The following is a 230,686-nucleotide window of genomic DNA, read 5'->3' on the forward strand; positions in this document are numbered from 1 at the left end:
GTCGACGCTGCCGACGCTGGCCGAGCAGGGTTATGCGGGCTTCGACATGACGGCCTGGTTCAGTTTCGTCGCCCCCAAGGGCACGCCCGCGCCGGTGCTGGACAAGCTGCAGGCCGCCCTGGCCGAAACGCTCAAGGATGACGCGGTGAAAAAACGCATGCTGGATATGGGTATCGACCCGCGCACCGGCAGCGCCACCGAATTGGCCCAGCAGATCAAGAACGAACAACCCATCGTGTCGCAGCTGATCAAACAGGCCAATATCGTGCTGCAATGATGGGCACCGCCATTTCGTGACAAAAGGTTCGCGGAGGCGTTTGCGAAAACCGCAGCGCCCCGCGAACCGGCATCGGTAGCCCCAGACCGACAGCGCCCGCGCGGCCCTGTCGGTTTTTCATGCGCAACCTAACCCCTGGATACAGTACCCGCGCCGCCTTGGCTGCTAAGGTGAAAAGCGAGGACGGGCCGTTGTGCCCTGCCCCGCCCCACTTGTCTCCGGGAGTCCGATGCCATTGACCGATGACCGCTACGCCCGCCTGGATGCCGCCCGCTGGCTTGCCGCCGCGGCAGTGGTGCTGCTGCACAGCGCCGCCCTGATCGTCAGTGAACCGGCGGCGTACGGCAATGGCGCCTGGCTGGCCGCCAATCTCTATGATTCGGCCGCGCGCTGGTGCGTGCCGGTGTTCGTGATGGTCAGCGGCGCCCTGCTGCTCGATCCCGCCAAGCCGCAGGACGCGCGCCGCTTCTACAGCAAGCGCGTGGCGCGAATCCTGACGCCGCTGGTGTTCTGGAGCCTGTTCTACCTGGCCTGGCGTACCGGCCTGGACTGGTGGGACGACGGCCACGTCGATTTTTCCTTCTGGCCGCACAAGGTCGCCCAGGGCGAACCCTATTACCACCTCTGGTACCTCTACATGATCGTGGGGCTGTACCTGTTCGCGCCGCTGGTGCGGCGGCTGTATGCGCGCAGCACGCCGCGCTCACGCTCGCTATGGGTCGTGGGCATCCTGGGCCTGGCCATCCTGGATGCGCTCTATCGCCGCGCCCTGGGCGCGCAGCCCGGTTTCTTCCTGACCTGGTTCCTGCCCTACCTGGGCTATTTCGTCGCGGGCCGCCAGATCTTCGATGGCGAATTGCGCGTGCCACGCCCTGCCCTGGTACTGTGCGCCAGCGTGGCGGCCACGGCCCTGGGCGTGTACACCCTGTCCAGCAACCGGACGCTGGACACGTATTTCTACGACTATTTCAGCCTGACCGTGCCGTTCATGTCGTTGGCGGCGTTCCAGTGCATCGTCGCATCGCCGCGCCTGCCACGCCTGGCTGCGCTGGCGCCGCTGACCTTCGGGGTTTATCTGATCCACCCCTTGTTCCTGGATCTGGCGCACCGCGCTGGCGCGCTCACCGGTGAGCGGCGCGATGCCTGGATCGTGCCACTGCTGACCGTGGCGGTGTTCGCCCTGTCCGCGGCCAGCAGCTGGCTGTTGCGGCGCCATCCCGCCACCCGCAGGCTGGTCTGAAAAACCTACGGCGCGCAAGGTTATTCCGCTTTTGCGCGGGGTCAACCCCCCCCGGCCGCATCTTCACTAAGCTTCACCGATCTTCACGGGCGTGGGGAAAAGGGTTGGGGTACAATTGACGGCTTACTTGATCGGCCATACACCGATTTTTCTTCGCGCCAGAACGGATTTAGCCCTTTTTCTGCAAACCGCATTGCAAACGGCATCGCAAACCGTCCAAGCGGCAGGAAGATGGCGAAGCTCAAGCCGTCCTGGCTTTTTAACGCCGGGCCGCCCCAGAAAGAGGCCCCCATTGAGGGCAGTGAGCCCACCGGGTACGTAGTACGCAGTGGGCGCGGCGTTGGGGGAAATTTTCATCCGAGCGGAGGGAATCATGACCGACATCGGTCGGATGGCACATGTTGTGCCAGCTCGCACCCAGCTACCCGTCAGTGCTTACTTTGACGAAGCCCTCTTTGCCCGCGAGCAAGAACTCATTTTCAAGCAATCCTCGTTGTACGTCGGCCACCAGAAACTGGTGCCCGAGGTCGGGGATTGGCGCACCTTGGCCCAGGAAAATGGAGGGCGCGTGCTGGTTCGCAACCAGCAGGGCGTTGAACTCATCTCAAATGTCTGCCGCCACCGCCAGGCATTGATGCTGGGCGGGGAAGCCGGTGATGTCACCGGTCATTGCAATTCGCACGGCAGCCTCAAGGCTACCGGCGGCAACATCGTCTGCCCGCTGCACCGCTGGACCTACAACAACCAGGGTGAGCTGCTGGGCGCGCCGCAATTCGACACCACGCCCTGCATGAACCTGCAGAAGTTCCGCCTGCGCGATTGCCACGGCCTGCTGTTCGAAGGCCCGCGCGACCCGGCCGCCGACATGGCGCCGCTGTTCGCGCGGCCCGAGTTCGACTTCGGCGACTACGTGCTGGACCATGTCGAAGTGCACCAGTGCAACTACAACTGGAAGACCTTCATCGAGGTGTATCTGGAGGACTACCACGTCGGCCCGTTCCACCCCGGCCTGGGCCGCTTCGTCACCTGCGACGACCTGACCTGGGAATTCAACGACTGGTACAGCCTGCAGAAGGTTGGCGTGCACAACGCGCTGGCGCAGCCGGGTTCGGACGTCTACAAGCAATGGCACGACCGCCTGCTGTCGTTCCGCGAGGGCGACGCGCCGGATTTCGGCGCGGTCTGGGTCACGTATTTCCCGACCCACATGATCGAGCTGTATCCGCACGTGCTGGTGCTGTCGACGCTGTACCCGAAGAGCCCGCAGGAAACCGTCAACGTGGTCGAGTTCTACTACCCCGAGGAAATCGCCGCCTTCGAGCGCGAATTCGTCGAGGCGCAGCGCGCGGCCTACATGGAGACGGCGATCGAGGACGACGAGATCGCCGAGCGCATGGACGCCGGCCGCAAGGCCCTGATGCTGCGCGGCGTGAACGAGACCGGCCCGTACCAGTCGCCCATGGAAGACGGCATGCAGCACTTCCACGAGTGGTATCGCCGCATCATGCAGGAGCGGCTCTGAAGCCACGGCACGCATGAAAAAAGGGCTCGCGATCGCGAGCCCTTTTCCTTTGGCTTGCCGCGGATCAGCGGCCCAGTGCGCCAGCGACCGTGCGTTCGCCGATGGCCAGCCCGACCGTCATGCCCACGCCCGAGTGCATCACCGCCACGGTAGTCGCGGCATCCACCGGCAGCACCGAGAACGGCGCCGGGCCGTGCGTGCCGTAGACGCCCTGCCAGCGCTCCAGCACCCGCAGCCGCGCGCCCAGCGCCTGCGACGCCAGGTCCAGCATGGCATTGTCGACGGACTCGTCGTTGAACGGGAAGGCATCCTGGCCATAACGGTGCGAGTCGCCAATGATCAGTTCGCCGTAGGGCGTGGGGCTGACCAGCAGATGGATGCCGTTTTCCAGCAGCATCGGCGTACGCGCCTGGATCTGCTCGCGCAGCGCCAATGCCGAGGGCAAATCCGAGAAGGCGCCATAGTGCACGCAGGACAGGCCGGTCAGCAGCGGACGGTCCAGCGCCATTGGCCGCGTCTCGAAAGCCGCGCGCAACATCTGCAGACGCGTCACCTCCAGGTTCAGCGGCGCGAACTGTTCGGGCAGCAGCGTCAGGTAATCGTGGCCAGGGCAGACGAAAGCATGCGCAGCGGCAAAGTCGCCCGCGGTGGTCGCGACCTGGCCCTGTTCGACGGCACGCGCCAGCGTGCCGGTGATGAACTCGACGCCCAGCGATTCGGCCAGGTAGCGCGTAATGGCCGGCAGCGCTTCGCGCGAGTAGATCTGCAGGTCGTCCAGCCCGCGCAGCGCGGCGCAGTGATGCGCCAGCCGGCCGTCGTAGAGTTTCGCCACGTCGCGACCCGACAGCAGCTCGGCGCGATAGCCTTCCTGTTGCAGGCGGGTCTGGGCGAACTCTTCCAGCACGTCGGCCTCGCCGGTGTCGCGCGCCAGCACCAGCGCGCCATTGGCGCGCACGTGGAAGCCGGCCTTGGATGCCAGGTCCAGCCATAGTTCGCGCGCCTGCTGGGCGTGCGACAGCATCATGCCGGGCGCCTGGCCGGTGACGATCACCTGGCCGAAGTTGCGAATGGTCGCGCCGTGCGCCTGGCGGCTGCGTTCGATCACGGCCACGGACAGGCCGCGCTTGGCGGCGGCCCAGGCGTGGGCGATGCCGAGCATGCCGGCGCCGACCACGACTACGTCGAATTTTTTCATTTGAGAAACAAGGCAGAGAGGTTGCGCGGGAAGCGCCCGCCCGGGCGCCTCCCCTGCCGCGGCGGCATCGCCGCCGCGATGGCCCGATTACTTCTTCTTGGGCTCGGACTTGCCGTCGTAGCGGCGGGTCCACTCGGCAATGATGCGATCGCGGTTGGTGGCGGCCCAGACGAAGTCGTTCTTGATCATGCGCTTGGTCAGGTCGGCCGGCAGATTGGGGTTGGACGTGGCGATCGAGGGAATCGCCAGCACTGCGAAGTTGGCCTTGTACAGTTCGTTGGCCGCGCGGCTGGCCGAGAAGTCGGCCAGCTTGCGCGCCGCTTCCAGGTGCTTGGTGCCCTTGACGATGGCGGTGGCTTCCACTTCCCAGCCCAGGCCTTCCGACGGGAACACGGCCTCGACCGGCGCGCCATCGGCCTTGAGCTTGGCGGCGCGGTAGTCGAACGACACGCCGATCGGGAATTCGCCGGCGGCGGCCAGATTGCAAGGCTTGGAACCCGAGTGCGTGTACGAACCGATGTTCTTGTGCAGGGCATCCATGTAGGCCCAGCCCTTCTCTTCACCGAAGATCTGCAGCCAGGCGCTGACGTCCAGGAAGCCGGTGCCCGACGAGGCCGGGTTCGGCATGACGATCTTGCCGGCGTAGACCGGCTTGGTCAGGTCCTGCCACGATTCGGGCTTGGGCAGTTTCTGCTTTTCGGCTTCGACGGTGTTAAAGCAGATGGCGGCGGCAAATCCGTCCATGCCGACCCAGGTGGGCTCGGCCTTGGCATCGCGCATGTTGGCGGCGATCTGGTCCAGGCCCTTGGGAGCGTAGGGCTGCAGCATGCCTTCCTTGTCCATCAGGCCCAGCGAGGTGCCGGCCAGGCCCCAGATCACGTCGGCCTTGGGGTTGCTCTTTTCCGCCAGCAGCTTGGCGGTAATGATGCCGGTGGAATCGCGTACCCACTGGATCTTGATGTCGGGATTGGCCTTCTCGAAGGCAGCCTGATAGGCCTTGATCTGGTCGGCTTCCAGCGCCGTGTAGACGGTCAGCGTGGTTTCGGCGGAAGCGGCGCCGGTGATACCAGAGAAGGCGGCGGCCAGGGCAAGCAGCGTGAAGCGTTTCATGAACGTACTCCGTGGGTGAGCGGAAAAAGGGTGAGTCGGGTCGCCGCGGTGGGCCCGGGCCCGTCGCGGTGCGTGGCGAAAAAAGGGTTGATCGGGGGCGGCGGTCGCAACCTCAGGGGCGCTGTCCCGCCGCCAGGCGGGATTCGATATCGGCGATGACGCCAGGCAGGTCGGCCACGGTGTCGATCAGGTAGTGCGGCGCGGCGCTCGACAGTTCGCGGCCGGCGCGTTCGCGGGCCGCCAGGCGGCCGCCGTCGTCCAGGCTCAGGTATTCGTCCAGCGTCAGGCCGGCGGCGTTGCCCGACAGCAGCAGGCCGACGCTCCACATGCCGGCGCGGCGGCCTTCCTCGATGCCGGGGGCGGTGTCGTCGACCTTGATGCAGCCGGCCACGTCGGTCAGGCCCAGCTCCACCACGTTCTTGAGCGCCATGGCCGGCGCCGGGCGCGCGCGCGGCACGTCGTCACTGGCGACGATGCAGTCGGGCGCCAGGCCTTCGCCGGCGGCGCGTTCCACCACCCGCCGCATCACGCTGCCGGGGTAGCCCGAGCACGAGCCGATCTTCAGGCCGCGCTGGCGCAACGCGCGCAGCAGCTCGGCCGCGCCGGGGATGGCGGCCGAGTACTGCGCCACTTTGTCCAACTGCATCGGCAGAAAACGCTCGTAAATGGCGGTGACGTCGTCATCGGTCGGCAGGCGGCCAAATTGGGCCTGGTATTGATTGGCGATGAGCGGTTCGTCGCACAGCGCGCGGATGTGGTCCCACTTGCCCACGCCCATCGGGCCGCGGGCCTGCTCCAACGTGACTTCCATGCCGAACTCGGCGAAAGCGTCGACGAACACCTTGGTCGGCGCGAAGGAGCCGAAATCGACCAGCGTGCCGGCCCAATCGAAAATCACCGCTTCCAGGCGGACGGGCAGAGGCGAAACAGTCATGAGGGTCTTCCTTGCAGAATATTCAATCAAAACGCGGCGGGCCGGCGCCAGGCCTGGCTGCGCGCCACCAGGGCGCGACTGGCCAGGTGCAGCAGCAATGCCGCCACCGCCGAGCTGGCCATGATCACGGTGCACATGGCGGCGGCCGGGCCGATGAAGCCGGCGTCATCCATGTTCAGCACCGCGACCGCGGCCAGCACCGTGGACGGGCTGTACAGGAACACCACGGCCGACACGGTGGTCATGGCGGACACGAACAGGTAGCGGGCGACGTCCAGCGCGGCGGGCAGGCACATCGGCAACGTCACACGCAGGAACGTGGTCAGGCGCGGCACCTTGAGCGAGGCCGAGGCGGCCTCGAACTCGGGGTCCAGCGCGTTCAGCGCGGTGGCAGCCGTCAGATGCGCGCTGGTGTAGAAGTGCACCACCGTGCACAGCACCAGCAGCGGCATGGTGCCGTACAGCACGTTGAGCGGATTGGCCGCGCCATTGAAGAAGAAGATGTAGCCCAGGCCCAGCACCAGGCCGGGCACCGCCATCGGCATCAGCGCCAGCATGCCCAGCACGCCGCGCAGCCCGCGCGCCGCGGCGCTGCGGGTGGGCACCTTTTCCATCATCCAGGCCCCCAGGAACACCACCGCCGTGCCGATCAGCGCGGTGCAGAAGGCCAGCTGCAGGCTGTTGCGCCAGGCCAGCCAGCCGCCGCCATCCATATTGTCGAAGTCATACGAGCGCAGCGACAGCGACAGGTTATAGGGCCACATCTTCACGAACGAAGCCCACACCGCGACGCCGATGATCAGCAACAGGAACCCGGCTATGGCGCCGGCCAGCAACAGGAAGGCCGTGTCGCGGCGGCGGTTGGCGGCGGCCGCGTAGGGCTGGGCGCGGCCGCTCAATTGGGCGCCCTGGCGGGCCCGCAGGCGGCGGTCCAGCACGAAGGTCAACAGCGCCGGCAGCAACAGCAGGATGCCGATGGCCGCGCCCTTGGGAAAATTCTGCTGGCCGACCACCGCCTTGTAGGCTTCCATCGCCAGCACGTTGTAGTCGCCCCCCACCACCTTGGGCACGCCGAAATCCGTCACGGTCAGCGTGAACACCACACAGCAGGCCGAGAACACGGCGTAGCGCGTGCCAGGCAGCGTCACCGTCATGAAGGTGCGCAGCGGGCCGGCGCCCATGGCGCGCGCCGCATCGTAGAGGCGTCCGTCGGCCAGCGCCAGGCCAGTCAGCAGGATCATCAACGCATGCGGGAAGGTGTAGAACGCCTCGCCCACCACGATGCCCCAGAAGCCGTAGATGGTGGCGCCGCCGGACAGACCTTTGAGCAGGCCCTGGTTGCCCAGCAGGTAGACCAGCGCAATGCCCGGCAATAGCGACGGCGCCAGCAGCGGCAACAGCGCGACAGTGCGCAGCAGACCCTTGCCGGGAATGCGGCTGCGCGTCAGGGCATAGGCGAAGGCATAGGCGCACGGCACCACCAGCATCATGGTGACCCCGCCCACCGTCAGGCTGCGCCCGACCATGCCCAGGAAGCCGTCGCCACCGATGATGCCCAGCACCACCGACAGACCGGCCCAGTCGCCATTGGCGTCGGTGACCGACTTGGCCAGGATGGCCACCAGCGGCAGGGCCAGGAACAGCGCCAACCCGAGCGCCAGCGCCCCCTGCCCCAAGGCCAGCCCGCAGGCGCCGATCCAGGCCGGCAGCGGCTGTCGGCCCAGCGACGGGGCGCCGGGCGCTGCGGACGTATCGGCGGGCGCGGACATGGCGGCGGGCACGCGGCTCGAAGCCGGATCAAGCGTAGGCGCGAATCGCATGGCGCGGCAGCTCCACCCAGCAGCGGCTGGCAGCGTGAGGACCCAGCAGGGCATCTCCGGTTTCAGGGGACACGATCGAATGCACCGTGGCGCCCGGCACGCCTTCCAGGCGCAGCGCCAGGCGGTAGCCACGGCCCAGGAACACGCCATCGAGCACGTCGGCCAGCATGGTGTTGGCTTGCTCCGGACGCGCCACGCTCACGCGCACCGCCTCGGGCCGCACGAACAGCTTGCCAACGTTGCGCTCCAGCGCCTCGTCCACGGTCAGTTCCTGGCGGCCGACGCGGGCATGGTGTGCGTCGATACGCTCGAACGGCAGCCAGTTGGCCTCGCCGACGAAATCGGCGATGAAGGCCGAGCCGGGCTGCCGATACAGTTCGCGCGGGGTGCCGAATTGTTCGATGACGCCGCCGTTCATGACGGCGATGCGGTCGGCCATGACCATGGCCTCCTCCTGGTCATGCGTCACCATCAGCGTGGTGATCGACAGGCGCCTCTGCAGCGCGCGCAGCTCGATGCGCAGGTGTTCGCGCACGCGGGCGTCGAGCGCCGACATCGGCTCGTCCAGCAGCAGCAGGGATGGCGACGGCGCCAGGGCGCGGGCCAATGCCACGCGCTGCTGCTGGCCGCCGGAAATCTGCCCCGGGTACTTATGGGAAGCGCCCGCCAGGCCCACCAGCGTCAGCATTTCCTCAACCCGATCGGCGACGTGCTTGCGATGGGCGCGCTTGCCGCTCAGGCCATAGGCCACGTTCTGGGCCACCGTCAGGTTGGGAAACAGCGCATAGGATTGAAACAGGATGCCGTAGTCGCGCGCCTGCGGCTCGGCATGCGAGATGTCGCGGCCCGACAGCAGGATGGTGCCGCTGTCCTGGCGCTCCAGGCCGGCAATGGCGCGCAGCAGCGTGGTCTTGCCGCAGCCCGACGGCCCCAGCAGGCACACCAGCTCGCCGGCGCGGATATCCAGTGACACATCCGAAAGCGCCGTGTGGCTGCCAAAGCGCTTGACGAGATTGCTGACCGACAGAAAGCCCCCGCGCGGCGCTCCATGCGGCGGCACGGCGCCGGTCGGAACAGTGTTGGTATCGCGTTGGAGCTGTTGGGCCATGGGGCCTCCGGTCTGGGAACGAAGGCAGTATGGAAGGCGCGTATTGAGTGTTTATGACACTTCGCGCAAATGCAGTAATAAAAACATCAAATTATTTTGGTGTACTGGCGATCTTGCGCATTGCGTCCATTTACAGGCCCATTGAACCGTGCTCGTCGCCGAACTCAAATCCTTCTATGCCGTGGCTCGCTGCGGCACCGTCACCAAGGCCGCCGCCCAATTGGGCGTGAGCCAGCCCACGGTGACGGGGCAATTGCGCCAGTTGGAATCGCGTTACGGCGTCGAGCTGTTCCATCGCCAGGGCCGCGGCATGCGGCTGTCGGACGCCGGGCACAGCCTGATGCCGATGGTGGAAAAGCTGGTGCAACAGGAAACCGAAATCGATTTCCGGCTGCGCGACGCCAGCGATCTGCGCGAGGGCAACCTGCGCATCGGCGCCACCGGCCCGTACTACATCATGGATACCGTGCGGCGCTACAACCAGCTCTACCCGGGCATCGACCTGACGGTCGCCATCGGCAACTCGCAAAGCATGCTGCAGGCGCTGCATGACTATCGTATCGAGATTGCCACATCCTCGTTTCTGATGGATGACAAGCATTTGTACCGCCGCATGATCGCGGCCGACCCGATCCGCGTGGTGACGCATCGCGGCCACCCGCTGGCGCGGCGCGGCAAGGTGGCGCTGGCGGACCTGGCCGAGCACGCGCTGCTGCTGCGCGAACCCGGCTCGATGACGCGCCAGCTGACCGAAGAAGCGCTGCAGGCGGCCGGCGTGACGGTCAAGCGCACGCTGGAAATCGGCAGCCGCGAATCGATCCGCCAGGCCATCCTGTGCGAGCTGGGGATCAGCCTGATCCCGTCACGTGAAATCCCGTCGCATCCCGAACTGGCGGCCCTGGACATCGAGGGCGCCGACGTCGTGATGCATGAATACCTGTACTGCCTGCGCGAGCGCCAACCGGTGCAACTCATCGCGCGCTTTCTGGAGATGGCGCCGGCAGCCGGCTGATCCGCGGATCACTGCCCGCCTCTTCCCCTTGTGGCCACTCAGGAGACAACCATGGCCTTGACCTTGCAGGATATCGAACAGCTTTTCCTGGAACGCGGGCACCGTTCCTATCATGGAGAATCCGTCAGCCATCTGCGGCACGCGCTGCAGACCGCCACGCTGGCCGAGCGCCATGGCGCCAATGCCCAATTGATCACCGCCTGCCTGCTGCACGACCTGGGCCACCTGATCGCCGACCATCCGGACACGCCCACGCTGCGCGGCCTCGACGATAAGCACCAGTATTTCGTGCTGCCGTTCCTGCGCGGGCTGTTCAGCTCGGCCGTGCTCGATCCGATCCGGTTGCACGTGGAGGCCAAACGCTACCTCTGCTACGTGGAGCCGCAGTATGAAGCGACGCTTTCGGAGGACTCCAAGCGCAGCCTGGCGCTCCAGGGGGGCAGTTTCGATGCGGGCCAGGCGGTGGATTTCGCCAGCATGCCGGGCGCGCCGGATGCGATCCGCCTGAGGCGCTGGGATGACATGGCCAAGGTGCCAGGCCTGGCCACCCCGCCGCTGGACCATTTCCTGGAGATCGCCGAGAGCGTCTCCGGCCGGGTCAGGCTGGCGGCGGTCTGGTAAGGCTGCCGCCGACGCGGGAACGCCGCGGCCCGATCTTGCGGCCCGGCTCGCCGCCAAGCCCGGGACGCGGGGTCAATCGCCCTTGGCCACCGGCCGGGACGGATCGCTGCACCACTCGCTCCACGAGCCCGGATACAGGCGCGAGCCGGCCAGGCCGGCGATTTCCATCGACAGCAGGTTGTGGCAGGCGGTGATGCCCGAGCCGCACTGGTGCACGATGGCCGCGGGGTCGCGGCCATCCAGCAAGGCGGTGAATTCCTCGCGCAGCAGCGCCGCGTCCTTGAAGCGGCCATCGGCCTGCAGATTCTGGCCGTTCGGACGGTTCAGCGCGCCCGGGATGTGACCGGCCACCGGATCCATTGGCTCGACCTCGCCGCGATAGCGATTGGCCGCGCGCGCGTCGATCACCGTAAAGGCGGGATGAGCGATATTGTCCAGCACCGCCTGCGCATCCACGCTGCCGGCCAGCGGCGCGGCCGGCGTTACCGGCGCGCCCGCCTGCACCGCCGCGGCCGCCTCGGCTGAGGTCGGCAGGCCCGCCGCCTGCCACGCCTGCCAGCCCCCATCGAGCACCGCGACACGCTCGTGGCCCAGCCAGCGCAGCATCCACCACAGGTGCGCGGCATACATGCCGCCGCTGGCGTCGTAGGCTACCACCAGGGTCTCGGGCGTGACGCCGTGCGCCGCCATCAGCGCGCCGAACTGGCCACGATCGGGCAGCGGATGGCGACCGTTGGCGCCTGTGCGGGCGGCCGACAGCTCCGTCTCGTGGTCGAGGTAACGGGCGCCCGGAATGTGGCCGGCGGCATAGGCCTCGCGGCCCGCGGCGTGATTCATCAGGTCGTGGCGTACGTCGAACACGCGCACGTCCGCCGCCCCCAGATGCGTGGCCAGGTCGGCGGCGGAAATCAGGGTCATGGTCATCGGTGAGGCTCCTGGGAGGGAATCGGGATCGCGGGATCAGGCCGGCTTGGGATCGCGCATGGTGCGCCAGACCGACAGCAGGCCCGCGAAGATGATCAGGCCCATGCCGGCCCAGGCCAGGCCATCCAGGGTATCGCCCCAGAAGCCCATGCCGAGCAGGGCCGCGAAGATGATCGTGCTGTATTGCAGGGCCGCGGTCAGCAGCGCCGACCCCAGGCCGAACGCCCGCGTCATGGCCAGTTGGCCGAACAGGCCGGTCACGCCCACGCCCAGCAGCGAACTGTAGCCGGTCCAGTCGGCCTGGCCCCAGCCTTCGAAGCCCAGGCCGGCCAAACTGGAGGCACACACCGCCACGGAGAAAAACAGCACCGTGCGCCATTCGGGTTCACCGATACGGCCCAGTTGGCGGATCTGCATCATGGCGATCGCCGACATGGCGCCGGCCCCCAGGCCCAGCAGGGCGGCCAGCCATTGTTCGTCATTGATACTGGGGCGCAGCACCGCGATCACGCCCAGGAAGCCCAGGGCCACGGCGGCGATCCGCACCGGATCGCGCTGGGCCCCGCCCCATCCCAGCATCCAGCAGGCGATGAACAGCGGCGCCGTGTAGTTCAGGCTGGTGGCGGTGGCCAGCGGCAAGTGGGAAATGGCGAAGAAACCGAGCCACATCGAGGTGACGCCGGACAGGTTGCGCCACAGGTGCAGCTTCCAGCTGGTGGGCACGATCGACTGGCGCCCGGCGCGGGCCCAGATCAGCAGCAGCACCACCGACGGCAGGCCGCGAAACAACACCACCTGCGGCAGCGAAGCGCCATGCTCGGTGCCGAGCTTCACGAACGACCCCATGATGGCGAACATGGCGGACGCCAGCAACATCCAAAGTGCCTGCATCGGGGGGCTGCGCTCAGGTAAAAGTGACGGAAGAAATAAGGGAAAGCGATACTATACTCTCCGTCACCGGGAGCGGCCCAGCAGTTGGGGAACTGCGGCGCCGCGGCACAGTCCAATTCCGCACAAATCCCGCTCGCTGAGGAACAAAAAAAGCATGAAACGCATCATCCTTTTCGTCATTACCAACCTGGCCGTCATGCTGGTGCTGTCGGCCACGCTGCGCATCCTGGGGGTGGACCGCTACCTGACCGCCAACGGCCTGAACCTGCAGGCCCTGTTGATCTTCTCGGTGGTGGTCGGCTTCACCGGCGCCATCATCTCGCTGCTGATCAGCAAGCCCATGGCCAAATGGAGCACCGGCGCGCAGGTAATCGATCCCAACGCGCCGCGCAGCCAGCGCGAAGCCTGGCTGCTGGACACGGTCCACCAGTTGGCCGACCGCGCCGGCATCGGCCGTCCGGAAGTCGCCATCTACGACGGCGCGCCCAACGCCTTCGCCACCGGCGCCTTCAAGAACGACTCGCTGGTGGCGGTGTCGACCGGCCTGCTCGAAAGCATGAGCGAAGAGGAAGTGGCCGCGGTGCTGGCCCACGAAGTGGCCCACATCGCCAACGGCGACATGGTCACGCTGACCCTGATCCAGGGCGTGGTCAACACCTTCGTCGTGTTCCTGGCGCGCGTGGTGGGCTACTTCATCGACCGCGTGGTGTTCAAGAACGAGCGTGGTCTCGGCCCCGGCTACATGGTCACCGTGATCGTCTGTGAGATCATTTTCGGCATCCTGGCCTCGATCATCGTGGCCTGGTTCTCGCGCCAGCGCGAATACCGCGCCGACGCCGGCTCGGCCCACCTGATGGGCGCCCGCGAACCCATGATCCGCGCCCTGGCGCGCTTGGGCGGCCTGGAACCGGGCGAGCTGCCCAGGTCGTTCGAAGCCTCGGGCATCACCGGCAGGGGCGGCCTGGCGGCCATGTTCGCCTCGCATCCGCCGATCCCGGCCCGTATCGCCGCGTTGCAACAGGCGCGCGTGATCTGACGCCGGCCAGGTGAAAAAACAAGCCCCTTGATCGCTCAAGGGGCTTTTCGCTTGGCGGCCGCCAGCGGCCTCAGCACTCGACGATGTTCACCGCCAGGCCACCGCGCGCCGTTTCCTTGTACTTGGTCTTCATGTCGGCGCCGGTCTCGCGCATGGTCTTGATCACCGAATCCAGGGATACATAATGCTGGCCGTCGCCGCGCAGCGCCATGCGGGCGGCGTTGACGGCCTTGATTGAAGCCATGGCATTGCGCTCGATACAGGGGATCTGCACCAAGCCGCCAACCGGGTCGCAGGTCAGGCCCAGATTGTGCTCCATGCCGATCTCGGCGGCGTTCTCCACCTGCTCGATCGAGCCACCCAGCGCCGCGGCCAGGCCGCCCGCCGCCATGGAACAGGCCACGCCGACTTCGCCCTGGCAGCCGACCTCGGCGCCCGACAGCGAGGCGTTGTACTTGTAAAGCAGCCCGACGGCCGCCGCGGTCAGCAGGAAATCACGCACGCCTTCGCGGCTGGAACCCGGGACAAAACGGTCGTAGTAGTGCAGCACGGCCGGGATGATGCCGGCCGCGCCATTGGTCGGCGCCGTCACCACCCGCCCGCCGGCGGCGTTTTCCTCATTGACCGCCATGGCGTACAGGTTGACCCAGTCCATCACCGACAGCGGGTCGGACAGTGTGCGCTCGGCACGCTGCGTCAGGTTGCGGTACAGCTCGGGGGCGCGGCGGCGCACCCGCAGCGGCCCAGGCAGTTCGCCATCGGCCTCCGGATAGTTGATGCCACAGCCGCGCGAGACGCAGTCCTGCATCACCTGCCAGATCTGATCCAATCTGGCCGCGACATCGCCGGCCTCGCGCCAGGTCAACTCGTTCTTCATCATCAGCTGCGCCACGCTCAAGCCGCTGTCGCGGCACATCGCCAGCAGCTCGCGCCCGGTGCGGAAGGGATACGGCAGTTGGTCATGCGCCGCGATGACCTGGCTGTTGGAGGCCCCCGCCGTCACCACGAAGCCGCCGCCCACCGACAGGTAGCGCGCCTCGCGCAAAGCCACACCCTCGCCATCGAAGGCATGGAATTTCATGCCATTGGGATGCTCGGCCATGGCTTCACGGCGGTAGAACAACATGTGTTCCTTTTCCACGAACGGCACCGCGTGGCGTCCCAGCAGCGGCAACTGGCGGCTGGCCCGCACCGACGCAATCATGCCGGCGATGGCGGACGGGTCGACCGTGTCCGGCGCCTCGCCCATCAGGCCCAGCAACACCCCCTTGTCGGTGCCGTGGCCCTTGCCGGTCGCGCCGAGCGAGCCGTACAGCTCGGCGCGCACATTGGCCACGCGTGGCAACAGGCCGTCGCGCTCCAGGCCCTGGACAAACAGCAATGCGGCCCGCATGGGGCCGACAGTGTGGGAACTCGACGGACCTATGCCTATTTTGAATAGATCGAAAACGGAAACGGCCACCGGCACTCCCCTGCATCCAAGAAATATCCGGCAATGATACGCGGAAGGTCCGAGACTGCGCATCTTGCCCTGCGGGGCGTATGCTGTATTCGGGATACGGGTTTCCCCGCCCGTCCCGGCATGCGATCATTACAGAATTATTTCTTGTCATAAAAAGAACGGAACGACCCAAGGATGTCCGGACTCATCACCCTGCTCGACTTCGCCGGCTATGTCGCCCTGCTGCTCTGGGGCGTGCACATGGTGCAAACAGGCGTGCAGCGCGCCTTTGGCGCCGCCCTCGGCGCCGCCCTGGGCCGGGCCCTCGGGACCCGCCTGCGAGCCTTCGCCGCGGGCCTGGGCATCACCGCCGCGTTGCAAAGCAGTACCGCCACCGGCCTGATGATCACCGGCTTCGCCGCCGGCGGCGTAGTCGGCCTGATGCCGGCCCTGGCCGCCATGCTGGGCGCCAACGTCGGCACCACGCTGATCGTGCAGTTGCTGTCGTTCGACCTGACCTCGCTGGCACCGATCCTGATCCTGGCCGGGGTCTGGATGTTCCGCCGCTACCCACCGGGCCGCACCCGCGACCTGGGCCGGGTCTTCATCGGCCTGGGCCTGCTATTGCTGTCGCTGCATCAATTGGTGGAACTGTTCGAACCCTTCCAGGCCGCGCCGATGCTGGGCATGGTCCTGGACGCACTGGCCACCCAGCCGGTGGCCGCCGTGCTGCTGTCGGCCGCCTTCACCTGGGCGGCCCATTCCAGCGTCGCCGTGGTGGTGCTGGTCATGTCACTGGCCAGCCATCACATGGTGGCGCCGCACGTCGCCTTCGCGCTGGTGCTGGGCGCCAACCTCGGCACCGCCATCAATCCCATGATCGAAGGGGTCACCGGTGACGACCCCGCCGCCCGCCGCCTGCCGCTGGGCAATCTGCTGACCCGCATTCTCGGCGTGCTGGCCGGCCTGATGCTGCTGCCCTGGCTGCAACCGCTGATGAGCGACATGTCCAGCGACCCGGCCCGCGCCGTCGCCAACTTCCACACCCTGTTCAATGCCGTCATCGCCCTGGTGTTCCTGCCGCTGCTGTCCCCCTACGCCGCCCTGCTCACCCGCTGGCTGCCCAAGCGCGCCGATCCCAATGACCCGGCGCGACCGCAGTACCTGGACGAATGGGCCCACGACGTGCCCGCCGTCGCGCTCGGCAACGCCGCCCGCGAAGCGCTGCGCATGGCCGACATGCTGCAGACCCTGCTGCTGTACGCTCGCGCCGGCTTCAAGCGCGACAACCGCCATCGCATGGTGCAGGCGCGCCAGCTCGACGCCGCCCTCGACAAGCTCGAAAACGCCATCACCACCTACCTGGCCACCCTGGACCAGGAAAACATGACGCGCGACGACCTGCAACGCATGGATGACATCCTCGCCTTCATCAGCAACATCGGCCATGCCGGCGACATCGCCCACCACGGCCTGCTCAGCCACATCGCCAAGCTGCGCAAGCAAGGCTGGGTCTTCTCGCCTGAACAGCGCGCCAGTCTCGACGACACCCTGGGTGAACTGATCTCCAACCAGCGCCAGGCCGCCGCCCTGTTCGTCAACGACGACCTGCGCCAGGCCCGCGCCCTGGCTGGCGAAAAATCGCGCTTTCGCACCATCGAAGCCCAGGCCGCCGACACCCATCTGCAGAAGATCAAGGCTGGCCAGGTCGACGCCGCCGAAGTCGGCGCCCTCTACCTCGACATCCTGCGCGACATGAAGGGCATCAATTCCCACCTGGTTGGCGCTGCCGCCTACCCCCTGCTGGCCCGCCACGGCGAACTCCTGCCCAGCCGCCTGCGCGAAGCGGGAAATTAGCCCCCCTGCGCCGCGTGCTTCGCGCTTGCAGCCCCCTCCGAGGGGGCGGGCCCGCCTCCGGGCGGTCGGGCGGCGAGCCTTTCAAAGATACCGCTTGAACCACTCAAGCATCCGCCCCCAACCATCCTTGGCCGCCTCCGCCTGATAACTCATCCGGTAATCCGCCAGGAAGGCATGATCCGCCTGCGGATACACCACGAACGCCGAACGCCGGGCATTCTCATTGCCCGCCGCCAGCTTGGTCTTCATGATCTCGATATCCGACACCGGGATGCTGGCATCCTTGGCCCCGTACAACCCCAGCACCGGCGCATGCAGGTCGTTCACCACATCGAAGGCATAGCGCTTGATCAGCGGCCCATGCCCGGTGCTCAGCTTGCCGTACCAGGCCACGCCCACCTTCACGTCGGGATTGTGCGCCGCGTACATCCACGTCAGGCGCCCGCCCCAGCAGAACCCCGTCACCGCCACCCGCTTGGGATCGCCGCCATGCTGCGCGGCCCAGGCCACGCTGGCGTCGAGGTCGGCGAACACCTGCTCGTCGGGCACCTTGCTCACGATCTCCGCGATCAGCTTGGGAATGTCGGTATAGGTCGAGGCATCGCCCTGGCGCTCGTACAGATCTGCGGCCACCGCCAGGTAACCCGCCTTGGCGATCCGGCGGCAGAGATCCTTGATGTGCTCGTGCACGCCGAAGATTTCCTGGATCACCAGCACCACCGGCAGATCGCGCTTGCCTTGCGGGGCGGCGTAATAGGCGCCGATGGCGCCATCGGCCACGGGCAGCTGGAAATCCCCATGGACCAGCCCCTGGGTATCCGTGTGGATCACGGTGGGGGCGACATTGCCGGCGGCGGCGGAAAAACTCATGGCGAACTCCTGTGTAGGGATCAACGCGGAACCGATACCCCGCGGCTCGCCATCAGGGCGCCCGCGACACTACCGGCCAGATTCGAAAGCAAAGCCGGGTATCGCGCACGCCGCGATTCAATGCGTATGCGTGTGCTCCGCACGCACCGCGCCGTGGCCGGCGCCCGCCTCGTGCTCATGCCCGTGGTGCATCAGGGTCGTCACGCTGTAGATCAGCACGACGCCCACGCCCACCAGCAGCAATTGCGGCACCGCGTCGGCCAGGGATACCCGCTCGTGCATCTGCGGCATCAGGTCGGCCACCGAGATGTAGAGGAAGCTGCTGGCGGCAACCACCAATACGTACGGCACCCAGTCCTGGGCCTGCTGCAGCACGAAGTACCCTATTATGCCGCCCACGGCTGAACACAAGCTGGTGAACAGGATCAGGGCGAACGCGCGGCGCCGCGCCAGACCGGCATTGAGCAACACCACGAAATCACCGAGCTTGTGCGGCACCTCGTGCACGATGATCGACGCCGCCGTCAACACCCCCAGCAACGGATCGGTCAGGAAGGCCGCCGCCACCAGCACGCCATCGCACAGATTGTGCAGCGAACTGCCAACCAGGATCAGCACGCCCCCACGCCCCGCCTCGTGACGGTCGTGGCCATGATGATGGTGGTGCCCGTCGCCCTCATGGTGATGGCTGTGACGCAGCAAGGCGATCTTCTCGAGCACGAAAAAACCGATCAGCGACGCCAGCATCAGCCCGAACAGCACATGGGCGTCGGCCACACCGCTCTCGAACGCTTCCGGCAGCAGATGCAGCAGCGCCACGGACAGCAGCACCCCCACCGACAGGCTGACCATATGGTGCAGGTAATGGGCGAACACCTTGTAAGCCAGCCAGCTGGCGACAAGCACGGCGATAAGACCGCCGGTAACAGTGGCGAGCAGGACCCAGAGCAGCAACATTTTGGGGGACGTATTCTTGGGGAGGAGGAAGCGCAACATTATATTGTTGCAGCCGCAAAAGCAAAAATGGGCCGCCCGAGACGCGGCGGCCCATCCCCGTGGCCGGTCGGCCCCGTGGGCACTCAGTGCGCCTGTTCCCAGTTCTTGCCGACGCCCACCTCCGCCACCAGCGGCACCCGCAGCTCGGCCACATTGCACATCAGCCGCGGCAGGGTTTCCTTGACCAGCGCCAGTTCGGCATCTGGCGCTTCCAGCACCAATTCGTCGTGCACCTGCATGATCATACGGGTCTGCAGCTTTTCGGCGTCGAGCCAGTCCTGCACCGCCACCATGGCCATCTTGATCAGGTCGGCCGCGGTGCCCTGCATCGGCGCGTTGATCGCGGCGCGCTCGGCGCCTTGGCGACGCGGCCCCGAGGCGCCGCGGATCTCCGGCAATTGCAGCCGGCGTCCGAACACGGTCTCGACATAGCCCTGCTCGCGCGCCACCCGGCGCGTGTTTTCCATGTACATCGCCACGCCAGGATAGCGGGCGAAGTAGCGGTCGATATACGCCTGCGCCGCATCGCGCGTGATGCCCAGGTTGGAGGCCAGGCCGAACACGCCCATGCCGTAGATCAGGCCGAAGTTGATGGCCTTGGCCGCGCGCCGCTGCTCGGACGAGACGTCCGCCAGCGCCACCCCGAACACTTCCGACGCCGTGGCGCGGTGGATGTCCTCGCCGGCGGCGAAGGCGCGCTGCAGGTTGGCGTCATCCGACACGTGCGCCATGATGCGCAGTTCGATCTGCGAATAGTCCGCCGACAGCAGCATGCCTTGCTCGGCGATGAAGGCCTCGCGCACCCGGCGTCCGGCCTCGGTGCGCACCGGGATGTTCTGCAGGTTGGGATCGGACGAGGCCAGCCGGCCAGTGATCACCGCGGCCTGTGAATAATGCGTGTGCACGCGGCCGGTGTCCGGGTTGATCATGCGCGGCAGCTTGTCCGTGTAGGTGGACTTCAGCTTGGACAGCCCGCGGTATTCCAGCAGCACCTGCGGCAGCGGGTAGTCCTGCGCCAGCTTGCTCAGCACTTCCTCGTCGGTCGACGGCGCGCCGCCGGCGGTCTTTCGCACCACAGGCAGCTGCATGCGGCCGAACAGGATCTCGCCCAGCTGCTTGGGGGAATTCAGGTTGAAGGGCTGGCCCGCCAGTTCGTAGGCCTTCTGCTCGAGCAGCAGCATTTCCTGGCCAAGCTTGTGGCTCTGGCGGCCCAGCTCAGCCGCATCGACCTTGACGCCGTTGCGCTCGACCGTCGTCAGCACCGCCGACACCTGCATTTCCAGCAGATAGATGCGCTCGAGCCCGGCTTCGGCCGCCACCTGCGGGCGCAACACCTGGTGCAGCTGCAGCGTGAAGTCGGCATCCTCGGCCGCGTAGTGGCCAGCCTTGTCCACCGCCACTTCATCGAAGCCGATCTGCTTGGCGCCCTTGCCGCACAGGTCCTCGTACGAGACGCCGCTGCGGCCCAGGTAGCGCTGCGCCAGGTCGTTCAATCCAACGCCGCGATGCGACTCCAGCACGTAGGCCTGCAGCATGGTGTCTTCGGCGATGCCGGCCAGGCGGATGCCTTCGTTGGCGAACACGTGGGTGTCATACTTGGCATGATGCAGCAGCTTGGCGCGCGAGGCGTCCTGCAGCCAGGGACGCAGCCGCGCCAGCACTTCATCCTTGGGCAATTGGGTCGCGCCGTCCGGGCCGCGGTGCGCCACCGGGATGTAGCAGGCCACGCCCGGCGCCACCGCCATCGACAGGCCGACCAACTTGGCCTGCATCTCGTCCAGCGAGGTGGTCTCCGTATCCAGCGCCACCAGGGACGCCTTGTCCACCAGTTCCATCCAGGCGTCGAACGCAGCCCAGTCGGCGATGATGCGGTAATCCTGTTCCGTTGGCGCGGCCGGCACCTCGGCCGCCACGCGGGCGTCGCCCGTCGGCACGCGCTCGGCATCGCCCGTCAGGTCGCGCAGCCAGGTGCGGAAGCCGTAGCGTTCGTACAGTTCGGTCAGCGTGGCCTCATCGCGGCCGCGCGGCGTCAGGTCGTCGACGCTGTCGACATAGCCCGCCAGGTCGCAGTCGCACTTGACCGTCAGCAACTGGCGCGTCAGCGGAAAGTTGGGAATGGCTTCGCGCAGGTTGTTGCCCGCCACGCCCTTGATCCCCTCGGCGCCCTCGACCAGCTTGTCGATCGAACCGAATTCGGAGATCCACTTGGCCGCCGTCTTGGGGCCGACCTTGGTCACGCCCGGCACGTTGTCGACGGTGTCGCCCACCAGCATCAGGTAGTCGACGATGCGGTCCGGCGTCACGCCGAACTTGTTGACCACGCCGGCCTCGTCCAGCACCTCGCCGCTCATGGTGTTGACCAGCGTGACGTGGCTGTTGACCAGTTGCGCCAGGTCCTTGTCGCCGGTGGACACCACCGTATGCACGCCGCGCTCGGCGGCGCGGCAGGCCAGCGTACCGATCACGTCATCGGCCTCGACGCCTTCGATGGCCAGCACCGGCCAGCCCAGTGCGCGCACGGCGCGGTGGATCGGCTCGATCTGGGCCGCCAGGTCTTCCGGCATGGGCGGGCGGTGCGACTTGTACTCCGGATACAGGTCATCGCGGAAGGTCTTGCCGCGCGCATCGAAAATACATGCGGCATACTCTGCCTTATAGTCGGATACAAGCTTGCGCAACATATTGACTACGCCGTACAGCGCACCCGTAGGTTCGCCTTGCGCGTTGCGCAAATCAGGCATAGCGTGGAAAGCGCGGTACAAGTAGCTTGAACCGTCGACCAGCAATAGGGTTTTTTTCATGGTTACAAAGGCAGATATGGCAACAACTGCGGCAACAACTGCGGCAACCCCCGCCGAAAAACAAATTCCACTGATTATGTCAGAGTTACGGACGGCGGCGGAAAAGCTGGCGCACATCGGGCCCGCGGTCAGTGTCTTCGGCAGCGCCCGTGTCAGCCGCAACTCGCCCCACTATGAAACCACCGTGGCCATCTCGGCCGCGCTGGCCGAGGCGGGATTCGCGGTCATCGCGGGTGGCGGCCCGGGCATCATGGAAGCCGCCAACAAAGGCGCTTTCGAAGCAGGCGGCACCAGCATCGGGCTGAATATCAGCCTGCCGCACGAGGCCCACAACAACGAATATCAAACCATCAGCCTGTCGTTTGAATACTTCTTTTCGCGCAAGGCCACGTTCTTCATGCACAGCATCGCCTACGTGGCGATGCCGGGCGGCTTCGGCACCCTGGACGAGCTCTTCGAAGCGTTGACGCTGATCCAGACCGGCAAAGTCCCGCCCGCCCCCATCGTGCTGGTGGGCAGCGAATACTGGTCCGGCCTGGTCGAATGGCTGGGCGGCCAGGTGCTGGGCAATGGCATGATCGGCGCCCACGACCTGGATCTGTTCATCATCGAGGACGATCCGCGCAAGGTCGTGCGCAAGGTGGTCGAATTCCACCAGAAGGTCAGCACCGAAGCGCAATACGCGCCGTCCCTGCCGGCCTGACACACGCCTGCCCGCCCAACCGGCCTGCTCCTACTTGCGCATGAACGATGGCAGCACGTCCGCCGGAATCGGGCAGACATACGGCTGGCCGCGACGCATCTCCAGCAGTTCCTCCTTGGCGCGCGCCAGCGCCTCGGGCTGGCCATACAGGTCGGCGGCGGTCGCCGCGATGATCTTGGCCGCGTGCACCATGCCCTTGTGCGCCAGCGACAGCTTGCCCTGCGCCACCATCTGCCACGAATGGAACGGCGTGCCATAGGCGTAGCAGGCGCCCCAGCATTGCGCCGTGGGCGTCACCCAACTGACGTCGCCGACGTCGGTCGAGCCATAGCTGATTTCGTGCCTGCCAGGCTCGTACGGCGCCACCCCGCTGAACAGCGGCGTCGGATTGCGCAGCACCGCGCCCAGATTCTTGCCGGCGTTGTCGATGTCATCGGCCGAAATCGCGTCCCACATGCGGCGCGCGGCCTGCTGCTCGCCCTCGGTGTAAGCGGGCCCCTGCAGCGCCAGCATGTTGGCATGCATGACCTGATTGAGCACGCCGTTGGGAATATAGTTCGAGCAGGCCTTGTCGAACACGATCTCCAGCTCGCAGCCGGTCATCAGCGCCGCGCCCCGCGCCACGTTCTTGACCCGCTCATATAGCTCGGCGGCCTGCGAATTGATCGGCGCGCGCACCAGGTACAGCACCTCGGCGCGCGCCTGCACCACATTAGGCGAAATGCCGCCGCTGTTGGTCACCGCATAGTGCACCCGCGCGTCCGGCACCATGTGCTCGCGCAGGTAGTTCACGCCCACGTTCATCAGTTCCACCGCGTCCAGCGCGCTGCGCCCCAGGTGCGGTGAATTGGCCGCATGCGCGGCCACGCCACGAAAGCGGAAATAGGCCTGGATATTGGCCAGCGATGACTGGTAGAAGATACCGGTGTGGGAAGCCGGATGCCAGGTCAGCGCCGCGTCCAGGTCGTCGAACAGTCCCGCCCGCGCCATGAAGGTCTTGCCCGAGCCGCCCTCCTCGGCCGGACAGCCATAGAAACGGATCCGGCCAGGCAGGCCATTGCGCTCAAGGTATTCTTTGACCGCCACCGCCGCGAAATGCGCGGCCGTTCCCAACAAATGGTGGCCGCAGCCATGGCCGTTGCCATTGGGCGTCTCCGGCGACGGCTGGCAGGCGAAGGCGCCGCTTGCCTGGCTCAGCCCCGACAGCGCGTCGTACTCGCCCAGGATGCCGATCACCGGACCACCCGTGCCGGCCTCGGCGACAAAGGCCGTCGGAATGCCGGCCGCATCGCGCGTGACGCGAAAGCCCGCCTCTTGCAGCATGGCGACATGCAGATCGGCCGATTTGTGCTCGTCATAGCGCAGTTCGGCCAGGCTCCAGATGCGGTCGCTCAGCTCGGCGTAGCGGTCGCGGCACGCGTCGATGAACGGGACAACAATATCGATGGCTCCCATCGTGTCTCCAGTGGCGGTCTACAGGTTCTACAGGCGCCGCTCATGCCACGTCGCCGGCGGCGGCAAAACGGCATTCGTCGGACTTGATGCCGGCAGTTTCGATGATTTTGCGATTGGCCGCCAGCGTCAGGCAAGCCCGCCGGCCGCGACGCCAATGCCGTGGCGGGCTCAGCGCAGCGCCCGTTCGATCGCCTCGCGCGCTTGCCCAATGAACGGGTCTTCGCCCGGCCGCGGCGGCAGCAGGCGGAATTCGACATCGGGTAAGGGAGGCAGGCCGGCCGCCTGCAGGCGGCCGATGCCGGGCGCCAGCGCCGATTCGTTCAGGCAGGCCACGCCCAGACCCGCCGCGATCGCCAGCTGCAACCCCGCCACCCCCGAGGCCACGTGCGCCACCACATACGGCACAGCGCGCCGCGCCAGCAAGCGCTCGACATACTGCCGCAGCGCGCACGTCTCGGGCAGCGCCAACAACGGTAATGGGCCCGATGGCCGCGACGCGCCTTCGGCGGCCATCCACAACAGCGATTCGCGCCGCAGCAACAGACCCTGCGCCCGCCCCTTCGATGCGCCGCGCTCCTGGATCACCATTGAAATGCCGACATCGACCTCGCCGCGCTCGTAGGCGGCCTCGATCGCGCCGCTCTTCATGATGGTGACGTGCATGCGCACCTGCGGATACTGCTCGTTCAGACGCCGAAGCAGCCGCGCCACGTCGCCCGGACGAAAGTAATCGGTGATGCACAGGCGCAGTTCGCCGCGCAGTGCCACGCCGCGCAGGTCGCGATAGGCCTCCGCGCTCAGCGCCAGGATGGCGCGCGCATGCGCCAGCAGGCGCTCGCCGGCGGGCGTGGCGATAACACCCGTCTTGCCGCGGATCAGCAGCGGCTGGCCGGCTCGCTCCTCCAGCTTGCGCATCTGCTCACTGACCGACGATTGCGACAGGAATACCTTGGGCGCGGCCGCCGTCAGGCTGCCCGCATCCAGCACCGCCACCAGGGTGCGCAGCTGGTCGAGATCGAATCCGGACATGAATTATCCAACGGTTTATACGATTGATTAAATCGTAAATTCCCGCTTTTCCGATGTCAACACGGTCTCTACACTGGCTCCATTCCCCTCACCCAAGGAGCCTGTCATGCCCCATATCGTCGTCCACGTTTCCGGCCAGCCCGACGCCGCCCGCAACCGCCGCATCGTCGATTCGGTCGCCGACCTGACCCAATCTGTGCTCGGCAAAAAGCTGCCGGTCATCGCCATCACGCTGCAGCACATCGCGCACGATCAATGGTTCATCGGCGCACGCCCCTTGTCGGAACTGGGCAAGAACGCCTTCCATCTGGACATCAGCGTCACCGACGAGACCAACACCAAGGCCGAGAAGGCGCGCTTCATCCAGGAGATCCACGCGTCTTTCAGCGAGATCCTGGGCGAGCTGCACGAATGCTCCTACGTGCATGTGATCGACGCGCGCGCGGCGGCCTATGGTTATGGCGGCAAGACGCAGGAATACCGCCACCAGCACGCCTGAGGCCGGCGCGCCGCGCGGCCGCCTTAGCCCCCGCCGGCGGCCAAAAAAAAGCCGCACACGCGAAAGGTGTGCGGCTTTTCCGATTTCCAGGCACGCGGGGAGCGCCCCGCCCGCCTTACACGGCGGCTTCGCGCGCGGCGCGCTTGCGCTCGTTTTCCTGCAGATAGCGCTTGCGCAGGCGGATCGACTTGGGCGTGATCTCGACCAGTTCGTCGTCGTCGATGAATTCCACCGCGTATTCCAGCGACATCTGGATCGGCGGCACCAGGCGCACGGCTTCGTCGGTGCCCGAAGCGCGCACGTTGGTCAGCTGCTTGCCCTTGATCGGGTTCACGACCAGGTCGTTGTCGCGGCTGTGGATGCCGATGATCATGCCTTCGTACAGCGCATCGCCCGGGTTCACGAACATGCGGCCGCGATCCTGCAGCTTCCACAACGCGTAGGCCACGGCATCGCCGTTGTCCTGGCTGATCAGCACGCCATTGCGGCGCTCGCCGATCGAGCCTTCCTTGATGGGCGCGTACTCGTGGAAGATATGGCTCATCAGGCCGGTGCCGCGCGTCAGCGTCAGGAACTCGTTCTGGAAGCCGATCAGGCCACGAGCGGGGATCAGGTATTCCAGGCGGGTGCGGCCACGGCCGTCCGGCTGCATGTCCTGCAGATCACCCTTGCGGCGGCCCAGTTCTTCCATCACGCCGCCCTGGTGAGCGTCCTCGACGTCGATGGTCAGCGATTCGAACGGCTCGCACTTGACGCCGTCGACTTCCTTGAACACCACACGCGGACGCGACACGGCCAGCTCATAGCCCTCGCGACGCATCGTTTCCAGCAGGATGGTCAGGTGCAGTTCGCCACGGCCCGACACCTCGAACACGGTATCGTCACCCGTGTCGCGCACGCGCAGCGCCACGTTCGACTTCAGTTCGCGGTCCAGTCGGTCGCGCAGCTGGCGGCTGGTGACGAACTTGCCTTCACGGCCGGCCAGCGGCGAGGTGTTGACCATGAAGTTCATGGTCAGCGTCGGCTCGTCGATGCGCAGCATCGGCAGCACGTCTTGCGTCACCGGGTCGGTCACGGTGCAGCCGATGCCCAGGTCTTCGATCCCGTTGATCAGCACGATGTCGCCGGCTTCGGCTTCATCCACCACGACGCGCTCCAGGCCGTGGAACTTCAGCACCTGGTTGATGCGGCCGCGGCCGCCCTGGCCTTCGGGACCGAACTTGTAGGCCACTTCCATGCCGGGACGCATGCGGCCGCGGTTGATGCGGCCCACGCCAATCTTGCCGACGTAGCTGTTGTAGTCCAGCGAGATGATCTGCATCTGCAGCGGACCGTTGGGATCGTCGTCACGCTGCGGCACGTGTTGCAGGATGGCCTCGAACAGCGGGCGCATGTCGCCTTCGCGCACGTCCGCGCTCAGGCCGGCGTAACCGGACAGGCCCGAGGCGTACACCACCGGGAAGTCCAGTTGCTCGTCGGTCGCGCCCAGCTTGTCGAACAGGTCGAAGGTGGCGTTGATGACGAAATCGGTGCGGGCACCCGGACGGTCCACCTTGTTGACCACCACGATGGGCTTGAGGCCCAGGGCCAGCGCCTTGCGGGTCACGAAGATGGTCTGCGGCATCGGGCCTTCCACGGCGTCGACCAGCAGCAGCACGCCGTCGACCATCGACAGTACGCGTTCGACTTCGCCACCGAAGTCCGCGTGCCCCGGGGTGTCGACGATGTTGATGTGCGTGCCTTCGTATTCAACGGCACAGTTCTTGGCCAGAATCGTGATGCCGCGTTCCTTTTCCAGGTCGTTCGAGTCCATGACCCGTTCGGTCACCGCCTGGTTTTCGCGGAAGGTGCCGGATTGGCGCAGCAGCTGGTCGACCAGGGTGGTTTTACCGTGGTCCACGTGGGCGATGATGGCGACGTTGCGCAAGGCGCGAGTCATAGCGTGTCCTTTAAGGTGGTGGCGGGCAGCAAGCCCGCCGGCAATTCGTTCAGTGCAAGCAATGCCTGCTTCGGGTCTGGCATCGCCTGCAAGGCATCCAGCGCAACGGCGCGTTCCAGAGAAAAAGGCCCGACGTGCGTGCGCCGCAGCGCCGCCAGGTGGGCGTAACAGCCCAGCGCGCGCCCGATGTCCTGGGCCAGCGTCCGGATGTATGTGCCTTTACTGCAAGCCACATCGATCTCTGCCTGCGTCCCGTTCAGGGACAGCAGCTCGATGCGGTAAATCGTAATCTGCCGCGGCGGGCGTTCCAGCTCGATGCCCTGCCGCGCGTATTCGTACAGCGGCTTGCCGTCGCGCTTGAGCGCCGAATACATGGGCGGAATCTGCTCGATCGTGCCGGAAAATCGTGACAGCGCGTCGCGCAGCGCCTGCTCCTGGACTACGAAGCCGGGCGCGGCGGTGGCCACCACGTTGCCGGTCAGGTCGCCCGAGTCGGTTTCCTCGCCAAATTGCAGCGTAGCGCGATACGCCTTGTCGGCGTCAAGCATCGCGCCGGAAATTTTTGTCGCCCGCCCCATGCAGCACACCAGCAAGCCGGTGGCGAATGGGTCGAGGGTGCCGGTATGGCCGGCTTTCGCCGCGTCCATGGCACGCTTGGCGCGTTGCAAGGCGTGATTGCTCGACAAACCCACGGGTTTGTCGAGCAACAGCACACCGTCGAGCGCAAGCCCGCGTCGTTTAGCCATCGTCGGAATCCGGAAATTAAAGCAGTGACGACAGCCCGATCAGGACTGGTCTTCAGGTTCGTCGGGCACGCCCGAGTGCGGGCCGGGCCGGTTTGCGCGGTCGATGAGGATCGACATTTCGATACCACGGGCAATCTGCTCGTCGTGGAAGAAACGCAAAGTGGGGACAGTATGAATGTGCAGCAGCTTGTACAACTGCGAGTGCAGCCAGCCGGCCTTCTCGTTCAGCAAGGCGGTCGCGGCCTCGGGCTCGGCGCCCAGAACCGTGAAATACACCTTGGCATGCGCGTAGTCGGTCGACAGTTCCACACCGGAGAGCGTGATCAAGCCAGCGCGGGTCGTGTCGATCTCGCGCTGGATGATCCCGGCCAGATCCTTCTGGATCTGGTCGGCCAGCCGCAGATTGCGGCCGGGGATGGCTTTGGACTTGTGACGGCTCATTAGAAGCAATGCCTCGCGACGCTTTACAGCGTACGCGCGATTTCCTTGATTTCAAAGACTTCCAGCTGGTCGCCCACCTGGATGTCGTTGTTGCCGCGCAGCGTAAGACCGCAATCGAAGCCCGACTTGACTTCCTTGACGTCATCCTTGAAGCGGCGCAGCGAATCGAGCTGGCCGGTCCATTGAACCACGTTGTTGCGCAGCAGGCGGACCTGCGAATCGCGACGCACCAGGCCGTCGAGCACCATGCAACCGGCGATGTTGCCGATGCGGGAGATGCTGTAGACCTCGCGGATCTCGACCAGGCCGATGATCTCTTCCTTCTTCTCGGGCGCCAGCATGCCCGACATGGCCGCCTTCACTTCATCCACGGCGTCGTAGATGATGTTGTAGTAGCGCACGTCGATGCCGTTGGTCTCGGCCAGCTTCTTGGCGCTGGCTTCGGCGCGGACATTGAAGCCGATCACCACGGCGTTCGAGGCGATCGCCAGGTTGATGTCGCTTTCCGAGATGCCGCCCACGGCCGCGTGCACCACTTGCACGCGCACTTCGTCGGTCGACAGCTTGGTCAGCGACTGCACCAGCGCTTCCTGCGAACCCTGGACGTCGGTCTTGACGATCAGCGCCAGGGTCTGGGTGCCTTCGCCCAGGTTGTCGAACATCGATTCCAGCTTGGCGGCCTGCTGGCGCGCCAGCTTGACGTCGCGGAACTTGCCCTGGCGGAACAGCGCGATTTCGCGCGCCTTGCGCTCGTCGGACAGCACCATCAGTTCGTCGCCGGCAGCCGGCACTTCGGTCAGGCCCTGGATTTCCACCGGGATCGACGGGCCGGCGGCCTGGATCGGCTTGCCGTTCTCGTCGAGCATGGCGCGGACGCGGCCGAAGCTGGCGCCAGCCAGCACCACGTCGCCACGATTCAGCGTGCCGCTCTGGACCAGGATGGTCGCGACCGGGCCGCGGCCCTTGTCCAGACGGGCTTCGATCACCAGGCCCTTGGCGGGCGCGTCGACCGGCGCCTTCAGTTCCAGCAGCTCGGCTTGCAGCAGCACGTTCTCGAGCAGGGCGTCGATGCCCTCGCCGGTCTTGGCCGACACCGGCACGAACGGCACGTCGCCACCGTATTCTTCCGGCACCACTTCCTCGGCGACCAGTTCCTGCTTGACACGCTCGGCGTTGGCGCTGGGCTTGTCGATCTTGGTCATGGCCACCACCATCGGCACGCCCGCGGCCTTGGCATGGTGGATGGCTTCACGCGTCTGCGGCATCACGCCGTCGTCGGCCGCGCACACCAGGATGACGATGTCGGTGGCCTTGGCGCCACGGGCACGCATGGCGGTGAACGCCTCGTGGCCCGGGGTGTCCAGGAAGGTCACCATGCCACGCTCGGTTTCAACGTGGTAGGCGCCAATGTGCTGCGTAATGCCGCCGGCTTCGCCCGCGGCGACCTTGGCGCGGCGGATGTAATCCAGCAGCGAGGTCTTGCCGTGGTCGACGTGGCCCATCACGGTCACGACCGGGGCGCGCGGCAGCTGTTCGGCTTCCGACACGTTGGCGGTTTCGTCCAGGAAGGCTTCCGGATCGTCCAGCTTGGCGGCGATCGCCACGTGGCCCAGTTCCTCGACCACGATCATGGCGGTTTCCTGGTCCAGCACCTGGTTGATGGTGACCATCTGGCCCAGCTTCATCAATTGCTTGATGACTTCGGCGGCCTTGACGGACATCTTGTGGGCCAGGTCGGCCACGCTGATGGTTTCCGGCACGTGCACTTCACGCGCGATGAATTCCTGCGGCGCCGGCTCGTTGCGGCGATCGTTATGCTGGTTGCGGCCACCGCGGCCGCCCCCCTTGCCACCGCCCTTGCCGCCGGCACGCCAGCCATCACGGCTGGCAGGCGCCGCCGGCTTGTCGGCGGGCTTCTTGCGGGAGGCGTCGTCCGACCAGGTCGAGGCCACTTCGGCCGTCTTGATGGTCTTCTTGGAGCCCGGGGCGGCCGGCTTGGCGTCCTTCTTGGCGCCAGGGGCCGCGGCGGCCTTGCCGGCCGGCTTGTGCAACGTGCCCGAAATCGGGGCGGCCGCCGGCGCTTCGGGTTCGGGGGCGCGCAAGACCTTGCGCGGACGGTTCAGCATCTCGCGCAACGCGGCGGCCTCGGCTTCGGCGGCGCGGCGGGCTTCGTCGCGGCCAGCACCCGTGGCGGAAGCGGCGAGCGGCGGCCCGGCGCGGCGGTTGTCGGCACGGTTGCCCACCCTGGGGGCGGGCGCGGCAGCCTCCGCGGGCTTCGCGGCGGATTTGACGGATTCGGATTTCGCGGCAGGCGGGACCTGGGCGGCGACAGGCGCGGCGGCCTGCGATGACGATGGTTCGGACTTATTGGCTAGCACAACGGGTTCCGGCGTGGCTTCTTCAGCCTTGGGCTCGGTGGATTCAGTCTTGACTTCGGGCTTGGCCTCTTCGGCCACGGGCTCGGCAGGAGCGGGCGCCGGCGTCGGTTCCGGTTCAGGCTGGGCCTGGACCTCGGCGGCGGGAGCCGCGACGGGGGCGGGCACTTCGGCCGCGACGGGTTCTACAGGCGCGGCCGCTTCCACCGGCGCGGGCGCTTCTACGGCAGCGGGCTCAGACACCGGGGCGGGAGCCGCCGCCTGGACAGGCGTGGCTTCGCGCGGTTCGGCCGGCTTGACCGCCTCGGGCACGGCCGGTGCGGACACCTGCTGTGCTTCCTCGGCAGTCGTTTCTTCCTCAGCGCGGGCGCTGGCGGCCTGCTCCAGGGCGATTTCGGAGGGATCACGCTTGACGAACACGCGTTTCTTACGGACCTCGACCTGGATGGTGCGCGAGCGGCCGGTGGCGTCAGCCTGGCGGATCTCGGAGGTCTGGCGGCGCGTCAGGGTGATCTTCTTGCCTTCGGTGGCGCCGTGGGCGCGGCGCAGCGATTCGAGCAATTTCGCCTTGTCGCTGTCGGTGACGGAATCGTCCACCGATTTGAGGTCAACGCCAGCCGAGCGCAGCTGTTCCAGCAGCACATTGGCAGGCATTTTCAGCTCGGTAGCGAACTGGGCGACGGTGTTACTCGACATTAGGCTCTCTCTTCCCTATATGCAGCTATTACAAACAACGTGAACATGCGGCGGACAGCTTAGCCATCGGCCACAGACCCGTGTCCTTTTGGTTATTCTTCATCGAACCAATGGGCGCGGGCACGCATGATGAGGTCGCTGGCTTCCTGCTCGGTCAGGCCGGCGATTTCCGCCAGCTCGTCCGTCGCCAGTTCGGCCAGATCATCACGCGTATGCACTTGACGCTCGGCCAGCTTGGCGGCCAACTCCGGCGTCATGCCTTCGAGCTCGAGCAGGTCCTGAGCCGTTTCAAGGCGCTCCTCCTGGGCGATGGCCTCGGTCAGCAGCGCATTGCGGGCACGGGCGCGCAACTCATTGATGGTGTCTTCGTCAAACGCCTCGATTTCCAGCAGTTCCTGCATGGGCACGTAGGCGATTTCCTCGATACCGGTGAAACCTTCGTCAATCAGGATGTCGGCGACTTCCTCATCGACGTCCAGCTTGTTCATGAACGTGGCGCGCAGACCCGAACGCTCGACTTCCTGGCGGTTCAGGCTTTCTTCCGGCGTCATGATGTTGATCTGCCAGCCGGTCAGCTCGGATGCCAGGCGCACGTTCTGGCCCTTGGCGCCGATCGCCTTGGGCAGGTTTTCCTCGTCCACCACGACGTCCATCGCATGCTTGTCTTCGTCCACCACGATGGACTCGACGTTGGCCGGGGCCAGCGCACCGATGACGAATTGCGCGGGGTCTTCCGACCACAGGACGATGTCGACCTGTTCGCCGCCCAGTTCGTTGCGCACGGCGGTCACGCGCGACCCGCGCATGCCGACGCAAGTACCGATGGGGTCGATACGCTTATCGTATGCCACCACGGCGATCTTCGCACGCACGCCGGCATCACGCGCCGCCGCCTTGATCTCGAGCAGACCCTGCTCGATCTCGGGCACTTCATTCTCGAACAGCTGGCGGATGAACTCCGGCGAGGTGCGCGACAGGATGACCTGCTGGCCACGGGCGGCGTGGTCAACACGCAACACGTAGGCACGGACCCGGTCGGCCACCCGCAGGTTTTCCTTCGGAATCATTTCGGAACGCGGCAGGCGCGCTTCGATCTTGCCGGTCTCGATGATGGCATCGCCCTTGTCCATGCGCTTGATGGTGCCGGACACGATGGTTTCGCCGCGATCGAGGAAGTCGTTCAGCACCTGCTCGCGCTCGGCGTCGCGGATCTTCTGCAGGATCGCCTGCTTGGCGGCCTGGGCGCCGATGCGACCGAACTCGATGGGCTCGAGCGGCTCCTCGATGTACTCGCCAACCTGGATGTTGGGCACGATCTCGATCGCGTCCGACAGCATTTCCTGCTTGTCGGGCTCTTGCAGGCCCGCTTCATCGGGCACCACCAGCCAGCGCCGGAAACCTTCGTGGTCACCGGTTTCACGATCGATGGCAACACGAATGTCCGCATCATCCTTGAAGCGCTTTTTCATGGCCGAGGCCAGCGCGCTTTCCAGCGCCCCGAACACGACATCACGCGTGACGTTCTTTTCACGCGCCAAGGCATCGACCAACAGAAGAATTTCGCGACTCATCGCTTTTTGCCCTTGAAATCCAGAACGGGATCCAGTTTTGCACGCTCGATATCCTCGACCGTGAAATTCAACACCTGGACGTCGTTCTTTTTTGCCTCAAATTCGAGACCGAACACGGTCTTGTGCATCGCTGCGGCGGCATCGCCCGCGGGCGCCTCCTCGGGCACGGTCAACGTGCCGGAGAAAACCTTGCGCCCGTCCAATGCCTCGCGCAGCTTGATCTCGATGCGTTCGCCAGCGAAGCGGCGGAACTCGGCCTCGTTGCGCAGCGGGCGATCCACGCCCGGCGAACCGACTTCCAGCCGCTTGTAGTCGATGTTCTCGACCTCGTACACCCGCGACAATTGGCGGGAGACCTGCTCGCAGTCTTCGATGCGCACACCGCCGACCCGATCGATCGTGACGCGCAAAAGGCCCAGCGCAGCACGTTCGACGTCGACGAGTTCGACGTCCATGCCAGCCAGCGCCTCTTCGGTCAATGCGAATAAATCAGCCATATACTCAAAAAAAATGGGCTGCACGCCCAGCCCACCGTATTGCACAGTGCCCAGCCGCCACCCTACTACACGTAAGGAGCAATGCTGGGCAGCGCCCTATATTGCGACCTAATTTTTGCGACCTAAATTCGGCTTGCGCCGCCCTTGCGGCGCACTTGCCAACTTCGCGCCACGCCGGCCACCAAAACCACGATGCGATCCCTCGCACCCCGGCCAAAGTGGCCCGCGGCGCATGCTGCGTTCATGAAAAATGCGGCGCAGGCAGCAAGACCCGGGCATCCAAACCATGAACGCGCAATCAACGCGAAGCCATGAAAACCATTGATTTTACCAGATAAACCGGAAAAACGCCTGATTCGTCACGGGCTTACGTTTATTTGGGACACATCCAGGCGGCAGCGCCGCGCCGATGCCGTCCCGGGGGACGGTTCAGCGCCCCCGGCCGCCCCGGCCGCCCATCACGCCGAGGCGTGATTCATGCGCCGACGCCCCACGCGGTTGCCAATCGTCGCCACGCGGACCGGAACCGGAACCACTGCGCGCGGCGCGCGGCTTGCCACCGGCACCCGGCCCCTTGTTGCCGCCGCCGGTACGCGCGCCCTCGGCCTTGTTACCGCCGCGGCCGGCACCAGCGGGCTTGCCCGCCCGTGCCGCATTGCCACCGCGCCCGCCTGCGGGCTTGCCGGACTTGGCGCCAGCCGGCTTGCGGCCACCGCCCGCCGGCGCTTCGGTCGTGGCGACGGCCGGGCCATTGTTGGCGGCCGCGGCGCGCACGCCGCGCCCCTTGCCACCGCCCGGCTTGCCACCCGTACGCGCGCCCGCCTTGTTACCCCCACCCGCGCCACGGCCGCCGGCGGCCTTGCCGCCCTTGCGATTGCCGTTGGCCTCGCCAGCCAGCGGATGGCCATTGGCATAGCCGCCGGCGATCATCAAACCGGTGCCGAAGGGGTCGGACGGACACGCCATCGCCTGGCCGGCGCTGCCGGCACGGCCACCCTGGATCTTGCCGCGGCGACCGACGCGGGCGCCATTCATGCCATTGCGTTCCAGGGTACCGAAGCCGGGCGGCAGGGCGCTGTCATGCGACTGCGGCTGCTTGGAGCGGCGGCGGTTGCCGCCGGCCTCGTCATCATCACGCAGCAGGCCGAGCTGAACCATCAGCGCGGTCACCAGTGATGCATCGAGTTCTTCCCACCGGCCACGGCGCAGCGTGCGCGGCAGCACCACATCACCGAAACGGGTGCGGATCAGCCGGCTGACGGTCACGCCGACCGCCTCGAACATGCGACGCACTTCGCGATTGCGGCCTTCCTGCAGCGTCACGCGGTACCAGCGATTGCTGCCATCGCCCCCCAGGTAATCGAGCGCGCCGAACGCCGCCAGGCCATCTTCGAGTTCGATGCCGTCAACCAGCGACTGGCGCTGCGCCTCGTCCATCTCACCCAGCACGCGCACCGCGTATTCGCGTTCAGTGCCATAGCGCGGATGCATGATGCGATTGGCCATGTCACCCGAGGTGGTGAAAATCAGCAGGCCTTCAGTATTCAGGTCGAGCCGGCCGACCGACAGCCACTTGCCGGTGCGCAGCTTGGGCAAGCGCGCGAACACGCTGGCGCGGCCACCCGGATCATCATGACTGACGATCTCGCCCGCCGGCTTGTGATACAGAATCACGCGCGGCGGCTTCTTGGTATTGGTGCGCATGATGGGCTTGCCATTGACGCGCACCTGATCGTTCGGCGCCACGCGCTGACCGATATGCGCCGGCTCGCCATTGACCGACACCCGGCCGGCCACGATCAGCTCTTCCATTTCGCGGCGCGAACCGATTCCTGCGTCGGCCAGCACCTTGTGCAGCTTGGGCATGACCGCCTCGCTATTGAGGTACTTGCCCAGCCGCTGTTCCATGCGATCGGCCGTATCCAGGTAAGCCAGCGCCTGTTCGGCCTCCTGCTCGCCGCCACGGTTGTCCGCGCTGTCGGCCTGAGCGGACGCGGCGGTTTCGCCAGCGGGCGCCTGCTCGGCGGCGGCGGCATCGCCGCGACGGCGTCGGAACGGCGTGCGCAGCTTGCGGCCTCGGCCACGGGCCTCGCCCTCGACGGCCGGTTCGCGGCCGGCGGATGCCTCCGCCGGCCCGTTGGAAACGGCATCATCCGGACGGGGGGTCTCGTCCTGCATTGCGGTATTCGTTGTCACTGGGACAGCTCCGAATTTCAAACTTGGGAAGGCCTGCCGGAAGCAGGCGCATCGTCATCGGGGGACTCGGGTTCGCGATCAGCCTCGGGCTGACCGGAATCCGGCACGGCGGGCTCCGCCACGGCGGAGTCCGTATCAGGCTCGAACAGCCCAGCGCCAGGCGCCAGGGCTTCGGCCTCGTCTATCGGTTCGGTCGGTTTCGCGCTTTCCGTGTGCTCGACAGCCTCGTCCGCGGCGCCGGACCCGGCGGCTGCGTCAGTACTGCCAGTTTCTGCGGAATGGTCGGGCGACCTGCCATGCGCCTCTTGGGCGACATCCAGGGCCGGCACCTCGGCTTCATCGAAGCGTCCGGCGTTCTCGATGCCCACGGATGGCGCATCGGACAAGCTTTCAGCCCGCTCCCCGACGGTGGAATCGTCTGCGGGAATCGCGTCTTCTTCGGTGCGCGAAAGGCTGAATTCTACGCTATCGTCCGCCGCCTTGGGGATATCGTCGTCCGAAACAGACAATTCCACCATCGAAATATTGGATTGCGCCTCACTATCGGACAACGCAACCGGCACGCCCTCCTCATCGGCATGCGCCTCGCCGCCCTGCCCGACCGCCTCCCCAGCATCATCGGCCGCCACGGCGCCTTGCGCGGCAACGCCTTCCGTCGCGACACCATCCACCGCCGCGCCATCCGCGGCTTCCGCCAATTGCTGCACCTCACCCAGATCCAGGCCGGCCAGCGCGGCGGCGGCATGGGCGGACTCCAGCGCAGGCAATTCATCCAGCGCGCGCAGCCCCAGGTCATCCAGGAATTGCCGCGTGGTGCCGAACAGCGCCGGCCGCCCGGGGGCGTCGCGATGACCAATCACTTCGATCCAGCCTCGGTCCTCGAGCGCCTTGACGATATTCGACGACACGGTCACGCCGCGGATGTCCTCGATATCACCGCGCGTCACCGGCTGGCGCCAGGCCACGATGGCCAGGGTTTCCATGACCGCGCGCGAATACTTGGGCGGCTTTTCGGGATTGAGCCGCTCAAGGTAGCGCTGCATGTGCGGACGGCTCTGGAAACGCCAGCCGGTCGCCAACTGCACCAACTCCAGACCGCCGTCGGCCCAGTTGCTCTGCAGTGTTTCGAGCAACGCGCGCAGGGCACTATTGTCGAATTGCTCATCGTCCCCGAACAGCTTGCGCATTTCGGACAGTTGCATCGGCTGCACCGCGCAAAGCAGCGCGGTCTCCAGCACGAGTATTGCCTCGCTATCGTTCATCGACATTCAGATTCAAAAAAGGCTAACTTGCGTTAGGTTGAAAATAAGGCTAATATTCTTTTCTCAGACGCGGGGTGGAGCAGTCTGGCAGCTCGTCGGGCTCATAACCCGAAGGTCGTAGGTTCAAATCCTGCCCCCGCAACCAAATTGATCAAGGCCTGGCGAATGCGCCGGGCCTTTTTCATTTGCGGCCGGCGCGTTTCCATCGACCGGCTCGACGCACGACTCGGCTCACCCAGGGCGCTACCGCGCAAAGCGCGTTGCCCGGCCCATCCCGCGCGAACGGCATGAACGAGCGCAACAAAAGAATGGCCGGAAGGACGAGACAGAAGCGCAGATGACGGGGAAACAGGCGGGACGGCGGTCCACGCAGCCGTCCGCGCCACGACTTGGGCAGAACAGCTACAGCAGACAACGCTGGTTTGCGTATTTCTCACGAGAATCCTGTATTTATTGCCAATCCGCCAACTGCCCTGCCAACCACCCCGCAAGCCGTCTGCGAGCGCCGCAGCCCCATGCGGTAAAACCGACACCATACGGAGCCGACCGCAAGTACACCGCAGCCAGGGCAAGGACAAATCCGCCAGCGACAAAATCTGTCCGCGACAAATTCGTTTAAGCAAAAGTCTGGAAAAGCTGGCAAACATGCCAACAAGCATGCCAACAAGCCAGCGGAACGCGCAGCGACTCGGCGCTTTTTCCACGGCAATCGATATTGCGGCAATCGATATCAAGTCATGGGCCTGGATTACCAAGCGTCCGCGCTCTGCGCCTGCGGCCCGGACAAGCCGGCGTCCGCACACTCGGCACCCGAACGTCCCGGCCTGCCTCCCCTGGTGCTCCTGGCGCCCGGCTTCGCCAGATCCCGGCTCAATCGCTGGAACCCCGATACACCGGAACCATGGTTCTTTGGATGTCTATGACTACATGCTGGCGGCCCCAGGCAAAGTCCTGATGCATCGCGCCCATCCCACCAAAGCAATAGCCGGATTATACCGTTATACCCCTCGCCCTCAAGCCGGGCCACGCAAACCGCATCGCCTCCGGGCGCTTTTTTAAACCTGGTCCCAGGGCGCAGAACCCAGGCGTTCCACCAGGAAATCCAGCATCGAGCGCAGAATCAAGGGCATCTGCCGGCGCGACGCATAGACCCCATAAATGCCCAACTCCTGGGGCCGGGCCTGCGGCAGAATCGCCTTCAGGCGTCCCTGCGACACATAGTCGGCGGCGTAGTAGGTTGGCAGCAGGGCGATGCCCGCCCCTTCCAGAGCGGCCTGCAAGAGCACCGACACTTCGTTGGCGCTGATATTGCCGCTGACCGGCACATCCACCGGCATGCCATCGCGCTCGAAACGCCACAAGCTCTTGCCGAAATAGGAATGCGTCAGGCAATTGCGCAAGGACAGATCCTCGACCCGCGCCGGCTCGCCCTCGCGCCCCAGGTATTCAGGCGAGGCGCAGACGACCGACCGGCACACCGCCAGCTTGCGGGCGATCAGATTGGGATCCAGGTCATTGGTAATGCGCACCGCCAGATCGACCCGTTCCTCGACCAGATTGACGGCGCGCTCGACCAGCATCAGGTCAACCGACGTCCCCGGATGCAGCTTGACGTAATCGGTGACCACTCGCGCCAGATGACGCGAGCCGAATGACATGCTGGTGGTCATGCGCAACAGGCCGCGCGGCGTATCCTCGGGCGTGGAGACAGCGTTGCGCAGATCACCCACCATGTCGAGCATCTGGCGGCAACGTGGCAGCGTTTCGGCGCCAGCCGGGGTCAGGCTGAGACGGCGCGTGGTGCGATGCAGCAAGCGCACCCCGACCCATTGCTCCATTTCCGCCAGGTAGCGCGACACCATGGCACGCGACATATCCAAATGGACCGCCGCCGCCGACAAACTCCCCCTGTCGGCGACTTCCACGAATACCTGCATCGCTTTCAATCGGTCCATGATTGTCTCGATTCTTGCATCAGACTTTGCGGTTATACCGTATTTCCCGCAGCTTCCGCGTCCGGAAGGATGACCGCGATGTCACTTTCAGGACCAGCAGCAATGCACGCCTCAGACCGGGAACTGTCCCAGCGCGGCGACCGCCTCCGCCCGCACCACCTCCGCTTCCACCCCCCTGACGATATACACCAGGCGCGACACCCGGTCGTCGCCTGGCCATTGCGGCAACGGCCGGATCGGATAAAGCTCGCCATGCACGCCATGCACTTCGCAAGGCAGGGCTTCGCCCTCGAAACACACCAGCCCCTTCATGCGCAACAATGCCGGGCCGAACCGTTCCTGCACCCGTGACACCCCGGCCAGAAAGGCGGCACGTCCGATCGGCGCGGTCAATGCCAGCGTAAAACTCGCCACCTGCGCGTGACGCCCCGCCATCGGCCTGGCAAAGGCCTGCAGCCAGCCGGCCAAGTCCGTCCCATCGCGCGGCGCCCGGGCGCCCGCCCCTTCGAGCAACGCCCCCACTACCGGCGCATCGGTACGCTGGACGCAGCGCCGTGCGCCGGGATTGACGGCGGCCACAAGCTGCTCGACATGACGCAATTGCGCCGCATCCACCAGATCGGACTGGCTGAACACAACCGTGTCGGCCAGCGCCAGCTGCCGCAGCGCCTCGGGTTGCGTATCGATCTGACGCGGACCATGGCGCGCGCCCACCACCACGATGGCACCGTGGTAGACATAGCGCTCGGACAGGAAACGATCATGCTTGAGCGTGAAAAGCACTGGCGCCGGATCCGCCAGGCCGCTGGTCTCGATCAGCACCCGCCGGAACGGCTTGATGCGCCGGTTCAGGGCCAGCATGAATAGCTCGCGCAAAGTGTCGGCGACCGCGCCGTTGACGACACAGCACAGACAGCCGCCCTCCACCAACACGATGTCGTCCCGCGCCAGGCGCACCAGATGGTGATCCACGCCGACATCCCCGTATTCATTGACGATGACCACCGCGTCGCCATAGGCCGGCTCACGCAGGAGGCGATTCAGGAGCGTTGTCTTGCCGCTGCCCAGGAACCCCGAAATCACCGTCACGCCGATGCGCTTGTCGCCTTCCGCCCCCATCTTCCTCGCAGGCTTTCGCCCCGCCCTCGCTATTGCAACGCTCCCCACGCGGGGAACGGATCCGGAATCGTAGCCAATTCGGCCGCCGGACGGGTCATTTCCTCCTGCGTCATCAGGCAAGCCTGCAGATGCGCCCGCAACAGCGCCTCATCCATGCCGATGCCGATCAACACCAATTCCTGGCAGCGGTCGCCATAGACGGGGTCCCAGTCGGCAACAATGCGGGCGCGCGATTCGGCATCTTCCGGCCAGCGCTCATGAGGCAGCGCCGCCCACCAATAGCCCGCCACGCCATGGCGCGTAACCGGACCAGCCTGCGACCAGGACGCCGCGTACGCCGGGCGCGTCACCAGCCAGAAATACCCCTTGGAACGCACCACGCCAGGCCATTCCTGGTGTATCCAGTCCCACAGACGCTGGGGATGGAAGGGCCGTCGGGCACGGAACACGAAACTGCCGATGCCGTATTCCTGCGTTTCCGGCGTGTGCTGACCACGCAGTTCGCGCAACCAGCCGGGCGCCTGGGCCGCCGCGTCGAAATCGAAGCGCCCGGTATCCAGCACCCGCGCCAGCGGCACCCTGCCGAATTCGCCACGCACGATATCGGCACGCGGATTGAGCTTGCGCAGAATGGCCTCCAGCCGCGCCAGCTCATCCGGCGGGACCAGATCGGTCTTGTTCAGCACCATGACATCGCAGAACTCCACCTGCTCGATCAACAGGTCTACCACGGTGCGCCGGTCTTCGTCGCCCAGGGTCTCGCCACGCGCGGCCAAGCTGTCCTGGCTGGCGTAGTCACGCAGGAAATTGAAGGCGTCCACCACTGTCACCATGGTGTCCAGCCGCGCCACGTCGGACAGGCTGGCGCCATCCTCATCGCGGAAAGTGAAGGTCTCAGCCACCGGCAAGGGCTCCGAGATGCCGGTGGACTCGATCAGCAAGTAATCGAAGCGCCCCTGCGCCGCCAGCCGCCGGATCTCTATCAGCAGGTCTTCGCGCAAGGTACAACAGATGCAGCCGTTGCTCATTTCCACCAGCTTCTCATCGGCGCGCGACAACGCCGCGCCGCCTTCGCGCACCAGCCTGGCGTCGATGTTCACCTCCGACATATCGTTGACGATGACCGCCACCCGGCGTCCCTCGCGGTTGTTCAGCACGTGATTGAGCAAGGTGGTCTTGCCCGCGCCCAGAAAGCCGGACAACACCGTCACCGGCAGGCGGCCGTCCGCCCGCCGCCGCCCATCCGAATCCATTGCCGCACCCGGGCTCCCGCCGACACCCCCTTGTTCCATCCGCATGATTGCCTCACCCAAAAATAGAAATGTTATTACATAACAAATCCAGATTGGAATATGGCGCAGAAAACCTCGCAGCGCAGCCCTCCGCCGCCGCACAGCAAAAACCAAAAGGGCCACTCACTTGCGTGAGTGGCCCTGAAATCTTTGGCTCCCCGAGCTGGGCTCGAACCAGCGACCTGCGGATTAACAGTCCGTCGCTCTACCGACTGAGCTATCGGGGAACTGCTAAGAAACGAGATTATGAAGGAAAAATTCGAACTGTGCAAATCCGGCGCTTTTTCGCCCCGCTGCAGCGCCAAGTTTCCCAAGCAGAAAAAACTCTGATATGATTTCGGTCTTTCCAGATCAGGCCCCATAAAACCGGGCAAGAACTGCGAAAACAGAGATGTTTTGCTTGCAGTGCCGGCTTGCCGGAAATGAAGCAAATGGTCTTGCCGGCATAGCTCAGTTGGTAGAGCAGCGCATTCGTAATGCGAAGGTCGTAGGTTCGACTCCTATTGCCGGCACCAGAATTCAAAAAGCAGCCCACTGGGCTGCTTTTTTCATTTCCGGGTCCGGCTCGCGCCTACGCCAGCCCGCCCATCCCGCCCCGGGAACTCCCGCCCCGCGCCAGGCATCCAATCATCTGGAAACCTCACGGCGACAACTATCATGCGCATCCTTCTCGTCGAAGACGACACCATGATCGGAGAAAGCGTGCTGGACTGCCTGCGCGCCGAGCACTATGCCGTCGACTGGGTCAGGGACGGCCACGCGGCCGAACTGGCCTTGCGCACCGATCCCTATGATCTCGTACTGCTGGACCTTGGACTGCCCCGGCGCGACGGCCTGGCGCTGCTGCGCGAATTGCGCGCACGCAAGGACCGCACCCCGGTGCTGATCGCCACCGCGCGCGATGCCGTCAGCGACCGCATCGCCGGCCTGGATGCCGGCGCCGACGACTACATCGTCAAGCCCTACGACGTCGACGAGCTGCTGGCCCGCATGCGCGCGCTGATCCGCCGCAGCGCGGGCCGCGCCGAACCGATCTTCGAGCACGACGGCATCACCATAGATCCCCAGTCGCACGCCGCCTCGGTGGATGGCACGCCGGTCCCCCTGACCGCGCGCGAATGGGCGGTGCTGGAACCGCTGATCGCCCGCCCCGGCATGATCTTCTCGCGCGCCCAACTCGAGGAAAAGCTGTACAGCTGGAAGGACAGCGTCAGCAGCAACGCGGTTGAGGTTTATATTCATGGCCTGCGCAAAAAACTGGGGCAGAACCTGATCCAGAACGTCAGAGGCGTCGGCTATGTCATTCCCAAAGCATGAGCATCCCGCTTAGCTATTCGCTGCGGGCCCGGCTGCTGTTCTTCCTGCTCGCCGCGATCGCGGTGGGCGCGCTGGTGCAGGGCGCCATCGCCTATCGCAGCACCCTGCAGCAGGCCGATGACATCTTCGACTCGCTGCTGCAGCGCACCGCGCTGTCGCTGGGCACCGGCGATGGCCTGTTGCGCATGGGCCCCTCGCACGCCCAGGGCTCGGCCACGCCAATGGCCGACGACCTGATCATCCAGATCTGGACGCCGGACGGCGTGCGTGTCTTCAATTCGCGGTCCCGCCGCCCCCTGCCCGACCAGATCGTGCTGGGATTCGCCGATACCGAGGTCGAGGGCAGCACCTATCGCGTGTACTCCCTGGCCACCCCGTTCCAGGTGATCCAGGTGGCCCAGGACATGGCCGTGCGCAAGCGCATGGCCGGGGCGCTGGCGTGGCGTACCGTCGCCCCGATCGCGGCCGCCGCTCCGCTGCTGATGCTGATCGTCTGGTGCGTGGTGAGCTGGTCGCTGCGTCCGGTCAAGCGCGCCCGCGCCCAGGTGGCGGATCGCCAGCCCGAGGACCTCTCGCCCATTGACGTGCCCGACCTGCCCGACGAAATCCGGCCGCTGATGCAGGAGTTGAACCTGCTGCTGGCGCGCATGCGCGACGCATTCGCCGTGCAGAAGCAGTTCGTCGGCGATGCGGCGCACGAACTCCGGTCGCCGCTGGCGGCATTGACCCTGCAACTGCGGGCACTGCAGCGCGCCGGCGACGATGGCAGCCGCCAGCTCGCCGAACAGCGCCTGGCCGCCGGCATCGAACGCGCCACCCGGCTGGTGGAACAACTGCTGTCGATGGCCCGCCATGAAAAAGGCGCTGAACAGCCGCCGGCCGAGCCCGTGGATTTGGTCGAAGTCCTGCGCCTGGCGCTGTCGGACACCCTGCCCGGCGCCAACGCCAGGGATATTGGCGTGGCGTTGCATGGCGAGCCGTGCGCCTGGGTGCGCGGCCGCCGCGACGACCTGGTGCTGCTGGCGCGCAATCTGCTCGACAACGCCATCAAATACACGCCTGCCGGCGGCCACATCGACATTCATATCGACACCCCGGGCGATCAGGCGCTGCTGCTGATCGACGATAACGGCCCGGGCATTCCGGTCGCGGAACGCACCCGCGTATTCGACCGTTTCTACCGGATCGAGGGCAATCACCAGCATGGCAGCGGCCTGGGGCTGGCGATCGCGCGCGCCATTGCCGAACGCCACGCCGCCAGCATCACGCTCGATGACGCCCCTGGGGGCCAGGGCCTGCGGGTCAGGGTTGCCTTTGCCCGCGAGCAAGCGCCAACTTAAGATTCACCTAAGTGTCAGGCCCGAAGATAGCGCCATGTCCCACACATGAACGCAGGAGCCGACATGAAGACCTCGCAGATGAAACCCTCGCGCCTGGTGCTGGCGCTGCTGGCCGCCGGCGCGATTGGCGGCGCGGGCGCCACCGCCGCATTCGGCGGCATTTCGATGGCGGCCAGCGCCCCCACGGCGATCGCCGCCGCGCCCGCCCCCGTGACTGGCGCGCCCAATTTCGCGCAAATCACCCGCGACTACGGCCCCGCCGTGGTCAACATCAGTATCAGTGGCACGCGCAAGGTGTCCGACGACGAGGACGACCCGTTCGCCCAGTTCTTCGGCCAGATTCCGGGCGCGCGCGGCGGCATGCCGTCGCGCGAGGTGCCGGTGCGCGGCGAAGGTTCCGGCTTCATCATCAGCAGTGACGGCATCATCCTGACCAACGCCCACGTGGTGAAGGACGCCAAGGAAGTGACCGTCAAACTTACCGACCGCCGCGAATTCCGCGCCAAAGTGCTGGGCGCAGATCCGCAGACCGACGTAGCCGTGATCAAGATCGACGCCAAGAACCTGCCAGTCGTGAAAATCGGCAACGTGAACCAGTTGCAGGTGGGCGAATGGGTGCTGGCCATCGGCTCGCCCTACGGCCTGGAAAACACCGCCACCGCAGGCATCGTCAGCGCCAAGGGCCGGTCGCTGCCGGATGACACCTCGGTGCCCTTCATCCAGACCGATGTGGCGGTGAATCCCGGCAACTCCGGCGGCCCGCTGTTCAATGACCGCGGAGAAGTGGTCGGCATCAATTCGCAGATCTACAGCCGTACCGGCGGCTTCCAGGGCCTGTCGTTCTCGATCCCGATCGACGTCGCCTACAAGATCAAGGACCAGATCCTGGAGCATGGCAAGGTGCAACATGCGCGCCTGGGCGTGACGGTGCAGGAAGTCAACCAGGACCTCGCCAATTCGTTCAAGCTGGATACGCCTTCGGGCGCCCTGGTGTCCAGCGTCGAAAAGGGTAGCGCGGCGGAAAAGGCCGGCCTGAAGCCCGGCGACGTGGTGCGCAAGATCGACGGCAGGACGATCGTGTCGTCGGGCGATCTGGCGTCATTGATCACGCTGGCCTCGCCTGGCGAGAAGATCACGCTTGACGTGTGGCGCAATGGCGCGCCCAAGGAAGTGGTGGCCACGCTGGGCGGCATGCCGAAGGACAACAGCCTGACCGTCGGCGATAGCCGCGCGGTGCAGAAAGGCCAGCTCGGCCTGGCCTTGCGTCCGCTGTCACCCCAGGAACAGGAGGCTTCCGGCACGCAAGGTCTGTTGATCGAGCAGTCGGCCGGCCCCGCCGCCAAGGCCGGCATCCAGGCCGGCGACGTGCTGCTGTCGCTCAATGGCGTGCCGGTGCACAACATCGGTCAGGTCAAGGATGCGTTGTCCAAGGCCGGCAAGACGGTCGCCCTGCTGGTGCAGCGCGGCGAAGACAAGATCTTCGTACCGGTGCAACTGGGCTGAGTCGACCCCACCCAGGATGCGGCGCCGGCCAGGGCTACCCCTGGCCGGCGCGTGTTTCATTCGGCGTCGGGCTGCTTGCCCGGCGCGGCCGCGTCAAAGGCCGGCAATTCGCGGCAGGCCGTATCGATGCGCACCACGGTGGGCATGGCGCCCAGGTCGCAGTCGAAGCGACGCGCGTTGGCCACTTGCGGCACCAGGCACAGATCGGCCATGGTGGGCGTGTCGCCATGGCAGAACTTGCCGGTGGCGGCCGAGCCGGCCAACTGCGCTTCCAGGGCTTCCAGCCCCTGGCGCACCCAATGCTGATACCAGGCCGTCTTGGCAGCCTCATCCACACCGAGCGTGTGCTTCAGGTACTTCAGCACGCGCAGGTTGTTCAAGGGGTGGGTATCGCAGGCGATACCCAATGCCAGATCGCGCACCCGCGCACGGCCGGCCGCGTCGGCCGGCAGCAGCGGCGCCTGCGGATGCGTTTCCTCCAGGTACTCGATGATCGCCAGCGACTGGCCGATGACGGTATCGCCATCCACCAGCGTGGGGACCAGCGCCGTCGGATTGACCTTGCGGTAGTCGGCCGACAACTGCTGGCCGCCTTCCTTCAACAGATGCACGGCCAGGTATTCATACGGCAGGCCCTTCAGGTTCAGCGCGATGCGCACGCGATACGCGGCCGAACTGCGGAAATAGCTGTACAACTGCATGGAGTCTCCTCGATTCTCGTTCCGCGCGACGTCCGCCGCGCCTATTCCAGCGATTCGGTCTGCGCCACCTTGCGCGACAGGCCCTTGGGCAAGGGGAACGCCACGTTCTCTTCCAGGCCCGGCATGGTGCGCACCGACACCGCGCCCAGTTCCTTGACCCGCGCGATCACCTGCTGCACCAGGACCTCGGGCGCCGAGGCGCCGGCGGTGACGCCGATGCGCTTGCGGCCAACCAGCCAGGCCGGATCGATGGAGTGCGCGCCGTCAACCAGGTAGGAGGCCACGCCTTTGCGGTCGGCCACTTCGCGCAAGCGATTGGAGTTCGAGCTGTTGGGGCTGCCCACCACCAGCACCAGGTCGCACTCGGGCGCCAACACCTTGACCGCGTCCTGGCGGTTCTGCGTGGCATAGCAAATATCGCTTTTCTTGGGTTCGACGATGGCGGGAAAGCGCGCTTTGAGCGCCTTGGAGACCGCGGCGGCGTCATCCACCGACAGGGTCGTCTGCGTCACATAGGCCAGGTTGTCCGGATCGGTGACCTGCAGGCCGGCCACGTCCTCGACCGTCTCGACCAGATACATGCCGCCCTGGGCCTGGCCCAGCGTCCCCTCGACTTCCGGATGGCCTTTATGGCCGATCATGACGATTTCGCGGCCGGCCGCGCGCATGCGGGCCACCTCGATATGCACCTTGGTCACCAGCGGGCAGGTGGCATCGAATACCTGCAATCCGCGGGATTCGGCCTCGGCCCGCACCGCCTTGGACACGCCATGGGCCGAAAACACCACGATGGCGCCCGTGGGCGCGTCGTCCAGCTCGTCGATGAAGATCGCGCCCTTGGCGCGCAGGTCCTCGACCACGTAGCGGTTGTGGACGATCTCGTGGCGCACGTAGATCGGCGCGCCGTGCAGTTCGAGCGCGCGCTCGACGATGTCGATGGCGCGATCGACGCCGGCACAGAAGCCGCGCGGCTGCGCCAGCAGGACTTCGGCATCGGCGGCGGTGACGGGAACAGCCTGGCTCATCAGAGGACTCCCAGCAGGGCCACATCGACTCGCAAACGGACGCCCGCAAGCGGGTGGTTGAAATCGAACAGTGCCGATTCCTCGTTGATTTCCTTCAGGACGCCCGAATAGCGCCCGCCGTTGGGCGCCGCGAATTCGACCAGGTCACCCGGTTCGAACGTGGCATCGGCGCCGGCATGCTCGGCGAGCATCTTGCGCGTGACCCGTTGGATCAGCTCGGGATTGCGTTCGCCGTAGGCGTCGGCCGGCTCGAGGGTGACGCTGAAGCGGTCGCCCTCGGCCTTGCCCAGCAAGGCGGCTTCCAGGCCCGGCGCCCATTGGCCGCTCCCCATCTGCAACGTTGCCGGACGGCCGTCGAAGGTGTCGGTGAACACCGAGCCTTCGCCCGGACCGGAGGCCAGGGTGATGCGGTAGTGCAGCGTCAGGTAGGAGTCCGGACGGACCAAAACGTTCACTTCATTAGAGGCGATGCTCAAGATCTGCCACCGTATTCAGACAGTAAATAAACCTTGATTTTAGAGCCTCTTATGAAATTGTCTGCGCGGGTGCCTGAATCCGACCGTCCCCGGGAGCGCCTGCTGCGCCTGGGCGCTTCAGCGTTACAAAATGCCGAATTGCTTGCCATCGCGCTGCGCACGGGCGTTCCGGGCCTGAACGTGCTCGACCTGTCCTGCCAATTGCTGGACCGTTTTCGCGGTCTGCGCGGGCTGCTCGGGGCGACGCCCGAAGAGCTGCTGACGGTGCCGGGGCTGGGTACCGCCAAGGCCTGCGCCCTGGCGGCGATCCTGGAAATGGCCAGGCGCGCCGCCGAAGAAGAACTGGCCCGCGACAGCACGCTCGACCATCCGTCCCGGGTGAAGCAATATTGCCGCGTCACGCTGGCCCATCGGCAGGTCGAACACTGCATCGCCCTGTACCTGGACAGCCAGTTGCGGCTGATCGCCAGCGGCGAACTGGCTCGCGGGACCCTGTCGCAGGCCTCGGTCTATCCACGCGAAGTCGTGCGCGAGGCCCTGCGGCACCACGCCGCCGCGCTGATCGTGGCCCACAACCACCCTTCCGGGCTGGCCGAGCCGAGCGCCGCCGACCAGGCATTCACCCGCCACTTGAAGCAGGCATTGGCGCTGGTGGACGTGGCCCTGGTCGACCACCTGATCGTCGCCGGCGATGCGGTCATCTCAATGGCGGAACTCGGCCGCATCTGAAGGCTGCGCGCGCTGCGGGATTTCGTTAGACTACGACGCCAGATTGCTTTAGGCTTAACCTAATTCTTCGTTTTCACGACTCCATTCCCGCGACCCCGCGCCTGCCATGAAACGCCTGTGGGATATCTCCCCTCCCGTCTCCACGGCCTCGCCCGTGTTTCCCGGCGATACCCCGTATCGCCAGGAATGGAAGTGGTCGCTCGCGCCTGGCTGTCCGGTCAACGTCAGCGAAATCTCGCTGTCGCCGCACGTGGGCGCGCACGCCGATGCGCCCCTGCACTACCAGAACGGCGCGCCCGCCATCGGCGCGGTGCCGCTCGAACCCTTCCTGGGCCCCTGTCGCGTCATCCATGCCATCGACTGCGGCCCGCTGATCACCCCCGAGCACCTGCTCCATGCCGCCGGCAACCTGCCGCCGCGCATCCTGGTGCGCACCGCCAAGCATGCCGCGCAGGATTGGTGGACGGACGATTTCTCGGCCTACGCGCCCCAGACCATCGAATGGCTGGCCGGGCGCGGCGTCATGCTGATCGGGCTGGATACCCCCAGCATCGACCCCGCCTCCAGCAAGACCCTGGACAGCCATCAGACGATTCTGCGGCACGACATGCGGGTACTGGAGAACCTGGTGCTCGATGACGTGCCGGAGGGCGATTACGAATTGATCGCACTGCCGCTGGCTTTGATCCAGGCTGACGCCAGCCCGGTGCGCGCCGTCCTGCGCGAACTGGGCTGAACCCCGGCCACGGGCCGGCGGGGACGCGGCGCGGAAATCGCGCCGGCCCGCCGCCCCATTCGAAGAAGCACGACCATGACCACACCGTCCGACCCGCGCATGGCGCTCGCCCGCCAGCCGTTTTTTGGCTGGCGCAGCCGGCCCGCCTCCGCCCGCCGCGCCGCGCCGCCCTGCCAGGAAGACCCGGCATGAGCCAAGACCAACGCCCCGAAGACATCGTCCACCAGGAAAAAGCGCAACTGGATTTCACGCGCGACATGACCTACGGCGATTACCTGCACCTGGACGAACTGCTGGGCGCGCAGCACCCGCTGTCGCCCGAGCACAACGAAATGCTGTTCATCGTCCAGCACCAGACCAGTGAACTCTGGATGAAGCTGATGCTGCACGAACTGCGCGGCGCCATCGCCAACCTGGCGGCCGACCGTCCGCAGCCGGCCTTCAAGATGCTGGCCCGGGTCAGCAAGATCATGGAGCAACTGGTCCACGCCTGGGACGTGCTGGCGACCATGACGCCTCCCGAATACTCCGCCCTGCGTCCCTACCTGGCACGCTCCAGCGGCTTCCAGAGCTATCAGTACCGCCAGATCGAGTTCCTGCTGGGCAACAAGAACGCCGCCATGCTCAAGCCGCACGCGCATCGCGCCGATCTGCTGGCGCAGGTGCAGCGCGCCTACGATGCGCCGTCGCTGTACGACGAGTCGCTGCGCCTGCTGGCGCGCCACGGCGTGACCGTGCCGGCCGACCGCCTGGAGCGCGACTGGACCCAGCCCTATCAGGCGTCCGAAGGCGTCGAACAGGCCTGGCTGACGGTCTATCGCGATCCCGACCGCTACTGGGACCTGTATCAGCTGGGCGAGAAGCTCACGGATCTGGAGGACGCCTTCCGCCTGTGGCGTTTCCGCCACGTCACCACGGTCGAGCGCGTGATCGGCTTCAAGCGAGGCACCGGCGGCACCTCGGGCGTGGATTACCTGCGGCGCATGCTGGAAGTGGTGCTGTTTCCGGAAATCTGGAAACTGCGCACGGACCTCTGACCGGTCCCCCAACAGGCCCATCCGCTCTGGCCGCCTGGAGGGGCCTGGTCCGCCGGGCGGTTCCCGTGCTAGAATGCACAGTTACTTTTCGGATACGTGGCAAGAACGCCTGTAAGCGGTTCGTGCTGGCGACCCTAACTTTTGACATGACTCCCTGGGGGAGTCCTAGGAAAGCACCATGAAAGAAGGCATTCACCCCGAATACCGCGAAGTCGTCTTCGCCGACCTGCAAACGGGCAGCAAGTTCGTCACCCGCTCGACCGTCCAGACGCGCGAAACCATCGAACTCGATGGCAAGACGTACCCGCTCTTCAAGTGCGACGTGACCTCCGAATCGCACCCGTTCTACACGGGCGCCCAGACGCGCATCGTCGAAACCGGCCGCGTGGAAAAGTTCCGCGCCCGTTTCGCCCGCACCGCCGGCACGGTCAAGTCCGCTTCCTGATCCTGTTGCTCCCACGGGAGTCACAGCAAAAAGGCAGCCTCCGGGCTGCTTTTTTTTCCCCTGACCCTGCTCGTTGAGCCGCCGGGGGCTGGCGCTTCCCGATCTCTCGGTTACATTAACGCCCGTGTCCCCACTTTCCATTTCCACTCCGGCCCGGCTGACGTCCGTGGCCACCGCAAAACTGCCCAGGCTGATCCTGCTTGGGCTGGCGCTGGCGTACATCGTCGCCGGCCTGTTCATGCGCGACCCGTGGAAAACCGACGATGCGGTCGGCCTGGCAACCATGATCACCGCCATCCGCGAGGGCGGGATCACCTGGCTGCTGCCGCAGGTGGGGCACCTGGCGCATGCCGAGGAAGGGCCGCTGATCACGTGGATCGGCGCAATCTGCATCTGGCTGTTCGGCCCTTTCATCGGCGACATCACCGCCGGACGCCTGCCCAACCTGCTGTGGTTCGGCATCACCGCAACCAGCGTCTGGTACGGCACCTATTTGCTTGGACGCCGCGCCGAAGCCCAGCCGCTGGCCCTGCCCTTCGGCGGCGAACCCGAACCGCGCGACTACGGCCGCATGCTGGCCGATGCCGCGCTGCTGCTGCTGCTGGCAACGGTCGGCATCCTGCAGCGCACCCATGAAACCACGGTCGTGCCGGCGATCATGGCCTGCCAGGCACTGGCCTTCTATTCGCTGGCGCGCAGCGTCGATCGCCCCGTTACCGGCACGACCACACTGGGTATCGCGCTGGCCGCCAGCTTCCTGACCCGCGGCTGGGTAGGCGCCCTGCCGATCATGATCGCCGCCCTGCTCGCCTTCTATCCGCGCGGCCCGCTCTGGAAATGCAAGCGCTGGCTGCCATGGGCGGCTCTGGTCGCCGCCGGCCTGATTCTGGCGTGGTGGATTCCGGCCAGCCACAGCAGCGAATACTGGATCCGCAACTGGAAAAGCTGGAACCTGTCGTCCTTCGCCATTCCCTCATGGCATGACGTCGGCCGCACCCTGCGCGACCTGCCTTGGTATCTGTGGCCCACCTGGCCGCTGGCGCTGCTGGCCATCTGGCGTTGGCGCGCCTGGATCTATGCGCCCCATATCTGGCTGCCGCTGACGCTGCTGGTTTTTGCCACCCTGACGTTGTTCGGCCTGGACGAAGCCAGCGATTCCGAATACGTGCTGATGGCCGTGCCCTGCGCGGTGCTGGGCGCCTTCTCGCTGCCGACCCTGCGCCGCGGCGTGGTCAATACGCTGGACTGGTTCGCGGTGATGTGTTTTTCGCTCACTGCCGCGACCGCATGGCTGGGCTGGATTGCCTTGCATTTCAATTGGCCAGCCCAGATCGCCCGCAATATCGGCCGCCAGACCACCGGCTATGAACCCGTCATCTCCTGGACCGCCTTCGCCCTTGCCGTGGCCTTCACCATCGGCTGGATCGCGCTGGTGGTCTGGCGCCTGCGGGTCAAGCCCCAGGCGCTATGGCGCGGCACCGTGCTGTCCGCCGGGGGCCTGACCGTCACCTGGATCCTGCTGGTGCTGCTGTGGCAGCCGGCGGTCGACTACGCCCGCAGCTATCGCACCGTGTCGGGCGAACTGGCGCAGGCCCTGGCACAGAACGTCCGCCCCGGCGAATGCGTGCGCGGCCTGAGCCTGGGCAGCGGCCAGCGCGCCTCGTTCCTGATCTTCAACAACCTGACGTTCACCTTCGACTCGAAGTGCACGCTGGTGCTGCAGCAGACCACCAACCAGAGCCTGCGCGACAATACCGCCGCCTACAGCGACAGCGCCGTCGTGCTGTGGCAGGGCGGGCGCCGCGCCGATCGGCAGGAGGTGTTCCGCCTGTTGCGCGTCGGCCCCACCCGATGACCCCTGCCCATCCGGCGGCGCCCGGCTTCGGCGCCACCCTGCGCGGCATCGCCCGCCAGGCCTGGCCGGTGCTGATCAGCCAGTGGGCCGGCATCTCGTTCGGTGTGCTGGACACGGCCATGACCGGCCACGCCAGCGCCACCGACCTGGCGGCGATGGCACTGTCGGCCTCCATCTACATCACTATCTTCGTCGGATTGATGGGCGTGGTCCACGCCCTGATCCCGATCCTGGCGCAGCACTTCGGCGCCGGCAACAATCTTGAGGTGGGGCGCAGTTGGGGCCAGGGGGTGTGGCTGGCGCTGGGCCTGTCGCTGGTGGGCGCCATCCTGATGCTGTTTCCGGACTTCTGGCTGTCGATGTCCGGCAATGTCGACCCCGGCGTGCGCGAGCGCATCGCCGGGTACCTGCGGGCGCTGACCCTGGCGCTGCCGGCGGCCCTGGTGTTCCGTACCATCTATGCGCTCGGCACCTCGGTGTCGCGGCCCAAGCTGGTGATGGCGATCAACCTGACCGCCATCGGCTTCAAGGCCTTCTTCAATTGGCTGTTCATCTACGGCAGCCTGGGCCTGCCGGCGATGGGCGCCACCGGCGCCGGACTGGCCACCGCCGTGGTCTCGTGGATGAGCCTGGGGCTGGGCTTGTGGGTGATCACCCACGACCGTTATTACAGCCGTTTCCACCTGCATGTCGGCCGCCCCGACTGGAGGACGCTCAAAGAGCTGCTGCGCCTGGGCATCCCGATGGGCGCCTCATACCTGGTCGAAGTCTCGGCCTTCACCTTCATGGCGTTGCTGGTGGCGCGCGAAGGCACCTTCGTGACCGGCGGTCACCAGATCATGTCGAATCTGGCGGCGCTCTGCTACATGATGCCGATGGCGTTGGGCGTGGCCACTGCGGCGCTGACCGCCCAGGCGATCGGCGCCGGCAACCTGGCGCATGCACATCGCACCGGCATGGCCGGCCTGGCACTGGGCCTGATGGGCGCGCTGCTGACCGCCGTGATCCTGCTGGCCGGCCGTCCGCTGATCCTGGCGGCCTACACCGACAACCCGCAAGTGGCGGCTGTGGCGACCACCCTGCTGGCGATGCTGCCGCTGTTCCATCTGTTCGATTCGATGCAGTGCATCAACTCTTATCTGCTGCGCGCCTACAAAGTGGCGGTCGTGCCCCTGTTGCTGCAAACCGTGGCACTGGCGGGAGTTGGCCTGGTTGGTGGCTGGTGGTTCGGTTTCGGTCCCGGCCGTGGCGGCCTGGACGGATTGCGCGGGGCTCTGGTGCCCGGCTCGCCCCAGGGTGCGGGCAGCATGTGGCTGATGGCGATGGTGGGACTGGCGCTGTCGGCCACGCTATTGCACTTCTGGTATCGCCACATCGTGCGCACGGTGGCGCGACAAGCCTGAGGGCGCGCCGACGCCGCGCGCCCGTCAGGCCGCGGCAGATCGGAAACGCCAACCAAGGCGCCCCGCCCCAGTCCTGGCGGCGGGGACACGGCGCTCAGCCCTTCGGACGCTTGTCGATCACGCGGCGGGCCTTGCCGGTCAGCGTGCGCTCGACGTGGCCGGCGTCGGACACCTGGATGCGAGCGCTGACGCCGATGTGCGTCTTGACCGCGTGTTGCAGTTGCTTGCCCAGCGCCGCGCGCTCGGTGTCCGACAGGCTCGAGAACTCGGCCCGCACTTCGGTCAGGATTTCGAGCTCGTCCATATTGCCGGTGCGCGACAGCACCAGTTGGTAGTGCGGCGCCAGCTGTGCGATCTTGAGCACGAGTTCCTCGACCTGCGTCGGGAACATGTTCACGCCGCGCACGATCAACATGTCATCGCTGCGGCCGGTGATCTTGCCGATGCGGCGCATGCTGCGCGCCGTCGGCGGCAACAGGCGCGTCAGGTCGCGGGTGCGGTAGCGGATGATGGGCATCGCTTCCTTGGTCAGCGAGGTGAACACCAGTTCGCCCGGCTCGCCCTCCGCCACGGGCTCGCCCGTGTCCGGATTGATGATCTCGGCGTAGAAGTGGTCTTCCCACACCACCGGACCGTCCTTGGTCTCGACGCATTCACTGGCCACGCCCGGGCCCATTACTTCGGACAGGCCATAGATGTCGACCGCATCGATGCCGGCCTCGGCCTCGATGTCGGTGCGCATCTGGCCGGTCCAGGGCTCGGCGCCGAAAATGCCGATGCGCAGCGAACTTTGACGGGGATCAATCCCCTGGCGGCGCTGCTCCTCCAGAATATTGCAGAAATAGGAGGGCGTGACCATGATGATGTCCGGACGGAAATCGCTGATCAGCTGCACCTGCTTTTCGGTCTGCCCGCCCGACATCGGAATGACCGTGCAACCCAGGCGTTCGGCGCCATAATGCGCGCCCAGACCGCCCGTGAACAGGCCGTAGCCGTAGGCCACGTGCACCGTGTCGCCGGGCTTGCCGCCGGCCGCGCGGATCGAGCGCGCCACCAGATTGGCCCAGTTGTCCAGGTCGCCCTTGGTGTAGCCCACCACGGTCGGCTTGCCGGTCGTGCCGCTGGAGGCATGGATGCGCGAGATGCGTTCGCGCGGCACCGCGAACATGCCGAACGGATAGTTCTCGCGCAATTCCTTCTTGGTGGTGAAGGGGAACTTCGAAATGTCGGACAGCTGCTTCAGGTCGTCCGGATGCACGCCGATCTCGTCGAACGCCTTCTTGTAGTGCGGCACGTTCTCATAGGCGTGCTTGAGCGACCATTTCAGGCGCTCGAGCTGCAAGGCGCGCAGTTCATCCTGGCTGGCATGCTCGATGGGGTCCAGCCCCGGCTTGCTCATGGTGTTGGACATGGTTATCTCTCTCCTGGAATGCTCTACCCTCCGGTCCGGGGAGCGCGCCGCGCGCCCGACTCGGCCGGTGGACTTGTCTCTGGTTGGTTGACGCGTTCAAGCCTCGGCCGGCGTGCCGACGATCTGCCCCTTGATGCGATAGGAACGTCCGCGGAACAGCGCGACATTGCGGCCGTCCTGGTTGGTGACGGTCACGTCGTACACCCCGGTGCGGCCGGCCAGCGAGCGCTCCTGCGCCACCGCGGTCAGCAGGTCGCCCTCGAAGCCGGGGGCCAGGTAATCGATGGTGCAGCCCGACGCCACGGTGCTGACATTGCGCGAATTGCAGGAAAAGGCGAAGGCGCTGTCGGCCAGCGCGAAGATGAAGCCGCCGTGGCAGGTCTTGTGGCCGTTGAGCATGTCGGGGCGCACCCGCATGCTCAGGCGCGCATACCCCGGCGCCATTTCCTCGACCGTCATGTCCAGGCCCTGCGAGGCGGCATCGCCGGCGTACATCACCGTGCCTACGGCCTGCGCCAGCTCCTGCGGATCGGTCGGCGCCTCGACGGGCGGAACGTGCGTGCTGCTCATCATTGCCCCTTGAACTGCGGTTCGCGCTTGCCCAGGAACGCGGCCACGCCTTCGGCGTAGTCCGCGCTGCGGCCCAATTCGCGCATCATGTCGCGCTCCAGGTCCAGCTGGGTCGCCAGGTCATTGCCCAGGCTGGCCTGCAGGGCGCGCTTGGTAAAGGCCAGCCCCTTGGTCGGCGCGCGCGAGAAGTGTTGCGCCAGGTTTTCCAGCGCCGTCTCGAACGCCTCATCGGCCACGCACTGCCAGATCAGGCCCCAGGCCTCGGCCTGGCGCGCGCTGAGCTTGTCGCCCAGCATCGCCAGTCCCATGGCGCGGGCGCGTCCCACCAGACGCGGCAGCACGAAGGTGCCGCCGGTGTCGGGAATCAGCCCCAGCTTGCAGAACGACTGGATGAAATTGGCCGATTCCTTGGCGATAACGATGTCGCCAGCGAACGCCAGGTTGGCGCCGGCGCCGGCCGCCACGCCGTTGACCCCGACCACCACCGGCATCGGCAAGGCGTTCAGGCGCCGCACCAGCGGCGCGTAGAACTTGTCGACGGTTTCGCCCAGGTCCGGCGGCGTACCGTCGGGCGCGGGCTTGCGCTCGCTCAGGTCCTGGCCGGCGCAGAAACCGCGGCCGGCGCCGGTCAGCACCAGCACGCGCGCGCCTTCGGTCTCGACGCGGGTCAACGCATGCGCCACTTCACCGTGCATGTTGGCGGTGAAGCTGTTGAGCTTGTCGGGGCGGTTCAGCGTCAGGCGGGCAATGCCGTCGGACAGTTCGAATTGGATGTCTTGATAGTTCATGTCGTCTCCGCCGCGCAGGCTCAGATGTGGCGGCGGGTCTGCACCACGCGGAAGCGGTTGGACACATAGGCCGAATCAGACAACGCCGCGTTGGCCGCCGGGTTGGCGCCGGTGCCGTGGAAGTCGCTGAAGGCGGCGGTCTGGTTGACGAACACCGCGCCGGTCAGGTTCAAGGACAGCGACACGCCCGATTCCTCAGCCGCCTCCTGGATCTGCTCGGCGACCTCGTTGCTGGTGGTGTAGGCCGACAGCGACAGGGCGCCGTGCTCGATCACGCTGTCGCGCGCGATCTGGATGCTGTGCGCGGTGGAATCAGTGGCCACCACGAAGGCGATCGGGCCGAACCATTCCTGCGTGATGGCCGGGCTGCCGGCTTCGGCGCGCAGCAGCAGCGGCGTGCGCACGCGGGCGTTCTCGAACTGCGGGTGTGTCAGCGCCTTGCTGTCGGCCACCACCGGCAGGCCCAGCGCACGGGCCTTCTCGATGCGCTCGACGATGCCGTCGTTCTGGATCGCGCCAGTCAGTTCGACGGCCTTGGCGGCGTCGGCGCCGAGCTTGTCGACCGCCGTGCCCAGGGCGGCGGCGACCTCATCGAAGCTGACCCGGCCTTCCGGCGTCTGGATGCCGTCGCGCGGTACGTAAATGTTCTGGGGCGCGGTGCACATCTGGCCCGAATACAGCGCCAGCGAGAACGCCAGGTTGCGCGCCACGCCCTTCAGATCCGCAGCCGAATCGATGATGACCTGGTTGACGCCGGCCTTCTCGGTGTAGACCAGCGCCTGGCGGGCGTTGTTCTCCAGCCAGTCGCCATTGGCGGTGCTGCCGGTGAAATCGATGATCTTGACGGCCGGGTCCAGCGCCAGTTGGCGCGCGGTGTCTTCCTCGGCGCTGTGCGCGGCCAGCAGCACCACGTCCGGGTCGAAGCCGGCTTCCTGCAGCACCTCGCGCGCCACCTTGACGGTCAGCGCCAGCGGCAGGATGGCGCCGGGGTGCGGCTTGACGATGACGGTGTTGCCGGTCGCCAGGCTGGCGAACAGGCCGGGGTAGCCGTTCCAGGTGGGGAAGGTCGAGCAGCCGATCACCAGCGCCACGCCGCGCGGCACCACGGTGAAGTGCTTTTCCATGCGGATGGGATCGTTCTTGCCCTGCGGCTTTTCCCAGATGGCGACGCCGGGGATGCGCGACATCTCCTGCCAGGCATAAGCCACGGCCTCGAAGCCGCGATCCTGCGCGTGCGGGCCGCCGGCCTGGAAGGCCATCATGAAGCCCTGGCCGGTGGTGTGCTGCACGGCATAGGCCATTTCGAAGCTGAGTTTGTTCAGGCGCGCCAGGATCTCCAGCGACACCCCCACCCAGGCCTGCGGGCCGGCACGGCGCCAGTCCTGCAGCGCGCGCTTGGAGGCGGCCACCAGCTTGGCCGCCGGCACGTGCGGATAGGTGATGCCCAGGTCGAAGCCGTAGGGCGACTTCTCGCCGCCCACGGCGCCATCGGCATCGTGCAGGTTCAGCGGGAACGGCTTGCCGCGCAGAGCCTCGAAGGCGGCGCGGCCCTCTTCATTGGCGGTCTCGCCATAGTTGCGCGGACTGGGCGACTCGGCAAACGGGCTCCAGTAACCGCGCAGCGCGGCGGCGGCCAGGGCTTGTTCCAGCAGGGGCTGATGGCGTTCGAAGAATTTCTGGGACACTGCGTCTCTCCAAATGGAATAGGGGTGTGACTGGCGTGCGCCGGGTCAGGTTTCCTGGTCGAAGTCGATCACCAGGCGGTCGCTGACCGGAAAGCTCTGGCAGCTCAGGATAAAGCCTCGCGCCACTTCGTAGTCTTCCAGGGCGAAGTTGGCATCCATGTCCACCTCGCCCTCGACCACCTTGCAGCGGCAGGTGGAACACACCCCGCCCTTGCACGAATACGGCAGCTCGATGCCCTGCGCCAGCGCCGAATCCAGCACGCTGTCTTTGTTCTTGTCGATCACGAACTTGCGGCTGTGGCCGTCCTGCACCACGGTCACCTCGCATTGGCCCTTGCCGGGCGCCTGGCGGGCGTCCTGTCCCGTGCGCAACGCGCGCGGTCCCTTCGGCGCGCCAAACAGTTCGAATTTGATGTTCGCCTTGGGAATGCCGCGGGCCTGCAGCCGCTCGACCACGCTCTCGGTCATGGTCTGCGGACCGCAGACAAAAGCGTAGTCGATATCCTCGGGGCTCATCCAGGCCGACATCAACTGGTCGACCTTGTCCCCGTCCAGGCGGCCGTTGAACAGCTCGATGTCCTGGGTTTCGCGGCTCATGACGTAGACCAGCGAGAAGCGATCCATATACAGGTTCTTGAGGTCTTCGATCTCTTCGCGGAACAGCACCGCCGACGAGGCGCGGTTGCCGAAGAACAGCGTGAACTTGCTGTCGGGTTCGGTCGACAGCGCGGTCTTGACCAGCGAGAACACCGGCGTGATGCCGCTGCCGACGGCGAAAGCCACGTAGTGACGCTTGTTTTCGGGGGCGAAGTCGACGGTGAAGTTGCCGGCGGGCGCCATCACTTCCAGCGTCTGGCCCGGCTGCAATTCGTGATTGGCCCAGCTGGAGAAGACGCCCTCGTCGACCTTCTTGATGGCCACGCGCAACAGCTTGTCGTGCGGCGCCGAACAGATCGAATACGAACGGCGCAGTTCCTCGCCGTTGAGTTCGGTTCGCAGCGTCAGGTACTGACCCGGCCGGAACGAGAACTCGTCGGCCAGCGTGTCGGGCAGGTCGAAGGTCACGACCACCGCGTCGCGCGTGTTGCGCGCCACCGAAGCCACTTTCAGGGGGTGGAATTGGTTCAGGCTCATTCTCGAAACCACTCTCAGTGAGTCTTGAAGTAATCGAACGGCTCGCGGCAGCTGACGCAGCGGTACAGTGCCTTGCACGAGGTCGATCCGAAGTTGCTGACCAGGCGCGTGTCGCGCGAGCCGCAACGTGGGCATTCGATGGCGGGCCCGGCATTGCGCCGGCTGATGCCCGAGATGTCGATGGCCTGCTGCGCGGGCGCGGCGATGCCGTAGTCCTTGAGCGCGGCGCGGCCCTTTTCGCTCATCCAGTCGGTGGTCCAGGCGGGTGACAGACGCGTCTCGACGCGCACCTCGCCCAGCCCGTGGCGCCCCAGCACCTGGCGGATATCCTCGGTGATCTCGCGCATGGCCGGGCAGCCGGAGTAGGTCGGCGTGATGACGACCACGCAGGCGTCACCGTCGAACGCCACGTCCCGCACCACGCCCAGATCCACCACCGACAGCACGGGGATCTCCGGATCGGGAACCTCCTGCAGCCAGGCGTAGACCTGTTCGATGGACACGGGCGCGACAGCGTTCACCACTTGGCTCCCGGATAGGCGCGCGGCAGGAATTGCATTTCCGCCAGCACATAGCCGAGCTCCTCGGTGTGCCGGCCCTGGCGGCCGCCACGGTGCGCCGGATGATTCGCGGCCGCCGCTTCGGGCATGGTCAGCGTGGCCTCGTCCAACACCTCCGCCACATGCTGCTCCCAGGGCGCGCGCAGCGCCGCCAGTTCGCAGCCAATGCCGCGCGCGGCCATGTCCAGGTCGATCGCGTCGTCGCTGAACAACTCTCCGGTGAAACGCCAGGCGTCGTCAATGGCCGCCTGCATCTTGCCGCGGCTGACGTCGGTACCGTCACCCAGGCGCACCACCAAGTCGGACGAGCGCCGCACATGGTAGGTCACTTCCTTGAGCGACTTGGCGGCGATGCCGGCCACACGCTCGTCGGACGATTGCGTCAGGCGCTGCAGCAGGAAGTAGTGCCAGACGTCGAACAGGAATTGGCGCGCCATGGTGTCGGCGTAGTTGCCATTGGGCCGCTCGACCAGCAGCGCATTGTGGAACTGGTGAGCATCGCGCAGGTAGGCCAGCGCATCCTCATCGCGGCCGGCGCCCTCGACCTCGCCAGCCAGGGTCAGCCACATGCGGGCCTGGCCCAGCAGATCGAGCGCGGTGTTGGTCAGCGCCAGATCCTCTTCCAGGATCGGGCCGTGGCCGGTCCAGGCGCCCAGCCGCTGCGACAGGATCAGCGTGCTGTCGCCCAGGCGCAGCAGGTATTCGAAGAAAGTCTTGTCCATGTCTCCTCCGCCGCCTTACATATGCTTGATTTCTTCGGGCATCGGAAAGAACGTCGGGTGCCGGTAGACCTTGCTGTTGGCCGGTTCGAACAAGGGGTCCTTGTCGCCCGGGCTGCTGGCGGAGATATCGGACGCTCGCACCACCCAGATGCTCAGGCCTTCATTGCGGCGGGTATAGACGTCGCGGGCGTGGTTGATCGCCATTTCGGCGTCGGGCGCATGCATGCTGCCAACGTGCTTGTGGGCCAGGCCGTGCTGGCTGCGGATGAACACTTCCCACAAAGGCCAGTCTTTGCTCATGATGGATATCCTCGGATGCCGGGCGCGCCTCGCGCCCCCGGGTATGGATGAGTCAGGAATTGGAAGGCCGGGCGCCGCCCGGCCCGGGCTCAGGCCGCCTTGCGCTCGGCCTGCTTATCGGCGTGGGCGACCAGCGCCTCGCGCACCCAGGCGCCGTCTTCGTGCGCCTTGACACGCGCCGCCAGGCGCTCGCGGTTGCACGGGCCGTTACCCTTGAGCACCGCGTAGAACTCGGCCCAGTCGATCTCGCCGAAATCGTAGTGGCCGCGCTCGGCGTTCCACTTCAGGTCGGGATCGGGAATGGTCAGGCCCAGGTATTCGGCCTGCGGCACGGTCTGGTCGACCATCTTCTGGCGCAGTTCGTCGTTGGAGAACAGCTTGATCTTCCAGGCCATCGACTGGGCGCTATTGGGCGAGTCGGCATCCGAGGGACCGAACATCATGAGCGCCGGCCACCACCAGCGGTTCAGCGAGTCCTGCACCATCGCCTTTTGTTCGGGCGTGCCATGCAGGCACATCTGCATCAGCAGGTCGTAGCCCTGGCGCTGGTGGAAGGACTCTTCCTTACAGACGCGCACCATGGCGCGGGCGTAGGGGCCGTAGGAGCAGCGGCACAGCGGGATCTGGTTGATGATGGCCGAGCCGTCGACCAGCCAGCCGATCATGCCGATGTCGGCCCAGCTGAGCGTGGGATAGTTGAAGATGCTGGAGTATTTGGCGCGCCCGGCGTGCAGGTCGTCGATCAGGTCGTCGCGCGACACGCCCAGGGTTTCGGCGGCGCTGTACAGGTAGAGCCCGTGGCCGGCTTCGTCCTGCACCTTGGCCAGCAGGATGGCCTTGCGCTTGAGCGACGGGGCGCGGGTGATCCAGTTGCCTTCCGGCAGCATGCCGACGATTTCGGAGTGCGCGTGTTGCGAGATCTGGCGCACCAGCGTCTTGCGGTAGGCCTCGGGCATCCAGTCCTTGGCCTCGATCCGCACGCCATCGTCGATGCGGCGCTGGAACGTCTGTTCGCGGCCTTCGAGCTGGTCGGCGGTCTTGACCTGCTTGACGCCGGTTTCGACGAGTTGAGCGTACATGTTTGTCTCCTTGAGACGGTTTGCGATAGCGCAAAGCAAACGCCGCGCAGGGCCGTCATGTCATAGGCGGATTATTTAATACAAAAAAACCATTGTCAAACTCAAATCTGTATCACATTGGATTTATGTATCATATCCAGGATCCCGATATCGGCCCCTTGTGGCCCCCCTTATGGCAAACCCTCAGTCGCCCCTGGACCGTTACCTGTCACGCCTGATCAAGAGCGATCCCCCGCGCGCCAAATCGCTCTGCGTCAGCCTGCTGGGCGACGCCCTCGCGCCGCATGGCGGCGCCATCTGGCTGGGCGACCTGATCGAGCTGCTGGCCCCGCTGGGCATCAACGAGCGCCTGCTGCGCACCAGTGTGTTCCGGCTGGTGGCCCAGAACTGGCTGCAATCCGAGCGCCATGGCCGCCGCAGCCTCTACCTGATTTCCGAGCAGGGCCAGCGTCACACCGCGCACGCCTCGCAACGCATCTATGAAGGCGCGCCGCAGGAATGGAATGGGGAATGGACGCTGGTGGCGCTGCCACGCACCGGCAACGGGCTGGCCGAACGCGCGGAACTGCGCCGCGAGCTGGTCTGGGAAGGGTTCGGCATGATCGCGCCCGGGCTGTTCGCGCATCCGCACACCGAGGCGCGCGCGGCCCATGAGATCCTGGAAAAGCTGGGCATTCCGGACAAGGCGCTGGTGCTGTCGGCGCGCGACCTGGCCGGCGCCGGCGGCCTGCCGATAGCCAGCCTGGCCTCGCAATGCTGGAACCTGGACGACGTAGCCGAACAATACCGGCAGTTCAGCCGAAATTTCGGCCCCTTGGAAAAACTGCTGGAAACGCCCCCGTCGCCATCCGAGGCCTTCATCGCGCGCGTCATGCTGCTGCACAATTGGCGCCGGATCGTGCTGCACGATCCGCAACTGCCGGGGCCGATGCTGCCCGACAACTGGCCAGGCCACGCGGCCCGCGACATCTGCGGCCGCATCTATTGGCAGGTGTTCGATGCCTCGGAGGCGCACTTGAACGCGCTGGCTGGCCGCGACAATGATCGCTACACGCCCCTGGCCTGCGATATCGCGACCCGCTTCGGCGGCCGGCCGGCGTAGGCGGCCTGCTCAGCCGGGGCCGCCCGCCCCTGTCATCGCCACGCCCAGCGTATCGAGGTGGGATTCGCCCGCGGCATCGGCCGCGGCCCCCGGCCGGGCGAGACCCCGGGCGCGGGCAATGAACGACAGGGTCCAACGAGCCAGGATGGGGCGTCCCAACGCCGCACCGGTATCGGCGTCGATACCGCTGGGCACATCCAGCGCCAACACCGGCAGGCCCCACGCATTGACAGTGTCGACCAGCGCCTGCCAATCGGGGCCCAGGGGGCGGTTCAGGCCGATGCCGAACAGGCCATCGATGACCAGGTCTGGCGCCGGATCCGGATCGAGCGCGCTCAGGCATGTTCCGCCCGCCCCGATCCAACCGGCATAGGCATGGGCAGCGTCGGCCGGCAGGCCCTGCGCGCCCGCGGGCAGGACGACACGCACGTCATATCCCATTTCGCGCAGGCGTGTTGCCGCCACCAGGGCGTCGCCGCCATTGTTGCCCGGCCCGGCCAGCGCCAGCACCCTGGCGCCCGGCGCGAGCCGCGCGGCCACGAAACGGGCCGCTGCCGCGCCTGCCAGCGGCATCAGCCGCCGGCCTGCGGCCGAGGCCTGGCGCTCGGCGGCGCGGATGCTGGCGACGGAATATGAAGCGGGCATGACAACGCTTGGAAAAAACGCACCTCCGGCGAGAGGCCGGCCGTTACACCTTCAGGAAGTGCTCGCGGTAGTACTTCAATTCGTCGATCGACTCGTAGATGTCGGCCAGCGCTTCGTGGCGGCTCTTTTTCTCAAAGCCCTTGTACACGGCCGGCGCCCAGCGGCGCGCCAGTTCCTTGAGCGTGCTGACGTCGAGGTTGCGGTAGTGGAAGAACTGCTCCAGGCGCGGCATGTAAGCAAACATGAAGCGGCGGTCCTGGCTGATGGTGTTGCCGCACAGCGGCGACTTGCCGGCCGGTACGTGCTGCGCGAGAAACGCCAACAGCGTATCCTCTGCCTGCGCTTCGGAGATCGTGGAGGCACGGACCTTGTCGATCAGGCCGCTCTTGCCATGGGTGGACTTGTTCCAGCTGTCCATGGCGTCGAGCAGGCTGTCGGGCTGGTGCACGACCAGCACGGGGCCTTCGGCGACCACGGTCAGGTCGGGCTCGGTGACCACCACGGCGACCTCGATGATGCGTTCTTTTTCAGGATCCAGGCCGGTCATTTCCATGTCCAGCCAGACCAGGCGGTTTTCGTTCACAGCCATATAATTTGCCTATAAAACATGCGATTTTCGGACATCTGATTTTCGCACATCCCCATTTGAGCCCGCCGCACCGCCCATGTTCACATTGCTGTTCGTTGCCTTCCTGCTGACCGATATCGCCGTGCGCATGTGGCTGGCCAGCCGCCAGATCCGCCACGTGGCGCGCCATCGCGACCAGGTGCCGCCGGAATTCTCCCACCGTATCGGCCTGGCCAGCCACCAGCGCGCGGCCGACTACACGGTGGCCCGGGTCAGGCTGGGCATGTTCGAACGCACCTACGACGCCATTCTGCTGGTCGGCCTGACGCTGCTGGGCGGGCTGCAGGCGATTGACCTCATGGTGGGCCAGCTTACCAGCAATGATTTCCTGCGCCAGATGCTGCTGCTGGTGGCCGTGGCGCTGCTGCTGGGCCTGCTGGGCCTGCCCTTCACGCTGTGGCGGCAGTTCAAGCTGGAGGCCCGTTTCGGCTTCAACCGCATGACGCCCGAGCTTTTCATCTCCGACGCGGTGAAAGGCCTGCTGGTAGCGGCCGCGCTGGGCCTGCCCTTGGCCGCCGCCGTCCTGTGGCTGATGGGCAGCGCAGGGCAGTACTGGTGGATCTGGGCCTGGGCGCTATGGACAGTGTTCAACCTGGCGCTGCTCATCGTCTATCCGATGTTCATCGCGCCGCTGTTCAACAAATTCACGCCGCTGTCCGACCCCGAACTTGCCGGCCGCATCCAGCGGCTGGCGCAACGCTGCGGCTTCGCGCTCAACGGCCTGTTCGTGATGGATGGCTCGCGTCGTTCGGCGCACGGCAACGCGTATTTCACCGGTTTCGGCCGCTCGCGCCGCATCGTGTTCTTCGACACGCTGCTGGCGCGCCTGAACGCTGACGAGATCGAAGCCGTGCTGGCACATGAGCTCGGCCACTTCGCCAAGCGCCACATCATCAAGCGCATCCTGTTCAGCTTCGCGGCCGCGCTGGCCTTTTTCGCCCTCCTGGGCTGGATCGCGCAGCAACCCTGGTTCTACGTGGGCTTGGGCGTGCTGCCCCAGTTGGGCGGTCGCAACGATGCGATGGCGCTGCTGCTGTTTTTCCTGACCATTCCGGTGTTCACCTTCGTCTTCACGCCGCTGGCCAGTTGGTACTCGCGCCGCGACGAGTTCGAGGCCGACCGCTATGCGGCCGAGCAAAGCTCGCCGGACCGCCTGGTCTCCGCCTTGGTCAAGCTCTACGACGACAACGCCGCCACCCTGACACCCGATCCCGTGCATTCCGCCTTCTACGACAGTCATCCCCCCGCCGCCGTGCGCATCCGCCACCTGACGGCGCCTGCGGCATGAGCATGAACGACCGCCACAAGGCCGCTTTCCGGGACGCGCCGGCACACGGTGCAGTGACCGACGCCGCCAACGAAGGCCGCATCATCGCGGCGCACGGCCGCCACTACACCGTGGAGCTGGCCGACGGCAGCCTGCGCAAATGCTTCCCCCGCGGCAAGAAGGCCGGCGCCACGGTCGGCGACCGCGTCCGTATCACGCCGCAAGGCCAGGACGAAGGCGCCATCGACGCCATCCTGCCGCGCCGCAACCTGCTGTACCGCTCCGACGAAATGCGGTCCAAGCAGTTTGCCTCCAATGTCGACCAACTGTTGATCGTGGTCGCAGTGCAGCCGACCTTCTCCGATGACCTGACCGGCCGCGCGCTGGCCGGCGCCTGGAGCGCCGGCATCGCCCCGCTGATCATCCTGAACAAGACCGACATTGCCGACGCGCTGCCCGCCGCCCGCGCGCGCCTGGCACCCATCGCCGCGCTGGGCGTGGACATCGTCGAGCTGAGCGCGCTCGAACCCGAAAGGGTGCACGCGCTGCTGGCGCCGCGCCTGGCCGGCCGCACCAACCTGCTGCTGGGACAAAGCGGCATGGGCAAGTCAACACTGCTGAACGCGCTGGTGCCGGACGCCGCCGCGCCCACTCGCGAGCACTCGACGGCGCTGGACATGGGCAAGCACACCACCACCAGCACCCGCCTCTATCACCTGCCCGCGCCGGGGGGCGACCTGATCGATTCCCCCGGCTTCCAGGCCTTCGGCCTGCAGCACCTGAGCCGCGAGGACATCATTCGCGGCTTCCCGGAATTCGCCACGCCGATCGAATCCTGCCGCTTCTACAACTGCACCCATCGCCATGAACCAGGCTGCGGCGTGGTCGCGGCGCTGGATGCAGGCCGGATCGATCCCGCGCGCTACGCGCTGTACCTGCGCATCCTGGACGAAAACCTGGCGGGCCAGCAGCGCTACTGAGACATGGCGGACAGCCGCGGGCGCGGCCAAGCCGTCGCCATGCCGACGGCGATCGGATCAACGACAAGCGCCACGGCGCCAGACCCGACGCGCGGCCGCCATCTCAACGCGGCTGGAAACCGTTGCGCACCAGGTGGTACAGGTTGCGCAGCATGCCGGCGGTGGCGCCCCAGATGAAGTGCCGGCCATAGGGCATGCCGTAATAGCGGCGCACCCGGCCGTCTTCCAGCCGCGCCTCGTACAGGCGATGATTGGCCGGGTCCATCAGGAACGACAGCGGCACTTCGAACACCTCGGCCACTTCGAAGGCGTCCGGAGCCAACTGGAAGCCCGGTGTCACCAGCGATACCACGGGAATGATCGAGAAGCCGGTGGCGGTCAGGTACGGAGGCATGCTGCCCAGCACTTCGACATGATTGGCCGGCAACCCGGTTTCTTCCTGAGCCTCGCGCAACGCGGCAGCGATGGGCGTGGCGTCGCTGGTTTCGATGCGGCCGCCCGGAAAACTGATCTGGCCCGCGTGGTCATGCAGGTGTGCCGCGCGCTGGGTCAGCATGATGTGCACCCCGTCGGCGCGCGTCACCAGCGGAATCAGGACAGCGGCGGGCACGGGGGCGCCCTCCCGTCCGGGATAGCGCAGGTCGTTGTCGCGCGACAGTTCGAGCGTCCAGGTGGACGGCTGGCTGAGCGTGCCGCGCAGTTGGTCGGGTGTCAGCAGGCCGGCCGGCACCGCCACCAGCGAATCATTGGCGACCACCCAGGGTTGCGACGCCGGGTCGAACCCGGGCCGCACCAGCGGCCGGCGTGGCCGCGCAGAAGACGAGGAATCAGACATTCGGCTTTTCAAAAAGAAAAAGGCACCCTCGCAGGTGCCTTTTTAACCCGGAAACCCGGGCCGGACGATAACGCTGGATGGCGTGTGCGTCCGACACTGGTAGGGCCGTGTGCCGATAAGCGATCAAGCCGCCGAGGCTTGCTTGCTGACCAGCTTTTCCTTGATACGCGCCGACTTGCCCGAGCGGTTGCGCAGGTAGTACAGCTTGGCGCGGCGCACGTCGCCGCGGCGCTTGACTTCGATGCCGGCGATTTGCGGCGAGTACAGCTGGAACGTACGTTCCACGGCTTCACCCGACGAAATCTTGCGCACGGTGAACGCGGAGTTCAGGCCGCGGTTGCGCTTGGCGATCACGACGCCTTCGAAAGCCTGCACGCGCTTGCGGGTGCCTTCGACGACATTCACGCTCACGATGACGGTGTCACCAGGAGCAAATTCAGGCTTGGCTTGGCCGCCGGTCAGACGGGCAATCTCTTCCTGTTCCAGGATAGCGATAAGGTTCATTGAGAACTCCTAGATCATCATGCCTTTGCGGACTAAAAGCGCTTTGCCGTTCGATGTTGTTCGGGCCGTAGTCAATCACGGCCGTGTACCGCAAGCAGAGGATGAGATTTGGCAAACCAATGATTCTACACCAAAAACCGCCAGGCGCCTCAGGTAAGATGAGGCCCTGCCCGCGGTTTGCGGTACCCTAGCGGTTTCTGTAACAAACACGTCATAAGACGCTGTTCCCCCATGTCGTATTCGTCCCTGTTATTGGTCGTCCTGGCGGCGATGGCCCACGCAACGTGGAACCTGCTCGCCAAACGCGCGGCCATGGTGGGCGCCCCGTTCGTCTTCGCCTATGGGTTGTGTGCCTCGGTGCTGTATGCGCCCTGGGTCATATGGGTGTTGCTGCACGACGGCATGACCTGGACCTGGCCCGTGGTGGGAGCGATCCTGACATCCAGCCTGTTGCATCTGGGCTACAGCCTGTGCCTGCAACGTGGCTATCAAGTGGCCGATCTGTCGGTGGTTTATCCCATCGCCCGCGGCACCGGTCCCCTGCTTTCGACCACCGGCGCCTTTCTGTTGCTGGGCGAACCGGCCACGGGCACTGGCATCGCCGGCATGCTGTGCGTGGTGATCGGGGTGTTGCTGATCGCCACGCAGGGGCGGCTGTCGATTTTCCGCAACGCCCAGGCCTGGGTGGGCGTGCGCTGGGGCATGGTGATTGGCCTGTTCATCGCCGCCTACACCGTGGTGGACGCCTATGGCGTGAAGGTGCTGCTGATCAGCCCGGTGCTGTTCGACTGGTTCACCTGTGTCACCCGCACCGCCATGATGACGCCACACATGATGAAGCGCCGCGCTCAATCATGGGCCTCCATGCGCGGCCATTGGCACCTGGCGTTGGCAGTGGGCTTGCTGTCGCCGCTGGGCTACATCCTGGTGCTGTATGCGCTGCGCAATGGCGCGCCGCTGAGCCTGGTGGCCCCGGCGCGGGAAATGTCGATGATGCTCGGTACCCTGGCCGGGATGTTCCTGCTGCGCGAGAAAGTCGGCCCTGGCCGCCTGGCGGGCTGCCTGTCGATCCTGGCGGGCGTGATCCTGCTGGGCTCGACCTGAACGCGAAGCGGCCCTCGGGCGTGACACGCCACGGCCGGCCCGCACCACGGTGCGGCCTCAAAAACCGCCGGCCACGCCCAGCCACATGAGACCGGGAATCATCGCGCCCCATGCCAGCACCAGCACCACATCCAGCACCATGCGCTTCACGCTGACCTGATCCGACACCGGTTCGACCGTGGCGTTGCCCAGGCAGCGCCCACCGGCAGCGGAAGCGTCCTGGCCGGCAGCCGGCGGGAACGGCCACTTGCCCGGCAACGTGCCGGTGCGCTCACGTTTGCGCGGCTCGACTTGGGCAGGGGCATCCACGCGGGGCCCCGCAGGCAAGGCTGGTTCCGTGGTGGCGGCCGGCACGCCCATCCACGGCATCGCCAACCCGGTGAAACGGGCGCCGATGGCGCGGGCGCGCTGGGCCGCGCGGCGCAACGGGGACAACGACACGGCGGCCAGATCGTCCGGCAGGACGGAGAGTTGAGCGGTGTTCATAAGGAACTCCTTGTAACGCGATCAGGAACCACGGCGACACGCCGCGGCGGCAACCCGGGGATGACCCACGGATCAATCGAACAACGACAATTGCCCGGCAACCATGGCGCGCAACTGGCGCGCACCGCGCCCGTAGGCGCCAGCCACGGGCACGGCACTGGCAAAAGGGACCCCTGAAGACGCTTGCGCGCCAACCGGGGATGGGAAAACGGGAACATCTGCTGTACCGGCGGGCAATGGCGGCTGGAAGTGATCACAGTCGAGCGCCAGGCGGTGACGGTTCAGCCCCAGCTTGCGGGTGGCCACGGCGAAGCGCTGGCGCAGCAGGTCGGCCCAGATGCCGGTGCCGCGCATGCGCGAACCAAAGTTGGGGTCGTTGCGGCGGCCGTTGCGCAGGTCTTCGATGCGATGCAGCACGCGCTGGGCGCGATCCGGGTAATGGGCGTTGAGCCAGTCTTCGAACAGGGTTTTGACTTCCCAGGGCAGCCGAACGACGGTGTAGCTGGCGTAGTGGGCACCGGCAGCCTTGGATTCCTGCAGGATGTGCTCCATGGCGTCATCGTTGATGAACGGGATCACGGGCGCCACCAGCACGCCGACCGGCACGCCGGCGGCGGTCAGGTTGCGCACGGCCTCCAGGCGGCGCCAGGGAGCGGCGGCGCGCGGTTCGAGGGTGCGGGCCATGTCGGCATCGAGCGTGGTGATGCTCATGTAGACCACCACCAACTTCTGCTCGGCCAACGCGGCCAGCAGGTCGAGGTCGCGGGCCACCAGCGCGTTCTTGGTGACGATGGTTAGAGGGTGACGCGTTTCGAGCATCAGCTCGAGCATGCCGCGCGTCAGGCGCCAATCGCGCTCGATGGGCTGGTAGGCGTCGGTGGCCGAGCCGATGTTGATGGGCGAAGGCTTGTAACCGGGCCGACTGATTTCCGCCCGCAACGCCTGGACCGCGTTGGCCTTGGCCACCAGGCGGGTCTCGAAGTCGAGGCCGGGCGAATAGCCCAGGTAGGAATGGGTCGGGCGGGCGTAGCAGTAGACGCAGCCGTGCTCGCAGCCGCGGTAGGGGTTGACGGCAACGTCGAAGGGAATGTCGGGCGAGTCGTTGCGCGACAGGACCTTGCGAGCTTCTTCGGCGGTGACGGTGGTTTTGGGAGCGGCCGGCGCAATGCGGGCATCCGGCAGGATGGGAATGACCGTAGCCGGCGAGCCGGGGCCGCTGCGGCGCGCTTGGCCGCCGGGAACATCTGCGGCAAATGCGGGGGAATTATCGGGGACAGTGTCGACGAAATCGGCCGGGAGGCCCGAGGCAGACCAGCCATCGTCGATCCGCACGCGGTCGTCTTGCTGGAAGCGATGCCGAACATTAGTAACCGCACCCCGACCGCGCAAGGCGGCGGGGGCGGCAGCCGGGGACCCAGAACCGGCGGGAAAAGAATGATCGGTACGTGCCATGGAAACTACTGTACAAAAACACAGTGGTTTTAGCAAGCACCAAAAGCCTTTTCGTAAGACAACCCCACTTTACCGCAAGACGAAGATGGCGTCCGGACAATTCGATTCCACGTTGCGATATTGCCCGGAAAGCCGCGCCAGCATTGACTTTGGAATAAAAGCAACACCCAAAGCCGGCATCCGGGGAAGGCTCCGCCCCCCCCCTTCGTGGCTTATCGCAGCATGCCGGCTGCCGCGGTCTGGTGCGTGGCCTCGTCGATCAGGATGAAGGCGCCCATGGCGGGCACATCGGCATAGCGATCGACGGCCAGCGACTCGCGCGTGGTGAACGTGACGCGGCCGATGTCATTCATGCGCAGCGTGCCTTCGGTGTTCTCCACTTCCTGCAATTCGTGGATGTCTCGATGCGTGAGGACGGCGCGGATCTTCGCCGACGTCAAGCGCGTGCCGTGCTTGAGCAGATACTTGCGCGCGGGGTTGAGCGCCTGCGCGTCGAGCCAGCAAAGCTCAGCCTCGAATTCGCGCGCCACCTGCGCCGGCGCCGACCCATGCACGATCACATCGCCGCGCGACACGTCGACATCGCGGTCCAGCACCAGCGTGACCGAATCACCCGCCACCGCCTCGTCCAGCGCGCGATCGAACAGGCGCACTGCCTGCACCCGCGCCGTCACGCCCGAGGGCTGCACCGCGATCTCGTCGCCGGGACGCAGCACGCCGCTGGCGACGCGTCCCGCGTAGCCGCGGAAATCCTCCTTGAGACTGCCATCGTGGCGCGCCACCCATTGCACGGGAAAGCGCAGCGGTCCGGCGCGACCATCGGCCGCCAGATCGAGCGACTCCAGCAACGTCAGGAGCGGCTGGCCCGCATACCAGGGCGTCTTGTCCGACCGCGTCACCACATTGTCGCCATTCAGCGCCGACAACGGCAGCGCGTCGAAATGTTGGATGCCGAGCTTGTCCGCCAGCGCGGCGTAGGCATCGCGGATGCGCGCGAACACGGCCGGGTCCCAATCCACCAGATCCATCTTGTTGACCGCCACCACGATGTGGCGGATGCCCAGCAGCCGCGCGATGGCGCTGTGGCGCTTGGTCTGGGGCAGCAGTCTGCCGTCGGCGGCGCGGGTGGCGTCAATCAGGATCACCGCAACGTCGGCGGTGGACGCGCCGGTCACCATGTTGCGGGTGTACTGCTCGTGGCCCGGCGCGTCGGCGATGATGAACTTGCGCGCCGGCGTCGAGAAGTATCGGTAAGCCACATCGATGGTGATGCCCTGCTCGCGCTCGGCCTCCAGGCCATCGGTCAGCAGCGAGAAGTCGATGCCGCCCTCGGCCACGCGCTTGTATTTGGCGCGCGAGATCGCGTCGAGCTGGTCGGCGAACACGCCCTTGCTGTCGTACAGCAGGCGGCCGATCAGCGTCGATTTGCCGTCATCGACCGAACCCGCGGTGATCAGGCGCAGCACGCCCGTGTCGGCGCCGGAAAGAAAAGAGTCGTTTACTGCGTTCATATGCGTCCCCTGTGGGCCGGCCTGGCGCCGGCCGCTCCTGCGATCAGAAATAGCCTTCCTTCTTGCGGCGCTCCATCGAGGCCTCGGAAGTCTGGTCGTCCATGCGCGTGGCGCCGCGCTCGGTGATGTCCGTGACGGCGGTCTCGGCGATGATGGCGGCGGTGTCGGCGGCGTCCGAGGCCACCGGGCAGGTGCAGGAAATGTCGCCGACGGTGCGGAAGCGCACCGACAGGCGCTCGACCGTATCGCCCTCCTGCGGCGGCGTCAGACGCGTGACCGGCACCAGCAGGCCCTTGCGCCGCACCACCTCGCGCTCGTGGCTGAAGTAGATGGGCGGTAGCGCCAATTGCTCGCGCTGGATGTACTGCCAGACGTCCAGCTCGGTCCAGTTGGAGATCGGGAACACCCGCATGTTCTCGCCGCGATGCACCTTGGTGTTGAACAGGTTCCACAATTCCGGGCGCTGGGCCTTGGGATCCCACTGGCCGAATTCGTCGCGGAACGAGAAGATGCGTTCCTTGGCGCGCGCCTTTTCCTCGTCGCGGCGGGCGCCGCCGATGCAAGCGTCGAAGCCGAATTCCTCGATCGCCTCCAGCAGCGTCACGGCCTGGGCCGCGTTGCGCGAATCGGTTTCGCGGCGCAGCACCACGCTGCCGCGCTTGATCGAGTCTTCCACGCTGCGCACGATCAGCGTCTCGCCCAATTCGGCCGCGCGGGCATCGCGAAAGGCGATGACCTCGTCGAAGTTGTGGCCGGTGTCGATGTGCATCAGCGGAAACGGAAAACGCCCGGGACGAAAGGCTTTCTCGGCCAGGCGCAGCAGCACCACCGAATCCTTGCCGCCCGAGAACAGCAGCACGGGCTTCTCGCTTTCGGCCGCCACCTCGCGCAGGATGAAGATGGCTTCCGATTCCAGCCAGTCCAGGTGGCTGCGTTGGATCACTGCGGACATGAATATTCCCCTAAAACGGATATCTGAAGGATGACGGCGTCAGGCGCGGGGCGCCGCGACGAGGCCAATCACCCGGTTGCCTGCGTGCAGGCCGCATTCCTTGGAGTCCGACGACTCCCACCACCAGCGCCCGGCCCGCAGGTCTTCGCCCGGGCGGATAGCGCGGGTACAGGGTTCGCAGCCGATCGACGGATACCCCTGGTCGTGCAGCGGGTTGTAGGGAATGCCGAGGCCACGGATCACGCCCCAGACATCCTCTTCGCTCCATTCGGCCAACGGATTGAACTTGTAGAGGCCGAACGTGGCGTCATCCTCTTCCAGGTGCAACTCGCCGCGCGTCGCGGACTGCGCGCGCCGCTGCCCGGTGATCCAGGCGCCGCGGCCTGCCAGCGCGCGCTTGAGCGGCTCCACCTTGCGGATCTGGCAACAGGCCTTGCGCAATTCGACGCTTTCGTAGAAGGCATGGGCGCCATGCTCGGCCACGTGGCGCTGCACCGCGCCGACGTCGGGCCGATGGACGGTGACGTCGCGCCCATAGCGTTCGCGCACCGCGTCCAGCACGCCCAGGGTCTCGGCATGCAACCGGCCGGTGTCGAGCGTAAAGACTTCCAGATCCAGGCCGGCGCCATAGATGGCGTGCGTCAGCACCATATCCTCGGCCGCCAGCGACGAGGCCAGCGCCGCGTCGGGATAGCGCTGTTGGATATCGGCCAGCCGCGCGAGCAATTCGTTCCAGCGGGCCCCCAGGGCCGGCGCCAGGCCGGCAGCCAACGTGGCGGCGGTCATGATTGCACCGCGAAGACACACGCCCGGCGCGGGCGGGCCAGCAGCGCGTCGCCATCGCGCAGGCCGAGCTCCCGGTACAGATGCTCGGGCACTTCCGCCTCGATGACGTCGCCGGATTCCTCGCTGGCCAGTTCCAGGTAGGCGCTGGGACCGGCCAGGTAGGCGTGCGACAGGCGCACCGGAATGCCGGCGCCGTCCGCGCGGTAGCGCTCGATATCGAATTCGTGCGGCCGCACATAGGCGATGGCGCGCCGGGCCTCGGCCTGCGCCAGGTCAGGCGCCGGGAGCGATAGCCCCGCCCCTTCCCAGACGCCGCCGCTGGCCACGCCCTGCAACGGGTTGACGTCGCCCAGGAAGCCGTAGACGAACGGCGTGGCCGGCCCTTCCCAGACCTCGCGCGGCGTGCCGACCTGTTCGATCCTGCCGGCGTTCATCAGCACCACGCGGTCGGCCACCTCCAGCGCCTCTTCCTGGTCGTGGGTGACGAACACGCTGGCCACGTTCAGCTCGTCGTGCAGACGACGCAGCCAGCGCCGCAATTCCTTGCGCACCTTGGCGTCGAGCGCGCCGAACGGCTCGTCCAGCAGCAGCACGCGCGGCTCCACCGCCAGCGCGCGCGCCAGGGCGATGCGCTGGCGCTGGCCGCCCGACAGTTGCGCCGGGTAGCGATCGGCCAGCCAGTCCAGTTGCACCAGATTGAGCAGGTCATGCACCTTGCGCCGGATCCGGTCTTCGGACGGCCGCTGCGAGCGGTGCTTGACGCGTAGCCCGAAGGCGACGTTCTCGAACACCGTCATGTGCTTGAACAGCGCGTAGTGCTGGAACACGAAGCCGACCTGGCGCTGGCGCACATCGACCGCGGTGGCATCCTCGCCGGCGAACAGCACGCTGCCGGTGTCGGCCGATTCCAGCCCGGCGATGATGCGCAGCAGCGTGGTCTTGCCGCAGCCCGAAGGCCCCAGCAGCGCCACCAGCTCGCCGGTCTCGATATGCAGCGACACATCGTTGAGCGCGCGGAACTGGCCGAAGCGCTTGGATAGATTGCGAACCTCGATACTCATGCTTGTCTCCGTCTGGCCGGCCGCGTCAGGCGACGGCCGGCTTGATGGCCGTCGCCGGCCCGGGATACTCCACCGGCAGCGCCGCCGCCGTCAGGTAGCGCGCGTTGCGCCACTCGACCACGTTCTTGGCCACCAACGTCACCAACGCCAGCAGCGCCAGCAGCGATGCCACCGCGAACGCCGCCGAGTACTGGTATTCGTTGTAGAGAATCTCCACATGCAGGGTCATGGTGTTGGTCAGGCCGCGGATCTGGCCGGACACCACCGACACCGCGCCGAACTCGCCCATGGCGCGCGCATTGCAGAGGATGGCGCCGTACAGCAGGCCCCACTTGATGTTGGGCAGCGTCACGCGCCAGAAGATCTGCCAGCCGTTCGCCCCCAGCGTCAGCGCGGCCTGCTCTTCCTCGCTGCCCTGCGCCTGCATCAACGGGATCAGCTCGCGCGCCACGAACGGGAAGGTCACGAACAGCGAGGCCAGGATGATGCCGGGCACGGCGTAGACGATCTTCAGGTCATGCTCCTGCAGCCAGCCGCCGAACCAGCCCTGGGCGCCGAACAGCAAGACGAACACCAGGCCGGCCACCACCGGCGAGACCGAGAACGGCAGATCGATCAACGTGATCAGGAACTGCTTGCCGCGAAACTGGAATTTGGTAATGGCCCAGGCGGCTGCCACGCCGAACACCAGGTTCACCGGCAACGCGATCGCCGCCACCAGCAGCGTAAGCCGGATCGCGGCCAGCGCGTCGGGCTCGACGATGGCTGCCAGGTACAGCTGCCAGCCCTTGCGGAAGGCTTCGACAAACACCGCCGCCAGCGGCACCAGCAGGAACAGCGCCAGGAAGCCCAGCGCCAGCAGCAGCAGGACGCCGCGCACCCAGCGCGGCTCGGTCAGGTGGGCAGGACGGTCAGCAAAGCTCATGCCTGTCTCCCAAGGCCGCGACGGGCCTGCCAACCCTGCAGCAGATTGATGATGAGCAGCAGCACGAACGACAGCGCCAGCATCACCGTGGCGATGGCGGCGGCGCCCGCGTAATCGAACTGCTCCAGCTTGGCGATGATCAGCAGCGGCGTGATCTCGGACACCATCGGCATGTTGCCGGCGATGAACACCACCGAGCCGTATTCGCCGACGGCGCGAGCGAAGGCCAGCGCGAAACCAGTCATCAACGCTGGCAGGATGGTCGGCAACAGCACGCGGCGGATCGTCTGCCAGCGGTCGGCGCCGAGGCTGGCGGCGGCCTCCTCGATCTCGCGCTCGACGTCTTCCAGCACGGGCTGCACCGTGCGCACCACGAACGGCACGCCGATGAAGATCAGCGCGATCACGATGCCCAGCGGCGTGAAGGCCACCTTCAGGCCGAACCAATCGGCCAACGGCGCGCCCAGCCAGCCCTTTGGGGCGTACAGCGCGGTCAGCGCGATGCCGGCCACGGCGGTGGGCAGCGCGAACGGCAGGTCCACCAGCGCGTCCAGGACCTTCTTGCCGGGAAAGCGATAGCGCACCAGCACCCAGGCCACGATGGTGCCGAACACCAGGTTGACCAGCGCCGCCAGCAGCGAGGCGCCGAAAGTGAGTTGATAGGAGGCGAGCACGCGCGGCGCCGTGACCGTATCCCAGAAGCCCTGCCAGCCCAGCGAAGCGCTTTTGATCGGCAGCGCCGCCAGGGGGATCAGTACGAGCACGCTCAGGTAAAGCACCGCGTAGCCCATGGCAATGCCGAAACCGGGCAGCACACCCGGGCTGTTGCGCCGAACGGCGAAAGGCGCCTGCGCGCTCTTTGCCGTCGGAATCGAGGCTGAAGTCATGGCCGTCGTCCGCTGCTTGTCCGCTTAGTTCTTCTGCGGCTGGTAGATCTGGTCAAAGGTGCCGCTGTCGCTGAAATGGTCTTTCTGCGCCTTGCGCCAGCCGCCGAAGATCTTGTCGTCGATGGTCACCAGCTTGACTTTGGGGAACTTGCTTTCGTACTTGGCGGCCACGGTCTTGTCGATCGGCCGGTAGTAGTTCCTGGCGATGATTTCCTGCGCCGCCGGGGTGTAGAGAAATTCCAGGTAGGCCTGGGCCGCGGCGCGGGTGCCCTTCTTGTCGACGATCTTGTCGACGATGGCCACGGGCGGCTCGGCCAGGATCGACAGCGACGGCACCACGATGTCGAACTTGTCCGGGCCCAGTTCCTCCTGCGCCAGAAAGGCTTCGTTCTCCCAGGCCAGCAGCACGTCGCCCACGCCACGCTCGACGAAGGTGGTGGTGGCGCCGCGCGCGCCGGTGTCCAGCACCGGCACGTGCTTGAGCAGCTCGCCGACGTAGGCACGCGCCTTGTCTTCGCTGCCGCCGTTCTTTTCCAGCGCGTAGGCCCAGGCGGCCAGGTAGTTCCAGCGGGCGCCGCCCGAGGTCTTGGGATTGGGCGTGATCACCTGCACGCCGTCCTTGACCAGGTCGTCCCAGTCCTTGATGTGCTTGGGATTGCCCTTGCGCACCAGGAACACGATGGTCGAGGTGTAGGGCGAGCTGTTCTGCGGCAGGCGCGCCTGCCAGTTCTCGGGCAAGAGGCCGCGGTCGGCGACGGCGTCGATGTCATAGGCCAGGGCCAGCGTCACCACATCGGCTTCCATGCCGTCGATCACCGAGCGCGCCTGGCGGCCGGAACCGCCGTGCGACTGGCGAATGGTCAGGTCGACACCGGCTTTGTCCTTGTATTGCCGGATGAAAGCCTCATCGATGGCGCGATACAGTTCGCGCGTCGGGTCATAGGAAACGTTCAACAGGGTCTGCTTCTGCTGCGCCTGCGCCGGCGCGATGGCGGTGAGCGCTACGGTCATTGCGGCCAAGACGGCCAACCATCCGGCTTTCCTGAAAGACATTCCTTGCTCCCTTCGCGTGTTTGGCAATGTGGAAGCAAGTGTGCGGGCGGCCTGACCTGAAAGGAACGAATCATTCCTTGATTGCTCATCGCTCCCAGGCATATAGCGCGTCCGCCGCCACCCATGAAAAAGCCGCGTATCTCCAGGGAATACGCGGCTTCGCGGGCGTTTTTCGAACGCCGTCCGGCAAGGCGGCGCGGGCCGCCCCAAACACGGATTGCTTATTTACTTATTCGGCTGAGGCGTAATGCGCAGGTACGGACGCACCGCCTTGTAACCCTTGGGGAACTTCTGCTTGATCACGGCCTCGTCCTGCAGCGACGGCACGATGATGACGTCGTCGCCGTCTTCCCAGTTGACCGGCGTGGCCACGCTGTGGCTGTCGGTCAGCTGCAGCGAATCGATGACGCGCAGGATCTCGTTGAAGTTGCGGCCGGTGCTGGCCGGATAGGTGATGATCAGGCGCACCTTCTTGTTCGGGTCGATGATGAAGACCGAGCGCACCGTCAGCGTGGCGTTGGCGTTCGGGTGGATCATGTCGTACAGCTCGGACACCTTGCGGTCCTTATCGGCCAGGATCGGGAAATTGACCTTGGTCGATTGCGTCTCGTTGATGTCCTCGATCCACTTGCTGTGCGAATCGGCGTCGTCGACCGACAGCGCCAGCACCTTGACATTGCGCTTGGCGAATTCGTCGGCCAGCTTGGCGGTGTAGCCCAGTTCGGTGGTGCAAACCGGCGTGAAGTCGGCCGGATGCGAGAACAGCACGCCCCAGCTATTGCCCAGATACTCATGGAAACGGATCGGGCCGACGGAGGATTCCTGTTCGAAATCGGGCGCGGTGTCGCCCAGGCGTAGATGGCTCATGGTGTCTCCTGCTTGCGGATTCGGGTTGCGGAATCGACCGGCCGCCTGCCTGGCGGCCGGCTGGAAAACGTTTCGGCGGCGGCCTGCGCCACCCCTCGAAACGATTCTTCCATCAAACCTGCTGCATGGGAAATACGCAAGACATATAACCTTATGCAATATTCGCGGCCGCGCCGCAGGCGTCCGCCACCCCGCCGGCACGCACCGCCACCGACAGCGCCAGGGCGCGCGGCAGGATGTGGGCGGCGTAGAACAATCCGGTCGCCTGCTTCTCTCGGTGGAACGGATCCGTCGATCCCCCCGCCAAGTGCCGTCGGCAGGCCAGCACGGCGCGTGCCATCTGCCAGCCGCCATGCACCACGCCGGCCAGCATCAGGTACGGCACGCTGCTGGCATACACCGCCCGGATATTCGCCGCCGATTGCTCCAGGATGAATTCCACGCCGGCCTCATACGCCTGGATCGCGCTGTCGAGGTTGTCGCGCAGCAGGCGCAGGCCGTCGCGCTCGGAGGCCGCCGCGCGCGACGCTTCGGCCTCGACCGCCCGCAACGTCTCGCGCATGGCGGCGATGGCGGCGTAGGCAGTGGCGCCGGCATCGCGCTGGGTCTTGCGGCTGACCAGGTCATTGGCCTGGATTGCGGTGGTGCCTTCGTAAATCGGCAGGATGCGCGCATCGCGGTAGTACTGCGCCGCGCCGGTCTCCTCGATATAGCCCATGCCGCCATGCACCTGGATGCCGAGCGAAGCCACCTCCACCGCCGATTCAGTGGAAAAGCCCTTGACGATGGGCACCATGTACTCGTAGAAGGCACGGTTGCGCGCGCGCTGTTCCGGATCCGGGTGATGCGCGCCCTTGTCGTGCGCCGCCGCTGTCACATAGGACACGGCGCGCGCCGCCTCGGTCAGCGCCTTCATGGTCAGCAGCATGCGCTGCACGTCCGGGTGGCGCGCGATCGGGACCGGGGCGGTGGAACCTTCGACCGCCCTGCCCTGGACCCGTTCACGCGCATATGCCAGCGCGTGCTGATAGGCGCGCTCGGATACGCCGATGCCCTGCTGCCCGACCGAATAGCGCGCCGCGTTCATCATGATGAACATGTATTCCAGCCCGCGGTTCAGTTCGCCCACCAGGTAGCCGACCGCGCCCTCGCCCGCTTCACCTTTGCCCGCGCCATACAGCAGCACCGCGGTGGGGCTGCCATGGATGCCCAGCTTGTGCTCCAGCGAGGCGCACCAGACGTCATTGCGCGGCCCCAGGGCGCCGTCGGCGCCGACCAGGAACTTGGGCACTATGAACAGCGAGATCCCCTTGACCCCGGGGGGCGCATCCGGCGTGCGCGCCAGCACCAGGTGAATGATGTTCTCGGCCAGATCGTGCTCGCCGTAGGTGATGAAGATCTTCTGGCCCGCCAGGCGATAAGAGCCGTCGTCCTGGCGTACCGCGCGGGTCGCGACCTGGGCCAGGTCCGAGCCGGCCTGCGGCTCGGTCAGGTTCATGGTGCCGGTCCATTTGCCGCCGATCAGATTGGGCACGAACGTCCTGCGCTGCTCATCGGAGCCGACGGTAAGGATGGCCTCGATCACGCCGTCGGTCAGCATTGGACACAAGGAGAACGCCAGGCTGGCGGCCTGGATGTTCTCGGCCGGCGCGGCCGCGACCAGCTTGGGCAGGCCCTGTCCGCCCCAGGCCTGAGGATGCTGCAGGCCCTGCCAGCCGCCGGCGGCGTAATCCTTGAAGCCCTGGGCATAGCCCGGTGTGGTGGTTACGCGGCCATCGCTCCAGACTGGCGGCCGGGTGTCGCCCGGCACATTCAGCGGCACGATCGCCTGTTCGACGAAGCGGCCGTTTTCTTCCAGGATGGCGTCCACCACATCGGGCGTCACGTCTTCGAAACCGGGCAACTTGAGGACGTCGTCCAGGCCGGCCAGTTCCTTCAGCACAAAACGGAAATCCTGCAGGGGGGTAAGGTAGGGCATCTTGTCTCCGTAGGCTCGCTCCCGTGACGGCGGGCGCAGCCAGGTGCGGTGGGATGCCGCCTTGGACGACACGCGGCGCGGTCGATGGCGGTCTCGGTAGTTTCCCTGACCTATGTTAAACCCTCGCTCACTGTCGCGGGCCGTCGCCGGCCCCGCCGTCATCCGCCCAGGTGATGGGCCAGCGCGACGATGATGGGCCCCAGCACCGGCAACAGCACATTGGCGATGGCGTAGGTGACCGTGTAGCCCAGCAATGGCACGGCGCTACCGCTGGCACCCAGGATGGCGCTGATGGCCGGTGTGCTGACGTGTTGACCGGCAATGGCGCCCACCAGCAGCGGTCCTTCGATCTTGAGCAACTTGTGCCCGACCCACAGCGACAGGCAAGCCGGGCCCAGCGACACCAGCAGGCCGATCAGGGGTAACACGGCGCCATGCTCCCTTATCAGGGAGACGGCTTGCGGTCCGGCGGACAGGCCGACACTGGCGACGAACACGGCCAGGCCCAGGTCCTTGAGCAACTGCACCGCGTGGTCCGGCATGTGCCCGAGCGCCGGACGCTTGGCGTTGATCCAACCGCACACCAGGCCGCTGACCAGCGCGCCGCCGCCGCTGCCCAGCGAGACCGGTATGCCCCACAGGCGCGCGCCGAGGCTGCCGATCATCAGACCGGCCAGGATGCCGAACGCCAGGAACACCAGATCGGTGACGCCGCTGCGCCGCAGCGCATTGCCCAGCGCCGCCCCGGCCTGCGACAGCTCGGGTTCGGCGCCGACCAGCGTCACCAGGTCGCCGTACTGCACCACCGTGGACGGCATGACCGGCAGCATGTGCCCCGACCGCTGGATCGATTGCAGGAACACCCCGCGCGCGCGCCTGGCGCCCGGCCGCTGGGCCAATTCCCCCACGGTGTGGCCATTGACGGCCTTCTTGCTGACAATGACTTGCAGCTCGGTCAGTTGCAGGTCGTCCGCGTGGGCTTCGGGCAACTGGATTTCCGGACCGATCACCGGCCCCGCCCGCAACACGAAGCGGCGCGGGCCCAGCACCACGACGATATCGCCGGTAGCCAGCCTGTCTCCGGTGGCGGGCTCGATCGCCTCGCCATTGCGCAGCACGCGGCTGATGGCCGTGCGGCCGCCCAGCGCCGCTTCGACCTGGGCCACCGTCCACCCATCGGCGTCCTTGACCACATGCGAGCGTCCCACCAGTCGCGGCAGGGTCGGCATCATGATCTCATCGGCCTCGCCCGCCGGGGCGCCCAGCTTCTGCTCGAGCGCCCTGGAAGCCTGGCGCAGATTGATGCGCAACAGGGCCGGCGCCACCTGGCTGGTGAACAACACAATGCTGATCAGGCCTACCAGATAGGTCAGCGTGTAGGCGGTGGCGATGTTGGCCTCCATGCGCTGCACTTCGGCCTGGGCCAGGCCCAGGTGCTTGAGGGCCTCGGCCGCGGTGCCGACCACGGCCGATTCGGTCGCCGCCCCCGCCGCCAGACCGGCCGCGGTGCCGGCATCCAGTCCGAACAACGGCACCGCCAGCAGCACGATGGTCAGCACCAGGAGGGCTTCGATCAGCGGCAGCAAGATATAGCGCAGGCTGGCGCGGTTCAGGTTGGCGAAGAACTGCGGCCCGCCCGAATACCCCATGGCGAAGATGAACAGGGCGAACGCCACTTCCTTCAGGTCGCCGCGCGTCTGGCAGCCGCTCTGGCCGATCAGCAAGGCGACGATGAGCGTGCCGCAGACGCCTCCCAGCTGGATCGGCCCGACCCGCAGCTTGCCAATCAGGTATCCCAGCCCCACCGTGAGAAACAAGACGGCGATGGGAACGCTATTGAAGAACCCGACGGAGCACGTCATAAGCGCGTCTCACCCTGGCGATGGCGGCGTCCCGAGGCTACTTTGCCCCTTTCCTGGCCGAGCGCTCGGCCTTGGCGGCTTGTTTCACCGCCTGCTTCACCGCCTTCCTGGCCGCCTTCTTGGCCGCGCCCTTGCCGGCTGCCGTGCGTTTGGCGGCCGAGGCCTTGACCTTCTGGCCCTTGCCTGCGGTCGGGCCCGAACGCACCAGTTGGCCGGCCTTCCAGGCCTCGACGTATTCGGTGGCGGCATCGACCATGTACTTGCCGATCCTGGAATAATCGCCGTCGTCCAGGTTGGCCAGCGAAATACGGATGGACCAGGGCGGGCCACCGAAGCCGCCGCCGTCCATCAGCACCACACCGGACTTCTCGGCCAGGCGGAACAGGAAGTCGACCGGTTCGTAATTCGACGTCATGTACTTGCAGAAGGCGTCGCCATATGTGTTCTTGGCCCACACCATGAAGTCCAGTTCTACGTAATACCAGCCGCGCATCGGGTCTTCCGGCGGCAGCGGCACCCCCAGCCCGCGCCACAGCGCATCGCGCCGCGCCCGCACGATCTGCATGGTCAGGTGCTTGTATGCGTCCTTCAGGTCCAGCAGGTGCGACAGCGCGAAAAAGCCCATCTGCACCTGCTGCGGCAGCGACAGCCCGGCGGTGTGGTTCAGCGCCACGTTGCGGCTGTCGGCCACCAGCCGGTCGATGAACTTGAGCTTCTCCGGCTCCATGGTCATGGCGCCATAGCGCTTTTCCAGGCGCTTCTTCCACGACGCCGGCAACTCGGCGATGCGGCGGTCCATGGTGTTCTTCTCATGCGTCGCGATCACGCCCAGGCGCCAGCCGGTGCAGCCGAAGTTCTTCGAGAACGAATACACGCAGATGGTGTTGTGCGGCACCTCGGCCATCAGCGAGCGGAAGTTCGGCACGAAAGTGCCATAGACGTCGTCCGTCACCAGCACCAGGTCCGGGTTCTTGCGAATCAGCCCCACGATCTGCTTCATCTCGATCGGGCTGAAGGCAACCGAGGGCGGGTTGCTGGGGTTGACCGTCACCGCCAGCTTGATCTTCGGGTTCTCGAGCTTGGCGATTTCCGCGGCCGGGTAGTGCCAATCGTGGGTGCCGTCGGCGCGCACGCTGCTGGCATTGATGGCGACGATCTTGAACTGGAAGCGCTCCAGGTGCGCGATCTCGATATACGGCGTGAAGGTCGGCAGGAACAGCGCGATGGTGTCGCCCTGCTTGAGCAGGCCGTTCTGCATCAGCGAATCGAAGATGTAACACATGGCCGCCGTACCGCCCTCCACCGGGAACAGGTCGAACTTGCCCTTGGGCGGACGGCCGTCGCACATTTCCTTGACCAGGTAGTCGTGCAGGATCTGCTCCAGGTGCACCAGCGCGCGCGGCGGCACCGGGTAGTTGTCGCCGATGACGCTATCGGTCAGTTCATGGATCCATTCGTCCGGCACGAAATTCTTGATCTTGACGCCGTACTCCAGCACCCCGGCCAGGAAGTCCGCGCCCGCCGCGCCCTTGTTCTTGGAGAGGAACTTGCGCAGGCGGTCGGCGCAGCCCTTTTTGGGCGGCATGCCCGCCAGGATGCCATCGTCGCGCACCCGGCGCGCTTCCTTCATGGCGAACTGGCCCAGCAGGAAAAAAGCATCGCGCGGCTCGGTGGCGATCCAGTTGGGATTGCCGCGGCCGGCGTTCAACATGGTCAACGCGGCGGTCTGCTGGCTGTCCTTGGCCAGCGTGATCAGGTAGTCCTTCAATTCGAAGGGCGACAACTGCTCCAGATCGCGTTGGCGCGAACGGGTGGTTTTCAGGGCCGAGGCCAGGCTGACAGTGATGGGCGCGGTGGAAGCCATTGTGCGGTACTCCTGGTATGCGATTGACAGACGCTTGCCCGGGAGAGTCCCGGACCGCTGGCCCGCGCACGGCGCGGGCCGATATCCCGCGGGAGGCCATGTTGCCGAAGGGCGGGATCGCCTCCGGAAACACGGCTCCTAGGTCATGAGCATGACGATCACAATGCCCCAGATGATCAGCAGGGTATTGCCGATGGCGTAGGGCACGGTGTAGCCCAGGGCCGGCACCTGGCTCTTGGCGGTCTCGGTGATCTGGCCAATGGCCGCCGTAGTGGTGCGGGCGCCGGCGCAGACGCCCAGCACGATGCCGGGATGAAACTTGAACACATAGCGGGCGATGTACACCCCCAGGATCATCGGCACGCTGGTGGCGATGATGCCGGCGATGAACAGCTTGGCGCCCAATTGCTGGAAACCCTCCACGAAGCCCGGCCCCGAACTGATCCCGACCACCGCCACGAATGCGGTCAGGCCGACCGACGTCAGGAACCAGTGCACCGGCTCCGGCACCCGGCCGAAGGTCGGATGCACCGACCGCAGATAGCCGAAGATCAGGCCGGCGATCAGCGAGCCGCCCGAGGTCGACAGCGTGATGGGAATGCCGCCGACCGTCAGCACCAGCGTGCCGAACAGCCCGCCCAGCAGAATGCCGAACCCCACGAACACCATGTCGGTTTGTTCCGTTGCGCGGTCCACGTAGCCCACCTTACTGACCACGCGCTCGACGTCGCGCTTGGCGCCGAGGATGAACAGGCGGTCGCCACGGTCGAGCTTCAGGCCCCAGTTGACCGGCATCTCGTGCCCGCCGCGCACCACTTTGCGCAGGAACACGCCGCGGCCCAGTTCGCGCACCTGCTCCAGCTCGGCGATTTCCTTGACGGTCTTGCCGGCCAGGTTCTTGTTGGTCAGCACCACCTCGACCACCTCGGCGGGCAGGTTGATCAGGTCGCGGTCCTCGACTTCTGCACCGATGATGCCGGACGCCTGCAACACCAGCGCATCGTGCCGGCCAGCCACGCCCAGCACGTCGCCGGCCTGCAGCACGGTGCTGGAATCGGTATCCATTATCTGGTCGCCGCGACGGATGCGCTCGATGAAGACGCGCGCCTCGACGAAGCGCGATTCGAGTTCCCCCACGGACTTGCCGACGAATTCGGAATGGTCCAGCTTGTAGGCGCGGGAAATGAACTTGCGGTAGCCGGACAGTTCCAGCGAATCGCTGCCGCCGGACATCTTGGCTTCGTACGCCTGGCATTCCTTGACGATGTCCACCCGCATCAGCTTGGGCCCGAGCGAGGCCAGCAGCCAGGCACTGCCGACCGTGCCGAAGATATAGCAGACTGCATAGGCCACCGGAATGCTGTCGATCCATTTCTTCTTCGTGGCCGCGTCGACGCCCAGGCCATTGATGGTGTCGGTCGCCACCCCCATCACCGCGGAAATGGTCTGCGCCCCGGACAGCAGGCCCGCGCCGGTGCCGGCATCGAAACCGAAACCCACGGCTGTGCCCCAGGTGACCAGCAGGCAGATGACACAAATGATGACGGCGAAAAGGACCTGCGGCAGGCCATCGCTTTTCATGCCGCGAAAGAACTGCGGCCCGACGCCATAGCCCAGCCCGAACAGGAACAGGAGGAAAAAGACTTGTTTAACGATCGGGGCGATGGTGATGTCGAGCTGGCCGACCAGCACGCCGACCAGCAAGGTGCCGGTCACCGCCCCCAGATTGAATCCGAATATCTTCTTGGCGCCGACCCAATACCCCAGACCCAGCGTCAGGAAAATCGCAAGCTCCGGATATTTTCGCAGAGTGTCAAAGAACCATTCCATCCCGAATCTCCTTCGTTATGTACAGGTCAAGCACTTGCGCGTATCTCGCTGCGCGCGAAACACATTATCAGAATACTTCGAAAGGTCAAAAGATTTGCTCGATAAATATCAAATAGTTTCGATTGTCAGGCGCGCGGAAATTACCCGAACACGAAAATACCGGGCATGAAAAAGCCCGCGGCTTGACGCGCGCGGGCTCGGAAATAAGACCAGGAAATCGCGGTTTACAGCGCGCTGGTCAATTCAGGCACGACCTGGAACAGATCGCCGACCAGGCCATAATCGGCCACGCCGAAAATCGGCGCTTCGGGATCCTTGTTGATGGCGACGATGACCTTGGAGTCCTTCATGCCGGCCAAATGCTGGATGGCGCCCGAAATACCGACGGCCACGTACAACTGCGGCGCGACGATCTTGCCGGTCTGACCGACCTGCCAGTCGTTAGGCGCATAGCCGGCGTCGACCGCGGCGCGCGAAGCGCCCAGCGCGGCGCCGAGCTTGTCGGCCAGCGGATCCAGGATCTTGAAGTTCTCGGCGCTGCCCAGCCCACGGCCGCCGGACACGACGACGCGGGCGCCGGCCAGTTCCGGACGGTCGCTCTTGGCGACTTCGCGGCCGACGAAGCTGGACAGGCCGGAGTCGGCCACGGCGGCGACGTCTTCCACGGCCGCCGAGCCGCCCTGCGCGGCCACGGCGTCAAAGCCGGTGGTGCGCACGGTGATGACCTTGACCGGATCGGCCGATTGCACGGTGGCGATGGCGTTGCCGGCGTAGATCGGGCGCTGGAAGGTGTCGGCGGATTCCACGCCGATGATGTCGGAGATCTGGGCCACGTCGAGCTTGGCGGCAACGCGCGGGGCGATGTTCTTGCCCGAGGCGGTGGCCGGGAATAGGATGTGGCTGTAGCCCGAGGCCACCGCCAGCACCTGGGCGGCGACGTTCTCGGCCAGGCCGTCGGCCAGCTGCGGCGCGTCGGCCAGCAGCACCTTGGACACGCCAGCGGCCTGCGCGGCCTGATCGGCCACGGCGCGCGCGTTGGCGCCGGCGACCAGCACGTGCACATCGCCTCCGATCTTGGCGGCGGCGGCGACGGCGTTCAGGGTTGCGCCCTTGAGCAGGGCGTTATCGTGTTCGGCAATAACCAGCGTCGTCATTTCAAACCACCTTCGCTTCGTTCTTGAGTTTGTCGACCAGGGCCGCGACATCGGCCACCTTGATGCCGGCCTTGCGGGCGGGCGGCTCGCTGACCTTCAACGTCTTCAGGCGGGGCGCCGGATCGACACCCAGATCTTCGGGGGTGACGGTGTCCAGCTGCTTCTTCTTGGCCTTCATGATGTTGGGCAGCGTGACGTAACGCGGCTCGTTCAGGCGCAGGTCGGTGGTGACGATGGCCGGCAGCTTGAGCGTCAGCGTTTCCAGGCCGCCGTCCACTTCACGCGTGACCGTGACCTTGCCGTCGGCCAGCTCGACCTTGCTGGCGAAGGTGGCTTGCGGCCAGTCCAGCAGCGCGGCCAGCATCTGGCCGGTCTGGTTGGCGTCGTCGTCGATGGCCTGCTTGCCCAGGATCACCAGTTGCGGCTGCTCCTTGTCGACCAGGGCGCGGAGCAGCTTGGCCACGGCCAGCGGCTGCAGTTCGGCGTCGGTCTGCACCAGCACGCCGCGATCGGCGCCGATCGCCATGGCGGTGCGCAGCGTTTCCTGGCATTGCGCAACGCCGCAAGAAACCGCCACGACCTCGGCCACGGCGCCCTTTTCCTTCAGGCGGGTGGCTTCCTCGACGGCGATCTCGTCAAAGGGGTTCATCGACATCTTCACATTGGCGATATCCACGCCGGTCTGATCAGACTTGACGCGCACCTTGACGTTGTAGTCAACGACGCGCTTGACAGGTACCAACACCTTCATCCCGCTGCCTCCAAAATGGAAATAATTACCCGGCAACCGCCGGGATCGCATTGCACAATTTTTTCCTGATTCTACAGCTTCGCCAGCGCCCGTATATGGGCAACGACGCTGCGCCCCAGGGCGGACAGGTTGTAGCCCCCCTCCAGGGTGCTGACGATCCGGCCCTGGCAATGGCGCTCGGCCACGTCCACGAGCTGTTCGGTGATCCATGCATAATCGGCCTCCACCAGCCCCATTTGCCCCATGTCGTCCTCGCGGTGGGCATCGAAGCCGGCCGAAATCAGAATAAGTTCCGGGCGGTGCGCCTCGAGCCGCGGCAGCCAGGTGCCGGTGACGATGGCGCGCACGGCGGCGCCGGCCGTATAGGCCGCCACCGGCACGTTCACCATATTGTCTGCCGGATGCTCGGCGCCGCTGTTGGGGAAGAAAGGATGCTGGAAAATGCTGCACATCAGCACCCGTTCGTCGCCAGCGAAGACATCCTCGGTGCCATTGCCATGGTGGACATCGAAATCGACGATGGCCACCCGCGACAGACCGTGGAAATCAAGGGCGTGGCGCGCCGCGATGGCCACGTTGTTCAGGAAGCAAAAGCCCATGGCCTGTGAACGGCAGGCGTGGTGGCCGGGCGGACGCACCGCGCAAAACGCCGTGCGCGCCTCGCCGCCGATCACCGCGTCCACGGCCGCCACGCCCGCGCCGGCCGCGTACAGAGCCGCCTCGTAGGTGTGGGGATTAATGAGGGTGTCGGGATCTATCGGGTAATACCCGTGGTCTGGCGTATGTTCGCGCAGACTGTCCAGATACTGGACAGTGTGCACCCGCAGCACGTCGTGACGGGACGCCTGCGGCGCCTGCCGGTCGTCCAGATAAGGCATCAGGCCACTGGCGAGCAATTGATCGGAAATGGCGTCCAGCCTCTGCGGGCTCTCCGGATGCCAACTGCCCATTTCATGCAAGCGGCATGCCGGGTGGGTAAGATACATGGTCTCCATAAGGAAGATTATGTTCACCTGTCGGCGATTACTGCAACTCGGCACCTTATCGGCCCTGCTGGCCGGGTGCGCCACCACCGCTCCCACCGCCCCCAACCCGTCCTCCGGCCAGCCTTCGGCGGCCGCCACCGGCACCGCCGCCATCCGTATCGGACCCAGCACGCCGACGCCTGGCGCCGAACCCGCGGACGACGGCCCGGCGGCCCTGACCCCCAGCGGCACCCTGCGGCCCGAGGTGCGCGCCTTCGCCGAGAACCTGGCGGCCGAGCGCGATCTGGCGCTGGCCCCCATGGTCACGGCGCTCGAAGGAGCCCGCTACAACGCCACAGTCGCGCGCCTGATCGCGCCCTCGCCGCCTGGCAAGAAGATCTGGCGCAGCTGGCTGACCTACCGCTCGCGCTTCGTCGAGCCCAAGCGCATCGGCTGGGGCGTGGAGTTCTACAACGCGCATCGCGACCAGCTCAACCAGGCGGCGCAGCGCTTCGGCGTGCCGGCGCCGATCATCGCCTCGATCATCGGCGTTGAAACGCTGTATGGCCGCAATATGGGCAATTTCCGCGTGCTGGACGCCTTGACCACGCTGGCCTTCGATTATCCGGACCCGGCCAAGCCCGAGCGCGCCACCATGTTCCGTGGCCAGTTGGCCGACTTCCTGACGCTGGCGATGAAAGGCAAGCTGGATATGGAAACCCGCGGCTCGTATGCCGGCGCCATCGGCATGCCGCAGTTCATGCCCACCAGCATCCGGCACTACGCAGTGGACGGCGACGACAGCGGCCATATCGACCTGACCAACAACACCCGCGACGCCATCATGTCGGTGGGCAGCTTCCTGTCGCAGCATGGCTGGCAGCGGGGCCTGCCGGTGTTCGCGCCGGTGGCGCTGCCGGCCGACCCCAGCGCGCTGGTCGATGGCGGGCTGGAACCCAAGCAGACCTGGGGCGCGCTCACCGCGGCCGGCGCGCGCCTGCAGCCCGGCGCCTCGGCCAACGGCTGGGGCAGCCAGCCCATGGGCGTCGTCGACCTGGTCGAAGAGGCCCGCGGCACCGCGCAATACCGTGTCGGCACGCCTAACTTCTTCGCCCTGACGAAATACAACCGCAGCTACTTTTACGCCACCGCGGTGGCCGATCTGGCCAGCGAGATCGAAGCGCGCGTCGGCCGCTGAAGGGCCGGGCCCGGAGCGGGTCAACGCCGGATCGACCCGATCCGGGTCGATCCGCTACCACTCAGACCGTGGCCACCGGCGTGGCGGGCGAGCCCACCGCGCCCGGCAGGTTCAGCGGCGGGGCGGTCAGCAGAAAGCGGCTGCGGCCGTTGGCCGTCAGCCAGCGCGCCAATGCGCCCAGATACCACATCTCGCCGATCGGCAGGCCGAGCTTGAAGATGCAGTGGTGGTGCAATGGCAGCGCAGCGCAGCAGGCGTTGGGCTTCTGCGTCGGATAGATTTCCAGCGCGTGGTTGTCCGAGGCCATCGCGGCCACCTGGGAATCGGTGATCCATTGCAGCAGCTTCTCGTCGCTGCCATCCAGCCCGGCGCAGATCTCATGCAGCGTATGGTGATCGGGCTGGCGCTGCTTTTCCAGCAACGCATCGCCGAATTCGGTATGGAACAACACGATGTCGCCCCGCTCGATCTCGATGCGATCGGCTTCGATGATGCGCATCAGGTCGTCGTAGCCCACCGCCCGCTGTTCGCGGCCATAGTGCCGCGCCAGGTCGACCATGACGCCGCGGCTCTGCAGGCAGGATTCGGCCAACTGGGTAATATCCAGCTTCCCGGCATGGGAGGCACCGCCCCGGCCCAGGTCGGTTTTGGCGAAACCGTTGTCGACGTCGTAGTCGACCGGGCCGACCACGTGCTCGTTGGGCCGATAGCCGTTGTAATAGACGCGCTCGGGCAGGCCATCGCCATTGGCATCGAACAGCGCGCCCACGTGCGCCAGCGAATCCCACTGGGTCGAATACTGCAGGCTCATTTCGACAATGTCATCACTCAAGACATCGACGCATCCCGGACGCAGACGGCCCAGCGGAAAATTCAGATACTGGTCGCCATCCCTCTCGGTCGGGCGCAGCTTGGGGGGATGGCGGCGCACGTTGACGCCGTTGCCTCCGGGATAATCCAGCGGCAGCGACAGACAGAAACTCAGTCCCTCGCGGACCTCCTGGATTCCCTTCATCACATTCGCGGGAGTGATGTAATTCAGGCAACCTCTTTGATCGTCAGGGCCGAAGTCACCCCAATTCGATCCCTCGGGACGATTCTTCCATCTCATGCGGCACGACTCCTTGGCAATTGAAAGCAAATTTGACACAAAATTATCATGTATAGGATAATAGCATCATGGATGTGAAAACAGCCGCCCGAGTCCTGGATGTTCTGAACCTCTTCGCCGAGGCGCAGAAGCCCTTGTTGTACAGCGAGATCGCCGCGCAAATGGAGATCCCGCTGTCCAGTTGCCATGGCCTGCTCAAGACCATGGTGGCGCGCGGCTACCTCTATGAGATCGGCAAGAAGCACGGCTATTACCCGACCCAGAAACTGATCCACGTCGCCACCCTGATCTGTCGCAGCGATCCGCTGAACGCGGTGATCGAGCCGGTCCTGGCGCGGGTGCGCGACCTGACCGGCGAGACCGCCTTGCTGGCCAAGCTCGCCGATGACAAGGTGGTGTACCTGATCGTCGCCGAATCCAAGCAGACCATCCGCTTCTCGCACCAGCCAGGCGGCTTCAAGGCGGTCCACGCCACCAGTTCGGGCAAGGCGCTGCTGTCGGTGCTGTCCGACGACGAACGCCAGAAATGGTTCAAGACCTATCCCGGGTTCGCCGCGTACACCGACACCACCCTCACCAGCCAGGCCGCCTTCGACCGCGATCTGCGGGCCGGCGTCCAACGCGGCTGGCAACGCTCGCTGGGCGAAAACGTCGAAGACGTCATGTCCATTTCGCTGGGCTTTCGCGCCTATGAACAACCCTTCGCCATCGTGGTGGCCGGCCCCCTGGGGCGCATGCAGAAAAACGAAGCCACCACTGGACAGCAACTCAACGAGGTCAAGGCGCTGCTACGCGCGGCCCTGCCCTCGGCCAACCTCACCTTTGTAGGAGAAGACAGCAAATGAACAAGCGCACTTTGCTCGCCGCGGCATGCTCGGCGATCGCCATCGGGGCCCTGCCGCTGGCTGGCGCGCAGGCGCAGGACGCCTATCCCGATAAGCCGATCCGCGTGATCATGCCGTGGGCGGCAGGCGGCCCGACCGACGTGGTGGGGCGCGTGATCGCGGTGCGCATGGGTGAGATCCTGGGCCAGCCGCTGGTGATCGAGAGCCGGCCCGGCGCCAGCGGCACCATCGGCGCCGCCCAGGTGGCGCGCTCGCCCGCCGATGGCTACACCGTGCTGATGAATCCCTCGGTGCAGGGCATCTATCCGGCGCAGTTCAAAAGCCTGACGTTCGACCCGATCAAGGACTTCCGCATGGTCGGCGTGCTCGGCACGGTGCCGATGGTGGCGGTGGTGCCGCCCGACTCGAAGTTCAAGAGCTTTGGCGAGCTGATCGCGCAGGCCAAGGCCCAACCGGGTTCGCTGAGCTTCGCCTCGCCGGGCGTGGCCACCCTGCCGCACCTGGCCGGTGAACTCATCAACACCACCACCAAGGCCTCCATCGCGCACGTCGGTTACCGCGGCAGCAGTCCGGCCCTGACCGACGTCGCCGGCGGCCACGTCGACCTGATGTACGCGCCGCTGGCCCCCGCCCTGCCCCTGATCCATAGCGGCAAGGTGCGCCCGATCGCCGTGACCACCAAGAAGCGCCTGGCCGAACTGCCCGACGTCCCGACCATCGCCGAAAGCGGCCTGCCCGGTTTCGATATCGTCACCTGGTACGGCATGTGGGTGCCCAAGGATACGCCCGAGCCCATCATCGCCAAGCTGAACAAGGCCATGATCGAGGCCTCGCAATCGCCCAAAGTGGTCGAGGCGCTGAAGGCCCAGGGCACGCAGCCCAGCACCATGACCTACCAGGAGGCGGAAGCCTTCAACCTGGCCGAAAGCGCCCGCTGGATCAAGGTCATGAAGGACGCCAACATCCAGCCCGAGTAAAGCCTGGCAACGCCTGGCGCCGCATGGCCAGGCAGCAAATGCAACGCCCCACGTCCCGAATGGCATCCGGGAGGTGGGGCGTTTTTCATCGGCGCGGACGCAGGCCCGCGCAAGGCGTCAATTGTTGAAGACGCCCGTCGACAGGTAACGGTCGCCGCGATCGCAGACGATGAAGACGATGGTCGCGTCATTGACGCGCTCGGCTACGCGCAGCGCCGCGACCAAGGCGCCGGCGGACGAGATGCCGCCGAAGATGCCCTCTTCCGCGGCCAGGCGGCGCGCCATGGCTTCGGCATCGGCCTGCTCGATCGATTCGTAGGCATCCACGCGGCTACGGTCGAAGATCTTGGGCAGATAGGCTTCGGGCCATTTGCGGATGCCGGGGATCGACGAACCCTCGGCGGGTTGCGCCCCCACCACCTGTACCGCCGGATTGCGCGATTTCAGGTAGGTGGACACGCCCATGATGGTGCCGGTGGTGCCCATGGCGCTGACGAAGTGCGTGACACGGCCCTCGGTCTGGTTCCAGATCTCCGGACCGGTACTCTCGACGTGGGCGCGCGGATTGTCCGGATTGGCGAACTGGTCCAGCACCACGCCCCGTCCGTCGGCCTGCATTTCGGTCGCCAGGTCACGGGCATATTCCATGCCCCCCTTGTCGGCCGGCGTCAGGATCAGCTCGGCCCCGTAGGCTGTCATGGCGGCGCGCCGCTCCACGGAGAGGTTGTCCGGCATGATCAGGATCATGCGGTAGCCGCGCATGGCCGCCGCCATGGCCAGCGCAATGCCGGTATTGCCACTGGTCGCCTCGATCAGCGTATCGCCGGGCTTGATGTCGCCACGCTCCTCGGCATGCTTGATCATGGACAGCGCCGGCCGGTCCTTGACCGAACCGGCGGGATTGTTGCCTTCCAGCTTGGCCAGAATGACATTGCCCCGCGCCGCGCCAGCGGCTCCGGGAATGCGCTGCAGGCGCACCAGCGGCGTATTGCCGACGGTCTGCTCGATAGTGGGATAGGTAGTAGTCATGCCGCCGATCATAACCCCGCCCGGCGCCGGCCGCCGCCAAAAGCCGCGCTCGCGCCAGGGGCTCAGCAGGCGCCTGCCCCCGGGGCCGCCGGGAAGCCGGCCGCTCCTGGCAGCGACCGGCGCGCGGCGCGGCCCGGCGGGCACGGGATCAGGGGCGCGGCCGGACCGACGCCTTGCCTGCCGGCCCCCCGCCCGCCTTGGCCGCCGCGCCGCCGGCCACGGCGCCCTTGGCCGCCGCGGTGCCGCCCCCCGCTACGCTCGCGGCGGGTCGGGCAATGGCCGGCTTCGCCGCCCCGCCCGCGTCCTTGGCGCCGCCCACCGTCAGGCCGGCGGCACCAAGGGCTTCGGCCTTCTTCGGACTGATGCCGCGCACCCGCTCGGCCAGGTCCTCCAGCGACTCGAACCGACCGGCGCGCTCGCGTTCGCTGACGATGGTCTGCGCCGTGCGCGGCCCGATGCCACGGATGCCTTCGAGTTGCTGCGCGGTGGCGTCATTCAGGTCGAGGGCCTGCGCTGGCGCGTGCGCGACGCCGGCCGCCAGCAAGGCCAGGCCCAGCGCCTGCCGCAAGCCGGACGGCCCGCGCCCGGCGGCGGCGGCGCGCGTGCGGCGCCAAGGCAACGCCGGCAGGCGGCGGGCGATGGTGGAATGCAGGAAGGGATTCATGAACAGGTCTCCGGAAAATGGCGGCGCAACGGCTGTCGCGCCACCTCCTGATCATGGTCCGTCCAGCCCTGCCGGCGGGTACGCGGTGAATGGTTTCATCCACCCCGGCAATCACGTAGACGAAAAAAAGCCGCCTGGCGCGGCGGCATCTCAAGCGCAGTCCGGACAGCCGCCCGCAAACGGCGGGCGGCCCGGCGGCTACTTGCGGGCGCGCCAGTAGCGCACGTATTCGGACACGCCGGTCTGCACGTCGCGCATGGGCGCGGTGAAACCCGCCGCGCGCAGGCGGCTGACGTCGGCCTGGGTGTAGCTCTGGTAGCGGCCTTTCAGGTCGTCGGGGAACGGGATGTAGCGGATCAGGTCCAGTTCCACCAGTTGCGCCAGCGTCAATTGCGCTTCGCCGCGCTCGGCGCGCAGCGCGTTGACCACCGCCGCCGCGACGTCATTGAAGGGCTGCGCGCGGCCGGTACCGCAATTGAAGATGCCCGACTGTTCCGGATGGTCGAGGAAATGCAGGTTCACCGCCACCACGTCCTCCACCGAAATGAAGTCGCGGCTCTGGCCACCGTCCACATAGCCATCCCAACCGGCGAACAGGCGCACGTGGCCGTGCTCCAGGAACTGGTTCATGTTGTGAAAGGCCACCGAGGCCATGCGGCCCTTGTGCTGCTCGTGCGGGCCGTAGACGTTGAAGTAGCGCAAGCCCACCACCTGCGCGGTGAGGCTGTCCATGCGCTGGCGCAGCACCTGGTCGAACAACAGCTTCGAATAGCCGTAGACGTTCAGCGGGCCTTCGTTGGCGGGGTCCTCCACGTAGACCGACGAGCCGCCGTAGACCGCGGCCGACGAGGCATACAGGAACGGAATGCGGCGCGCCTGGCAGAACTCGAACAATTCCAGCGTGACGCGGTAGTTGTTGTCGAGCATGTAGCGGCCATTGCGCTCGGTGGTGTCCGAGCAGGCGCCCTGGTGCAGCACCGCGCGGATCTCCGGCAGGCTGCCGTCGGCGACACGGCGACGGAAGTCGTCCTTGTCCATGTAGTCGGCGATTGCGCAGTCGACCAGGTTGACGAACTTGTCGCCTTCGGTCAAGTCATCGACCGCGATGATGTCCTTGATGCCGCGGCGATTGAGGCCGCGCACCAGGTTGCTGCCAATGAAGCCCGCGGCTCCGGTAACGATGATCATGAGAGTTCTCCTGCGAGTTCGGCGGCGGTGACGACGGACGTGCCCAGCTTGCCCACGGCAATGCCGCCGGCCCGGTTGGCCCAGCCCATGGCATCCTTCCAGGGCAGGTCGATGGCGCGCGAGACGGCCAGCGTCGCCAGCACGGTATCGCCGGCACCGGACACGTCGAACACTTCGTGCGCCTGAGCATCGATGTGCTCGCGGCCCGCGTCGGTAAACAACGTCATGCCTTGCTCGGAACGCGTCACCAGCAAGGCCTCGAGATCCAGGTCGGCGCGCAGGCGCTGCGCGCGATCGGTCAATTCGGATTCGGAATTCCAGCGGCCCACGGCCTGCTGCATCTCGGAACGGTTGGGGGTGACCAGGGTGGCGCCGCGGTAACGGGTGTAGTCGTCGCCCTTGGGATCGACCAGCACCGGGATGCCGGCGCGGCGGGCTTGCGCGATCAGCCCTTCGACCCGGGTCAGCACGCCCTTGGCGTAGTCGGACAGCACCACGATGTCATGGTTGGCCAGGTGGCGCGCCAGGGCGGCATCGATGCTGTCGAGCGCCTCCTGGGCCGGATGCTGCTCGAAGTCGACACGCAGCAGTTGCTGCTGGCGGCCCAGCACGCGCATCTTGAGCGTGGTGTGCAGACTGCGGTCGGTGATCAGGTCGGCGTGGATGCCGGCCTCGGAGGCCAGGCGGCGCACGCTGTCACCGGCCTCGTCCTCGCCCAGCACGCCTACCAGGGTGACATGCCCCCCCAGCGCGGCGACGTTGCGCGCCACGTTGGCGGCGCCTCCCAGGCGATCCTCGCGGCGCGCGACACGCACCACCGGCACCGGCGCTTCGGGAGAGATGCGTTCCACCTCGCCGAACCAATAGCGGTCCAGCATGACATCGCCCACCACGAGCACGCGGCTATGCGAGACGGGTTCGACGGGAAATTGGCTCATTCAAGTTCTTCCAGACGGCGCGGCGCATAGGTCTCCCAGGCATTGCAGCCCGGACATTGCCAATAGAAGCGGCGCGCTTGAAAACCGCAGCTCCGGCACGCGTAGCGGTCCAGACGTTGCGTATGCTTGTGGATCAGGCTGCGCAGCAGCGTGAGGTCGGCCCCCGGCACGGGGCCCTGTTCGGTGGCGCCTTCGGCGTTGGCCAGTTCGGCCTCCAGCAGACGGTCCAGGCCGAGCAGCGAGGGATGGCTGCGCAAAGCGCCACGGGCGAACGCCCAGGCCGGCGCCGAACCCTGCTGGACGCGCAGTTCGCGGAAGACCACGTTGAACAGGTCGAGCGAGGCGTGGCGCATGTACTGGCGCTGCAGCAGTTCCAGCCCGGCTTCGGCCTGGGCGGCGGCGCGGTAGTTGGCCAGGAGCTGCTCGGCCACCAGGCCGGCGTATTCGGGCGCGTCGGTCATGACCGACTCCAGGTACAAGCGCTCGCGCTTGGGGTCCTGCTCCAACAGCGCCAGGCGCGCGCGCAGCATCGCGGTACGCACCATGGCGCCCTTGCCCGCCGCGCCCGCATCGGCGGTGGCCAGGGCGTGATCGGCGGCATCCAGGGCGGCATGCGCCGCATCGGCGTTGGGCGGCTTGGCCGCCAGCGCCGTCGCGGCCTGTTCGCAGTAGTAGTGCACGATCTGCGGCACCGGCTCGTCGACCAGGCCATGCAACGTCTTGACGGCCTCGATGGCGCGCGGCCAGTCGTGCTCGGATTCATAGATACGGATCAGCGAGCGCAGCGCCGGCAAGGCGTAGCGGGTGTCCTTGAGCTGCTCGAAGCCGCTTTCGGCGCGATCCAGCATGCCGGCCTTGAGGAAGTCCTGCGCCAGTTCGTGCTGGGCATGCTCGCGCTCGGCGGCGGGCAGGTCGGAACGGTTCAGCAGGCTCTGGTGCACCCGGATGGCGCGTTCCATTTCGCCACGGCGCCGGAACAGGCTGCCCAGCGCGAAGTGCAGCTCGGTGGTTTCCGGGTCGAGCTTGGCCACTTCGACGAAGGCGTCAATGGCGCGGTCGGGCTGCTCGTTGAGCAGGAAGTTCAATCCCCGGAAATAGGAATCGGGCAGGCTGCGGGTTTCCCGCAGCATCTGCCGGATGTCGAAGCGCGCGGCCAGCCAGCCGAGCGCGAACAACACCGGCACGAAAATCAACCACCAAGGTTCAAAATCCACTGTGCGGGCTCTTGCGTTGATTCAATACGGAAAAGGCGGCGTGCGGATGGCGCGGCGCCATCACAGCGGCGACATCGGGGCGACCGCTTCCGGCGGCACCGCCGGCGTGGTGCCGTTGACGGCAGCCTGCACGCGGTCGAGTTCGCGGCGCAGGCGGATGGCCTCGCGACGGCGACGCATGGCGGCGGGCACGGTCAGCAGCAGGCCGAACAGGGCGCCGACCACGAACACAACCAGCATGACGACGATCAGCGGCACATCCTGCACCACGTAATCGGCATAGAACTTCACGGCGACGGGATCGGTGTTCTTCAACGCGAACATCAATACCGCCACGAACACGAGCAATCGCAGGGCCCAGACAAGGTAGCGCATGACGCATGCTCCTAAGAATTCGAGAGGGACAATTGTAAGCGACCTCCACACCTCGTGTATCGGCCTTGCGCGGCCCGCTTTGACAGCCGCCCCGCTTTTTTACGGAACGCCCAAAAACAAAGCCCCTTGATTGCTCAAGGGGCTTTGCTCGCGGTCCGATCCGCCCGGAAGCGGCTTGCTGGCCGTGCCATCAATGCATGGCATGCAGACTCGCCAAGGACGGCATCGATTCGCTCGATCCGGAGGATTGAGCGTCCTCGTCGTTGCCGCCGACCAAGTCCACCCGCTCACGCAATTCCTTGCCCGCCTTGAAGTGCGGCACCTGTTTGCCAGGCACCAGCACTTGTTCGCCGGATTTCGGGTTGCGGCCGATGCGGGGAGACCGCTGCGACAGCGAGAAGCTGCCAAAACCGCGGATCTCGATGCGCTGGCCCGAGGCCAGGGCCTGGGTCATCGCATCGAGCACGGTCTTGACCGCGTAATCGGTGTCGCGGGCGGCCAGCTGAGGATAGCGGGCCGCCAAGGCGGCGATCAGCTCCGACTTGGTCACGAATTAACCGTCGTTGCGCTGTTGGTCCAGCTTGGCCTTCAGCAGCGCGCCGAGGTTGGTGGTGCCGGACGAAGCGCTGGCGTCGGACATGCGCTGGATCGTTTCGGCGGTTTCGGCGTTGTCGCGGGCCTTGATCGACAGCTGGATCGAACGCGTCTTGCGGTCGATGTTGACGATCATGGCTTCGATGTTCTCGCCGGCGGTCAGCACGGTGGTGGCATCTTCGACGCGGCCCGAGGAGATCTCGGAGGCGCGCAGGTAGCCTTCGACGTCCACGGACAGCGTCACGACGGCGCCCTTGGCTTCGACCGACTTGATGGTGCCCGGAACCACGGCGCCCTTGTCGAACGTGGCAACGAAGTTGTTGAAGGGATCGCCTTCCAGCTGCTTGATGCCCAGCGAGATGCGTTCCTTGTCGGTATCGATGCCCAGAACCACGGCTTCGATCTCGTCGCCCTTCTTGAAGTTGCGCACGGCTTCTTCGCCGGTTTCCGTCCACGACAGGTCGGACAGGTGAACCAGGCCGTCGATGCCGCCGGGCAGGCCGACGAACACGCCGAAGTCGGTGATCGACTTGATGGCGCCGCGGACCTTGTCACCACGCTTGAAGTTGGTGGCGAACTCTTCCCACGGGTTCTGGCGGCACTGCTTCATGCCCAGCGAGATGCGACGACGGTCTTCGTCGATTTCCAGGACCATGACTTCGACTTCTTCGCCCAGGGTCACGACCTTGCGCGGATCGACGTTCTTGTTGGTCCAGTCCATTTCGGAGACGTGCACCAGGCCTTCGATGCCGGCTTCGACTTCAACGAACGCGCCGTAGTCGGTCAGGTTGGTGACCTTGCCGAACAGGCGGGTGCCTTGCGGGTAGCGGCGAGCCAGGCCCACCCACGGATCTTCGCCGAGCTGCTTGACGCCCAGCGAGACGCGGCTCTTTTCCTGGTCGAACTTGAGGACCTTGGCTTCGACTTCCTGACCCACTTGCAGGACTTCGGAGGGGTGACGCACGCGGCGCCAGGCCATGTCGGTGATGTGCAGCAGGCCGTCGATGCCGCCCAGGTCCACGAACGCGCCGTAGTCGGTGATGTTCTTGACCACGCCCTTGACCACCGCACCTTCGTGCAGGGTTTCGAGCAGCTTCTGGCGCTCTTCGCCCATGCTGGCTTCCAGCACCTGGCGACGCGACAGCACGACGTTGTTGCGCTTGCGATCAAGCTTGATGACCTTGAATTCGAGGGTCTTGCCTTCGTACGGGGTGGTGTCCTTGACCGGACGCAGATCCACCAGCGAACCCGGCAGGAACGCGCGGATGCCGTTGGTCATGACGGTCAGGCCGCCCTTCACCTTGCCGGTGATGGTGCCGGTGACCAGTTCGCCGTTTTCCAGGGCCTTTTCCAGTTGCAGCCAGGCCGACAGGCGCTTGGCGCGGTCACGCGACAGGATGGTGTCGCCGTAGCCGTTTTCCAGGGAATCGATGGCCACCGAGACGAAATCGCCGGGTTGCACTTCGAGCTCGCCCTGGTCATTCAGGAACTCTTCCAGGGGGATCAGCGCTTCGGACTTCAGGCCGGCGTTGACGACGACGAAGTTGTGGTCGACGCGCACGACTTCGGCGCTGATGACCTCGCCGGACTTCATGTCCTGGCTCTTGAGGCTCTGGGCGAAAAGGTCGGCGAAACTTTCGCCGCCGGTGGCGGTAGTGGAAACGGAAGACATGGGGTTGAAATCCATTGGGCCGAAATGGCCGTTAAAAACACACCGCAGCGGATTGCCCGCCACAGTGGAGTCAAAATACCTGTCTGCCGGTTTGCCCTTGCGGGGTGTCCCGTGGGGGTGTCGCCTGGCCAAAGACAGGGCCTAAAAAAAGAAAATCGAAAAACGCGAGGATTGCCTGGCTTTGCCAGCAAGCCGGACTTGCGCCAGGCTTTCCGTCAGGTGATTCCTATCGGGGGATCGCCTGCCAAAAATCCAGTATTGCCTGCACGGTTTCCGCAATCGTCAGGTTCGACGAATCCAGCACGTGTGCATCCGCTGCGGGAGCCAGAGGCGCCGTGGCGCGCTGCGTATCACGGGCATCCCGCTCGCGCATGTCCCGCAAAAGGTCGTCTAGATTAGCAGAAATTCCCTTTTCGATCAACTGCTTACGCCGCCTCTCGGCCCGCGCGACCACATCGGCCACCAGGAACACTTTCAGGGACGCATCAGGAAACACCACCGTGCCCATATCGCGGCCGTCCGCCACCAGCCCTGGCGCCAGGCGGAACGCGCGCTGGCGCTCCAGCAACGCCTGCCGCACACCGGGGAAGGCCGCCACGCGGGAAGCGAAATTACCCACTTCCTCGCGGCGGATTTCGTGGCCGACGTCGGCGCCTTCCAGGTAGACGTGGGGACCGTCGAAGCGCACATCCAGGGTTTCGGCCACCCGTGCCACCGCGGGCTCGTCGGCGGCATCCACGTCGCGATTGAGCGCCGCCAGCGCGGTCAAGCGATACAGCGCGCCGCTATCCAGCACCGCCCAGCCCAGCGCCTTGGCGACGCGGTGGGCCACGGTGCCCTTGCCCGAAGCGGTGGGACCGTCGATGGTGATGACGGGAGCGGGAGTCGAATCTGTCGAAGTCATGTCGGGAAATTGAGCGCGAGCCCGTGGCCGCTAGGCCGATACCAGGCCAGCGTAGACGTCAAAGTAACCCGGGAAGGTCTTGCTGACACACCCCGGATCGAGAATCCGTACCGCCGCCGGGCTGAATGCGGCCAGCGAGAAGCACATCGCCATGCGGTGATCGTCCCAGGTGCCGATGTGCGCATCGCGCCAGGCGCCGTCGGCCGGCGGCGTGACGCGCAGCCAATCCGGCCCCGATTCCACCCGCGCGCCCAGCTTCTCCAGCTCGGTCTGCATGGCGTGGATGCGGTCGGTTTCCTTGACGCGCCAACTACCGATGTTGCGCAGTCGGCACGGGCCGTCGGCGTACAGCGCGAGCGCGGCGGCGGTCATCGCGGCGTCGGGGATCAGGTTGAAATCGGTATCGAAGGCCTTCAGGCGGCCACCCTCTGCCACGCGCACGCCGCTCACTTCGATCCAGCCGTCGCCGTAAGTCACGGTCGCGCCCATGGCGGCCAGGGTGTCGGTGAATTTCACGTCGCCCTGGATGCTGTCGGCGCCCACGCCGGTGACCCGCAACGGGCCGCCGCCAATCGCCCCCAGCGCCAGGAAGTACGAGGCGGTGGACGCATCGCCCTCGACCGCGATCCGCCCCGGGCTGCGGTAGCGCGCGCCACCCGCGATGGTGAAACGGCTCCAGCCGTCACGCTGCACGGCGACGCCGAAGCGCGCCATCAGGTTCAGCGTGATCTCGATGTACGGCTTGGAGATCAGTTCGCCCAGCACCTCGATCACTACCGGCTGGCCGCTCTGGCCGGCCTGCAGCGGCGCGGCCATCAGCAACGCGGTCAGGAACTGGCTGGAGACCGAGCCCTGCACCTGCGTCACGGCCGGCGTGGCGATCTCGCCGCGGCCGATATGCAGCGGCGGGTAGCCGGGCTGCCCCAGGTAGTCGATACGGGCGCCGAGCGCCTTGAGCGCATCGACCAGGTCGCCGATGGGACGCTCGTGCATGCGCGGCACGCCCGACAGACGGTAGTCGCCGCCCATCAGCGCCAGCGCCGCAGTCAGCGGCCGGATGGCGGTGCCGGCGTTGCCCATGAACAGGTCGGCGCTGTCGACCGGAAAGCGGCTCACGCCGCGCACGGTGACGCGGCCCTCGGCCAGTTCGGACACGGCCACGCCCAGTTGGCGCAAGGCGGCCAGCATGACACGCGTGTCATCGGAATCCAGCAGGCCGGTAATCACGGTCTCGCCGTCAGCGATGGCCGCCAGCAGCAACACCCGGTTGGAAATGCTCTTGGAGCCGGGCAAGGCCATGACGCCCTGCGCGCGCCGCACCTGCGGCAGATCCAGGAAAGGCGAAGCGCCCATGTCGGTTACTCCTTGCGCCAGTTGCGGCGCGCCTGCGCCGCCGTGTCCAGCAGCGCCAGCAAGGCCGCGCCATCGCCGCCGTCGATCGCGCGCTCGGCCCGATCCAGCACGGCGCGCACGGCCGCCAGCTCGGCCAGCACGGCGTCGCGGTTGGATAGAAAGATATCGCGCCACATCTCGGGCGAACCCGCCGCGATGCGAGTGAAGTCGCGGAAACCGCTGCCAGCCAGCGCCAGCCGGGTGGCGGCGTCATCCGCGGTGGCAACCTGCTCCATGTACGCCGAAGACAGCAGGTGCGGCAGATGGCTGACCGAGGCCAGCACCCGGTCATGCGCGCCGGCGTCCATGTCGATCACGTGCGCGCCACAGGCGCGCCACGCATCGCGCACCAGGGCAACGGCGGCGGCGGTGTTCTCGGCCAGCGGCGTCAGGATGGCGCAACGCCCCTGATACAGGCCGGCATCGGCGGCCTCGGGGCCGGTGCGCTCGGCGCCGGCGATGGGGTGGCCCGGCACGAACTGGCCGATGCGCGCACCCAGCGCCAGACGGGCGGCATCGACCACTTCGGCCTTGGTACTGCCGCCATCGGTCAGCAACGTGGCCTCGCGCAGGTGCGGCAGCATGCGCGCCAGCACGTCCTTCAGCCCGCCCACTGGCGTGGCCAGGAACACCAGGTCGGCGCGGGCGGCGGCGTCTTCGGCGCTGACGGCTTCGTCGATCAGGCCGAGTTCCACCGCGCGCGCCAGCGAGGCGGCATTGCGTCCCACGCCCAGCACCCGCCCCACCTGCCCTGCCCGGCGCAGCGCCGCGGCGAAAGAGCCGCCGATCAAGCCCACGCCAACGACGGCCAGCACAGGAATCAGGGGGCCAGCGGCCCCCTGTTCCGGCTTGAAGGAAGCGCCGCTCATTCGGACAGGATGGCGGTCAGCGCGTCGATGAAACGGGCGTTCTCCTGCGGCAGGCCGATGGACACGCGCAGCCACTCGGGCAAGCCATCGCCGGCCACCGGCCGCACGATCACGCCACGCTTGAGCAGCGCCAGGTTGATGCGCGGCGCATCGCCCACGTGCACCAGCACGAAATTGCCGTAGCTGGGCACGTAGCGCAACTTGAGGCGATCAAAGGCTTCGCACAGTTGCGCCTTGCCCGTCTTGTTGGAGGTGTAGGCCTGTTCCAGGTAAGCGGCATCGCCCAGCGCGGCCACGGCGGCGGCCTGCGCCAGCGTGTTGACGTTGAACGGCTGGCGCACGCGGTTGAGCAGGTCGGTCAGCGCCGGCTGCGCCACCGCGAAGCCCACCCGCAGGCCCGCCAGGCCATAAGCCTTGGAGAAGGTGCGCGAAACGATCAGGTTGGGATAGCGGCGTACCAGCGCGGTGCTGTCGAAACGGAACTCCGGGTCGAGGTACTCGTTGTAGGCTTCGTCCAGCACCACGGTGACGCGGTCGCCGTGGGCGGCATGCACGCGCTCCAGGAACGCGGCCACCTGCTCGCCCGGCACGAAGGTGCCGGTGGGGTTGTTGGGATTGGCGATGAACAGCAGGCGCGTGTCGTCGGCGATGGCGTCGAACATGGCGTCCAGGTCATGGCCGTAGTCCTTGGCCGGCACCACGATGTGGCGCGCCCCGCGGGCCTGCGTGGCCAGGCGGTAGACCGCAAACGAATGCTCGGCATAGACCGCCGAGGCCCCCGGCTCCAGCAAAGCCAGCGCGGCGATTTCCAGGATGTCGTTGGAGCCGTTGCCCAGCGTGATCCAGTTCATCGGCACGTCGTAGCGCGCCGCCAGCGCGGCCTTCAGGTCGAAGCCGTTGGGATCGGGATAGCGCGCCAGCGACTCGGCCGCCGCCAGCATGGCCGCGCGCGCCGACGCGGGCATGCCCAGCGGGTTTTCATTGGACGCCAGCTTGACGATGCTGGCCGGATCCAATCCGAACTCGCGGGCGAGCTCTTCGATCGGCTTGCCGGCCTGGTACGGGGCGATGGCGCTGACGTGCGCGGGAGCGGCGAGAGGCTTGGAGGTATTGGTCATGGAAGGCTCACGGCGCCGGGTAGGAACCCAGCACTTTCAGGTAGGCAACCTGCGCCCGCAGGGTATTCAGGGCGAGCGCGACGTTCGGATCGTTGCGATGCCCCAGGACATCGACATAGAAATAGTATTCCCACTCGCCCGTGCGGGCCGGACGGGATTCGAAACGTGTCATGGACACGCCGTTGGCCGCCAGCGGCGCCAGCATCTCGTAGACGGCGCCAGCGCGGTTCGGCACCGCCAGGATCAGGCTGGTCTTGTCCTTGCCGCTGACCAGCGGCTCGATGTTGCCGATCGCCAGGAAGCGCGTGCGATTGTGCGGGTCGTCCTGGATGCCGGCGCTGACGACCTGCAGGTTCCAGGCCGGCGCCGCCACTTCGCCGGCGATGGCGGCGATGGTCGGGTCGGCAGCAGCCAGGCGCGCGGCCTCGGAATTGCTGGCCGCGGCCACGCGTTCCAGGTCGGGATAGTTGCGCGTCAGCCAGCCCTGGCACTGGGCCAGCGCCTGCGGATGCGCGGAAATCGATTTGATACCGTCCATGGTGCCGGACTGCGACATCAGGCAGTGGCGGATCACCAGCGAACGCTCGCCCAGGATGCGCAGCGGCGTGTTCAGCAGCAGGTCCAGGCTGCGGTTGACGGCGCCTTCGGTGGAGTTCTCGACCGGCACCATGCCGACGTCGGCCTGGCCCGCTTCGACGGCGCGAAAGACTTCATCGAACGACACGCAAGGCAGCTTCTGCACTGCGTGGCCGAAATGCTCCAGCGCGGCCTGTTCGGAAAACGAACCCTGCGGGCCCAGGTAGGCGACGGTCATGCCGCGTTCCAGGCCACGGCAGGCCGAGATGATCTCGGTCCAGACCGACGCCACGCCGGCCGCCGGAAAAGGGCCGGGGTTCAGTTGCTGCAGACGGCGGATGACTTCGGCTTCGCGCTCGGGGCGCAGCACCGGGCCGTCGGCATGGGCGGCGTGCTTGGCCTCGCCCACTTCCTGCGCGGCGCGGGCGCGCTGCGACAGCAGGTCGAGGATTTGCGCATCGATGGCGTCGATGCGGTCGCGCAAGGGGCGCAGCTTGCGCTGCAGGTCGTCATCCATAGCGGCGCTCGAATTCCTTCAGGTACTCGACCAGCGCGGCCACGGCGGCCAGCGGCACGGCGTTGTAGATCGAGGCGCGCATGCCGCCCACGCTCTTGTGGCCCTTGAGCTGCGTCAGGCCGGCGGCCTCGGCGCCTTGCAGGAAGGCGTCGTTGAGCGACTCGTCGCGCAGCACGAACGGCACGTTCATGCGCGAACGCACGGGCACGTGAATCGGATTGCGGTAGAAACTGGTGCTGTCGAGGTAGCCGTACAGCAGCTCGGCCTTGGCCTTGTTGGCCGCTTCCATGCCCGCCACGCCGCCATTGGCCTTGACCCACTTGAACACCAGGCCGGCGATGTAGATGGCGAAGGTCGGCGGCGTGTTGTAGCGCGAATGCTCGGCGGCTACGTTGGCGTAATCGAACGCCGACGGACAGATCGGCAGCGCATGGCCGATCAGGTCACGGCGGCAGATGGCCATGGTGACACCGGCCGGGCCGGCATTCTTCTGGGCGCCGGCGTACATCATGCCGCAACGGCTGACATCCATCGGCCGCGACAGGAAATGCGAGGACGCATCGACCACCAACGGCACGTCGGGCGCGTCCAGCGCGGCCATATCGGGCCAGTCCATGAACTCGACGCCGCCGATGGTTTCGTTGCTGCACAGGTGCAGGTAGGCCGATTCCTTGCGCACTTTCCAGGTGTCGACCGGCGGCACCCAGGTGAACGGCGCCTGTTCGCCGCCATCCAGTTGCGTCGCCTGCCCGCTGGTGGCCGCGACCTGCGCGTCACCGTAGCGGCCGGCTTCCTTGTAGGAGCGCGACGACCAGTGGCCGGTGACGACGAAGTCGGCCGCCGGCGTGCCGCGCCGCCCCATCAGATTCATGGGAACGATGGCGTTCTCCCCGGAACCGCCGCCTTGCATGAACATCACCGCGTAGTCCGGAGACAGGCCGAGCAGATCGCGCAGGTCGCTTTCCGCTTCGTCGCAGATCTGCACGAAGTGCTTGCCGCGATGACTCATTTCCATCACGGACATGCCACTGCCGTGCCAGTCCAGCATTTCCGCAGCGGCTTGCTGCAGTACCACCTCGGGCAGGGCCGAGGGGCCAGCCGAGAAGTTCCAGGGGCGGGCCATTATTGCTCCGTAGGTTCCGTCGAATCCGTTGCTCCGGCGTCGCCGTCGCCCTCTTCCTGGCCGTCGTCCAGGTCTTCGCTGTCATCGTCGGCATCGCTTTCGACGACCCGGCGCACGCCGGACAGCGAACTGCCGTCGTCGACGTTGATGAGGGTGACGCCCTGCGTGGCGCGGCCCATTTCGCGAATTTCCGCGACCCGGGTGCGCACCAGCACGCCGCCGGTGGTGATCAGCATGATTTCATCCGAAGGCATCACCAGCACCGCGCCGACCACCCTGCCGTTGCGCGAGCTGGTCTGGATGGCGATCATGCCCTTGGTGCCGCGGCCATGGCGCGTGTACTCGGTGATCGGGGTACGCTTGCCGTAGCCGTTTTCGGTGGCGGTCAGCACGCTCTGCGTTTCGTCCCCGGCCACCAGCAACGCGATCACGGTCTGGGTGTCCTCGAGCATCATGCCGCGCACGCCGCGGGCGTTGCGGCCCATCGGGCGCACGTCGTTCTCGTCGAAGCGCACGGCCTTGCCGGCGTCCGAGAACAACATGACGTCGTGCTTGCCGTCGGTGAGGTCGGCGCCGATCAGGTAGTCGCCATCGTCCAGGTCGACCGCGATGATGCCGGCCTTGCGCGGGTTGGAGAAGTCGGACAGCGGGGTCTTCTTGACCGTGCCGCGCGAGGTCGCCATGAAGACGTAGTGGTCTTCGCTGAACTCCTTGACCGGCAGCACCACCGTGATCTTCTCGCCTTCGGCCAGCGGGAACATGTTGACGATGGGCTTGCCGCGCGAGTTGCGCGTGCCTTGCGGCACTTCCCAGACCTTGAGCCAGTAGACCCGGCCACGATTCGAGAAGCACAGCAGGAAATCGTGCGTATTGGCGATGAACAACTGGTCGATCCAGTCGTTTTCCTTCATCGCGGTGGCCTGCTTGCCACGGCCGCCGCGTTTCTGCGACCGGTATTCGGACAGCGGCTGGCTCTTGATGTAGCCGCCGTGCGACAGGGTCACGACCATGTCGGTGGGCGTGATCAGGTCTTCGGTGTCGAGTTCGGTCGCGTTCAGCTCGATATCCGAGCGGCGCGCATCCTTGGCGCCGGTGGAGAACTCGGCCTTGATGGCCTGCAGTTCCTCGCCGATGATGCTCGTGATGCGCTCGGGACGGGCCAGGATGTCCAGCAGGTCGGCGATGGTGGACATGATGTCCTTGTATTCGCCGACGATCTTGTCCTGCTCCAGGCCGGTCAGGCGCTGCAGGCGCATGTTCAGGATTTCCTGCGCCTGGGTGTCGCTCAGGCGGTAGAGCCCGTCGCCTTGCAGGCCGAACTCGGCGCCCAGGCCATCGGGGCGGAACGCCGCGCGGCCGCCCGGCGTATCGCCGTCGGCACGCGACAGCATCTCGCGCACCAGCGAGGAATCCCACGACTTGGCCATCAGTTCCTGGCGCGCGACGGGAGGCGTCGGCGCGGCCTTGATGATGGCGATGAAGTCATCGATGTTGGCCAGCGCCACGGCCAGGCCTTCCAGCACGTGGCCGCGCTCGCGCGCCTTGCGCAGCTGGAACACGGTGCGGCGCGTGACCACTTCGCGGCGATGCTGCAGGAAGTAGTCGATCATCTGCTTCAGGTTGAGCAGGCGGGGCTGGCCATCGACCAGCGCCACCAGGTTCATCCCGAAGGTGTCCTGCAATTGCGTGTTCTTGTAGAGGTTGTTCAGCACCACCTCGGGTACTTCGCCGCGCTTGAGCTCGATCACCAGGCGCATGCCGTCCTTGTCGGACTCGTCGCGGATGTCGGAGATGCCTTCGATCTTCTTGTCGTTGACCAGCTCGGCGATGCGCTCCTGCAGCGTCTTCTTGTTGACCTGGTAGGGAATCGCGTCGACCACGATGGCCTGGCGGTTGCCCTTTTCCATGTCTTCGAAGTGGGTCTTGGCGCGCATGATGACGCGGCCGCGGCCGGTGCGATAGCCTTCGCGCACGCCGGACATGCCGTAGATGACGCCGCCCGTGGGGAAATCCGGCGCCGGGATGATCTCCATGAGTTCATCGACCGAGCACGCGGGATTGCGCAGGCAGTACAGGCAGCCGTCGACCACTTCCTGGAGGTTGTGCGGCGGGATGTTGGTGGCCATGCCCACGGCGATGCCCGAGCTGCCGTTGACCAGCAGGTTCGGCAGGCGCGAGGGCAGCAGCAGCGGCTCTTGCTCGCTGCCGTCGTAGTTGGGGCCGAAGTCGACCGTTTCCTGGTCGATGTCCGCCAGCAGCTCGTGGGCGATCTTGGCCAGGCGGATTTCGGTGTAACGCATCGCCGCGGCGTTGTCGCCGTCGATGGAGCCGAAGTTGCCCTGGCCGTCGACCAGCATGTAGCGCATGGAGAAATCCTGCGCCATGCGGACGATGGTGTCGTAGACGGACTGGTCGCCGTGGGGGTGGTACTTACCGATGACGTCCCCGACGATACGCGCGGACTTCTTATAGGCGCGGTTCCAGTCGTTGTTGAGTTCATGCATCGCGTAGAGCACGCGCCGGTGGACAGGCTTGAGCCCGTCCCGCACATCCGGTAGCGCCCGCCCGACGATCACGCTCATCGCGTAATCGAGGTAACTGCGGCGCATCTCTTCTTCCAGCGATACCGGAAGCGTCTCCTTGGCAAAGGAATCCATATATATAACGACAGAATCGTGTAAGGAGGAACCCGGGCCGGGTAAACAGGAAATTCTATCATTCGATTGGGATCGAGGCCCCAAGGGCCCCGCGCGGCCCGTGGCTCGGGCCTCGACACGGATGTCGCGGGCAAGCGGCACCGGCACATTCGCCCGCATCTGGAACCCTGTTGTCAAAAACCAACAGGGCAAACCAATGGAGCGAGGAAAACGCCATATCCAGCACCAATGCGGCTGTCCAGGGAAGCCAAAGCCCCCCAAATGCCTTAAGATTGTTTCCAGCACGCAGGAAACCCAGTAGCTATTCCTTTGAACCAGCTCTTGGCGTTGCTATACTGGCCCCGTTTTCCTGATATGCGGCGGGGGTTCGCTGCGAGTCACTTATCCAGCTTCAAGCTCAACGAGGAGAAACATGAACAAACCCTCCAAATTCGCTCTGGCGCTCGCCTTCGCTGCCGTCACGGCCTCGGGTGTAGCCTCGGCCCAGACCTATCCCCAAACGGTGGACAACTGGCGCAATCCGTTTGGTGACGTTTGGAAGAACGGCACGAACGAACTGTGCTGGCGCGATGCGTTCTGGACCCCGGCCACCGGCATCCCCGGTTGCGACGGTGTTCCGGTCGCACAACAGAAGGCGAAGCCGGCCCCGATGGCGGCCAAGGTCGTGTTCAACGCTGACACGTTCTTCGACTTCGACAAGTCGACCCTGAAGCCCGAAGGCCGCCAACTGCTGGACCAAGTCGCCCAGCAAGCTCGCGGTATCGAGCTGGAGACCATCATCGCCGTGGGCCATACCGACTCGATCGGTACGGAAGCCTACAACCAGAAGCTGTCCGAGCGCCGTGCCGCTTCGGTCAAGGCCTATCTGGTCAGCAAGGGCATCGATCCGAACCGTATCTACACGGAAGGCAAGGGTGAAATGAACCCGATCGCTTCCAACAAGACGAAGGAAGGCCGCGCCCAGAACCGTCGCGTTGAAATCGAAATCGTGGGTAGCCGCAAGTAATTGCCGGACTAGCTACAATAAAGGGCCTCGCATCGCGAGGCCCTTTTTTTCGCCTGGCTTGCACCAATGCGGTGCAAACACCCCGGCGCCCGCAAGCGCCGCAGTCCCTCTCTAATATATAGAGTGCCGCCTTATGCTGGACCGCCCATGAGCACCCACACTTCCGATACCGCCCAAACCACCATCAATGCCGATCAGGCCGAACTGGACAAGTTCGGCGCGCTGGCCAGCCGCTGGTGGGACCCCGAAAGCGAGTTCAAGCCGCTGCACGCCATCAATCCCCTGCGGCTGGAATGGATCCAGGAAAGCGTGGGCAGCCTGGCCGGCAAGAAGGTGCTGGATGTCGGCTGCGGCGGCGGCATCCTGTCGGAAGCCATGGCGCGCACGGGCGCGGACGTCACTGGCATCGACCTGGCAGACAAGTCGCTCAAGATCGCCAAGCTGCACGGCCTGGAATCGGGCGTGAAGGTCGAATACCGCAAGGTGCCGGTGGAACAGCTGGCGGCCGAGCAACCCGGCCAGTACGACGTGGTCACCTGCATGGAAATGCTGGAGCACGTGCCGGACCCGGGGTCCATCGTGCGCGCCTGCGCGGCGCTGACCAAGCCGGGCGGCTGGGTGTTCTTCTCGACCCTGAACCGCAACCCCAAGTCGTTCCTGTTTGCCATCATCGGGGCCGAATACCTGCTGCGCCTGCTGCCACGCGGCACCCACACCTATGACATGTTCATCAAGCCCAGCGAACTGGCCGCGGCCGCCCGCGGGGCCGGCCTGGAGCCGGTCGGCATGCGCGGCATGGAATACAACCCGATCACCCAGATCTATTCGCTGACTTCCGACACCTCGGTCAACTACCTGATGGCTACCCGCAAATGAGCGCCCTGATCCTGTTTGATTTCGACGGCACCCTGGCCGATACCGCCCCCGACCTGGCCGCCGCCGCCAACCAGCAGCGCACCCGCCGTGGGCTGGATCCCCTGCCCTACGAAACGCTGCGCCCGGTAGCCTCGCAGGGCGCGCGCGGCCTGCTGCGCGTGGCGCTCGGCCTGAAGCCGGGCGACGACGAATACGAACCGACCCGCCTGCAGTTCCTGGAAGACTACGCCGCCAGCTCCACCGTCCACAGCAAGCTGTTCCCCGGCATCGAGGCGCTGCTGGCCGACATCCGCCAGCGCGGCCTGTCATGGGGCATCGTGACCAACAAGGTCACCTACCTGACGCTGCCGATCGTCGAGCACCTGAACCTGACCCGCGACAGCGCCGTGCTGGTGTGCGGCGACACCACCGCCCACGCCAAGCCGCATCCGTTGCCGCTGCAGCATGCCGCGCGCGAAGCCGGCTTCGCCACCGATCGCTGCGTGTATGTCGGCGACGACCTGCGCGACATCCAGGCCGCGCATGCGGCCGGCATGCCCGCCGTTGCCGCCGCCTACGGCTATGTCGGCGAGGACGATGACATCATCCACTGGGAAGCGGAGACCTGCGCCAACACCCCCGCCGAACTCTGGCCGGCAATCCAGCCCCTGCTACCTGCCGACCTGCGCTGATCCCCCCGGCGGCCTGCCGCCCATGACAACGGCCTGGTTCGATTAGTGGACCAGGCCGAACTATTTATCCGGCGCGCGGGACTTTATCCGGCACGCCACGTGAATTAAAGTATGTTCATGCAGGGCAATACGGGTGCTTCCCGATTGCCTTTCCCGGCAAAATGCCGGCGCTGCGCGGCACCGCCTGCGCAGCGATCCCGCGCCACGCATTGGCGGCCCGCGCCGCCCATGCGCCCACGCGCCGAAGCCTGTCCGGCGCGCAACCCAGACTTTTTCAGACTCATTCATCCCGCATCGCGCGTCGCCCCAGGGCTGCGCGCGCACCTGGAATTGCCCATGCTTTTGCCCATCCTGTTACTTTCAGCCGCCGGCTTCACCATCCTGACCACCGAATTCCTGATCGTCGGCCTGCTGCCCAGTCTGGCCCGTGACCTGAATGTCACGGTGTCCCAGGCCGGGCTGCTGGTGTCGCTGTTCGCGTTCACCGTGGCGGCCACCGGACCGCTGCTGACCGCGTTGATGGCCAATATCGAGCGCAAGCGCCTGTTCATCAGCGTGCTGGTGCTGTTCGGCCTGTCCAACGCGCTGGCGGCGGCGGCCCCGAACATCTGGGTCATGGCGCTGGCCCGCTTCGTGCCCGCGCTGGCGCTGCCGGTATTCTGGTCGCTGGCCAGCGCCACGGCAGTGGAGCTGGTGGGCCCCGCCCGGGCCGGGCGCGCCATCTCGATGGTGGCGTTCGGCATCGTCGCGGCGACGGTGTTCGGCATTCCCATCGGCGTGCTGATCTCCGACGCCTTCGGCTGGCGAGCGGCCTTCGCCGTGCTATCGGCAGTGGCGTTCGCCAAAGCGCTGTTGCTGCTGCTGGCCTTTCCCAGCACCCGTATCCGCGCCGAGAGCGTCAAGCTGGTGACGCAATTGCGTATCCTGCGCAATCCGCTGGTGGTCGGCCACGTACTGCTATCGGTACTGGTGTTTACAGGCATGTTCACGGCCTATACCTATCTGGCGGACATGCTCGAGCGGCTGGCCGGCTTCAATGGCCAGATCGTCGGCTGGACCATGATGGCATTCGGCGCGGTGGGCCTGATCGGCAACACGCTCGGCGGCCGCCTGGTCGACCGCAACCCGCTGGGCGCGACCGCGCTGTTCTCGGCGCTGATGGCCGCCGGCCTGGTGTTCGTGGCCTCGGTGATGCAGTCACATGGTTTGCTGGCGGTCGTGCTGACGGCCTGGGGCGTTGCGCAGGCGGCGCTGTTCATCGTCTGCCATGTGCGCCTCATGAAATCCGCGCCCGAGGCGCCGGCTTTTGCCGCCTCGCTCAATATTTCGGGCGCCAATATCGGCATCGGGCTGGGCGCGGTGGTCGGCGGCCACGTGATCGACCACTATGGCCTGGCCGCGCTGGGCTGGGCGGCGGCGGCCATCGTGGCACTGTCGGTCGGCCTGGCGCTCGCGCTGATGGCGGCATCGCGCCTCCCGCGCCGGGTAGGCAAGACCGCCTGCGCCAACATCACATGACGATGCTTGACGGCGCGCGGAAACACAGCGGACTATCGCATTTCCCAGTACAATAGAACTTCTTGGGGCCGATCCGGATTCGACGTGGGTCGCGAAACAACTCAGGGCATGCCGAGCACCAGTACGCTCGTTAAACCACTGGAACACTACAAACGCCAACGACGAGCGTTTCGCTCTCGCCGCTTAAGCGGTGAGCCGCTGCACTGATCTGTCCTTGGGTCAGGCGGAGGAAGGCAACTTCCTAGGGGGGCAACCCTCGAACCGCAGCAGCGACATTCACAAGGAATCGGTTCGCGCTGGGGTCACACGGCTCGGATTTAAATTACGTGAATCGCTCTGGTCCGGCCTGTCGGTTGGCTAAGTCCAGGGTTAAAACCAAATAGATCGACTACGCATGTAGAACTGGTTGCGGAGGGCTTGCGGACGGGGGTTCAATTCCCCCCGGCTCCACCAAATTTCCGCCATAGCGCCAAATGGCCGACCTTTACGGGTCGGCCATTTTTTTTGTCCTCGGCACCCCTCACATATGGCCCGCACCCAGCGGCGTTTTCACGCCTATCCACGGCTGCGGCGCGCCCGCAAACGCGGGTAGCCGGCGCGATGCCTGCGGCATGCGAAAAAAATGAAGTGACTACGGGGCCAACCCCGCCCCCCGCCGGGAACCGTTAAAAATTGCAAATCGCTTATAAATTCGACACGATAAGCTCGAGTCGCCGCTAATATTTCGTATTGCATCGAGACCCATTTTTGCCCCATACGTAACAAAAAAAGACAAATCTAGACATTATTTGACACAGAATTGACAGCAAAACGAAATGTGCGGCTTCCCTGCTTTATTTCTGCCTGGCATCGATTGCAGCCAAGTTAATTCAACGACTTACTGCCAACTATCGACCAAAACGAAATAATCCGTCACATATTACCAATGCTATCAAGACATAATAAGCGCAAGAAAATGCCACCGGCTCAGGCCGCTCGACTGCGATGAAGATACTTTCCATATTCGGAACGCGTCCAGAAGCGATCAAGATGGCTCCCCTGGTCGCTGCCTTGCAGGATGAGTCGCAGTTGGACAGCGTGGTATGCGTGACCGGCCAGCACCGCCAGATGCTGGATCAGGTGCTGGCATTGTTCGATCTGCGCGCGCAGCACGATCTGGACGTCATGGTGTCCAACCAGACCCTGAACGGCCTGTACGCGCGCCTGATCAGCCGGGTGGACGAGGTACTGGCGACGGAACAGCCGGATTACGTGCTGGTGCATGGCGATACCAGCACCGCCTCGGCCTGTGCGCTGGCCGCCTTCCATCGACGCGTCCGCATCGGCCATGTCGAAGCGGGCTTGCGCACCGGCAATCTGGCCATGCCCTTTCCCGAAGAGATGAACCGCCGCGTGGTCGACGCCATCGGCGACTGGCTGTTTGCGCCGACCGCCGAATCGCGCGGCAACCTGCTGCGCGAGAACCTTGCCGGCCGCATCACCGTGACCGGCAATACCGTCATAGACGCGCTGGCCATGACCTGCGCCAAGCTGTCCCCCGATGGGCCACTGGCGCGCGGGCTAGCCACGCGCTACGACTGGCTCGACCCGCAACGCCGACTGATGCTGGTGACCGGCCACCGGCGCGAGAGCTTCGGCGGCGGCTTCAAGAACATCTGTGCCGCGCTGGCCGAGCTGGCCCGCCGCGAAGACCTGCAGATCGTCTATCCGGTGCACCTGAACCCGCAGGTGCGCAATGTCGTGATGGCCGATCTGGCGGGGCTGGAGCGGGTCCACCTGATCGATCCGCTGGATTATCTCGATTTTGTCTGGTTCATGCAGCGCGCCCATCTCATCCTGACCGACTCCGGCGGCGTACAGGAAGAGGCGCCGTATCTGGGCAAGCCCGTGCTGGTGATGCGCGACGTGACCGAGCGCCCGGAAGCGGTGCGGGCCGGCACGGTGGCGCTGGTGGGCACAGACAGGCAACGCATCGTCACTGAGGTCAACCGACTGCTCGACGATCCCACGCTGCATGCCGCGTTTTCGCGGCGTATCAACCCGTACGGAGACGGCAAGGCCAGCGCGCGTATTGTCGATGCGCTCTGCGGCCGCGCCGTCTCGGAATTCGATCCCTACGGCGCGGCCACCGGCACGCCGGCCTGATGCCTCCCGACCTGAGTGTTCCGCCAGGAGTTCCCATGCCCAAACCCACTTCCCTTCCCGCCGCCCTGGCGCTCTGTCGCACGCTCATGGCTGCGGGCCTGCTGGTGCCGTTGGGCGCGATGGCCAGCCCGGCCGGCGACGCGCTGCGGCAATTGCAGGGCGATGATTGGGTCACGCGCAACACCACGCTGGCCGATCTCGGGATCACTGAGCCGGTCGTTCTGAGTAACAGCGATGCGCGCCAGGAGTTCTACCTGCCGGTGCCGCGCGGCGTGCCGATAGCCGACGCCACCTTGAACTTCGACGCCAAGTACACCAAGGGCGAACCGGGCCGCACCAGTCTGGTGCTGTGGGCCGACGGTGTACCGCTGAATGCGCAGCGCATCGCCGACGGCGATGGCCGCATCGCACACGGCTACACGGTCGACCCGCGTGGCCGCGAGACCGGCTTCCTGCGGGTGGGCGTGGACTGGTAATCGGAAATCGCGCTGCGCCATTGCGAGAGCAATCGCGCCACCGCGAATGCGCTGACCATCTCGCCGCAAACGCGCCTGACTTATCGTTACGACGCCTCGGCCATCGGCAATCTGGATGACGCCTGGGGCACGCTGCCGGGCAAGCCGACCCTGATCGTCGGCGGCGCCAAGCTCGACCAACAGGCCTTCGACAGCGCCTGGCGCGTCGGGGTGGCGCTGGAACGGGCCGGCAAGCGCGTGGCGGTCCGCGCTTTCCCGTCGGTGGGCGACGAGATCGACACGCGCGGCTTGCAGGCTCCCACCGGATTGGCGCAGATCCCCGCGTTCGCGTCGCTGGCCGACAACGGCGCGCACAAGATCGCCAACGCCGCCGAGATCGGCGCGCTGCTGGTGATGGGCGCGCCCGCCGTCGCCGGTGACGTGGTGATCGCCGACGCCGCGCTGCGCGCCAAGTTGAACGAGGCGCTGGACGCGCTGCAGGCGCAACTGGCCAGCGACGCCGACGCCGCGGCGGCCTTCCGGTCCTGGCGCGAGCGGCGCGTGCCGCTGGCCGGCGCCGACCTGCGGTCGAAGGAAATCCGCCTGGCCGCGATGGGCCGGCAGGCCGTGATCGCATTGGCCGCCGATGCCGGCGCGCAGGGCGCGGGCGCCTTCGACAGCGCCTGGCGCCGTATCCTGGTGACACGCCAAGTACAGGTCAAGGCCGCGATGCCGCCGCAGACCTTCCAGGATGGCGGCCTGCGCCTGACGGCGCTGGGCGGTTCGCCCAACAGCTTCAACGTCGTCGCCAGCGGCGATTGGACCACCACGTTCCCGCTGGCCGCGGTCTCGGCCGATGGGCGCATGCCCGGCGAACTGGTCATGGACGTGTCGGCCGCGCCCGGCGCATCGTCGACACGGCCGGTGGCGTCGGTCTTCTGGAACGGCATCCTGCTGGCCGCCAAGCAGTTGGACGCCGACGGCCGCCCCGAGCGCCTGACCGCGCGCGTCCCCGGCTATGCGCTTGGCGTCACCAACGCGGTGCGCGTCACGTTCCAGCGCCAGCCGGTTTCGGTCGACTGCAATGAGATTCCCCAGGGCTATCCGGTAAACGTACTGCCGACCAGCTACGTGAAGCCGGAAAAGGCCGAGCCGGATGGCACTTTCGTCGGCCTGCTGCCCCTGCTGGCGGGCTCGCCGCAGGTGATCGTGCCCGACAGCTACCTGGCGGACGCGCCCGCCAACCTCAAGCGCCTGATCGGTATCGCCTCGGCCAGCGGCATTTCGACCGCCCGCGCCGAACTGTCGGTGGCGCCCGCCGGCCAGGCGGTCAAGCCAACCCGCCCGTTCCTGGCCATGGAGGTGCCGGTGGAAGGCGCCAAGCCAATGGTGACCGTCACCGACCGCAAGCAGTTGCGCATCGACGGCAGGAACACGACGTGGCTGGACATCTCCGGGCTGGAGCACCTGAGTTCCGCCGAGGTGATCAGCGCCAGCGGCCAGGACGGCGTGCTATGGCACACCCTGGGCCAGCAGGCCGGCATGCCGGACGCGCCGTTCGTGCTGAATCGCGGCAACGTCGCGCTGATCGGCGCCACCGGCCCGGTGGCCTGGATCGACAGCGCCAACCCCGACGCCAGTCATCCGCCCGGCGCCGGCGAGAGCGCATTCTTCGAATGGCGCCGCTATATTTCGTGGGGCGTGCCCGCGATCAGCGTGGCGCTGCTGGCGCTGATCCTGATCCTGATCCTGGCCACGCGCGCCAGCCGCAGGAAGAAACAGGACCGCCCGTAAACCAGGCCGCGCCCGCTCATGTCCTCGCTTTATTGGCCCTATCTCATCGCCGACTATTACCGCGGCCTTGAGATCGTGACCGCCGTCGTCGGCGTGATCATCCTGCTGTCGAGCCTGGATGACCTGTTCATCGATGCCTGGTACTGGGTGCGCGAATTGCGGCGTTCGCTGACGATCAAGCGCCGCTATACGCCGCTGACGGCGTCGCAACTGCGCACCAAGCAAGAGCAGCCACTGGCGATCATGGTGCCCGCCTGGCTCGAGTACGACGTCATCGCCTCGATGCTCGAGACGATGGTGTCGACGCTCGAGTACAAGAACTACATGATCTTCGCCGGCACCTACCGGAACGATGCGCGCACCATCAAGGAAGTCGAGCGCATGCGGCGGCGTTACCGCCAGTTGATACGGGTGGAAGTGCCGCACGATGGCCCGACCTGCAAGGCCGACTGCCTGAACTGGATCGTGCAGGCCATCTTCGCCCAGGACGCGAGGCAGCCGGTGCCGTTCGCCGGCGTCATCCTGCACGACAGCGAAGACGTGCTGCACCCGCTGGAACTGAAGTACTACAACTATCTCCTGCCGCGCATCGACTTCATCCAGTTGCCGGTGACATCGCTGGAACGCCACTGGTACGAATTGGTGGCCGGCACCTACATGGACGAATTCGCCGAATGGCACACCAAGGATCTGGTCGTGCGCGAGAGCATGTCGAAGATGGTGCCGTCGGCCGGGGTCGGCACCTGCTTTTCGCGCCGCGCATTGGTCGAGCTGGCCGCCGAGACCAACAACCAGCCCTTCAATACCGACACGCTGACCGAGGACTATGACATCGGCGCGCGCCTGGCGCAGCGCGGCATGCGGCAGATCTTCGGCAAGTTCGGCGTCGAGTACGTGACCCGGCGCCGCGCCTGGTTCGGGCTGGGCAAGGAGAAGGTCTCCGCCATCCACATGCCGCTGGGCGTGCGGGAGTACTTTCCCAACACCTTCCGCACGGCTTATCGGCAGAAGGCGCGCTGGACGCTGGGCATCGGGCTGCAGGGCTGGCAACAGGTCGGCTGGACCGGTTCGCTGGCCACCAAGTACCTGCTGTTCCGCGACCGCAAGGGCCTGGTGACGTCGTTCATCGCGATCCTGGCATACCTGCTGCTGGCCAATTTCTTCCTGTTCTACCTGGCCGACCTGTTCGGCTGGTGGACCGTCTACTACCCGTCGTACTTCCGTCCCGGCGGCTGGCTGGTGACGCTGATGTGGATCAACGCGGTGGCCCTGCTGCTGCGGGTGATACAGCGCGGCTACTTCGTCGGCCGCATGTACGGCTGGGAACACGCGCTGCTGTCGATCCCGCGCATGATCGTCGGCAACTTCATCAATGCCATGGCCGCGGCGCGCGCCTGGAAGCTGTTCATCGGCCACCTGATCACCGGCAAGCGGCTGGCCTGGGACAAGACCATGCACGACTTCCCCTCGACTGACCAACTGGCGCAACAACGCCAGCGCCTGGGGGAATTGCTCTTGTCCTGGCAGGCGATCGATGAAGACAAACTATCGCGCGCGCTGGAAATCCAGTCACGCGACAAGCGGCCGCTGGGCGAGATCCTGATGGAACAGGGCTGGCTAGATGAAGGCACGCTGAAAGAGGCCATCCATTTCCAGCAAGGAGGCCAGACGGCCGACAACGCGCCCGCGCGCTCCGACGACAAACCCACGCCCCCATGAAGCCACTGACCCGTTCGTTCCTGCTGTCCGCCGCGCTGGCCTGCGCCGGCCACGCCGGGCCCGCCGCCGCCCAGTCGGCGCCGCGCGCCGCCGAGGCGCCGCTGGAAGGCGCCGCCTACCAGTTCGCCGACGAAGGCTACAAAAGCTACGATGCGGGCAATTACGTTCAGGCGCAGCATCAAGCCGAGTCCGCCATCGCCTTGCGTCCGGACGTCGAGCGCCTGCGCCTGCTGCTGATCTACGCGCTGCAGAAGCAGGGCAAGCTGCGCGAAGCCGACCAGGCCGCGGCCGACGCCATCAAGAGCGGCCTCGACACGCCGGCGCTGCGCCAGGCGCGCGCCAATCTGCGGCCGCGCGGTGCGCAGCCGGCCACGGGCGCCACGCCCGCCACCACCTCGGCCTACCGCCGCGGCTTTCCGATCGCCACGCGCGCCTACGCCGACTACAACCGCGCCGATTATCCGGCCGCGCAGCGCGGCGCCGAACAAGCCTTCCGCATCGATCCCAAGCAAGGCGCCTGGGCCATGCTGTGGCTCGATGCGCTGGAAGCCCAGGGCAAATATGCCGAGGCCGAGGCTGCCGCCGACAAGGCCATCGCGCTGGGCGCCCCCAACAAGAACGACCTGACGGCGCGCCGCACCACCATGAAGCGCCGCCTGGCGATCAAACCGGCCGAACAGGGCTATCAGGCGCTCATCGCCAATCGCCCCGGCGATGCCGTGCCTTTGGCGCGCCAGGCCGTGGCGCTGGCCCCCGACACCGCCAGCCACCGCCTGCTGCTGATGACCGCGTTGATGCTGGACAACCAGCTGGCCGCGGCCGAGGATGCCGCCACCGACGCGCTCAAGCAGGACGATGAAAACACCGTCGCGCTGGTGATGCGTGCCTACCTGCGTCAGCGCCAGGGCAAGACGGCGCAGGCCAATGCCGACTTCGACGCCGCGCTCAAGCAGGACTGGCTGGACGACGACCAGCGCCGCAACGTGCGCCTGATCGCCGCCGACGCCGCACTTGCCGGCGGCGAAACCCAGCGCGCGCTGGCCCTGCTGGCGCCGCTCGGCAACAACGACGAAGCCGCCACGGCCCGCCGCAAGCGGGCCCGCTCGGCCCCCGCCGTGCCGGCCACGCTGACACTGGCCAATTACCCCGCGCCCTTGCAGGACTGCCGCGATACCCCTTACGGCACGTCATGCGAATTGCTGCCCTCGGATGCCGCCGGCAGCGGCGGTCCGGCCGCCCAGGCTTATGCCGCCTATGCGCGCGAGGACTACCAGGAAGCGATTGCCCTGGCGCGCAAGGCGGCCGAACAGGACCCTGCCAACAAGGAGTTCCAGCGCCTGCTGACCACCGCGCTGGCCGCCGGCAATGCGGCGCAGTTGGCGGAAGCCGAACGGCGCATGGGCGCAGCGTTGGCGGCACAGCCCGACGACCCCGCCCTGCTGATGCAGCGCGGCTACCTGCACCAGCGCATGGGCCAGCCCGGGCTGGCGCTGCAGGACTTCCAGGCCGCGCGCGCCACCGGCAAGGCACCGCCGACCGTGATACTGGACGAAGGCTATGCGCTGTCCGGCGTCGGCGATAAGCGCGGCGCGGTGGAAAAACTGAAGCAGGCCATCGACGAAGCCGATGCCGGCAAGCTGCCGTTGACACCGCAGCAGCGTTTCGACACCCGCAGCGGCGTTGCCGGGCTGTCGCGCGAATGGGGCGGCTACGTCTCGGCCGGCTACCGGGGGGCCCGGCCGGCATCCTCCGGACTGGGCGGCGCGGCCATCACCGTGCCGGGCGACGCCGTGTTCAGCACGGCCGAGATTTTCTGGCGGCCAGCCGACTTCCTGAACTCCTCGACCCGCACGTTCGAGCTGTATGGGCGCCTGTCCAACACGCTTTACAACAAAGGCGGCAGGACCACCAGCCAGACCGTGTCGGACCCCTGTGGTGGCACCATCAATGTGGCCGAGACCTCGAACCAGGGTATTTCCGGCATCCCCACCACCGTGGGTTCGCTGGGCATGCGCTTCACGCCGTCCACCGAGGTCGGCCTGACTTTCGGCCTGGAGCGCCAATTCAACCTGGGAACCGCCACGCGCAAGGGCACGTTCAGCCCGGCGCCGGCGGACCTGCGCTGCGGCCTGAATCGCAGCAACCAGACTGCCTACTACAAGACCGACGCCGGCAGCGGCGGCTGGCTTGCCTATGTCACGTATGGCCTGTACGAAGGCACCACGCTGCGCATCGACCGTCCCGACTGGTTCACCATGGAAGGCTACGTACAGGCGGGCTATTCCTGGCAGGACATGTCGGCGCGCCTTTGGAAGCGCAACAACGCCACCGGCGCCGACACCGACCAGACCTCGGGCAAGATCAAGCGCGATCAGGCCTTCGGCGCCGGCGAATTGCGCGTGGGCCGCAGTTACCGGATGGACGCGATCAGCGACCGCCTGGTGTTCTTCCCCTACGCGGTGGTGGGCGTCGACTGGCTCTGGAACAAGAACCGCATGGTCGGCCTGGACATCAATGGCTCGGATTCGTATGGCCAGCTGGGCGACGGCTCCTCGTGGTCGATGGGCGCCGGCCCTGGCTTCAATCTGCGTTACTGGTTCCGCGAAGACCACTACAACGCGCCGCGTTCGTACCTGGACCTGACCACCCAATACCGCTTCAACATCGGCGGCGGCCAGGCCGACCGGGCCAAGGGGTTGTTCATCAACCTGACCCTGTCGTATTGAACCGCGCCCGCACATACCCATGAAGGAGTCCGCAAGCATGACCCCCCTCACCTTCCGCCCGCCGCGCCGCGTGCGCCTCGCTTCGACGCTGTGTGGCGCGCTGCTGGCGCTGGCCGCTGGCGTCTCGCAGGCGCAGCAGGCCTCATCCATCGTCATCCAGGGCAAGGACAACTGGTTGTTCCCCGGCTGGGGCAGCCTGACCCAGGTAGACATGCGTGGCATCGACGCCTCCACCCGGCTGGTGCGCGAAGCCCGCGATGCGCTGGCCGCCAAAGGCATCCAACTGGAAGTGCTGGTGCTGCCCGACAAGACCCTGTTCTACCAGGACAAGCTGCCCGATGGCACCACACTGAGCGCCGACGTCAAGAAGCGCTACCAGACCATCCTGGACAAGCTCAAGGCCGCCGGCATCGCCACCATCGATGACGAAGCCGTGCTGCGCCGTCTGAAGGACAGCGGCCAGAACGTCTTCTATCGTACCGACCAGCACTGGACCCAGGCCGCCGCCGATGCCACCGCCGAGGCCCTGGCGCAGCGCATCAAGCAGGACGTGAAAACGCTGGCCGGCAAGCCCGGCACCGGCATGGCGCTGGGCAGTGTGGTCAATGAACGCCGCTATGGCGACCTGGCCGAACTGTTCCTGACGCCCGACCAGCGCAAGCAGGCCGGCCGCGAAACCTTCACCGTGCGCCGCCAGGCCGACAATCAGAGCCTGATCGACGACGCGCCGGCGCCGGTACACGTGACCGGCCACAGCATGGTGCAGCCGTATTTCGGCTTTCCCCAGAAGCTGTCCAATGCGCTGGACCGTCCGGTTTCGGTGAACTGGAAGCCCGGCAACGTCGGCCAATGGATCATGCTGCTGGAATACCTGGAGTCGCCCGCCTTCAAGCAGAACAAACCGCAAGTGCTGGTGTGGCAGATGTTCGAGCCTACCTACGCGCAGGGCCCGGATGCCAAGGGCCTGTGGGACAACGCGTCCATCATGACCGTCGACGCCTGGCGTAGCCGCATGCAGGCGGCGGTGGGAAAGTAACGCCGTGGCCCAACCGGACAAGGCGGTCGCGGTGGCGACGCAGCCCGGCCATCGGCGCAACGCGATCGTGATCGGCGTGCTGCTGGCGCTCGGCCTGGGCTGGGGCGCCTGGTGCCTGGCGCAGGCCAAGCTGCGCGCCGCGGACATCGCGCCCGCGGCGTGGATGAACGGCTCTGCCGGCGCCCGGCTGAACCAGTCGCTGCGCCTGCCGGCGCAGGGCGCGGTGAATACCTGGAACGCCGCGATCCGCTATCGCGTGTTCGGCGATCTGGGCGATCAGGTCGCCATGGGCTGCCCGCAATGGCTGTTCTATCGCGACGGACTGCGACCGCAGCCCGGCGTCCATGTCTTCGATGAACGCCTGCGCCTGATGCGCCACTGGGTCGACCAATTGCGCCAACGCCAGGTACAGGTCCTGGTGGTGGCCGTGCCCGACAAATCCCGCATCGAGGCCGACCACCTGTGCGGCCAGACGGTGTCGCTGCCTATGCGGCAGACGCTGGATGCCTGGCAACAGGCGCTGAGCGCGCAGGGCGTGCCCTTCGTTGACCTGCGCGAGGCGCTGGCGCAAGCCGCGGCGCCGCGCTTCTTCCGCACCGATGTACACATGAATGCCAGCGGCGCCCAGGCCGCCGCCGCCCAAGTGGCGCAGGCCGCCTTGCCGCTGCTGGGCGGCCGCGGCAGCCAGATCTTCAAGGAAACGCCGACGGGCACGCCGCAACCGCGCATGGGCGACCTGATCGTGCTGGCCGGGCTGGAACAGGCGCGCCCGGGTTGGCGGCCCGAACTGGACCTGGCCGCGCCGCAGAAGATCGAGCCGGTGCGCGGTGGCGGGCTGCTCGACGATACGCCACCGGTGGAAGTGCTGTTGGCGGGCAGTTCCAACGGCCGCCGCAGCAATTTCGCCGAACGGCTGGGCAGGGACCTGGGCCGCGAGGTCTGGAACCTGAGCCTGGATGGCGGCCAGTTTTCCGGGGCCTTGCTGGTGGCGCTCAAGCAACGCGAACATTGGCCCAGCAGCCTGAAGCTGGTGATCTGGGAGTTTTCCGAAATGGCGCTGTCGCTGCCGCTGACCGAAGACGAGAAATCCGTGCTGGCCCGACTGCCCTGACCCCAGATGCTATTCAACTCCTACCTGTTCCTGCTGATCTTCCTGCCCGTCACGCTGGCCGTGTACTACGGCGCCGGACGCCTGAACCTGCGTCTGGCGGCGCTGTGGCTGTGCCTGACCTCGCTGGTGTTCTATGGCTGGTGGAATCCGCAGTTCGTGGTGCTGCTGGCGGGTTCTATCGCCTTCAACTTCCTGGTCAGCCTGCTGATCCTGCGCACCGCCGCGCGGCCAAAGCTGCAAGGCCTGATCGTGGGCCTGGGCGTGGGCGCCGACCTGGCGCTGCTGTTCCACTACAAGTACTTCGCCACGCTGCTCAACTTCCTGGCCGACCTGGGCATGACCAACTCGACCATGGACGCGATCATCCTGCCGCTGGGCATTTCGTTCTTCACCTTCACCCAGATCGGCTACCTGCTGGATTGCCGCGCCGGCGTGGTCAAGGAACGCAGCCTGCTCAGCTACGTGCTGTTCGTGACGTTCTTCCCGCACCTGATCGCCGGCCCGATCCTGCATCACAAGGAGATGATGCCGCAGTTCGCGCAGCCCGAGAACTACCGCTTCAAGGCCGAGAACCTGTCGGTGGGCGGCATGCTGTTCGTGATCGGACTGGCCAAGAAAGTGCTGTTGGCCGACGGCATCGCGCCCTACGCCGACGCCGGCTTCGCCGCGCCGGGCGAGTTGCTGTTCTGGGGCTCGTGGGGCGCCAGCCTGTGCTACGCCTTGCAGCTGTATTTCGACTTCTCCGGCTATTCGGACATGGCGCTGGGCCTGGCCAAGATGTTCGGCATCCGCTTCCCGCTGAATTTCAATTCGCCCTACAAGGCCAGCAGCATCATTGAATTCTGGGCGCGCTGGCACATGACGCTGACGCGCTACCTGACCGCCTACCTGTACTACCCGGTGGCCATGGCCATATCGAAGTGGCGCACCGACCGCAATCTGCCGGTCGGCGCCCAGGGCGTGGCCACGGCGGGCGGCTTTCTGGCCAGCATCGTCACGCCGACGCTGTTCACCATGGCGCTGGCGGGGGTCTGGCACGGCGCCGGTTTCCAGTTCCTGGTGTTCGGCCTGCTGCACGCCATGTACCTGTCGGTGAACCACGCCTGGCGCATCTTCGTGGTCGGCCGCAAGCCGGCGGCCGCCCGCAACCTGGGCGTGGCCCAGCGGGCCGCCTGCGTGCTGCTGACTTTCGTGGCGGTGCTGGTGGCGCAGGCCTTCTTCCGCGCCCACGGTGTCGGCGACGCCATGCTGCTGATGCAAGGCATGATCGGCCTGCGCGGCATGGAAACGATGGACCTGGCCACCCACGTCGGCGGCCTGGCCTGGGGCGATGCCTGGCGGGTGCTGGTCGGCCATCACCTGCAGCTGATCTATGCTGTGGTGCTGCTCGGCATCGCCTGGTTCGCGCCGAATGCGCACCAGATCCTGGGCCGCTACTCGCCGGCGCTGTTCAAACCCCAGGAGGCGCCCACGCCATGGATGCGCTGGCGCCCCAATCTGGCCTGGCTGGCCGTGATGCTGGCCCTGCTGTTTTTCTGCCTGGTGAACCTGCACAAGGAAACCCGGTTCCTCTATTTCCAATTCTGACCGCGGCGCGGTCGCGGAGCACGCTATGGACATCAATGACATCGAAGCCAAGGTGGCCGAACTCATCGAAGGCATCATCCTCACCAAGGTCGATCCCGATACCCTGCTGATCGAATCCGGGCTGGTGGACTCGCTGGCCGCGGTCGACGTGGCGCTGGCGGTGGAGCGCCAGTTCGGCTGCAAGATCCCGCCGACCGAGATCGACGTGCATCTGGAGTCCGTGCATACCCTGGCGGCATTCATCGCGGAGCACGCGCGCGCCTGACGTTTTCCCTTGGGGGCTGCAACATGCGTTTTGATTTCAAGGCCTACGATTTCGCCGACACCGACGCTGGCGCCGACGCCATCGCGGTGGTCGACGCGCAGGGCCCACTCACCTGGGGCGCGTTGCTGACGGCCACCCAAGCGTGGGAACAGGAAGCGCTGCGGGCTGGCGTCACCGCCGGCGTGCCGCTGGTTCTCTCGGGCCACAAGGAGGCCGCCTTTCTGGTGGCGATCCTGGGCTGCCTGCGGCTGCGCGTGCCGTTCGTGCCGGTCGACGTCATCAACCCGCCCGAGCGCATCGCCCGCATCGGCGAACTGGTGCGCGCCGGACTGCGCTATGACGCACAGGCCGGCGTCTTCGCTCCCGCCTGCGCCAGCCCCGCGCCGCTGGCCGAACACGGCCTGGCCTACATCATGTTCACTTCCGGCAGCACCGGCGACCCCAAGGGGGTGCAGATTGGCCGTGAAAGCGTGACCCTGTTCGCCGGCTGGATTCGCGACTGCCTGAACCTGGGCCCGGCGCCGGCGTTCATGGACCAGATGCTGTTCAGCTTCGACTTCTCGCTGTTCAACTGGGTTGGCGCGCTGGAACTGGGCGGCACCTGCGTGCTGTGCCCGCGCGAAACCATCGCGCAGCGCGATACCTTCGTGCAGTACCTGGCGGACACCGGCATCAACGTCTGGGCGTCCACGCCTTCGTTCGTGCGCCAGCAGCTGTTCAACCCGGACTTCGAGCAGGCCCGCCTGCCGCGGCTGCGGGTGTTCATGTTCGGCGCGGAGTCGCTCACCCCCACGCTGGCCGAAGCGCTGTGGCGGCGTTTTCCCACGGCGCGCATCATCAACTCGTACGGCCCCACCGAGGCGACCTGCTCCACCACCTGGGTCGAGATCGATTCCGGCCTGCGTGCCGAGGCGCCCAATCCGTTCCCCATCGGCCGCGCCAAGCCCTATGCCGAGGTCTTCATCGAGAACGGCGAGATCAGCATCGTCGGCGACCACGTCATGCGCGGCTATCTCAACCGCCCGGACCTGAACGCCTCGCGCATGTTCACGCGCAATGGCAAGCGCGGCTACCGCAGCGGCGACCTGGGCGAGATCGACGCGCGCGGCCTGGTGACGTTCCGCGGCCGGGTCGACGACCAGATCAAGCTGCACGGCTACCGCATTGAACTGGCCGAGATCGATGCCGCCATCGCCGCCCTGCCCGGCGCGCGCGCTGGCGCCACCGTGGCGCTGCGCCGGCCCGATGGCGCTATCATCCGACTGATCGGCTTCGTCGAGCCCGCGGCGGCCGGCCCCGCAGGCCTGCAACCGCTGCCGGCGGCACTCGATGACTGGAAAGCCGTGCTGGGCCGCACGCTGCCCCCTTACATGATCCCGTCCGAGCTGGTCGCCTGCCATCGCTTCCCGACAACCAGCACCGACAAGGCGGACCGCAAGCAACTCGAGCGCATGTATCTCGATGCCCGCCTCAGCAAGAAACCGGAGCCGCAAGCATGATCCGTCGCATTCATTTTTCCACCCTGGCATTGGCGCTGGCGTTGGCCTTGCCGGGCGCCGCCGCGCAGGCCGAGGGCGTGTTCGCCCAGCTCTATGCCGCGCGCCCGCCCGCGGGCTCGTCGTTTGTGCGCGTCGTCAATCCCGAGGCCAGCCCCGTGCGCGTGCAGATTGCCAATGGCCCGTCGCAGGAGATCAGCCCGACCCAGCCCGCCAGCACCTATGCCATCGTCAAGGGCAATCAGCCGTTCAACCTGCTGATCGACGGTAAACCGGCGGCCAGCCTGCAGGTCAAGCCCGACACCTTCACCACGCTGGTGGTGCGCCGCGACGGAGCCAACGCCACCTACGCCGCCATCGATGACAGCAATGGCGCGCAGGACGCGCTCAAGGCCGAACTGCGTTTCTACAATCTGGCGGCCGATTGCCCTGCCGCCAGGCTCGAAGTCAGCCCCACCGGTCCCACGCTGTTCCAGGACGTCAAGCCCGGCGCCTCGGCGGCGCGCGCCATCAATCCGGTCAGCGCCACGCTGGCCGCCGGCTGCGGCACGGTGCGCTCGCCCTCGTTGGTGCTGCCAGCCTTGCAGCCTGGCGACCATTACAGCCTGTTCCTCACCGGCAGCGCCACCGCGCCCACCCTGCACGGCCAGACCAGCGCCACCGACCCCTACGGCAGCAAGTAAGGAGGGCCCCATGCGCCGCGTTTTCCGGGACGACCACGAGCTCTTTCGCGATCAGGCGCGGCGCTTCGTCGCCCAAGAGATCGCGCCGCATTATGCCGAATGGGAAAAGGCCGGCATCGTACCGCGCACGCTCTGGCGCCGCGCCGGCCAGGAGGGTCTGCTCAACTGCGCCCTGCCCGAGCCCTACGGACTGGGCGGCGATTTCGGCCACGCCGCGGTGGTGATCGAGGAACTGGCGCGCGCCAACTTCCTTGGTATCGGATTCTCGATCCACTCCGACATGGTGTCACCCTATCTGAACGCCTTCGGCACCTCCGAGCAGAAGACGCGCTGGCTGCCCGCGATGACGCGCGGCGAAATCATCGGCGCCATCGCCCTGACCGAACCGGGCGCGGGCAGCGATCTGAAAGCGGTGCGCACGCGTGCGCATCGCGACGGCGAAGCCTATGTGCTGAACGGCCAGAAGACCTTCATCACCAATGGCGTCAACGCCGGCCTGGCGATCGTGCTGGCCAGCACCGCCCCCGATCTGGGCGCGCGCGGCCTGTCGCTGTTCTGTGTCGAGGAAAACCTGCCCGGCTACACCAAGGGCCCCGCACTGAACAAGATCGGCCAGCATTGCCAGGACACTTGCGAACTGTATTTCGACGACGTGCGCCTGCCAGCCGACTGCCTGCTGGGCCAGGAGAACCATGCCTTCGAATATCTGACGCAGGAACTCGCGCGTGAACGCCTGGCGATCGCGCTGCGCGCCGGCGCCTCGCTCGAAGGCATGCTGGACGACGCCGTCGAATACACCCGCAACCGCAAGGTATTCGGCCGCCGGGTGTTCGACTACCAGAACACGCGCTTCAAGCTGGCCAGCGCGCGCGCCCAGAGCGCCATGCTGCGGGTGTTCCTGGACGATTGCCTGGCGCGCCACATGGCCGGCGAACTGGACGCCACCAGCGCCGCCATCGCCAAGCTCAACGCCACCGAAATGCAGGGCGCGGTGCTGGATGACCTGCTGCAACTCTACGGCGGCTATGGCTACATGGCCGAGTACGGCATCGGCCGCGCCTGGGTCGACGCGCGCGCGCTGCGCCTGTTCGGGGGCACCAGCGAGATCATGCGGGAAATCATCGGGCGGGGCTTTCTCTGAGCGTCCGCGGATTCAGGCCCGCGCCGCCATCCAGGCATCGCGCAGCGCGCGGGCCTCAGGCGTGTCGCCAATCACCCAGGGATCGATCGTGAACGCCACGATGCGCTTGGCGCCGTAGCCACGGGCCACGTCCCATTGCTGCTTGACCCGGCCGAAATCGGCCGAACGCGCCTTGAACGTGGTGCCATCCGTGCTGCCCGAAGGCAGTTCCTCGAACAGTTCCATGATCAGATCGAATGACGCCCCCCGCCGCAGCAGCATGTCGTGCAGCGGTTCCAGCGCCCGGTAGTTGGCCAGGCCCGCCACGCCCACGCCATCCTGAATCATGGGATGGATGCGCACCTGGTCGAGGATCAGCGCCCACAGCTTCATCAGCGAGCCACCGCCCGGGAGCCGGCTGTGATAAGTGGATATCGACGGGAGTCGACCGCAACTGGCCAGCGAGGCGCTGGCGAAGGCTTCCAGCCACGGCAGCAGCAGCGCCTGGCGCGCAGGCCGCGCCCAGTTGTATTGCTCCAGCTCGTAGGGCACGTACCAGCCGCGGAAATTCTTCCGCTCGGGCCATGCGGCGTTGCGCATATAGGCCACGCCACGGTCGCGGGTGCGGTTCAGGTAGGCGGCCAGCGCCGCCTTGTCCGGCGAGGCCAGCATGTTCCACCAGCGCTGGTCGTAAGGCAGGCCGACATGCACGCCCAGGCCATGGCGCTGCGCCTGATCGAAGATCGCATCCAGCAGCGGCCGCGGCGCCATCCAGTCGTCGGGCCGGCCGCCCTCCAGGCCGACCCATTGCAAGAAGATCTCGCGGCAGCCCAGTTGGCGATAGGCGGCAAAGCGGCGGTCCCATTCCTCGCGCGTCAGGTCGAGATGGCTGCGCCACAATTGCAGGAAGGTCGCGCCCAGTGAAATCGGCGGCGCACAGGCCGCCAGCGGCGCGAGCGCCGCTAGCGCCGCCGCCTGCAGCAGGCGACGGCGCGTCAGCGAGGAATGCCGCACTCGCGCCAGAGGACAGTCCCTGCCGGGTTCAGCCGCGATTGCCGAACAGGCCCGGCAGCGCCGCCAGCAAGTCGGCCGGGTTGAATCCCTGGCCCGGCTGGACCGCGCCTTCAGGCGTGGCCTTGTCGATCAATTGCGGCAGCAGCGCGGACAACGAACCCAGCACCGAGCCGGTATCCTGGCCGGTCTTGCTGGCCAGTTCGTTGACCACGCCCGGATCCAGCACGCGGCCAAGCTGGTCGGCGCTGACCGGCAGGTTCTGGCCCTGGCCGATCCACGAGGCGATGATTTCCCCCAAACCGCCCTGCTGGAAGCTGGCGATCAGGCCGGACAGCCCCCCCGGGTACTTGTTCAGTTGTTCAATCAGGGCCGGCAGCAGCGAGGCCGAGCCCCCTTGCTGGCCGCCGCTGGCCATCGAGGTCAAAGTATCCAATAGGCTCATCGCCATGCTCCAGGAAAGTCGGAAATCCAGTATAGGCCCAGGAGGCCAGGGCATCCGTCATTCGGCGCGCACGGGAGCCGATCTTTGCAAAACTTGTCCTTTGGCCCGGCCCTGGCCGGCGCCGCGCAGCGCGTGCAGGGCCTTCTGGCCGGCGCGGCCGTCGGCGGTCAGGCCCAGGGCACGCTGTGCCGCCCGCAAGGCCGTGCGAGTGCGCTCGCCGATCATGCCATCGGGTTCACCCGGTTCATAGCCCAGCGCGATCAGCAGTTTTTGCAGTTCGCGCCGCTCGGCCCGCGACAGGCCGGGATCGTCCGTCGGCCAGGGCTGCGCCAGCGGCCCGCCACCACGCAGGCGGTCGGACAGGTGCGCAATCGCCAGCGCGTAACTCTCCGCAGCGTTATACGAATACAGCGCATCGAAGTTGCGTGTCACCAGGAAGGCTGGCCCCTGCGGACCGGCCGGCAGCAGCAGGCCCGCAGGCGTGGCGCCGGGCGGCAATGGCGTGCCATCGGCGCGCGTCAGGCCCTGCCCGCGCCAGAACGACAGCGGGCGCTTGTGTTTACGCCCGCTGCCAGCCGTACTCAGACCCGCCGGCAGCTTGACCTCGTAGCCCCAGTCCAGGTCGCGGTTCCATCCCGCGCGCTTGAGAAAGTGCGCGGTGGATGCCAACGCATCCGGCACGCTGTCGATCAGGTCGCGGCGGCCGTCGCCGTCGAAATCCACCGCCAGCCGCAGATAGGTCGAGGGCATGAACTGGGTCTGGCCAAAGGCGCCGGCCCATGAACCCTTGAGCTTGTCCGGATCGATATGCTCGTCCTGGATGATCTTGAGCGTGGCGTAGAACTCGCCGCGGAAATACGCCTGCCGGCGGCCGAAGCAGGATAACGTCGACAGCGAGGTCAGCAGCGGCCGCCCGCCCAGGGTGCGGCCATAATTGCTCTCGACGCCCCACACCGCCGCGATGGTGGCGGCATCCACGCCATAACGCGCGGCGGCGCGGTCGAGCTCGGTGCGCCAGCGCGCGATGCCCTCCCGACCATCGGCGACGCGCTCGGTGTCGACCAACGCCGCCATGTAATCCCAGATCGGCGTCTTGAATTCAGGCTGCGCATCCAGCAGGCCGATCACGGCCATGTCGGGAGACAACCTGGCGGTGTGCGCATCGTAGGTGGCGCCGGACACGCCAGCCTTGATGGCCGGCGCGCGCAGGCCGGCCAGGCAGGCCGCGAAGGCATCGGCCGCCCGCGCGGCCGGCGGACACAGCGCCAGCGTAAGCGCAGCCAGGACAGCGGCGTGACGGGGGGTCATGTCGAGGGGGTCCCCGTGCGGGGGCCGGCCGCGTCGCCCTGCAAGCGCGGCTGCCAATCTTCGATCTGGCCCAGGCGCGCGCGCTTCTCGAACAGCGCGCGCCAGTTGGGCGAAAGCGTCGGCAGCGCGGCCAGTTCGCTCAACGTGGGCACATCCAGCACCCGGCGATTGAGAATGTCCTGGACCCGGGCCAGCGTCCATTGCGGATGGGGCCGCTCGCGCAGCGACAGCACGTCGCCCGGCGCCAGCCAGCCTGCGCGCAACACGCGGTAGTACCAGCCAGTCTTGCCGCTGGCCTGCACCCGCGCCGCCATGCCGGCATGGTCGAAACGATGATTCAGCTTCCAGCACGGCTGGCGCGCCTGCGACACCTGGATCAACGCCTCGCCCACGGCATAGATGTCGCCCACGCAGACATCGTGCTCGGTCATGCCTGTCGTGGAGAGGTTCTCGCCGAACGCGCCCGGCGCGTCCAGCACGGCGCGCGCGCCCAATTCACGCAACCAATCCGGATAGTGATCACGCGCGTAATGGTGCAGCGCCTTTTCCGGCCCGCCATGGAAACGGCGGTCGGCCTGCGCGTCGCCACGCAGCCCCTGCGCGCCCAGCCACAGCGGTATGGCGACCGGGTGCTTGTCGATGCCGCTGTCGCGGCCGGAATCGCCCAGCGGGCGCACATCGCCCGTCAGCAGCGCGTCGATGACAATATCCATGCGCCGCTATCCCCGGTCCGCCTGCAACGCCGCCAGCTCGGCGTCGTCGAAGCCGGCGGCGCGGCGCGCCTGCAGGTTGAAGGGCCCGCGCAGGCGCGGCGCCCGGTAGCGCGCGGCCAGCTCGGCGTAGCAGGCGACCGGTTCCCTGCCCTGTTCGGCGCACAGCCGCTTGAACCAATGGTTGCCGATCGCCACATGGCCGATCTCGTCGCGCAGGATGATGTCGACGATGGCCGCGCTCTGCGCATCGCCCGCGCCCGCCAGCTTGTTGCGGATCAGCGGCGAGGCGTCCAGCCCGCGCGCCTCCAGCGTGCGCGGCACCAGCGCCAGCCGCGCCAGCAGATCGTCGCGGGTGCGTTCGGCCATTTCCCACAGGCCATTGTGGCCGGGAAAATCACCGTAGGCGTGGCCCAGGTCGGCAAGGCGCTGGTTGAGCAGTTCGAAGTGGCTGGCCTCTTCGCGCGCCACCCGCAACCAGTCGCGATAGAACGCCTCGGGCATGCCGGCAAAGCGCCAGAGGATGTCCAGCGCCAGGTTCACCGCGTTGAATTCGATATGCGCCAGGGCGTGCAACAGCGCGGCGCGGCCCTCCTGCGTGGCCATGGAACGCTGCGGCACCTCGTTCGGCGCGACCAGCGCCGGTGCGGCTGGCCGGCCCGGCAGCCCGGCCAGCGCGGCGTAGGGGCGCGCGCGGTCCAGTGGCGCATCGTCGTCAATGGCGCGCACGCGCGCCAGCTTGTCGGCCCAGCCGCAGGCGGCCAGCGCCTGCAGCGCCTGGGCCCGCAGGCAGGCCGTGTCGCGAGGGGGCGGCCGATTGCCGTCGGGGGGGAGGATCGAATTGCTATCCATCAGGATTTCCGCTGTGCGGCGGCCGCGAGCCGCCCGCTGGACAAAGACCAAAGCAAACACAATAACCCTGCGCACTCATCAGGCGCGGTGCGCCGCGCGCCAGCGGAGACTTTATCATTCGTCCATGGATTCGCCGCTCCGCCTGACCATCGAAACCGACCTGTCCCGCGTTGCCGCCCCCCAGTGGGACGCGCTGGCCGGCGACCAGCCGTTCCTGCGGCATGCCTTCCTGCATGCCCTGCACGACAGCGGCTGCGCGGCGCCACGCACCGGCTGGTCGCCTCACTACCTGATGCTGTGGCGTGGCGACACCCTGGCCGGCGCCGTGCCGCTATACCTGAAATCGCATTCCCGCGGCGAGTACGTATTCGACTACGCCTGGGCCGACGCCTTCGAACGCCATGGCCTGCGCTACTACCCCAAACTGCTGGCGGCGGTGCCGTTCACCCCCGTTTCGGGTCCGCGCCTGTTGGCCGCCCGCGACGAAGACCGCGACACGCTGGTGCGCGGGCTGGTGGCCTTCGCCGAAGAGATCCAGGTTTCGTCGCTGCACCTGTTGTTTCCCGCCGCGGCCGACCTGCGCGCGCTGCGCCACGCCGGATTCATGATCCGCGAAAGCGTGCAGTTCCACTGGACCAATCCTGGCTACGCCGACTTCGACGCCTTCCTGGCCACCATGAGCCATGACAAGCGCAAGAAGATCCGCCAGGACCGCAAGAAAGTGGCGCAGGCCGGGCTGGCGTTCCGCTGGCTGCGCGGCGCGCAGATCGACGCGGCCGCCCTGGACTTCTTCTACCAGTGCTATTGCCACACCTATTTCAACCACGGCAATCCGCCCTACCTGAGCCGCGAATTCTTCCTGCGCGCCTACCACGACCAGCCCGACGCTTTCGTGCTGATCCTGGCCGAGCGCGACGGCCAGCCGGTAGCGGCGGCCCTGAACCTGGCGGGCGGCGACGCGCTCTACGGAAGGTATTGGGGCGCGACGGAATACGTGCCGGGACTGCATTTCGAGACCTGCTACCTGCAGGCCATCGCCTTTTGCATCGCCCACGGCCTGGCGCGCTTTGAAGGCGGCGCGCAAGGCGAACACAAGATGGCGCGCGGGCTGCTGCCCACGCCTACCTGGTCGGCCCATTGGGTCGCCGACCCGCGCTTCGCGGCCGCGATCCAGCATTTTCTCGACGAGGAAACCGCCGCGGTGGACGACTACCTGGGCGAACTCGAGGCCCACACGCCGTTCAAGCGCGCGGCGCCGGACTGAGGCCTACAGGAAACGGTCCAGCAGTTTGCGGCTGTGCTTGTCGAGCGACAGAATGTCGCGCACCAGGTAGAAGATGCCGTGGCTGTCGGCGATCAGCAAAGTCTGCGGCCCCAGGCGGCGGATGTCTTCCTCGCCGCGCAGCGTGAACCGGGTCGGTCCCCTGTCGGTTTCCACGCTCCAGACACTGGGCGTGGCGAAGGTGGACACACTGGACAGCTTGCGAATCTCGGGCATGAACTCGCGGCCGGCCAGTTCTTCTTCGATCAGCGCACGCTCGGCGGCGGGCACCTCGGCCAGCCGTTCGACCCACAGCAATTCGCGGCCTTCGCTGGTCACCAGCGACAAACCGCGGTCGGCCTCACTGATGGGAAAGGCGCGTACCGGGATCACGCCTTCGTGCGCAACGCCATCGGCGCCCTGGAACACCAGGCGCCCGAAGGCATTGCGTCGCAACTGGAAAACGGGAAGCGTCATGACGGTTATCTCGGTTCCGTGTCAGGCCACGGCGGCCATGTCGTCGCTGCCCGGGGACGACTGCGCGTCGGCCTCGGCCTGGCGCGCCTGCGCCTGGTACAGGCGATAGTATGCGCCCTCGCGCGCCATCAGCGCCTCGTGGGGCCCCTGCTCCACGATCTGGCCACGATCCAGCACCACCAGCCGGTCGGCCTTGCGCAAGGTGCTCAGGCGATGGGCGATGGCGATGGTGGTGCGGCCGCGCACCAGGTTGTCCAGCGCCTTCTGGATCTCCTTCTCGGTGGTGGTGTCCACCGACGAGGTCGCCTCGTCCAGGATCAGGATGCGCGGGTCGATCAGCAGCGCGCGTGCGATCGAGATGCGCTGGCGTTCGCCGCCGGACAACGCCTGGCCGCGCTCGCCGACCAGCGAGTCGTAACCATGCGGCAGCCGCAGAATGAACTCATGGGCATGGGCGGCGCGGGCCGCGGCGACGATCTCGTCACGCGTGGCATCCGGTTTGCCGTAGGCAATGTTCTCGGCGATGGTGCCGAAGAACAGGAACGGCTCCTGCAGCACCAGGCCGATGTTGCGGCGGTAGTCGGCCACCCGCAACGAGCGGATGTCGGCGCCGTCCACCAGGATCGCGCCTTCCGACACGTCATAGAAGCGACAGATCAGGTTGATCAGCGTGCTCTTGCCCGAACCGCTGTGGCCCACCAGGCCGATCATTTCGCCGGGCGCGATACTCAGGTCCAGCCCGCGGATGACCTGGCGATTGCCGTAGCGGAAACCAACATCGCGCAACTCGATGCGGCCATTGATCTGCGGCAGCCTGGCCGGGTTCTGCGGTTCCGGCACGCTCGACACATGATCCAGGATATCGAAGATGCGCTTGGCGCCAGCGGCCGCCTTCTGCGTCACCGACACGATGCGGCTCATCGAATCCAGGCGCGTGTAGAAGCGCCCGATATACGCCAGGAACGCCGCCAGCACGCCCACCGTGATCTGCTTCTGCGACACCTGCCAAATGCCGAAGATCCACACCACCAGCAGGCCCACCTCGGTCAGCAGCGTGACGGTGGGCGAGAACAGCGACCAGGTGGTGTTGACGCGGTCGTTCACTTCCAGATTGCGGTTGTTGGCCTCGCGAAAACGCGCCACTTCGCGCTTTTCCTGGGCGAAGGCCTTGACCACGCGGATGCCGGGAATGGTGTCGGCGAGCACGTTGGTGATCTCCGACCAGATGCGATCGACCTTCTCGAAGCCATGGCGCAGGCGATCGCGCACCGCGTGGATCATCCAGATGATGAACGGCAGCGGCACCAGCGTGACCAGCGCCAGCCAGGGATTGATCGACACCAGGATCACCGCGGTCATGGCGATCATCAGGATGTCGTTGGCGAAGTCCAGCAGGTGCAGCGACAGGAACACGCAGATACGGTCGGTCTCGCTGCCGATGCGGGAGATCAGGTCGCCCGTCCGCTTGCCGCCGAAATACTCCAGCGACAGCTGTTGCAGGTGTTCATAGGTCGTGGTGCGCAGGTCCGCGCCGATGCGTTCGCTGACCCAGGCCAGGATATAGGTGCGGGCCCAGCCCAACCCCCATGCCAGGAACGCCGAGGCGAGCAGCCCGCCCAGGTACAGCCGGACCTTGTCGTAATCGATGGGAGCGCCGTTCTGGAACGGGATCAGCACATCGTCCATCAGCGGCATGGTCAGGTAAGGCGGCACCAGGGTCGCCGCGGTGCCCAGCAGGGTCAGCAGGAAGCCGGCCAACAGCGGGCCGCGATACGGCCGCGCAAAGCGCCACAGGCGCAGCAGCGCCCAGGTTGAAGACGGCGCCGCCTGCTCCTGATTGCAAGTCGGACACTCCTCCTGCCCGGCCGGGATGGTGTTGTTGCAGATGGCGCATGGGCGCTCGCCCGGGACCGCGGCCGGCCGGCCCGACAGGCGGATGGCCTGCTGCGCCTCGAACTGCCCCAGCAGCCGCAGCGCGGCCGGGTTGCAAGCCAGGGTGAATCGCCAGATGCCCAGGCGGGCGGCGTCATCGTGCAATTCCAGCACGGCGGCGCCGGCATGGTCGGATAGATTAAGGGACAGTTGGGGACCGTAGCACCAGCTTTCCCAAGCGGTATCGGCCGGATTGCGCGCGATCAGGCGGCGGTCCGTCACGGCGACCAGGCCCGGGCGGAACTTCAGGCGCTGATCCAGGTCTATTTCGAGCCAGGCGAGCAGGGTTTCACCCTGCGCCAGTTCCGCGCGGAATTCATCCCGCCAACGGGCAGGAAAGGCTTCGGCCAGGCCGGAAAGCAGGTGTGGTTTTTTCATTGGAACGCATACCGGGCCAGGACTCTGCCCTACAAGGCGGCGACGGCTTTCCGGCACCAGGCTGGAAACGTGTCCCTTCCTTACAACACAACGAGTTCACGCCTTTGAAGGCGTCGTATAGTATCAGCCGATTTTTCTAATTAGGAATATCTGGGATCCCCCACTCGTTGGCATTATTCTTAAGGCGCAACCCCAATAAATCCGCGGTCTTGCACAGGGGCGTCCGCGCGTGCCAACCTGCTTCTCAAGTAAATTAAAACATGAAAAAGAAAGACATTGAATTTCTCGATGTCGTGGCTTTGCGCGGCCCGAACATTTGGACGTACCGTCCGGTACTTGAGGCATGGGTGGACATCGGCGAACTGGAGGACTCCCCCTCCAACACGATTCCCGGCTTCTACGAGCGCCTGACTGCCTGGCTGCCGACCTTGATCGAGCACCGCTGCAGCCCGGGCGTGCGGGGCGGCTTCCTGGCCCGCGTCAAAGAAGGCACCTGGCCCGGCCACATTCTCGAGCATGTCACCCTTGAGTTGCAGAATCTGGCCGGCCTGCGTGGCGGCTTCGGCAAGGCCCGCGAAACCTCCACCCGCGGCGTCTACAAGGTCGTGGTGCGCGCCTGGCAGGAACAAGTCACGCGCGCGGCGCTGAACGAAGGCCGCGATCTGGTCATGGCCGCCATCGAAGACCGCCCGTTCGACGTCGAGGCCACGGTGGCGCGCCTGCGCCGGCTGGTCGACCAGCACTGCCTGGGGCCCAGCACCGCGTGCATCGTCGATGCCGCCGATGACCGCGACATTCCCTACATCCGCCTGTTCGAAGGCAACCTGGTGCAGTTCGGCTACGGCGCGCGCCAGCGCCGCATCTGGACGGCCGAGACGGACCGCACCAGCGCCATCGCCGAAGGCATTTCGCGCGACAAGGACCTGACCAAGGAACTGCTCTCGACCTGTGGCGTGCCGGTGCCGGAAGGCCGCCTGGTCGACAGCGAGGACGACGCCTGGTCGGCCGCCGAGGACATCGGCCTGCCAGTGGTGGTCAAGCCGTACGACGGCAACCACGGCCGCGGCGTGTTCACCAACCTGACCACCCGCGACGAAGTGATCTCCGCCTACCGCGTCGCCGTGGACGAAGGCAGCGGCGTCATCGTCGAACGCTTCGTGCTGGGCAACGAACACCGCCTGCTGGTGGTCGGCAACCGCATGGTGGCCGCCGCCGCCGGCGAGCCGGCCTGGGTCACGGGTGACGGCAAATCCACCATCACCGAGCTGATCGACAACCAGCTCAACACCGACCCGCGCCGCGGCCGCACCGAAAACCATCCGCTCAACCCGGTGCGGCTGGACTCGGCCGCGCGCCTCGAAATCGCCCGGCAGGGCCTGTCCGAAAACAGCGTGCCGGCCGATGGCCAGCGCGTGCTGGTGCAGCGCAGCGGCAACGTCGCCTTCGACGTCACCGACCGCGTGCATCCCAGCGTCGCCGCCACCGTGACCCTGGCCGCCCGCGTGGTCGGCCTGGACATCGCCGGCGTGGATCTGGTGGCCGAGGACATTTCGCGCCCGCTGGACGAACAGCGCGGCGCCATTGTCGAAGTCAACGCCGGTCCTGGCCTGCTGATGCACCTGAAGCCGGCCGACGGCACGCCGCGCCCGGTCGGCCGCGCCATCGTCGACCATCTATTTCCCGAAGGCGATGCCGGCCGCATCCCCATCGTCGGCGTCACCGGCACCAACGGCAAAACCGTGGTGGCGCGCCTGGTCGCGCGCCTGCTGCACTTGTCGGGCAAGCGCACCGGCCTGGCCTGCAGCGAAGGCCTGTACCTCGACCGCCGCCTGGTGCAGAAAGGCGACCACGCCGACTTCGCCTCGGGCACGCGCGTGCTGATGAACCGCAACGTTGACGCCGCCGTCATCGAGAACGACAGCGGCGTGATCCTGGGCCAGGGCCTGGCCTATGATCGCTGCCAGGTGGGCGTGGTCACCAACATCGACGATGCCGATCACCTCGGCGATTTCGACATCAACGAAACGGAACGCATGTTCAATGTGTTCCGCACCCAGGTCGACGTGGTGCTGCCCACCGGCGCCGCCGTGCTCAACGCGCGCGACCCGCGCGTGGTGGAGATGGCCGAGCTGTGCGACGGCGCCGTGATCTTCTTCGGCATCGACCCGGCCCTGCCCGCCATCGCCGCCCACTTGCAACAGGACGGCCGCGCCGTGTTCGTGCGCGACGGCGCCATCGTGCTGGCGCAAGGCGCGCACGAGGAGCGCCTGGCCGACGTCGCCGCCATTCCGCTCACGCATGGCGGCCGCGTCGCCTTCCAGGTCGAGAACGTGCTGGCCGCCGTCGGCGCCGCCTGGGCGCTCGGCATTCCGGTCGAACTGATCCGCGCCGGCATCGAGACCTTCGACATCGACCAGGCCGACGCGCCCTGGCAGTTCACGCTGTTCGAGCGCAACGGCAGCACCGTGGTGGTGGACGACGTCCACAACGCCTCCGCGCTGCGCCCGCTCATCACCGCCATCGACCAATTCCCCGCGACCACCCGCGCCGCCGTGTACTCGGCCGGCGCCGACCGCCGCGACGTGGACCTGATCGAACAGGGCAAACTGCTGGGCGATGCCTTCGACCGCGTGGTGCTGTACGACGACAGCACCGTCACCAGCAAGCGCCCGGCCGGGCAGGCGCGCGCGCTGCTGCGCCAGGGCCTTGAACAAGGCAGCCGCGTCAAGCAGATCCTGGACGAGCCGGATCACGGCAAGGCCATCGAAAGCCAGCTTTCTGGCATCGCCGCCGGCGACTTCGTGCTGCTGCAATCCGACGAAGCCTTCTCTGGCCCGACCATCGATCTCGTCCGCCGCTGGATCCAGCAACACTGACATCATTGCGCGCGCCGCGTTCCTTGTCGCGGCGCGCCTAAGCTAGACAGGAATACCTGCCATGGAAGTTTCCCGTATCCGAGCGCTGCGCGGCCCCAATCTGTGGAGCAAGAACACGGCGATCGAAGCCATCGTGTCGTGCGCCGATGCCGAATGCTCGATCGACAACTTGCCCGACTTCGAAGCGCGCCTGCGCGCGCGCCTGCCGCAGACCGGCCTGCTGCGTCCCGAGGGCCACCAGGGCGCGGTCTCGATCGCGCACGTACTGCAGATCGTCGCGTTGACGCTGCAGGCCCACGCAGGCTGCCCCGTCACCTTCGGCCGCGCCTCCTCCACCATTGAGCCGGGCGTATTCCAGGTGGTGGTGGAATACAGCGAGGAAGAAGTCGGCCGTCTCGCCATGGACCTGGCGCAGCAGCTGGTTCAGGCGGCGCTGGACGACGCGCCGTTCGACCTGGCCGACGCACTGAAGCGCCTGCGCGAACTGGACGAGGATGTGCGCCTGGGCCCCAGCACCGGCGCCATCGTCAATGCCGCCACCGCCCGCAACATCCCCTTCCGCCGCTTGACGCAGGGCAGCATGGTGCAGTTCGGCTGGGGCAGCAAGCAGCGCCGCATCCAGGCCGCCGAAACCGACCTGACCAGCGCCATCTCCGAATCGATCGCGCAGGACAAAGACCTGACCAAGATGCTGCTGCACGCGGCCGGCGTGCCTGTGCCGTTGGGCCGTTCCGTCACCAGCGCCGAAGATGCCTGGGCCGCCGCCCAGGAGCTGGGCGGCCCGGTGGTGGTCAAACCGCGCGACGGCAGCCAGGGCCGCGGCGTGGCGGTCAATATCGAGACGCGCGAGCGCGTGATCCAGGCCTTCGAAGTGGCCGAGGAGATCAGCGCCGAAGTCATCGTCGAACGCTACATTCCCGGCCACGACTTCCGCCTGCTGGTGGTGGGCGGCGCACTGGTGGCCGCCTCGCGCCGCGATCCGCCGCAGGTCACCGGCGACGGCGTGCACACCATCCGCCAACTGGTCGACCAGGTCAACGCCGACCCGCTGCGCGGCGACGGCCACGCCACCTCGCTGACCAAGATCCGTTTCGACGAGATCGCGCTGGCCACGCTGAAAAAGCAGGGCTTCGATGCCGATTCGGTGCCAGCGCCGGGAACCCTGATTTTCCTGCGCAACAACGCCAACCTCAGCACCGGCGGCTCGGCCACCGACGTCACCGATGAAGTGCATCCCGAGATGGCGGCGCGCGCGGTCTCGGCCGCCCGCATGATCGGCCTGGACATCTGCGGCGTCGACGTGGTGGCCGAAAGCGTGCACCACCCGCTCGAAGAGCAGAACGGCGGCGTGGTCGAAGTCAACGCTGCGCCGGGCCTGCGCATGCACCTGAACCCGTCGTTCGGCAAGGGTCGCGCCGTGGGCGAAGCCATCATCGCCAACATGTTCGCCGATGGCGAGGATGGCCGCATCCCGGTGGTGGCGGTGGCCGGCACCAACGGCAAGACCACCACGGTGCGGTTGACCGCGCACATCCTGGGCGTGGCCGGCAACCGTGTCGGCATGACCAACTCCGACGGCGTCTACGTCGACAATCTGCGCATCGACACTGGCGACTGCAGCGGCCCGCGCAGCGCCCGCAGCGTGCTGATGCATCCGGACGTCGACGCCGCTGTGTTCGAGACCGCGCGCGGCGGCATCCTGCGCGAAGGCCTGGCCTTCGACCGCTGCAACGTCGCCATCGTCACCAACATCGGCATGGGCGACCACCTCGGGCTGGGCTACATCAGCACCGTCGAGGATCTGGCCGTGGTCAAGCGCGTCATCGTGCAGCACGTGCACCCGAACGGCACCGCCGTGCTCAACGCCGCCGATCCCATCGTGGCGGAAATGGCCCACAGCTGCCCCGGTTCGATCACCTATTTCGCCGAGGATCGTAACCACCCGGTCATGGCCACGCACCGCGCCCAGGGCCTGCGCGTGGTCTACCGCGACGGCGATGCCATCGTCGCGGCCCAGGGCGCCGAGGAAACCCGCTTCCCGCTGGCCGAGATCCCGCTCACGCGCAATGGCGCCATCGTGTTCCAGGTCGAGAACGCCATGGCCTCGATCGGTGCGGGCTGGGCGCTGGGTCTGGACTGGAGCGTCATCCGCCGCGGCCTGGCCACGTTCGTCAACGACGCGCAGACCGCGCCCGGCCGCTTCAATGTGTTCGACTATCGCGGCGCCACCGTGATCGCCGACTACGGCCACAATCCGGATGCCATCCTGGCGCTGGTGCGCGCGGTCGACGCCATGCCCGCCAAGCGTCGCTCGGTGGTCATCAGCGGCGCTGGCGACCGTCGCGACGAAGACATCCGCATGCAGACCGAGATCCTCGGCGAGGCCTTCGACGACGTGCTGCTATACCAGGATCAATGCCAGCGTGGTCGCGCCGACGGTGAGGTACTAGCCCTGTTGCAGCAAGGCCTGGTCAACGCCAGCCGCACTCGCCACATCGAGGAGATCCACGGCGAGTTCTTGGCCATCGACACGGCGTTGGCGCGCCTGAGCGCCGGCGACCTGTGCCTGATCCTGGTAGACCAGGTGGAAGAAGCGCTGGCGCACATCGCCCAACGCATCCGCGAAGCCTGATCCCGGTCGCGGGACCGACAGGTCAGGCGCCGCCGCCTGGTACCGGTCCGTCACGTGGGTGCAACCGAGCGCAGCCATCGCGGCCAGCGCCAGCAGGATCGTGCCAAGGAATCGTTGCGTCATGCATGTCCTCTCTGTGTGAAGGGGTCCCGGCCACGCGGGCAGCAAACTCGTGTGCGGAACCTGCCCCGACTATACCGGCGCGCCGGCCACCCGGCCAGCCGCGGATGGCCCGCCTGCTCGCCGCTATTGCCGTCTCGCCCGAGGTGCGGGTCGGGTAGGCCTCCGTCAGGTAGGCCTCCGTTACCTGCCCCGCTCAAAACGGCTCAATACGTTGCTCAGATGTAACTCCCGCTCTTGGTACGCCTGCGCTACCCCTCGTCGAAGGACGCGCGATTTGCCCCGTCCCCGGCAGTTACATTTACCCACAGCGTCCTTTGACAGGGCGCGCGGCCGGCCTGTACCTTGAACTCAAGCTGATCAGTGCCCAACTCAACCGCGAATGCAGACGCTCATAGGCCATGAGCCGCCGCATCCGCCACAACGAAGAGAGGTCACCATGAATAACGACATCATTGCTGGCAAGTGGAAGCAACTGACCGGTAAGGCCAAGGCGGCCTGGGGTGAGCTCACCGACGACGAGTTGACCCGCACGGAAGGCAACGCCGAGCGTCTCGCCGGCCTGATCCAGGAACGCTATGGCAAGACCAAGGAACAGGCGGAAAAGGAAGTACGCGATTTCTTTGATCGCAACCCCTGATCCCCACGCTACCAGGAGAAGCTGACATGTTGCACTACGCCGTCGTTTTCTTCGTCATTGCGATCATCGCGGCTGTCCTGGGCTTTGGCGGCATCGCCGCCGGAGCCGCGGGTATCGCCAAGATCCTGTTCTTCGTCTTCCTGGTCCTGGCGCTGCTGTCCATTCTGGGCGGCGCATTCCGCAAGAAATAGAAGAACATCGCACCCCGAGAATTTTCGCTCAGCCATTGCATCTCGAACGCGCTGAACCACATTACAAGGAGCACAACTATGGAAATCCGCAAGCTGATCGCCGCCGCCGCACTGGGTACGGGCGCTGTCTTCACTTCCATGGCCTTTGCCGCCAATGACGGCAAGCCCAAGCAATCCGTGGGCGAATACGCGTCCGACGCGACCGTGACCACCAAGGTCAAGGCCGCCTTCGTCGCCGACAAGCAACTGAGCGCGCTGGACATCGCCGTCGAAACCACCGATGGCGTGACCAAGCTGACCGGTAGCGTCGGCACTGCCGCCGAAGCCGATCACGCCGCCACCGTGGCGCGCGGCGTCGAAGGCGTGAAGCAGGTCATGAACGACATCAAGGTCGACCCCGCCAAGAACAAGAAGTAACGCCCCGGCCCTGAATGGCCGTGCCATGAAAAACGGCGCCTGTGCTCATGCACAGGCGCCGTTCTTCGTTTGGGGGGCGGAACAACGGCAGCGCAGTGCGCACACCGCGCTGCCTTGCCCCCGGCGGCAAGGCGGTCCGGCCAAGCCAGACCGGCGCACAGCCTCAAACGTCTACCGTACCGCGGCCGATCTCCAACGCACGGCCGCCCACCTGGATGCGGCCATCGGCCAGCACGTCCAGCAGCAATCGGCACGGACGGCCCATCTGGTCGCCCTGCTCCACCCGGAAACTGGCGGGCAATGCATGTTGCCGATGCCGCAGCCAACCGCCCAGGTTGGCGCAGGCCGAGCCGGTGCCAGCATCTTCCTGTACCCCGCCGCCGGGCTTGGCATAGAAGTAACGCGTCACCACGACATCGCGCCCATCCTGTTGCCGGCTCGGGTCGAAAGCGAACAGGTAGCAGACCTTGCGCCCCAGACTGTTGGCCTGCCAGCGATCCAGCTGCGCAGCATCCGGCTTGGCCCGCCGCAACGCGTCGACGTTTTTCAGCGGCACCAGCAGCTGCTCCGCGCCCGTATCCACCCAGACAGGGTCGTCCGCCAGGTCGTCCACGCCCAAGCCGACCAGCCCGGCGATATCGGCGGCCGGCAACGTCGGCGCCGCCGTGCGCACGCCGTTCGGGCAAGGCGCGGTGAAGGTCCAGGCGTCCCCCTGCGCGGTGACCGGCACCACGCCAGCCTTGAACTCCAGCGTCAAGGCATCGCCAGACTTGAGCAGGTCACGCACCACCTGCGAGGTGCCGATAGTGGGATGGCCGGCGAACCCCATTTCGAAGCCGGGCGTGAAGATGCGCACCCGCGCATCGGCCACGTCGGATGGCAGGATGAAAGTGGTTTCGGAAAGATTGAACTGCGCCGCCAACTCGCGCATGGTGGTGTCGTCCATGCCACGCGCGTCTTCGAACACGCAGAGGGGATTGCCGGTGAAGGTGCTGGACGCGAAGACGTTGAGGAGGCGGAATGCGTAGGAGGCCATGAGGGATCCAACCGGGGAGCCGCCACCGGCGGCGAAGCCCCAAACTGTAGCGCAAGACGCCTACCAGATGGCGAAGAACAGCACCCAGGACCAACAGAACGGCGCAAGACCTGCCGCCAACACCAGCCACGCCGCGATCTTGCGGACCAGACCGACCGGACGCTGGTTCAAGAGGCGCGCGAACAACCGCAGCGTCCACAGCACCGCCAGCGTCAGCAGGGTGAAGCGTACCGGCGCCGCCCACGCGGCGCGCACGCCTTCGTGCTTGAGCAGATTGACGGTGGTGGCCGACAGCCCCAGGAACACACCGATGCCGGCCGACGGAATCAGCCCCTGGGCCAGCTTGTGCAGGCCCGGACGGAACCAGCCGGCGGCATCCTCGGCGGCGGGCGCCAGCCGGTCGGCGATCCATAGCGACAGGAAGGCGGCGCCGCCCACGCACACCGTGGCCCCCACCACGAACATCAGGATGCCAGCGCCATCGAGCCACGAGAAACTGTCGTTCACTTCCGGATAATGCGTCAGGATGAACCACGGCGCGTTGTCCAGCAGCGGCCACATGATGTCGTGCTCGACCAGCCAGGTCGCGGCCCATTGCTTGGCCGTCACATACCACGGGCTGGCGCTCCACAGGAAGGCGCCCATGGCGATGCCCATCAGGCCGAAGCACAGCAGCACGGTCTGCCAGGGCTCGCCATCGGTGACGTTGACGACCTCTTCCTCGGGCGAGCGCGGCGTCAGCGCGATGGCGCCGCGATAGCCGCTGCAGCGGCCGCACACGTGACAGTCGCCGGCGCCCTTCATGTGTCGCAAGGGCACCAGCGGCGCACAGTTGATGGGTTCGATGCGGATCACCGGATGACGCCACTTTTCTTCATCGACCTTGAAGTGCCACGGCGCCAGCTTGGCCAGCAGGTTGAACACGCCGTTGACCGGGCACAGGTACTTGCACCAGACCCGCTTGCTGCGGCCGTAGCGCCAGCCCACGATCATGGCCGCCACGGTCGAACCGCCCAGCACCGCCAACACCGCCAAGGGATATTGGTACACGCTGACGAGCTGACCATAGACGGTGGTCAGCGCAAAGGCCACGAACGGCCACCCGCCCCAGCGCATCCATTTGGGAATGGCATGCCCCTGGCCGCGTTCGCTGGCCCATTCGGTCAGCATGCCTTCCGGACAGAACCAGCCGCACCATGCCCGTCCCAGGATGGGCATGGAGACCAGCACGAACGGCCACCAGACGCCCCAGAAAGCGAACTGCGCCACGATGGTCAGATTGTTGAACACCGAGGCTGAGTTGTCCGGTAGCGGCATGATGGCCGGCACGATCAGGAGGAAAGCGTATATCGCAACAATGCCCCACTGCAGCTTGCGCAACAGAGGGGCATGGTCTCGGAGAAAATCGGCGATACGGGAGGTTGCCCTCCCGAGTGCAGCTGCCATGGTCAAACCTTCATTAATTCAGTCCGATAAAAGCGTCGGTATTCATGACGACGCCACATCAGGATGCGGCACGCGCCGCCACCGCAGCGGGTTTCACTCCCACCCGGCGCAGCAGCAGCCACACCACGACCCAGTACGCGCCCCACAGCAACACCGAGATCAGGGCCGGCAGCGCACGGTAGCCGGCGAAATCCGCCAGGATCTTGCCCAGGCCGGTGCTGTCGCTCAGCAGCCAGGAGCTGTCCCAGACCGGGTCGACAAGCGTCGGCAGCACGTCCAGCGAGATCAGGTGATCCAGCCCGCCCACCAGCAGCGATCCCGCCAGCAGCAGCAGCAGGATTTCGGTAACGCGGAAAAAACGGCGCCACGTGATCAGCTTGCCGCCCAGTTGCAACAGCCAGAAAGTCAGCAGCGCCACCGCGAAACCGGCCACGCCAGCCAGGGCCAGCTTCAGCATGTCGCTGCCGCCGTCACCCGCCGCCACCGTGCCATACAGGAACACCACGGTTTCGCTGCCCTCGCGCGCCACGGCAATGGCCACCAGCACCAGCAGCCCCCACCAGTTGTCGCTGGCGACCGAGGAGCGCGCGCCGCTCTCGAGTTCGCCCTTGAGGGTGCGGCCATGTTTTTTCATCCACACGACCATCTGCACCACCAATGCGCACGCCGCCAGCGACATGATGGCCTGGAACCATTCCTGGCCTTCGTCGCTGAGCCATGACGACACGCCCAGCAGCACCAGCGCCAGCGCCACGGCCAGCGCCAGGCCGGCGGCCACGCCGCCCCACAGATATTTCAGGCCGCGTTTGCCTTCCGGCGTCGAGCGCAGCCAGGTGTACAGAATGCCCACCACCAGCAGCGCTTCGACGCTTTCGCGCCAGACGATGAAAAGAACCTGTTCCATGTAATGCGGCCTGCCTATTCCTTGGGCTTGACGATCAGGGTGCCTTTCACCGCCTGGTGAAAGTCATCGAAGAAGGGATATTCACCCGGGCGCGAGATGGTGATGACGACGAACGACTTCACGCCGGGGCCCAGTACCTTCTCCTTGCGCAACGGAATGCTCTCGAATTCCACGGGCTCGTTGCTCTCGTTGATCAGTTCGATCTTGAAGCGGCCGGCGGGCACTTCCAGCGTGGCCGGCTCGAACGTCCCGTCGGGCTTGAAGCGCAACGTGAAGGTCGGCAGTTCGTCGGCCAGCGCCGGCGCCACGCCGGCCAGGCCGATCAACAACGCCACGACGACGCGAAGCAGGATCCGCACGATCAGTAGCCGCCTTTCTTGCCGGTGCCGGCATAGACGAATTCATATTCCAGGTCGAACGGCTGGAACCAGTCACCCACCCCGGTTTCCTTGTCGATGTGACGGCCGAAGTGGCTCATCTTGTCGGCCGTCGGCGGCAGGATGGTGTACTTCAGCTTGTACTTGCCCGGGCCTTCGAGCTTGACGTTCTCGCCGTAATGCGGACCGTCGTTGGCGACCATGGGCATGAAGGTGCCCTTCTGCACGTTCTGGCTGCCGACCTTCTGGATTTCGTATTTCACGACCAGGTAGGGCATCCATTCGCCTTCGGGAAAACCGGTGGGGTTGCCCGCGGTGGCGTGGATGTCCGCTTCGAGGTGGATGTCGGAGTCCTTGGCGGGGCGCATCATGCCCGGGGGATCCATTTCGATCGGCTGCAGGTAGACCGCGCCGATTTCCATGCCGCCCTTTTCCACCGGCTTGCCAATGGGGTATTCAGCCGCTTGGGCGGCGGACACGCTCAAAGCGACGATGGCCAGGGCCAGGGCTTTCTTCATCATGTGGGTCATCCTCGAAGCACGATTGATACGACGGGTCCTATAAACATAAACAAGAACCGTTTGCATTAATGTAACGAAAAAATCTGACACCTCCCTGAATCGGAACAGTCTGAAATTGCCGCGCCGTTGCGTCCCGTCAAGCAAAACAAAAGCCGGCGGGCAAAGCCACGCCGGCTGATCACACGGTCCGCGGCGCGGCATCGCCGCGCCTTTTTTCAGGGCTTGCGCCCGCCACCCTGCGCGCCGCCAGGGGTGAACGGAAAGGTCGAGAACATGGCGCGGGTCTGGTCCTGCATCTGATCCTGCATCTGCACGAACAGGTTTTTACTCTGGTCGATGTAGTTGTTCATCATGTTCTGCAGCATGGGCGTCTGCACGTTCATGAACTGCGTCCAGGCTTCGGGGCCGAACTGGCTGCCATACAGGCCCTTGGACTGCTCGGCCATGCGCTGCTGGATCTCCATGAAGGCCTGGATGTTCTTTTCCAGGTAAGAGCCCATGATGCCCTGCATGGCGTGGCCGTAGAAACGGATGATCTGCGACAGCATGTTCGACGAGAACATGGGCATGCCGCCGCTCTCTTCTTCGAGAATGATCTGCAACAGGATGCTGCGGGTGAGGTCTTCGGCGCTCTTGGCGTCGACGACCTGGAATTCCTCGTTGGCCAGGACCAGTTGCTTGACATCCGCCAGGGTGATGTAGGTGCTGGTCCGGGTGTCGTACAGGCGACGGTTGGGGTACTTTTTAATCAGGCGCAGGCTGGCGCCGGTTTGTGCTTGCGTCATGGTTGTCCCCGGATCGGGCGATCTCTAAGACTTCGAATAAGGAGAAGTGTAATGCCGCGGCCCCATCTCCCCGAGGCTGCGCGGCGGAAAGGCCGCCCGCCGGGCGGCCCGCGATGCGTCAGCCCATGTGCAGGCCGCCGTTGAGCGAGAAATCCGCCCCGGTGGAAAAACCGGATTCGTCGGAAGCCAGCCAGGCCGTGATCGACGCGATCTCCTCCGGCGTGCCCAGGCGCCGCACCGGAATGGTGGCGACGATTTTCTCCAGCACGTCGGGACGGATCGCCCGCACCATGTCGGTCCCGATGTAGCCGGGCGAAATGGTGTTGACGGTGACGCCCTTGCTGGCGACTTCCTGCGCCAGCGCCATGGTGAAGCCATGGATGCCGGCCTTGGCCGTGGAATAGTTGGTCTGGCCGAACTGGCCTTTCTGCCCGTTGACCGAGCTGATGTTGATGATGCGCCCCCATTGGCGCTCGACCATGCCGTCGATGACTTGCTTGGTCACGTTGAAGAGGCTGTTGAGGTTGGTGTCGATGACCGCGCGCCAATCATCGGCGGTCATTTTGCGGAACAGGCCGTCGCGGGTAATGCCCGCGTTGTTGACCAGCACGTCGACCGGACCGAGTTCCGCCGTGACGCGCTCGAAAGCGGCCACGGTGGAATCCCAGTCGGACACATTGCCGACGGAAGCATAAAAGGTATATCCCTGCGCCGCCTGCTCATCCAGCCATTGCTGGTAATTGCGGCTGGGGCCGCAGCCTGCCACGACGCGAAAGCCTTCCTTGGCCAGGCGTTGGCAAATAGAGGTGCCGATCCCGCCCATCCCGCCTGTAACGTAAGCCAGTTTTCCGCTCATTGGACTTCCTCCTGTGTGCGACGGACGCCTCGTTGATTGATTTCTTCTTGGCCTGGGCCCACCGCCTTCGCGGTTTCAGGCGGCCCGGACCTTCACATACCTGCCAGGGGCCGGCTCTATTGGCCGATACCTGGTATTACCTGATTTTGCACGAGCCTTGACCTGCTTGCCGGAATGCCCCGCGAGCCAGGCCGCCCAATCCGGCCACCAACTGCCCGGCTTCTCCTGGGCTTGGGCCAGCCAGGCGTTGGGATCGCCCGGCAAGGGCTGGCCGGAAGCGCCGAGATTGTCTGCCACCCAATAGCTGCGACGCTTCTTGGCGGGCGGATTGACCACGCCGGCGATATGCCCCGAAGCCCCCAGCACGAAGCGCTGCGGCCCGCGCAGCACCTGGGTGGAGGCATAGGCCGACACCCAGGGCACGATATGGTCTTCGCGCGAACCGAAAATATACGCCGGCATCGACAGGCGCGTCAGGTCCAGCGGCAGGCCCGCGGCCTGCGCCCGGCCCGGCACCTTGAGATTGTTTTCGAGATACGTGTTGCGGAAGTACCAGGAAAAGAACGGACCCGGCAGGTTGGTGCTGTCGCCGTTCCAGAACAGCAGGTCGAAGGCTGGCGGTTTCTGGCCTTTCAGGTAGTTGCCGACCACGTAGTTCCAGACCAGCTCGTTGGGTCGCAGGAACGAGAACGTCGTGGCCAGGTCGCGCCCCGGCATCAAGCCGCCATTGCCCAGCTGGTGATCGCGCAGCAACGCGTGAGCCTCGTCGACAAAGACACTGAGAACGCCGGTATCGTGGAAGTCGAGCAGCGAGGTCAGCAGCGTCAACGCCGCCACCGGATGCTCGCCGCGCGCCTCGGCCAGCGCCAGCGCCGAAGCCAGCATGGTGCCGCCGACGCAGAAACCGAGCGCATTGACCTGTGGCTGTCCGGAGATGTCGCTGGCCACGCGCAGGGCCTGCAGCACCGCGTCGTCGAGATAATCCGACCAGGTGGCGCGGTCGATGCCGTCGGTATCGCTGGCCAGCGGATTGCGCCAGGAAATCAGGAACACGGTGAAACCCTGTTCGAGCGCATGGCGCACGAACGAGTTCTCGGGCTGCAGGTCGAGGATGTAGAACTTGTTGATGTTCGGCGGCACGATGACCAGCGGAATCTGGTGCACCGTGGCGGTCACCGGCTTGTACTGGATGAGCTGGAACAGCGCATTTTCGAACACCACGTCGCCAGGCGTCGTCGCCACATTGCGGCCGATCTCGAACTGGGTCTCGTCGGTCTGGGTGATGCGGCCTTTCTTGACGTCACCCAGCAGGTTGGCCAGGCCTTCGTTCAGGGCCCGCCCGGCGCTTTCGACGATGGATCGCTGGGCGTCCGGATTGAGCGCCAGGAAGTTCGAGGGCGACAAGGCGTCGACCCACTGCATGATCGAGAAACGCAGGCGGTCGCGCATCGGTTCGCTGACCTGGGCCGCGTCGACCATGCGCGACATGGCGCGGGCCGACAGCAGATAGGTATGCGCCATCAGCAGATGCTGGCCATTGGCCGCCCACGCCTCGCCGGCGAAACGGCGGTCGGACGGCGGCGCCAGCGCGCCACGGCGGGCGTCGTCGCACAGCCGCTGCCATTCGCGCGAGAATTCAGCCTGGATATCGGCCAGGACGTCCGGAGCCACGCTCACCGGATGGGGCCCTGAAGCGGAGAGATTGGCATTCACTTCGACACCTTGTTATCGAGACTTCCCGATTGATGTTGCATGCCGGGTCAAGGGCTGTCAATGCGGGTATTCAATGAGGGTCGCAAGGCGGGTGCACCCGCCTTGCGCTGGATCAAACCGGATCCAGCCAGGCCAGCAATGCCATCCGGCCGGTTTCGCCATCGCGGCGGTATGAAAAGAAGCGCGCCGCGTCCGTCGCCGTGCACAAGCCGCTCTGGCTGACCGCCTGCACGCCGGCGCGGCGCAGGCGGAATTCGGCCAGGCCGGCCAGGTCGGCCAGCCATTTGCCCGGCACGCCCGGCCGGGGCCGGAAATAGCGTTCGGCGGCGGCGTCGTCCGCCATGAAGGCATCCAATACATCGCGCCCGACCTCGAACGCCTCCGGCCCGATGCCGGGCCCCACCCAGGCGCGCCAGGCCGTGGCCTGCGGCGCCTTGGCGCGCATCGCCGCCAGGGTGTGCTCCAGCACTCCGCCGGACAGGCCGCGCCAGCCGGCGTGGGCCGCGCCCAGCACGCGGCCGTCGGCGTCGGCCATGACCACCGGCAGGCAGTCAGCCACCATCACGGCCAGCACCCGGCCCGGTTGCGCGGTAACGCTGGCGTCCAGCGCCGGCGTGTCAGGCAGGCCGGGCGCGTCCGCGTCGACCACGTCACTGCCGTGCACCTGGCGCAGCCATAAGGGCTCGGCGGGCAACGCGGCGCGCAGGCGGCGGCGGTTCTCGGCCACGATATCGGGATCGTCGCCGGCCCGCAGGCCCAGATTGAGCGTATCGTGCGGGGCGCTACCGGCGCCGCCGGCGCGGGTGGTACAGAAATAGTTGACGCCCGCCCAGGCGGGACCGGTCACCACGGGCAAACCTTCGATCATGCGTTCCATGCGATCGCTTCCTGGACCAGGGTCATGTCGGCCGGCAGCGGCGCGGCGAACTCGACTTCGCCGCGTCCGCCCGGATCGTCGAAATGCAGGGCGCGGGCATGCAGCATCTGCCGCTGCGCGCCCGCCATGTTTCTGCCGCCATAAAGGGTGTCCGCCAGCAGCGGATGGCCGAGGCTGGCCAGGTGCACGCGGATCTGGTGGGTGCGGCCGGTTTCCAGGCGGCAGACGACTTCGCTGACACGCCCGCCCGGCTCGACCGCGCCACGCCGCGCGGGCGCGTAGTGGGTCACGGCCGGCTTGGGCGCCACCGGCCGCTCGACGCTCATGCGCACCGGCACGCGCGGATCGCGGCCGATGGGGCGATCCACCTTGCCGGCGGCGGCCAGCCAGCCATGCGCCAGGGCCACGTATTCGCGGCCCATGCTGCGCGCCTGCAACTGGCGCACCAGGTGGGTCTGCGCGATCTCGTTGCGCGCGACCACCATCAGGCCGGAAGTATCCTTGTCGAGCCGGTGGACAATGCCGGCTCGGGCCACCTGGGCGAGTTCCGGGTAGCGGTGCAGCAGGCCGTTGAGCAGCGTGCCGCTCCAGTTGCCGGCGCCGGGGTGCACCACCAGGCCGGCGGGCTTGTTCACCACGATCCAGTCCGGGCTTTCGTCCACCACGGGAAAATCGATGGGTTCCGGCGAAAATGCAAGGGTTTCCGGCGCGGGCTGGGCCCAGACGCTGATCTCGTCGCCGGGGCCGACGGTCTGGCGCACCTTGCCGGGAGCGCCGTTCACGTGGACGTTGCCGGCTTCGATCCAGCCTTGCAGACGGCTCCGGGAATGGTCCGACAACAGCCCGGCCAGCACCTTGTCGAGCCGGTCGGCGCGCGTGCCCGCGGGCACCGTTACAAGTTGCGGTTCGCCTCGCGATTTCGCGCCTGGGTCGTTGCCCGGGGAATCACCGGGAAGGTCCAGGAGTTCATCGTCGGAAACGAGATCTGCGCTGAAGGCTGTAGCAGACATGGAGACAAATCATATAATCAGCCTGCCATGCTACCACCAAGGATACGATTCTCGTGATTCACCACCCCGCAGCTCCCTTGAACCCCGCCTCCCGAAGCGGGTCGGTTTTGCGCGTGGTTATCGCGCTATTTGCCGTCATCGCGATCGCCGGTTGCGGCTCGACCAACAGCAAGTACGACAAGACCACCAACTGGAGCGCCGAACAGCTCTACGCGGACGCCAAAGCCGAAATCTCCTCGGGTGGCTGGAAAGAAGCCCGCGAGCGCCTGACCGCCATCGAAAGCCGTTACCCCTTCGGCGTGTATGCCCAGCAAGCCCTGCTGGAGCTGGCTTACGTCAACTGGAAAGACGGCGAAAACGAACAGGCGCTGGCCGCGATCGACCGCTTCCAGCAGCTTTACCCCAACCATCCCGGCACCGACTACGCGCTGTACCTGAAGGGTCTGATCAACTTCACGCCGGCCAGCGCCTTCATGAGCAACATCACCGGCCAGGACCCCGCCGAGCGCGACCCCAAGGGCCTGCGCGCGTCGTATGACGCCTTCAACGAGCTGATCAAGCGCTACCCGGACAGCAAATACACGCCCGACGCCGAAAAGCGTGTCGCCTGGCTGGTCAACACCATCGCCATGAACGAAGTCTACGTGGCCCGCTACTACTTCGAACGCGGCGCCTATGTGGCCGCGGCCAACCGCGCCCAGACGGTCATTACCGACTTCGAAGGCGCGCCCGCCACCGAAGAGGCGCTCTACCTGATGGTGGAGTCCTACGGCAAGCTGGGCATGACCGAGCTCAAGAACGACGCGCAACGCGTGATGGACAAGAACTTCCCCAACAGCACGTTCAAGACCAAGGGCCTGAAGGCCGACAAGAGTTGGTGGAATCCGTTCAACTGACCTTCCCTCCGCGCATGGGAAACCCCTCGATCGCTCGAGGGGTTTTTTTTTTGTCCACGGGGCGCGGGCGAGCCGCCCTGGCGGCGGTCGCGGGCGCTACGCCTGCCTGCGACGATAGAACGCCAGCACTTCCTCCAGTTCGCGCGTGCGCGCGAATGGCGGCAGGCCGCGCCACAGGCGCTTGCCATAGGGCTTCTCGACCAGGCGCGCATCGCCCACCATCAGCACGCCCCAGTCGGACTCGGTGCGGATCAGGCGGCCGGCGCCCTGCTTGAGCGAGATGGCGGCCTCGGGCAACTGGTATTCGGAGAAAGGATTGCCACCCTGGGCGCGGCAGGCCCGCAGGCGCGCCTCGATCACCGGATCGTCGGGCGGCGCGAACGGCAGCTTGTCGATCGCCACCAGCGTCAACACGTCACCGGGCAGGTCGATGCCTTCCCAGAAACTGGCGCTGCCCACCAGCACGGGATGCGTCAGCTTGCAGAAGCGGTCCAGCAGGTCGCGGCGCGTCCCCTCGCCCTGCTTGAGCAATGGCCAATCGTGGCCGCCATCGTCGAAGGCATCGGCCAGCAGGTTGGCCACCTTGTCGACCGCCCGCAACGTGGTGCACAACACCAGGGTGCCGCCCGGGCTGGCTTGCAGCAGCGGCAGCAGCGTCTGCACGAAACGATCCAGGAACTGCGGCGACTGCGGCTCGGGCATGCCGCGCGGCACGAACAGCAGCGCCTGCTGGGGGTAGTCGAACGGTGACTCCCACTTGCCGGTGCGCGCGCGCTCCAGGCCCAGCTGGCTGGTGAAGTGGGTGAACTCCCCATTCACCGACAAGGTGGCCGAGGTCATGATCCAGGCCTGGCCGGGCTTGCGGTATTTGGAGAACGCCTGCGCCACCGAAAGCGGCGCCGAATGCAGGCGCACGTGATGCTGGCCATGCTCGACCCAGCGCACCGCCGGGCCGGTCCATTCGCCTGCCGCCGCCGCGCCTTCCAGAATGGCGGCCGGCGTCGCCAGGCCGTCGGCGAGCGCGGCGACGGGCGCGGGCGCCTGATCGTCGCGGCCCCAGCCTTCGTCCTCGAAAGCGGCGCCGCCCGCATCGCGTCCGGGCGTGGCCCAGCGCTTCAGGCGCACGGCGATCTCGGCGCCGCTGCGCGCGGCGGCCACCAGGTCGGGGTGGCGCTCGGCGACCGAGCCCAGCGCATGGGTGGCGGCATCAATCGCCTCGCGCAGCACCGCCAGCGCGGCGTCGAATTCCTCGGCATTGGGAATGGCGTCAAACGTGGCCTTGCGGCCCGGCAGCCGGTCCAGCGGCGCACAGACCAGGCGCAATTCGCGCGCGGCGGTTTCCACGTGGCGCGCCACGTCGCTCCATTTGGTCGCTTCGCGCGCATAGGCCAGGCCGGCGGCCTCCAGCGCACGGCCGAAATCCAGCAACTGGTGGGTCGACACGCTGCTGCCCAGGAAACGGGTGGCGGTGTCGGGCAGTTGATGCGCTTCGTCGAAGATGACGGTATCGGCCTCGGGCAGCAGGTCGGTGACGCCTTCTTCACGCAGCACCAGGTCGGCCATGAACAGGGCGTGGTTGACCACCACGACATCGGCCTCCTGGGCCTGGCGGCGCGCCTTGACCACGAAACAGTCGCGGATACGCGGGCATTCCTGCCCCAGGCAGTTCTCACGGGTCGAGGTGACGCGCTGCCAGATATCGGCGTCTTCCGGCACCTGCGCCAGGTCGCTGCGGTCGCCGCTCTTGGAAATGCCGGCGAACACCTGGATCTGGCGCAACTGCTGGATTTCCGAGCGCGATTTCAGCGCACGCTCGTCGCCCTGCAGGCGGTCGAGGTGGTAATGGCAGACATAGTTGCCGCGCCCCTTGAGCAGCGCGGCCGTGACCGGCGCGGCCAGCGCCGCCCGCACACGCGGCAGGTCGCGGCTGAACAGTTGGTCCTGCAGGGTGCGCGTCCCGGTGGAAATCAGCACCTTGCCGCCCTGGATGAACGCGGGTACAAGATATGCCCAGGTCTTGCCGATGCCGGTGCCGGCCTCGGCCACCAGCGTGGCTCGGTCCTGGATGGCCTGGCCGATGGCCTGGGCCAGCTCCACCTGCGACGGGCGCGGCTTGTAACCAGGCAGGGCCGACGCGAGCGGGCCGTCCTCGGCGAAGAATTCGGAGATGTCCAGGTCCAGCATCGAAACAGCCTAGCGTCAACAGCGACCATGCCGATGGACGGTCGGGACGCCAGACACGGAAATGGGTGGGAAAGGACCAGATGATACCCGCTGGCGCCGCCCTTTTCCGCCTGCAGCGTCGCAAATCGTGCCTGCCGTGGGGACGGATCCGTCCCGCCTGGCACGTTCTGTAACAACGGCTTATGGCACAATCCGCCCCTTGTTTTTCCTTTTTTGCCGTCGTATCGAGATGTCTGAAACTTCCGTTATCACGAACGTCGCCGCCGGCGTCGACAATGCCCGTATCGTGGCCCAGCTCGCCACCGAGCTTGGCGCCCGCGCCTCCCAAGTCGCCGCCGCGGTGGAACTGCTGGACGACGGCGCCACCGTGCCGTTCATCGCGCGCTACCGCAAGGAAGCCACCGGCGGCCTGGACGACACCGTCCTGCGCAACCTGGAAGTGCGGCTGGGGTATCTGCGCGAACTCGAAGAGCGCCGTGGCGCGATCCTCGAATCGATCTCGCAGCAAGGCAAGCTGACGCCCGAACTACAGCAGGAAATCGCCAGCGCCGATACCAAGCAGCGCCTGGAAGACTTGTACGCGCCGTACAAGCCCAAGCGCCGCACCCGCGCCCAGATCGCCCGCGAGGCCGGCCTCGAACCGCTGGCCGACGCCATCCTGGCCGATAAGGCCTGCGATCCGGCCGCGCTGGCCGCGCAGTACCTGAATCCCGAAGCCTCGATCAACGATGCCAAGGCGGCGCTGGACGGGGCACGCGACATCCTGGCGGAACGCTACGCCGAAAACGCCGACCTGCTGGCCGACATGCGCGAGCACCTCTGGTCCACCGGCTATCTGTATTCCAAGATGGTCGACGGCAAGGAAACCGAAGGCGCCAACTTCCGCGACTGGTTCGACTTCAACGAACCGCTGCGCACGCTGCCATCGCATCGCATCCTGGCGCTGCTGCGCGGCCGCCAGCAAGGCGTGCTGGACATCCGCCTGGGCCTGGAAAGCGAACTCGAGGCGCAACTGCCGCACCCCTGCGTGGCGCGCGTGGCCAGCATCCTCAAACTGGGCAACGACCTGTTCGCGCTCGATGCCTCGCCACGCTCGCGCTGGCTCGGCGAAGTCTGCCGCTGGACCTGGCGCGTCAAGCTGGTGACGGCCTTCGAAAGCGAGCTGATCGGCCGCCTGCGCGAAACCGCCGAAGCCGAAGCCATCCGCGTGTTCGCCGCCAACCTGAAGGATCTGCTGCTGGCCGCGCCGGCCGGCCCCAAGGCCGTGCTGGGCCTGGACCCCGGCATCCGCACGGGCTGCAAGGTGGCGGTGATCGATCGCACCGGCAAGGTGGTCGATACCACCACCGTCTACCCGTTCGAGCCGCGCCGCGACCGCGAAGGCACCATCAACACCCTGGCCGCGCTGGTGGCGCGCCACCAGGTCGACCTGATCGCCATCGGCAACGGCACCGCGTCGCGCGAAAGCGAGAAGCTGGTGGGCGACATGCAGGAACGCTTCCCCGACCTGAAGGTGACGCGCGTGGTCGTGTCCGAGGCCGGCGCGTCGGTGTATTCGGCGTCCGAGACCGCCGCGCAGGAGTTCCCCGACCTCGACGTCACGCTGCGCGGCGCCGTGTCGATCGCGCGCCGCCTGCAGGATCCGCTGGCCGAACTGGTCAAGATCGATCCCAAGGCCATCGGCGTCGGCCAGTATCAGCACGACGTCAACCAGCGCGAACTGGCGCGTTCGCTGGACGCGGTGGTCGAGGACTGCGTGAACGCGGTCGGCGTCGACGTCAACACCGCCTCGGCCGCGCTGCTGGCGCGCGTGTCGGGCCTGAACTCGCTGCTGGCCAAGAACATCGTCGCCTGGCGCGACGAGAACGGCGCCTTCCCCACCCGCGAACAGCTGCGCAAGGTGCCGCGCTTCGGCGACAAGGCTTTCGAGCAGGCGGCCGGCTTCCTGCGCATCCCCAATGGCGACAACCCGCTGGATGCCTCGTCGGTGCACCCGGAAGCCTATCCGGTGGTCGAGCGCATCGTCGCCCGGATCAAGGCCGAAGTGAAGCAGATCATTGGCCAGCGTGACGCCCTCAAGGGCGTGTCGCCGTCGGACTTCACCGATGAACGCTTCGGCCTGCCCACGGTACGCGACATCTTCGCCGAACTGGAAAAGCCGGGCCGCGATCCGCGCCCCGAGTTCAAGACCGCGCAATTCAAGGAAGGCGTCGAGACGCTCAACGACCTGTACCCGGGCATGGTGCTCGAAGGCGTGGTGACCAACGTGGCCAACTTCGGCGCGTTCGTCGACATCGGCGTGCACCAGGACGGCCTGGTGCATATCTCGGCGCTGGCCGAGAAATTCGTGAAGGATCCGCGTGACGTCGTGCGCGTGGGCCAGACCGTCAGCGTGAAAGTGCTGGAAGTGGACGTGGCGCGCAAGCGCGTGGCCCTGACCATGCGCATGAACGACGCCGCCGTGCCCGCGCGGCGCGGCGCCGACGCCCCCAAGGGCGGCGATCGCCCAGGCCGCCGTCCGCAAGCTGACAGCGGCCGCGGTGGCGGCGGCGGCGCCATGAACAGCGCCATGGCCGACGCCTTCGCCAAGCTCAAGCGCTGATCCGCTTCTCCTGGCCGCCCTCGGCGCTTCCCACTGCGCGATGGACGTCTCGTCCGCGCTGCGGGGGGCTGACGGCGGCGCACGCCCGGCCTGACGGCCGGGCAATCCTGCCACGCTGACAGGCGGCGCGCCCGCGCCGCCCGCGTCATTTCAATCCTGCGACATCGAGGCCAGGGCCTCGCTCGCCTTGGCCAACTGCGCCTGCGCGTCGCCCTGGGCGCCAGCGGGCGCGGTCGCCACAGCCACCCCGTCGAGCACCGCCGCCACGCCCTGAGCGGTGGCTTGCAGCAGCGCGTCGGGCGCTTCCGACTGCAGCCGGCGCATCAGCGCGCCGGCTTCCTTGGGGTCGGCAAAGCGCTGCGAAAGCAGCAATTCCTCGCCATCGGCGGCCAGCAGGCGGAAGCGGAAGCCGCCCTCTTCGTCGCGGAAGCTGACGAAGCGCGCGCCCTTGCCCTTTTCCTTCCTGGCCTGCGCCTGCTTGCCCGGCGCCTGCGCGTTCAGGTTGCGCAGGCCCACGGCCTCGCGCAGCTCGCGCATCATCGGCACAGCCAGCTTGCGCGCCTTGGCGGCGCCAGCCTGCAACACGTCCTCGATGCGGCCGGGGTTGGCCATCAAATCGAAGTAGCGTTCGCGCATCGGCGCCAGCAGGCTCTCCAGGTGATCGTAGAGCGCGTGCTTGGCCTCGCCCCAGCCCAGACCTTCCTCGAGCTGCTTGCGGAACGCCGCGGCCTGTTCGTGCGTGGCAAAGGCGCGGTAGATCGTGTACAGGTGCGAGCCCTCGGCGTCCTTGGGCTCGCCCGGTTCGCGCGAATCGGTGACGATGCGCATGATCGCGGCGCGCAACGCCTTGGCGCCGCCCTCGAACAACGGAATGGTGTTGTTGTAGCTCTTGGACATCTTGCGGCCGTCCAGGCCTGGCAAGGTGGCCACGTCCTCTTCGATGGCGACCTCGGGCAGCGTGAAGTAGTCACGGCCATACAGATGATTGAAGCGCTGGGCAATGTCGCGCGCCATTTCCAGATGCTGGATCTGGTCACGACCGACCGGCACCTTGTTGGCATTGAACATCACGATGTCGGCGGCCATCAGGATCGGGTAAGAGAACAGGCCCATGGTCACGCCGTCATCGGGGTCCACGCCCTTGGCCGTGTTCTGGTCGACCGACGCCTTGTAGGCGTGCGCGCGGTTCATCAGGCCCTTGGCCGTGACGCAGGTCAGCAGCCAGCTGAGCTCGGGAATTTCCGGGATGTCGGACTGGCGGTAAAAGGTCACGCGTTCGGGATCCAGCCCCACCGCCAGCCAGGTGGCGGCGATTTCGAGCCGCGAGCGGGCCACGCGGGCCGGGTCGTCGCACTTGATCAGCGCGTGATAATCGGCCAGGAAGAAAAACGCGTCGACACCCGGCTGCGTGCTGGCATGGACCGCCGGGCGGATCGCGCCAGCGTAGTTGCCGAGGTGGGGAGTTCCGGAGGTGGTAATGCCAGTGAGGACGCGGGTGTTCATGGACGAAGAAGGCGTTTGCTTGGGGAAACGCCCAGTGTAACGTGCCGCGCGGGGCGTCCGGATGACGCGCGCTGGCAGCGGGCCGCCCCGGACGCGGCGGCGGCCCGTACCGGCCGGCCCCGGCGCCATGGACGCGACGCGACTACAGGACCGCCAGCAACGGCGCGGCCACCGCGCACAGCCCGCCCGCCGTCAACGCGGCGCGCGGCCGGAACGTCAGGAACCAGATCAGCAAGAGGCCGGCGATGCTGAGGATGCCGATCCATTCGACGGTGCCGTAGCTCCAGCCCCAGACGGCGGCCGAGGCGCACAGCGACAGCGATAGCGCCAGCCAGCCGAAGGCGCGCAACGGCACGCGATGGCGGCGTGGCAAGGCACGATCGAACAGGTCTTCGTAGTGTCGGTCCATGCCCAGGCACAGCGCGGAGAACCCCGCATAGGCCAGGCAGAAGGCGGCAAGCGTCATGGCATATCACCTCGGTCCATAGGCTTCGGAAGGGGCAGGCGGCGCGGCCCGCGCCGGCGTCCTGGCCGCGCTCTTCTTGGCCGGGGCATTGCGCGCCCGGGCCGCCTTCCGTGCCATCCAGCCCAGCAGCAGCGCGCCGGCCAGGCAGCTCAGGTCGAAGCCGGCCATGACCCAATCGCCGGCGGGCAACGACACCCCCAGGTGGCGCGCAGTCGTGAGTGCGTTGACCACGGGCACCAGCGCCAGCGATGCGGCGGCCAGCGTCAACAGGTCCTGCCACTTGCGCTTGGGGAACGCGAAGGCGTAGGCCAGCGACAGCCCCCAAGCGGTGAAGAACGCGCGCACTTCCCACAGGGCCCGCCCGGGCAGGTCGGCCGGCACCAGCCGGTTGGCCCAGAAGAACGCGGCAATGGCGATGAACAGGCCGGCGATGGTGCCGGCGTTCAAGCCGTCCACCAGACGCAGCGAAAAGGCCTCGCGCGCCCCGGGACGCGCCTTCTGGCGGCGTTTGGCGATCCACAGCACCAGGCCGGAACCGACCATGCCGGTGCCCGCCAGGCTGACCAGGAAATAGAACCAGCGCAACAGCGGTTCGGCGAACAGCCCGAGGTGCAGGCCGACGATCACGCCGGCGGTGCGCACGGTCGGGCTCAGCGCGTCCTGCCCTGCCAGGAGAGCGCCCGTCACCCCGTCGAACCGGGCATAGGGCGAGAGCCGGCCGTACGACACGCCATCCGCGGCATTGCGCGTCAGGGTGACGGTGGCGCCGGCGTCGCCCGGGTTGTTGACCGTGATGCGGCCGATCCGACCCTGCCAGCGTTGTTCCATCTGCGCCACCAGCGGCGCGATCGCGATCAGCGGCGCCGGCTGGTGGCGTGGCGGCGTGACCTTGACCCCCGGAAACATGTCCTCGGTATATTGACGCGGGTTCTCGTACGCCGCCAGGATGCCCGCCGGCATCAGCATGCTCGCGAACAGCACAAGGCCGCTGAAGGTGATCATCAGGTGGAACGGCAGGCCCAGCACCGACAGCGCATTGTGGCCGTCCATCCAGGCCCGCTGGCCGCCCTTCTTCGGACGGAACGTGAAGAAGTCGGCGAAGATCTTCTTGTGCGTGATGATGCCGCTGATGATCGCCACCAGCATGAACATGCCGGCGATGCTGGCGAGCCAGCGCCCCCACGGGAACGCCATCTCGAGCTCGAAATGGAACCGGTAGAAGAAGTCGCCGCCGCGCGTCGCGCGCCCCTCGACGGCCTGTCCGCTGTGCGGATCGAGCTTGACGCGCACGAAGCCGCGCTCACCCGGCTTGGGCTTCGGTTCCTGGTACAGCAGCTGGATCAGCGGCTCGCGCTCGGAGGGCGGCGTAATGAACCAGCGCTTGGCGTCGGGTGCATGGTCGGTCAGATAGCGCTGCGCCAGCGCGACGGATTCGAGCGTGGGCGCGGCCTGCACCTGGATCTCGGGCTGCATCCAGCGGGTGATCTCGGGACGGAAGAAGGACAGCGTGCCGGTCAGGAACATTGCGAACAGCACCCAGCCGAAGATCAAGCCCGACCAGGTATGCAACCATGACATGGATTGGCGCAGGCCCTCTTCGCCTTGCGCTTTTCCGGTGTTGGGTTTCATGCGCCCCCCACCATGCGGCCGATCAGGAACAGGCCGCCGAACAGCGCCGCCGGCGACAGGATGCCGGCCCAGGCGCGCCAGGCGTTGCGAGTGGCGAACACCCAGATGACGCCGCAGGCGTAGAGCACAAAGGCCGACATCTGCGCCGTGACGACGGCGTCGGCGCGTTGCATCGGGAGCCAGACGGCCAGGCAGGCCGAGGCCGCCGAGGCCAGGCCGTAGCCGCCCAGGATGGCGGCCAGGGCCCGGGAGGCCACGGCCAGACGGTAGCGCATCATGCCTGCGCCGGCTGCGGGAGCTTTCACTTGGTCACGTTGAAGGTCAGGGTGGAAACGTAGCGGATCCTGGTGTAGGCCTTGCCATCGGCCTCGCCGGCCTGATCCTCGACATGGGCGGTTTCCAGCACGTACTGGCCCGGCCATGGCGTGGAGATCTCGATGCGGCCGTTCTCATCGCTGCGCAAGCGCTTTTCCCACTTTGGCGGGCCGAACACGGTGACTTCGGTCTTGGCCAGCGGCTGGCCCTTGAACTGCAGCACGAAGGTATTGCTGCCCGCGGCAGCCGGCACCAGTTCCAGGTCGAGCCGGCCCTGGGTATCCGCGCGGCCGGCCTTGGCGCCGTAGCGCATCAGCGTGTCCTTGAACTGGATCGGCTGCGACAGGCGCACGTCGCTCTTGCCGCTGGCGGCGAACTCGACGAAATCCGCTCCCTTGGCCGACGCCTTGTACGTCTTGCCATCGGCGCCGGTCACCTCCGGCGCCGTCAGGACCTTGCCCAGCAGGCCATCTTGCTTTTCGCGCAGATCGTCCGCCCATTCGCCGAAGTACGCTTTTACCGGGCCCTGTCCGGCCCGCTCGAGCCAGACGAAGTGCGCTTGCGCCGCGCCGGCGCTGCCCAGCAGTGCGATGGCCGCCAAAGTCCTTGCGAAATTCATTGTCGATTTTCCTGTTGTGAGTGCCGATCCGGCGCCGCCCCGCGACGCAAGCCGATCAAACGGTCATGAATTATAACCATTCTCACTACGATAAAGAATACGCCTTGGTTTGCATATTCCGCGCCACATGCGCACATCGTCCGCGGTGACCGCGGCAACAGGCAGGAGGCGGCGCGTCGCGATCGACGCGCCGCAATCACGCTACAGCGATACCGTCAGACGGCGTTCGGATTCCAGATATTCGCGCGACTGCATCTCCAGAATGCGCGAGACGGTACGATGGAACTCATTGGCCAGGGCGCCTTCGGTATAAATCTCTTCCGGTTCGCACTCGGCCGACATGATCAGCTTGACGCGATGGTCGTAGAACACGTCGATCAGCCAGGTGAAGCGGCGCGCCTCGGACGCCTGGCGCGGCCCCATGCGCGGCACGCCGGACAGGATCACCGCATGGAAACGGTTGGCCAGCTCCAGGTAATCGTTCTGGGAACGCGGACCGCCGCAGAGCGTGGCGAAATCGAACCACACCACCGAGCCGGCCAGCGCCAGGGCACGAATCTCGCGATGCTCGATGTGCAGCACCGGTTCCTGCGGCGGCGTATCGGCCAGGGTATCGAAGGCCTGCTGCAAGGCCTGCCGCGCCGGCTCGCCGAGCGGCGTGTGATAGCACTGCACCTGCTCGAGCGAACGACGACGGTAGTCGATACCGGCATCCACATTCATCACGTCCATGCGTGCCTGGATCAGCTGGATCGCAGGCAACACACGGTCGCGGTGCAGGCCGTCTGGATACAACGTGGACGGCTCGTAATTGGAGGTCATGACGAACGAGGTTCCGTACTCGAACAACTTGAACAGCAGACGATGCAGGATCATCGCGTCCGCCACGTCCGATACATGGAATTCGTCGAAGCAGATCAGGCGGTACCGCTTGGCCACGCGCCTGGCGACCTCGTCCAGCGGGTCCTGCATGCCCTTCACTTCTTCCAGTTCGCGGTGCACGCCACGCATGAACTCGTGAAAGTGCAGGCGCGTCTTGCGCACCACCGGCACGGTGGCATAAAAGGCGTCCATCAGGAAACTTTTGCCGCGCCCCACCCCGCCCCACAGGTACACGCCGCGCGGCACGTCGGGCCGGTTCAACAGCTTCTTGAGGGCATTCGAGCGCATGGCCTTGAACTTGACCCACTCGTCGTAATAGCGCTGCAGCCGGTCGATCGCCTGCTTCTGGGCGTCGTCGGGCTTGTAGCCGCGCTCGGCCAGGGCGTGTTCGTAGTATTCGCGGACGTTCATGGAGAGGACACAGACAAATGAAAAAAAGGGCGGGTCCGAGAACCCGCCCCCTTTGACAGAGCCGCAACGTGGCGGATCAGAAGTTCAGGGCACGCTTGTCAACGGCCAGGGCGGCTTCCTTCACGGCTTCCGACAGCGTCGGATGCGCGTGGCAGATGCGCGCGATGTCCTCGGCCGCGCCGCGGAATTCCATGATGGTCACGGCTTCCGAGATCAGTTCCGAGGCCATCGGGCCGACGATGTGCACGCCCAGGACCTCATCGGTCTTGGCATCGGCGATCACCTTGGCGAAGCCGGTGGTGTCGCCCAGGGCGCGGGCGCGGCCATTGGCCAGGAACGGGAAGCTGCCGGCCTTGTACTCGCGGCCTTCGGCCTTGAGCTGCTGCTCGGTCTTGCCGACCCAGGCGATTTCCGGCGAGGTGTAGATCACCCACGGCACGGTGTCGAAGTTGACATGGCCGTGCTGGCCGGCGATGCGCTCGGCAACCGCCACACCTTCTTCCTCGGCCTTGTGTGCCAGCATCGGGCCGCGCACCACGTCGCCCACCGCCCAGACGTTGGGCAGGTTGGTCTTGCAGTCGCCGTCCACGGCGATGAAGCCACGCTCGTCGAGCTTCAGGCCCACGGCGTCGGCGTTCAGGCCGCCGGTGTAGGGCACGCGGCCGATCGAGACGATCAGCTTGTCCACCACCAGCTTCTGCTCGGCGCCCTTGGCGTCGACGTAGGGCACGGTGACGGACTTGGCGGTCGCCTTGATCTCGCCGATCTTGACGCCCATCTGGATGTTCAGGCCTTGCTTGGTGAAGGCTTTCAGGGCTTCCTTGGCCACCTGCTGGTCGGCGGCGGCCAGGAACTCCGGCATCGCTTCCAGGATGGTGACTTCGGCACCCAGACGGCGCCACACGCTGCCCATTTCCAGGCCGATCACGCCGGCGCCGATCACGCCCAGCGTCTTCGGCACGGCGCCGATGTTCAGCGCGCCGTCGTTGGACAGCACGACCTTTTCATCGAACGGCAGGCCAGGCAGCTCGCGCGCCGACGAACCGGTGGCGACCACCACGTGCTTGGCAACCAGGTCTTCCTCGGCGGTGCCGGTGACCTTGATGGCCCAGCCGCCCTCGACCTGGCCGGCGAAGGCGCCCTTGCCATGGAAGAAGGTGACCTTGTTCTTCTTGAACAGGTACAGGATGCCGTCGTTGTTCTGCTTGACCACCGTGTTCTTGCGGCCGATCAGCGTGTCGAGCTTCAGGCTGACGCCCTTGACTTCGATACCGTGCTCGGCGAAGTGGTGGTTGGCTTGCTCGTAATGCTCGGACGATTGCAGCAGCGCCTTGGACGGGATGCAGCCGACGTTGGTGCAGGTGCCGCCGGGTGCCGGGCCGCCCTGGCCGTTCTGCCAGGCGTCGATGCAGGCCACCGACATGCCGAGCTGCGCGGCGCGGATGGCGGCGATGTAGCCGCCGGGGCCCGCGCCGATGACGACGACGTCGAATTGTTTGGACATAGTGTTCTCGCGAATGAGGAGGGTGTGGAACTCGCCCCGGCCCACGCATGCCGGCCCGGCAGGCCGGCCGGGCGCCGCCGACACACAGGTCGCGCGGACGCCGGGCTCAGGGCGCCGAGATTACAGGTCCAGCAACAGGCGCTGCGGATCTTCCAGGGCGTCCTTCATGGCGACCAGGCCCAGCACGGCTTCGCGGCCGTCGATGATGCGGTGGTCGTAGGACAGGGCCAGGTAGTTCATCGGGCGGATGACGATCTGGCCGTTTTCCACCACGGCGCGTTCCTTGGTGGCGTGCACGCCCAGGATGGCCGATTGCGGCGGGTTGATGATCGGGGTCGACAGCATCGAGCCGAACACGCCGCCGTTGGAGATCGAGAACGTGCCGCCGGTCATCTCTTCGATGCCCAGCTTGCCGTCGGCGGCGCGGCGGCCGAAGTCGGCGATGGTCTTTTCGATTTCAGCGATGGACAGTTGGTCGGCGTTGCGCAGGATCGGCACCACCAGGCCGCGCGGGCTGCCGACAGCGATACCGATGTCGAAGTAACCGTGGTAGATGATGTCCTTGCCGTCGATCGAGGCGTTGATCAGCGGGAACTTCTTCAGCGCGGCAACCGCGGCCTTGACGAAGAACGACATGAAGCCCAGCTTGATGCCGTGTTCCTTATCGAACTTGTCCTTGTACTTGTTGCGCAGATCGATGACCGCTTGCATGTTCACTTCGTTGAACGTGGTCAGGATCGCGTTTTCCTGTTGCGATTGCAGCAGGCGCTCGGCGATGCGGGCGCGCAGGCGGCTCATCGGCACGCGCTGTTCCGGACGGCCATCCAGCGACAGCGTGGTCGGGGCCGGGGCGGCGGCGGCCTTGGCCGGAGCGGCCTTGGCGGCGGGGGCGCTGGCGTTCAGGGCATCGCCCTTGGTGACGCGGCCGTCACGGCCGGTGCCGGTGACGCTGGCGGCGTCCACGCCCTTCTCGGCGAGGATCTTGGCGGCGGCGGGCGAGGCCACGCCGGCGGCGGCGGTCGAGGCGGGCGCGGCCGGGGCGGCGGCGGCTTGCGCGGCGGCCTTGGGCGCTTCGGCGGCCGGGGCGGTGGCCGGCGCGGCCGCGGCCTTGGCGGCGGTGTCGATACGCGCCAGGACTTCGCCCGAGGTCACGGTGCTGCCATCGCCCTTGACGATTTCAGCCAGGACGCCCGAAGCAGGCGCCGGCACTTCCAGCACGACCTTGTCGGTTTCGACTTCGATCAGGATTTCATCCGCCTCGACGGCTGCGCCGGGTTGCTTCTTCCAGGTCAGCAGGGTCGCTTCGGAAACGGATTCGGAGAGTTGGGGGACGACGACGTCGGTGATAGCCATTTTGTTTGTTCCGTAAAGTATGTGTTCTGGACCGCGCGGCGCGGGCAAAGTTCGAAAACGGTTTTCGCAACTTGCCGCACGCCGCGCGTGCATCGGGTTGGGTTACTTGGTCAGCATGGCCTTGAACTTGGGCGCGAAAGCCGCTTCGATCAGCGCCTTTTGCTGCTCCTGGTGCTTGGCCAGGTAGCCCACCGCCGGCGATGCCGACGCGGCGCGGCCAGCGTAGCCCAGCTTCTGGCCTTCGACCATGTTCTCGTACACGTGATGCTGAACGTAGAACCACGGGCCCTGGTTCTGCGGCTCGTCCTGGACCCAGATCACTTCCGTGGCCTTCGGGTACTTGCGCAGCTCGGCCTCGAAGGCCTTGTGCGCGAACGGGTACAACTGCTCGACGCGCAGGATGGCGACGTTGTCGGCGCCACGTTCACGGCGGGCATTGACCAGATCGTAGTAGACCTTGCCCGAGCAAGCCAGCACGCGCTTGACCTTGGCGGCGTCGATGGCCTCGTCGACCTCGCCGATCACCGGGCGGAAGCTGCCGCCGGCCAGGTCGGTCAGGGGCGAACCCGCGTCCTTGTTGCGCAGCAGCGACTTGGGCGTGAACAGCACCAGCGGCTTGCGGAACGGGCGGATCATCTGGCGGCGCAGCACATGGAAGATCTGCGAGGCCGAAGTCGGCTGGATCACTTGCATGTTGTTGTCGGCGCACAGCTGCAGGAAGCGCTCGATGCGGCCCGACGAGTGCTCGGGGCCCTGGCCTTCGTAGCCGTGCGGCAGCATCAGGGTCAGGCCCGACTGGCGGCCCCACTTGGCTTCGCCGGAGCTGATGAACTGGTCGATCACGACCTGGGCGCCGTTGACGAAGTCACCGAACTGGCCTTCCCAGATGGTCAGGGTGTTGGGTTCGGCGCTCGAGTAGCCGTATTCGAAGCCCAGCACGGCCTCTTCGGACAGCACCGAGTCGATCACGGTGAACGGGGCCTGGCCTTCCGAGACGTTCTGCAGCGGAATGTAGGTGCCGTCGTTCCAGCGCTCGCGGTTCTGGTCGTGCAGCACGGCATGGCGGTGCGTGAACGTGCCGCGGCCCGAGTCCTGGCCGGTGATGCGGATGGCGTAGCCCGACGAAACCAGAGTGGCGAAGGCGAGGTGTTCGCCCATGCCCCAGTCCAGGTTCATCTCGCCCTTGGCCATGGTGCGGCGGTCGTTGAGCAGCTTGGCCACCAGCGGGTGCACCGTGAAGCCTTCCGGCACCGTGGTGATGCGCTCGCCGATGCGCTTGAGTTCGGCCAGCGGCACGGCGGTGTCGGCCTGGTCGGTCCACTTGGCGCCCAGGAACGGCGACCAGTCGATGGCGTACTTGCTCTTGTAGTCGGTCAGCACCGGCTCGATGGTGCGCTGGCCGTCTTCCATCAGCTGGCGGTAGTCCTTGACCAGCTGGTCGGCTTCGCCTTCGGCCAGCACGCCTTGCGTGGTCAGCTTGTCGGCGTACAGCTTGCGCGTGCCGGGATGGTGGCCGATGCGCTTGTACATCAGGGGCTGCGTCAGCGACGGGGTGTCCTGTTCGTTGTGGCCCAGCTTGCGGAAGCAGACGATGTCGACCACGATGTCGTGGCGGAACTGCAGGCGGTAGTCCAGCGCCAGCTTGGTCACGAACACCACGGCTTCGGGATCGTCGCCGTTGACGTGGAACACCGGTGCTTCGATCATCTTGACCACGTCGGTGCAATACAGCGTCGAACGCGAGTCGCGCGGGTCGGACGTAGTGAAGCCGATCTGGTTGTTGATGACGATGTGCAGCGTGCCGCCCGTGCCGTAGCCGCGGGTCTGGGCCAGGTTCAGGGTTTCCATCACCACACCCTGGCCGGCGAACGCCGCATCGCCGTGCACCAGCACCGGCAGCACTTGCTTGCCTTCGGCATCGCCGCGGCGTTCCTGGCGAGCGCGCACGCTGCCTTCGACCACGGGGTTGACGATTTCCAGGTGGGACGGGTTGAACGCCAGCGACAGGTGCACCGGACCGCCACGGGTCGACAGGTCGCTCGAGAAGCCGTTGTGATACTTCACGTCGCCGTCGGTCAGGCCTTCGGCGTGCTTGCCTTCGAACTCGGCGAACAGGTCGCCGGGCATCTTGCCCATGATGTTCACGAGCAGGTTCAGGCGGCCGCGGTGGGCCATGCCGACCACGATTTCCTGGACGCCGTTTTCACCGGCGTGGTTGACCACTTCGTCCATCGAGGCGATGAAGCTCTCGCCGCCTTCCAGCGAGAAGCGCTTCTGGCCGACGTACTTGGTGTGCAGGAAGCGCTCGAGGCCTTCGGACTCGGTCAGCTGCTGCAGGATGTGGCGCTTTTCCTCGGCCGTGTAGGTCGGCGCGCCCAGCGTGGTTTCCAGGCGTTCCTGGATCCAGCGCTTGGCGGCGGGGTCGGAGATATGCGTGAATTCGGCCCCGATGCTGCGGCAGTAGGTGTCGCGCAGCGCCTTCAGGATGTCGCGCAGCGTCATGGTGCTGGCGGTCGTGAAGTACGTGTTGGTGGCCGAGTAGGTCTGATCGAGATCGGCTTCGGTCAGGCCGTAGAAAGACGGGTCGAGCTCGGGGATCGGGGGACGTTCCTGGCGCTTGAGCGGGTCCAGGTCGGCCCAACGCGAACCGAGCGAGCGGTAGGCGGCGATCAGCGACTGCACCGAGACCTGCTTGGAGGCGACGCTCAGGTCGGGTTCGGCGGAGCGCTGCACGAAGGCATTGGCCTTGGCGCGCTGGGCGAACGATTCGACGATGGGAGCGTGGGCCTGGTCGCGGGTGGATTCCTGGCCGTCGGTGGCGGGAGCGTGCTGCAACTGGTCGAAGTATTCGCGCCAGTTGTCAGGTACCGAACCGGGGTTGTCGAGGTAGGCTTCGTAAAGCTCTTCGACGTAGGGGGCATTTCCCCCAAACAAGTAAGACGTGGATAGGGATTCTATTTCCGAAGACATAATCGCTTCACCTTTACGAGTGCTTCACTCGATTACGATGCAGGAAAACCTTCCGCGACACGGGCTTCCCGTTTAGCGGATAGCAGGGGCAGAAGGCGCGTACAAGCCTTGAAAGCCGTATGCATGAAAGTATAACCCTTTGAGTTTATGGGCGTCTTCTTGCGATTGCGTGACGCAAAAGCGCGCCAGGAATGGTTTCATGCGGTGTTGGAATGTCCGTGCAACCCCTGCAATTACGCCGTCTACACGCCCGCAAATTCCGCCAACAAAAAATGCCGCAGCGCGGCATTTTTTCTGGCAAGTGCAGCAGGTGTTGTGCAATAGCCGCGTCACAGCGGCAATGCGGTGGTCGACAGGATCTCTTTCAACACGAAAAAAGTGCGGATCTGGCGCACCCCGGGCAGCTTGATGATCTCTCCCGCGTGCAACTTGTTGAAGCGTTCCAGGTCGCGGATGCGCAGCATCAGGAAGTAGTCGAACTCGCCCGCCACCAGGTGGCATTCGAGGCAGCCGCTGATGCCGCGCGCGGCCTGCTCGAAGTCGGTGAAGGAATCCGGCGTGGAACGATCCAGCACCACGCCCACGATCACCAGCGTGGCCATCTCGACCTCGGCCGGTTCGAGCAGCGCCACGGTCTTCCTGATGATGCCCTCGGCCTTGAGCTTCTCGACCCGCCGCAGGCAGGCCGCGGGGCTGAGGTGCACCCGCGCGCTCAGGTCCAGGTTGGTGATCTGGGCATCCTGCTGCAACAGGCGCAGGATCTGGCGGTCGATACGATCCAGTCCGGCGATGGCGGCCATTCAATACGTCCCTATAAAATTTAATTTTGTGTTTATCTTCTTATCCTCAATATTAATTAAAAAAATAGAAACTCCAAGCCATTAAAAATGCCTTGACTGAAAAAATACGCAATTGACCAGCAATCCGGCCGGTTCCTATGATTTTCCCACCCGCGGCGCCATCAGCCCGGACCCTTCCCCTCAGGAGCCCGCATGGATCTGCAACGCTTTCCCCGCCATCGCCTGACCTTTGGCGACACCCCCATCGAGAAGCTCGAACGCCTCTCCGCCCACCTCGGCGGCAACGTGGAGATTTACGCCAAGCGCGAGGACTGCAACAGCGGCCTGGCGTTCGGCGGCAACAAGCTGCGCAAACTGGAATACCTGATTCCCCAGGCGCTGGAACAGGGTTGCGACACACTCGTCACCATCGGCGGCATCCAGTCCAATCACACCCGCATGGTGGCGGCCGTGGCCGCCAAGCTCGGCCTGGCCTGCGTGCTGGTGCAGGAAAATTGGGTGGACTATTCGGATGCGGTCTACGACCGGGTCGGCAACATCATGATGAGCCGGCTGATGGGCGCCGACGTGCGCCTGGTCGATCAGGGCTTCGACATCGGCTTCCGCCGCAGTTGGGAAGAAGCGCTGGAAGACGTGCGCAAGCGCGGCGGCAAGCCCTATGCGATCCCGGCCGGCGCTTCCGACCATGAACTAGGCGGGCTGGGCTATGTGGGCTTCGCCGAGGAAGTGCGGCGCCAGGAGGCCGAACTGGGCTTCAAGTTCGACTACATCGTGGTCTGCGCCGTCACCGGCAGCACCCAGGCCGGCATGGTGGTGGGCTTTGCCGCCGATGGCCGCGCCGACCGGGTGATCGGCATCGACGCCTCGGCCACGCCCGACCAGACTCGCGCGCAGATCCTGCGCATCGCGCGGCGCACCGCCGACATGGTGGGCTTGCAACGCCCGATCAGCGACAGTGACGTGGTGCTGGACACGCGCTACGCCTATCCGGCCTACGGCCTGCCCTCGGCCGAGACCAACGAGGCCATCCGCCTGTGCGCCCGTCTCGAAGGCATGATGACGGACCCGGTCTACGAGGGTAAGTCGATGCAGGGCATGATGGACATCGTGCGGCGCGGGGAAATCCCCGCCGGCTCGCGGGTGCTGTACGCACATCTCGGGGGGGTACCGGCGATCAACGCCTACAGCTTTCTCTACCGCAACGGCTGACAGCGGCTACGGCGTCAGCGGCTGGCCTTGCGGCGACCTGCGCTGACCCCCTCTGTTTCCGGGTGTCCCCGACGTCCCGCCCGCAGCGCTTGCCGGCGGGACGATCGCTTCATGGCCCTTGGCATCGGCATTGACCTGCGCATTAGGGTCATCACTAATGATGTACATAAATTGTATACAGGAAACGCGGTTTACCTTATCGTGTCATGCACGATGTCCACGCCCGCCCCGCCATGAGCACCTACGACACCACCCGCCCCTACCCCCGCGACCTGATCGGCTACGGCCGCAACCCGCCGCATGCGCAATGGCCCGGCGGCGCCCGCATCGCGGTGCAGTTTGTGCTCAATTACGAAGAAGGCGGCGAGAACTGCGTGCTGCATGGCGATGCCGGTTCAGAACAATTCCTGTCTGAAATGTTCAACCCGGCCTGCTACCCGGACCGCCACCTGAGCATGGAGGGCATCTACGAATATGGCTCGCGCGTCGGCGTCTGGCGCATCCTGCGCGAATTCGAAAAGCGCGGCCTGCCGCTGACGGTGTTCGCGGTCGGGATGGCCTTGCAACGCCATCCCGAACTGGCCGCGGCGCTGGTCGAAATGGACCACGAAATCGCCTGCCATGGCTGGCGCTGGGTGCACTACCAGAACGTGGACGAAGCCACCGAACGCGAACACCTGCGCCTGGGCATGGAGGCCATCGCGCAACTGACCGGGACCCGCCCGCTGGGCTGGTATACCGGCCGCGACAGCCCGCGCACGCGCCGCTTGGTGGCGGACTATGGCGGCTTCGAATACGACAGCGACTACTACGGCGACGACCTGCCGTTCTGGATGCGCGTGCAAAAGAGCGACGGCAGCGTGGCGCCGCAACTGATCGTGCCCTACACGCTGGACTGCAACGACATGCGCTTCGCGCTGCCGCAGGGTTATTCGCACGCCGCCCCCTTCTTCCAGTATCTCAGGGACAGTTTCGACGCGCTCTACGCCGAAGGCGACGAGGCGCCCAAAATGCTCAGTATCGGCATGCATTGCCGCCTGCTCGGCCGGCCCGGCCGCATCGTCGCGCTGCAACGCTTCCTGGATCACATCGCGCGCCACGACCGCGTCTGGGTCTGCCGCCGGCTCGACATCGCCCGGCATTGGCGGGCGCGCCATCCCTATCAACCCGCTTCCTGAACGGCGCAACCATGGCCCACACCCTCGCCCAATTCAATGACGCCACGCCGCAAGACGCGGCCGCCATGCTGGCCGACCTGTATCCGCACGCGCCCTGGGCCGCCGAGCAGGCCGTGCGGGCACGGCCGATGCTCAGCGTGGCCCAGCTGCAGTTGGCCTTGCAGCGCGCGGTGGACGAGACCGACGCCGCCACGCAATTGGCCTTGCTGCGCGCCCAACCCGCCCCCACGCCCGGCGCCGGGGCGGATGCCGCGCGGGCCGCCGACTATGCCGCGCGCTTCGGCTTTCCCTTCATCCTGTCCCACTACGGCCCGCGCGGCGCCGGACCGCAAGACGGCCAATGGGCCCAGGCCCTCGAACGCCGCCAGCACAACGCGCAAGATGACGAACGCCGCGAGGCCCTGCGTCAGTTGCACCGCGATGCCGAAGTGCGGCTGTACGAACGCTTCGGCGTCGAGCCCGACCTGGGCAACGACATCTGGGACTGGCAGGAGAAACTCAGCGCGCACAGCGACCCCGGCTATGCCGAGAACGGCCAGCTCACCGTCACCTACCTGACGGACGCGCACCGTGCCTGCGCGCAGCGCATCTCGCATTGGATGCGCGATTGCGGCTTCGACGAAGTCGGCATCGACGCAGTCGGCAACGTGGTCGGCCGCTACCACGCGGCCCGCGCCGACGCGCCGATCCTGATGAGCGGCAGCCACTACGACACGGTGCGCAACGCCGGCAAGTACGATGGCCGCCTCGGCATCTTCGTGCCGATGGCCTGCGTGCGCGCGCTGCACCGCCAGGGCCGGCGCCTGCCCTACGCGATCGAAGTGATCGGTTTCTCCGAGGAGGAAGGCCAGCGCTATCCCGCCACCTTCCTTGGCTCCGGCGCGCTGATCGGCGACTTCCAGCCGCGCTGGCTGGAACAGCAGGATGCCGACGGCATCAGCATGCGCGAAGCGATGGCGCACGCGGGGCTGTGCGTCGACGATATCCCCAAGCTCAAGCGCGACCCGACCCGCTATCTGGGCTTCGTCGAGGTGCACATTGAACAGGGGCCCGTGCTCAATGAGATGGGCCTGCCGCTCGGCGTGGTCACTTCCATCAACGGCTGCGTGCGCTACCGGGCGCGGATCCACGGCACCGCCTGCCACGCCGGCACCACGCCGATGGACCGGCGCCGCGACGCCGCCGTGGCCGCGGCCGAGCTGATCGTGTTCGTCGAGGGCCGCGCCGCGCGCGACGGCGACTCGGTCGGCACCGTCGGCATGCTGGAAGTGCCCAATGGCTCGATCAACGTGGTGCCCGGCGAATGCCGCTTCAGCCTCGACCTGCGCGCGCCCAGCGATGCGCAGCGCGACGCGCTGGCCACCGACGTGCTGGCCGAACTCGAAGCGATCTGCCAGCGCCGCGGCCTGCGCTACACGCTCGAGGAAACCATGCGCGCCGCCGCCGCGCCCAGCGCGCCGGCCTGGCAACAGCGCTGGGAACGCGCGGTGCAGGCACAGGGCGTGCCGGTCCACCGCATGCCCAGCGGCGCCGGCCACGATGCCATGAAGCTGCACGAGGTCATGCCCCAGGCCATGCTGTTCGTGCGCGGCCAAAACGCCGGCATCAGCCACAATCCGCTTGAATCCACCACCAACCACGACATGCAGCTGGCCGCCCAGGCGATGCAGCGGCTGCTTGACGATCTCGCCAACGAAGCAACGAGCTGAACCATGACCGATTACGCCCGACTCGACGCCTGGGTGGACGCCCACTTCGATGAAGAAGTGCGCTTCCTGCAGGAACTGGTGCGCGTGCCGACCGACACGCCGCCGGGCAACAACGCCCCGCACGCCGTGCGCACCGCCGAACTGCTGCAAGGTTTCGGCCTTGCGGCCGAGTCTCACCCCGTGCCCGCCGACGACGTGCGCGCCTATGGCATGGAGTCCATCACCAACCTGATCGTGCGCCGCGAATACGGCGCCGGCGGCCGGCGCGTGGCGCTCAACGCCCACGGCGACGTGGTGCCGCCAGGCGATGGCTGGGAACACGATCCCTATGGCGCCGAGATCGTTGACGGCAGCCTGTACGGCCGCGCCGCCGCGGTCAGCAAGAGCGATTTCGCCAGCTTCACTTTCGCGCTGCGCGCCCTGGAGGCGGTGGCCCGTCCGCGCCAGGGCGCGGTCGAGCTGCACTTCACCTACGACGAGGAATTCGGCGGCCTGCTGGGGCCGGGCTGGCTGCTGCGCCAGGGGCTGACGAAACCCGACCTGCTCATCGCCGCCGGCTTCAGCTATGAAGTGGTGACGGCGCACAACGGCTGCCTGCAGATGGAGGTCACCGTGCATGGCAAGATGGCGCACGCCGCCATCCCCGCCACCGGCGTGGACGCGCTGCAAGGCGCGGTCGCCATCATGAACGCGCTGTATGCACAGAACGCGCGCTACCGCGAGATCACCTCGCAGGTCGAAGGCATCAGCCACCCCTACCTGAACATCGGCCGCATCGAAGGCGGCACCAACACCAACGTGGTGCCCGGCAAGGTGGTGTTCAAACTCGACCGGCGCATGATCCCGGAAGAAAACGCGGCCGAGGTCGAGGCCGACATCCGCCGCATCATAGGAGAAGCCGCGGCCGCCATGCCCGGCATTCGTGTCGAGATCAAGCGCCTGCTGCTGGCCAACGCCATGCGACCGCTGCCTGGCAACCAGCCGCTGGTCGATGCCCTGCGCAAGCACGGCCAGGAGCTGTTCGGCGAGCCCATCCCCGCCATGGGCACGCCGCTGTATACCGACGTGCGCCTGTATGCCGAAGCGGGCATCCCCGGCGTGATCTACGGCGCTGGCCCGCGCACCGTGCTGGAATCGCACGCCAAGCGCAACGATGAACGCGTCGTGCTGGAAGACCTGCGGCGCGCCACCAAGGTCATCGCCCGCACCCTGGCCGACCTGCTGCAGCCGGCATGAAAACAGGGCATGGCGTCCACGCGCCATGCCCTGTGACCGAACCGCGGCGATGCTACGCCAGCCGCATCACGCGGCGCCAGAACAGCACCGCCACCAGCGCGAACACCGCCAGCCCCAGGAACGAGGCAGTGCGCGCGAATTCCTCGCCCGCGATCGCCAGCGGCGCATCGGTGCCGGCGGCGCCGATGATGGCCGCCATCACCACGCCCACCAGGCTCTCGCCCACGATCAGGCCAGAGGCGATCAGCACGCCGCGCCGGTTGGCGGCCTCGGCGAACGTCGCATGATCCTTGCCCGCCGCCGCCGCCCGGCGGCGCAGCGCCCGCTCCAGCATCCAGGCCAGCAGCGCGCCCACCACGATCGGCGCCGCCACGGTCGGCGGCAGATAGATGCCGATGCCCACGGCCAGCACCGGAACGCGGGCCACCTTGCAGGTGCGCTTGAGGATCTCGTCGACCACGATCAGGCCCACGCCCACCGCCATGCCGATCAGGATCATGGTCCAGTTCAACTGATGGGTGAAGATGCCGCGCGCGATCGCCAGCATCAGCGTGGCCTGCGGCGCCGACAGTGCCTGGGACGGGTCCATGCCCTCGCGTGGCATGGCGTCGGCGAAACCGTAGGCGTTGTACAGCAGATCCAGCACCGGCGAAATCACCGCCGCGCCCAGCACGCAGCCGATCAGCAGCGCCACCTGCTGGCGCCACGGCGTTGCGCCGACCAGCCAGCCGGTCTTCAGGTCCTGCAGGTTGTCGTTGGAGATCGAAGCCACCGCCACCACCGCCGAGGTGCTGAAGATCGCCAGCGCGATCGTCATCTGCACGCCGTTCTGCGTCGCCAGCAGCTCACCGCCCAGCACCAGCATCAACAGCGACACCAGCACGATGGCGACGATGCCGACGCCCGAGATGGGGCTGGTCGACGTGCCCACCAGGCCAGCCATGTAGCCGCAGGCCGCCGCCACCAGGAAGCCGAACACGAAGGCGAACAGGACCGCGTACGCCACCAGCTTCCAGATGGCCGCGGCCGACAGCGGCGCATCCGCCAGGAATACCTGGAAAGTGATCACCAGCACCGCCACCAGCACCAGCGTGACGACCGAGATCCAGCCGGCCGACAGATCGCGCTCGGTGCGCGGCGCCTTGCCGGCATGCGCCGCGCCGGCCCGGGAGAGCGCAGCGAACGAGGCCTTGACGCCGCGCGCCATCGGCAAGAACAGCGTCGCCAGGGTCCAGATGGCGCCGACGCCGATCACGCCGGCGCCGATGAAGCGCACCTGCGACGACCACAGCCCGGTGGCAAACTTCGCCAGCGACATGCCGGCGGGCATGTCGGCCATCGAGGTCAGGATCGGCACTGCGATGCCCCACGCGATCACCAGCCCGGTCAGCATGGCCAGGCCCGCCACAATGCCGATCAGATAGCCGGCCCCCAACAGCGCCAGCGAAAAGCCCATCGGCAGCCGGAACACCGCGCCGCCCAGCGAGAACCAGCCGCTGACGCCATCGCCCAGCACGCGCAGGCCGCTGGCGGCAAAACTGACCGCCGCCGCCACCACGCCGCCGCTGACGATGTCACCCATGCCGGTAGCGGCCGGTTTGGACGGCGCCCGCCCCGCCTCCTCGGCCGCGTCCTGGGCGCGCTCGGCGCTGCCGACCCGCAGGATCTCGGCCGCCGCCACGCCTTCGGGATACGGCAGGTCGCTCTGCACGACCATCACATGGCGCAGCGGAATCGTGAACATCACGCCGAGCATGCCGCCAGCCGCGCAGATGCCCAGCGTCTGCCAGAATGGAAAGCCCTGCCAGTGGCCCATCATGACCAGGGCAGGCAGGATGAAAATGATGGCGGACAGCGTGCCGGCCGCCGAGGCCTGCGTCTGCACCATGTTGTTTTCGAGGATGTTGGCGTCCTTGAACAGCCGCAACACCGACATCGAAATTACCGCCGCCGGGATCGCCGACGAAAAGGTCAGGCCGACCTTGAGCCCCAGGAACACATTGGAGGCGGTGAAGATGACGGTGATCACTGCGCCCAGCAGCACGCCGCGGAACGTCAGTTCCGGTAGCGTGACTTCCGCCGGGACGCGGGTAGGTTGAGTCATTGAAGTCTCCCTTTACTGGCCGGGACGCGAACCCGCCGCTGAGACGGGACGGCCCGGCTATCAGGGCGTTGCCGCCCTGTCTGGTTGCCGGTTTGTTTTTTGTGAAGCGCGAATTCTAGCGCCTCGGCGTCCAGCAGGTGGTCACCACAGGTAAGCGGGCCTTGACGGCAGATTATGCCGCCCAACCCAGCGTGGGCAAACGAATATGCTGAAAATCTGTTTTTCGCCCCGGCATTTTGATCACTCATGCCCCGGCGACAGGACTAGCATGGCGCTACAAGGAGACAAAACCATCATGTGCGACGCCAGCCATTCCTCCGCCGGAGCCGACCACCGGCAAGACACCGACCCCGCCGAAACCGCCGAATGGCGTGACGGGCTGCAATCCCTGGTCGAGGCCTCGGGCGCGCAACGGGCGGGCTATGTGCTGGATAACCTGCTGGGGCACGCCGCCACGCTGGGACTGCGGGCCAACAGCCAGACGCACACCGCCTACCTGAACACCATTCCGGCCGACCAGGAACCGCCCTTCCCCGGCAACCTGGCGGTCGAGGAGCGCATCGCCCGCATCAACCGCTGGAACGCGCTGGCCATGGTAGTGCGCGCCAACCAGGCCCATGGCGAGTTGGGCGGCCACATCGCCAGCTACGCCTCGGCCGCCGACCTGTTCGAGGTCGGCTTCAACCATTTCTTCCGCGCCAGTACCGCCGACGGCCCGGGCGACCTGGTCTACATGCAGCCGCACTCGGCGCCCGGCGTCTATGCCCGCGCCTACCTGGAGGGGTTCCTGAGCGAAGACGACCTGGCCCACTTCCGCCAGGAAATCACCGCCACCTCACGCGGCCTGCGCGGGCTGTCGTCGTACCCACACCCCTGGCTGATGCCGGATTTCTGGCAATTCCCCACCGGCTCGATGGGCATCGGCCCGATCAATGCCATCTACCAGGCGCGCTTCATGCGCTACCTGGAACACCGCTCGCTGGTGCCCGCGAGCGACCGCAAGGTCTGGGGCATCTTCGGCGACGGCGAGATGGACGAGCCCGAATCGATCGCCGCGCTGACGCTGGCCGCGCGCGAGAAGCTCGACAATCTGGTGTTCGTGGTCAACTGCAACCTGCAACGCCTGGACGGCCCGGTGCGCGGCAACGGCCGCATCATCGACGAACTCGAAACCCTGTACGCCGGCGCCGGCTGGAACGTCATCAAGCTGGTCTGGGGCAGCGACTGGGACGCCCTGCTGCGACGCGACACCAATGGCGCCCTGGCGCGCGCCTTCGCCAACACGGTGGACGGCCAGTTCCAGACCTTCGCCGCCAACGACGGCGCCTTCAACCGCGCCCACTTCTTCAACCAGAATCCCGAGATTGCCGCGCTGGTGGCCGACTGGAGCGACGAGGCCATCGACCGCCTGCACCGCGGCGGCCACGACATGGTCAAGATCCATGCCGCCTATCACCGCGCCGCCCATCATCGCGGCCAGCCCACCGTGATCCTGGCGCAGACCAAGAAAGGCTTCGGCATGGGCACGGCCGGCCAGGGCAAGATGACCACCCACCAGCAGAAGAAGCTGGACGACGAAGCGCTGCTGGCGTTCCGCGACCGCTTCGCCCTGCCGATCTCCGACGCCGACTGCCTGGCGCTCAAGTTCTACCGCCCTGCCGAGGACAGCGCCGAACTGCGCCACCTGCAGGCGCGCCGCGCCGCGCTGGGCGGCCACATCCCGCGCCGCCGGACGCAGGCGCCGCGCCTGGCGCCGCCGGCGGTCGATCAGTGGGCGCGCTTCGCGCTGGCCGCCGACGGCAAGGAAATGTCGTCCACCATGGCCATCGTGCGCATGCTGACGGCGCTGCTGAAAGACCCGCAGATCGGCCCGCGCATCGTGCCCATCGTGGCCGACGAGGCCCGTACCTTCGGCATGGCCAACCTGTTCCGCCAGATCGGCATCTACTCGGCGCAGGGCCAGTTGTACGAGCCCGAGGACATCGGCTCGGTACTGTATTACCGCGAGGCGCGCGACGGCCAGATCCTGGAAGAAGGCATCACCGAGGCCGGCGCGATCTCGTCGTGGACGGCGGCTGGCACCAGCTATTCGGTCAATGGCCTGCCGATGCTGCCTTTCTACATCTATTACTCGATGTTCGGCTTCCAGCGCATCGGCGATCTGATCTGGGCCGCGGCCGACCAGCGCACGCGCGGCTTTCTCATCGGCGCCACGTCGGGCCGCACCACCCTGGGCGGCGAAGGCCTGCAGCACCAGGACGGCTCCAGCCACATCATGGCCGCCACCGTGCCCAATTGCCGCGCCTACGATCCCGCCTACGCCTACGAAGTGGCGGTGATCGTCGAATACGGCATGCGCCGCATGCTGGACGAGCAGCGCGACGAGTTCTTCTACCTGACCGTCACCAACGAAAACCTGGCACAGCCCGACCTGCCGCAGGACGGCGCGGCGGCCGAAGGCATCCTGCGCGGCATGTACCGCCTGCGTCCGGCCCGCCAGCAGGCGGCGGTGCGCCTGCTGGGCGCCGGCCCCATGCTGCGCGAAGCGGAAATGGCCGCGGAGCGGCTGCACGCGGAATATGGCGTCGATGCCGAGGTCTGGAGCGTGACCAGCTTCTCGGAACTGGCGCGCGACGGCCGCGAGGCCGAACGCGCCCGCGCCCTCGGCCTGCCCGCCACGGCGGACTCGGACTGGGTCCGCACCTGCCTGGGCGGCAGCGATGCGCCGGTGATCGCCGCCAGCGACTACGTGCGCGCCGTGCCCGAGCAGATCCGCGCCTGGGTGCCCGCGCCCTACCGCACGCTCGGCACCGACGGCTTCGGCCGCAGCGACACCCGCGCCCGCCTGCGCGACTTCTTCGAGGTCAGCGCCGACTGGATCGTGCTGCACGCGCTCGACAGCCTGGGCCGCCAGGACCAGGCGGACGCATTGCGCCGCAAACTCGGCGCGGCCGACCGCGCCACACCTCCCTGGGCGCAATAACAGCCTGAAAGAAAAGGAGAAAAGCGCCGCTCCGGGGCTTTTCCCTTTTTTCATCGGCATCATCGAAAGATACGCGGGCTTGACCAAAATCGGACGATCGCTGCGCTGCAGCAACCAATCCGTGCCGCTTTCTGTTGAAATACGGGTGTTCCCTAAGCATTTCCCAAAGAATACGGCGGGCCGCGAGCCCGCTTTTTGCTTTCCGTTTATTACCTACCGTTAGCGCCGAAAAGGCTATATCCCATGGACGAAACCCTCACCAAGCTGGCGTTGGATTACCACGCCTATCCCACTCCCGGCAAAATCTCGGTCACCCCGACCAAGCCCCTCGCCAACCAGGACGACCTGTCGCTGGCGTACTCGCCCGGCGTGGCCGCCGCCTGCATGGCCATCTTCGACCAGGGCGATGACGCCGCGTCCAAGTACACCTCGCGCGGCAATCTGGTGGGCGTGATCACCAATGGCACCGCCGTGCTGGGCCTGGGCAACATCGGCCCGCTGGCCGCCAAGCCAGTCATGGAAGGCAAGGGCTGCCTGTTCAAGAAGTTCGCCGGCATCGACGTGTTCGACATCGAACTGGCCGAGAACGACCCCGACAAGCTGGTCGACATCATCGCCGCGCTCGAACCCACGCTCGGCGGCGTCAACCTGGAAGACATCAAGGCGCCCGAGTGCTTCTACATCGAGAAGAAGCTGCGCGAGCGCATGAAGATCCCCGTCTTCCACGACGACCAGCACGGCACCGCCATCATCTCGTCGGCCGCCATCCTCAACGGCCTGAAAGTCGTGGGCAAGGACATCGGCACCGTCAAGCTGGCCTGCTCGGGCGCCGGCGCCGCCGCCATCGCCTGCCTGGACCTGCTGGTGCACCTGGGCATCAAGCGCGAGAACATCTACGTGGTGGACTCGCGCGGCGTGATCTGGGACGGCCGCGATGAAAACATGGAAGCCAACAAGAAGCGCTACGCGCAGAAGACCGACGCGCGCACGCTGGCCGACGTGGTCAACGGCGCCGACGTGTTCCTGGGCTGCTCGACCGCCGGCGTGCTGACCGCCGACATGGTCAAGACCATGGCCGACCGGCCGCTGATCCTGGCGCTGGCCAACCCGGAGCCGGAAATCCGCCCGGAAGTCGCCAAGGCCGCCCGCCCCGACTGCATCATCGCCACCGGCCGTTCGGACTACCCGAACCAGGTCAACAACGTGCTGTGCTTCCCCTTCATTTTCCGCGGCGCCATGGATGCCGGCGCCTCGCGCATCACCGAGGAAATGAAGCTGGCGTGCGTCAAGGCCATCGCCGAACTGGCCCAGGCCGAGCAGAACGATGAAGTGGCCCGCGCCTACGCCGGCCAGGAACTGTCGTTCGGCGCCGACTACATCATCCCCAAGCCGTTCGACCCGCGCCTGATCGTGCAGATCGCGCCGGCCGTGGCCCAGGCCGCCGCCGACTCCGGCGTGGCGGCCCGCCCAATCGAGGACATCGAGGCCTACCGCCAGAAGCTGATGGGCTTCGTCTACCACTCGGGCCAGCTGATGCGCCCGCTGTTCGCGCAGGCCAAGAAGGCGCCCAAGCGCGTCATCTACGCCGATGGCGAAGACGAGCGCGTGCTGCGCGCGGTGCAGACCGTGGCCGACGAGAAGCTGGCGTTCCCGATCCTGATCGGCCGCCCGTCCGTGATCGAGATGCGTATCAAGAAGTTCGGCCTGCGCCTGATGGCCGGCCAGGACTTCGAGATCGTCGATCCCGAAGACGACAGCCGTTTCAACGAAACCTGGACTGCGTACTACCAGCTCAAGGGCCGCGAAGGCGTGACCCCGGCCATCGCCAAGGCGATGATCCGCAAGCACAACACGCTGATCGGCGCGATGCTGCTGCGTCGTGGCGATGCCGACGCCCTGCTGTGCGGCGTGGCCAGCAAGTACGACAACCAGCTCAAGTACATCGACGAAATCATCGGCAAGAAGGAAGGCCAGACCTACGCCGCCCTGAACGTGTTGATGCTGCCCGACCAGACGCTGTTCGTCACCGACACGCACGTCAACGAGAACCCGTCTGCCGAAGAAGTGGCCAACATCACCATCCAGGCCGCCGACGAAATGCTGCGTTTTGGCGTGGTGCCCAAGATCGCCCTGCTGTCACACTCGAACTTCGGCAGCCGCGTCACGGAATCCTCGCGCAAGATGGCCACCGCGCGCCAGATCGTGCAGGACCGCGCGCCCGACCTGGAGGTGGACGGCGAAATGCATGCCGACGCCGCCCTGTCGGAAAAGATCCGCGTGCTGGCCTACCCCGACAGCACCCTGAAGGGCCGCGCCAACCTGTTGGTCATGCCGACGCTGGACACCGGCAACATCACGTACAACATGCTGAAAATGACCGGCAGCAATGGCGTCGCGATGGGCCCGATCCTGCTGGGCGCCGCGCGCCCCGTGCACATCCTGACGACCAGCGCCACTGTGCGCCGCATCGTCAACATGACCGCCCTGGCCGTGGTCGATGCGCAGCAGGAAGCCGCCGAGGCCGCCAAGAAGCGCCGTTGATCGCATTGCGCTGACCCGCAAATCCAGGACGCCCCACGGGGCGTCCTTTTTTTGGCTGGCTTGGCGGGCGCGGTGGTGCGCGGCTTCGGCCGGATGGTACAAACTGGGCTGACCCTGCCCGCCCTTTCCCTACTGGAGCCCGACCCTATGCTGCTCGACGCCTTCCTGGCCTGGTTTCACTTCCTGGCCATCTTCGTGCTGGTGGTGGTGTTGACTGCCGAAGCGGTGTTGTTGCGTCCCGACCTGACGCCCGCCGCGCTCAAGCGCCTGCTGGTTTATGACCGCCTGTACCTGCTCAGCGCGATCCTGGTGTTGGTCACCGGCGTGCTGCGCCTGACGCTCGGCATCAAGGGTGCCGCCTTCTACATGGGCAACCCCTGGTTCCACGCCAAGATCACGCTGTTCGTCCTCATCGGCCTCTGTTCGGCCCCGCCAACACTGGCCTTCCTGCGCTGGGCGAAGCAGGCGCGCCAGCAACCGGCCTTCGTGCCGGACACCGCGCAGATCAAACGCGCCCGCCGCTGGGTGATGATCGAGTCGCACCTGTTCATCTTCCTGCCGCTGTTCGCCGTGCTGATGGCGCGCGGCATCGGCACCTAGAAGACGCGCCCGGCAAACGATCCGCGCGACCTCGCGCGTCTCAGGGACAGCGCGCGCGGGTCGGCTGCCGGGGCTTCTCGTCACCCACGGTGATCGTGGCGAAGTGAAACACGCCCACCGTATCGTTCCCGACCACGCCGACGACCTCGCCGTCCAATTTCTGCATCACCGACATGCCCTCAGGCACGTCGGCCTGGCCGTCGCGCGTGGCCACCTGGCCATTCCACGGACTCAGCACCAGCACGCCTGGAAACGGTTCGCGCGCATCGCCGCGACCGCGCCGCATGGTCTGCACCTGCGTGCCGGCGGCGTAGCTCACGCCACCCAGGCGCGTCGGGCAGGCCAGCTCCGCATCGCTGACCCGCAGCAGGCGCCGCTGGTCATCCAGGTAGAGGCGCGGCTCGCTCAATGGCAGGCCGAACACATTGACCGCGACCGGGTCCTTGACCTCGATGCGCCATCGATCCGGGTCGCGCGAGCCATCGGTATAGACCGTGCCGCTCGACCCGTACACGATGGAACCTGCCGCCAAATCCAGGCCCTCGACCCGGTTGCCCGGGCCCAGCACGCACTTGTTCAGCATCTTCATTGCGCCGTCGCGCGCCACGTCGAATTCGATGTCCCGGGTGGCATCGCACTGCCAGCCCTGCACCGGCTGGCTGCCCGTACCGCGCAGCAGCACGCTGCGCGGGTGGCGGCCACGCAGCGCATAGGTCTCGCTGTCGTAGTCGGCATCCAGATAGCGCCGCGCACTCGACGCCTGCACGCCGTACATGGCCACCGGCTGCGCAAACTCGGCTTCGACATAGGTTTCCAACTGGCCTTCGTCCTGCAGCTTGAGGCGCGTACCGGCGGGCATGGCAATGCCTGCGACCGTCGTCGCTGCCGCCAGGGTGACGTTGCGGGCGGCCTCGCGGCGTTCGCCTTCACGCTCGATCCGCCAGATGACCGTCTGGACCCAGGCATAGAAGGCAAAGGGAACCAGCAGCACCACGAACAACAGGCTGGACGTCTTCCAGTATTTGCGGACCGTGCGGCGCGCGCGCCCGCTGGCAACCAGCACCAACGCCCAACCGAGCAGGGCCAGGCCGGCAAGAAACCCCAGGGAAACGAAAATGTAGAAGCCCGCGGAGGGCAGCGCGATCGGAATCATGGCAAGGATGATAAACGCCAGACACCCCCGCCGCGACGGCGCGGCGCTCGGCGGAGCAACCGGACAACAAAAGAAGGGGCAACAAAAAACCGCCCGAAGGCGGTTTCTTGGTCAGGCCTGGCAGCGTATCAACGCTTGTCCATCGGCGGCACGTCGCGCGTGACCGAACCGGTGAACAACTGGCGCGGACGGCCGATCTTGTAATCGGGATCCGACAGCATTTCGTTCCACTGGGCGATCCAGCCCACCGTGCGGGCCAGCGCGAAGATGGCCGTGAACAGCGAGGTCGGGATGCCGATGGCGCGTTGGACGATACCCGAGTAGAAGTCCACGTTCGGGTACAGCTTGCGCTGCACGAAGTACGGGTCTTCCAGGGCGATGCGTTCCAGTTCCATGGCCAGCTTGAACAGCGGGTCGTTTTCCAGGCCCAGGGCCGAGAGCACTTCCTTGCACGTTTCCTGCATCAGCTTGGCGCGCGGGTCGTAGTTCTTGTAGACGCGGTGGCCAAAGCCCATCAGGCGCACGCCCGAGTTCTTGTCCTTGACCTTCTCCATGAACTCGCCGACCTTGGCGATGCCGCCATTGGCTTGCAGATCTTCGAGCATCTGCAGGCAAGCTTCGTTGGCGCCGCCGTGAGCCGGGCCCCACAGGCAAGCCACGCCGGCCGAAATGGCGGCGAACGGGTTGGTGCCCGACGAGCCGCACAGGCGCACCGTGGAGGTCGAGGCGTTCTGTTCGTGGTCGGCGTGCAGGATGAAGATGCGGTCGAGCGCGCGCTCGACGACTTCATTGACCTTGTACTCTTCGCACGGCGTGGCGAACATCATGCGCAGGAAATTGCCCGTGTAGGACAGATCGTTCTGCGGGTAGATGAACGGCTGGCCTTGCGAGTACTTGTACGCCATGGCGACCAGGGTCGGCATCTTGGCGATCAGGCGAATGGCCGAGATGTGGCGGTGCTGCGGGTTCGTGATGTCGGTCGAGTCGTGATAGAACGCCGACAGCGCGCCCACCAGGCCCGTCAGGACGGCCATCGGGTGGGCATCACGACGGAAGCCGCGCAGGAAGAAATGCAGCTGTTCGTTGACCATCGTGTGATGGGTCACCTGCGAATCGAAGTCGGCCTTCTGGCCCTGGTTCGGCAGATCGCCGTTCAGGATCAGGTAGCAGATGTCCATGAAGTCGCAGTTGACGGCCAGTTGCTCGATCGGGTAGCCGCGGTACAGCAGCTCGCCCTTGTCGCCGTCGATATAGGTGATGCCCGATTCGCACGCCGCCGTCGACATGAAGCCGGGGTCGAACGTGAACATGCCCGTCTGGCCGTACAGCTTGCGAATGTCGATCACATCCGGACCGACCGTGCCCTTGTAGACAGGGAACTCAATGGGTGCGCTGCCATCCGAGAAGGATAGAGTGGCTTTTTTGTCAGACAGGTTCATGTTTTTTCCTCTCAATTAATCAGAGCGACCGCATTTGGCCGATGATGCCGCGGAGCCGGGGGGTGTCGAGCGCGCCCTCGAGCTCCTTGCGGGCCAGCAGCACGTCGAGCAGATCGTTGTCTCCCAACTCGAAAAGCTGCGTCAATGCGGTCACGTCATCATCGGTCAGCTCGGCCTCGTAGGCGTCGAGATACCGGGTGATGATCAAGTCGTTTTCGAGCAGGCCCCGGCGCGCCCGCCAACGCAGCCGCGCCCGTTCCAGTTCAGTAAGCCTGCTCATCATTACACCTTAAATACACCAATCCACTAGACCGCGCGACGGACCATCAGTTCCTTGATCTTGCCAATGGCCTTGGTCGGATTCAGCCCCTTGGGACAGACGTCGACGCAGTTCATGATGGTGTGGCAACGGAACAGGCGGTACGGATCTTCCAGGTTGTCCAGACGGGTGCCGGTGGCTTCGTCGCGGCTGTCGGCGATGAAGCGGTAGGCTTGCAGCAGGCCGGCCGGGCCGACGAACTTGTCCGGATTCCACCAGAACGACGGGCAGGAAGTGGAACAGCACGCGCACAGGATGCACTCGTACAGGCCATCCAGCTCTTCGCGCGCCTCGGGCGACTGCAGGCGCTCTTTCTCGGGCGGCGGCGTGTCGTTGATGAGGTACGGGCGGATCGAGTGGTACTGGTTGAAGAAGTGCGTCATGTCCACGATCAGGTCGCGGATCACGGGCAGGCCCGGCAACGGGCGCAGCACGATCGGTTCCTTCAGTTCGCGCAGGTTGGTCGTGCACGCCAGGCCGTTCTTGCCGTTGATGTTCATGGCGTCCGAACCGCACACACCTTCGCGGCACGAGCGGCGCAGGGCCAGGCTGTCATCGACGTCGTTCTTGATGCGCACCAGCGCATCGAGCAACATCTTGTCGGTCGGCTGGAGTTCCACTTCCAGCTTCTGCATGTAGGGGCGCTCGTCCTTGTCCGGATCGTAGCGGTAGATTTCGAACTTGACGATTCTCTTGGTGCTCATAGTGGGCTCTATCCGGACTTAGAAGGTACGCGCCTTGGGCGGGAAGGACTCGACCGTCAGCGGCTTCATCTGCACAGGCTTGTAATCCAGGCGGCTGCCTTCGGAATACCACAGCGTGTGCTTGAGCCAGTTCTCGTCGTCGCGGGTCGGGTGGTCGTCCAGCGCATGGGCGCCGCGGCTTTCGGTGCGGTTGGCGGCCGACTTGATGGTGGCACGGGCCACTTCGGTCATGTTGGCCAGTTCCAGCGCCTCGACGCGCGCGGTGTTGAACACCTTGGACTTGTCCTTGAAGTAGATGTTGTCGGCTTGCTTGGCCAGGTCTTCGATCTGGGTCACGCCTTCGTTCAGCAATTCCAGCGTGCGGAACACGCCGCAGTGGCGCTGCATCGAGAAGCGGATGGCGTTGCCGATGTCCTGGGTCTTTTCGCCCGAGGTGCGCGATTCCAGCTTGTTGACGCGGTCCAGCGAGAATTCGACGGCCTGCTGCGGCACGGGCTGGTGCGCGTGCTGGCGCTCGGGGTGCGAATTGACGATGTGGTTGCCAGTGGCGCGGCCGAACACGATCAGGTCCAGCAGCGAGTTGGTGCCCAGGCGGTTGGCGCCGTGCACCGACACCGCGGCGCACTCGCCGATCGCGTACAGGCCATTGACGATCTTGTTCTCGCCGTTTTCGCGCGTCAGCACCTGGCCGTGGTAGTTGGCCGGGATGCCGCCCATCTGGTAGTGGATGGTCGGGACGACGGGAATCGGTTCCTTGATCGGGTCGACGTTGCCGAACTTGATGGCGATTTCGCGGATCGAGGGCAGGCGCTTGTTGATGACGTCGGCGCCGAGGTGATCGAGCTTGAGCACCACGTAGCTGCCGTCCGGACCGCAACCGCGACCTTCCTTGATTTCCTGGTCCATCGAGCGCGACACGAAGTCGCGCGGCGCCAGGTCCTTCAGCGTGGGCGCGTAGCGTTCCATGAAGCGCTCGCCATCCTTGTTCAGCAGGATGCCGCCTTCGCCACGCACGCCTTCGGTGATCAGCACGCCGGCGCCGGCCACGCCGGTCGGGTGGAATTGCCAGAATTCCATGTCCTGCAGCGGGATGCCCGCGCGGGCGGCCATGCCCAGGCCGTCACCCGTATTGATGAAGGCGTTGGTGGAGGCGGCCCAGATACGGCCGGCGCCGCCGGTGGCCAGCACCGTGGTCTTGGCTTCCAGGATGTAGATCTCGCCGGTTTCCATTTCGAGGGCGGTCACGCCCACGACGTCGCCGGCTTCGTTGCGCAGCAGATCCAGCGCCATCCATTCGACGAAGAACTGGGTGCGGGCGGCCACGTTGCGCTGGTACAGGGTGTGCAGCAGCGCGTGGCCGGTACGGTCGGCAGCGGCACAGGCGCGCTGGACCGGCTTTTCACCGAAGTTGGCGGTGTGGCCGCCGAACGGACGCTGGTAGATGGTGCCGTCGGGGTTGCGGTCGAACGGCATGCCAAAGTGCTCGAGCTCGTACACGGCGTTCGGGGCTTCGCGGCACATGAACTCGATGGCGTCCTGGTCGCCCAGCCAGTCCGACCCCTTGACGGTGTCGTACATGTGCCAGTACCAGTTGTCTTCGCTCATGTTGCCCAGCGAGGCGCTCACGCCGCCTTGCGCGGCCACGGTGTGCGAACGCGTGGGGAACACCTTGGACAACACCGCAACGGACAGGCCCGCTTGGGACAGTTGCAGCGAACAACGCATGCCGGCTCCGCCGGCGCCAACGACCACCACATCAAACTGGCGGCGCGGCAAGGATTTCATGACAGAGACCACGGCTTAGATGCTCCAGAGGATTTGCGCGAAGTAAACGACCGAACCGACCAACCAGAGGATCGTCAGCACTTGCAGCAGCAGGCGCAGGCCCACCGGCTTGACGTAGTCCATCCAGATGTCGCGCACGCCAATCCAGGCATGCCAGGCCAACGCAACGAATGCGAGGGTCGCCAGGATCTGGCCGACCGGGAGGACGCCGACGTAGAACGTGAACAGCGCGTGCCACGATTCATACGTGAAGGCGGGCATCAACAGGATGCCGATGAGCAGCACCAGCGTGTACACGGCCATGATGACGGCGGTGATGCGCTGGATGATGAAATCCATGACGCCATAGTGCGCCCCGACGACCAGGCGCTTGGGTCCGTAGTTTTTAGCGGCAGCCATTTACAGCACTCCGAACAGTTTGAGGGCGAACACCAGGGTCAGCGCCAGGCTGACACCGAAAACCACGCCGGCGCTCTTCTTGGCCGACAGCTTGTCGATGCCCAGGTGCAGGTCCAGCAGCAGGTAGCGGATGCCCGCACAGAAGTGGTGCAGATAGCCCCAGATCAGGACCAGGAGCACGAGCTTGACGATCGGATTGCCCGCATACGCCGCCACGGCGGCGAAGGTCTGCGGCGAGGCCACGCTGGCCGCGAACAGCGGCAGAATGACCAAGGGCAGACAGAGGAAAAGCAATATGCCGCTGATGCGGTGCAGGATGGACAGCTTGCCGGCCAGGGGCAGGCGATAGGAGAACGCAACTTGGGCAAGCCCAATATTGCGAAACTGCGGACGTGGCTTGGCAGCGGTGTCGGACATGACGGCCTCGGTGTTTCGGAACTAGGGAATCGTGACGGCGCTAATGCCGTGGCCCTTGCGGGCAAACACGGTATTTTCGCCCAGAGATCGGGTTGGTATCAAATCGTAGTTAAAAAGCTCATCAATTCAGACTATTGCGGTAGTGGTATCGATCGGTCAAGTACAAGCCCCGTCGAATTTCCATGGGGCGGTCACCATAGGTGTACGACACCCGGTCCACCTGCAACAACGGCGTGCCGGCGGCAACATTAAGCAACGTACAGACTTCGGCGGGCGCGGCCACCGCGCGCAGCTTTTCGTCCGCGCGCACCATGCTGACGCCGAACTCGGATTCGAACAGGCCATAGAGCGGGGCCTTGTTGGCGCTCAACAGCTCGAAGGTAAGGCCACGGAAGATGGACCCCGGCAGCCAGATATCGTCCAACACGGTGGGCACCTGCCCCATGCACAGCAACCGGCGGATGGAGATCACGGTTTCACCCGCCCGCAGATCGAGCGCGCGCGCGATCTCGGCCGGCGCGCGCAGGCGGCGGCATTCGAGGATACGGCTTTCCGCGCGCACGGCCTCGCCCTCTTCATCGGGGGCCAGGCGCAGGAAACGGTAGCGCACACGGGCTTCATGGTGGGTGGCGACGAAGGTGCCCTTGCCCTGGCGGCGCAGCAGCAGGTGTTCGGCGGCCAACTCATCGACCGCCTTGCGCACCGTGCCCTGGCTCACCTGGAAACGGGCGGCCAGATCGATTTCGCTGGGGATGAGTTCGCCGGGCTTCCATTCGCCGCGGTCCAGGCTCTGCACGAGCAGGTCCTTGATCTGGCGGTACAGCGGACTGAAAGCGGCTCCCTCGCCCGCTGGACGGGCGGCGCGTGTGCGTAGGGGAGTTTCGGGCCGGGGGTCTGCCATGGATCGTCTTGGAAGTGTCATGTTCATCCGGAGAATGGAAGGCCGCGCGAAAAAGGCCACGCAAACGATGCGGCTTCCATTCGCATGCGCACGACTGCGGCGCCGGTGTTCTGGCCTGATACAGGCGCGCAGCCGGCGGTGCTGCGGCGCATTCGAACAAACGCTCTATTGTCGCATACCGGGGGCGGCGCTGTCCAACGTCTTATGTCTTATATAAGATATAAGATCAATTGACGCACCCGTGAATTAGTTCTAGGATTTCTGACTGTCCGGCAACCTGGCCGCCCCTTGCGCGCAGGCCGTCTTCGCCGCTCAACGGATTACACTGATTGGTGAGATTTCTTTCTCGCCACACCATTACGGAGAACGTCCATGTCTAAGCCTGCCTTGCGTGTCGCCGTCACCGGCGCCGCCGGCCAAATCGGTTACGCCCTGCTGTTCCGCATCGCCTCGGGCGAAATGCTGGGCAAAGATCAGCCCGTCATTCTGCAACTGCTTGAAATCCCCGACGAAAAAGCGCAAAAGGCCCTGAAGGGCGTCATCATGGAACTGGATGACTGCGCCTTCCCGCTGCTGCAGGAAGTCACCGCCCATAGCGATCCGCGCACGGCGTTCAAGGACGCGGACGTGGCCCTGCTGGTCGGCGCCCGCCCGCGCGGCCCCGGCATGGAACGCAAGGATCTGCTGTCGGTCAACGCGCAGATCTTCACGGCCCAGGGCAAGGCCCTGAACGACGTCGCCAGCCGCAACGTCAAGGTCCTGGTGGTCGGCAACCCGGCCAACACCAACGCCTACATCGCCATGAAGTCGGCGCCGGACCTGCCCGCCAAGAACTTCACCGCCATGCTGCGCCTGGACCACAACCGCGCCCTGTCGCAACTGGCCGCCAAGTCGGGCAAGGCCGTGGCCGACATCGAAAAGCTGGTCGTGTGGGGCAACCACTCGCCCACCATGTACCCCGACTACCGCTTCGCCACCGTCGGCGGCGAATCGCTGGCCAAGCTGATCAACGACGACGCCTGGAACCGCGACACCTTCATCCCCACCGTGGGCAAGCGCGGCGCCGCCATCATCGAGGCCCGCGGCCTGTCGTCGGCCGCCTCGGCCGCCAACGCCGCCATCGACCACGTGCGCGACTGGGTCCTGGGCAGCAACGGCAAGTGGGTCACCATGGGCATCCCGTCCGATGGCTCCTACGGCATCCCCGAAGGCATCATCTACGGCGTGCCGGTCACGACCGAAAACGGCGAGTACAAGCGCATCGAAGGCCTGGAAATCGACGCCTTCTCGCGTGAGCGCCTGGACTTCACGCTGAAAGAGCTCCTGGAAGAGCGCGACGGCGTCAAGGACCTGCTGAAGTAAGCAGCCATCAAGCAGAATTGGGCCCGTTGACGCGGGCCCAATTCGCAAGCGGACGGCCCATCCACGGATGCGCCGTCCGCGGCACGCAAACCTGTCTCTTTGCGAGCGCGCAAGGAATTGTCGCGAAGGGGACAGATTTACGTGCCGCGACCGCGTAAGGTCGTGGCCAGGCGCCGGATTCCGATCCGGCCGACCGCGGACCCGCAAGACCTGATATCCCAGCCGGGGCAACGTCACGACACCCGGCCACTATGACGGAGACCCCCATGTCCAGACCCGAATCCGCCGGCGCCCTGTTCCGCCGCGCACTCGCCGAAGAAAGCCCGTTGCAGATCATCGGCGCCATCAACGCCAACCACGCGTTGCTGGCCAAGCGGGCCGGCTACCGCGCCATCTACCTGTCGGGCGGCGGCGTGGCCGCGGGCTCGCTGGGCCTGCCTGACCTGGGCATCAACACCATGGACGACGTCCTGACCGACGTGCGCCGCATCACCGACGTCTGCGACGTGCCGCTGCTGGTCGACATCGACACCGGCTTCGGTCCCTCGGCGTTCAACATCGCCCGCACCGTCAAGAGCCTGATCAAGTTCGGCGCCGCCGCCTGCCACATCGAGGACCAGGTCGGCGCCAAGCGCTGCGGCCACCGCCCCGGCAAGGAGATCGTCAGCACCGAAGAAATGGCCGACCGCGTCAAAGCCGCGGCCGACGCCCGCACCGACAGCGACTTCTACCTGATCGCGCGCACCGACGCCATCGCCTCGCACGGCGTGGACGCCGCCATCGAGCGCGCCCTGGCCTGCGTCGAAGCCGGCGCCGACGCCATCTTCGCCGAAGCCGCCTACGACCTGCCCACCTACGACCGCTTCGTCAAGGCCGTCAAGGTGCCGGTGCTGGCCAACATCACCGAATTCGGCAAGACGCCGCTGTTCTCGGTGGAAGAGCTCAAGAGCGTGGGCGTGGGCATGGTGCTCTACCCGCTGTCGGCCTTCCGCGCCATGAACAAGGCCGCCGAGGCCGTCTACACCGCGATCCGCCGCGATGGCCACCAGAAGAACGTGGTCGACCTGATGCAGACGCGCGAGGAACTGTATGACCGCATCGGCTATCACGAATACGAATCGCGCCTGGACGCCCTGTTCCAGAAGGGCAAGGGCTGATTCGCGCCACCGTATCCGGCGCCGCGGCGACCCTGCGGCGCCCCGCTACCCCCATTGCATCGACCACCGCGAAAGGAAAGGAGTAGAGACATGAGCACGGCTCCCAAGAAGCAAGCCGCCAAGGCGGACGCCACCCCGGCCGCCAAGCCCGAAGAAAAGGCAGGCTTCAAGCCCAAGAAATCGGTCGCGCTGTCCGGCGTGGTCGCCGGCAACACCGCGCTGTGCACGGTCGGCCGCAGCGGCAACGACCTGCATTACCGTGGCTACGACATCCTGGACATCGCCCATACCAGCGAATTCGAGGAAATCGCCCACCTGCTGGTGCATGGCAAGCTGCCCAACAAGGCCGAACTGAAGGCCTACAAGGAAAAGCTGCGCGCGCTGCGCGGCCTGCCGGTGCAGCTGCAGGACGCTCTCGAGGCGCTGCCCGCCGCCAGCCACCCGATGGACGTGATGCGCACCGCCGTCTCGGTGCTGGGCTGCGTGCTGCCCGAGAAGGACGACCACAACCTGCCCGGCGCGCGCGACATCGCCGACCGCCTGATGGCCAACCTGGGCTCGGCCCTGCTGTACTGGTATCACTACAGCCACAACGGCCGCGTGATCGACGTGCAGACCGACGATGACAGCATCGGCGGCCACTTCCTGCATCTGCTGCACGGCGAGAAGCCCAGCGACGAATGGGTCAAGGCGATGCACATCTCCCTGAACCTGTACGCCGAGCACGAGTTCAACGCCTCCACCTTCACGGCCCGCGTCATCGCCGGCACCGGGTCGGACATGTATTCGGCCATCACCGGCGCGATCGGCGCGCTGCGCGGCCCCAAGCACGGCGGCGCCAACGAGGTCGCCTTCGACGTGCAGAAGCGCTACGAGACGCCGGACGAGGCCGAGGCCGACATCCGCCGCCGCGTCGAGGCCAAGGAAGTCATCATCGGCTTCGGCCACCCGGTCTACACCGTGTCCGACCCGCGCAACAAGGTCATCAAGGAAGTGGCCAAGAAGCTCTCCAAGAAGGCCGGCAGCACCAAGATGTTCGACATCGCCGAACGCCTCGAAACCGTCATGTGGGACATCAAGAAAATGTTCCCCAACCTGGACTGGTTCTCGGCTGTCAGCTACCACATGATGGGCGTGCCCACCGCCATGTTCACCCCGCTGTTCGTGATCGCGCGCACCGCGGGCTGGTCGGCCCACATCATCGAGCAGCGCGTGGACAACAAGATCATCCGCCCGACCGCCAACTACGTCGGCCCGGAAGATCAGAAGTTCGTGCCGCTCGACAAGCGCAAGTAAGACGACGACATGGGCCTGCCGACGCCTTTCCCCGCGCCGCGCGGGCCCAGTGCCGCCTGTAAACACTCAGGAGAGGTACCCAATGTCTGCCCCGATCTCCAACGTTCGTCCCGCGCCCGACCCGGTCCTGGTCGATATCGCCGACTACGTACTGAACTATGAAATCCAGAGCGGCCTGGCCTACGAGACCGCTCGCAACTGCCTGATCGACACCCTGGGCTGCGGCCTGGAAGCGCTGGAGTACCCGGCGTGCCGCAAGCTGCTGGGCCCTGTCGTCCCGGGCACCGTCGTGCCGCACGGCGCCAAGGTGCCCGGCACCCAATTCCAGCTCGATCCGGTGCAAGCCGCGTTCAACATCGGCGCGATGATCCGCTGGCTCGATTTCAACGATACCTGGCTGGCCGCCGAATGGGGCCACCCGTCCGACAACCTGGGCGGCATCCTGGCCACCGCCGACTGGCTCTCGCGCACCGCCGTGGCCGCCGGCAAGCCGCCCCTGACCATGCGCGCCGTGCTGACCGGCATGATCAAGGCGCACGAGATCCAGGGCTGCATCGCGCTGGAAAACTCCTTCAACAAGGTCGGCCTGGACCACGTGGTGCTGGTCAAGGTGGCCTCCACCGCCGTGGTCGCGCAGATGCTGGGCCTCACGCGCGATGAAGTCATCAACGCGGTGTCGCTGGCGTGGGTCGACGGCCAGAGCCTGCGCACCTATCGCCACGCGCCCAACACCGGCAGCCGCAAGAGCTGGGCCGCCGGTGACGCCACCAGCCGCGCCGTGCGGCTGGCGCTGATCGCCCGCACCGGCGAAATGGGCTACCCCTCGGTGCTATCGGCCAAGACCTGGGGCTTCTACGACGTGCTGTTCAAGGGCCAGCCGTTCAGGTTCCAGCGCCCCTACGGCAGCTACGTCATGGAAAACGTGCTGTTCAAGATCTCGTTCCCGGCCGAGTTTCACTCGCAGACCGCGGTCGAGTGCGCCATGCAGATCCATGACCGCCTCAAGGCGCTTGGCAAGTCCACCGACGACATTGCCGGCATCACCATCCGCACCCACGAGGCGTGCATCCGCATCATCGACAAGAAAGGCCCGCTGGACAACCCGGCCGACCGCGACCACTGCATCCAGTACATGGTCGCCGTCCCGCTCCTGTTCGGCCGTCTGACCGCCGCCGACTACGAGGACGATGTCGCCGCCGACCCGCGCATCGACGCCCTGCGCGACAAGATCACCTGCGTCGAGGACCCGGCCTACACCCGCGACTACCACGACCCCGACAAGCGCTCCATCGCCAACGCCCTCACTGTCAGATTCACCGACGGCACCCAGCTCGACGAGGTCGTCTGCGAATACCCCATCGGCCACAAGCGCCGCCGTGCCGACGGCATCCCCCTGCTGGAAGCCAAGTTCCGCACCAACCTGGCCCGCATCTTCCCCGCCCGCCAACAGGCCCGCATCCTGGAAGCATCGCTGGACCAGAAAAAGCTGGAAGCGATGCCGGTCCACGAATACGTCGACCTGTATGTGATCTAAGGCGACAAGCAAACACCTCCCCACCACCGCGCAGCGAACACCCTCCCGACGCAAACCACCGCGTAAGTCAAGACCGGCCGCCCACGCGGCCGATCTTGACGGGCCCCGCAAACCTCTCCACGCCCCACCGATCTGGCAGTGCACCATTTCTCGAAACCCGTAGCCCGTCGCGGTGGCGGTTTTGGGGGCGGGCAACCTCGATGCGCCCAAGGGAATCCGTAGGGAAGGCCGAAGGCCTGGACGAGGATGACGCAGGGGCAGTCCGGAGCGAACGCTCCGGACCGCCATCGTGGGCGCCCACCCCCAAAACCGCCACCGCGACGGGCGACCTACGAAGAACCACCCGCCCCCAGCAATTACAATCTCCCTTCCCCAAGAAAACAGAGACCGAACCCCACCATGTCCATGCTCTGGGTAAAAACCTTACACATCGTTTTCATTGCCTCCTGGTTCGCCGGCCTGTTCTACCTGCCCCGCATCTTCGTGAACCTGGCCCAACAATCGGATTCGGCCGTCCAGGTCACCCTGCTCGGCATGGCGCGCCGCCTCTACCGCTTCACCACCATTCTGGCCATCGTGGCCGTGGCGCTAGGCATGTGGCTGTACCTGGGCTATGGCATTGGCGTAGGCCCCGGCAACGGCTGGATGCACGCCAAGCTCTTTTTCGTCCTGCTCATCATCGGCTACCATCACGCCTGTGGCGTCATGCTGCGAAAATTCGAACAGGGCAAGAACACCCGTTCGCACAAGTTCTATCGCTGGTTCAACGAAGTTCCCGTCTTGCTGCTCTTGGTGGTGGTGGCGCTGGTCGTCGTCAAACCCTTCTGATTCCTCCCCTACCTTTGCACATTCGCCAGGATTCGTATGTCCGCTGATGACCAGGACCGCCCGCGCAAGACGCTGACGATCAAGAAAACCGCGCGCGATGCGCACGCCGAAGCCGCGCCCAAGCGTGTGCGCACCGGCGCGCGTGCGCGCCTGGTCGCCCAGAACGAGCGCACCAAGGAAAACCTCGAGCGGCAGAAGGACCCCGAAGGCTACCAGCAGCGCCAGGCCGCCGCCGCGCGCGGCGCGCGCAAGCCGGCCGAGGGCGGCCGCGGCGAAGGGGCCCGTGGCGAGGGGCCGCGCAGTGCCCCCCCGCGCCGCAGCGAAGGCGCGCGCGGCGACAACCCGCGCCGTGGTGATGGCCCACGCAGCGACGGTCCGCGCGCGGGCCGCGCCCCGCAGCGCGCGCCGCGCCTGGACGATCAGTACATCGCGCCGGCCACGCCCGCCGGGCGCTTCTACGATCCGTTCGAAGACGACGGCCCGGCGCCCGACTTCGCGCCCGAGCCCGATTACGACGACGACGCCCCGATCGCGACCGCCCCTGCACGCGGCCAGGGCGACGCCCGCCACCACGCGCCCACCGTCGAGGTCCGCGAGCGCCGCCCGCGCGAACCGCGCCAGGCCGAGCGCTTCAAGGTCTTCGCCCCGTGCCCGCAAGGCCTGGAAGAAGCCCTGACCGCCGAAATGCAGGCGCTGGGCTATGACGATGCCACGGCCGGCCGCGCCGGCTGTTCCTTCACCGCCGACTGGGCCGGGGTGCAGCGCGCCAACCTGTATTCGCGCCTGGCCACCCGCATCCTGGTGCAGGTCGCCCACGCCGAGATCTCGCACGAAGACGACATACTGGATCTCGCCCGCGACACCCCCTGGGAACGCTGGTTCGGCGCCGAACAGACCCTGCGCGTCGACACCTCGGCGATCAAGAGCCCGGTGCAGAGCCTGCAGTACTGCAACCTGCGCGCCAAGGACGGCATCTGCGACCGCCTGCGCGAGCTGGAAGGCGAGCGGCCCAGCATCGACACGGTGCGCCCCGACGCGCGCGTGCACCTGTTCCTGACCGGCCACACCGCAACGCTGTACCTGGATACCTCGGGCGAATCGCTGTTCAAGCGCGGCTGGCGCCTGGACAAGGGCGATGCGCCCTTGCGCGAGAATCTGGCCGCCGGCATGCTGGCGCTGGCAGGTTGGGACCCGGCCGCGCCGCTGCTCGATCCCTTCTGCGGCTCCGGCACCATCCTGATCGAGGCCGCCTGGATCGCGCTGGGCGTGCCTCCCGGCATCTCGCGCCCGTTCGGCTTCGAGCGCCTGCGCGGCCACGACGCCTACCGCTGGCGCGACCTGAAGGACGATGCGCGCTCGCGCATCCTGCCGCAGCTGGACACACCGCTGGTCGGCTACGACCTCGATCCGCAGGCCATCGAATTTGCCCGCAACAACGCCGAACGCGCCTGGCTCACCGCGGACACCATCCGCTTCGAGGTAGGCGACGCCCGCGAAGTGCAGGCACCGGCCGACCATGGCTGGATCGTCACCAATCCGCCCTACGGCGAGCGCATGGCAACCGAACAGGACGCGGACCTGTGGCGCGACTGGGCCACCTGCCTGAAACGCAATTTCGCCGGCTGGCAGCTGCACATCATCACCAGCGACCTGACCCTGCCCAACCAGATGCGCCTCAAGCCCAAGCGCCGCGTGCCGCTGCACAATGGCGGCCTGGACTGCCGCCTGTTCGGCTTCGAGCTGGTCGCCGCCGGTTACCGCGACGCCTGACCCCCCGCGCCCCGGGGAACTTCCCCCGGGCCGGGCTCCTTCAGCTCCCTCCTTGCCGTTGCCCGCGCGCGTTGTAAAAGCGCAGCAATACCGCGCCCGTATCCTGCTGATGGTGCCCCGCAGCGCCAATTTGGGGCATCATCAGCACCAGGGTGTTGCCAATGCGCACCAGGCACTTGCACAGTTTCAGGGTTAACCCTATAATTCGGGTTATCCCTAGTAGCTAAACAAACTGTGCAAGCCCGTGGAGGCTATTGTGATCAACCCGAACAACACCATCCGCCTGACCGACGAACTCGAGCGCCAACTGATGCTCCAGGCCATTGAAGAACAGTTCCGCCCGCATCCGATGCGTGCGTTGGCCGCGGGCCTGCGTAAGCTGGCCCATGGTGTCCGCGCCCTGGCTGGCAAGACGAGCGCCAAGAACGCGCACTCCGCCGCCTGAGCAAGGCCGCTGGGCCCGACGGCCCGAACGATTTCCCCTTGGGGGCTGCATAGCCCCTTTTATAGACCCGCCCTTACCGGCGGGTTTTTTTTATGCGCGCTCCCCTTGCATCGCGGCCCGCGGATACGCCGCTTTGTCGGATAAGATACCCGCCCATGACCGACGCCTTCCTCGACCAGACCCCCAACCGGCTGCGCCGGTTCGCCTGCATGATGTACGAAGCCGTGCTGCTGTTCGGCGTGGTGTTCCTGGCGGGCTACCTGATGGACACGCTGACCCAGAGCCGCAACGCGCTGGCGCTGAGGCCGCTGCGCCAGGCCTGGCTGTTCCTGGCCATCGGCGTGTATTTCGTGTTGTGCTGGCGTCGTCGCGGCCAGACGCTGCCGATGAAGACCTGGAACATCCGCCTGGTCGATCGCGACGGCAATCCGCCCTCCACCGTGCGGCTGATCCTGCGCTACGTGCTCGCCTGGCCCCTGGTGCTGGCGGGCGCCGCTGTGGTCTGGGCCGCCGCCAGCGCAACCGGATGGCCTTCGATGGACATGTTCATCGTGGCCGCGCCATTCACGATCTTCGTTTGGTCGTGGTTCGATCCCGACGGCCAGTTCCTGCACGACCGCTTGCTCGGTACTCGCCTGCGCAATGCGCCGCAGCGCAAGAAAGTACGTGGACCGCGCTGACATCGGACGCCTGAACGGGTACTGAACACACCCGCTTACAACTGGCAAAATCGTGCGGCGAATTTGGTGATGGCTTTCAGAAAGTTGAAAGTCGCGCGCAAAGACAATGGGGCCCCTTTTCACAGACGCCCTGGAATCATCATGCGCGCTTTCCTTTCCCGCCTCTCGCTGGCTGCCGCCAGCGCCCTGCTGTTCCTGCCTCTGGGCGCCTTGGCGCAGAATGCCGCCGCGCAGCAGGAAATCGAGGCTGCCATGAAAGCCGCCTACGCGGCCGCCCAGGAAGGCCCGGCCGACATCAAGCTGGACAATCAGGCCGTGGTGCGCCTGCCCGAATCGATGTTCTTCGTGCCGCGCGCCCAGGCCGACCGCCTGATGGCGGCCTATGGCAACGGCAAGGACCCGTCGCTGCTGGGCGTGGTCATGCCCAAGAGCGACGATGACGGCTGGGTCATCACGGTCAATTTCGACAAGGCCGGCTACATCAAGGACGACGACGCCAAGAACTGGAACGTCAGCGAGCTGCTCGACAGCCTGCGCGAGGGCACCGAGGAATCCAACGTCGAGCGCAAAAAGCGCGGCTTCCCCGAGCTGGTGATGGACGGCTGGGTCGAGGCGCCCAAGTACGACAGCAGCACCCAGCGCCTGGTCTGGTCGGTGGCCGTCAAGCACAAAGGCGAGGCTGCCGACGACAACCCCACAGTCAACTACAACACTTATGCGCTGGGCCGCGATGGCTACATCACGCTGGACCTGATCACCCAGAAGAACCTGGTGCCGAAGGACAAGACCGCGGTGCTGACCCTGCTGGACAATCTGAAATACGTCGAAGGCAAGCGCTACGCCGACTTCAATTCGTCCACCGACAAGGTCGCCGAGTACGGCCTGGCCGCGCTGGTTGCCGGCGTCGCCGCCAAGAAGCTGGGCCTGTTCGCCGTGATCGCCGCGTTCCTGGCCAAGTTTGCCAAGGTCGGCATCCTGGCCGCCGCGGCGCTGGGCGGCGGGCTGTGGAAGCGCTTTCGCGGCAAGAAGGCCGAACAGCAACAGCCCTGAGCGATGAAGCTGCTGCTACTGCTGTTCTCGGGCCTGAAGTTCGGCAAGCTGCTTGCCACCGGCGGCACCATGCTGCTGTCGGTGGCGGTCTACGCCTTCATTTTCGGTTGGCGCTACGCGGCCGGCTTCGTGCTGTTGCTGCTGGTGCACGAACTGGGCCACTACGTCGCCGCGCGCCAGCGCGGGCTGGATGTGGGCGCGCCGGTGTTCATCCCGTTCGTGGGCGCCTGGATCCAGCTCAAGGACATGCCGCATGACGCCGACACCGAGGCCTATGTCGGCCTGGGCGGCCCGCTGGCGGGCACGGTGGCGTCGCTGGCCTGCTACTTCGCGGCGCGCAGCAGCGGCAGCGACCTGCTGCTGGCGTTGTCCTACGCGGGCTTTTTCATCAACCTGTTCAACCTGATCCCGCTGTCGCCGTTCGACGGCGGCCGCATCACCGCCGTGCTGTCGCCGCGCATCTGGCTGGTGGGCGTGCCGGTGCTGGTGGCGCTGTTCTTCTGGCGGCCCAGCCCGATCCTGATCCTGGTGGCCGTGCTGGCCTTTCCCAACGTTATCCGGGCTTTCAAATACGATCCGTCCTTGCCTGAAAACCAGGCCTATTACGGCACCACGCTGGAAAGCAAGCTGACCTATACCTGCGCTTACCTGGGGCTGGTCTGCGTGCTGGCCATCATGGCCCACGACGTGCACGACATGCTGGGGCATCTGCGCGCCTGACGCGCGTTTTCCTGACGGCGGGCCGCATCCGGCGGACGCTGCCGTCACAACAGCGTCACGGATTTTTCATGTCACGGTCATCGCCGCATGGTTTCATTCCGAGGCATGACGACAGCCCCCATGGATAGCACCGTGAACGAAATCCGTCCTACGCACTGGCGCGCTCTCTGGATTTCCGACATTCACCTGGGCACCGCCGGGTGCAAGGCGGAGTTCCTGCTGGATTTCCTCGAGCACAACGATTCCGACACCCTCTACCTGGTGGGCGACATCGTCGATGGCTGGCAACTGCGCAAGCATTGGCACTGGCCGCGGGCCCACAATGACGTGATCCAGCGCATCCTGCGCAAGGCCCGCAACGGCACCCGGGTCGTGTTCATCCCGGGCAACCATGACGAGTTCGCGCGCGAGTTCGCCGGCTACGCCTTCGGCGACATCGAAATCCTGGATGAAGACGTGCACGTGACCGCCAAGGGCATGCGCCTGCTGGTGCTGCACGGCGATCAATTCGACGGCGTGATCCAGCACAGCCGCTGGCTGGCGCACCTGGGCGACGGCCTGTACCAATTGGCACTGTGGCTCAACCATCATTTCAATCGCCTGCGCCACCGCATGGGACTGCACTACTGGTCGCTGTCGCAGTATCTCAAGCACAAGGTCAAGAACGCAGTGTCGTTCATCACCGATTTCGAGGAAGCGCTGGCCGGCGAGGCCCGCCGCCGCGGCCTGGACGGGGTGGTCTGCGGCCACATCCACAAGGCTGAGCTGCGCGACGTGGGGGGCATTCTGTACTGCAACGACGGCGACTGGGTGGAAAGCCTGTCGGCCCTGGCCGAGACCCACGACGGCCAGCTGCAGTTGTTGGACTGGGCCGCGATCCAGGCCGAGCGCCAGGCCGATCCGGCGCAGCGCAAGCCGCGCTCGCTGTCCCTGCCGGCGCTGCCGTCGGCGTTGCGCCGCCAGGGCAAACACCCGTGATAACCCTTATACGTCCCCGTTACGCAACGGGGATATTGCAGTTCACGGCCCTCTAGGTCATGCTTGCGATTGGGGCAACGGGCAAAAACTGACCCGTTCACGCTGCAACATGCTCACAACATAGGGCCATGAACGACCAATATCAGGTGCTCTACCAAACATTCCGCTGGCTGGTTCCCACCCAGTTCAACATCGCGGAAGCGTGCTGCCACCGCTGGGCATCCAGTAGTCCGGATGCGCGGCGCATCGCCATCTACTACGAAGATGAAGCCGGCAACCGCGAGGTCTGGACCTATGCGCGACTGGCCGAGGCCGCCAATCAGCTCGCCAATGGCCTGGTGAAGATGGGCGTGGGCCGCGGCGACCGCGTCGGTGTGGTTTTGGGACAACGCCCTGAAACCGTGGTCGCGCACATGGCGATCTACAGCGTGGGCGCCGTGGTGCTGCCATTGTCGGCTTTGTTCGGCCCTGAGGCGCTGCAGAGCCGGCTGTGCGATTCCGAGACCCGCGTGGCCATCGTCGACCATGCCTCCAGCGCCAATCTGCTGGCGGTCAGCGACAACTGCCCCAACCTGCAACAGATCATCGGCATCGGCTTCGCCGACGAACGCGTGCTGCCCTGGCGCAGCCTGCTGGCACGCCAGCCCAGTGAATTCAAGGCGGTGCCGACGCGCTCGTCGGACCCGGCCATCCTGCTCTATACCTCTGGCACCACCGGCGCGCCCAAGGGCGCCCTGCTGCCGCACAGCGCGCTGATCGGCAACCTGCCGGGCTTCGTCGCCTCGCAGGACTGGTTCCCCCGTCCGGCGGACGTGTTCTGGTCGCCCGCCGACTGGGCCTGGACCGGCGGCATGATGGACGCGCTGCTGCCCACCCTGTATTTCGGCCACCCCATCGTCGGCACCCGCGGCCGTTTCTCGGTCGAGCGCGCATTCGAGCTGATGGAGCGCTACCAGGTCACCAACACCTTCCTGTTCCCGACCGCGCTGAAGATGATGATGAAGGCGGTTCCCGAGCCGCGCAGCCGCTATCAGCTGGCCCTGCGCTCGATCATGAGCGCGGGCGAAAGCGTCGGCGACACCGTGTTCGGCTGGTGCCAATCGGCTCTGGGCGTGACGCCCAACGAGATGTTCGGCCAGACCGAGATGAATTACGTGGTCGGCAACAGCCAGAAGCGCTGGCCGGCCCGGGCCGGCAGCATGGGACGCCCCTACCCCGGCCACCAAGTCGCGGTGCTGGACGACGCCGGCCAACCGGTAAAGGCGGGGGAAACCGGCGAAATCGCCGTCAATCGCTACGACATCCACGGGTACCCCGATCCGGTGATGTTCCTGGGCTACTGGCGCAACGAGGCCGCCACCCAGGCCAAGTTCAAGGGCGACTGGTGCCTGACGGGCGACCTGGCGCGGATCGATGCCGATGGCTACCTCTGGTATGCCGGTCGCGCCGACGACGTGTTCAAGTCGTCCGGCTACCGCATCGGGCCTGGCGAGATCGAGAGTTGCCTGATCGGCCATCCGGCCGTGGCCAATGCCGCGGTGGTGCCTAAACCGGACGCCGAGCGCGGCGCGGTGGTCAAGGCCTATGTGGTGTTGACGCCCGAATTCGCCCAGCGCGACCGCGATGACATCGTCGAGAACCTGCAGGAGCACGTGCGCGAGCGCCTGGCGCCCTACGAGTACCCCAAGGAAATCGAATTCGTCGAAGAACTGCCCATGACCACCACCGGTAAAATCCAGCGTCGCATCCTGCGCCTGCGCGAAGAAGAACGCGCGCGTACGCCCAGGCCACAATGACGCGGACGGGTCCGGCAGCGACCCGCCGCAGTATTCCGGAGACAGGGCATGCCCATTTACCAGCTCGACGACCTCATCCCCCGCATCGACCCCGCGGCCTACGTGGCCGACAGCGCCGACATCATCGGCAACGTCACGCTGGAAGCCGGGGTCAGTATCTGGTCGCACGTCTCGATCCGCGGCGACAACGACGCCATTCTGGTCCGCCAGGGCACCAATATCCAGGAAGGCAGCGTGCTGCATGTGGATAGTGGCTGTCCCATGACCATCGGCCCCAACGTCACCGTGGGCCACCAGGCCATGCTGCACGGCTGCACCATCCATGAAGGCGCGCTGGTGGGCATGCAGGCGATTGTGCTCAACAACGCCGTGATCGGCCGCAACTGCCTGATCGGCGCCGGCGCCATCGTCCCGGAAGACCGGGTCATTCCAGACAATTCCCTGGTCATCGGCATCGGCAAGATCGTGCGCGAGCTGTCGGCCGAGGAAATCGCCAATCTGCACAAGAACACCGCCCATTACGTGGCGCGCGGCCAACACTACAAGACGGCCCTGAAACGGCTGGCCTGAGACCGCCGCCGGGATCGCCCTGCGCCCCTGTCGCCGGCAGGGGGAATCGGCCGTCCGATCGGCTAACATTCCCCCATGACCGATCAGCTTAAAAAATACCTCCTCGAAGACCGCAGCGTCCGCGTCCAAGCGGTGCGCCTCACGGATACCTGGAAGGCCGCCCAGGCCAACCACGACTACCCGCCCGCCATCACCCATCTGCTGGGCGAGCTGGTGGCCGCCTCCACCCTGCTGGCCGCCAACATCAAGTTCGATGGTTCGCTGGTGCTGCAGATCCAGGGCGACGGCCCGATCGCCCTGCTGGTGGTGGAATGCCGTTCCGACCTCAGCCTGCGCGCCACCGTCAAGATACGCGAAGGCCATGTGGTGCCGGCCGAAGGCGACATGCAAAGCCTGCTGAACCCGGGCGGCAACGGCCGCTTCATCGTGGTGCTGGACCCGCAGGCCAAGGTGCCGGGCCAGCAGGCCTACCAGGGCATCGTCCCGCTGGAAGGCGATACCGTCGCCGAGGCGCTGCAGCACTACATGAAAGCCTCCGAACAACTCGACACCCGCCTCTGGCTGGCGGCTGACGCCGAGCATGCCGCCGGCATGCTGATCCAGCGCCTGCCGTACCACGGCGGTTCCGACTCGGCGGCGCTGAGCGAGCAGGCCGCCAGCGAGACCTGGGATCGCACCTCGGCGCTGGCCGCCACGCTCAAGCGCGACGAATTGCTGGCGACCGATATCGACACGCTGATCCACCGCCTGTTCTGGGAAGAGACCCTGGTGGCCTTCGAGCCCGCACCGGTGCGCTGGCACTGCCCCTGCACCCGTGAACGCGTCGCCAACATGCTGCGCTCGCTGGGAGAAGCCGAGGTCAAGGACATCCTGGCTGAACGCGGGCAGGTCGATGTCTCGTGCGATTTCTGCGGCAAACCCTATGCCTTCGACGCGGTCGATTGCGCCGCGCTGTTCACCGGCAACCCGCCCGCCAGCGACCAGACGCCGCCCACCGTGCACTGACCCCGGGCGGGGGCCAGCCCTCGGTTTGTACCCATCGACAGGCGGTCATGCCCGCGCCACACTGGCCGGACATGACCGCCTTTTTTCACGCCCCTTCGCGCCCCTGCCCCCGTCAAGCGGGCACCGCCGCCGTCGAATTCACCGTGGCCGCGGCCACGGTGCTGCTGCTGGCCCTGCTGGCATTCGAGGCTGCCCGCTGGCAGCTCGCCCGCCAGGTCGCCCATCTGGCGCTGTTGCAGGCGGCCCGCGCAGCGAGCACGGCGCGGGCCGACCCCTTCCACATGCGCGCGGCCTTCCTGCAGGCGCTGTTGCCGCTCCATGCCGGCCCCGGTGGCGAGGCGGGCGCCCGCCTGCGGCTGACCCGAGCGCTCGAACGCGACGCCGCCCTGATGGGCGCCCCGCCCTGGCGCATCGAAATCCTGCTGCCCGCGCCGCCAGTCTCCCCGCGCGATCCCGCCCAGAGCCGTGCCGGCACGCTCAGGCTGCGGCTGACCTACCTGTACCGTCCCCTGCTGGCACCGGTGCGGGCGCTGCTGGCGATGTTGGCCGGCAGCGACGACGGCAGCTATGCCGGCCGGGCCCGGGCGCGCGGCCTGGCACCGATTGGCCTGGAAATCGAAATGGAAATGCACGCCGGTCCGCCAGAACGGCGGGCCAGCCAGCCGTATCCGGCCGGGATGGTGCTAGGGGCTTGCCGTCGCCTGCGCTGCCCTTGAGCGGACGCGTGGCGAGGAATCAGTGACGCGTGCCGCCGGACGGGCCGACGTTGGCGGGTTGAGCGGGATGGGAGGCATTGGCGCGCGCGGGCGTGGCCGCATCGGTGGCCAGCGCGGCGCCGCCCGCGGGCGGTTGGGTGTTCTGCGGCAGGATATGCACGAAGACCTCGCCTTCGCGCATCATGCCCAGCTCGCCGCGGGCGCGTTCCTCGATGGCGCCGGTGCCATTGTCCAGATCGCGCACCTCGGCTTCCAGCGCGGCGTTGCGCGCGCGCAGGCCGTCGTTGGTCTCGCGCTGCTCAGCCACCTGGCGTTGCAGGTCCCAGACCTTGAACCAGCCGCCCTTACCCAGCCAAAGGGGGTATTGGATCAGGCCTACCAGCACGAACAGCACCAGGAACAACAGGCGCATACGCAGGAACCCTCAGCAGTCGTGGCGCTAACAAGGCCGCGGCGCCTGCCGCGGCCCGCTTACATTAACGCAAGTTGTAGAAGGCTTCCAGGCCAGGATACGACGCGACCTCGGCCAGTTCTTCCTCGATGCGCAGCAACTGGTTGTACTTGGCCATGCGATCCGAACGCGACAGCGAGCCGGTCTTGATCTGCATGGCGTTGGTGGCCACGGCGATGTCGGCGATGGTCGAATCCTCGGTTTCGCCCGAACGGTGCGAGACGACGGCGGTGTAGCCGGCGCGCTTGGCCATTTCGATGGCGGCGAAGGTCTCGGTCAGGGTGCCGATCTGGTTGATCTTGATGAGGATCGAGTTGGCCACGCCCTTCTGGATGCCCTCGCGCAGGATCTTGGTATTGGTGACGAACAGGTCGTCGCCCACCAGTTGCACCTTCTTGCCGAGCTGGTCGGTCAGCAGCTTCCAGCCTTCCCAGTCGTTTTCGGCCATGCCGTCCTCGATCGAGATGATCGGATACTTGTCGCACCAGGTGGCCAGCAGGTTGGTGAATTCCTGCGAGGACAGCGAAATGCCGCCTTCGCCGGCCAGGGTGTACTTGCCGTCGCGGTAGAACTCGGAGCTGGCGCAATCCAGGCCCAGGGCGATTTGCGTGCCCGGCTCGTAGCCGGCTTCGGTGATGGCCTTCAGGATCAGCTGGATGGCGGCTTCATGGCTGGCCACGTTGGGGGCGAAACCGCCCTCGTCGCCGACCGCGGTGGACATGCCCTGGCCGTGGATCAGCTTCTTGAGCATGTGGAAGACTTCGGCGCCCCAACGCAGGGCCTCGCGGAAGCTGCCCGCGCCCACCGGCAGGATCATCAGTTCCTGCAGGTCGAGGGTGTTGTTGGCGTGCGCGCCGCCGTTGATGACGTTCATCATCGGCACCGGCATGCTCATGGGGCCGCTGCCGCCGAAGTAGCGGTACAGCGACAGGCCCGACTCGTCGGCGGCGGCGCGGGCCACGGCCATCGAGGCGGCCAGGATGGCATTGGCGCCCAGGCGTTCCTTGGACTCGGTGCCGTCCAGCTCGATCAGGGTGCGATCGACGAAGGTCTGCTCCTGGGCGTCCAGGCCCATCAGCGCTTCCGAGATTTCGGTATTGAGGTTCTCGACGGCGCGCAGCACGCCCTTGCCGAGGTAACGGCTCTTGTCGCCGTCGCGCAGCTCGATGGCTTCGCGGGCGCCGGTGGACGCGCCCGACGGCACGGCCGCGCGACCCATGGCGCCGGATTCCAGCAACACGTCGCATTCGACGGTCGGGTTGCCGCGAGAATCCAGGATCTCGCGGCCGATGATATCGACAATTGCACTCATGACTTTACATTCCCTGAACGATAAACATATTCATGACGGCCGCGCCTTCGCGGGCATTGCGGGCGCGCCGGTACTGCCAGGAGTCGTAGAAAGCCTGGGCCGCGGCCATGGACGGAAACTCCATGACGACGGTACGGCCGGGCTCACGCCCCTCGAGGTGCCGGGATTCGCCGCCGCGCACCAGGATCTTGGCATCGTACGCGCGCATGGCGAGCGTGGACAGACGCTTGTAATCCTCGTACTGCGCGGGCTTGGTCACGGTGACGTCGGCGATGAGATAGGCACTCATGGGGTTCCTTCAGGGCAGTTGCGTTGATGGGGTCGCGGCGCCGGACCGCATGACACGGGCAGTGTCGCGCAACACGGCCGGGCCGTGCCTGTCCGATGCTAAGTGGTTGTATCCGAAAGCAGCGCCACGGCCCTGGGCCACAGCGGATTGTCCACCAGGAGCGGAGACGGGGACAAGGCCGGCGGCCCGGGCGGCGCGGATGCGCGGCTCGGTGCCGCCGGTTTCCATTACGCTCCCTGGCCGCGGCGGGCCTTCTGCTCGATGGCGGCGCGGATGTAGCTGGAGAACAGCGGATGACCGTCACGCGGCGTGGACGTGAACTCCGGGTGGAACTGGACACCGACGAACCAGGGGTGGTCGGGCAGTTCCATGATTTCCGGCAGGTTCTCGGTCGGGGTGCGCGCGCTGATCACCATGCCGGCCTCTTCCAGACGCGGCACGTAGACGTTGTTGACTTCGTAGCGATGGCGATGGCGCTCGTTGACCTCGTCGCCGTAGATCGACTGGGCGCGGGTGCCCGGCTTGACCGGCACGCGCTGCGCGCCCTTGCGCATGGTGCCGCCCAGGTCGGACGAGTTGTCACGCTTTTCGACCTTGCCTTCGCGGTCCATCCATTCGGTGATCAGGGCCACCACGGGGTGCGGCGCGGAGGGATCGAATTCGGTGCTGTTGGCGCCGCCCAGGCCGGCCACATGGCGCGCGAACTCGATCACGGCCAATTGCATACCCAGGCAGATGCCCAGGTAGGGCACGCCGTTTTCGCGGGCGTAGCGGATGGCGGCGATCTTGCCTTCGGTGCCGCGCTTGCCGAAACCGCCCGGCACCAGGATGGCGTCCAGGTGCTTGAGCTGGTCGGTGCCGCGGGTCTCGATGTCTTCGGAATCGATGTACTCGATGTTGATCTTCGAGCGCGTGTGGATGCCGGCGTGCACCAGGGCTTCGGTCAGCGACTTGTACGATTCGGTCAGGTCGACGTACTTGCCGACCATGCCGATGGTGAGCTGGTGCTCGGGGTGTTCGAGCGCGTAGACCAGGTTGTCCCACATGGACAGGTCGGCCGGCGGCGGGGTCAGGCCCAGCGCTTCGCAGACGATGTTGTCCACGCCCTGCTTGTGCAGCATGGCCGGGATCTTGTAGATGGAGTCAGCATCCCACACCGAGATGACGGCGTCCAGGGGGACGTTGGAGAACATCGAGATCTTGGCGCGCTCGTCGTCCGGGATGGGACGGTCGGCGCGGCACAGCAGCGCGTTCGGGTAGATGCCGATTTCGCGCAGCTTCTGCACCGAGTGCTGAGTCGGCTTGGTCTTGAGTTCGCCGGCCGACGGGATGAACGGCACCAGCGTCAGGTGCACGAAGGCGGCATTGTTGCGGCCCATGCGCAGGCTCATCTGGCGCGCGGCCTCCAGGAATGGCAGCGACTCGATGTCGCCGACGGTGCCGCCGATCTCGACGATGGCGACATCGGTGTTGCCATTCCAGGCGGCATCGGCGCCACGGGCGATGAAGTCCTGGATTTCATTGGTGATGTGCGGGATCACCTGGACGGTCTTGCCCAGGTAGTCGCCACGGCGCTCCTTGCGCAGCACCGATTCGTAGATCTGCCCGGTGGTGAAGTTGTTCACCTTGTGCATGCGGGCGGACACGAAACGCTCGTAGTGGCCGAGGTCCAGGTCGGTTTCGGCGCCGTCTTCCGTGACGAACACTTCCCCATGCTGGAACGGGCTCATGGTGCCCGGATCGACGTTGATGTAGGGGTCGAGCTTGAGCATGGTGACCTGCAGACCACGCGACTCGAGGATGGCGGCAAGCGACGCAGCGGCGATGCCCTTGCCCAGGGAAGACACCACTCCGCCGGTGACAAATACGTATTTGGTCATCGTAATAAGCGCCCGGGACGAGCGGGCGCGTGCGGGAAATTTGGATTATAGCCGGGAGGCGGAACTTGTCTGGGTTTTCCCTTAGCGCCCAGGAGTAACATTTGGCTGCATCCGGTCGCCGGCCTGTCGCGCCCGCCGCGCAGGCTTCATGCTATGTTCGTCCCCGTTTTTGACACACCGAGGAGCGGCACCGTCGATGATCATTCCGTCCACCCGTCCGAATGCCCTGGCCTGGCACCTGGCCCTCATCGCGGCCGGCCTGCAGCTGCTGGGCAACACCCTGGTCCAAGCCTATCTTCTGACGGCCTCGCCGATGGCCGGGCTTTTGCGCCAGACCTATGCGCGCCCCGACATGGCCGCCACGACCGTGGTGCAGATCGTCGCCGGCAGCCTGCTGATCGGCCTGGTGACCTGGTGCACCATGCAAGGCTGGCTGCGGCGCCACGGCGCTGGCGGTGTTGACCGGCCGCGCCGCCTGGTGGCCGTGCTGTTGGCGATGTCCCTGGTGCTGTTCGTCCTGGTTTCGGCCGGGCAGGCCCTGCTGCATCATGGCTTTTATTCGCTCGTCACCGATCACAAGGAATGGCTGGACAACGCCTTCGGCCGTTCCGGTCCGGCGCGCATGCTGCTGATGGTCCTGCCGGTCAAAGTGTGCGCCTTACTGCTGGCGATCCTGGGCGGCTGGCTGGCGGTGCGCATCGCCGCCTGGAGCGTTACCCCCGACGCCGGGGCGCTCCCCCCGCCCTATCGCCCGCGCCACGCGGCATGGATCGCCGCGCTGACGCTGCTGCTCTGGCAATTGCAGGTCGGGCTGATAGTGGGCGCGTACTTCATGGCCTATGCCAGCTCGCAGCAGTGGCTGGACTATGCCCTGGGCTACTGGGTGCTGCCGGCCCTGGTCTTGGCGCTGGCGGCGTGGACGTGCCTGAAGAGCCTGCCCGGGCACCTGGGCCCGGCCGGATTCGGTCGCGCGTTCGCCCACGGCACCTTCGCATTCTGGCTGACACAGGCTCTCGGGGTCGGCCTGGCCCTGCTCGTTCTCAACGCCATGAGCTGGCGCCAGATCATGCGGGCCGCCCAGATGCAGACGACGACCGTACTGTCGCTGCTGATCTATGGCGTGCTGCTGGCGCTGGCCTGCCGGGCTGGCGCGCGGCTGTTTTACCGGCGCGCGGAACCGCCGCGAGCCAACCCGGCTTGACGTCGCGCTCAGATGGCGGCGGTACGACGCGCCAGCCAGGCCAGCGCCTCACCCTGCACCAGCGGCGACAGGCGCTCGAATACCGTTTCGTGATAGTCGTTCAGCCAGGCGATCTCGTCGGCGCGCAGCAGCGACACCTCGATGCAACGCGTATCGATCGGGCATAGCGTCAGCGTCTCGAAGCACAGAAACTCGCCCAGCTCGGATGTCAGCCAGGCGCGGTTGGCCACCAGGTTCTCGATACGCACGCCCCAGCGGCCCGGACGATAGATGCCGGGTTCGTTGGAGGTGATCATGCCCGGCTCCATCGCCGTGTGCGGTCCGGGGGCCGCGCGGTAGGAAATGACCTGCGGACCTTCGTGCACGTTCAGGAAGTAGCCCACCCCGTGGCCGGTGCCGTGGCCGTATTCGGCGCCGCCAGCCCAGATCGGCGCGCGCGCGATGGCGTCCAGCATGGGCGACGGCGTGCCGCGCGGGAACGAGGCGCGCGACAAGGCGATCATGCCCTTGAGCACCAGCGTGAAATCCACCTTCTGGTCGGCGCTGGGCGTGCCCACCGCGACCACGCGGGTGATGTCGGTGGTGCCGCCCCGGTACTGGCCGCCGGAATCGATCAGCAGCAGGCCGTCGCCCTCGATGGTGGCGTGCGACTCGGCCGTGGCGCGGTAATGCGGCATGGCGCCATTGGCGTTGAAGCCGGCGATGGTGGCGAAGCTGGGGCAAACGTAGTCCGGGCGGCGGGCGCGCGCGGCGGTGATCTGCTCGTCGATGGTCAGTTCGGTGATGCGCTCGTTGCCCAGCGCGCCTTCGAACCAGGCGAAGAATTCGCACAGGGCGGCCCCGTCCTGCGCCATGGCCTGGCGGACATTGGCCAGCTCGGCGTCGGTCTTGCGCGACTTGATCAGGGTGGACGGGTTGATGGCTTCGACGCGCGGCACGGCCGGGTCCATCGCGTGGAACACGCCGCAGGTGACGCGGGCCGGGTCGATCAGCAGCTTCTGGTCGAGTTCGAGCGAGGCCAGCGCGTCGGCGGCCTGGGCGTAATCGGCCACCTCGACACCGTCGGCGGCCAGCGTGGCGCGCAGGGCGGCGTCGATCTTGCCGTCGGCCACGAACAGCGTGGCGTGATCCAGGCCGATCAAGGCATGGCCGACGAACACCGGGTTGTAGTCGACGTCGGCGCCGCGCAGGTTGAACAGCCAGGCGATGTCATCGAGCGTGCTGACGAAATGCACGTCGGCGCCATGGGCGCGCATGGCCGCGCGCACCTGGGCCAGCTTGTCGGCGCGCGTGACGCAGGCCTGCGGCGCCACGTGCTCGTAGATCGCGGCCTGCGGCAGGCCGGCGCGATCGGTCCAGATCTCGTCCAGCAGGTCGGCGCGGATTTCCAACGTCGCGCCCGATGCGGCGGCAGCCGCCGCCAGCGCGCGGTACGCGGCCAACCCCAGCACCTGCCCATCGACACCGATGACGTCGCCGGCGCGGGTGTTGGCGGCCAGCCAGTCCACATGGCCCGGCGTGGTGGCGACGGCGATCTTCATCAGTTGCACGCCGGTGCCGGCCAGCTGCGCCTCGGCCTGCACCCAATAGCGGCTGTCGACCCACAGGCCGGCGAAATCGGCCGTCACGACCAGGGTGCCCACCGAGCCCGTGAAGCCCGACAGCCAGCGCCGGCCCTGCCAGCGCGCCGGCAGGTATTCGGACAGGTGCGGGTCCGAGGACGGCACGATATAGGCGGAAAGGCCGTGGCGGCGCATGGCCTGCCGCAGTTGGGCGATACGGGCGTCGGTGCTGGACATGGGTTTCCTTAGCGCAACATGAAGGACATGGCGGCCAGGCTGTTGAGCGTGCGGATGGCGGACTGCATGCTGTCGGTGGTGAACCGCAGGGTCACGCCGTCCACGCGTTCGAGCGCGGGCCACATGCAGAACAGGTCGGCAAGGGCCGCGCTCTGGGTCTGCAACCGGCATTCTATAGGGGGCGCGATACGGAACGGAACCGCCTTTCTCAGATCGCGCACCGCCGTCTCGGCGGCGGCGGCGATGGCGCGGCGCGCTGCCGCCGGCGACAGCGTCACGCCGCTGCCCTGGCCGTGCGCCACCTTGGTCTGCACCCACTGCGCCCCCGGGAACAGGTCGGCGGTCTCGGCGATGAACACGTCGTCGCCGGTGGCCAGGATGACCGGCACGCCCATCTCGCCCGCCAGCGCGCCGTACAGGCCCGCCTCGCCCAGTTCCATGCCGTTGATGAAGACGCGCGCGAAGGCGAAGCTGTTGATGGTGTGCGCCAGCACGCCGCGGCCCTGCGAGCGTGAGTGGTAGCCGATCATGAAGACGGCGTCGCAGCCCTCTTCCAGGCCGCCCATCATGCCCAGGTAACGCGGCTTGCCCAACACCAGGCGAGCGCGCTCGTCCAGGCCGTCCGGCAGCAGGTTGCGAAAGCCGCCATGCGAATCATTGACCAGGACCTGCGTGGCGCCGCCCGCGAGCGCGCCTTGCACCGCGGCATTGGCCTCGCCGGTCATCCAGGCGCGGGCACGCTCGTATTCGCCATTGCCGGCGCGCACTTGTTCAGCATGGAAGACGCCGGCGACGCCCTCGATATCGGTGGAAATAAGGATCTTCATGGGAATGCCTCGATGGGATTCAGAATTCGGTGTCCGCCAGCCATTGGCGCCAGGCGGGCGCGGCATCGCGGATGGCGGCGCGGTGATGGCCGTCGCGGCCATGCACGCCCTCGGCACGCCAGAGCGCGGCGATGATGGCCTGCTCGCAGGACTCGGCCGCCGCCTCGAACAGCGGATCGATGCGGGTTTCGTGCAGCATGGCGAGCGCCGGCATCGCACGCTCGGCCTGTTGCGGCACGGTGTATGCGGTGGAGAACGCCAAGGCGATGTCGCCGCTGCCGTGCCCGAACACCGAGCCGGTGCGGGCCAGGCCGGCGCCGGCGCGCAGCGACAGGCGGCGCAACTGGCGCGCGTCGAGCGGCGCGTCGGTCGCCACCAGCAGAATGATGGAGCCCTTCTCCGGCACGATGGCGGCATTCTCGCCGGCCTGCGCCAAGCCGCGATCCAATTGGTCCGCCAGCCGCCGGCCGAATGGCCGGCCGGCCACGGTCAGGTTGGGCAGGCGGCCGAAGTTGGCCAGCACCAGCGCGCCCACGGTATAACGCAGCCCCGGCTGGATCGGCGCCACGCGCGAGGCCGAGCCGATGCCGCCCTTGAACGAAAAACACGACATGCCGCGCCCGGCGCCGACCGCGCCCTGCGCCATCCGCTTGTCCGCGGCGGCCAGCGCGTCGGTGTAGTGCGATTCCTGCACCGCCATGGCCTGGATATCGTTGAGATAGCCATCATTGCACTCGAACACGAGTGGATTGACCGTGGCCATGCCGCGGCCGATCTCGGGATTAGCGGCAATCGCCGCGCGGATCTGGGCGTTGGCCACGGTGCCCACGCCAAAGGTGTTGGTCAGCGCGACCGGCGTTTCCAGCACGCCCAACTCTTGTACCTGGACCAGGCCGGTGCTCTTGCCGAAACCGTTCAGCACCGTGGCGGCCGCCGGCACCTTGTCCAGATAGAGGTCGCCGCCATGCGGCCGCAGCACGGTCACGCCGGTCTGCAGCGCGCCATCGGCCAGCGTGCAGTGGCCGACGGTGATGTCGCCCACGTCGCAGATCGAGTCCAGCGGGCCGGCTTCCAGCTTGCCGACGCGGGGTTGGTCCAGCGCTTGTTTTTCCATGCTTGTCGCTGCGTGTCGCCACGCTCCAGAATGCAAAATGCCGCCGTCCTGCGTAGCCGTGGCGCCCGCCGCGAGGCGGGCGCCCGGACGCGGGCGGCGGCAAGGGAACCGATGCCGCGCCGTGCCCCGCGGGGCACGGCGCGATAACCATTATCCGCTCGGCGCTTACTTGCGGTCGATCTTGGGATCGAGCGCGTCGCGCAGGCCGTCGCCCAGCAGGTTGAACGCCAACACGGTCAGGAAGATCGCCAGGGCCGGGAAGATCGCCACGTGCGGGGCGATCACCATGTCGGCGCGCGCCTCGTTCAGCATCGCGCCCCACTCCGGCGTGGGAGGCGAGGCGCCCATGCCCAGGAACGACAGGCTGGCCGCGGTAATGATCGAGGTGCCGATGCGCATCGTGCCATACACCACGATCGGCGAGATCGTGCCGGGCAGAATGTGGCGCATGATGATGGTCCAGTCGGACGCGCCCACGCTCTTGACCGCCTCGACGTAGGTCATCTGCTTGATCGAGAGCGTGTTGCCGCGCACCAGACGGGCAAACGCCGGCACGCTGAACACGGCCACGGCGACAATCACGTTGACCATGCTCGAGCCCAGGATGGCGACCACGCCGATCGCCAGCAGCATGCCGGGAAAGGCCAGCAGCACGTCCGAGACGCGCATGGTGATGCGTTCCCACCAGCCCTCGTAGTAGCCGGCCATCAGGCCCATGAAGGTGCCGACGATGGCGCCCATGGCGACGGACAGGAAGCCGGCAGCCAGCGAAATGCGCGCGCCCATGATGATGCGGCTGAAAATGTCGCGACCGAGCGAGTCCACGCCCAGCCAGTGGGCCCAGGACGGGCCGGCGTTGAGGGCGTCGTAGTCGAAGAAGTTCTCCGGGTCGAACGGCACGATCCAGGGAGCGAGGATCGCCACCACGACCAGCAGCAGGACGAAGACGCCGGCGCCCACGGCCAGCTTCTGCTTCTTGAATTTGCGCCAGAACTCGGTGGCGGGCGTGCGCACGTCGTTCTTGGGCGCGGCGGCGGCAACGGTTGCGGCGGGTGTCGTATTGCTCATGGCCGCCTCACTTGTAACGGATGCTGGGATTGATGACGCCATAGAGCACGTCGACAATCAGGTTGATCAGGATGAATTCGAACGAGAACAGCAGCACCAGGCCCTGAATCACCGGGTAGTCGCGCTGGGTCACGGCATCGACCAGCAGGCGGCCGAGGCCGGGCCAGTTGAACACCGTCTCGACCACGATCGAGCCTCCCAGCAGGAAGCCGAATTGCAGGCCCATCATGGTGACGACCGGAATCAGCGCGTTGCGCAGCGCGTGCTTGATGACCACGCGGCGCTCGCTCAGGCCCTTGGCGCGAGCGGTGCGCACGAAGTCTTCCTGCACCACTTCGACGAAGGAAGCGCGGGTGAAGCGCGCCATCACCGCGGCCACCGCCGCGCCCAGCGTGATGGACGGAAGAATGTAGTGTTTCCAGCTGGAAGCGCCCACGGTCGGCAGCCAGCCCAGGTTCACGGAAAATATCTGCATCAGCATCATGCCCAGCGCGAACGCGGGGAACGAGATGCCGGACACCGCCAGCGTCATGCCCAGGCGATCGGGCCAACGGTTGCGCCAGACCGCCGACACGATCCCGATGATCATGCCGAAGGTGACGGACCAGGCCATGCTGGCGATCGTCAGCCACAGCGTGGGCATGAAACGATCGGCGATTTCGGTCGAGACGGGACGCTTGGTACGCAGCGAGGTACCCAGGTCGCCTTGCAGCATGTGGCTGAAATAGCGCACGAATTGCTGCGGCAGGGGCAGATCCAGCCCGAGTTCCTTGCGCACCAGTTCGACGGTCTGCTGGTCGGCCTCCTGGCCCGCGGCCAGTCGCGCCGGGTCGCCCGGAAGCATGTGCACAAACAGGAACACGACCACGGCCACCAGCAGCAGCGTGGGGATCATGCCCAAAAGACGTTTGACGATGTAGGTCAGCATTGAAATTCCTGCAACATCGGCGGGGACACCGCGTCCCCGCCGTATGTGGCCTTGCAAGGGCCTCGCGGCCCCGAGAGTTACCGCCGGATTACTGCTTCAGATCGATGTCGCCGAACCAGAACGAGGTGTCCGGTTCCACGTACACGCCCGACAGGTTCTTCGACTTGACGTACAGGTTGTTCTGGGTCACCAGGAAGGCCCACGGGGCATCCTTCCAGATGGTTTCCTGAACGTTCTTGTAGATCTCGGTCTTCTTGGCGCGATCGGTGGTCGCCAGGGCTTGCTGGACGCCGTCGTCAACCGACTTGTTCGAGTAGTACGACACGTTGTTGAGCACCGGCGGGAACGCGGCGGTGGTCAGCAGCGGACGCAGGCCCCAGTCGGCTTCGCCGGTCGAGGACGACCAGCCGGCGTAGTACATGCGGACCTTGGCGTCCTCAGGCTTTTGCACCTGTTGCACGCGCTGCACGCGCTGGCCCGATTCCAGCACCTCGACCGACACCTTGATGCCGACTTGCGCCAGTTGCTGCTGCAGGAACTGCACCACCTTCACCGAGGTGCCGTCGTTGTAGGCGGACCAGAGCTGGCTTTCGAAGCCATTGGGGTAGCCGGCTTCGGCCAGCAGGGCCTTGGCCTTCTTGATGTCGTACGGCCACGGGCCGGTCTTGTAGGCGAAGTCCACGCCTTGCGGCACGACGCCGTCGACGACGGTGGCGTAGCCCGAGAAAGCGACCTTGGACAGGGCTTCCTTGTTGATGGCGTAGTTGATGGCCTGACGCACCTTGATGTTGTCGAACGGCTTTTGCTGCGTGTTCATCGACAGGTAGCGGGCCATGATCGAGTTCTTGTGATCGACCACATCCAGCTTGTCGTTCTTGGACAGCACGGCGGCCTGCTCGAACGGCACCGGGAAGGCGAATTGCGCTTCGCCCGTCTGCACCACGGCGGCACGGGTGTTGTTGTCGGTAACGGTGCGGAACGTCAGGGTGTCGATCTTCGGATAGCCCTTCTTCCAGTAGCCGTCGAACTTCTTGACCTTCAGGTACTCGGCCGGCTTCCATTCGACGAATTCGAACGGGCCGGTGCCCACCGGGTGGAAACCGATTTCCTTGCCGTACTTGGCCAGGGCGGCCGGCGAGATCATCATGGCGGCCGGGTGAGCCAGCGCGTTGATGAAGGCCGAGAACGGCTTCTTCAAGGTGATCTTGACGGTCAGCGGATCGACCACTTCGGTCTTCTCGATGACGCTGAACTGGATGTAGCGCGACAGGCGGTTGTCCGGGTTGGACGGACGGTCGAAGTTGACCTTGACGGCTTCGGCGTTGAAATCGGTGCCGTCATGGAACTTGACGCCGGGGCGCAGCTTGAAGGTGTACACCAGGCCGTCTTCGCTGACGGTGTAGTCGGTGGCCAGCACCTTCTGGATCTTCAGGTCCTTGTCGAACTCGAACAGGCCTTCGTAGTAGGCCTTGCCGGCCGCCTGGTTCAGCGTGCTGTTGGTGTTGTACGGGTCGAGCGTTTCCAGCGCGATGGAGACGGCAAACGTCACGTCCTTGGCAGCATGCGCCAGCGGCGAAGTGAGCACGCCGAAGGCCACCGCGGCGGCGGCCATCAGCTTGGTGGGGCGCAGAACTTTCATCATTGCAACTCCTGGTTCCTGTGCGGAATTAGGGGGTTTGGTGGAAGAAAAACAAGTACGACAACAGACTCAATACGCTCCGCCGACCGGATGACGGGCGACGAAGTGATCGGTTCCTACCTGCACCAGCGGCTGCACCACCGGCTCGTCGCCGAGCCGGCGGATGGGGCTGGGGATTTCATCGGACAACAAGGTGCGCTTCATGTGGCGGCGCGCCGGATCGGCGATCGGCACGGCCGCCATCAGCTTCTTGGTGTACGGGTGCTGCGGGTTCTCGAAAATCGCCCGGCGCGGGCCGATCTCGACGATCTGCCCCAGGTACATGACGGCCACGCGGTGGCTGACACGTTCGACCACGGCCATGTCGTGCGAAATGAACAGGAACGCAATGCCCATGTCGCGCTGCAGATCGATCAGCAGGTTGACGATCTGCGCCTGGATCGACACATCGAGCGCCGAGACCGATTCATCGGCGATCACGACCTTGGGATTGAGGGCCAGGGCGCGCGCGATACAGATGCGCTGGCGCTGGCCGCCGGAGAATTCATGCGGATAGCGCTGCGCCATTTCCGGCGGCAGGCCGACGCGTTCGAGCAGCTCGGCCACACGCTGCTCGGCCTGCTTGCCCTTGGCCACGCCATGCACCAGCAACGGCTCCATGATCGAGAAGCCCACCGTGACGCGCGGATCGAGCGACGCGAACGGGTCCTGGAACACGAACTGGATGTCGCGGCGCAGCGATTGCAGCTCGCTGGTCTTCAGGCTCACGATGTCGCGACCGCCAAAGCGGATCTCGCCGCCCTGGCTTTCCACCAGGCGCAGCAGCGAGCGGCCGGTGGTGGACTTGCCGCAACCGGACTCGCCCACCAGCGACAGCGTCTCGCCGGGGTACAGGTCGAAGCTGACTTTCTCCACCGCGTGCACGCGGCGCTGCACCCGGCTCAGGATGCCGCCGCGCAGGTCGAAACGCGTGACCAGGTTGCGCACGCTCAAGATGGGCTCGCGGTGCGCGGCCGGCACTTCCTGCGTGCTGGCGGCGCCCGGCTCGGCCACCGGCTGGGCCTTGCCATCCACCTGCAGCAGCGGAAAGCGCGCCGGCAGGTCGGTACCCTGCATCGCGCCCAGCTTCGGCACGGCCGACAGCAGCGCCTGGGTGTAGGCGTGCCGGGGCGTGGCGAAGACCGACGCCGACGGCCCTTCCTCGACCTTGTCGCCGCGGTACATGACCAGCACGCGATCGGCCACTTCGGCCACCACGCCCATGTCGTGGGTGATGAACACCACGCCCATGTGCATTTCTTCCTGCAACTGACGGATCAGCTGGAGGATCTGCGCCTGGATGGTGACATCCAGCGCGGTGGTGGGCTCGTCAGCGATCAGCAGCGCCGGCTTGCAAGCCAGCGCCATGGCGATCATGACGCGCTGGCGCATGCCGCCCGACAACTGGTGCGGGTAACGGTTCAGCACCGACTTGGCTTCCGGGATGCGCACCTGCTCCAGCATGCGCAGGGCCTCGGCGCGCGCGGCGGCGGCATCCATGCCCTGGTGCTCGCGGATCGACTCGGCGATCTGGTCGCCGGCGGTGAACACCGGGTTCAAGGACGTCATCGGCTCCTGGAAGATCATGGCCATGTCGGCGCCGCGCACATTGCGCATCACGCGCTGGTTGGCGCCGACCAGGTCGATCACGGAACCGTTGCGGCGGCGCAGGGCCATGCGGCCCTGGGCGATACGGCCGCCGCCATGTTCCACCAGGCGCATCAGCGCCAGCGACGTCACCGACTTGCCCGAACCCGATTCGCCCACGATGGCCAGGGTTTCACCCCGGTCCACATGGAACGACAGGTTGCGCACGGCTTCGACCGTGCGCTCCGAACCCACGAAGCGCACCGTCAGGTCGTCGACCTGGACCACGCGGTTATCCGGCAGCGCCAGGCTGTTTGCGCGATCAACCATATCTCTAGTAATCCCCAAAACTGACAAAAACGAAGCCCGCCGCCGCTCAGCGGTAGATGGCGGTGACCGGCTTCTCGCCGACGCGGGCGTAACCGCGGTACATGCCTTCCGTGTTGAACGGCAAGGCCACATTGCCCTTGGCGTCGACGGCCACCAGGCCGCCCTTGCCGCCGATGGTGGGCAGTTTTTCCATCACGACGCGGTTGGCCGCCGTTTCCAGCGACGCGCCGCAGTATTCCATCTGGGCCGCCACGTCATAGGCGGCGACCATGCGGATGAACATCTCGCCGGTGCCCGTGGTGGACACGGCGCAGGTCCGGTTACTGGCATAGGTGCCGGCGCCGATCAGCGGCGCATCGCCGACGCGGCCGACCTGCTTGTTGGTGATGCCGCCGGTGGACGTGGCCGCGGCCAGGTTGCCCTGCGCATCCACCGCCACGGCGCCGACGGTGCCGAACTTCTTGTCCGCATCCAGCGGATCGGCCGGCGCCGGCTGGCCGCGCGCGACCATGGCCTGGCCGTCGTGGTCCAGCACCGCTGCTTCCGGCGTTTCGCGCTGCACCCGCAGCAATTGCTCGCGGCGCGCCTCGGTCGAGAAATAGGCGGGATCGACGATTTCCAGGCCGGCATCGCGCGCGAAGGCCTCGGCGCCCTCGCCGACGAAAAACACGTGCTTGCTGGATTCCATGACCTTGCGCGCGGCGAACACCGGGTTGCGCACGCAATTGACGTTGGCGATGGCGCCCGAACGCAGCGTTGCGCCGTCCATGATGGACGCGTCCAGCTCGTGCGTGGCGGCGCTGGTGAACACGGCGCCGTGCCCGGCGTTGAACAGCGGGCAGTCTTCCAGCAGGCGCACGGCTTCGGTCACCGCGTCCAGCGCGCTGCCGCCACGGGCCAGCACGGCCTGGCCGGCGGTCAGGATCGATTCGAGCGCGCTCAGGTATTCCTGTTCTTTCTCGGGCGACATGGCCGCGCGGGACATCGCGCCGGCGCCACCGTGAATCGCGATCACGGGTTGAATCATCGTTTACCTACTCCATGGATGAGCCACGGCATCACGGACTGGGTCACCCCAGCGGCGGCCGCGACGGAATTCTTGGCCCGATAGGCCACCGCCGCCGACAGGGCCTCGATCAGGCCCAGCGCGGCGGTTTCGGAATTGGGGATCAGTTGGCGGCCGGACACCGCGTACAACACCACGGATGCCGTCGGCGCCAGCGGCGAAGTGGGCTTGTCGGTCAACACCAGCACAGGTACGCCGGCCTGCTTGGCCGCGGCCGCCAGCGTCACGGTATCGGCCAGATAACGCGGAAAACCGATGGCGATCACCAGGTCCTTGCTGGTCATGCGCGACATCTGCCGCGCCGCGTGCGACACGCCGCCCGGGCCGGCCAGCGACTCGACCGAATGCAGGTGCATGCACAGTCCGCGCTGCAGCATGCCGGCCAGGAACCCGCTGGCGCCGAACCCGATGATGAAGACGCGGTCGGCGGCCAGGATCGCCTCGACCGCCTGCTCACAGGCGCCGGCATCCAGATTCTGCAGATTGCGCTGGGCGTTGCGGATGTCTTCTTCGAGGATCGCGGCGAAGATCTGCACCGCGCTGGCCGAATGCGCCAGCTCGGTGCGCAGTTTTTCGACCGGTTCCAGCGCCGCCTCGAAACCGCGGGCCAGCTCCGCGCGGAACTGCGGGTAGCCCGGCAGGTCCAGGGCCCGCGCGAAACGGTTGGCGGTGGCGATCGAGACCCCCGTGGCCGCCGCGAATTCGTCGATGGTCATCGTGGCCACGCGGAACTGGTGGGCCAGGACATATTCGGCCATTTCGTGCTGCTTGCGGCTCAGCGCGGGCTGTGCCCGGGCGATCCGATCAGCGATCGTGAGTGTGGCCTTGGTCATCGGGGAAAGGGCGGGGAGCGTAGCGAAGGTTTATGTAAATCTGTTTACACACAAATTTTAGATAAGAAAATTCATTTTCATACTAAGGGTATACCCGTGATTTAATGTAACAGTGCCTCAAAAGAAACGGGGCCGGTTTGCGGTACGCTAATGGCCCTCCCCGCCTCCCCGTTTTTCGGACTTTCTCGAATGCCCGCCTGGACCTGTAAACCCCATGCCGAACTGACCCTGGCCGAGCTCTACGCCATCCTGCGCCTGCGCTCGGAAGTCTTCGTGGTCGAGCAGCAGTGCGCCTTTCTCGACATGGATGGCAAGGACCTGCTGGGACAGACGGAACACCTGATGGCCTGGGAAAATGGCGGGCTGCTGGCCTATTGCCGCCTGCTTGAACCCGCGCTGAATGACGGCCAGGCCATCATCGGCCGCGTCATCACCGCGCCGGCCGCGCGCGGCACCGGCCTGGGCCATGAACTGATGCGCCGCGCCAAAACCGAGGTGGCGCGGCTGTGGCCGGGCGAGCCGGTCTACCTGAGCGCGCAGGCGCGGCTCAAGGGCTACTACGGCGGCCACGGCTTCGCGCCGGTCACCGACGAATATATCGAGGACGGCATCCCGCACGTGGGCATGCTGCTGCGGGAATCGGCCTGATCCCGCCTCCTGGAGCGGAAATGAAAAACGCCCCTTGCGGGGCGTTTGCCATGCTGGCGTCGAGCGGGCTTACTTGACCGCCGACACATCCAGCTTGGCGAGCGTCTTGGACTGGATCTCGTCCACCGTCACGCCCGGCGCCGTTTCCAGCAGCTTCAGGCCGTTGTCGGTGACTTCCATCACGCCCAGATCGGTGATGATCAGGTCGACCACGCCCACGCCGGTCAACGGCAGGTTGCATTCGGGCAGCAGCTTGACGTCCTCGGTGCCGTCCTTCTTCTTGGCCACGTGTTCCATCAGCACGACCACGCGGCCGACACCGGCCACCAGGTCCATCGCGCCGCCCATGCCCTTGACCATCTTGCCCGGGATCATCCAGTTGGCCAGGTCGCCCTTCTCGGACACCTGCATCGCGCCCAGGATGGCCAGGTTGATCTTGCCGCCGCGGATCATCGCGAACGAGTCGGCCGACGAGAAGATCGACGAGCCGGGCAGCGTCGTGACCGTCTGCTTGCCGGCGTTGATCAGATCGGCGTCGACCTCGGCGTCGGTCGGGAACGGGCCGATGCCCAGCAGGCCGTTTTCGGACTGCAGCCAGACTTCGACGCCCTTGGGCACGTGGTTGGCCACCAGGGTCGGCAGGCCGATACCCAGGTTCACATAAAAACCGTCTTGCAGCTCGCGCGCGGCGCGCGCCGCCATTTCATCGCGGGACCATGCCATGTCGTCTTCTCCTTAGGCCGGGCGAGTGGTGCGTTGTTCGATGCGCTTTTCCGGATTGGCGTTCAGCACGATCCGGTGCACATAGATGCCGGGCAGATGGATCTGGTCGGGGTCCAGGCTGCCGGTATCGACGATCTTCTCGACCTCGACCACCGTGAGCTTGCCGGCCATGGCCACGTTCGGATTGAAGTTGCGGGCCGTCTTGCGAAATACCAGGTTGCCGCTGCGATCGGCGATGTCCGCCTTGACCAGCGACACGTCCGGCACCAGCGAGCGTTCCATCACGTACTGGTGGCCATCGAATTCGCGGATTTCCTTGCCGTCGGCGACGATGGTGCCCACGCCGGTGCGGGTGAAGAAGGCCGGGATGCCGGCGCCGCCGGCGCGCAGCTTCTCGGCCAGCGTGCCCTGCGGGGTGAATTCGAGCTCAAGTTCGCCCGACAGGTACTGGCGTTCGAATTCCTTGTTCTCGCCCACGTACGAGGCGATCATCTTGCGCACCTGGCGCGTATTGAGCAGCTGGCCCAGGCCGAAGCCGTCGACGCCGGCGTTATTGCTGATGCACGTGAGATCCTTCACGCCCGAATCGCGCAGCGCGGCGATCAGGGCCTCGGGGATGCCGCAGAGACCGAAACCGCCCACGGCGATCATCTGGCCGTCCTTGACGATGCCTGCCAGCGCCTCCTGGGCGCTTGCATAAACCTTGTCCATCGCTCCAACTCCTAGTTAAGGTCGAACTGAAGAGGGCGCGGCTGCCGGCTGCGCGGCCCCGCATCATCGCGGCGGGCCCCGATGAAGGCGGATTCGCGGCGCCGAGGGTGGCGCGCCCCTGTGTTTCTATTATGGTTCTGCCGGGGATTTTAACGGCATGACCGGCAAATGCGCGCGCTGTTTCAAACGGCGCGGCGAAGTCGGACCACGCGCCCGGCCCCGCCGGCTACGCGGCCGGCCGGAACTGCGTGGCCATTTTCGCCAGCACTTCAGGCGGCCATGGCGCGGACGTATTGGCCACGTAGTCCATCCAGACCAGCACATTGCGGCCACGAGCATAGGGGCCGCCATCATCGCCGACCTTCTCGAGCAGCAGCTCGAATTCGGCGCTGGAACGGCCGATGCGCGTCACCTTGTGCGTCACGCGCACGGTCGCCGGATAGGTCAGGGGACGCAGGAAATCACAGGAAGCGTGGGCCAGGATGGCGCCGTCATCGGCCGGCAGCTCGAAGCCCGCGTGGTACAGGATCTGCATCCGCGCCTCTTCCATGAGGCGGAAATACAGCGTGTTATTGAGGTGGTTCAAAGCGTCGGAATCACCCCAACGCAAGGGCAGATCCGCCTGGTGGGTATCGCCCACCGCCAGCATCCGCGCAGACTGAATCTCCGGGTTCACCAATTGCTCCTGATGGCTAAAAGAAATACGAAGACGTGCAAGGTCTCCGCCTGCAATACAATCGCCGATAATACTTCCAGCCAAATATGGAATACATACGGGGAGCTTTGCAATGTCTGAACGCGAGTCGATGGAATATGACGTGGTCGTGGTTGGCGGTGGTCCCGCCGGCCTGGCCACCGCTATCCGTCTGAAGCAGCTGGCCGCTGAAAAGAACCAGGAAATCGGCGTCTGCGTCCTGGAGAAAGGCGCCGAGCTGGGCGCCCACATCCTGTCCGGCGCCGTGATGGACCCGCTGGCGCTGACCGAACTGATCCCCGATTGGAAAGAAAAGGGCGCGCCGCTGAACGTGCCCGTGACGCAGGACAAGTTCCTGTTCCTGTCCGAGAACGGCGCGCGCGCCACGCCCAACTGGCTGCTGCCGCCCTGTTTCCACAACGAGGGCAATTACATCGTCCGCCTGGGCGATGTGGTCAAGTGGCTGGGTGAACAGGCCGAGGCGCTGGGCGTCGAGATTTTCCCCGGCTTTGCCGCGGTCGAAGTGCTGTACGACGACCAGGGCGCGGTGCGCGGCGTGGCCACCGGCGACATGGGCGTGGCCCGCGACGGCAGCCACACCGCCCACTACCAGCCCGGCATGGAACTGCACGCGCGCTACACGGTGTTCGCCGAAGGCGCGCGCGGCCAGCTCGGCCGCCAGCTGATCGAACGCTACAAGCTCGATGACGGCCGCGACCCGCAAGCCTATGGCATCGGCATCAAGGAAATGTGGGAAGTCGATCCCGCGCAGTCCAAGCCCGGCCTGGTGATCCACACCGCCGGCTGGCCGCTCGATGCCGACACCTACGGCGGTTCGTTCCTCTACCACCTGGACAACAACCTGGTGGCGGTCGGCCTGATCGTCGGCCTGGATTACGCCAACCCGTGGCTGTCGCCGTTCGATGAATTCCAGCGCTACAAGACCCATCCCGCCATCCGCGGCACGTTCGAAGGCGGCAAGCGCATCGCCTATGGCGCGCGCGCCATCGCCGCCGGCGGCCTGCTGTCGCTGCCGAAGCTGGCCTTCCCCGGCGGCGTGCTGGTGGGCTGTGAGGCCGGTTTCCTCAATGCGTCGCGCATCAAGGGCAGCCACGCCGCCATCAAATCCGGCAAGCTGGCCGCCGAGGCCGCGTTCGACGCACTGGTGGCCGACCGCCGCCAGGACGAGC

At 66.3% G+C, this 230,686-nt stretch carries 198 protein-coding genes, 3 tRNA genes, 1 other RNA gene and 1 pseudogene (2 of these 203 cut by a window edge); 76 read left to right on the top strand and 127 right to left on the bottom strand.

Annotated features, from left to right (window positions below; translation table 11 throughout):
• From K2W61_RS00575 to K2W61_RS00585, 3 genes are all read left to right on the top strand, one after another.
• A protein-coding gene (locus tag K2W61_RS00575; protein ID WP_175132491.1) for a Bug family tripartite tricarboxylate transporter substrate binding protein crosses the window boundary here: on the top strand, positions 1-277 show its 3' end. 692 nt of this gene lie to the left of the window's left edge; the window shows 277 of its 969 coding nt (coding positions 693-969); the start codon falls outside the window, past its left edge; its stop codon occupies positions 275-277.
• A gap of 229 nt (positions 278-506) precedes the next feature.
• Positions 507-1,517, top strand: coding sequence for an acyltransferase (locus K2W61_RS00580; protein WP_236754931.1), 1,011 nt, complete (start codon positions 507-509; stop codon positions 1,515-1,517).
• 373 nt (positions 1,518-1,890) lie between these two features.
• Entirely contained in the window at positions 1,891-3,039 is a 1,149-nt protein-coding gene (locus tag K2W61_RS00585) for an aromatic ring-hydroxylating oxygenase subunit alpha (protein WP_175132489.1), read from the top strand.
• Positions 3,040-3,103: 64 nt separating this feature from the next.
• Here K2W61_RS00585 and K2W61_RS00590 read toward each other — a convergent pair whose 3' ends face one another.
• From K2W61_RS00590 to K2W61_RS00610, 5 genes are all read right to left on the bottom strand, one after another.
• Positions 3,104-4,234, bottom strand: coding sequence for a TIGR03364 family FAD-dependent oxidoreductase (locus K2W61_RS00590; RefSeq protein ID WP_175132488.1), 1,131 nt, complete (start codon positions 4,232-4,234; stop codon positions 3,104-3,106).
• A gap of 87 nt (positions 4,235-4,321) precedes the next feature.
• Positions 4,322-5,344 (bottom strand): putative 2-aminoethylphosphonate ABC transporter substrate-binding protein, encoded by a 1,023-nt coding sequence (locus K2W61_RS00595; RefSeq protein ID WP_175132487.1) that lies wholly within the window; start codon positions 5,342-5,344, stop codon positions 4,322-4,324.
• A 112-nt stretch (positions 5,345-5,456) separates the two neighbouring features.
• On the bottom strand, positions 5,457-6,278 hold the full coding sequence (gene phnX / locus K2W61_RS00600; protein WP_175132486.1) for a phosphonoacetaldehyde hydrolase: 822 nt from the start codon (positions 6,276-6,278) through the stop codon (positions 5,457-5,459).
• A 26-nt stretch (positions 6,279-6,304) separates the two neighbouring features.
• Entirely contained in the window at positions 6,305-8,047 is a 1,743-nt protein-coding gene (locus tag K2W61_RS00605; protein ID WP_419761625.1) for a putative 2-aminoethylphosphonate ABC transporter permease subunit, read from the bottom strand.
• Positions 8,048-8,075: 28 nt separating this feature from the next.
• Positions 8,076-9,206, bottom strand: coding sequence for a putative 2-aminoethylphosphonate ABC transporter ATP-binding protein (locus K2W61_RS00610; RefSeq protein WP_236754933.1), 1,131 nt, complete (start codon positions 9,204-9,206; stop codon positions 8,076-8,078).
• Between the two features lie 148 nt (positions 9,207-9,354).
• On the opposite strand from K2W61_RS00610, the gene K2W61_RS00615 reads away from it, so the two are divergent.
• Positions 9,355-10,218, top strand: a complete 864-nt coding sequence (locus tag K2W61_RS00615) for a LysR family transcriptional regulator (RefSeq protein WP_236754934.1) — start codon at positions 9,355-9,357, stop codon at positions 10,216-10,218.
• A gap of 51 nt (positions 10,219-10,269) precedes the next feature.
• Positions 10,270-10,839, top strand: coding sequence for a phosphonate degradation HD-domain oxygenase (locus tag K2W61_RS00620; protein WP_175132483.1), 570 nt, complete (start codon positions 10,270-10,272; stop codon positions 10,837-10,839).
• Between the two features lie 72 nt (positions 10,840-10,911).
• Here K2W61_RS00620 and K2W61_RS00625 read toward each other — a convergent pair whose 3' ends face one another.
• Both K2W61_RS00625 and K2W61_RS00630 read right to left on the bottom strand, forming a co-directional pair.
• Entirely contained in the window at positions 10,912-11,763 is an 852-nt protein-coding gene (locus K2W61_RS00625) for a sulfurtransferase (RefSeq protein WP_175140829.1), read from the bottom strand.
• A 36-nt stretch (positions 11,764-11,799) separates the two neighbouring features.
• A complete protein-coding gene (locus K2W61_RS00630; RefSeq protein ID WP_175132481.1) occupies positions 11,800-12,654 on the bottom strand; it encodes a DMT family transporter in 855 nt (284 codons plus the stop codon).
• Between the two features lie 154 nt (positions 12,655-12,808).
• On the opposite strand from K2W61_RS00630, the gene htpX reads away from it, so the two are divergent.
• Positions 12,809-13,690, top strand: coding sequence for a protease HtpX (htpX, locus tag K2W61_RS00635; protein WP_175132480.1), 882 nt, complete (start codon positions 12,809-12,811; stop codon positions 13,688-13,690).
• Positions 13,691-13,760: 70 nt separating this feature from the next.
• Here the strand turns inward: htpX and K2W61_RS00640 are convergent, their stop codons facing one another.
• Positions 13,761-15,152: an L-serine ammonia-lyase gene (locus tag K2W61_RS00640; protein WP_175132479.1), complete on the bottom strand. Its 1,392-nt coding sequence runs from the start codon at positions 15,150-15,152 to the stop codon at positions 13,761-13,763.
• A gap of 174 nt (positions 15,153-15,326) precedes the next feature.
• Here K2W61_RS00640 and K2W61_RS00645 point away from each other — a divergent pair, with 174 nt between their 5' ends.
• Complete coding sequence (locus K2W61_RS00645; protein ID WP_175132478.1) at positions 15,327-16,988, top strand: Na/Pi cotransporter family protein; 1,662 nt, start codon at positions 15,327-15,329, stop codon at positions 16,986-16,988.
• Positions 16,989-17,069: 81 nt separating this feature from the next.
• On the opposite strand, the gene K2W61_RS00650 is transcribed toward K2W61_RS00645, so the two are convergent.
• The 3 genes from K2W61_RS00650 to polA all read right to left on the bottom strand — a co-directional run bounded on the left by K2W61_RS00650 (position 17,070) and on the right by polA (position 21,655).
• Positions 17,070-17,858: a dienelactone hydrolase family protein gene (locus K2W61_RS00650; protein WP_175132477.1), complete on the bottom strand. Its 789-nt coding sequence runs from the start codon at positions 17,856-17,858 to the stop codon at positions 17,070-17,072.
• A 117-nt stretch (positions 17,859-17,975) separates the two neighbouring features.
• On the bottom strand, positions 17,976-18,815 hold the full coding sequence (locus K2W61_RS00655) for a ZIP family metal transporter (RefSeq protein WP_175132476.1): 840 nt from the start codon (positions 18,813-18,815) through the stop codon (positions 17,976-17,978).
• Between the two features lie 122 nt (positions 18,816-18,937).
• Complete coding sequence (gene polA, locus K2W61_RS00660) at positions 18,938-21,655, bottom strand: DNA polymerase I (protein ID WP_175140828.1); 2,718 nt, start codon at positions 21,653-21,655, stop codon at positions 18,938-18,940.
• On the opposite strand from polA, the gene K2W61_RS00665 reads away from it, so the two are divergent.
• The gene (locus K2W61_RS00665; protein WP_452011256.1) at positions 21,654-22,358 is read left to right on the top strand and encodes an LOG family protein; all 705 of its coding nucleotides are present in this window, start codon (positions 21,654-21,656) and stop codon (positions 22,356-22,358) included. The genes polA and K2W61_RS00665 overlap by 2 nt on opposite strands.
• 30 nt (positions 22,359-22,388) lie before the next feature.
• Here K2W61_RS00665 and K2W61_RS00670 read toward each other — a convergent pair whose 3' ends face one another.
• A complete protein-coding gene (locus K2W61_RS00670; RefSeq protein ID WP_175132473.1) occupies positions 22,389-23,813 on the bottom strand; it encodes a M20 family metallopeptidase in 1,425 nt (474 codons plus the stop codon).
• A 168-nt stretch (positions 23,814-23,981) separates the two neighbouring features.
• Entirely contained in the window at positions 23,982-24,842 is an 861-nt protein-coding gene (locus K2W61_RS00675) for a LysR family transcriptional regulator (protein WP_236754935.1), read from the bottom strand.
• Positions 24,843-24,948: 106 nt separating this feature from the next.
• On the opposite strand from K2W61_RS00675, the gene K2W61_RS00680 reads away from it, so the two are divergent.
• The gene (locus K2W61_RS00680; protein ID WP_175132471.1) at positions 24,949-25,341 is read left to right on the top strand and encodes a tautomerase family protein; all 393 of its coding nucleotides are present in this window, start codon (positions 24,949-24,951) and stop codon (positions 25,339-25,341) included.
• Positions 25,342-25,456: 115 nt separating this feature from the next.
• Here the strand turns inward: K2W61_RS00680 and typA are convergent, their stop codons facing one another.
• The 8 genes from typA to scpB form a co-directional block, all read right to left on the bottom strand.
• Positions 25,457-27,280, bottom strand: coding sequence for a translational GTPase TypA (gene typA, locus K2W61_RS00685; RefSeq protein WP_175132470.1), 1,824 nt, complete (start codon positions 27,278-27,280; stop codon positions 25,457-25,459).
• Complete coding sequence (gene truB, locus K2W61_RS00690; protein ID WP_175132469.1) at positions 27,277-28,026, bottom strand: tRNA pseudouridine(55) synthase TruB; 750 nt, start codon at positions 28,024-28,026, stop codon at positions 27,277-27,279. The genes typA and truB overlap by 4 nt, the downstream gene beginning before the upstream one ends.
• 39 nt (positions 28,027-28,065) lie before the next feature.
• Positions 28,066-28,467 carry a 30S ribosome-binding factor RbfA gene (gene rbfA / locus K2W61_RS00695; protein ID WP_006388333.1) on the bottom strand — a complete coding sequence of 134 codons (402 nt, stop codon included), beginning with the start codon at positions 28,465-28,467 and terminating at the stop codon, positions 28,066-28,068.
• Positions 28,468-28,490: 23 nt separating this feature from the next.
• Complete coding sequence (infB, locus tag K2W61_RS00700) at positions 28,491-31,538, bottom strand: translation initiation factor IF-2 (protein ID WP_175132468.1); 3,048 nt, start codon at positions 31,536-31,538, stop codon at positions 28,491-28,493.
• Positions 31,539-31,630: 92 nt separating this feature from the next.
• Positions 31,631-33,109, bottom strand: a complete 1,479-nt coding sequence (nusA, locus tag K2W61_RS00705) for a transcription termination factor NusA (RefSeq protein ID WP_175132467.1) — start codon at positions 33,107-33,109, stop codon at positions 31,631-31,633.
• The gene (rimP, locus tag K2W61_RS00710) at positions 33,106-33,606 is read right to left on the bottom strand and encodes a ribosome maturation factor RimP (RefSeq protein WP_175132466.1); all 501 of its coding nucleotides are present in this window, start codon (positions 33,604-33,606) and stop codon (positions 33,106-33,108) included. The genes nusA and rimP overlap by 4 nt, the downstream gene beginning before the upstream one ends.
• 429 nt (positions 33,607-34,035) lie before the next feature.
• Positions 34,036-35,784: a 23S rRNA pseudouridine(2605) synthase RluB gene (rluB, locus tag K2W61_RS00715; protein WP_175132465.1), complete on the bottom strand. Its 1,749-nt coding sequence runs from the start codon at positions 35,782-35,784 to the stop codon at positions 34,036-34,038.
• Between the two features lie 35 nt (positions 35,785-35,819).
• A complete protein-coding gene (gene scpB, locus K2W61_RS00720) occupies positions 35,820-37,070 on the bottom strand; it encodes an SMC-Scp complex subunit ScpB (RefSeq protein WP_175132464.1) in 1,251 nt (416 codons plus the stop codon).
• Between the two features lie 62 nt (positions 37,071-37,132).
• Between scpB and K2W61_RS00725 the strand changes: the two genes are divergently transcribed.
• Positions 37,133-37,209: transfer RNA gene (locus K2W61_RS00725), tRNA-Met, on the top strand.
• A gap of 910 nt (positions 37,210-38,119) precedes the next feature.
• Here the strand turns inward: K2W61_RS00725 and K2W61_RS00730 are convergent.
• From K2W61_RS00730 to K2W61_RS00745, 4 genes are all read right to left on the bottom strand, one after another.
• A complete protein-coding gene (locus tag K2W61_RS00730) occupies positions 38,120-39,019 on the bottom strand; it encodes a LysR family transcriptional regulator (protein WP_175140825.1) in 900 nt (299 codons plus the stop codon).
• A gap of 111 nt (positions 39,020-39,130) precedes the next feature.
• Positions 39,131-40,138 carry a CobW family GTP-binding protein gene (locus K2W61_RS00735; RefSeq protein WP_236754936.1) on the bottom strand — a complete coding sequence of 336 codons (1,008 nt, stop codon included), beginning with the start codon at positions 40,136-40,138 and terminating at the stop codon, positions 39,131-39,133.
• A gap of 29 nt (positions 40,139-40,167) precedes the next feature.
• A complete protein-coding gene (zigA, locus tag K2W61_RS00740) occupies positions 40,168-41,391 on the bottom strand; it encodes a zinc metallochaperone GTPase ZigA (protein WP_236754937.1) in 1,224 nt (407 codons plus the stop codon).
• 190 nt (positions 41,392-41,581) lie between these two features.
• Positions 41,582-41,657: transfer RNA gene (locus K2W61_RS00745), tRNA-Asn, on the bottom strand.
• 212 nt (positions 41,658-41,869) lie between these two features.
• Here K2W61_RS00745 and K2W61_RS00750 point away from each other — a divergent pair.
• The 4 genes from K2W61_RS00750 (at position 41,870) to K2W61_RS00765 (ending at position 45,590) form a co-directional block, all read left to right on the top strand.
• A tRNA-Thr gene (locus tag K2W61_RS00750) sits at positions 41,870-41,945 on the top strand.
• Between the two features lie 142 nt (positions 41,946-42,087).
• Positions 42,088-42,747, top strand: coding sequence for a response regulator (locus K2W61_RS00755; RefSeq protein WP_175132460.1), 660 nt, complete (start codon positions 42,088-42,090; stop codon positions 42,745-42,747).
• Positions 42,744-44,087, top strand: coding sequence for an ATP-binding protein (locus tag K2W61_RS00760; RefSeq protein ID WP_236754938.1), 1,344 nt, complete (start codon positions 42,744-42,746; stop codon positions 44,085-44,087). Before K2W61_RS00755 ends, K2W61_RS00760 begins: the two co-directional genes overlap by 4 nt.
• Positions 44,088-44,150: 63 nt before the next feature.
• Complete coding sequence (locus K2W61_RS00765) at positions 44,151-45,590, top strand: DegQ family serine endoprotease (RefSeq protein ID WP_175132458.1); 1,440 nt, start codon at positions 44,151-44,153, stop codon at positions 45,588-45,590.
• A gap of 56 nt (positions 45,591-45,646) precedes the next feature.
• On the opposite strand, the gene maiA is transcribed toward K2W61_RS00765, so the two are convergent.
• Genes maiA through K2W61_RS00780 form a run of 3 tightly spaced genes read right to left on the bottom strand, consistent with a single transcriptional unit; the run spans position 45,647 to position 47,792 of the window.
• Positions 45,647-46,291 (bottom strand): maleylacetoacetate isomerase, encoded by a 645-nt coding sequence (gene maiA / locus K2W61_RS00770; RefSeq protein ID WP_236754939.1) that lies wholly within the window; start codon positions 46,289-46,291, stop codon positions 45,647-45,649.
• 41 nt (positions 46,292-46,332) lie between these two features.
• A complete protein-coding gene (ispH, locus tag K2W61_RS00775; protein WP_175132456.1) occupies positions 46,333-47,316 on the bottom strand; it encodes a 4-hydroxy-3-methylbut-2-enyl diphosphate reductase in 984 nt (327 codons plus the stop codon).
• Positions 47,316-47,792: an FKBP-type peptidyl-prolyl cis-trans isomerase gene (locus tag K2W61_RS00780; RefSeq protein ID WP_175132455.1), complete on the bottom strand. Its 477-nt coding sequence runs from the start codon at positions 47,790-47,792 to the stop codon at positions 47,316-47,318. Before K2W61_RS00780 ends, ispH begins: the two co-directional genes overlap by 1 nt.
• 51 nt (positions 47,793-47,843) lie before the next feature.
• Between K2W61_RS00780 and radC the strand changes: the two genes are divergently transcribed.
• The 6 genes from radC to K2W61_RS00810 all read left to right on the top strand — a co-directional run bounded on the left by radC (position 47,844) and on the right by K2W61_RS00810 (position 53,997).
• On the top strand, positions 47,844-48,521 hold the full coding sequence (gene radC / locus K2W61_RS00785; protein ID WP_175140819.1) for a RadC family protein: 678 nt from the start codon (positions 47,844-47,846) through the stop codon (positions 48,519-48,521).
• A 106-nt stretch (positions 48,522-48,627) separates the two neighbouring features.
• The gene (gene kynB, locus K2W61_RS00790) at positions 48,628-49,257 is read left to right on the top strand and encodes an arylformamidase (RefSeq protein ID WP_175132453.1); all 630 of its coding nucleotides are present in this window, start codon (positions 48,628-48,630) and stop codon (positions 49,255-49,257) included.
• A gap of 188 nt (positions 49,258-49,445) precedes the next feature.
• A complete protein-coding gene (gene kynA / locus K2W61_RS00795; RefSeq protein ID WP_175132452.1) occupies positions 49,446-50,294 on the top strand; it encodes a tryptophan 2,3-dioxygenase in 849 nt (282 codons plus the stop codon).
• A gap of 178 nt (positions 50,295-50,472) precedes the next feature.
• Positions 50,473-50,739, top strand: coding sequence for a type B 50S ribosomal protein L31 (locus K2W61_RS00800; RefSeq protein ID WP_175132451.1), 267 nt, complete (start codon positions 50,473-50,475; stop codon positions 50,737-50,739).
• A 124-nt stretch (positions 50,740-50,863) separates the two neighbouring features.
• Positions 50,864-52,594, top strand: a complete 1,731-nt coding sequence (locus K2W61_RS00805) for an ArnT family glycosyltransferase (protein WP_175132450.1) — start codon at positions 50,864-50,866, stop codon at positions 52,592-52,594.
• Positions 52,591-53,997, top strand: coding sequence for an MATE family efflux transporter (locus K2W61_RS00810; RefSeq protein WP_175140817.1), 1,407 nt, complete (start codon positions 52,591-52,593; stop codon positions 53,995-53,997). Before K2W61_RS00805 ends, K2W61_RS00810 begins: the two co-directional genes overlap by 4 nt.
• Positions 53,998-54,091: 94 nt before the next feature.
• Here K2W61_RS00810 and paaK read toward each other — a convergent pair whose 3' ends face one another.
• The 9 genes from paaK to paaA form a co-directional block, all read right to left on the bottom strand.
• The gene (paaK, locus tag K2W61_RS00815; RefSeq protein WP_175132448.1) at positions 54,092-55,408 is read right to left on the bottom strand and encodes a phenylacetate--CoA ligase PaaK; all 1,317 of its coding nucleotides are present in this window, start codon (positions 55,406-55,408) and stop codon (positions 54,092-54,094) included.
• A 96-nt stretch (positions 55,409-55,504) separates the two neighbouring features.
• Positions 55,505-55,978 (bottom strand): hydroxyphenylacetyl-CoA thioesterase PaaI, encoded by a 474-nt coding sequence (gene paaI, locus K2W61_RS00820; RefSeq protein WP_076411738.1) that lies wholly within the window; start codon positions 55,976-55,978, stop codon positions 55,505-55,507.
• Entirely contained in the window at positions 55,978-56,766 is a 789-nt protein-coding gene (gene paaG / locus K2W61_RS00825) for a 2-(1,2-epoxy-1,2-dihydrophenyl)acetyl-CoA isomerase PaaG (protein WP_175132447.1), read from the bottom strand. The genes paaI and paaG overlap by 1 nt, the downstream gene beginning before the upstream one ends.
• 20 nt (positions 56,767-56,786) lie before the next feature.
• Positions 56,787-58,451 carry a phenylacetic acid degradation protein PaaN gene (gene paaN, locus K2W61_RS00830; RefSeq protein WP_175140816.1) on the bottom strand — a complete coding sequence of 555 codons (1,665 nt, stop codon included), beginning with the start codon at positions 58,449-58,451 and terminating at the stop codon, positions 56,787-56,789.
• Positions 58,452-58,496: 45 nt separating this feature from the next.
• Entirely contained in the window at positions 58,497-59,585 is a 1,089-nt protein-coding gene (gene paaE / locus K2W61_RS00835; RefSeq protein ID WP_175140815.1) for a 1,2-phenylacetyl-CoA epoxidase subunit PaaE, read from the bottom strand.
• A 14-nt stretch (positions 59,586-59,599) separates the two neighbouring features.
• On the bottom strand, positions 59,600-60,109 hold the full coding sequence (gene paaD / locus K2W61_RS00840; RefSeq protein ID WP_419761584.1) for a 1,2-phenylacetyl-CoA epoxidase subunit PaaD: 510 nt from the start codon (positions 60,107-60,109) through the stop codon (positions 59,600-59,602).
• Entirely contained in the window at positions 60,103-60,867 is a 765-nt protein-coding gene (gene paaC / locus K2W61_RS00845; protein ID WP_175132443.1) for a 1,2-phenylacetyl-CoA epoxidase subunit PaaC, read from the bottom strand. Before paaC ends, paaD begins: the two co-directional genes overlap by 7 nt.
• 15 nt (positions 60,868-60,882) lie before the next feature.
• Positions 60,883-61,167 carry a 1,2-phenylacetyl-CoA epoxidase subunit PaaB gene (gene paaB, locus K2W61_RS00850; RefSeq protein WP_236754941.1) on the bottom strand — a complete coding sequence of 95 codons (285 nt, stop codon included), beginning with the start codon at positions 61,165-61,167 and terminating at the stop codon, positions 60,883-60,885.
• 89 nt (positions 61,168-61,256) lie between these two features.
• On the bottom strand, positions 61,257-62,246 hold the full coding sequence (paaA, locus tag K2W61_RS00855; protein ID WP_175132442.1) for a 1,2-phenylacetyl-CoA epoxidase subunit PaaA: 990 nt from the start codon (positions 62,244-62,246) through the stop codon (positions 61,257-61,259).
• 172 nt (positions 62,247-62,418) lie between these two features.
• Between paaA and paaX the strand changes: the two genes are divergently transcribed.
• The gene (gene paaX, locus K2W61_RS00860; protein ID WP_175140813.1) at positions 62,419-63,348 is read left to right on the top strand and encodes a phenylacetic acid degradation operon negative regulatory protein PaaX; all 930 of its coding nucleotides are present in this window, start codon (positions 62,419-62,421) and stop codon (positions 63,346-63,348) included.
• A 9-nt stretch (positions 63,349-63,357) separates the two neighbouring features.
• Here paaX and K2W61_RS00865 read toward each other — a convergent pair whose 3' ends face one another.
• Both K2W61_RS00865 and orn read right to left on the bottom strand, forming a co-directional pair.
• The gene (locus tag K2W61_RS00865; protein ID WP_236754942.1) at positions 63,358-63,993 is read right to left on the bottom strand and encodes an NAD(P)H-hydrate epimerase; all 636 of its coding nucleotides are present in this window, start codon (positions 63,991-63,993) and stop codon (positions 63,358-63,360) included.
• A 43-nt stretch (positions 63,994-64,036) separates the two neighbouring features.
• Positions 64,037-64,582, bottom strand: coding sequence for an oligoribonuclease (gene orn / locus K2W61_RS00870; protein WP_175132439.1), 546 nt, complete (start codon positions 64,580-64,582; stop codon positions 64,037-64,039).
• Positions 64,583-64,658: 76 nt separating this feature from the next.
• Between orn and K2W61_RS00875 the strand changes: the two genes are divergently transcribed.
• Entirely contained in the window at positions 64,659-65,909 is a 1,251-nt protein-coding gene (locus tag K2W61_RS00875) for a M48 family metallopeptidase (protein WP_236754943.1), read from the top strand.
• Entirely contained in the window at positions 65,906-66,868 is a 963-nt protein-coding gene (rsgA, locus tag K2W61_RS00880) for a ribosome small subunit-dependent GTPase A (protein WP_236754944.1), read from the top strand. Before K2W61_RS00875 ends, rsgA begins: the two co-directional genes overlap by 4 nt.
• A gap of 103 nt (positions 66,869-66,971) precedes the next feature.
• Here rsgA and K2W61_RS00885 read toward each other — a convergent pair whose 3' ends face one another.
• Together K2W61_RS00885 and rplS are read right to left on the bottom strand one after the other, a co-directional pair.
• Complete coding sequence (locus tag K2W61_RS00885) at positions 66,972-67,703, bottom strand: CoA pyrophosphatase (protein WP_175140811.1); 732 nt, start codon at positions 67,701-67,703, stop codon at positions 66,972-66,974.
• Between the two features lie 123 nt (positions 67,704-67,826).
• Positions 67,827-68,207: a 50S ribosomal protein L19 gene (gene rplS / locus K2W61_RS00890; RefSeq protein WP_006218237.1), complete on the bottom strand. Its 381-nt coding sequence runs from the start codon at positions 68,205-68,207 to the stop codon at positions 67,827-67,829.
• A gap of 231 nt (positions 68,208-68,438) precedes the next feature.
• Between rplS and K2W61_RS00895 the strand changes: the two genes are divergently transcribed.
• A complete protein-coding gene (locus K2W61_RS00895; RefSeq protein ID WP_175132436.1) occupies positions 68,439-69,311 on the top strand; it encodes a DMT family transporter in 873 nt (290 codons plus the stop codon).
• Positions 69,312-69,368: 57 nt separating this feature from the next.
• Here K2W61_RS00895 and K2W61_RS00900 read toward each other — a convergent pair whose 3' ends face one another.
• The 17 genes from K2W61_RS00900 to K2W61_RS00980 form a co-directional block, all read right to left on the bottom strand.
• Positions 69,369-69,797 carry a hypothetical protein gene (locus K2W61_RS00900; protein WP_236754945.1) on the bottom strand — a complete coding sequence of 143 codons (429 nt, stop codon included), beginning with the start codon at positions 69,795-69,797 and terminating at the stop codon, positions 69,369-69,371.
• Between the two features lie 72 nt (positions 69,798-69,869).
• A complete protein-coding gene (locus K2W61_RS00905; protein ID WP_236754946.1) occupies positions 69,870-71,249 on the bottom strand; it encodes a PA0069 family radical SAM protein in 1,380 nt (459 codons plus the stop codon).
• A gap of 212 nt (positions 71,250-71,461) precedes the next feature.
• On the bottom strand, positions 71,462-72,760 hold the full coding sequence (locus tag K2W61_RS00910) for a sulfate adenylyltransferase subunit 1 (RefSeq protein ID WP_175132433.1): 1,299 nt from the start codon (positions 72,758-72,760) through the stop codon (positions 71,462-71,464).
• A 43-nt stretch (positions 72,761-72,803) separates the two neighbouring features.
• Positions 72,804-73,712, bottom strand: a complete 909-nt coding sequence (gene cysD, locus K2W61_RS00915; RefSeq protein ID WP_175132432.1) for a sulfate adenylyltransferase subunit CysD — start codon at positions 73,710-73,712, stop codon at positions 72,804-72,806.
• Between the two features lie 39 nt (positions 73,713-73,751).
• Positions 73,752-74,498, bottom strand: a complete 747-nt coding sequence (locus tag K2W61_RS00920) for a phosphoadenylyl-sulfate reductase (protein ID WP_236754947.1) — start codon at positions 74,496-74,498, stop codon at positions 73,752-73,754.
• Entirely contained in the window at positions 74,495-75,559 is a 1,065-nt protein-coding gene (locus tag K2W61_RS00925; RefSeq protein WP_236754948.1) for a sulfate/molybdate ABC transporter ATP-binding protein, read from the bottom strand. Before K2W61_RS00925 ends, K2W61_RS00920 begins: the two co-directional genes overlap by 4 nt.
• A 25-nt stretch (positions 75,560-75,584) precedes the next feature.
• Positions 75,585-76,484 carry a sulfate ABC transporter permease subunit CysW gene (gene cysW / locus K2W61_RS00930; RefSeq protein ID WP_236754949.1) on the bottom strand — a complete coding sequence of 300 codons (900 nt, stop codon included), beginning with the start codon at positions 76,482-76,484 and terminating at the stop codon, positions 75,585-75,587.
• Positions 76,481-77,371 (bottom strand): sulfate ABC transporter permease subunit CysT, encoded by an 891-nt coding sequence (gene cysT / locus K2W61_RS00935; protein ID WP_236754950.1) that lies wholly within the window; start codon positions 77,369-77,371, stop codon positions 76,481-76,483. The genes cysW and cysT overlap by 4 nt, the downstream gene beginning before the upstream one ends.
• 24 nt (positions 77,372-77,395) lie before the next feature.
• Complete coding sequence (locus K2W61_RS00940) at positions 77,396-78,424, bottom strand: sulfate ABC transporter substrate-binding protein (protein WP_419761585.1); 1,029 nt, start codon at positions 78,422-78,424, stop codon at positions 77,396-77,398.
• Positions 78,425-78,649: 225 nt separating this feature from the next.
• On the bottom strand, positions 78,650-79,291 hold the full coding sequence (locus K2W61_RS00945) for a peroxiredoxin (RefSeq protein ID WP_175132427.1): 642 nt from the start codon (positions 79,289-79,291) through the stop codon (positions 78,650-78,652).
• A gap of 151 nt (positions 79,292-79,442) precedes the next feature.
• Positions 79,443-81,269 carry an acyl-CoA dehydrogenase gene (locus tag K2W61_RS00950; RefSeq protein WP_236754952.1) on the bottom strand — a complete coding sequence of 609 codons (1,827 nt, stop codon included), beginning with the start codon at positions 81,267-81,269 and terminating at the stop codon, positions 79,443-79,445.
• Between the two features lie 158 nt (positions 81,270-81,427).
• Positions 81,428-83,131 (bottom strand): aspartate-alanine antiporter, encoded by a 1,704-nt coding sequence (aspT, locus tag K2W61_RS00955; protein ID WP_175132425.1) that lies wholly within the window; start codon positions 83,129-83,131, stop codon positions 81,428-81,430.
• A gap of 37 nt (positions 83,132-83,168) precedes the next feature.
• Positions 83,169-84,995, bottom strand: coding sequence for a bifunctional aspartate transaminase/aspartate 4-decarboxylase (locus K2W61_RS00960; RefSeq protein ID WP_175132424.1), 1,827 nt, complete (start codon positions 84,993-84,995; stop codon positions 83,169-83,171).
• A 138-nt stretch (positions 84,996-85,133) separates the two neighbouring features.
• Positions 85,134-86,825 (bottom strand): aspartate-alanine antiporter, encoded by a 1,692-nt coding sequence (gene aspT, locus K2W61_RS00965; RefSeq protein WP_175132423.1) that lies wholly within the window; start codon positions 86,823-86,825, stop codon positions 85,134-85,136.
• A 224-nt stretch (positions 86,826-87,049) separates the two neighbouring features.
• Entirely contained in the window at positions 87,050-87,979 is a 930-nt protein-coding gene (locus K2W61_RS00970) for an electron transfer flavoprotein subunit alpha/FixB family protein (RefSeq protein WP_236754953.1), read from the bottom strand.
• Between the two features lies 1 nt (position 87,980).
• On the bottom strand, positions 87,981-88,730 hold the full coding sequence (locus K2W61_RS00975) for an electron transfer flavoprotein subunit beta/FixA family protein (protein WP_175132421.1): 750 nt from the start codon (positions 88,728-88,730) through the stop codon (positions 87,981-87,983).
• A gap of 71 nt (positions 88,731-88,801) precedes the next feature.
• On the bottom strand, positions 88,802-89,725 hold the full coding sequence (locus K2W61_RS00980) for a histone deacetylase family protein (protein ID WP_236754954.1): 924 nt from the start codon (positions 89,723-89,725) through the stop codon (positions 88,802-88,804).
• Positions 89,726-89,735: 10 nt separating this feature from the next.
• Between K2W61_RS00980 and mltB the strand changes: the two genes are divergently transcribed.
• The gene (gene mltB / locus K2W61_RS00985; RefSeq protein WP_175140802.1) at positions 89,736-90,893 is read left to right on the top strand and encodes a lytic murein transglycosylase B; all 1,158 of its coding nucleotides are present in this window, start codon (positions 89,736-89,738) and stop codon (positions 90,891-90,893) included.
• A 61-nt stretch (positions 90,894-90,954) separates the two neighbouring features.
• Here mltB and K2W61_RS00990 read toward each other — a convergent pair whose 3' ends face one another.
• Positions 90,955-92,004 (bottom strand): cyclase family protein, encoded by a 1,050-nt coding sequence (locus K2W61_RS00990; RefSeq protein WP_175140801.1) that lies wholly within the window; start codon positions 92,002-92,004, stop codon positions 90,955-90,957.
• A 68-nt stretch (positions 92,005-92,072) separates the two neighbouring features.
• On the opposite strand from K2W61_RS00990, the gene K2W61_RS00995 reads away from it, so the two are divergent.
• Positions 92,073-92,849 (top strand): IclR family transcriptional regulator, encoded by a 777-nt coding sequence (locus tag K2W61_RS00995; RefSeq protein ID WP_175140800.1) that lies wholly within the window; start codon positions 92,073-92,075, stop codon positions 92,847-92,849.
• Positions 92,846-93,826 (top strand): Bug family tripartite tricarboxylate transporter substrate binding protein, encoded by a 981-nt coding sequence (locus K2W61_RS01000; RefSeq protein ID WP_175132417.1) that lies wholly within the window; start codon positions 92,846-92,848, stop codon positions 93,824-93,826. Before K2W61_RS00995 ends, K2W61_RS01000 begins: the two co-directional genes overlap by 4 nt.
• Before the next feature lie 117 nt (positions 93,827-93,943).
• Here K2W61_RS01000 and cysM read toward each other — a convergent pair whose 3' ends face one another.
• The 15 genes from cysM to gyrA form a co-directional block, all read right to left on the bottom strand.
• Entirely contained in the window at positions 93,944-94,855 is a 912-nt protein-coding gene (gene cysM, locus K2W61_RS01005) for a cysteine synthase CysM (RefSeq protein WP_236754955.1), read from the bottom strand.
• Positions 94,856-95,003: 148 nt separating this feature from the next.
• Positions 95,004-95,519 carry a ComEA family DNA-binding protein gene (locus K2W61_RS01010; RefSeq protein ID WP_175140798.1) on the bottom strand — a complete coding sequence of 172 codons (516 nt, stop codon included), beginning with the start codon at positions 95,517-95,519 and terminating at the stop codon, positions 95,004-95,006.
• Between the two features lie 198 nt (positions 95,520-95,717).
• Positions 95,718-96,707 (bottom strand): ADP-glyceromanno-heptose 6-epimerase, encoded by a 990-nt coding sequence (gene rfaD / locus K2W61_RS01015; protein ID WP_175134951.1) that lies wholly within the window; start codon positions 96,705-96,707, stop codon positions 95,718-95,720.
• Complete coding sequence (gene rfaE1, locus K2W61_RS01020; protein ID WP_175134950.1) at positions 96,704-97,645, bottom strand: D-glycero-beta-D-manno-heptose-7-phosphate kinase; 942 nt, start codon at positions 97,643-97,645, stop codon at positions 96,704-96,706. Before rfaE1 ends, rfaD begins: the two co-directional genes overlap by 4 nt.
• The gene (gene lapB / locus K2W61_RS01025; RefSeq protein WP_175134949.1) at positions 97,642-98,859 is read right to left on the bottom strand and encodes a lipopolysaccharide assembly protein LapB; all 1,218 of its coding nucleotides are present in this window, start codon (positions 98,857-98,859) and stop codon (positions 97,642-97,644) included. The genes rfaE1 and lapB overlap by 4 nt, the downstream gene beginning before the upstream one ends.
• A gap of 60 nt (positions 98,860-98,919) precedes the next feature.
• Positions 98,920-99,234 carry a lipopolysaccharide assembly protein LapA domain-containing protein gene (locus K2W61_RS01030; RefSeq protein WP_006388264.1) on the bottom strand — a complete coding sequence of 105 codons (315 nt, stop codon included), beginning with the start codon at positions 99,232-99,234 and terminating at the stop codon, positions 98,920-98,922.
• A 190-nt stretch (positions 99,235-99,424) separates the two neighbouring features.
• The gene (locus tag K2W61_RS01035) at positions 99,425-99,784 is read right to left on the bottom strand and encodes an integration host factor subunit beta (protein ID WP_175134948.1); all 360 of its coding nucleotides are present in this window, start codon (positions 99,782-99,784) and stop codon (positions 99,425-99,427) included.
• Positions 99,785-99,787: 3 nt separating this feature from the next.
• Positions 99,788-101,500, bottom strand: coding sequence for a 30S ribosomal protein S1 (rpsA, locus tag K2W61_RS01040; RefSeq protein ID WP_026382780.1), 1,713 nt, complete (start codon positions 101,498-101,500; stop codon positions 99,788-99,790).
• Between the two features lie 226 nt (positions 101,501-101,726).
• The gene (cmk, locus tag K2W61_RS01045) at positions 101,727-102,404 is read right to left on the bottom strand and encodes a (d)CMP kinase (RefSeq protein WP_236754956.1); all 678 of its coding nucleotides are present in this window, start codon (positions 102,402-102,404) and stop codon (positions 101,727-101,729) included.
• A 30-nt stretch (positions 102,405-102,434) separates the two neighbouring features.
• A complete protein-coding gene (aroA, locus tag K2W61_RS01050) occupies positions 102,435-103,757 on the bottom strand; it encodes a 3-phosphoshikimate 1-carboxyvinyltransferase (RefSeq protein ID WP_175134945.1) in 1,323 nt (440 codons plus the stop codon).
• A 5-nt stretch (positions 103,758-103,762) separates the two neighbouring features.
• A complete protein-coding gene (locus tag K2W61_RS01055) occupies positions 103,763-104,665 on the bottom strand; it encodes a prephenate dehydrogenase (RefSeq protein ID WP_175140795.1) in 903 nt (300 codons plus the stop codon).
• A complete protein-coding gene (gene hisC, locus K2W61_RS01060; protein WP_175134943.1) occupies positions 104,662-105,783 on the bottom strand; it encodes a histidinol-phosphate transaminase in 1,122 nt (373 codons plus the stop codon). Before hisC ends, K2W61_RS01055 begins: the two co-directional genes overlap by 4 nt.
• A gap of 7 nt (positions 105,784-105,790) precedes the next feature.
• Positions 105,791-106,876 carry a prephenate dehydratase gene (gene pheA, locus K2W61_RS01065; RefSeq protein WP_175134942.1) on the bottom strand — a complete coding sequence of 362 codons (1,086 nt, stop codon included), beginning with the start codon at positions 106,874-106,876 and terminating at the stop codon, positions 105,791-105,793.
• A complete protein-coding gene (gene serC / locus K2W61_RS01070; RefSeq protein ID WP_175134941.1) occupies positions 106,869-107,999 on the bottom strand; it encodes a 3-phosphoserine/phosphohydroxythreonine transaminase in 1,131 nt (376 codons plus the stop codon). Before serC ends, pheA begins: the two co-directional genes overlap by 8 nt.
• On the bottom strand, positions 107,999-110,656 hold the full coding sequence (gyrA, locus tag K2W61_RS01075; protein WP_175134940.1) for a DNA gyrase subunit A: 2,658 nt from the start codon (positions 110,654-110,656) through the stop codon (positions 107,999-108,001). The genes serC and gyrA overlap by 1 nt, the downstream gene beginning before the upstream one ends.
• 412 nt (positions 110,657-111,068) lie before the next feature.
• Between gyrA and ompA the strand changes: the two genes are divergently transcribed.
• From ompA to K2W61_RS01160, 16 genes and pseudogenes are all read left to right on the top strand, one after another.
• Positions 111,069-111,662, top strand: a complete 594-nt coding sequence (ompA, locus tag K2W61_RS01080; RefSeq protein WP_175134939.1) for an outer membrane protein OmpA — start codon at positions 111,069-111,071, stop codon at positions 111,660-111,662.
• Positions 111,663-111,809: 147 nt separating this feature from the next.
• Positions 111,810-112,538 (top strand): bifunctional 2-polyprenyl-6-hydroxyphenol methylase/3-demethylubiquinol 3-O-methyltransferase UbiG, encoded by a 729-nt coding sequence (gene ubiG / locus K2W61_RS01085; protein ID WP_175134938.1) that lies wholly within the window; start codon positions 111,810-111,812, stop codon positions 112,536-112,538.
• Positions 112,535-113,209 (top strand): HAD-IA family hydrolase, encoded by a 675-nt coding sequence (locus K2W61_RS01090; RefSeq protein WP_175140794.1) that lies wholly within the window; start codon positions 112,535-112,537, stop codon positions 113,207-113,209. The genes ubiG and K2W61_RS01090 overlap by 4 nt, the downstream gene beginning before the upstream one ends.
• A gap of 336 nt (positions 113,210-113,545) precedes the next feature.
• Positions 113,546-114,727, top strand: coding sequence for an MFS transporter (locus K2W61_RS01095; protein ID WP_175140793.1), 1,182 nt, complete (start codon positions 113,546-113,548; stop codon positions 114,725-114,727).
• A gap of 64 nt (positions 114,728-114,791) precedes the next feature.
• Positions 114,792-115,180: a transfer-messenger RNA gene (gene ssrA, locus K2W61_RS01100) on the top strand.
• Between the two features lie 531 nt (positions 115,181-115,711).
• Positions 115,712-116,872 carry a non-hydrolyzing UDP-N-acetylglucosamine 2-epimerase gene (wecB, locus tag K2W61_RS01105; protein ID WP_175134935.1) on the top strand — a complete coding sequence of 387 codons (1,161 nt, stop codon included), beginning with the start codon at positions 115,712-115,714 and terminating at the stop codon, positions 116,870-116,872.
• Positions 116,873-116,907: 35 nt separating this feature from the next.
• Positions 116,908-119,121: pseudogene (locus tag K2W61_RS01115) on the top strand (hypothetical protein).
• Positions 119,122-119,139: 18 nt separating this feature from the next.
• Entirely contained in the window at positions 119,140-120,840 is a 1,701-nt protein-coding gene (locus tag K2W61_RS01120; protein WP_236754959.1) for a glycosyl transferase family protein, read from the top strand.
• A 2,294-nt stretch (positions 120,841-123,134) separates the two neighbouring features.
• Complete coding sequence (locus tag K2W61_RS27835) at positions 123,135-123,566, top strand: NfrA family protein (protein ID WP_419761626.1); 432 nt, start codon at positions 123,135-123,137, stop codon at positions 123,564-123,566.
• A gap of 37 nt (positions 123,567-123,603) precedes the next feature.
• Entirely contained in the window at positions 123,604-124,602 is a 999-nt protein-coding gene (locus K2W61_RS01130; protein WP_175134931.1) for an alginate O-acetyltransferase AlgX-related protein, read from the top strand.
• A 4-nt stretch (positions 124,603-124,606) separates the two neighbouring features.
• A complete protein-coding gene (locus K2W61_RS01135) occupies positions 124,607-125,713 on the top strand; it encodes an alginate O-acetyltransferase AlgX-related protein (RefSeq protein WP_175134930.1) in 1,107 nt (368 codons plus the stop codon).
• Positions 125,714-125,719: 6 nt separating this feature from the next.
• Complete coding sequence (locus tag K2W61_RS01140; RefSeq protein WP_236754960.1) at positions 125,720-127,300, top strand: MBOAT family O-acyltransferase; 1,581 nt, start codon at positions 125,720-125,722, stop codon at positions 127,298-127,300.
• 25 nt (positions 127,301-127,325) lie between these two features.
• A complete protein-coding gene (locus K2W61_RS01145) occupies positions 127,326-127,565 on the top strand; it encodes an acyl carrier protein (RefSeq protein ID WP_175134928.1) in 240 nt (79 codons plus the stop codon).
• Positions 127,566-127,588: 23 nt separating this feature from the next.
• Entirely contained in the window at positions 127,589-129,064 is a 1,476-nt protein-coding gene (locus K2W61_RS01150) for an AMP-binding protein (RefSeq protein WP_236754961.1), read from the top strand.
• Positions 129,061-129,744: an alginate O-acetyltransferase AlgF gene (locus tag K2W61_RS01155; protein WP_175140738.1), complete on the top strand. Its 684-nt coding sequence runs from the start codon at positions 129,061-129,063 to the stop codon at positions 129,742-129,744. Before K2W61_RS01150 ends, K2W61_RS01155 begins: the two co-directional genes overlap by 4 nt.
• Before the next feature lie 10 nt (positions 129,745-129,754).
• A complete protein-coding gene (locus tag K2W61_RS01160; protein WP_175134925.1) occupies positions 129,755-130,885 on the top strand; it encodes an acyl-CoA dehydrogenase family protein in 1,131 nt (376 codons plus the stop codon).
• Between the two features lie 12 nt (positions 130,886-130,897).
• On the opposite strand, the gene K2W61_RS01165 is transcribed toward K2W61_RS01160, so the two are convergent.
• The 5 genes from K2W61_RS01165 to K2W61_RS01185 are packed head-to-tail and all read right to left on the bottom strand — an operon-like array spanning position 130,898 to position 135,190.
• Positions 130,898-131,878, bottom strand: coding sequence for a DUF4434 domain-containing protein (locus tag K2W61_RS01165; RefSeq protein WP_236754962.1), 981 nt, complete (start codon positions 131,876-131,878; stop codon positions 130,898-130,900).
• A gap of 28 nt (positions 131,879-131,906) precedes the next feature.
• Positions 131,907-132,320 carry a YidB family protein gene (locus tag K2W61_RS01170; RefSeq protein ID WP_175134924.1) on the bottom strand — a complete coding sequence of 138 codons (414 nt, stop codon included), beginning with the start codon at positions 132,318-132,320 and terminating at the stop codon, positions 131,907-131,909.
• Between the two features lie 57 nt (positions 132,321-132,377).
• The gene (locus K2W61_RS01175; protein WP_236754963.1) at positions 132,378-133,628 is read right to left on the bottom strand and encodes a lytic murein transglycosylase; all 1,251 of its coding nucleotides are present in this window, start codon (positions 133,626-133,628) and stop codon (positions 132,378-132,380) included.
• Positions 133,625-134,341, bottom strand: coding sequence for an MOSC domain-containing protein (locus K2W61_RS01180; RefSeq protein ID WP_236754964.1), 717 nt, complete (start codon positions 134,339-134,341; stop codon positions 133,625-133,627). The genes K2W61_RS01175 and K2W61_RS01180 overlap by 4 nt, the downstream gene beginning before the upstream one ends.
• Positions 134,342-134,347: 6 nt before the next feature.
• Positions 134,348-135,190 carry a ferritin-like domain-containing protein gene (locus tag K2W61_RS01185; RefSeq protein ID WP_175134921.1) on the bottom strand — a complete coding sequence of 281 codons (843 nt, stop codon included), beginning with the start codon at positions 135,188-135,190 and terminating at the stop codon, positions 134,348-134,350.
• A 124-nt stretch (positions 135,191-135,314) separates the two neighbouring features.
• Between K2W61_RS01185 and K2W61_RS01190 the strand changes: the two genes are divergently transcribed.
• Positions 135,315-136,454 (top strand): GNAT family N-acetyltransferase, encoded by a 1,140-nt coding sequence (locus K2W61_RS01190; RefSeq protein WP_175140734.1) that lies wholly within the window; start codon positions 135,315-135,317, stop codon positions 136,452-136,454.
• 3 nt (positions 136,455-136,457) lie between these two features.
• On the opposite strand, the gene K2W61_RS01195 is transcribed toward K2W61_RS01190, so the two are convergent.
• Positions 136,458-136,928 carry a cyanophycin metabolism-associated DUF1854 family protein gene (locus K2W61_RS01195; protein ID WP_175140733.1) on the bottom strand — a complete coding sequence of 157 codons (471 nt, stop codon included), beginning with the start codon at positions 136,926-136,928 and terminating at the stop codon, positions 136,458-136,460.
• A 21-nt stretch (positions 136,929-136,949) separates the two neighbouring features.
• Complete coding sequence (locus K2W61_RS01200; protein ID WP_175134918.1) at positions 136,950-139,238, bottom strand: cyanophycin metabolism-associated ABC transporter; 2,289 nt, start codon at positions 139,236-139,238, stop codon at positions 136,950-136,952.
• 260 nt (positions 139,239-139,498) lie between these two features.
• On the opposite strand from K2W61_RS01200, the gene cphA (K2W61_RS01205) reads away from it, so the two are divergent.
• The 5 genes from cphA (K2W61_RS01205) to K2W61_RS01225 all read left to right on the top strand — a co-directional run bounded on the left by cphA (K2W61_RS01205) (position 139,499) and on the right by K2W61_RS01225 (position 146,114).
• Positions 139,499-142,114, top strand: coding sequence for a cyanophycin synthetase (gene cphA, locus K2W61_RS01205; RefSeq protein ID WP_236754965.1), 2,616 nt, complete (start codon positions 139,499-139,501; stop codon positions 142,112-142,114).
• Between the two features lie 61 nt (positions 142,115-142,175).
• Positions 142,176-144,746, top strand: coding sequence for a cyanophycin synthetase (cphA, locus tag K2W61_RS01210; protein WP_236754966.1), 2,571 nt, complete (start codon positions 142,176-142,178; stop codon positions 144,744-144,746).
• 559 nt (positions 144,747-145,305) lie between these two features.
• Complete coding sequence (locus tag K2W61_RS01215) at positions 145,306-145,506, top strand: CsbD family protein (protein WP_006389412.1); 201 nt, start codon at positions 145,306-145,308, stop codon at positions 145,504-145,506.
• Between the two features lie 26 nt (positions 145,507-145,532).
• Positions 145,533-145,697, top strand: a complete 165-nt coding sequence (locus K2W61_RS01220) for a DUF1328 domain-containing protein (protein WP_006389411.1) — start codon at positions 145,533-145,535, stop codon at positions 145,695-145,697.
• Between the two features lie 78 nt (positions 145,698-145,775).
• Positions 145,776-146,114 (top strand): BON domain-containing protein, encoded by a 339-nt coding sequence (locus K2W61_RS01225; RefSeq protein WP_175134914.1) that lies wholly within the window; start codon positions 145,776-145,778, stop codon positions 146,112-146,114.
• 163 nt (positions 146,115-146,277) lie between these two features.
• Here the strand turns inward: K2W61_RS01225 and K2W61_RS01230 are convergent, their stop codons facing one another.
• From K2W61_RS01230 to K2W61_RS01275, 10 genes are all read right to left on the bottom strand, one after another.
• Positions 146,278-147,150, bottom strand: a complete 873-nt coding sequence (locus K2W61_RS01230) for a PhzF family phenazine biosynthesis protein (RefSeq protein WP_175140731.1) — start codon at positions 147,148-147,150, stop codon at positions 146,278-146,280.
• Positions 147,151-147,210: 60 nt separating this feature from the next.
• Positions 147,211-148,596, bottom strand: a complete 1,386-nt coding sequence (locus K2W61_RS01235) for a 4Fe-4S binding protein (RefSeq protein WP_175140730.1) — start codon at positions 148,594-148,596, stop codon at positions 147,211-147,213.
• A gap of 58 nt (positions 148,597-148,654) precedes the next feature.
• Positions 148,655-149,500: an FTR1 family iron permease gene (locus K2W61_RS01240; protein ID WP_175140729.1), complete on the bottom strand. Its 846-nt coding sequence runs from the start codon at positions 149,498-149,500 to the stop codon at positions 148,655-148,657.
• 14 nt (positions 149,501-149,514) lie between these two features.
• Positions 149,515-149,853 carry a cupredoxin domain-containing protein gene (locus K2W61_RS01245; RefSeq protein ID WP_419761627.1) on the bottom strand — a complete coding sequence of 113 codons (339 nt, stop codon included), beginning with the start codon at positions 149,851-149,853 and terminating at the stop codon, positions 149,515-149,517.
• A gap of 8 nt (positions 149,854-149,861) precedes the next feature.
• Positions 149,862-150,398, bottom strand: a complete 537-nt coding sequence (locus tag K2W61_RS01250) for an iron transporter (RefSeq protein ID WP_175134909.1) — start codon at positions 150,396-150,398, stop codon at positions 149,862-149,864.
• A 215-nt stretch (positions 150,399-150,613) separates the two neighbouring features.
• The gene (phaR, locus tag K2W61_RS01255) at positions 150,614-151,183 is read right to left on the bottom strand and encodes a polyhydroxyalkanoate synthesis repressor PhaR (protein WP_175134908.1); all 570 of its coding nucleotides are present in this window, start codon (positions 151,181-151,183) and stop codon (positions 150,614-150,616) included.
• 118 nt (positions 151,184-151,301) lie between these two features.
• Positions 151,302-152,039: a 3-ketoacyl-ACP reductase gene (locus K2W61_RS01260; protein ID WP_175134907.1), complete on the bottom strand. Its 738-nt coding sequence runs from the start codon at positions 152,037-152,039 to the stop codon at positions 151,302-151,304.
• Positions 152,040-152,114: 75 nt separating this feature from the next.
• Entirely contained in the window at positions 152,115-153,752 is a 1,638-nt protein-coding gene (gene phaC / locus K2W61_RS01265) for a class I poly(R)-hydroxyalkanoic acid synthase (protein ID WP_175134906.1), read from the bottom strand.
• 112 nt (positions 153,753-153,864) lie between these two features.
• On the bottom strand, positions 153,865-154,629 hold the full coding sequence (gene pgeF, locus K2W61_RS01270) for a peptidoglycan editing factor PgeF (RefSeq protein WP_175134905.1): 765 nt from the start codon (positions 154,627-154,629) through the stop codon (positions 153,865-153,867).
• The gene (locus tag K2W61_RS01275) at positions 154,617-155,639 is read right to left on the bottom strand and encodes an RluA family pseudouridine synthase (protein WP_175134904.1); all 1,023 of its coding nucleotides are present in this window, start codon (positions 155,637-155,639) and stop codon (positions 154,617-154,619) included. Before K2W61_RS01275 ends, pgeF begins: the two co-directional genes overlap by 13 nt.
• A gap of 107 nt (positions 155,640-155,746) precedes the next feature.
• On the opposite strand from K2W61_RS01275, the gene K2W61_RS01280 reads away from it, so the two are divergent.
• Entirely contained in the window at positions 155,747-156,535 is a 789-nt protein-coding gene (locus K2W61_RS01280) for an outer membrane protein assembly factor BamD (RefSeq protein ID WP_175134903.1), read from the top strand.
• 96 nt (positions 156,536-156,631) lie between these two features.
• On the opposite strand, the gene K2W61_RS01285 is transcribed toward K2W61_RS01280, so the two are convergent.
• Complete coding sequence (locus K2W61_RS01285; RefSeq protein ID WP_175134902.1) at positions 156,632-158,719, bottom strand: DNA repair helicase YoaA; 2,088 nt, start codon at positions 158,717-158,719, stop codon at positions 156,632-156,634.
• A 229-nt stretch (positions 158,720-158,948) separates the two neighbouring features.
• On the opposite strand from K2W61_RS01285, the gene tex reads away from it, so the two are divergent.
• On the top strand, positions 158,949-161,321 hold the full coding sequence (tex, locus tag K2W61_RS01290) for an RNA-binding transcriptional accessory protein Tex (RefSeq protein WP_175134901.1): 2,373 nt from the start codon (positions 158,949-158,951) through the stop codon (positions 161,319-161,321).
• A 150-nt stretch (positions 161,322-161,471) separates the two neighbouring features.
• Here the strand turns inward: tex and K2W61_RS01295 are convergent, their stop codons facing one another.
• From K2W61_RS01295 to K2W61_RS01340, 10 genes are all read right to left on the bottom strand, one after another.
• A complete protein-coding gene (locus K2W61_RS01295) occupies positions 161,472-162,824 on the bottom strand; it encodes a tryptophan--tRNA ligase (RefSeq protein WP_175134900.1) in 1,353 nt (450 codons plus the stop codon).
• A gap of 142 nt (positions 162,825-162,966) precedes the next feature.
• Positions 162,967-163,290 carry a DUF3325 domain-containing protein gene (locus tag K2W61_RS01300; protein WP_175134899.1) on the bottom strand — a complete coding sequence of 108 codons (324 nt, stop codon included), beginning with the start codon at positions 163,288-163,290 and terminating at the stop codon, positions 162,967-162,969.
• Positions 163,291-163,296: 6 nt separating this feature from the next.
• Positions 163,297-164,919, bottom strand: coding sequence for a PepSY-associated TM helix domain-containing protein (locus K2W61_RS01305; RefSeq protein WP_175134898.1), 1,623 nt, complete (start codon positions 164,917-164,919; stop codon positions 163,297-163,299).
• Positions 164,916-165,197, bottom strand: a complete 282-nt coding sequence (locus K2W61_RS01310; RefSeq protein WP_175134897.1) for a DUF3649 domain-containing protein — start codon at positions 165,195-165,197, stop codon at positions 164,916-164,918. The genes K2W61_RS01305 and K2W61_RS01310 overlap by 4 nt, the downstream gene beginning before the upstream one ends.
• Positions 165,198-165,220: 23 nt before the next feature.
• Positions 165,221-165,853, bottom strand: coding sequence for a DUF4198 domain-containing protein (locus K2W61_RS01315; RefSeq protein WP_175134896.1), 633 nt, complete (start codon positions 165,851-165,853; stop codon positions 165,221-165,223).
• A gap of 201 nt (positions 165,854-166,054) precedes the next feature.
• Positions 166,055-167,146 carry a cell division protein ZapE gene (gene zapE, locus K2W61_RS01320; RefSeq protein ID WP_175134895.1) on the bottom strand — a complete coding sequence of 364 codons (1,092 nt, stop codon included), beginning with the start codon at positions 167,144-167,146 and terminating at the stop codon, positions 166,055-166,057.
• Between the two features lie 76 nt (positions 167,147-167,222).
• A complete protein-coding gene (gene lpdA, locus K2W61_RS01325) occupies positions 167,223-168,650 on the bottom strand; it encodes a dihydrolipoyl dehydrogenase (RefSeq protein WP_175134894.1) in 1,428 nt (475 codons plus the stop codon).
• Between the two features lie 120 nt (positions 168,651-168,770).
• The gene (gene odhB, locus K2W61_RS01330; protein ID WP_236754967.1) at positions 168,771-170,003 is read right to left on the bottom strand and encodes a 2-oxoglutarate dehydrogenase complex dihydrolipoyllysine-residue succinyltransferase; all 1,233 of its coding nucleotides are present in this window, start codon (positions 170,001-170,003) and stop codon (positions 168,771-168,773) included.
• A 102-nt stretch (positions 170,004-170,105) separates the two neighbouring features.
• Positions 170,106-172,973: a 2-oxoglutarate dehydrogenase E1 component gene (locus K2W61_RS01335; RefSeq protein ID WP_175135609.1), complete on the bottom strand. Its 2,868-nt coding sequence runs from the start codon at positions 172,971-172,973 to the stop codon at positions 170,106-170,108.
• A gap of 329 nt (positions 172,974-173,302) precedes the next feature.
• Positions 173,303-173,773: an Lrp/AsnC family transcriptional regulator gene (locus tag K2W61_RS01340; protein ID WP_175135608.1), complete on the bottom strand. Its 471-nt coding sequence runs from the start codon at positions 173,771-173,773 to the stop codon at positions 173,303-173,305.
• A gap of 192 nt (positions 173,774-173,965) precedes the next feature.
• Between K2W61_RS01340 and K2W61_RS01345 the strand changes: the two genes are divergently transcribed.
• From K2W61_RS01345 to K2W61_RS01360, 4 genes are all read left to right on the top strand, one after another.
• The gene (locus tag K2W61_RS01345) at positions 173,966-174,982 is read left to right on the top strand and encodes a 1-aminocyclopropane-1-carboxylate deaminase (RefSeq protein WP_175135607.1); all 1,017 of its coding nucleotides are present in this window, start codon (positions 173,966-173,968) and stop codon (positions 174,980-174,982) included.
• Between the two features lie 233 nt (positions 174,983-175,215).
• A complete protein-coding gene (gene puuE / locus K2W61_RS01350; protein WP_175135611.1) occupies positions 175,216-176,160 on the top strand; it encodes an allantoinase PuuE in 945 nt (314 codons plus the stop codon).
• 11 nt (positions 176,161-176,171) lie between these two features.
• Positions 176,172-177,869: a hydantoinase/carbamoylase family amidase gene (locus K2W61_RS01355; RefSeq protein WP_175135606.1), complete on the top strand. Its 1,698-nt coding sequence runs from the start codon at positions 176,172-176,174 to the stop codon at positions 177,867-177,869.
• Between the two features lie 3 nt (positions 177,870-177,872).
• The gene (locus K2W61_RS01360) at positions 177,873-179,105 is read left to right on the top strand and encodes a M20 family metallopeptidase (RefSeq protein ID WP_175135605.1); all 1,233 of its coding nucleotides are present in this window, start codon (positions 177,873-177,875) and stop codon (positions 179,103-179,105) included.
• 52 nt (positions 179,106-179,157) lie between these two features.
• On the opposite strand, the gene K2W61_RS01365 is transcribed toward K2W61_RS01360, so the two are convergent.
• A complete protein-coding gene (locus K2W61_RS01365) occupies positions 179,158-181,209 on the bottom strand; it encodes an OPT family oligopeptide transporter (RefSeq protein ID WP_175135604.1) in 2,052 nt (683 codons plus the stop codon).
• Positions 181,210-181,504: 295 nt separating this feature from the next.
• Between K2W61_RS01365 and mdeB the strand changes: the two genes are divergently transcribed.
• The 3 genes from mdeB (at position 181,505) to K2W61_RS01380 (ending at position 187,333) form a co-directional block, all read left to right on the top strand.
• Entirely contained in the window at positions 181,505-184,192 is a 2,688-nt protein-coding gene (gene mdeB, locus K2W61_RS01370; RefSeq protein ID WP_175135610.1) for an alpha-ketoglutarate dehydrogenase, read from the top strand.
• Between the two features lie 243 nt (positions 184,193-184,435).
• The gene (locus K2W61_RS01375; protein ID WP_175135603.1) at positions 184,436-186,733 is read left to right on the top strand and encodes an NADP-dependent malic enzyme; all 2,298 of its coding nucleotides are present in this window, start codon (positions 184,436-184,438) and stop codon (positions 186,731-186,733) included.
• A 147-nt stretch (positions 186,734-186,880) separates the two neighbouring features.
• Entirely contained in the window at positions 186,881-187,333 is a 453-nt protein-coding gene (locus K2W61_RS01380; RefSeq protein WP_175135602.1) for a DUF2214 family protein, read from the top strand.
• A gap of 40 nt (positions 187,334-187,373) precedes the next feature.
• On the opposite strand, the gene K2W61_RS01385 is transcribed toward K2W61_RS01380, so the two are convergent.
• From K2W61_RS01385 to K2W61_RS01420, 8 genes are all read right to left on the bottom strand, one after another.
• Complete coding sequence (locus tag K2W61_RS01385; protein WP_175135601.1) at positions 187,374-188,486, bottom strand: hypothetical protein; 1,113 nt, start codon at positions 188,484-188,486, stop codon at positions 187,374-187,376.
• Between the two features lie 128 nt (positions 188,487-188,614).
• Positions 188,615-189,925 (bottom strand): citrate synthase, encoded by a 1,311-nt coding sequence (gltA, locus tag K2W61_RS01390; RefSeq protein ID WP_175135600.1) that lies wholly within the window; start codon positions 189,923-189,925, stop codon positions 188,615-188,617.
• A 19-nt stretch (positions 189,926-189,944) separates the two neighbouring features.
• Positions 189,945-190,205, bottom strand: a complete 261-nt coding sequence (locus K2W61_RS01395; RefSeq protein ID WP_175135599.1) for an FAD assembly factor SdhE — start codon at positions 190,203-190,205, stop codon at positions 189,945-189,947.
• Positions 190,206-190,231: 26 nt separating this feature from the next.
• The gene (locus tag K2W61_RS01400) at positions 190,232-190,948 is read right to left on the bottom strand and encodes a succinate dehydrogenase iron-sulfur subunit (protein ID WP_175135598.1); all 717 of its coding nucleotides are present in this window, start codon (positions 190,946-190,948) and stop codon (positions 190,232-190,234) included.
• 18 nt (positions 190,949-190,966) lie between these two features.
• Entirely contained in the window at positions 190,967-192,733 is a 1,767-nt protein-coding gene (sdhA, locus tag K2W61_RS01405; protein WP_272909237.1) for a succinate dehydrogenase flavoprotein subunit, read from the bottom strand.
• A 15-nt stretch (positions 192,734-192,748) separates the two neighbouring features.
• On the bottom strand, positions 192,749-193,132 hold the full coding sequence (gene sdhD, locus K2W61_RS01410) for a succinate dehydrogenase, hydrophobic membrane anchor protein (RefSeq protein WP_175135597.1): 384 nt from the start codon (positions 193,130-193,132) through the stop codon (positions 192,749-192,751).
• Positions 193,133-193,549, bottom strand: coding sequence for a succinate dehydrogenase, cytochrome b556 subunit (gene sdhC / locus K2W61_RS01415; protein ID WP_006389362.1), 417 nt, complete (start codon positions 193,547-193,549; stop codon positions 193,133-193,135).
• A 121-nt stretch (positions 193,550-193,670) separates the two neighbouring features.
• A complete protein-coding gene (locus K2W61_RS01420) occupies positions 193,671-194,450 on the bottom strand; it encodes a GntR family transcriptional regulator (protein WP_175135596.1) in 780 nt (259 codons plus the stop codon).
• Positions 194,451-194,822: 372 nt separating this feature from the next.
• On the opposite strand from K2W61_RS01420, the gene K2W61_RS01425 reads away from it, so the two are divergent.
• From K2W61_RS01425 to K2W61_RS01495, 15 genes are all read left to right on the top strand, one after another.
• Complete coding sequence (locus K2W61_RS01425; RefSeq protein WP_175135595.1) at positions 194,823-195,812, top strand: malate dehydrogenase; 990 nt, start codon at positions 194,823-194,825, stop codon at positions 195,810-195,812.
• A 266-nt stretch (positions 195,813-196,078) separates the two neighbouring features.
• Positions 196,079-196,969 carry a methylisocitrate lyase gene (prpB, locus tag K2W61_RS01430; protein WP_175135594.1) on the top strand — a complete coding sequence of 297 codons (891 nt, stop codon included), beginning with the start codon at positions 196,079-196,081 and terminating at the stop codon, positions 196,967-196,969.
• A gap of 90 nt (positions 196,970-197,059) precedes the next feature.
• Positions 197,060-198,265, top strand: a complete 1,206-nt coding sequence (gene prpC / locus K2W61_RS01435; RefSeq protein WP_175135593.1) for a bifunctional 2-methylcitrate synthase/citrate synthase — start codon at positions 197,060-197,062, stop codon at positions 198,263-198,265.
• Positions 198,266-198,347: 82 nt separating this feature from the next.
• Positions 198,348-199,799, top strand: a complete 1,452-nt coding sequence (locus K2W61_RS01440) for a bifunctional 2-methylcitrate dehydratase/aconitate hydratase (protein ID WP_175135592.1) — start codon at positions 198,348-198,350, stop codon at positions 199,797-199,799.
• Between the two features lie 399 nt (positions 199,800-200,198).
• Positions 200,199-200,627, top strand: a complete 429-nt coding sequence (locus tag K2W61_RS01445; RefSeq protein WP_175135591.1) for a CopD family protein — start codon at positions 200,199-200,201, stop codon at positions 200,625-200,627.
• A 36-nt stretch (positions 200,628-200,663) separates the two neighbouring features.
• Positions 200,664-202,397: a THUMP domain-containing protein gene (locus K2W61_RS01450; protein WP_175140715.1), complete on the top strand. Its 1,734-nt coding sequence runs from the start codon at positions 200,664-200,666 to the stop codon at positions 202,395-202,397.
• A 256-nt stretch (positions 202,398-202,653) separates the two neighbouring features.
• Complete coding sequence (locus K2W61_RS01455) at positions 202,654-202,842, top strand: hypothetical protein (RefSeq protein ID WP_006393542.1); 189 nt, start codon at positions 202,654-202,656, stop codon at positions 202,840-202,842.
• A gap of 155 nt (positions 202,843-202,997) precedes the next feature.
• Positions 202,998-203,522 carry an RDD family protein gene (locus K2W61_RS01460; protein ID WP_175133158.1) on the top strand — a complete coding sequence of 175 codons (525 nt, stop codon included), beginning with the start codon at positions 202,998-203,000 and terminating at the stop codon, positions 203,520-203,522.
• Between the two features lie 141 nt (positions 203,523-203,663).
• Positions 203,664-204,572: a DUF2167 domain-containing protein gene (locus tag K2W61_RS01465; protein ID WP_175133157.1), complete on the top strand. Its 909-nt coding sequence runs from the start codon at positions 203,664-203,666 to the stop codon at positions 204,570-204,572.
• A 3-nt stretch (positions 204,573-204,575) separates the two neighbouring features.
• A complete protein-coding gene (locus K2W61_RS01470; RefSeq protein WP_175133156.1) occupies positions 204,576-205,292 on the top strand; it encodes a site-2 protease family protein in 717 nt (238 codons plus the stop codon).
• A gap of 105 nt (positions 205,293-205,397) precedes the next feature.
• Complete coding sequence (locus tag K2W61_RS01475) at positions 205,398-206,270, top strand: UDP-2,3-diacylglucosamine diphosphatase (RefSeq protein WP_175133155.1); 873 nt, start codon at positions 205,398-205,400, stop codon at positions 206,268-206,270.
• A 128-nt stretch (positions 206,271-206,398) separates the two neighbouring features.
• Positions 206,399-208,066, top strand: coding sequence for an acetate--CoA ligase (locus K2W61_RS01480; RefSeq protein WP_175133154.1), 1,668 nt, complete (start codon positions 206,399-206,401; stop codon positions 208,064-208,066).
• 48 nt (positions 208,067-208,114) lie between these two features.
• Positions 208,115-208,636, top strand: a complete 522-nt coding sequence (locus K2W61_RS01485) for a gamma carbonic anhydrase family protein (RefSeq protein WP_175133153.1) — start codon at positions 208,115-208,117, stop codon at positions 208,634-208,636.
• A gap of 75 nt (positions 208,637-208,711) precedes the next feature.
• The gene (gene hslO / locus K2W61_RS01490; RefSeq protein ID WP_175133152.1) at positions 208,712-209,641 is read left to right on the top strand and encodes an Hsp33 family molecular chaperone HslO; all 930 of its coding nucleotides are present in this window, start codon (positions 208,712-208,714) and stop codon (positions 209,639-209,641) included.
• A 71-nt stretch (positions 209,642-209,712) separates the two neighbouring features.
• Positions 209,713-210,357, top strand: a complete 645-nt coding sequence (locus K2W61_RS01495; protein ID WP_175133151.1) for a pilus assembly protein — start codon at positions 209,713-209,715, stop codon at positions 210,355-210,357.
• Between the two features lie 19 nt (positions 210,358-210,376).
• On the opposite strand, the gene ftsB is transcribed toward K2W61_RS01495, so the two are convergent.
• The 4 genes from ftsB to K2W61_RS01515 all read right to left on the bottom strand — a co-directional run bounded on the left by ftsB (position 210,377) and on the right by K2W61_RS01515 (position 214,289).
• Positions 210,377-210,769: a cell division protein FtsB gene (gene ftsB, locus K2W61_RS01500; RefSeq protein WP_175133150.1), complete on the bottom strand. Its 393-nt coding sequence runs from the start codon at positions 210,767-210,769 to the stop codon at positions 210,377-210,379.
• 64 nt (positions 210,770-210,833) lie between these two features.
• Positions 210,834-212,120 (bottom strand): phosphopyruvate hydratase, encoded by a 1,287-nt coding sequence (eno, locus tag K2W61_RS01505; RefSeq protein ID WP_054450719.1) that lies wholly within the window; start codon positions 212,118-212,120, stop codon positions 210,834-210,836.
• Positions 212,121-212,124: 4 nt separating this feature from the next.
• Positions 212,125-212,409, bottom strand: a complete 285-nt coding sequence (locus tag K2W61_RS01510; protein ID WP_006389344.1) for a DUF1330 domain-containing protein — start codon at positions 212,407-212,409, stop codon at positions 212,125-212,127.
• A 227-nt stretch (positions 212,410-212,636) separates the two neighbouring features.
• Positions 212,637-214,289: a CTP synthase gene (locus K2W61_RS01515; protein WP_175133149.1), complete on the bottom strand. Its 1,653-nt coding sequence runs from the start codon at positions 214,287-214,289 to the stop codon at positions 212,637-212,639.
• 196 nt (positions 214,290-214,485) lie between these two features.
• Between K2W61_RS01515 and K2W61_RS01520 the strand changes: the two genes are divergently transcribed.
• Positions 214,486-215,490 (top strand): hypothetical protein, encoded by a 1,005-nt coding sequence (locus K2W61_RS01520; RefSeq protein ID WP_175133148.1) that lies wholly within the window; start codon positions 214,486-214,488, stop codon positions 215,488-215,490.
• Between the two features lie 8 nt (positions 215,491-215,498).
• On the opposite strand, the gene K2W61_RS01525 is transcribed toward K2W61_RS01520, so the two are convergent.
• The 9 genes from K2W61_RS01525 to K2W61_RS01565 form a co-directional block, all read right to left on the bottom strand.
• The gene (locus tag K2W61_RS01525; protein WP_175140709.1) at positions 215,499-217,289 is read right to left on the bottom strand and encodes an aminopeptidase P family protein; all 1,791 of its coding nucleotides are present in this window, start codon (positions 217,287-217,289) and stop codon (positions 215,499-215,501) included.
• Positions 217,290-217,297: 8 nt separating this feature from the next.
• A complete protein-coding gene (locus K2W61_RS01530) occupies positions 217,298-218,116 on the bottom strand; it encodes a M55 family metallopeptidase (RefSeq protein WP_175133146.1) in 819 nt (272 codons plus the stop codon).
• A 19-nt stretch (positions 218,117-218,135) separates the two neighbouring features.
• Positions 218,136-219,230 (bottom strand): DmpA family aminopeptidase, encoded by a 1,095-nt coding sequence (locus tag K2W61_RS01535; RefSeq protein ID WP_236754968.1) that lies wholly within the window; start codon positions 219,228-219,230, stop codon positions 218,136-218,138.
• Positions 219,231-219,395: 165 nt separating this feature from the next.
• Complete coding sequence (gene gsiD, locus K2W61_RS01540; protein WP_175133144.1) at positions 219,396-220,298, bottom strand: glutathione ABC transporter permease GsiD; 903 nt, start codon at positions 220,296-220,298, stop codon at positions 219,396-219,398.
• 7 nt (positions 220,299-220,305) lie between these two features.
• Entirely contained in the window at positions 220,306-221,226 is a 921-nt protein-coding gene (gsiC, locus tag K2W61_RS01545; protein ID WP_175133143.1) for a glutathione ABC transporter permease GsiC, read from the bottom strand.
• A gap of 88 nt (positions 221,227-221,314) precedes the next feature.
• Complete coding sequence (gsiB, locus tag K2W61_RS01550; protein WP_175133142.1) at positions 221,315-222,868, bottom strand: glutathione ABC transporter substrate-binding protein GsiB; 1,554 nt, start codon at positions 222,866-222,868, stop codon at positions 221,315-221,317.
• Between the two features lie 66 nt (positions 222,869-222,934).
• Complete coding sequence (locus K2W61_RS01555) at positions 222,935-224,821, bottom strand: dipeptide ABC transporter ATP-binding protein (protein ID WP_175133141.1); 1,887 nt, start codon at positions 224,819-224,821, stop codon at positions 222,935-222,937.
• A gap of 46 nt (positions 224,822-224,867) precedes the next feature.
• Complete coding sequence (locus K2W61_RS01560) at positions 224,868-225,848, bottom strand: isoaspartyl peptidase/L-asparaginase family protein (protein WP_175133140.1); 981 nt, start codon at positions 225,846-225,848, stop codon at positions 224,868-224,870.
• Positions 225,845-226,720: a MurR/RpiR family transcriptional regulator gene (locus K2W61_RS01565; protein WP_175133139.1), complete on the bottom strand. Its 876-nt coding sequence runs from the start codon at positions 226,718-226,720 to the stop codon at positions 225,845-225,847. Before K2W61_RS01565 ends, K2W61_RS01560 begins: the two co-directional genes overlap by 4 nt.
• A gap of 189 nt (positions 226,721-226,909) precedes the next feature.
• Here K2W61_RS01565 and K2W61_RS01570 point away from each other — a divergent pair, with 189 nt between their 5' ends.
• Positions 226,910-227,368 carry a GNAT family N-acetyltransferase gene (locus tag K2W61_RS01570; protein WP_236754969.1) on the top strand — a complete coding sequence of 153 codons (459 nt, stop codon included), beginning with the start codon at positions 226,910-226,912 and terminating at the stop codon, positions 227,366-227,368.
• A gap of 69 nt (positions 227,369-227,437) precedes the next feature.
• Here K2W61_RS01570 and K2W61_RS01575 read toward each other — a convergent pair whose 3' ends face one another.
• From K2W61_RS01575 to K2W61_RS01585, 3 genes are all read right to left on the bottom strand, one after another.
• The gene (locus K2W61_RS01575; RefSeq protein WP_175133137.1) at positions 227,438-228,091 is read right to left on the bottom strand and encodes a CoA transferase subunit B; all 654 of its coding nucleotides are present in this window, start codon (positions 228,089-228,091) and stop codon (positions 227,438-227,440) included.
• A gap of 12 nt (positions 228,092-228,103) precedes the next feature.
• Positions 228,104-228,802 (bottom strand): CoA transferase subunit A, encoded by a 699-nt coding sequence (locus tag K2W61_RS01580; RefSeq protein ID WP_175133136.1) that lies wholly within the window; start codon positions 228,800-228,802, stop codon positions 228,104-228,106.
• A gap of 226 nt (positions 228,803-229,028) precedes the next feature.
• Complete coding sequence (locus K2W61_RS01585) at positions 229,029-229,451, bottom strand: acyl-CoA thioesterase (protein WP_272909365.1); 423 nt, start codon at positions 229,449-229,451, stop codon at positions 229,029-229,031.
• Between the two features lie 139 nt (positions 229,452-229,590).
• Here K2W61_RS01585 and K2W61_RS01590 point away from each other — a divergent pair, with 139 nt between their 5' ends.
• On the top strand, positions 229,591-230,686 hold the 5' portion of the coding sequence (locus tag K2W61_RS01590) for an electron transfer flavoprotein-ubiquinone oxidoreductase (RefSeq protein WP_175133134.1). The gene runs 551 nt beyond the window's last position; only the first 1,096 of its 1,647 coding nucleotides appear in the window; it begins with the start codon at positions 229,591-229,593; its stop codon lies beyond the right edge, outside the window.

Source organism: Achromobacter pulmonis (assembly GCF_021733725.1).
Classification (GTDB): Bacteria; Pseudomonadota; Gammaproteobacteria; order Burkholderiales; family Burkholderiaceae_B; genus Achromobacter; species Achromobacter pulmonis.

Excerpts from the sequence above, each read along its gene's own strand:
- K2W61_RS01555 (WP_175133141.1), bottom strand. The coding sequence starts at position 224,821 with ATGGTTGATCGCGCAAACAGCCTGGCGCTGCCGGATAACCGCGTGGTC.
- K2W61_RS01215 (WP_006389412.1), top strand. The coding sequence starts at position 145,306 with ATGAATAACGACATCATTGCTGGCAAGTGGAAGCAACTGACCGGTAAG.
- K2W61_RS00960 (WP_175132424.1), bottom strand. The coding sequence starts at position 84,995 with ATGGCTTCCACCGCGCCCATCACTGTCAGCCTGGCCTCGGCCCTGAAA.
- K2W61_RS00910 (WP_175132433.1), bottom strand. The coding sequence starts at position 72,760 with ATGAACGCAGTAAACGACTCTTTTCTTTCCGGCGCCGACACGGGCGTG.
- paaG (WP_175132447.1), bottom strand. The coding sequence starts at position 56,766 with ATGAACTATCAAGACATCCAATTCGAACTGTCCGACGGCATTGCCCGC.
- K2W61_RS01095 (WP_175140793.1), top strand. The coding sequence starts at position 113,546 with ATGCTTTTGCCCATCCTGTTACTTTCAGCCGCCGGCTTCACCATCCTG.
- K2W61_RS01395 (WP_175135599.1), bottom strand. The coding sequence starts at position 190,205 with ATGAGCAGGCTTACTGAACTGGAACGGGCGCGGCTGCGTTGGCGGGCG.
- K2W61_RS01260 (WP_175134907.1), bottom strand. The coding sequence starts at position 152,039 with ATGAGCGGAAAACTGGCTTACGTTACAGGCGGGATGGGCGGGATCGGC.
- serC (WP_175134941.1), bottom strand. The coding sequence starts at position 107,999 with ATGGCCCGCCCCTGGAACTTCTCGGCTGGCCCCTCGGCCCTGCCCGAG.
- K2W61_RS01470 (WP_175133156.1), top strand. The coding sequence starts at position 204,576 with ATGAAGCTGCTGCTACTGCTGTTCTCGGGCCTGAAGTTCGGCAAGCTG.
- K2W61_RS01485 (WP_175133153.1), top strand. The coding sequence starts at position 208,115 with ATGCCCATTTACCAGCTCGACGACCTCATCCCCCGCATCGACCCCGCG.
- orn (WP_175132439.1), bottom strand. The coding sequence starts at position 64,582 with ATGGCTGTGAACGAAAACCGCCTGGTCTGGCTGGACATGGAAATGACC.
- K2W61_RS01055 (WP_175140795.1), bottom strand. The coding sequence starts at position 104,665 with ATGAGCGGCGCTTCCTTCAAGCCGGAACAGGGGGCCGCTGGCCCCCTG.
- htpX (WP_175132480.1), top strand. The coding sequence starts at position 12,809 with ATGAAACGCATCATCCTTTTCGTCATTACCAACCTGGCCGTCATGCTG.
- K2W61_RS01565 (WP_175133139.1), bottom strand. The coding sequence starts at position 226,720 with ATGACCAAGGCCACACTCACGATCGCTGATCGGATCGCCCGGGCACAG.
- K2W61_RS01345 (WP_175135607.1), top strand. The coding sequence starts at position 173,966 with ATGGATCTGCAACGCTTTCCCCGCCATCGCCTGACCTTTGGCGACACC.
- K2W61_RS01150 (WP_236754961.1), top strand. The coding sequence starts at position 127,589 with ATGCGTTTTGATTTCAAGGCCTACGATTTCGCCGACACCGACGCTGGC.
- ispH (WP_175132456.1), bottom strand. The coding sequence starts at position 47,316 with ATGAGCCAGGCTGTTCCCGTCACCGCCGCCGATGCCGAAGTCCTGCTG.
- prpC (WP_175135593.1), top strand. The coding sequence starts at position 197,060 with ATGAGCACGGCTCCCAAGAAGCAAGCCGCCAAGGCGGACGCCACCCCG.
- K2W61_RS01030 (WP_006388264.1), bottom strand. The coding sequence starts at position 99,234 with ATGCGCTACCTTGTCTGGGCCCTGCGATTGCTCGTGTTCGTGGCGGTA.
- rbfA (WP_006388333.1), bottom strand. The coding sequence starts at position 28,467 with ATGAGCCGTCACAAGTCCAAAGCCATCCCCGGCCGCAATCTGCGGCTG.
- paaE (WP_175140815.1), bottom strand. The coding sequence starts at position 59,585 with ATGAGCCTGAACCAATTCCACCCCCTGAAAGTGGCTTCGGTGGCGCGC.
- rplS (WP_006218237.1), bottom strand. The coding sequence starts at position 68,207 with ATGAACCTTATCGCTATCCTGGAACAGGAAGAGATTGCCCGTCTGACC.
- mdeB (WP_175135610.1), top strand. The coding sequence starts at position 181,505 with ATGTGCGACGCCAGCCATTCCTCCGCCGGAGCCGACCACCGGCAAGAC.
- K2W61_RS00605 (WP_419761625.1), bottom strand. The coding sequence starts at position 8,047 with ATGTCCGCGCCCGCCGATACGTCCGCAGCGCCCGGCGCCCCGTCGCTG.
- phaR (WP_175134908.1), bottom strand. The coding sequence starts at position 151,183 with ATGACGCAAGCACAAACCGGCGCCAGCCTGCGCCTGATTAAAAAGTAC.
- zapE (WP_175134895.1), bottom strand. The coding sequence starts at position 167,146 with ATGAACGTCCGCGAATACTACGAACACGCCCTGGCCGAGCGCGGCTAC.
- K2W61_RS01475 (WP_175133155.1), top strand. The coding sequence starts at position 205,398 with ATGACGACAGCCCCCATGGATAGCACCGTGAACGAAATCCGTCCTACG.
- paaC (WP_175132443.1), bottom strand. The coding sequence starts at position 60,867 with ATGGACAAGACTTTCTTCGAATACCTGCTGCGCCTGGGCGACAGCACG.
- K2W61_RS01510 (WP_006389344.1), bottom strand. The coding sequence starts at position 212,409 with ATGAGTGCCTATCTCATCGCCGACGTCACCGTGACCAAGCCCGCGCAG.
- prpB (WP_175135594.1), top strand. The coding sequence starts at position 196,079 with ATGTCCAGACCCGAATCCGCCGGCGCCCTGTTCCGCCGCGCACTCGCC.
- eno (WP_054450719.1), bottom strand. The coding sequence starts at position 212,120 with ATGAGTGCAATTGTCGATATCATCGGCCGCGAGATCCTGGATTCTCGC.
- odhB (WP_236754967.1), bottom strand. The coding sequence starts at position 170,003 with ATGGCTATCACCGACGTCGTCGTCCCCCAACTCTCCGAATCCGTTTCC.
- ubiG (WP_175134938.1), top strand. The coding sequence starts at position 111,810 with ATGAGCACCCACACTTCCGATACCGCCCAAACCACCATCAATGCCGAT.
- mltB (WP_175140802.1), top strand. The coding sequence starts at position 89,736 with ATGTTCACCTGTCGGCGATTACTGCAACTCGGCACCTTATCGGCCCTG.
- typA (WP_175132470.1), bottom strand. The coding sequence starts at position 27,280 with ATGACTCGCGCCTTGCGCAACGTCGCCATCATCGCCCACGTGGACCAC.
- K2W61_RS00630 (WP_175132481.1), bottom strand. The coding sequence starts at position 12,654 with ATGCAGGCACTTTGGATGTTGCTGGCGTCCGCCATGTTCGCCATCATG.
- K2W61_RS01530 (WP_175133146.1), bottom strand. The coding sequence starts at position 218,116 with ATGAAGATCCTTATTTCCACCGATATCGAGGGCGTCGCCGGCGTCTTC.
- K2W61_RS01520 (WP_175133148.1), top strand. The coding sequence starts at position 214,486 with ATGATCATTCCGTCCACCCGTCCGAATGCCCTGGCCTGGCACCTGGCC.
- polA (WP_175140828.1), bottom strand. The coding sequence starts at position 21,655 with ATGAAAAAAACCCTATTGCTGGTCGACGGTTCAAGCTACTTGTACCGC.
- K2W61_RS00730 (WP_175140825.1), bottom strand. The coding sequence starts at position 39,019 with ATGGACCGATTGAAAGCGATGCAGGTATTCGTGGAAGTCGCCGACAGG.
- K2W61_RS01130 (WP_175134931.1), top strand. The coding sequence starts at position 123,604 with ATGACCCCCCTCACCTTCCGCCCGCCGCGCCGCGTGCGCCTCGCTTCG.
- paaX (WP_175140813.1), top strand. The coding sequence starts at position 62,419 with ATGGCAAACCCTCAGTCGCCCCTGGACCGTTACCTGTCACGCCTGATC.
- gltA (WP_175135600.1), bottom strand. The coding sequence starts at position 189,925 with ATGAACCTGTCTGACAAAAAAGCCACTCTATCCTTCTCGGATGGCAGC.
- K2W61_RS01315 (WP_175134896.1), bottom strand. The coding sequence starts at position 165,853 with ATGAATTTCGCAAGGACTTTGGCGGCCATCGCACTGCTGGGCAGCGCC.
- cphA (WP_236754965.1), top strand. The coding sequence starts at position 139,499 with ATGAAAAAGAAAGACATTGAATTTCTCGATGTCGTGGCTTTGCGCGGC.
- K2W61_RS00800 (WP_175132451.1), top strand. The coding sequence starts at position 50,473 with ATGAAAGAAGGCATTCACCCCGAATACCGCGAAGTCGTCTTCGCCGAC.
- K2W61_RS01460 (WP_175133158.1), top strand. The coding sequence starts at position 202,998 with ATGACCGACGCCTTCCTCGACCAGACCCCCAACCGGCTGCGCCGGTTC.
- pheA (WP_175134942.1), bottom strand. The coding sequence starts at position 106,876 with ATGGATGACGACCTGCAGCGCAAGCTGCGCCCCTTGCGCGACCGCATC.
- K2W61_RS01275 (WP_175134904.1), bottom strand. The coding sequence starts at position 155,639 with ATGTCTGCTACAGCCTTCAGCGCAGATCTCGTTTCCGACGATGAACTC.
- K2W61_RS01195 (WP_175140733.1), bottom strand. The coding sequence starts at position 136,928 with ATGACGCTTCCCGTTTTCCAGTTGCGACGCAATGCCTTCGGGCGCCTG.
- paaK (WP_175132448.1), bottom strand. The coding sequence starts at position 55,408 with ATGTCCAACACCATGAGCAAGCCGGGGCTGGACCCCATCGAGCATGCC.
- K2W61_RS01295 (WP_175134900.1), bottom strand. The coding sequence starts at position 162,824 with ATGAACACCCGCGTCCTCACTGGCATTACCACCTCCGGAACTCCCCAC.
- K2W61_RS01220 (WP_006389411.1), top strand. The coding sequence starts at position 145,533 with ATGTTGCACTACGCCGTCGTTTTCTTCGTCATTGCGATCATCGCGGCT.
- paaB (WP_236754941.1), bottom strand. The coding sequence starts at position 61,167 with ATGAGCAAAGACTGGCCTTTGTGGGAAGTGTTCATCCGCAGCCAGCAC.
- K2W61_RS01385 (WP_175135601.1), bottom strand. The coding sequence starts at position 188,486 with ATGATTCCGATCGCGCTGCCCTCCGCGGGCTTCTACATTTTCGTTTCC.
- K2W61_RS01560 (WP_175133140.1), bottom strand. The coding sequence starts at position 225,848 with ATGATTCAACCCGTGATCGCGATTCACGGTGGCGCCGGCGCGATGTCC.
- ftsB (WP_175133150.1), bottom strand. The coding sequence starts at position 210,769 with ATGCGCCTGTTGTTCCTGGTGCTGTTCGTGCTGGTAGGCCTGATCCAA.
- aroA (WP_175134945.1), bottom strand. The coding sequence starts at position 103,757 with ATGGGCGCTTCGCCTTTCCTGGATCTGCCGCAGGTGCGGCGCGCGCAG.
- K2W61_RS01450 (WP_175140715.1), top strand. The coding sequence starts at position 200,664 with ATGTCCGCTGATGACCAGGACCGCCCGCGCAAGACGCTGACGATCAAG.
- tex (WP_175134901.1), top strand. The coding sequence starts at position 158,949 with ATGTCTGAAACTTCCGTTATCACGAACGTCGCCGCCGGCGTCGACAAT.
- rsgA (WP_236754944.1), top strand. The coding sequence starts at position 65,906 with ATGAGCATGAACGACCGCCACAAGGCCGCTTTCCGGGACGCGCCGGCA.
- K2W61_RS01400 (WP_175135598.1), bottom strand. The coding sequence starts at position 190,948 with ATGAGCACCAAGAGAATCGTCAAGTTCGAAATCTACCGCTACGATCCG.
- K2W61_RS00810 (WP_175140817.1), top strand. The coding sequence starts at position 52,591 with ATGACCCCTGCCCATCCGGCGGCGCCCGGCTTCGGCGCCACCCTGCGC.
- K2W61_RS01420 (WP_175135596.1), bottom strand. The coding sequence starts at position 194,450 with ATGGCAGACCCCCGGCCCGAAACTCCCCTACGCACACGCGCCGCCCGT.
- K2W61_RS00925 (WP_236754948.1), bottom strand. The coding sequence starts at position 75,559 with ATGAGTATCGAGGTTCGCAATCTATCCAAGCGCTTCGGCCAGTTCCGC.
- radC (WP_175140819.1), top strand. The coding sequence starts at position 47,844 with ATGAAATTGTCTGCGCGGGTGCCTGAATCCGACCGTCCCCGGGAGCGC.
- hslO (WP_175133152.1), top strand. The coding sequence starts at position 208,712 with ATGACCGATCAGCTTAAAAAATACCTCCTCGAAGACCGCAGCGTCCGC.
- K2W61_RS01155 (WP_175140738.1), top strand. The coding sequence starts at position 129,061 with ATGATCCGTCGCATTCATTTTTCCACCCTGGCATTGGCGCTGGCGTTG.
- K2W61_RS01310 (WP_175134897.1), bottom strand. The coding sequence starts at position 165,197 with ATGATGCGCTACCGTCTGGCCGTGGCCTCCCGGGCCCTGGCCGCCATC.
- zigA (WP_236754937.1), bottom strand. The coding sequence starts at position 41,391 with ATGGATTCGGATGGGCGGCGGCGGGCGGACGGCCGCCTGCCGGTGACG.
- phnX (WP_175132486.1), bottom strand. The coding sequence starts at position 6,278 with ATGACTGTTTCGCCTCTGCCCGTCCGCCTGGAAGCGGTGATTTTCGAT.
- paaI (WP_076411738.1), bottom strand. The coding sequence starts at position 55,978 with ATGAGCAGCACGCACGTTCCGCCCGTCGAGGCGCCGACCGATCCGCAG.
- K2W61_RS01575 (WP_175133137.1), bottom strand. The coding sequence starts at position 228,091 with ATGGCATGGTCCCGCGATGAAATGGCGGCGCGCGCCGCGCGCGAGCTG.
- K2W61_RS00650 (WP_175132477.1), bottom strand. The coding sequence starts at position 17,858 with ATGAGTTTTTCCGCCGCCGCCGGCAATGTCGCCCCCACCGTGATCCAC.
- sdhD (WP_175135597.1), bottom strand. The coding sequence starts at position 193,132 with ATGGCTGCCGCTAAAAACTACGGACCCAAGCGCCTGGTCGTCGGGGCG.
- K2W61_RS01190 (WP_175140734.1), top strand. The coding sequence starts at position 135,315 with ATGGATTCGCCGCTCCGCCTGACCATCGAAACCGACCTGTCCCGCGTT.
- K2W61_RS00620 (WP_175132483.1), top strand. The coding sequence starts at position 10,270 with ATGGCCTTGACCTTGCAGGATATCGAACAGCTTTTCCTGGAACGCGGG.
- K2W61_RS00900 (WP_236754945.1), bottom strand. The coding sequence starts at position 69,797 with ATGAACACCGCTCAACTCTCCGTCCTGCCGGACGATCTGGCCGCCGTG.
- gsiC (WP_175133143.1), bottom strand. The coding sequence starts at position 221,226 with ATGCTGACCTACATCGTCAAACGTCTTTTGGGCATGATCCCCACGCTG.
- K2W61_RS01230 (WP_175140731.1), bottom strand. The coding sequence starts at position 147,150 with ATGGCCTCCTACGCATTCCGCCTCCTCAACGTCTTCGCGTCCAGCACC.
- K2W61_RS00875 (WP_236754943.1), top strand. The coding sequence starts at position 64,659 with ATGTTCACATTGCTGTTCGTTGCCTTCCTGCTGACCGATATCGCCGTG.
- K2W61_RS27835 (WP_419761626.1), top strand. The coding sequence starts at position 123,135 with ATGTCGGCGCGCCTTTGGAAGCGCAACAACGCCACCGGCGCCGACACC.
- rfaD (WP_175134951.1), bottom strand. The coding sequence starts at position 96,707 with ATGATCATCGTTACCGGAGCCGCGGGCTTCATTGGCAGCAACCTGGTG.
- truB (WP_175132469.1), bottom strand. The coding sequence starts at position 28,026 with ATGGCTAAACGACGCGGGCTTGCGCTCGACGGTGTGCTGTTGCTCGAC.
- K2W61_RS00665 (WP_452011256.1), top strand. The coding sequence starts at position 21,654 with ATGGTTACAAAGGCAGATATGGCAACAACTGCGGCAACAACTGCGGCA.
- K2W61_RS00990 (WP_175140801.1), bottom strand. The coding sequence starts at position 92,004 with ATGAGATGGAAGAATCGTCCCGAGGGATCGAATTGGGGTGACTTCGGC.
- pgeF (WP_175134905.1), bottom strand. The coding sequence starts at position 154,629 with ATGGAACGCATGATCGAAGGTTTGCCCGTGGTGACCGGTCCCGCCTGG.
- kynB (WP_175132453.1), top strand. The coding sequence starts at position 48,628 with ATGAAACGCCTGTGGGATATCTCCCCTCCCGTCTCCACGGCCTCGCCC.
- K2W61_RS00940 (WP_419761585.1), bottom strand. The coding sequence starts at position 78,424 with ATGTCTTTCAGGAAAGCCGGATGGTTGGCCGTCTTGGCCGCAATGACC.
- K2W61_RS01140 (WP_236754960.1), top strand. The coding sequence starts at position 125,720 with ATGCTATTCAACTCCTACCTGTTCCTGCTGATCTTCCTGCCCGTCACG.
- cysD (WP_175132432.1), bottom strand. The coding sequence starts at position 73,712 with ATGTCCGCAGTGATCCAACGCAGCCACCTGGACTGGCTGGAATCGGAA.
- K2W61_RS00950 (WP_236754952.1), bottom strand. The coding sequence starts at position 81,269 with ATGCCCTACCTTACCCCCCTGCAGGATTTCCGTTTTGTGCTGAAGGAA.
- K2W61_RS01425 (WP_175135595.1), top strand. The coding sequence starts at position 194,823 with ATGTCTAAGCCTGCCTTGCGTGTCGCCGTCACCGGCGCCGCCGGCCAA.
- K2W61_RS00755 (WP_175132460.1), top strand. The coding sequence starts at position 42,088 with ATGCGCATCCTTCTCGTCGAAGACGACACCATGATCGGAGAAAGCGTG.
- K2W61_RS01440 (WP_175135592.1), top strand. The coding sequence starts at position 198,348 with ATGTCTGCCCCGATCTCCAACGTTCGTCCCGCGCCCGACCCGGTCCTG.
- K2W61_RS01380 (WP_175135602.1), top strand. The coding sequence starts at position 186,881 with ATGCTGCTCGACGCCTTCCTGGCCTGGTTTCACTTCCTGGCCATCTTC.
- aspT (WP_175132423.1), bottom strand. The coding sequence starts at position 86,825 with ATGGAATGGTTCTTTGACACTCTGCGAAAATATCCGGAGCTTGCGATT.
- K2W61_RS01010 (WP_175140798.1), bottom strand. The coding sequence starts at position 95,519 with ATGAATCCCTTCCTGCATTCCACCATCGCCCGCCGCCTGCCGGCGTTG.
- K2W61_RS00970 (WP_236754953.1), bottom strand. The coding sequence starts at position 87,979 with ATGACGACGCTGGTTATTGCCGAACACGATAACGCCCTGCTCAAGGGC.
- K2W61_RS00625 (WP_175140829.1), bottom strand. The coding sequence starts at position 11,763 with ATGACCATGACCCTGATTTCCGCCGCCGACCTGGCCACGCATCTGGGG.
- K2W61_RS01495 (WP_175133151.1), top strand. The coding sequence starts at position 209,713 with ATGACCGCCTTTTTTCACGCCCCTTCGCGCCCCTGCCCCCGTCAAGCG.
- K2W61_RS01235 (WP_175140730.1), bottom strand. The coding sequence starts at position 148,596 with ATGGCAGCTGCACTCGGGAGGGCAACCTCCCGTATCGCCGATTTTCTC.
- sdhC (WP_006389362.1), bottom strand. The coding sequence starts at position 193,549 with ATGTCCGACACCGCTGCCAAGCCACGTCCGCAGTTTCGCAATATTGGG.
- K2W61_RS01360 (WP_175135605.1), top strand. The coding sequence starts at position 177,873 with ATGACCGATTACGCCCGACTCGACGCCTGGGTGGACGCCCACTTCGAT.
- K2W61_RS00895 (WP_175132436.1), top strand. The coding sequence starts at position 68,439 with ATGTCGTATTCGTCCCTGTTATTGGTCGTCCTGGCGGCGATGGCCCAC.
- K2W61_RS01365 (WP_175135604.1), bottom strand. The coding sequence starts at position 181,209 with ATGACTCAACCTACCCGCGTCCCGGCGGAAGTCACGCTACCGGAACTG.
- gsiB (WP_175133142.1), bottom strand. The coding sequence starts at position 222,868 with ATGATGAAAGTTCTGCGCCCCACCAAGCTGATGGCCGCCGCCGCGGTG.
- cysM (WP_236754955.1), bottom strand. The coding sequence starts at position 94,855 with ATGACTACTACCTATCCCACTATCGAGCAGACCGTCGGCAATACGCCG.
- K2W61_RS01185 (WP_175134921.1), bottom strand. The coding sequence starts at position 135,190 with ATGGATAGCAATTCGATCCTCCCCCCCGACGGCAATCGGCCGCCCCCT.
- aspT (WP_175132425.1), bottom strand. The coding sequence starts at position 83,131 with ATGACGTGCTCCGTCGGGTTCTTCAATAGCGTTCCCATCGCCGTCTTG.
- K2W61_RS01000 (WP_175132417.1), top strand. The coding sequence starts at position 92,846 with ATGAACAAGCGCACTTTGCTCGCCGCGGCATGCTCGGCGATCGCCATC.
- lpdA (WP_175134894.1), bottom strand. The coding sequence starts at position 168,650 with ATGTCCAAACAATTCGACGTCGTCGTCATCGGCGCGGGCCCCGGCGGC.
- K2W61_RS01120 (WP_236754959.1), top strand. The coding sequence starts at position 119,140 with ATGTCCTCGCTTTATTGGCCCTATCTCATCGCCGACTATTACCGCGGC.
- K2W61_RS01090 (WP_175140794.1), top strand. The coding sequence starts at position 112,535 with ATGAGCGCCCTGATCCTGTTTGATTTCGACGGCACCCTGGCCGATACC.
- gsiD (WP_175133144.1), bottom strand. The coding sequence starts at position 220,298 with ATGAGCAATACGACACCCGCCGCAACCGTTGCCGCCGCCGCGCCCAAG.
- K2W61_RS00995 (WP_175140800.1), top strand. The coding sequence starts at position 92,073 with ATGGATGTGAAAACAGCCGCCCGAGTCCTGGATGTTCTGAACCTCTTC.
- kynA (WP_175132452.1), top strand. The coding sequence starts at position 49,446 with ATGAGCCAAGACCAACGCCCCGAAGACATCGTCCACCAGGAAAAAGCG.
- maiA (WP_236754939.1), bottom strand. The coding sequence starts at position 46,291 with ATGCAGTTGTACAGCTATTTCCGCAGTTCGGCCGCGTATCGCGTGCGC.
- K2W61_RS00765 (WP_175132458.1), top strand. The coding sequence starts at position 44,151 with ATGAAGACCTCGCAGATGAAACCCTCGCGCCTGGTGCTGGCGCTGCTG.
- K2W61_RS01250 (WP_175134909.1), bottom strand. The coding sequence starts at position 150,398 with ATGATGAAGAAAGCCCTGGCCCTGGCCATCGTCGCTTTGAGCGTGTCC.
- K2W61_RS01225 (WP_175134914.1), top strand. The coding sequence starts at position 145,776 with ATGGAAATCCGCAAGCTGATCGCCGCCGCCGCACTGGGTACGGGCGCT.
- rluB (WP_175132465.1), bottom strand. The coding sequence starts at position 35,784 with ATGCAGGACGAGACCCCCCGTCCGGATGATGCCGTTTCCAACGGGCCG.
- K2W61_RS00920 (WP_236754947.1), bottom strand. The coding sequence starts at position 74,498 with ATGACCGCCGCCACGTTGGCTGCCGGCCTGGCGCCGGCCCTGGGGGCC.
- cysT (WP_236754950.1), bottom strand. The coding sequence starts at position 77,371 with ATGACTTCAGCCTCGATTCCGACGGCAAAGAGCGCGCAGGCGCCTTTC.
- K2W61_RS01465 (WP_175133157.1), top strand. The coding sequence starts at position 203,664 with ATGCGCGCTTTCCTTTCCCGCCTCTCGCTGGCTGCCGCCAGCGCCCTG.
- K2W61_RS01305 (WP_175134898.1), bottom strand. The coding sequence starts at position 164,919 with ATGAAACCCAACACCGGAAAAGCGCAAGGCGAAGAGGGCCTGCGCCAA.
- K2W61_RS01445 (WP_175135591.1), top strand. The coding sequence starts at position 200,199 with ATGTCCATGCTCTGGGTAAAAACCTTACACATCGTTTTCATTGCCTCC.
- K2W61_RS00580 (WP_236754931.1), top strand. The coding sequence starts at position 507 with ATGCCATTGACCGATGACCGCTACGCCCGCCTGGATGCCGCCCGCTGG.
- K2W61_RS00645 (WP_175132478.1), top strand. The coding sequence starts at position 15,327 with ATGTCCGGACTCATCACCCTGCTCGACTTCGCCGGCTATGTCGCCCTG.
- cphA (WP_236754966.1), top strand. The coding sequence starts at position 142,176 with ATGGAAGTTTCCCGTATCCGAGCGCTGCGCGGCCCCAATCTGTGGAGC.
- K2W61_RS00905 (WP_236754946.1), bottom strand. The coding sequence starts at position 71,249 with ATGGCACGTACCGATCATTCTTTTCCCGCCGGTTCTGGGTCCCCGGCT.
- K2W61_RS00610 (WP_236754933.1), bottom strand. The coding sequence starts at position 9,206 with ATGGCCCAACAGCTCCAACGCGATACCAACACTGTTCCGACCGGCGCC.
- K2W61_RS00975 (WP_175132421.1), bottom strand. The coding sequence starts at position 88,730 with ATGAAGGTGTTGGTACCTGTCAAGCGCGTCGTTGACTACAACGTCAAG.
- ompA (WP_175134939.1), top strand. The coding sequence starts at position 111,069 with ATGAACAAACCCTCCAAATTCGCTCTGGCGCTCGCCTTCGCTGCCGTC.
- hisC (WP_175134943.1), bottom strand. The coding sequence starts at position 105,783 with ATGACCAATACCTCCAAGCCTCTCGCCGCTCCCGCGCACGTCAGCGCC.
- K2W61_RS01145 (WP_175134928.1), top strand. The coding sequence starts at position 127,326 with ATGGACATCAATGACATCGAAGCCAAGGTGGCCGAACTCATCGAAGGC.
- K2W61_RS01570 (WP_236754969.1), top strand. The coding sequence starts at position 226,910 with ATGCCCGCCTGGACCTGTAAACCCCATGCCGAACTGACCCTGGCCGAG.
- K2W61_RS01480 (WP_175133154.1), top strand. The coding sequence starts at position 206,399 with ATGAACGACCAATATCAGGTGCTCTACCAAACATTCCGCTGGCTGGTT.
- K2W61_RS01300 (WP_175134899.1), bottom strand. The coding sequence starts at position 163,290 with ATGACGCTTGCCGCCTTCTGCCTGGCCTATGCGGGGTTCTCCGCGCTG.
- paaA (WP_175132442.1), bottom strand. The coding sequence starts at position 62,246 with ATGTACGCTCAACTCGTCGAAACCGGCGTCAAGCAGGTCAAGACCGCC.
- K2W61_RS01170 (WP_175134924.1), bottom strand. The coding sequence starts at position 132,320 with ATGAGCCTATTGGATACTTTGACCTCGATGGCCAGCGGCGGCCAGCAA.
- cysW (WP_236754949.1), bottom strand. The coding sequence starts at position 76,484 with ATGAGCTTTGCTGACCGTCCTGCCCACCTGACCGAGCCGCGCTGGGTG.
- gyrA (WP_175134940.1), bottom strand. The coding sequence starts at position 110,656 with ATGGATTCCTTTGCCAAGGAGACGCTTCCGGTATCGCTGGAAGAAGAG.
- K2W61_RS01375 (WP_175135603.1), top strand. The coding sequence starts at position 184,436 with ATGGACGAAACCCTCACCAAGCTGGCGTTGGATTACCACGCCTATCCC.
- K2W61_RS00595 (WP_175132487.1), bottom strand. The coding sequence starts at position 5,344 with ATGAAACGCTTCACGCTGCTTGCCCTGGCCGCCGCCTTCTCTGGTATC.
- K2W61_RS00945 (WP_175132427.1), bottom strand. The coding sequence starts at position 79,291 with ATGAGCCATCTACGCCTGGGCGACACCGCGCCCGATTTCGAACAGGAA.
- K2W61_RS01515 (WP_175133149.1), bottom strand. The coding sequence starts at position 214,289 with ATGACCAAATACGTATTTGTCACCGGCGGAGTGGTGTCTTCCCTGGGC.
- nusA (WP_175132467.1), bottom strand. The coding sequence starts at position 33,109 with ATGAGTCGCGAAATTCTTCTGTTGGTCGATGCCTTGGCGCGTGAAAAG.
- K2W61_RS01240 (WP_175140729.1), bottom strand. The coding sequence starts at position 149,500 with ATGGAACAGGTTCTTTTCATCGTCTGGCGCGAAAGCGTCGAAGCGCTG.
- K2W61_RS01160 (WP_175134925.1), top strand. The coding sequence starts at position 129,755 with ATGCGCCGCGTTTTCCGGGACGACCACGAGCTCTTTCGCGATCAGGCG.
- K2W61_RS01355 (WP_175135606.1), top strand. The coding sequence starts at position 176,172 with ATGGCCCACACCCTCGCCCAATTCAATGACGCCACGCCGCAAGACGCG.
- K2W61_RS00675 (WP_236754935.1), bottom strand. The coding sequence starts at position 24,842 with ATGTCCGGATTCGATCTCGACCAGCTGCGCACCCTGGTGGCGGTGCTG.
- K2W61_RS01285 (WP_175134902.1), bottom strand. The coding sequence starts at position 158,719 with ATGCTGGACCTGGACATCTCCGAATTCTTCGCCGAGGACGGCCCGCTC.
- wecB (WP_175134935.1), top strand. The coding sequence starts at position 115,712 with ATGAAGATACTTTCCATATTCGGAACGCGTCCAGAAGCGATCAAGATG.
- cmk (WP_236754956.1), bottom strand. The coding sequence starts at position 102,404 with ATGACTTCGACAGATTCGACTCCCGCTCCCGTCATCACCATCGACGGT.
- K2W61_RS01535 (WP_236754968.1), bottom strand. The coding sequence starts at position 219,230 with ATGGAAAAACAAGCGCTGGACCAACCCCGCGTCGGCAAGCTGGAAGCC.
- K2W61_RS01335 (WP_175135609.1), bottom strand. The coding sequence starts at position 172,973 with ATGTCTTCGGAAATAGAATCCCTATCCACGTCTTACTTGTTTGGGGGA.
- K2W61_RS00865 (WP_236754942.1), bottom strand. The coding sequence starts at position 63,993 with ATGCCCGCTTCATATTCCGTCGCCAGCATCCGCGCCGCCGAGCGCCAG.
- K2W61_RS00590 (WP_175132488.1), bottom strand. The coding sequence starts at position 4,234 with ATGAAAAAATTCGACGTAGTCGTGGTCGGCGCCGGCATGCTCGGCATC.
- rfaE1 (WP_175134950.1), bottom strand. The coding sequence starts at position 97,645 with ATGAGCCAATTTCCCGTCGAACCCGTCTCGCATAGCCGCGTGCTCGTG.
- K2W61_RS01525 (WP_175140709.1), bottom strand. The coding sequence starts at position 217,289 with ATGTCCAGCACCGACGCCCGTATCGCCCAACTGCGGCAGGCCATGCGC.
- K2W61_RS01585 (WP_272909365.1), bottom strand. The coding sequence starts at position 229,451 with ATGCTGGCGGTGGGCGATACCCACCAGGCGGATCTGCCCTTGCGTTGG.
- K2W61_RS00680 (WP_175132471.1), top strand. The coding sequence starts at position 24,949 with ATGCCCCATATCGTCGTCCACGTTTCCGGCCAGCCCGACGCCGCCCGC.
- K2W61_RS00585 (WP_175132489.1), top strand. The coding sequence starts at position 1,891 with ATGACCGACATCGGTCGGATGGCACATGTTGTGCCAGCTCGCACCCAG.
- K2W61_RS01175 (WP_236754963.1), bottom strand. The coding sequence starts at position 133,628 with ATGACCCCCCGTCACGCCGCTGTCCTGGCTGCGCTTACGCTGGCGCTG.
- rimP (WP_175132466.1), bottom strand. The coding sequence starts at position 33,606 with ATGGCTGATTTATTCGCATTGACCGAAGAGGCGCTGGCTGGCATGGAC.
- K2W61_RS00670 (WP_175132473.1), bottom strand. The coding sequence starts at position 23,813 with ATGGGAGCCATCGATATTGTTGTCCCGTTCATCGACGCGTGCCGCGAC.
- K2W61_RS01340 (WP_175135608.1), bottom strand. The coding sequence starts at position 173,773 with ATGGCCGCCATCGCCGGACTGGATCGTATCGACCGCCAGATCCTGCGC.
- rpsA (WP_026382780.1), bottom strand. The coding sequence starts at position 101,500 with ATGTCTTCCGTTTCCACTACCGCCACCGGCGGCGAAAGTTTCGCCGAC.
- K2W61_RS00655 (WP_175132476.1), bottom strand. The coding sequence starts at position 18,815 with ATGTTGCTGCTCTGGGTCCTGCTCGCCACTGTTACCGGCGGTCTTATC.
- infB (WP_175132468.1), bottom strand. The coding sequence starts at position 31,538 with ATGTCGAGTAACACCGTCGCCCAGTTCGCTACCGAGCTGAAAATGCCT.
- K2W61_RS00885 (WP_175140811.1), bottom strand. The coding sequence starts at position 67,703 with ATGTCTGATTCCTCGTCTTCTGCGCGGCCACGCCGGCCGCTGGTGCGG.
- K2W61_RS01200 (WP_175134918.1), bottom strand. The coding sequence starts at position 139,238 with ATGAAAAAACCACACCTGCTTTCCGGCCTGGCCGAAGCCTTTCCTGCC.
- K2W61_RS00760 (WP_236754938.1), top strand. The coding sequence starts at position 42,744 with ATGAGCATCCCGCTTAGCTATTCGCTGCGGGCCCGGCTGCTGTTCTTC.
- puuE (WP_175135611.1), top strand. The coding sequence starts at position 175,216 with ATGAGCACCTACGACACCACCCGCCCCTACCCCCGCGACCTGATCGGC.
- sdhA (WP_272909237.1), bottom strand. The coding sequence starts at position 192,733 with ATGAAATCCTTGCCGCGCCGCCAGTTTGATGTGGTGGTCGTTGGCGCC.
- K2W61_RS01180 (WP_236754964.1), bottom strand. The coding sequence starts at position 134,341 with ATGGATATTGTCATCGACGCGCTGCTGACGGGCGATGTGCGCCCGCTG.
- K2W61_RS00735 (WP_236754936.1), bottom strand. The coding sequence starts at position 40,138 with ATGGGGGCGGAAGGCGACAAGCGCATCGGCGTGACGGTGATTTCGGGG.
- K2W61_RS01580 (WP_175133136.1), bottom strand. The coding sequence starts at position 228,802 with ATGGACAAGGTTTATGCAAGCGCCCAGGAGGCGCTGGCAGGCATCGTC.
- K2W61_RS00980 (WP_236754954.1), bottom strand. The coding sequence starts at position 89,725 with ATGGAGACCATGTATCTTACCCACCCGGCATGCCGCTTGCATGAAATG.
- scpB (WP_175132464.1), bottom strand. The coding sequence starts at position 37,070 with ATGTCGATGAACGATAGCGAGGCAATACTCGTGCTGGAGACCGCGCTG.